A 228,258-nucleotide genomic window follows, 5' to 3' on the forward strand; every position below is an offset into this window, starting at 1 on the left:
CAGAACCCATGTCAGATAAAACGTCAGCCCTAATGCCATATACCAGACGAAAGTCACCGGCTTTCCCGCTTCCGCCCGCTGTTCGACTTCCGCATACTGGATATCCACCAAAACGAAAAAGGCCAGCGCCTTCTGCCACAGCTTGAAGTGTCGGATACGCCGCCCCGTGGACGCCGAATAGAGCACGTGCCGGAAATTGACCGCGAAGATCGACATGACGATCATCCATGGCGCGATGCTCTGGCCGAAAAGATCGAGCCCGACCATCTGGCTGGCGCCTGCATAGATGACTGCACTCATGAAAACCGCTTCGGCAAGCGACAATCCGTTATCGACGGCAAGTGCGCCAAACAGCAGGCCAAAAGGCGCCCCGGCAACCACAAGCGGAAGTCCGCGCCGGACACCGTCAATGATATCGGCGCGCGCTGAAGCCCTTCCGGGCCGAAAATTCTGGTTCACGAATATTTACTCCTCCGAATGAAGAGTAGTTATGAAATTCTGTTGCCTGTTGGAATATGGCTTCCCAAAAAATCATACTATTAAATAGGGATGCCGCATTTGCGCATCACTCATGAATTCGGCTGATGCATTCATGAAGGATCATGATTGTTGCGGGACGGTCTTTTCGATTTTATGCATCCAGTCGATGAGCGGACGAGCGCGTTGCGTGAAATCGACCAGTCGATCAGCCAGATCGGCACGGGTAATCGTTTCAGGATCGATTTCCATCCGCACGGAGAAATGCCGATTGCGAATCGCTTCCAGCAGATCATCGTCGGTCACGGCCTCGAAACCACGCGGCGTCCGTTTCAGCCGGTCGTAATCGCTGATCTTCAAACCGTTTTTCTTGAGCTTCGCGACCATGGCGCGAAACTCTTCCGGCTTCTCGACGATGGATGTGCGAATGGCCTGAAGCAGTTCTTTCTTCGGCCCCCACCACGCCACACAGGCGTAGCTGTCGCGAACACCCGGCAAGCCGATGCAGACATAGAAGCACCCGCTCTCGTCCCATTTCGTGCCTGATTGCGACAGCAATGCGGACAGATGACGATTATAGGGAGCCTTGTCCTTGGAAAACCGCGTATCACGCTTGATACGGAACTGCGATTTCACCCGGTCGCCCTTGAAGGGCAGACCGGCCTTTTCAAACCGGCTCGTCAGGTCTTCGACGAGATCGCCAAGCGGCTCCTTCAATTGCTGCTCGAAAATATCCTTGTTCTCGACAAACCATTCGCGATTCTGGTGAAAATCCAGAGCTTTCAGAAACGGGATCGCTTTCTCGCCAAAACCGTTGAACGGGGCCATTATTCTTCTCCAACCAGTTTGAACCAGGCGTCTTCATCGATGACTTCGATGCCCAGCTCCGATGCCTTGGCGAGCTTGGAGCCTGCTCCCGGCCCCGCCACCACAAGATCGGTCTTCTTCGACACCGATCCGGCTGTCTTTGCCCCATAACGTTCGGCCATGGCCTTGGCCTCATCGCGCGACATGCGCTCCAGACTGCCGGTAAACACCACCGTCTTGCCTTCGACCGGCGAACCGGTAGCGACCCGCGCTTCTTCATCAAGCGGCGTCACCTCCGCGAGAAGAGCCGCAAGCACTTCCCGGTTATGCGGCTCGGCATAAAAATCCACGACCGCTTCGGCAACAATGGAACCGATACCCTCAACCGCAATCAGGTCCTGCCAGGCTTCATTGCCTTTGTCAGTACGGTCACCTTCTTTCGGCGGAACGGCTTCCAGAGCAGCTTTTTCAAACGCGGCATACGACAGATAGGCCCGCGCGAAACGCTTGGCATTCACCTCCCCCACATGACGGATGCCAAGGCCAAACAGAAAGCGATGCAGGGCAATCTCACGCCGGTCATTGATCGCATCGTAAAGTTTCTTCACGGAAGTCGCGCCAAAACCTTCTATGTTCTCAAGCTTCTTGAGAGAACCCGCCTGTCGCTTCTGCAGCGTGAAAATATCGGCTGGAGACTTGATCTTCAGGCTGTCATCTTCGGCATGGAAGAAGAACTCGACCTGCTTTTCGCCAAGGCCTTCAATATCGAACGCATTGCGCGACACGAAATGGCGAATGCGCTCGACGGCCTGCGCCGCGCAGGTCAGGCCGCCGGTGCAACGATAGACCGCCTCGCCCTCCTCCCGCACCGCATGGCTGTGACAGACCGGGCATTCATGCGGAAACTCGAACGGCACGGCACTGGCCGGGCGCTTCTCCAGCACAACATCGACGATCTGCGGGATAACGTCACCTGCGCGCTGCACGATGACCGTATCGCCGATGCGGATATCATGCTCATCCGCGCGGATACGCTCGCCCTTGAGGCCAATGCCTTTGATGTAGTCTTCATTGTGTAGCGTTGCGTTGGTCACCACCACACCACCGACGGTAATCGGCTCCAGTCGCGCAACCGGGGTCATTGCGCCAGTGCGCCCGACCTGAATGTCAATGTCCCGCAAGATCGTCGTGGCCTGTTCTGCCGGAAACTTGTGCGCGATAGCCCAACGCGGGCTGCGCGAACGAAAGCCAAGCCGCGTCTGCAAGTCCAGCCGGTCAACCTTGTAGACGACGCCGTCGATATCATAATCGAGCTGGGCTCGCTCAAGGCCGATGGCGCGGTAATGCGCAATGAGTTCATCCGCGCCGTGAAGCCGCTTTGTCAAAGGATTGACCGGAAAACCCCATTCGCGGAACGTCTCGACCATGCCCATCTGCGTGTCGGCGGGCATTTCGGACATTTCTCCCCAGGCATAGGCGAAGAATTTCAGCTTGCGGCTTGCGGTCACCTTGGCGTCGAGCTGGCGCAGCGAACCTGCTGCCGTGTTGCGCGGGTTCACATAGGTCTGCTTGCCTTCAGCGGCCATCTGCTCGTTGAGTGCGAGGAAGTCGCTTTTGGCCATATAGACCTCGCCGCGTACTTCCACGACGGAAGGCGCTCCCGCCGGGAGCCTGTTGGGAATCTCGGCGATGGTGCGGATATTTGCCGTTACATTCTCGCCAGTCGTGCCGTCACCGCGCGTCGCGCCGCTGACCAGAACTCCGTTCTCATAACGGATCGACATGGAAAGCCCGTCGATCTTCGGCTCGGCGGTAAAAGCGATGGAATTATCCGGCAACTGCCCCAGAAAGCGATAAACGCTGCCGACAAAATCGCGCACGTCCTCTTCCGAAAACGCATTGCCAAGCGAAAGCATCGGACGCGCATGGACAACCGGGGCGAATTTGGAAACCGGCGCAGTGCCGACCCGCAAGGACGGGCTGTCAGCCCGCACCAGATGCGGAAAGCGCGCTTCGATCGCGTCGTTGCGCCGCTTCAGCGCATCATATTCGGCATCCGAAATCTCCGGTCGGTCATCGGCATGATAAAGCGCATCATGGTGAGCGATTTCACGCGCCAGCCGCTCCAGTTCGGAAACGGCTTCAAGCTCGGTCAGTTTTTCGACGGGAATATCGGTCATAGGCGAAGCAAAACCTGCTGATTCAATTTGGCACAACATAACCAAGAAATACGGCTACGCCTACGAAAACAGCGAACTGCACAGTAACTGCTGACAGGCTTTTAAATGGCCAGCGCGCTATTCTCGGCAAGCAGGCGTTCCGCCGCTGCGCGCGCTTCATCGGTGATGCTGGCACCCGCCAGCATACGGGCGATCTCTTCCTGCCGCTCATCCACTCCAATGGAACGGATCGAGGTAGACATACGATCTTCATTGGTCGCCGACTTGGCAATCAGGAAATGTGTGGAAGCACGCGCTGCCACCTGCGGCGCATGTGTGACCGAGAGAACCTGCACGCGACCGGAAAGCCGTGCCAGACGCTGCCCGATGGCATCCGCCACCGCGCCGCCCACGCCGGTATCGATTTCATCGAATACGAGCGTCGGGGCAGAGCCGCGATCCGCAAGCGCAACCTTCAGCGCCAGCAGGAAACGCGAAAGCTCACCACCCGAGGCGACCTTCATCATTGGCCCGGCCCGGGTGCCGGGATTGGTGCGAACCCAATATTCCACCGTGTCGATGCCTTCCGCCGCCCGCGCTTCCGGGTCGGTCGTCATTTCAACGATGAATTCGGCGCGCTCAAGCTTGAGTGCAGGCAGTTCGGCCATCACAGCGGCCTTGAGATGCTCCGCAGTTTCCTTGCGCGAACCGGAGAGCTTGGCCGCAGCCACGTCATAAGCCACCCGCAATTCAGCCGCCTGATTTTCAAGCTGGATGAGCTTTTCCGCTCCGGCATCGAGATCGGCCAGATCGGCATCCATCTTGTCGCGCAGCGCGGGCAAGCCTTCCACCGCAACGGAATATTTGCGTGCCGCAGCGCGCAGAGCAAAAAGCCGTTCCTCGACCTGTTCCAGCACGCGGGGATCGAAATCGATTTCACGCATGGCATGATCGATGCCGTCCTGCGCAAGGGCCAGACTGTTGAGTGCTTCGTCGATTGCCTTGCAGACCGGCTCCAGCAGATGCGGCGCTTCAGGAATCTTGCGCTCCAGACGACGCACAAGGCTTGCCAGCGACGGCACAGGCGAGCCCTGCCCGGAAAGAAGCTCACCAGCTTCGTTCACATCACCGGCGATCTTTTCCGATTTCATCATGATCGCGCGGCGTTCAGCGAGTTCTTCTTCCTCGCCGGGTTGCGGATCGAGCTTCGTCAGTTCCTCAACCGACGAGCGCAGATAGTCGCCTTCGCGCTCGGCCTGCTCGACGCGGGCGCGATGCTTGGCAAGCGCCGTTTCCGCATCACGCCAAGCCTTGTGACGCTCGCGGACCACTGCCGCCTCTTGCTCAAGACCGCCGAAAGCATCCAGCAATGTACGGTGAAGATCGGTATCGATCAGGGCGCGATCATCGTGCTGGCCGTGGATTTCCACCAGCCTGCGTCCGAGATCGCGAAGAAGGGCGACACTTGCCGCCTGATCGTTAATGAAAACGCGCGTCCGGCCATCGCCCATCTGCAGGCGACGCAGGATAATATCGCCATCATCGTCAAAACCGTTATCGCGCAGAAAATTCCGGGCAGGATGTCCGCCCGGCACATCGAATACCGCTGTCACCTGCCCCTGATCGGCACCATGACGCACCAGTGAGGCATCGCCACGCGCACCAAGCGCCAGCGACAGCGAATCAAGCAGGATGGACTTGCCTGCCCCGGTTTCACCGGTAAGCACGGACAAGCCCGTCTTGAACTCGATGTCGAGCCTTTCAATCAGAACAATATCGCGGATCGACAGATGCGACAGCATGTGAGAATCGGCTTATGAGCCGCCGCCGGTGATGAGCGCCGAAGCCTTGGCCAGCCACGAATTGCCATTCTCGCGCGGCTGAAGACCACCGCTCTGCAGAAGCTTGTAGCTGTCCTTGTACCACTGGCTGTCCGGGTAGTTCTTGCCGAGAACCGAAGCGGCCATCTGGGCTTCCGACGTCAGGCCGAGCGCGTAATAGGCTTCCACTAGGCGAGCCAGCGCTTCTTCCACCTGACGGGTGTTGGAATACTCTTCCACCACGCCGCGGAAGCGCTTGATGGCAGCCAGATATTCCTTGCGTTCCAGATAGTAACGGCCAACCTGCATTTCCTTGCCTGCGAGCTGGTCGCGGGCGACGCGGATCTTGGCCTTGGCGTCATCCGTATATTCGGAATCCGGGAAGCGGTCGACCACTTCCTGCATCGCGGCGATTGCCCGGCGGCTTGCGGCCTGATCGCGGGTCACGTCCGGGATCTGGCGGAAGTAGGAAAGACCGATGATGTAATAGGCATAGGCAGATTCAGGCGAAGTCGGGTAAAGCGTGTTGTAACGCTTCGCCATCGAGATCGCTTCTTCGTAATTGCCTTTGCGATAGTTAGTGAAAGCAGCCATCACGAGCGATTTGCGCGCCCATTCAGTGTAAGGATGTTGGCGGTCGACAGCAGCGAATTTCTTCGCGGCTTCATCCAGACGGCCCGCATCCAGATTGGCGAGACCTTCATTATAGAGCTTGTCGGCAGGATCGATCGTCTCGACATATTTGGTGAGATCGATGTCGTCGTCCTTGCTGGCACAACCGGCGAGCGGGATAAAAACGGCGATAGCGCCAGTCAGCAGCGCGGTTTTCGTCACACCCTTGAATTTGAAACTCGTCATGCGGTCTCCGGCCTTTTGGCAGCGTCATTCCTGTTTGGAGCTGCGTGCTTCTAGCACTGCATAGCAGCTCCATCCATACAAATCATTCAGCTTCAGCGAATGTACAAGCATCGCAGACGCTGTTTTGGCCGTCCATAAACCACATGCAAGCGAAATCGGCAATCGTCTAGTCGCCCAAATCCGCCGGACAGCACATCGAAACGCATAACCAGTGTGAATTGTCCCCGGTATTGACCACCCGCGTGGGTAGATATTCCCCGATCAATCCACCGCAGGACGGCGTACCGACTCAATTGCGAAGTGAACCGGCGAACACGGCTCAATTAAGGCCAAGTGCCGATACCCCTCATTTCATGTTATATATTAAAGCGCCCAAGGAGCAGCGATAGTTGGTTTCACGGCAACGAAATCGGATGCTCTGGAAGTATTGCGAATGCTGGAGGCCTCGACAATATCGAACGCCGTCTTATCCGACAGCAACGCCTTCACCGTTTCCGCGTTCAGCCTGTGACCGCTGCGATAGGAGCGGAAGCAACCGATGAATGGCAGACCGGCCAACGCCAGATCGCCGACGGCATCAAGCGTCTTGTGACGAACGAACTCATCCTTGAAACGCAAACCACCCGGATTGATGACCGAATTATCGTCCCCGATGACAAGCGAATTGTCGAGCGACGAACCAAGCGCATGGCCGGACGCCCAGAGGCGCTCCACATCCTTCATGAAACCGAAAGTGCGCGCAGTGGAAAGCTCCTTGCGGAAAGTCGCCTCGTCCATGTCACCTGCGAATTTCTGCCGACCGATCAGCGGGCACTCGAAATCGATTTCGACCTCGAACCGCGTTCCGGCAAAAGGCTGGAACTCGCCCCACGACCCGCCAGCTTCGACGCGCACCGTTTTCAGAATGCGGATAAAGCGGCGCTTTGCCTCCTGCGTGACGATACCCGCCCCATCGAAAGCCTCGATAAAGCGCGCAGAAGTGCCGTCCAGAATGGGAACTTCCGGGCCATCGACTTCCACGACAAGGTTATCAATGCCAAGAGCGGCAATCGCCGCCATCAGGTGTTCGACTGTATCGATCCTGGATTCCTTCGGCCCAAGCGAAGTGCAGAGGTCTGTTGCGCCGATCTGCGAAACATGGGCGCGAACTTCCTGTGCCTTGCCCTTCAGATCGGAACGCTGAAAGACGATTCCCGTATCGGCATCAGCCGGGAAAAACGTCGCCGAAGCCGGAGCCCCGCCATGAACGCCAACGCCCGAAAGCGTGACCGCACGGCCAATTGTCTTTTGATAAGCGCTCAAGACAGTTCCAATCTGCTGAATAAAATGAATGCAAGCCGCGCAAACGGAATTTCAACACGACCAAATTTCGCAATCTTTGCGTCTATATGGATACATATAGCTGAAATTGCGACAGGAAATACGAAAAGGTTCGCAAACTTGTGCTCCCCGAACCATACCCCGTTCATTTAAAATAATAATTTGCGTGACTTGAACAAAATCACGCTTTCTTACGAATGTTCTGATTTCGTTTACAGACACGAAAAAGCCGCGGGAGTTACCCGCGGCTTCCTCATTCAATCGGCAAAAAATCAGTTCGACTGGCGGCGCAGGAAGGCCGGGATTTCGAGCTGGTCTTCTTCGGAAGCGGCGCGCGGCTGCGGACGGCCCTGATCGTCAAGCTGGCCGCGACGCGGTGCATAGATCGACGAGTCCTGCTGCGGAGCGCGGCGTTCGGCAGGGCGCATGCCCGGCTCGCGATGCTGTGCCGGCTCCAGGCGGGCTGCTGGCTGGTCGTCCTCACGACGCGACAGGCCGCTCATGAGGCGGTTGAGCAGGCCCTTCGTGCCACGCGGCTCTTCCTGTACAGGCTGCTGCGGGGCGCGGCGCGCGTTGATTTCAGCCTGTGCGACAGGCGGGAAATCCGAAACGGCAGGCATGCGCGGGGCCGGACGCGGCTCACGAACCGGCTGTTCGTGCATCTGCGGCTGCTGATAGGCCTGCGGCTGCATGGCCTGTGCTGCCTGATGAGCGGCCGGAGCCTGTGGCATCGGTGCACGGGCAACCGGAGCGCGTTCGAAGGATTCCGGAGCCGGAGCCTGGAAGATGCGGCTCTGCGGACGGAATTCCGGCTCTGCCGAAGCGGCAGGTGCTGCCGGTGCGGCTGGAATTTCAGCTTCGGCGGACTGGATCGCCTGTGCAATCGGGTCGACCTGACGCGGCTGCTCAACGACCGGAGGACGAAGTGCGCCATGCGGAGCCATCGGCTTTGCCTGAGCGGCAGTCTGCTTCACCGGCTGGCGAAATTCCAGCGGCGCAGGCGCCGCGTCTCCTAACTGCTTATCGATACCGGTAGCGACGACAGAAACGCGGATGACGCCTTCAAGACCTTCATCGAAGGTTGCGCCGAGGATGATGTTCGCATCCGGATCGACTTCCTCGCGAATACGGGTCGCGGCTTCGTCGACTTCGAACAGGGTCATGTCGCGACCGCCCGTAATCGAGATCAGGAGGCCCTTCGCACCGCGCATCGAGGTTTCGTCGAGCAGCGGATTGGCGATTGCAGCTTCGGCGGCAGCCATTGCACGGCCTTCGCCGGAGGCTTCGCCCGTGCCCATCATGGCCTTGCCCATTTCGCGCATCACCGAGCGAACGTCGGCAAAGTCGAGATTGATGAGGCCTTCCTTGACCATCAGATCGGTGATGCAGGCAACGCCCGAATAGAGTACCTGGTCAGCCATTGCGAAAGCATCGGCGAAGGTGGTCTTGTCGTTGGCGATGCGGAAGAGGTTCTGGTTCGGAATGACGATGAGCGTATCGACATTCTTCTGCAGTTCTTCGATGCCGAGATCGGCGGTCTTCATGCGGCGGGCGCCTTCGAAATGGAAAGGCTTGGTCACGACGCCGACGGTGAGGATACCGCGCTCGCGAGCAGCACGCGCCACGACCGGAGCAGCGCCGGTGCCGGTGCCGCCGCCCATGCCTGCCGTTACGAAGCACATGTGGGTGCCGTTCAGGTGATCGACGATTTCGTCGATGCATTCCTCAGCAGCCGCACGGCCAACCTCTGGCTGGGAACCAGCACCAAGACCCTCTGTAACGGCAGCGCCGAGCTGGATCATGCGTTCGGACTTCGACATCGTCAAAGCCTGAGCGTCGGTGTTGGCCACGACAAAATCTACGCCGCGCAAGCCGGCATTGATCATGTTGTTGACCGCATTGCCGCCGCCGCCGCCGACACCGAATACGGTGATGCGGGGCTTCAGCTCGGTGATATCCGGCTTTTGCAGATTGATAGTCATAGGTCCTTGTTCCTCTTAAGCCTTACCACCGCTTCGCCGCCGCGGTGTGGATTGGTTGTTACCCAGATGGTCACGCCCCAATAAGTCGACACGCTAATTCAACAGCTTACTCAATACTTGTACTCAGAAACTCTCTTTCAGCCATTGGCTGACACGTTGAATTCGCCCACCCGTACCGGTCATGAGACCGGAGGAAGCCGCTTTCACCGACCGTTCTTCTATCCCGGCCACCTGCGGGTAAATCAGAAGTCCAACGGTCGCGGAGAAAGCCGCCCCCTTAGCCGCCTCAGGCAATCCCGCTATTCCTAGAGGACGCCCGATTCGTACATTTCTTGCAAGGATTCGTCTGGCAGCCTCCGGCATTCCCGGCAGCTGGCTTGCGCCGCCCGTCAGAACCACCCGCTTGCCGACGATATGCCCGAGACCGGACTGGTTGAGCCTGTCGCGCACCAGTTCCAGCGTCTCTTCCACTCTCGCACGGATAATCCGCGTCAGTACCGAGCGCGGATATTGATTGGGTACGTCCCGCTCATCGTCACCGATAGGCGGAACGGAAATGAGATCGCGGTCATCGGCAGCGCTCGGCAGAGCGGAGCCGTACATGACCTTGAGGCGCTCAGCGTCTTCCATCCGGGTGGAGAAGCCGCGCGCCACGTCCATCGTCACGTGATTGCCGCCGATGGCAACCGCATCGGCGTGGACAAACTTGCCTTCGGAGAAGACGGAAATCGTCGTCGTGCCGCCGCCCATATCGATGCAGGCAGCGCCCATTTCGGCTTCGTCGCCAACCAGAGCGGCAAGGCCGCTCGCATAAGGCGTCGCAACGATGGCTTCCACCGACAGATGGCAGCGATTGATGCAAAGCTCCAGATTGCGCAGCGGCGCGGCATCGGCAGTCAACACATGCATATCGACGCCAAGGCTGTCGCCCAGCATTCCGAGCGGATCGCGAATGCCGCGCTCACCATCGAGCGTGTAACCGACCGGCAGCGAATGAACGAGGTGACGTTCCGCAGCGAGCGCCTGCTTTGCGCCAGCAGCCAGCACCCGGCGAATATCCGTCTGCTCGACTTCATGGCCGCCCAGATTGACACTCGCCGTGAAGGTTTCGCTCTTGAGGCGACCAGCAGAAATATTGACGATAAGGCTGTCGACGGTCAGGCCCGCCATGCGCTCTGCCGCATCGACCGCAAGACGGATCGACTGTTCAGCCGCGTCGAGATCGATGATGACGCCCGACTTGACGCCGCGCGAACGCTGATGGCCAATGCCCAGCACCTCCATCCGATGCGTGCGGCCCGGCAAAAGCGCGCCACCCTCATGCGGGCGCAGCCTTGCGATGACGCAGGAAACCTTGCTCGACCCAACATCCAGAACCGTCAACAGGCGCACCTTGCGCCCCGCAGCCCCACCTTGTGATGTTCCCTTGCCGCCCAGAATACTCATACGCGCTTCCCCGTGCGGGATAGTTCTTTTTTACGCTCTGCCAAAAACTTCTGGCGCTGCTCCATGCCGGTTGCGGTCAGCTGAACCGTCACACGATCATCAAGGCGAAGATCGACAGCGGCAATGTCGCGGGACAGGAGATGCTGTTCCTGATCAAGCCGCTCGACCTCCGCCAGCGCCTTCAACGGATCGGTTTCCGGCAGCATGATGCGCACGCCATTATCGAGAAGCAGGTCCCACCGGCGGTCGCCGACGCGGATATAGGCACGTACCTTTCCGACCAATCCCGGATAGGCCGCAATCTCGTCCACGAAACCCTTGACCTTCTTTTCGGCACCCTCGCCCACGACGAGCGGCAGCGAATTGTAGCGGCCCGAACGGAACGGAACGATGGTGTCGCCAGCAGCATCGATCAGCGAAAGCTCCTTGTCGTTCTGCCAGATCGCAAAGGCCTTGCGCTCCTGAAGCGAGACGAGGATTGTGCCGGGATAGACCTTGCGCACTTCCGCGCTTTCCACCCACGGCAGTTGATCGATGGACTGGCGCGCCTCTTCGGCGCTCAAACCGACGAGCGACGTTTCGCCGTCGAGATCGAGCTGCCCCAGAATATCAATGTCAGAGGTTTCGTTGTTGCCGACAACCTTCACATCCTCGATTGCGAAACCAAGCGTGGAGGCGGTTGCCTTGACGACTTCAGGCGTATGGCCGCCGACGGCCATGCCATAAAGGCCGGTCGCACCAAGGAAGCCCAGCATGCCGATGGTGCCGGCATGGCGCGGAATGGTGACATTGCCCTGAAACAGGCGGACAGCAAAGCGGAACGGCTTGCGCAGGAAGCGCGGCAGGACAAAAGCGGCACCCATCGCACCCGATGCATCCCGCATCGAGCCCGAGCGCCCGTATCCGTCCGATTTTCCGTTCAACGCAAACAAGACGCGTCCTCCACCATCCAACTCAACAATTCACCGAAAGAGATACCGGCCGCCTTGGCGATATCAGGCACGAGCGAGGTAGGAGTCATCCCCGGCTGGGTATTGATTTCCAGCCAGATAACTTCGCCATCTTCGGAGAAACGATCATCGAAACGGAAGTCCGACCGGCTTACGCCCCGACACCCGATTGCCCGATGCGCCGTAAGGGCCATTGTTTGTATTTTTTGGTAAATATTTGGTAAAATTTTTGCCGGGCACACGTGAGTTGATGCGCCTGCAACATATTTTGAATCATAATCGTAGAACTGATGCCCGACGGGAATGATCTCGCACACATCCATGACGCGATCGCCCATAACGGCACAGGTCAGTTCGCGACCGGGAATGTATTTCTCGACCAGAACATCCGCGCCGTAATTCCACTCGGCAGAGCTGATGATCTGCGGTGGATGAGCCTGATCTTCCTTGACGATCACGACGCCAAAGCTCGACCCCTCGCGCACCGGCTTGACCACATATGGCGGCTTCATCGGATGCTCTGCGCCGATCTCGAAACGATTGAGCAGAAGCGACGGAGCAACAGCCACACCGGCAGCCGCCGCAACTTTCTTGGCGCGATCCTTGTCCATGGCAAGCGCCGAAGCGAGCACGCCCGAATGAGTGTAGGGAATCTGGAGATATTCGAGAACACCCTGGACAGCACCATCCTCACCGAAAGGACCATGCAGCGCATTGAACACAACGTCAGGCTTCAGCTCGGCAAGAACGGTGGCAACATTGCGATCCACGTCAATGCGCGTCACGCGATAGCCACACTCTTCAAGAGTTGCAGCGCAAGCCGCTCCAGAGGACAGGCTGACCGGGCGCTCCGAAGAGAATCCGCCCATCAAAACGGCAACGTGCTTTCCCGTCATGTTAGCATCCCCTCTGCGCAATCCCCTGCGCATCAATTAAACAGAATCCAGGCAACCCAGCAGCAAAGACCGCAGGCACCCGCGGCAGGAAAATCCTGCCGAATCAAATCACTGTGTGGTTAACCCTAAAGAATCAGAGGATTGATTCCGTGACAAGTCCCTATAGGACAGGACGAAGCTTACGCTTCGCTTGCGAAGGCAAAAAAGCCCGGAATATCAGGTAGAAAATCCGGGCAACTTTTTTATCAAAATTTTCCAAGGAACTCTTCAACCGGCTCGCCTTCGCGGAACAAACCGAGACGTTTGATTTCCCAATGAAGGCGAATGCCCGAATTTTCGAAAACTCTGGCGCGAACCGTTTCGCCCAAAGTCTCCAGATCGTGCCCCGTTGCGGTGCCGGTATTGATCATGAAATTGCAGTGCATTTCGGACATCTGCGCGCCGCCGACGCGCAAACCGCGACAGCCTGCCTTGTCGATTTCCTTCCAGGCCGATGTGCCTTCCGGATTCTTGAAGGTCGAACCGCCTGTCTTTTCGCGCACCGGCTGCACCGTCTCGCGATGATGCTGCACCTCATCCATGGCTTGCCGGATCGCGTCACGCTCGCCGGTGTTTCCCTCAAACAGGACGGAGGTAAAAATCAGGTCCGGCGAAGCTGACGAATGCCGATAGGCGTAGCCCATATCCGCATTGGAAAGCACATGCACCTCGCCCTTGCGGTCAAGCGCGCGCACTTCCACCACGCGCTCGCGCGTTTCGACGCCGTTGGCGCCTGCATTCATGCGCAAGGCGCCCCCGATGCCGCCGGGAATGCCATAATAGAAATGAAATCCAGCGAGCCCTGCGTCGAGCGCTGCCGCAGCCACACGCTTGTCAGGCGTTGCCGCCCCTGCCCGCAACTGCGTGTCGGAAACCTGTTCCACCTCACCAAAGCCTTTGGCAGAAAGCCGCACGACAAAGCCGGGAACGCCGCCATCGCGCACCAGAAGGTTGGACCCGATCCCGACAACGAGGAGCGGTATCTCTTCCGGTACAGCCTTCAGAAATGCGGAGAGGTCTTCCTCGTCGGCAGGCTGAAACAGAACCTGTGCCGGTCCGCCAGCGCGAAACCAGGTAATCTTGTCCATGCCGGCATCGGCTGTCAGCCGACCACGCAGGCCCGACAGCTTGCCATCGAGCTTCTTCAGAAGCGTCTCGCCGCTTTCCATCTTACTTCTTGCCCTGTTCAGCCAGTTCTTTCGGCAATGCGTAGGCCCACTGCGTAATGTTGCCTGCGCCGAGGCAGACGACAAAATCACCGGGCTCCGCGATGGAGGCAACCAATGGCGCCAGCGCTTCCGGCCCGCTTGCATAGCGCGCATCGCGATGACCCGCGGTCTTAATGCGCGACACCAGCGCCTCGGAATTGACGCCTTCGATCGGGTCTTCGCCCGCCGTATAGACCGGCGCCACGATGACCGTATCGGCATCGTTGAAACATGCCGCAAACTCGTCGAACAGGCTTGCCAGACGCGTATAGCGGTGCGGCTGCACGATAGCGACCACACGGCCTTTGGCGGCTTCACGCGCTGCTTTCAGGACAGCGCGGATTTCAACCGGGTGATGGCCGTAGTCATCGAATATCTCGACGCCGTTCCACGAGCCCGTATGAGTAAAGCGGCGCTTCACACCGCCGAACGAGCCAAGGCCGCGACGAATATCGTCAGCAGAGATACCCAACTCATGTGCAACGGCAATCGCCGCTGTTGCGTTGGATACGTTGTGCTGCCCCGGCATCGGCAGGCGCAGGTCCTTGATTTCAATCGTCTCGCCCTTGCGGGAGCGGATCACGACATCGAACAGGCTCGCAGCACCGTCCATACGGTGGTTGACGAAACGCACTTCTGCCTGCGGATTCTGGCCGTAAGTGATGATGCGGCGATCTTCAATGCGGCTCACCAGAGCCTGCACTTCCGGATGATCAAGGCACATCACACCGAAACCATAGAACGGCACATTCTCGACGAACTGGCGGAAAGCGGCGCGCACGGCATCGAAATTGCCGTAGTGATCGAGATGCTCCGGATCGATATTGGTAACGACCGCGATATCGGCGGGAAGCTTCAGGAAAGTGCCGTCGCTTTCGTCCGCTTCCACGACCATCCAGTCACCATCGCCCATGCGGGCATTGGTGCCATAGGCGTTGATGATGCCGCCATTGATGACGGTCGGATCAAGATGCCCGGCATCGAGCAAGGCCGCAACCATCGAGGTGGTGGTCGTCTTGCCATGCGTGCCGCCAATCGCGACCGCATGCCGGAAGCGCATCAGCTCGGCCAGCATTTCGGCGCGGCGCACGATGGGCAGCAGCTTTTCGCGTGCGGCGACAAGCTCGGGATTGTTCTTCTTGATCGCCGTCGAAACGACGACCACTTCGGCATCGCCAATGTTTTCGGCTTTGTGGCCGACAAAGACCTCAATGCCTTTTTCACGCAGGCGCTGCACATTGGCGCTGTCGGACTGGTCCGAGCCCTGCACCTTGTAACCCAGATTATGCAGCACTTCGGCAATACCACTCATGCCGATGCCGCCAATTCCGATGAAATGGACAAGCCCGATATTCAGCGGCATTTTCATGGCCGAGTTCCTTCTTTGAATTCCTGAACTGATTTACCCGCTGCAATAGCCTCTGCCAGATCAGCAAGCAACCGCGCAGCATCCGGCTTGCCAACGCTTTTTGCAGCTTTTGCCTGTGCTTCGAGGCGCTGTGGCTCATTCATCGCCGCCTGGAGTATCCCGGCCAGGCGTTCCGGCGACAATTCCGACTGGCGAACGACCTCGCCGCCGCCAACGGCCGCAAGTGCTGCCGCATTCGCCGCCTGATCGTGGTCCAGCGCATGCGGAAACGGCACCAGCATGGCCGGACGACCGATCACCGTAATCTCGGAAACCGTCGAAGCACCCGAGCGCGAAATCACGAACTGGGCATCGGCCATGCGTGCCGGCATGTCATTGAAGAACGGCGCGACATCGGCGGGAATACCAAGCTTCTTGTAAGCATCCCGCACGGCGGCTTCGTCTTCCTTGCGCGCCTGCTGGGTGATAAGCATCCGCGCCCGGACTTCCTCCGGCAGCAAAGCCACGGCAGCGGGAATGGCGGTCGAAAAGAACTGCGCGCCCTGGCTTCCGCCAAAGACCAGCAGACGAAAACGCTCATCCGCCTTGACCGGCTTGTAGGGTGTTCCGGCCGCGGCCAGAACAGGTGGGCGCACCGGATTGCCGGTCGCGACTATCTTGTCGGCATGGGCGCCGCCGGTTTCGGACAGGAAGCCACCGGCAATTGCTTTCACGCGACCAGCAAGCCCTTTATTGGCGCGGCCCATGACGGCGTTCTGCTCATGCACCAGGGTCGGAATATTCATGTTGCTCGCAGCATAGAGCGGCGGCAGTGTCGGATAGCCGCCAAAACCCGCAACGAGTTTCGGTTTCAGCCGACGAAACAGTTTGCGGGAATCGAGATTGCCTTGCCACAGCGACCAGAAAGTCTTCAGAAGCGCTATCGGGTTGCGACCGGCAATCGTCGCCGAACGGATGACATGAACATGGTCTTCCGCGAACGCGCCTGCGAAACGCTGCGCGCGCGCATCGGTTGCCAGATGAACATCCCAACCGCGCGCCTTCAGTTCATGTGCCAGCGCTTCCGCCGGAAACAAGTGGCCGCCCGTTCCCCCGGCGGCCAATACGATTACGCCTTTCCCCATATTCCCCTCACAAAGCCGGAATGCGTTCGCCGATATGGCCGACCGTATGGGTCATGCGCGCTTCCGGACGGCGGCGTGTCAGGGCCAGAAGGATGCCCATCGTGATGGCGATGGCGATGAGCGAGGACCCGCCATAGGAAATGAACGGCAGGGTCATGCCCTTGGCAGGCATGAGATGCAGGTTCACGGCCATGTTGATGATCGACTGGAAGCCGAACAGGATGACAATCCCCGAAACGGCCAGACGCGTAAACGCATCGCGCTCGCGCAGCGCAATCGAAAGACCGCGCACAACGATGAACGCAAACAGCAGCATGATGATCATGCACAGGATGATGCCGTATTCTTCCGCCGCAACCGAGAAAATGAAGTCGGTATGGCTGTCCGGAATGATGCGCTTGACGGTGCCTTCGCCCGGCCCCTGCCCGAACCAGCCGCCACGCAGGATTGCTTCGCGACCGGCATCGACCTGAAACGTATCGCCCTCGCCCGTCATGAAGCGATTGACGCGACCGGCAACGTGATCCAGCGTCAAATAGGCCCCGATCGCGCCCACGACACCGAGGCCGCCCAGAACAACGATCCAATACATCGGCAGCCCGGCAAGGAAAAACATCGCGCCCCATGTGCCTGCCGTCAGCATTGTCTGGCCGAAATCCGGCTGAAGCACCAGAAGACCAGCCGTAACGGCAAACAGCACTATGGCAAGAAAATAACCCGGCATGTCCCCGCCGCGTTCGCGCTCCGAAAACAGCCAGGCGCAAACCACCACGAAAGCCGGCTTCATGAACTCCGACGGCTGGATGGAGATACCCGCCAGATTGACCCAGCGCCGCGCACCCTTCACCTCAATGCCGAAAAACAGCGCGGCAACCATCAATAGAAGAGCAATGCCCAGCAGGATCAGGGCAAACCGCCTGATCTGGCGCGGCGAGAAAAACGATACGCCGATCATGACGGCGACCGCCGGAAGCATGAAGAAAATCTGGCGCTCGACGAAATGAAAACTGTCCAGCCCGATGCGCGACGCCACAGCGGGGCTTGCGGCGAATGACAGCAGAATGCCAAGCCCCATCAGGGCCAGACATGCGGCGAGGAAGAAGCGGTCTATTGTCCACCACCAATTGGCGACAGGACCGCGATCGACACGGCTTACCATCAGCTTTTTCCTCCTATCGGCTCAACACCCGGAAGCGCCAGAACGGCGCTGCGGAATGCATCGCCGCGTTTTTCAAAATTCTGGAACTGGTCGAAGCTCGCGCAGGCAGGCGACAGCAGCACGACCGGCTCCGGCGCGGCATCGTTGCCCGCATCGCGGGCGGCATGTTCGACAGCAACGGCGAGCGTGTCGGAAATTTCGAACGGCGCGGCATCGCCCAGCGTCGCCGCAAACTGCGCCGCGGCTTCACCGATCAGATAGGCCTTGGCAATCCGCGGGAAGAACCCTGCCAGCGAAGCGATCCCGCCAGCCTTCGGCACGCCGCCTGCAATCCAGTAGATGTTCTGCGGGAAAGACGACAATGCCGGGGCAGTCGCTTCCGCATTGGTCGCCTTGGAATCATTGACGAACAGGACTTTCCCGCGATGCCCGACCTGCTCCATGCGATGAGCAAGGCCCGGAAAGCTCTTCAATCCGGCATGGATTTCTTCAAGGCTCAGGCCCACGGACAGGCAGGCGGCAATTGCTGCAAGGGCATTCTGCGCATTATGCGCGCCGCGCAGCGAGCCGATACCCTCCAGAGAAGCGATTTCATCGACTTCGCCATCCTGCGCCCAGAGCAGTTTCGCACCGTCGGCAAAATAGCCTTTGCCAAGACGCTTTTCCTTGGAAATCCGCACGACATGCACGCCGTCACGATAAAGCCGGTCGGCAATGGCTTCGCAATATTGGTCGTCGACGCCGACAATTGCCGTGTCGCTTGCCGCCACCAGCCGTTCCTTGATTGCCGCATAGTTTTCCATGGAGCCATGACGGTCGAGATGGTCCGGCGTCAGATTGAGCAGGATGCCCGCCGTCGGGTTCAACGACGGTGCCAGATCGATCTGGTAGGACGAGCACTCAACCACATAGAAACGATTTGCCTGCGGCGGTTCCAGCGTCAGGATTGCCGTGCCGATATTGCCGCCAAGCTGCATATCCCGGCCTGAAGCCTTGATAATGTGGGCGATCAAGGCGGTCGTCGTCGATTTGCCGTTGGTGCCTGTAATGGCAATGAACGGGCAATCGGGAGCAATGTGGTTGCGCTCGCGAACGAACAGCTCCACGTCGCCGATGATTTCAACCCCGGCTGCATGAGCCAGATCGACGGTCCAGTGCGGCTTTGGATGCGTCAGCGGAACGCCGGGCGAAAGCACGAAAGCCGCAAATTGCGACCAGTCGGCCTGCCGCAGATCGCCAGTGGCAATGCCCGCGCTCTGGGCACGGGCAACGCTGTCGGGATTGTCGTCCCAGGCAATGATCTTTGCTCCGCCGCCAAGAATGGCCTTGGCGGTCGCAATGCCCGACCCGCCCAGTCCGAAAAGGGCGACTGTCTTGTCCTTGAGGGCGGTGATCGGGATCATGGCATTTTACCGGAGCTTGAGGGTGGAAAGGCCGATCATCGCGAGGATGATCGCAACGATCCAGAACCGGATCACGACCTGGCTCTCGGTCCAGCCCTTCTTTTCGAAATGGTGGTGGATCGGCGCCATCAGGAAGACGCGCTTGCCGGTCAGCTTGAAAGAACCAACCTGAATGATGACGGAAAGTGCTTCCATGACGAACAGACCGCCGATGATGGCGAGAACGATTTCGTGCTTCGTCGCAACCGCAACAGTGCCAAGCATGCCGCCCAGCGCCAGCGAACCCGTATCGCCCATGAAGATTGCGGCAGGCGGCGCATTGAACCACAGGAAGCCGAGGCCAGCGCCGATGACCGCGCCCAGGACGACGGCAAGCTCACCCGTGCCGGGCACGAAATGGATCTGCAGATAATCGGCGAAGATCGCGTTACCCGAAAGATAGGCGATGAAGCCGAACGAGGCTGCGGCCACCATGACCGGCACGATTGCAAGCCCGTCGAGACCATCGGTCAGGTTCACGGCATTGCCTGCGCCAACCATGACGAAGGCAGCAAACGGAATGAAGAACCAGCTCAGATTGATCACGAACTGCTTGGCAAACGGGAATGTCAGCGAGGACGAGAACGGCTCCTGCCCTGCCCGCATGATGATGAAAGCGGCGGCGGCGGCGATCAGGAATTCAATGCCAAGACGCGCCTTGCCCGAAAAGCCCTTGTCGGACTGCTTCGTCACCTTCAGATAATCGTCATAAAAGCCGATTGCGCCAAAACCCACAGTGACCAGCAGAACCACCCAGACATAAACGCTGGAGAGATTGGCCCAGAGCAGGCACGACACGAGGATGCCGGTCATGATCATGAGACCGCCCATGGTCGGCGTGCCGGCTTTCTTGAAATGGGTCTGCGGACCGTCAGCGCGGATCGGCTGGCCCTTTCCCTGACGCACCCGCAGCGAATTGATGATCGCCGGGCCGAACAGGAACACGATCAGCGCCGATGTGATCATCGCGCCGCCGGTGCGGAAGGTAATGTAGCGGAACACATTGAGCGGTGTCATATGTTCGGCGAAGAAGGTGAGAAACATCAACATGTAGAGAAAAATCCCTCAAATACCGCTTACTCCGCGGGTTCCACCGGCGGAAACTGGGCAATCAACGCTTTGACGATTTTGGAAAAGCCGATCCCCTTCGACGATTTCACCATGATGACATCGCCCGGACGGACCGCCTTGATCACCAGCGGCAACAATTCGTCGGTGCTTTGCCTGTACTCGGTATGAATTTCAACCGGCAAGGCATTTTTGAGCGCGGACATGTCCGGTCCACCGATAAAAAGCGCATTCACTTCTGCATCCACGATAGGCCGCGCCAGATCGGCGTGAAGCTTGCCCGATTGACGTCCAAGCTCCAGCATATCGCCCAGCACCGCGATGCGACGGCCACGGGAACCTTCCGGCGTCGCCGAATGCAGCAACGACAGGGCTGCGCGCATCGAGGTCGGATTGGCGTTGTAGCTTTCGTCGATCAGCGTGAAGGTTCCTTCGGGGTGCTGAAGCACATGACGCGCGCCGCGACCGCCTTCGGCAGAAAGTGTGGCCATTGCCATCATCACCTTGGCAATATCCGCACCGACCAGATCGGCGGCGCCGAGAACGGCGAGCATGTTCTGAACGATATGGCGACCCGGCATGCCGACCTTGACCGCAGCTTCATGCGTGCCAGCCTTCACCGTCATGCAGGAACAGGTAGGATGCAGCTTCACTTCACGCAGGCGGTAATCGGAGCGGGCATTCTCGCCGAAAGTGACGATATGCTCGACGCCTGCCTTTTCAGCCAGTTCTTCGAGCTGCTTGAAGCGCTTGTCGTCGCGGTTGAGAAGCGCATAGCCGCCCGGCACGATGCCTTCGAAAATTTCTGCCTTGGCGACGGCAATTTCTTCCAGATTGGCGAAATGACCAAGATGCGCGGGAGCGATCAGCGTAATCAGCGCCACATGCGGGCGCACCATCTTCACCAGCGGGCGGATTTCGTCATGATGGTTCATGCCGATTTCAAAGACGCCGTAATCCGTATCGGCAGGCATGCGCGCAAGGGTTAGTGGCACGCCCCAGTGATTGTTGAACGACGCCACGGAAGCATGAACCTTGCCCACTTCCGAAAGCACGTGGCGCAAGGCTTCCTTGGTTGTCGTCTTGCCGACCGAACCCGTCACCGCGATGATCTGCGCCTTCGAGCGTGCGCGTGAAGCAATGCCAAGCTTGGTCAGGGCGTCCAGCACGTCCTCGACCACGATCATCGGCACCTTGGAATTGCCGAAAGCGGGCAGACGGTGTTCCGCCACCACGATCAGACCGGCACCGGCAGCCATGGCAGCGGTGACGAAATCATGTCCGTCGAACTGTTCGCCCTTGATAGCAAAAAAAGCCTCGCCCGGTTTCAGCGAGCGGCTGTCGATTGAGATGCCGGTGATGCCAGCAGGAAGGTTGCCAAACGGCCTTCCTTCCATGGCTTCGACCATATCATCGGATTTCCAGAGCCAGTCACTCATTCCGAGCGCTCCTCAAGACGGGCAGCCAGCGCTGCCGCAACTTCCGCATGATCCGAGAACGGCAATGTAATGTTGCCGACAATCTGCCCTTCCTCGTGTCCCTTGCCTGCAACCACCAGCGTATCGCCCGGCTGCATCATCGACACGGCAGTAAAGATTGCCTCCCGGCGATCACCGATTTCCGTCGCACCCGGCGCTGCCGCCATGATTTCAGCACGAATCTGGGCCGGAACTTCCGAACGCGGATTGTCGTCGGTGACGATGGCCACATCGGCCAGTCGCGAGGCAATTTCGCCCATGATCGGGCGCTTGCCCTTGTCGCGGTCGCCGCCGCAGCCGAACACCACGATGACCCGGCCCGTCGTGAACGGTCGCACCGAAGTCAGCACATTTTCCAGTGCTTCCGGCTTATGGGCGTAATCGACATAGGCTGGCGCGCCATCTTCCGTCGCACCAACCAGATCAAGCCGTCCCGGTGCACCTTTCAGGAGCGCCAAGGCACGCATCGCAGCCGCAGCCGGAACGCCGGTAACCATGGCAAGTCCTGCTGCCACCAGCGCATTCGCCACCTGAAAATCTCCGGCGAGCGGCAGTTCGATCTCGAAAATATCGTCGCCGATGCGCACTTCGACATGTTGGCGGAAACGCTCATGCTCCACGCGCTTGAGGGCAATGAAATTGCCTTTGCGTCCGACTGTCTTCACGTCGCATCCGGCAAGCGTCGCCGCTTCGATGGCCTGTGCCGAAAAATGATCGTCGGCATAGATGATGGCTGGCGCGCCCTTCGGCAACAGCGTGCTGAAGAGACGCATCTTCGCGCCCAGATATTCCTCGATGGTCGCGTGATAATCCATATGGTCGCGACCGAGATTGGTGAAGGCACCGGCAGCAAGCTTGACGCCGTCCAGACGACGCTGGTCGAGACCGTGAGACGAAGCTTCCATCGCCGCATGGGTGACGCCTTCATCGGCAAGTTCGGCCAGCACACGATGCAGTTCCACCGGATCGGGCGTGGTCAGCGAATTATAGTCGCTGCGGGTCGGCGAAAAGACGCCGGTCGTGCCAATATTCGCTGCCGGAAAACCGGCATAGGCCCAGATCTGGCGGGTAAAGGATGCAACGGAAGTCTTGCCGCTGGTGCCTGTCACGGCAACCATGACCTGCGGCTGCTTGCCATAGAACTGCGCCGCGGCAACTGCCAGTGCAAGGCGCGGGTCATCGACATGAAGGACCGGCACACCCGCATTGGCAATGACCGTGTCCTTGCCCGCGACGATGGCGCTGGCGCCACGCTTGATGGCATCGGCAGCGAAGGCCGCGCCATCCGCTTTCACGCCCTTCAAGGCTGCGAAAAGAAAACCGCGTTCCACCTTGCGGGAGTCCGACGTGACGCCGGTGATCTCCACCTCGCCGGCATTGCCGGAGGCCAGTTCCTTGAAAAGAGCGATTTCCTTCAGTTTCATGGTCATACCAAATCCAGATTCAGTTGTGCGCGTAACGCTGCAAAGGCTGTTTTATGCGAATCAGTCGTATTCGTTGGAAACCATTGCTGGCGGCACATCCTGTTGAAAATCAGGCTTGCCGCTTAAATTGCTAACCATTGCTGGCTGGGCTTCGAGTTGGAAATCGGGCTTCACACCGAGGAACGAAGCGGACCGGCGGATGATCTCCGAAACCATCGGCGCTGCGTTGAGACCTGCGGTTGCGCTGAACTTGCCCTCTTCCGGCTTCGGTTCGTCGATGATGGTCAGCACGACATAGGTCGGGTCATCCATCGGAAATGACGCCAGAAAAGCATTGAAGCGCACATCCTTGGAATAGCGGCCATGCACCACCTTTTCCGCCGTGCCGGTTTTGCCGCCGACGCGGTAGCCCGGAACCGTGGCGCGCTTGCCCGAGCCGCCCTGGGCGGTCGCATTCAGGCGATAGAGGTAGCGCATATCCGCAGAAACCTGTGGATGGATGATCTGCTTGGCCACTCGATCGGCCTCGGCCTGCGTGCGCGTCAGGAATGTCGGCGGCATCAGCTTGCCGCCGTTCATCAGCGCCGCAGCGCCAACCGCCGTCTGCAACGGCGTCGTCATCATGCCGTGACCGAACGAAATGGTCATCGAATGAACCTTCTTCCACACACGCGGCTCGACAGGGCGCGCCACTTCGGGCAGCTCCGTCTGCAAGCGGTCGAGGAGGCCGATCTTTTTCAGGAAGGCGCGGTGACCTTCAATGCCGACGGCATCGGCCTCGCGGCCCGAACCGATATTGGACGAAAAGATGAAGACTTCCGGCAGCGTCAGCACACGGCCCTTGCCGTGGAAGTCGCGGATCGTCTGACGGCCAAACACCAGCGGACGCGACGCATCAAGGCGCGAGTTCAGGTTGAACTTGCCGGAATCGAGCGCCATCGCCGTGGTAAAGCTCTTGATGGTCGAGCCCATTTCATAGGTGCCTGCCGACATGCGGTTGAGGCGATCCTTGTCCAGCGCATGGACCGGATTGTTCGGATCGAAATCCGGCACCGATGCCATGGCGATCACTTCGCCGGTCTTGACGTTCAGCACAACGGCACCGGCGGCAATCGCCCGGTAGCGTTCCATGGCCTTGACCAGCACGTCGCGCATGATGTGCTGCACGCGAATATCGATCGACAGGCGCACCGGCTCCAGCGACTGGCCGGTCGCAAGGCCGACGGAACGCAGGTCGGTCAGGCCCTGGCTGTCGATATATTTCTCCATTCCGGCAATGCCCTGATTGTCGACATTGACGAGACCGAGGATGTGCGATGCAGTCGGGCCGCCCGGATAGAAGCGGCGCTTTTCCGTGCGGAAGCCGATGCCCGGCACGCCGAGCGCCATGATCTGGCTCTGCTGTCTCGGGGTCAAGCCGCGCTTGACCCAGACGAAGCCTGCACCGCTTTTCAGGCGCTTGTATGTCGCTTCCCAATCGAGATCCGGCAGCACGGTGGACAGCATTTCGATGGTTTCGTCGGGATCGACGATCTTGCGCGGCTCGGCATAGAGTGAGGCCGTCTTGATGTCAGTCGCCAGAATTTCGCCGTTGCGGTCAAGGATATCCGGGCGCGATGCGAGCTGCTGGACAGCCGGTCCTGCATTATCCTCGTTTTCGCCGCCGATGACACCGAAATAGACGAGCTTTCCGCCAATGACGCCGTAGATGCCGACAAAACAGGCAATGGCCATCCAGAGGCGATTGCGCGCGCGGTTGCCGTGCTTCTTGCGCGAGCCGACAAACGCCATGTTGCCGGCCAGCTTTTCATCGCCAACCGGCTCAACACCGTCACCTGCCTGCATGTTCTTTTTTCTGAAAGGTCTCAGCCGCATGATCAGTGCTTCGCCCCGCTTTTCTTGACGCTGCCGGTCGTGATGGCATCCTTGTCGAGCACGCCGCTTGCGAGCAGTTCGTCGCTGCCGGAGATGATCTTCTGGATATCATCGACCGGACGTTCCGGAATTTCATTGACGCTCAGCACAAGCTGTTCCGCTTCGATCGGCTGGAGATTGAGTTCCTTTTCGTAGACACCGACGAGGCTCTGCAAGCGGCCAGGCTGGTTCATCAATGCCCAGTCGGCGCGCAGGAGCGTGATCGTGTCCTTCTCGGAATCGATCTGCCGCTTCAGCTTGGCGATGACTGCGATCTGCTTTTCCGCGTCATATTTGATCGTGTAGGTGACGGTCGCCGCCACCAGCATCGCCGCTATCATGATGATGTCGAAAGTACGCAGCACTCGTTCAACTCCGGGCCAGTTCGTTCGTCTCGGGCAGCTTGGGCAGTCCGAAAAGCGAAAGATCGTCTTCCAGTGGCGGATTTTCCGTCCTGATTCCTGCGCGCAGCTTCGCCGAGCGCGCACGCGGATTGCATTCTTCTTCCTCAGCCGTCGGGCCGACAGCGCCCTTGACCGCAGGCGTGAAGCTCGGCAGGCGGACATGCGTTTCCGGCAAATGGCGCGATCCGGCGCTGCCGCCCGCGCGGTCCGCGAAGTAGCGTTTCACCATGCGGTCTTCGAGCGAATGGAACGTCACGACAACCAGCCGTCCGCCCGGCTTCAGGATACGTTCGGCAGCAAGCAGTGCCCGCGCCAGTTCGCCCAGTTCATCGTTCACATAGACGCGCAACGCCTGAAACACGCGCGTCGCGGGGTGAATGCGATCCTTTGGATTGCGGCCCACCAGCGTTTCGATGGCATTGGCAAGATCGAGCGTGCGCGTGAAAGGCTGCGCCGTGCGGCGCTTGTCGATCATGCGCGCGATGCGGCCCGCATGACGTTCCTCGCCAAGAAAATTGAAGATGCGGGCAAGATCACCGGTCTTGAGACGGTTGACCACATCGGCAGCACTTGGGCCCTTTTTCGACATGCGCATGTCGAGCGGGCCGTCCTTCTGGAAGGAAAAGCCGCGCTCGGCCTCATCGATCTGCATCGATGACACGCCAATATCGAGCACAACGCCGTCCACCTTGCTGCCTGCTCCCTTAACCTTTGAAACCGCTTCATCCAGAGCAGAGAACCGGGACTCGACCAGATTGAGCCTGCCCGGAAACTGCTTTTCCATCGCCCGCCCCGCTTCGATTGCGGTCGGATCGCGGTCAATTGCGATCACGTCCGCTCCCGCTTCGAGTATGCGGCGCGTATAACCACCGGCGCCGAATGTCCCATCGACGATCACCGCGCCAGTTGCAGGCTTCAGGGCATCGATCACTTCGGCAATCAGCACCGGAACGTGACGGACTTCAGCCCCACCGGCTTGAGAATTGTCTCCGCCGAGGCTTGCCATCATTCCGATCCTTTCCCGGGTACGCGGCCCGTTATCTAAAGCGCGCTGCGCTTGAGAGCATTTTCCCGCTTTCGGGAGACATGCCTGAGTGTTGCCTTTGGATTCCGCCCATTTGCCGTCGACTTGAGGGCATGACGGATTCGTTCGTCAGTTATCGGATATTAAGCTTAATGAAGCGTTATCCTTTGGCGGGAGTAAGGGAGTAAGGGAGTAAGGGAGTAAGGGAAGAGGATCATTATTTTAAAGCATGGCAAATATTTTTCTTGCCACGCCCATCCGGGACACGCACCCTATTCCCCTATTCCCCTATTCCCCTATTCCCGGTTGACGTCTCTCCGTCCCTGTCGTATTTAATGCAAATGGTTTGCAACTGCATTAAATTATCAAGGCATTTATGATGGCTCCATATGGGGAAAATTCGTCCGGCGGCGGCGAAATTACATTCGAAGGCTGGCGCCGTGATCGCGGCGAGGCATCCATGTCCGATGTCCACCGGTCAATCAGGGTCAATCGTTCTGGCTCGAAGTTCCGTCGCGCATTGTCCTTCTTCGGCCCCGGCTATCTCGTAGCCGTCGGCTATATGGACCCGGGCAACTGGGCCACCTCGCTCGCTGGCGGCTCCCGTTTCGGTTACACGCTGCTATCCGTTGTTCTGCTGTCCAATTTGATGGCCGTGCTGCTGCAAGCCCTGTGCGCCCGTCTTGCAGTCGCGACGGGGCGCGATCTGGCGCAGGCCTGCCGCGATGCCTATCCGCGCTTTCTCGCCTGGCCGCTCTGGCTTCTGGCCGAACTTGCAATCTGTGCCACCGACCTTGCTGAAGTCATCGGCACGGCAATCGGCCTCAACCTGCTGTTCGGCATTCCACTTGAAATCGGTGTCATCATCACAGCCGCCGACGTGCTGCTGGTCCTTTATCTCCAGAACAAGGGTTTCCGCCGCGTCGAGGCGCTGATCATAACGCTTCTCGGCGTGATTGCGCTCTGCTTCCTCATTCAGATTTTGATGGCGCAGCCGCAATGGGGCGAGGTCATCAGAGGCTTTGCGCCTACCACCGAAATAATCCGCAACCCGGACATGCTCTATATTGCGCTTGGCATCATCGGCGCGACGGTCATGCCGCATAATCTCTATCTGCATTCGGGCATCATCCAGACACGCGATTACGGCCATACCACGCCTGAAAAGCGCGAAGCGATCCGCTTTGCAACGTGGGATTCCACGATTGCCCTGACTTTCGCGCTTCTGGTCAATGCGTCGATCCTGATCCTGGCGGCTGCGAGTTTCAACGCCACGGGAAATACAACTGTCGAAGATCTGGACAAGGCACACGCCCTGCTGAACCCCCTGCTTGGGTCGGCCCTCGCACCAACGCTTTTCGCCATTGCGCTTCTGTGCTGCGGCCTCAACTCGACCATCACCGCAACCATGGCCGGACAGATCGTCATGGAAGGCTTCATCGATATTCGCCTGAAGCCTTGGCTGCGCCGTGCAATCACCCGCTTCGTGGCCATCGTTCCGGCTGCTGTGGTGACGGTCATGTACGGCTCTCGGGGAACAACCGAGCTTCTTATCCTGTCTCAGGTCGTGTTGAGCCTGCAACTACCCTTTGCGGTCATTCCGCTCGTCATATTCACGGCGGAGAAAAAGAAGATGGGATCGCTGGTCGCACCACGCTGGGTGACGCTGCTTGCCGCCATCACCGCCGCAATCATCGTCGTTTTGAACATGAAGCTGATTTACGACTTCCTGACCGGCGTGCCTATCTAAGGCCCGAAGCACTTCAAAAAGGCGGCTTTGCGTTGCAGAGCCGCCCTTTCTTTACTTCACAGCGGCATTGCCGCCATCGGCATAAAGTGCTGAACCCGCGACGAAACTCGACATGGGGCCTGCCAGAAACAGCGCGGCCTGCGCGATTTCCTCCGGCTGCGCAATCCGCTTCAGCGCATGCAGCCCAGCCGCCCATTCCTTCTGCTTTTCGTCTCCACCCATCGGCGTATCGACGCCGCCCGGCAAAAGCGCATTTGCCCTTATTCCACGCGCGCCATAATCGGCGGTTATGCCTTTCACCAGCCCCATGAGAGCGGCTTTCGAGGTTCCGTAAACCGACATGCCGGGAATGCCGACGCTGGTGCCGACAAATGTGGAAGTGAAGACAATCGATCCGCCGCCTCTTTCGAGCATCAATGGGATTTGCGATCTGGCGCCCAGAAACGCCGAGGTCAGGTTTCCTGACAGGACCGTTTGCCAATCGGCGGGCGCAATTTCGGCCAACGGCGCGATGGGACCGACCGTTCCGGCATTGTTGATTGCGATATCCAGCCCGCCGAATTTATCCTTCGCTGCCGCCGCCAGCGCCGCGTGGGTCTGTGCGTCCGACACGTCGCCTGCAACACAATGCGCCTGTCCGCCAAAGGCCGCGATCTCTTCCGCAACGCGCTCAAGACCCGCAAGTCCCCGCGCGTTCAGCACGAGCGACGCGCCTTCCCTTGCGAAGAGCAATGCGGCCGCACGTCCTATCCCGGACGATGCGCCGGTAATGATTGCAACCTTGTCTTTCAAGCTGGTCATAGTGAACCTCCATGATTTCGTGGAGATCCCGATTAGAGGCGCGGTCGCAACGCAACTATCCGTTTCTTGCGCTGGAATATGGAAACCGCCTCTTGAGAAAAAATGTCAGCCGGTCTGTAAGCCGGGTTCTGTATGGCCGGGCTTGCGCCCGACGTGGCAGCCATTCATCTGGGACGGATGTCGCCACCCGCCTCGTGCAACCCACCCGGACGGCTGATCCGGAAACCGATTGCCGGCCCTTGCGAGCCGACGCGCCGTCCCTATTCGGTTTTGCTCCCGATGGGGTTTACCGTGCCGCCTGCATTGCTGCAGACGCGGTGGGCTCTTACCCCACCCTTTCACCCTTACCCCGTCACCCCTGCCGTTACGTCACGCAACGGTACGGAAGACGGGGCGGTCTGCTTTCTGTGGCACTATCCCTGGGGTCGCCCCCGCCGGGCGTTACCCGGCATCGTGTTTCCATGGAGCCCGGACTTTCCTCACCTGCCGCCTTTCGGCATATGACAGGCGCGGCTGCCCGACCGACTGACAGCGCGCATATAGCAACGATAGCGAAACAGTGAAACCGGATTCCGCAAAAATATGCATACGGTCCAAACAGAAAAGCCGACAGCGTCTCCGCCGTCGGCTTCCCGTTCACGTCAGGCGGCCTGTACGCTACGCGGCCGCTGGCGTAAATTTGTTAGAGCGCGCGCATATAGGCCTTGACCGAGCTGCAATACTTCGCAGAGGTCGGGTTCATGCGCGTGGCACCGTGGCCGGCATTGTATTTCAGGATCGTGCCGCAGGTGCTTCCGCCGCCGAGCTTCTGCGCCATGGCAAGATACTTCATGCCGAACTGGATGTTCGTGGACGGCTCGTAGAGGCCCTTGGCGGAACCTGTGTAGCCGAGGCTGCGTGCGGTCGAGAGCTTGATCTGCATCAGGCCGATTTCACCGGCCTTGCCGCGCACATTCGGCTGGAAATTGCTTTCGTGACGCACAACCGCATGGGCAAGCGCGGAAGGCACGCCATAGGTCGATGCATAACGGTTGATGATGGTGGAGTAGGCGCCGCCCTTGGCGCTGCGGGCGGTCGTGTCTTTCGACTGCGAACGCTTGCTGGTGGAACCCTTCATGGTCGGGGCCGCACGGCGGCTGACGACCGATGCCTTCTTGGGCGCTGTGGTTGGCTTTTCCGCCTGGGCAGTCTTGTTCTGCTGGCGTGCCTTGAGGAGAGCTGCGAGGTTGGTCGGTTCGGTTGATGGGGCACTCAGCGCCGGATTCAGGCCAAACGAACTCATCGCGCCGACAAGGGCGCTAACAACAACAAATTTAATTTTCATAACCTACCGTCTTGGAACGTTTCTTTTGTCAGACCGCCTGTCTTGGGGGAGACGATCCTGTTTTTTTATCCCGCCCGATATAGCCGTGTCAGGCCTGTGACCGCTGGGATTGCCGAATGAATTGGCGGGCAAATGCAGCTGAAGATTGGTTGCAAAAGTAAAATAGTCTTACAGGTTGCAACATTAGCGATTCATGCGCGACCACAGCGAACCGCCATCGCAATCCCTCTGCGACGGGACTGGATCGGTCTATTTTTATGAAAACATTACAGAAATATGAAATACCGCCCCATGGAGGAACAGGTCGACCGCGTGGTGTCAGGCGGTAACATTTTGCAGGGAAAAAATCAGCCTGTAGAGGGTATCTATGGTAGAAACATCGGCCACGCCGTCCACATTCTGTGGCCGAAAATGGCGCTGGAAGGCCTTAATCACGATCTCCGTGTCCTCATCGAAGACACCTGTGATGGCAATTCCGTAGCCGTAAAGTGCGAGCATGGACTGCAAGGCCTCGACCGGCTGGCCCTGTTCTCCGCGTGCCAGAAAGCGCCCGCCCGGGATCGGCGTCGGCTCGATATAATGGCCGATGCCTGCCTCATGAAGCCGTTTCCACGGAAAATTATGGCCGGGATCGGTCTTGCGCGCCGGAGCAATGTCCGAATGGGCCAGCACGTTCTCCGGCTTGATGGCATGGCGCTCGCATAGATCGCGGCAAAGGCGGATGACCGCCTCGATCTGCGCATCCTTGAACGGCGGATAATCTTCCAGATTGCCCGGATTGACGATTTCGATGCCGATGGAAGCCGAATTGATGTCCGTTTCGCCCTTCCAGAAGCTCTTGCCTGCATGCCAGGCCCGCGCCTTTTCCAATACCATCTGCACGATCCGCCCGTCTTCATGGACGAGATAATGGGCGGAAACCTCCATCTCGGGCGACTTCAGAACCTGCACCGCCTCTTCGGCGGTTGCCAGACCTGTATAGTGGAGGATCAGAAAGGCGGGCACCTTGCCGTCGCGGCGAGGACCGAAATTGGGCGACGGGTCCAGCGTTGCCCCGGCGAAATCGGGCTGGACAAGCGCCAGCTCCTCCAACAATTCGCTCTCGATTTCGCGCGCGCCGCTCATGCAGCCTCCAGATTCTTCTCGATACTCGCCCAGGCGGCGTTTATCGCCGCAAGACGCCTGTTGGCAATAGTTATGAATTCGAGCGGCAAGCCTTCCGCCACCAGCCGGTCCGGGTGATGCTCCTTGACCAGCGCACGATAACGCTTGCGGGCCATTTCGAAGGAAACGCCGCGCTCCAGTCCCAGAATAGCGTAGGGATCGTCAGCGCCGCGCTGGACATGCCTGATCGCGATGCGGTCGAAAGCAACCTCATCGTAGCCGAAGATATCCGCCACGCCTGCAAGAAAGGCCATTTCCTTTTCGTGCACATAGCCATCGGCGGTGGCGATATGGAAAAGCCCGTCGAGGATGTCTTCCAGCAAATGGCAGTCGGTCTGCCCTTCGCTGCACAATCCTGCAAGCTGACGCGCATAGGTTTCGTAGCCCGCGACATCCTGCTTGGCGAGATCGTAGAGCCGTGCGACATGCGCCGTCTCTTCCTTCGGCACGGCAAATATGTCCTGAAAGGCGCGGATTTCATCCTGGGTGACGACCCCGTCGGCCTTGGCCATCTTGGCGGAAAGCGCGATCATCGCGATGGAGAATGCCACCCGGCGGCGCGTGTCAGCATCGCCTTCAAAAACGGTGCGCACGGCTTCGATAACGCCAGTAATGGCATTCGACGCCACGGACGTGACAAACTCACCAATGCGAACCCAAATCGACATGGGACTTTTCTATAGAATTCCAAATGAACTGAAAACCGCCCGCACGAGCGAAAGTCGAAAAAACAAATATTTAGAAAGAATACCGCGCCGCAGGCTTGGAGCCTGAATCAAAAAGCGGCGGGCCGCGGCGAAAATGGTGATTTCGGAACAGGCTCTCACATTATTGCTGGGGCTCGCGCTCATTGAAAGAGCGCTGTGCGACAGCAGCCGCAGCCTCCCCTGCCGCCTGTGCCTGCTCATCCGTCTGCCCTACGGACTGCGCAGCTGCAACCGCGTTAGCGCGTGCCCGTTCGATGGCAGCGGCTTTTTCTTCCGGCGTTACCACGCCTGAACTCTCGCGAAGCGACTTGACCAGATCGGGACCTTTTTCCGTGCCTGTGTTTTCTGCCGGTTTCGCAGGCTGCGATATGGCAGCGGCGTCCTGTTCGCCGCCCTTGGTCGTGGCAGCAGTATCGTCACTTCCCTTGCCGCAAGCAGCAAGCGCAACAAGCACAATCGCAGAGATGAAAAACAGAAAGTTACGGTTCATGACAAAAGCCATAACCGAACCGAGCCTGCGTTGAAACACGGAAAACGCAGAGTGCGCGTCTTTTCCCACTATGGTTGCCTTAACGCTCATGTCAAATCCGAAACCGGCCGAAGCCGTCAAGCACGAATGGCGATCCGACACCGGATCGCCACCCGCCTGCAAAGCAGTCACAACTTCGCACCCTTAGTTGGAAGGTGCGGTCCCTGTACCCGGCGTCGATGGTGCCGGCGTGGTCGGGGCTGGCGTCGTGTCATTATTCGAAGGCGCTGGCGCTGTCGGCGCGGATGGTGCAGGCGCGTTGGTCGTGTCGTCTTTCTTGTCGTTGCAAGCTGCAAGACCGAGAAGCGATACGGCGGCAACAGAAGCAATCAGAAACTTCTTCACTTAGGCTCTCCTTCCTAGGTTAGGCTCTTGGCCTGGTTTCAGGCATCACTGGCAAGCTTGCCAAACGCCTCTCTGTTCTCCGTGCGTGGCCGGTTTGCCGGCCAATCACCTTTACGGTCGCTTATCGACACAGAAGCCCTGTCGAGTCGGACCTTCACACGGAAAAACGGCAACAGCGCGAAAAAGTTCTCTCAAATAGTCTTACCGAACGTAATAAAGCGATAGTATTACAGAGCAGTAGCCCAATTTCCCCTGTTTATAAGCCCGCAATTATTTCGTCACGCGCCTGTCATTGGACGATGTTTAACTTCGCAAAACCGAAGCCGGGATTCGTGTTCAGGGGAACTCTTGATGACTGACAGTGCAGCAGGCGGCACAATTCTCAAACGTGCTGTGACACAAAACAACGCTCTCTCGCGCGCAGGCTTTTCCGAAAGATTGTTCGCCTGGCTGTTCAAGGGGCTGGTCTATCCGCAAATCTGGGAAGACCCGGAAGTCGATATGGCCGCGCTCGCCATCGAGCCGGGCCACCGCATCGTCACCATCGCTTCCGGCGGGTGCAATGCCATGTCCTATCTGACCGCCGATCCGGCATGCGTCGAGGCGGTGGATCTCAATCGTGCGCATGTCGCGTTCAACCGGCTTAAGCTCGCTGCCATCAAAAACCTGCCCGATTACAACGCTTTCTACCGCTTCTACGGCAAGGCCGACGACAAGACCAATCTTGCCGCCTACAAGCGCTTTATCCGCCCGCATCTCGACAGCGAAAGCCGCGCCTATTGGGAAAAGCGCAAATGGAACGGCCGCCAGCGCATTTCCATTTTCTGGCGCAACCTCTATCGCCACGGCTTGCTTGGCGTCTTTATCGGCATGGGGCACCGCGTGGCGCGGCTCTATGGGATCGATCCGCGCGACATCTTGAAGGCGCGCACGATGGAAGAGCAGCGCAGCTTCTTCGACACAGCGCTGGCGCCGCTTTTTGAAAAACGCATGGTGCGATGGGCCACAGCCCGCAAATCCTCCCTGTTCGGGCTCGGCATACCGCCACAGCAATATGACGCCCTTGCCACCGCCGGAAATGGCGACATGGCGCTTGTTCTGCGCAGCCGCCTTGAAAAACTCGCCTGCGGTTTTCCCCTCGCCGATAATTATTTCGCCTGGCAGGCCTTTGGGCGCGGCTATGGCGGCGATGAAGAGACCGGGCCGCTTCCGCCTTATCTATCGCGCGGCAATTTCGAAACGGTGCGCGCCCGCGCTGATCGCATGACGGTGCAAAACGCGAGCTATACCGACTTTCTCGCGGCCAAGCCCGCCGCTTCCGTCGACCGCTATATTCTGCTCGACGCGCAGGACTGGATGAATGACGAGCAGCTCAACGCGCTGTGGAGCGAAATCACCCGCACGGCCGCGCCCAATGCCCGCGTCATCTTCCGCACCGCCGCCGAACCGAGCCTGCTTCCCGGACGGGTGGCGCCAGAGATACTGGGTCGCTGGGCATATCAGGCGGATGAGTCCCGCGCCCTGCATGAGCGGGACCGCTCGTCGATTTATGGCGGCTTCCACCTCTATATCTTGAAGGACGCCTGACATGCTGCGTAGCCCATGGAGCGTTCAGGGTATCGACCACGCCAACCTCATGGATCGGGTCTACCGCCGTCAGCGGCACTTCTACGATGCCACCCGCAAATATTACCTTCTGGGCCGCGATCCGATGGTCGCGGGGCTGGCCGTTCCCGAAAACGGCACGGTTCTGGAGATTGGCTGCGGCACAGGCCGCAATCTGGTGAAAGCTGCCGAACATTATCCAGACGCCAAACTGTTCGGCATCGATATTTCCGCCGAAATGCTGGATACGGCCCGCCGGGCTGCGGAGCGCGCCGGTATCGAAAGCCGCGTCCGGCTTGAGCGTGCCGATGCCGCGCAATTCGATCCCGAGCGATTGTTCGGACAATCGGGCTTTGACCGGATTTTCATTTCCTATGCCGTGTCGATGATCCCGCAATGGCAGTCGGTCATCCGTGAAAGCATCCGGCACCTCAATGCAGGCGGCGAACTGCATATCGTCGATTTTGGCGATCAGGCCCGCCTGCCGCGCTGGTTTGGAAAAGCGCTGTTCAAATGGCTGGAATGGTTTCATGTCACGCCGCGCAGCGACCTGTTTGCGGTTTGCGAACAGCTCGCCCAGGAGCGCAGCGCCACCGTTGAAAAGCGCATTCTGTATCGCGGTTTTGCCTGGATAGCGGTCATTCGTTCGGCAATGCCGACCGCTCCAATAGATTAGCGGCAAACTTGCCCGCCAGACTGGTGACGTCCGGCTCCGGATCGCGTAACCGTTAGAGGACTGATTCGCGACACGGAACCACTCTATGAACCGTCTGGCCTGCTGCAGCATTCTCGCCCTCGGCGCTTTGTTCCTTTCCGCCTGCACGACGGTGGACTACGACTTTTCCGACGTAAAGAAATCAGGTGGTTCGGTCGCCCGGATTCCACCGCCATCGGGCTCTGTGAAGGCACCGCGTTTCGGTGATCGCGACCCGCATGACTGGACAGGCAAGACACCGTGGCACTATCCGATCCACGGCACGGACGTTTCCAAATATCAGACCAATATTGACTGGAGCGCCGTTCGCGCCAGCGGCATTTCCTTCGCCTTCATCAAGGCGACCGAAGGCGGCGACCGTGTCGATGACCGGTTTCAGGAACACTGGAACGGCGCCCGTCAGGCAGGCATCGCACGCAGTGCCTATCACTTCTATTATTTCTGCCGCCCGGCGATCGAGCAGGCGCGCTGGTATATCCAGAACGTGCCGCGTGACCCCGGCGCGCTTCCCCCCGTTCTCGACATGGAATGGAACCCGCAATCGCCGACCTGCAAGCTGCGCCCCAACGCGGCTGTCGTGCGCAAGGAAATGCGCATCTTCCTGCAAGCGCTGGAAAAGCATTACGGCAAGCGCCCGATCATCTACACGACGGTCGATTTCTTCGATGACAACGACCTGCGGCAGATGGCGGATTATCCGTTCTGGCTGCGCTCCGTTGCCGGTCATCCGGACGAGAAATATGGTCCGCATCCGTGGACGTTCTGGCAATATACCGGCACCGGCTCCATTCCCGGCATCAAGGGCGACGCAGACATCAATGTCTTCGCTGGCGATGCCAACACGTGGAAAAAGTGGCTGGAAAGCAACAAGGTCCGCTAACACGGCCCGGTTTGGCAGTTCACACGAAGTTTTGCTTCATTTCCGAGGCTTGTTGGGGCAATAGCAAAACAATCCTCGGAAGGGAGCCGCCTGCTCCCGATCATTAGTGTGAGTTACCAATGAAGTTTTTTGCTTCAGTTATCGCAGCCGCCCTGCTCGCGTCGACAACCATGTCCAGTGCACAGGCCGCTGCTTCTGCCGCGCCTGCGGCAACGCCAACCGAAAACGCCGTCAACCTTCCAAAGCCGGAATGCGAAATCGACTACGGCCAGTGGATGGACAATCTGACCAAGGAAGCCCGCGACGCCGGTGTCGGCGAAAAGGGCATAGCCGAACTGCACAAGGCCATGCTTGAGCAGAAAGTGCTCGACCGCGACCGCAAGCAGACTGTTTTCAATCTGACCTTCACCGAGTTCTCCAAGCGCCTCATCTCGGAAGCGCGCCTGAAGAAGGGCCGTGACAATCTGGTCAAATATGCCGATGTCTTCAAGAAGGTTGAGGACACCTATGGTGTTCCCGGGCCAGTGCTTGCCGCCTTCTGGGGTCTTGAAACCGATTACGGCGCGATCCAGGGCGATTTCGATACGCTCAACGCACTTGTCACCCTTTCCTATGACTGCCGCCGCCCGGACCTGTTCCGCCCGCAGCTGATCGCTCTTCTCAAGCTCTTCGATCAGGGCGTTGTCGATGCGGCGACCACCGGCGCATGGGCTGGCGAAATCGGCATGATGCAGCTTCTGCCGAAGGATTATCTTGAGCGCGGCGTCGATGGCGACGGCGATGGCAAGGTCGATCTGAAGAACAGCGTTCCCGATGCCATGATGACTGCCGGTCGCATGATCTCGGAACTCGGCTGGAAACGCGGCCAGCCTTGGCTTGAGGAAGTTCGTCTCACCAAGGACCTGCCTTGGGAAGAAGCGATCCGCACCAATCGCAAGCCGCATTCCTGGTGGGCCGAACAGGGCGTGACCGGGCTCAACGGTCCGCTTGGAGCGGATGATGGCGATGCGTCGCTTTTGCTGCCGCTTGGCCGCAAGGGACCCGCTTTCCTGTCCTATCCGAACTTCGACGTGTTCGTGGAATGGAACAAATCCATCGTCTACGCCACGACGGCTGCCTATTTCGCGACCCGTCTGGCAGGCGCACCTGCCTTCGATCCGGGCAATCCGGCTCCCGGTCTGACGCAGGATCAGTTGAAGGAACTCCAGACCAAGCTTCAGGCGCGCGGTTATGAAATGGGCAAGATTGATGGCGTCTTCGGCGTCGCCACACGCGATGCCGTGCGCGCCGAACAGATGCGCCTTGGAATGCCTGCCGATTCATGGCCGACGCCGGAATTGCTCGACAAGCTTTAAGCTCGCAAAGGCGCAGTTTTCAAAAAAATCTGCGCCTTTTCCTTTCCTGAAATGAAATGCACCCCATGCTGACAACGCTGATCGTCGTTCTTCCCGTTTTTGCGCTGATTTTCTCCGGCTGGGGTGCCTTCAAGCTGAAAATCCTCGGGGCTCATGCGATAGCGGAGCTGAACCGCTTCGTGGTCTATCTGGCGCTGCCTGCCCTTCTCTTCGACATCATGGCCAACACAAATGGCAGCGAGCTTTGGCAGCCCGGCTTCATTGCGGTGTTCCTGCTTTCGAGCGCCATTGCTTTCGTCCTGCCGTTCCTGGTGCGGCTGCGTGGAAAGCTGCCCCTGTCGGACACCGCGCTCGACGGCCTCAACGCCGCCTATCCCAATACCGGCTATATGGGCATCCCGCTTTCGATGATCGCCTTCGGGTCGGGGGTTCTGGCCGCGACAACCATTTCGATCATCATCACCGTCTGCGCTACCTTCGCCTTCGCAATCGTGCTGATCGAAATCGGCCTGCAAACCGAAAAGAAACCGCTCCGTCTCATATGGAAGGTCATGCGGTCCCTGATCCGCAATCCGCTGCTTGTCGCTCCGGCATTGGGCGCGGTCGTGTCCTTTCTGGGACTTACCATCCCCGCCCCGGCAGAAACCTTCCTCAAGATGCTCGGCGGTGCCGCCTCCCCTTGCGCGCTTGTCGCCCTTGGCCTGTTCCTCGCCCAGCCGCGCAAGATCGAACGCGAGAGCGTCAATGCCATCGCCTTCCTCGTTTCGGTGAAGCTCATCGTGCAGCCGCTCGCGACCTGGCTGCTTGCGGTCTATGTATTCGGACTGCCGCCCCTGCTCGCGCAAAGCGCAACCCTCCTCGCAGCGCTTCCGACCGGCACCGGCCCCTTCATGCTGGCCGAACATTATCGTCGGGAGGCAGCGATAACCTCCAACGTGATCCTCTACTCGACCGTGCTATCTATCCTCACTTTATCGGCATATCTGGCGCTAATTCGCTAAAAACCACAAAAAACATGCCAAAAAACCTGTGGCAACTGCGGCGAAAACAGTACCAAACGTGGCAGTTCGGTGTCTTTTTCATGAAATGTGAATAAATTTTTCTGGTTATATATTTCAATAGTTTAGGTGGTAAACGATAGGTTTATTTCTCCATCACGGCAGATTGCAGAACGAAATCTTCTTTTGTTCGAGGCGTTTTGCGCTTAGATTCCGGTTTCCTACCAGCGCGCGTCCGCTCCGTCGGGCGCATATGAAGGAGACAGACCAATGGGACTTACGCGATCTTTGAATGTCCTCATGATCTGTGCGGCATTTGCATTTGTTGCAGCGTTGATAGCAGGCGTCATTCCTTAGAGCATGTCTCCCGAAAGTGGGAACCGGTTTCGGGATAAAGACATGCGTGGAAGCAAACCGATAGAGCATTTCTAATGTTTTAATCAAAACAGAAAATGCTCTGGGATTGAGCCTAAACCATTACGGCGGCTTCGGTTTTTGAGGATAGGCCGACCCGCACGAAAGCGAGAAAGCCCGGCGAAATCGCCGGGCTTTCTTTATTTCAGGCAACCTCCAGAGCCGCCTCGGCCTTCGGCCTTATCCCGATCATATGGCAGATCGCAAAGGGCAGATCGGCGCGATTCATCGTGTAGAAATGGAAATCCTGCACGCCGCGTTCGATCAGATCCATCACCTGTTCCGCGGCAATCGCCGCCGCCACCAGCTGATGCGTCTGCGGATCGTTGTCCAGTCCCTCAAAGCGCTCCGCCAGCCAGCTTGGAATATGCGTCGCCGACCGCGCGCAAAAATTCTTGACCTGCTTGAAGTTGTGCACCGGCAGCACGCCCGGAACGATCGGGATATAGATGCCTGCACGGCGAACCCGCTCGACATAACGTTCGTAAAGGTCGTTCTCGAAGAAAAACTGGGTGATGGCGCGCGTCGCCCCATTATCGACCTTGCGCTTCAGCATATCGATATCGGTCGCGAAATCCGGGCTTTCCGGGTGTTTTTCCGGATAGGCGGAGACCGAAATGTCGAAATCCGCAATATTGCGCAGGCCGGAAACCAGCTCGGCGCCGTTCTGGTAGCCACCCGGCGTCGGCACGTATTTTTCGCCGATACCCGCCGCCGGATCGCCGCGCAGCGCCACGAAGCGATTGACGCCAAGCGATGCGAACTCACGCACCACACGGTCGACTTCCTCGCGCGTCGCATCCACACAGGTCAGATGCGCGGCGGGCTTGACGTCGGTTTCCTTGAGAATGCGCGCTACGGTGCGCGCCGTGCGTTCCCGCGTGGAGCCGCCGGCGCCATAGGTCACCGAAACGAATTCCGGCTGCAACGGGGCAAGCCGCGTAACCGTATCCCAGAGACGCTGTTCCATTTCCTCCGTCTTGGGCGGGAAGAATTCGAACGATACCCGGGTGGTCTGGCCGACATCCGGTCGGCGGGAAAGACCATAAAAACCCATCAAACTGTCTCCGTCATGCTCGGAGCATTTTGCAGCCAAATGGAAAGTTTGGCGTCGCATAAATGCGGTGAATACAAATATTGAGAGCGCGTTTTGTCTAATGTTATCAGGCCGAAACGCGCTCTATCGTTTTCGACACTGGATCGGCGATCAGAAGGCGCGGATCGCGAGCAAGCCACAGCTTCACTGTCAGCCCCTCATCGCCATTGGCTGCCTTCGGTTCCAGTTCCAATGTCTTCTCCGGCTCAAGACCGGAATCCTTCATCCAGCCCAGCATCTGCTCATCGCTGAAACCAAGCCGCAAATGGGCGTGTTCCTCGCGCAGAAACTCAAGCCTGTGCGGCGCAAAATCGACGATCAGCAGCCGTCCATTGGGGCGCAGGGCCCGCGCGCCCTCCCGGATCGCAGCCAGCGGGTCATCGAGAAAGTGCAGAACCTGATGAATGGTCACCAGATCGAAACTCTCGCGCTCGACTGGCAGCGCATAGACGTCGCCCTGACGAACCTGGGCATTGCCGATGGCCGCCAGATCGAGATTGGCGCGCGCCACGGCCAGCATGTCGCGATTGATGTCGATGCCGACACCGCGCAGGTAAAGCGGCGCAAAAAGCTCCAGCAAGCGACCTGTTCCAGTGCCAACATCCAGCATGGCCTGAAACGGCTTATCGCCGACAATCTTCTTGAGCGCGACCTCGACCGCATCCTCGGAAACATGCAGCCTGCGAATCTGATCCCAGCTTCCGGCATTGGCGCTGAAATAGGCGGCGGCCTTTTCCTGACGGCTGGACTTCACCTGTGACAGCCGCTCCATGTCGCGCTCAACCAGCGCATCGGCACTGTCCAGACGCGCCAAAAGACCACGTGCGAGATCGCCGCTGATCGCATTGTCGGCGAGACGGAAATAGGCCCATGCGCCTTCCTGATAACGATCGATGAGATCAGCTTCGGCCAGCAGCTTCAGATGACGCGAAACCCGCGGCTGCGACTGACCCAATATCGTCGTGAGGTCGGAGACGGTCAGGTCGCCCCGCGCCAAAAGCGCCAGAATGCGCAAGCGGCTTGGCTCTGCCACCGCTTTCAACACATCCACCATCTGATCGAGTTGCAGCTGCAAACCGCTCATCGCTTGCCCTCGAGCTGAATAAAAGACATAAAGATATGTTTATATGAAAAACAATTTCGGCGCAAGAACTTTTCATGCACAATGGCTGCGACAGGGGATTCGCGATCACGCAATAGAGCGCGTTTCGATCTGACTGGATCAGACCGGCGCTCTAACTATTTATTTTACCGCGCATTTTTTCCGAAAACCGTTTCCCGCTTTTCGGAATGCGCTCTAACGGAACGAAAGCAATGCGCGCAGGCACCAACCGCCAGAAGGCAATCGCCAAATCGCTGACACTTCTGCTTCCGGCTGTCCCCTATTCGGACTCCGAGCCTATTCGGGCCGCAGCACTTGCCCCGCACATGAAAACGCTGCCGCCGTCCACTGCCGTATGGCTGGCGACCGTTGCGCATGTGCGCCACACCCATACGGATTACGACGCGCTGCGGGACGAAGGATATGACAAGGATTCCGCGCGCTTCTTCGTGCTGGACGCGATCAATGCCAAGCTGACGGAATGGCGCGCAACCCGGCTCGTCTCGCCGGAGGACGACGAGGCGATGCAGATATAAATCAGCTAAGGCGAAACGGGTTTATCGTATGGCTGATCCGCACTTTGCGCGTGAAAGTTTTACCGTGAAACGCCTGGGGCCGACCAGCCCCTCAGGCATTGGCATTGTAACGGTTGCGGCTTTCAGCCTGCACCGCCCGACCACAACATCGTAGGTGCCAAAATCTTCGCGCGGAGTAACGCTCTTGATGGCCTGGCCGGGAAACCTCTTTTGCACGGCTTCCGTCACTGCGGCCACTTCACGAGCCCGCTCGATGTCAGGCGCCAATACCGCATGCGCCGGTTGCGCCAATGAAAACAGCGTGAATAAAGTCAGCAGACGTTTCATGATCATGAGGCCCTCAATTGACACAGTATAACCAATTCAGAAAAAGCGGCCGCCATCTGCATCCAAGCTCAGGATCATCATGATCCTGAGCTTGGACAGTTTCAGCAAAAATTTGGCAGGACTTCAGTTCACTGAGCTTGCCCCCTGCAAATAGCCATGCTTGCGTGGATCCGGCATGAAGACACTGACGATGAAGACAATCGCCATGATGACCGTCACATACCAGAAGAAGCCGCTTTCCATGCCCTGCTGCTTGAACCACAGAGCGACATATTCCGCCGAACCGCCAAAAATGGCGTTAGCGATGGCGAAGGAAAAGCCGACGCCCAGCGCCCGTACTTCCGCCGGAAACAATTCCGCCTTCACGATACCGCCGACTGAAGTGTACATGCTGACGACTGCCAGCGCGATCACGATATAGACGAAGGCCCAGATCGGGCTCTGCACCGAACCGATGAGTGTCAGGAGGGGGATTGTCGTGAAAATCGATATACCGCCAAAGCCTATCATCATGGCTTTGCGACCAATTTTGTCGGAAAGCGCGCCGAATAAAGGCTGCATCAGCACATGAACCAGTAGCACTAAGGTCATGACCTCACTAGCAACTTCGTTGCTCATACCAGCCGTATTAACCAAATATTTCTGCATATAGGTGGTGAAAGTATAGAAGGCGAGCGAACCACCCGCTGTAAAGCCGACAACAACCAGACATGCCTTGCAATGGTTCGCCCAGAGATTGGCTAAAGAACCTGCCGCCTTATTGCCGCGTGTCGCTTCCGTGGTGGTTTCATGCAGCGCACGCCGTAGATAAAGCGCAACAATCGCCGCCATACCGCCGAGGAAAAAAGGAATGCGCCAGCCCCAGGCATGGAGTTGCTCTGATGTTAGAAAGAGCTGGAGCAAAACAATGACCAGAACCGCCAGAAGCTGACCACAGGCCAGCGTCGAAGACTGGAAAGATGAGAAAAAACCACGACGACCGGCAGGCGCCACCTCACTCATATAGGTTGCGATCGTGCCATATTCACCGCCAACCGATAGGCCCTGCAACAGGCGCACGAGCAAAAGCAGGACGGGCGCCAGAACACCGATCGATGCGTAAGTCGGCAGAATGGCGATAGCAAAAGAGCCAAAGCACATCATAGTGACGGAAATCAGCATGGATGTGCGGCGACCAAGCCTGTCGGCAATGCGACCGAACAGCCAACCACCGACCGGGCGCATCAAGAACCCGGCAGCAAAGATCGCCGCCGCATTCAGGAGCTGGCTTGTCTGATCTTCAGCCGGGAAGAACTGTGGTGCGAAATAAAGCGCACTGAAAGAATAAACATAGAAATCATACCATTCAACCAGATTGCCAGAGGCGCTGGCCACAATTGCAGAGATGCGGCGCCGTGTATCATGCACATCCTGCCGCGCTTCAAACAAACCATCCGCATCGATATGCGATATTGCATTATTCATATATAAAAACTCCAAAAAATACCGGCATCCCCTGTCAAATCACAGCAACATAGCAGGAAAAAACATCCTGCCAGAATGCTGCGCAAGAAGAGCAACGCCAGGGCGCGGGACGATAAAAGTAAAATCTAATGTATGTAATCATTGACACCCGGACGCATCGCCCTTCCGAACCGAGCCTCTCTGCATTTTATCATAGTGCATTGAATTACATAATAAAAATACAACTGACTAAAATATACATCGTGGCGGCCATCGATCACATGGAAGGCAGATATCCGCAGCTATACGATCAATGCATGTGCAAAACTATAAAATTTCGCGGGAAATGCAACAATAGATTGCCATCGCATGTAGACAGATAATGCGACGCAACCCACTGCCTGTAGGCGTCAAGATAAGGCGCACCGAACAACTGCATTCATCCTTAAACTTCAGGCATTGCTTGCCAACCATTCCTTCATGAACATTCTTCCAGCAAAAAGGCCGGTGCAATGCACCGGCCCTGATAAGTCACCGCGTCAGCGGCTTGTAGGTAACCCGCTTGGGGTTGACGCTATCCGGCCCGAGACGACGGATCTTGTCGGCTTCATAGTCCTCGAAGTTGCCTTCGAACCATTCGACGTGGCTATCGCCTTCGAATGCGAGGATATGCGTTGCCAGACGGTCGAGGAACATACGATCGTGGCTGATGATAACGGCGCAGCCAGCGAAGTTTTCCAGCGCATCTTCAAGCGCGCCGAGCGTTTCCGTATCAAGATCGTTGGTCGGTTCGTCGAGAAGCAAGACATTGCCGCCAGACTTCAGCATCTTGGCGAGGTGAACGCGATTGCGTTGACCCCCGGAAAGATTGCCGACTTTCTGCTGCTGGTCGCCGCCCTTGAAGTTGAACGCGCCGCAATAAGCGCGGGAGTTCATTTCAAACTTGCCGAGCTTGATGACGTCATTGCCGCCGGAAATCTCTTCCCAGACAGTCTTGTTGGCGTCAAGCGCGTCGCGGCTCTGGTCCACATAGGACAGATGAACCGTATCGCCGATGCGAACCGATCCGTTATCCGGCTGTTCCTGACCCGTCAGCATCTTGAAGAGCGTCGATTTACCGGCGCCGTTGGGGCCAATCACGCCGACAATGCCGCCCGCAGGCAGTTTGAAGCTCAGATCGTCGATCAGCAGGCGGTCGCCAAAGCCTTTCGATATGTTCTCGACCTCGATAACCACCTGACCAAGGCGCTCGCCCACCGGAATGATGATCTGCGCATCGCCCGGACGGCGTTCTTCGGCGCTTCTGACCAGTTCGTCATAGGCCTTGATACGCGCCTTGGACTTGGCCTGACGCGCCTTGGGGCTTGCTGAAATCCACTCGCGTTCACGCGACAGCGCCTTTTCGCGAGCCGCTTCTTCGCGGCCTTCCTGCGCCATGCGCTTGGCCTTGGCTTCCAGATAGGCGGAATAGTTGCCCTCGTATGGAATACCGCGACCGCGGTCGAGTTCGAGAATCCAGCCCGTCACATTGTCGAGGAAGTAGCGGTCGTGGGTGATGATCAGAACGGAACCGGGATATTCGCGCAGGTACTTTTCAAGCCATGCGGTGGTTTCGGCATCAAGATGGTTGGTCGGTTCGTCGAGAAGCAGCAGGTCGGGCTTCGAAAGCAGCAGCTTGCACAGCGCCACGCGGCGCTTTTCACCGCCCGAAAGCTTGGTCACGTCCGCATCGCCCGGAGGGCAGCGCAACGCTTCCATGGCCATCTCGACCTGGCTTTCCAGATCCCACAGGTTCTGGCTGTCGATGATATCCTGAAGCTTGGCGCCTTCGTCGGCGGTTTCGTCGGAATAGTTCATCATCAGTTCGTTGTAACGGTCGATGATCGCCTTCTTGTCGGCGACGCCTTCCATCACATTGCCGAGCACATCCTTGGACGGATCGAGCTCCGGCTCCTGCGGAAGATAACCGCAGGTAGCACCTTCGGCGAGCCACGCCTCGCCGGTATATTCCTTGTCGAGACCGGCCATGATCTTGAGCACGGTCGACTTACCGGCGCCGTTCGGGCCGAGAATGCCGATCTTGGCGTCAGGGTAGAAGGAGAGATGAATATTCTCCAGAATCTTCTTGTTGCCATAGGCCTTGTTGAGGCCGGACATGTGATAAATGAACTGGCGTGCCATAAAGCGCGTCGTCTCCGCAGGTTGAGAAGCGCGGGTCGCCGATCGTGCGAACCGCGCGGAAATTGCTGACGCGTATGTAGGCCAAATATGCCCCGGAAGCAAACGCCAACCCGCGAACTGGAAGTGGTCGGAACCACCAGTCCGTATCTGATTGTGAAACACATATAATGAAACCGGGCGCGGATATTTCCGTCACCCGGTTTCCCCTCTGGCCACCGTCCGCGAAAGTTTCCTCCCTTTCATCGGACGGCCTGCAAGTTATGACGTGAATTCTGTCTCTCGACGCCCCTGAATGCCCTTCAAAAACCCGTCTGCAAAGCTAGATTTGCCCAAGTTTTTGCGCTTTTCAAGCAGAATCTGCACAAAAAACGCGGTTGCCTAAAATTCATACACCCGCCGTTCAAATGCCTGTTTAAGCGACGCCGCATCAGGGGAGATTGACTATTTGCACGGCATAAAATCAGATGGCGAAATGACATTCAAAACCATTCACCGTCTGCCGATCTCAGACAAATCAGAACTTCCGTTCCGCACAGTTCGCGCCGGTGCGCCGCGAGCGGTCGTCCAGATATGTCATGGCCTTGCCGAACATTCGGCGCGATACGAACGCTTCGCATCCGCACTCGCTGCGGCTGGCTGCCACGTCTACATTCATGACCACCGGGGGCATGGCAGCAATATCGGCGCGCATGCGCCTAGGGGAATGTTCGCGCCAAAGCAGGGGCATATCGTGGCCATCGGGGATGTCCGGGCGCTCAACCGCCACATTCACGAGAACCATCCGGGCTTGCCGGTCGTTCTTTTCGGCCACTCCATGGGCGGACTGATCGCGCTGAACTATGTGCTGGATCACGCCGACACGGTCGATGCGGCGGCGATCTGGAATGCAAATTTCGATGGCGGAGTGGAAAGCGCTGCCGCCCTTGCGCTTCTTTATATGGAGCGCATGCTGAAAGGCTCGGACGTTCCGAGCAGCATCCTGCCGAAAATGACCTTCCGCGCCTGGGGCCGATCCATAAAGGGCCACCGCACGCTGTTCGACTGGCTTTCGCACGATACAGCCGAGGTCGATGCCTATATCGCCGATCCGCTGTGCGGCTTTGATGCCAGTGTGGCGCTGTGGATCGACATTTTCCGGATGATCCGGCGCGGCGCCGACGACCGCAACTTCTCAAAGGTTCCGCGAGACCTGCCGTTCAATCTGGTTGGCGGCGCGGAAGACCCGGCAACGGCAAACGGTGCGGCAGTGCGCAGGCTGGCGGAGAGAATGCGGAAGATGGGCTTCAAGCGTGTCGATTGCACGATCCTGCCCGGCACCCGCCACGAAAGCCTCAACGAGATCAACCGGGATCAGGTGACGCAGAATTTTCTGGATTGGCTGGGGCAAGCTCTTCCGTATCCGCCAATGTCCGGCTAAAACGGCGGTCAACCGATTAATCGAGCTATTGGGCCAAAGCTCACGATTACTTGAACCGTCTTGGCTTTGCCATGCAATCAATGCTATGCAGCGCGCCTTGCGCACTATCGGGTTTCCCGCCCAAAAGCCGGGCTTAAGCAGATAGCGCGAGGAACAAAGGAACACCCCGCTTGGACACACCGACGATTTCTGTGGTTATCCCCTGCCGCAATGAAGCCGACAATCTTGCCTTTCTGCTGGATGAAGTCGATGCCGCCATGCAGGGCCGCGCATATGAAGTCATCGTCGTCGACGACGGTTCGACAGACTCCACCAGCGATGTGCTCGCAGGCCGCATCCATGCGGGCAAGCCGCTGCGCCATCTGCGCCATGACCGCTCGTCGGGCCAGAGTGCGGCTGTGCGCTCCGGTGTTTTTGCAGCGCGCGGCAAGATCGTCGTGACCATGGATGGCGACGGGCAGAACAACCCCGCCTATCTCCCGGTGCTGGCTGACGCCTTGATGAAGGCGGGGCCTGATTACGGCATTGCTGCCGGACAGCGCCTCAAGCGCACCGATACGAAACTCAAGCAGTTGTCTTCCCGCTTTGCCAATAATCTGCGCGGCGCGATCCTCAAGGACAAGACGCGTGACTCCGGCTGCGGCCTGAAAGCGCTGCACACCGACCTGTTCCGGCAACTGCCTTTCTTCGACGGCTGGCATCGCTATTTGCCCGCACTGGCGCTGCGTGAAGGCTACGACGTGGTGCATGTGGATGTGGTCGACCGCGAACGCCGCCACGGCAAATCCAATTACGGCATTCTGGACCGTGGAATGCGCGGCATTCTGGACCTCTATGGCGTCTGGTGGCTGCGCAAGCGCCGCAAGGTCGTTCCTCGCGTAAGAGAGATCACCCATGACTGATATTTTCAACAGCCTGTCACAATGGCTGCACGATGTTTTCGTGGCGCAGTGGGACGGCTGGATCGTGCTGGGCTTCGTCGCGCAGGCTTGCTTCACCATGCGCTTCGTCGTGCAGTGGCTTGCGTCCGAAAAGGCGAAGCGCAGCGTCATGCCGGTCGCCTTCTGGTTCTTCTCGCTGTTTGGCGGCGCTTTGCTGCTGATCTATGCAATCCAGCGCAAGGACCCTGTCTTCATTGCAGGGCAAGCGCTTGGCCTGATCGTCTATATCCGCAATCTATGGCTCATCGCCAACGAGAAAAAGCGGCTGACAGCCGGGGAGTAAACTCCCCGGTATTTCATTCAGATTGGAAGCGTGCGCCCCACCGAACGGTAATCAAGTCCGGTGCCTGCAATATCTTCGGCCTTATAGACATTGCGCAGGTCAATCAGCACATTTCCGGCCATGGCGCTGGCTATCCGTTTCAGATCGAGCGCACGATAGGCGTTCCATTCGGTCAGCAGAGCCACGACACCCGCACCCTCTGCCGCTTCATAGGCTGAATTGCACCAGACAACATCGGGCAGCGCCACCTTGGCTGCATCCATGGCTTCCGGATCGTGCGCCTGCACCTTGATCCCGGCTGTCTGAATAGCCGCGATAATGTCGAGCGCAGGAGACTCGCGAATATCATCGGTGTTCGGCTTGAAGGCGACGCCCAGAACCGCGACCGTATCCGCGCCGCTTTCCTTGGCGGCGGTCACGATCCGCTCGGCCATGGACTGCTTGCGCGTTTCATTGACCGCAATCACCTGCTCAATCAGCGACTGCCGCGCGTCATATTTCTTGCCAGTTGCAGCAAATGCGCGCGTGTCTTTCGGGAAGCACGATCCGCCAAAGCCCGGTCCTGCATGCAGGAACTTGGAACCAATGCGGTTATCCATGCCGATGGCGCGGGCCACTTCCTGCACATTGCCGCCGGTCTTTTCGCAAAGGTCGGCAACCTCGTTGATGAAAGTCACTTTCATGGCCAGAAAGGCATTGGCCGCATATTTGATGATTTCCGCATTTTCGAGCGACGTGACGACCATCGGCGTTTCACGCAGGTAAAGCGGACGATAGAGGCGCTGCATTGCGCCCTTGCCGCGCTCGTCCTCCACGCCGACAACCACGCGGTCAGGCCGCATGAAGTCCTCGATTGCCGAACCTTCCCGCAAAAACTCCGGATTGGACACCATCGAGAACGGCACGCCCGGATTGGCAGCCTTGATACGGTCGCGTATGCGCGCATTGGTGCCAACCACGACCGTCGACTTGATGACGACCACGGCACCGGGCTTCATGGCGGCAGCGATTTCATCCGCAGCCGCCTCGATATATTGCAGGTCTGCCTCGCCATCACCGCGACGCGACGGCGTGCCGACCGCTATGAAGATGACATCGGCATCCGCTACGCTTGCTGGAAGATCGGTGCTGAATTCCAACCGGCCATCGCGAATGTTGCGGGTCATCAACTCATCGAGCCCCGGCTCGAAGATGGTGACCTTGCCGGCCTTCAGCCGTTCGATGATCGACGGATTCTTGTCGACGCAGGTGACGTGAAAGCCGAATTCGGCAAAACACACACCCGAAACCAGCCCTACATAGCCCGTTCCGATCATCGCCAGCTTCATATGTTCAGTCCTTCAGTTTGCCTTCACGAGAGCCTGATTGAGATTCCGGCTCCGGTTTGCCGGAAATGGAGGCGTTAGAGAACCGGAGCATCGTTCACTTAAAGTTACATGCGGACCGGAAGCGTCATACCACGCAATTTTCAGGCTGCCAGAACCGAAATCTCGGTAGGCTCACAACCATTTGTCGTAGTCCGACACCAGCAAATGCAGCGGCTTCTCATTTTCTTCGATGTTCGAAAAGCGGCCGATCGGCTCGCGGAAAATATTGTCTGTCAGGTCATCGTTGACGGTCGAAACTTCACCGATCAGCACATCGCCGCCCTCGCCCCAGAAGGCGTGCCAGTTGCCGGGCAACAGGGTCACGCTTTCACCCGGTTGCAGCTTCAGATGCGCGCCGGCCTTCTGCGTCACAAGGCGACCATCGGTCGCGACCGTCACATCGGTTTCCTCGTCCACGCTGCCGTCCGGCAGCGAGTTGAACAGTTCCAGCACCAGCGTGCCGCCGCCGCGATTGATAATGTCTTCCGCCTTCACCACATGGCGATGCATCGGCGAAAGCTGGTTTTCACGCGAAATCATGATCTTTTCGGCATAGAGCATGCCGCCGCCGCGCTTGAGGTCCTCGGCATTGCCGTTGCGCGTGGTGAAGAGAAACAGTCCGAGATCGGCAAACTTCCCCTGTCCATAGTCCGTAATATCCCAGCCAAGGCGCGCGTCGCGGATTGCACGCGCATCGGACGAGGTGCGCGCCTTCAATTCCTCAGGCGACCAATAGGCGAATGGCGGCATGACGTAGCCGAAAGAGCGAATGAATGCGTCGCTTTCGCGAATGATCTCGTTGATTTCAGAACGTTTCATGGCCACCGACCTCCCATGGAATGAAACAGATTGGGATATGGTTGACGTGGTAACTGGCTTTTAAACCAATTTGCAATCCCGGAAACGTCGTGAACTCGATTTTTGACGTGTCGTCTTTACGCGAAAACCATGTCGCATCCCAATGCGCGTTTAGAATAGTTCAGTGATTGAATCAGGATAACGGAAGCCAGTCCGCAAACCTCGGGAGATGTGGGCAAGCCATTGAGATAACGGGACAAGCCGTGCTTCCGGAAGACAAAGGGAACACCGGATCGCGCCATAGTCGCTGGGAGAACAGCAGAAGGCCGGTCCAAGATGGAAAGCAAGGGTTCGAGGCTATGGACGTTCGCAACGAAATGCTGGGGCTGTTGACCGGGCGCGACCCCAATTTCAGCCTGGAGCAGAAATTCTACACCGATCCTGAATACTACAAGCAGGATCTGGAGAACATTTTCTACAAGGACTGGCTGTTTGTCGGCCACGACTGCGAGCTGCCGAAGACCGGTTCCTACATGACCGTGCAGATCGGCGCTTATCCCGTCGTCATCGTTCGCGACGCACAGGGCGGCATTCGTGCTTTCCACAATTCCTGCCGTCATCGCGGCTCGCGCATTTGCGCCGCCGAAAAGGGCACTGCCGCAAAGCTCGTCTGCCCTTATCACCAGTGGACTTACGAACTGGACGGACGCCTGCTCTTCGCGCGTCAGGTCGGCCCCGACTTCAAGCCTGCCGAATACGGCCTCAAGCCGGTGCATTGCGAAACCGTGGCGGGCTATATCTATATCTGCGTCGCCGATGAAGCGCCCGATTTCGCTGCCTTCCGCAATCTGGTCGAACCTTATCTCGCGCCGCACAACATCAAGGATGCCAAGGTCGCCTTCGAAATGTCGATCGTCGAAAAGGGCAACTGGAAGCTGGTCTGGGAAAACAACCGCGAGTGCTATCACTGCGCCGCCAACCATCCCGAACTCTGCCGCACCTATCCGGAAGCGCCATCGGCAACCGGCGTGCAGGGCGTCATGGAAGACCCCGAGATCAACCAGCTCTGGAAGAATTGCGCCAGCGTCGGCCTGCCTGCACAATTCAACATGTCGGAAGACGGTCGTTACCGCATCACCCGCATTCCGCTTCTGCGCGACGCGGTGAGCTACACCATGTCCGGCAAGGCAGCGGTGAAGAAGCCGCTGAGCGATCAGGTGGCTGGCGGCACGAATATCGGCGCCATGCTGCTGTTCAACTATCCGTCGACCTGGAACCATCTGATGGCCGACCACGCGATTTCCTTCCGCGTTCTGCCGATCAGCGCCGAGGAAACGCTCGTCACCACCAAATGGCTCGTTCACAAGGATGCGGTCGAAGGCGTGGATTACGATCTCGACGAACTGACCCATGTCTGGATACAGACCAATGATCAGGACCGGCAGATCGTGGAGGAAAATGCCGTCGGCATCCGCTCGCCCGCCTATCAGCCCGGCCCTTACTCGGTCGAACATGAAGGCGGCGTGATGCAGTTCCTTGAATGGTACACCAACACCATGACGCCGCGTCTGCGTGGCGAAGCGGCAAAGCTCAGCCGGGTCGCCTGATACTGTAATATGAATCGAGAAGTGAGAAGGCCATGCAGCCTCTGAAATATCTGGATGAGATGCTGCCGTGGAACGACAGGTTGCAGATGCTCGAATGCATCTCGGCCATCGAAGAAGCGCCAGACGTCATGACCTTCTCCTTCAAGACTGCCGAGGACAACTGGTTCCGCTATACGCCCGGCCAGTTCGTCACCCTCGAACTGCCGATTGAACGGGCCGATGGCCTGGGGCCGGTGCTGCGGACTTATACGCTGTCCTCGACGCCTTCCCGTCCCTATCACATCTCCGTCACGGTCAAGGCGCAGAAGGGCAGCATCGGCACGCGCTGGATGCTCGACAATCTGCGCCCGCCGATGAAAATCAAGGCTTACGGGCCGAATGGCGATTTCTCGCTCGCCAACCATCCGGGCGAAAAATATCTCTTCGTCTCTGCCGGTTCCGGCATCACGCCGATGGTCTCCATGACCCGCTGGCTTTTCGACTGCGTCCCGGCAACCGACGTCGCATTTATCAACTGCGCGCGCACGCCAGACGACATCATTTTCCGCCGGGAGCTGGAACTGCTTTCCGGACGCATGGAAGCCATGCGGCTGGCCTTTATCGTTGAGCAATCATCGGCGCGCCATGTCTGGCCCGGCCTGCACGGGCGCATCGACCGCGCCCGGCTGGAACTTCTGGCGCCTGATTTCCTGCATCGCACGGTGTTCTGCTGCGGGCCGGAGCCGTTCATGAACGGCGTGCGCGGCCTGCTGGAAGATGCCGGCTTCAACATGGCCAACTATCATCAGGAAAGCTTTAATCCGGCGAGCGAGATTTCGTCGGTTCCAGTGCCTTCCACGCTTTCCGAGGCGGCTTCACCAGCACCTGCCACCCCGGCGGTAGCTTCCGCCAGCGTCGTCTTCAGCCTTTCAGGTGTCGAAGTCGAATGCACCGAAAACGATACGATCCTGCTTGCCGCCCGCAATGGCGGGCTCAAGATTCCAAGCGCCTGCGAGTTCGGCATCTGCGGCACCTGCAAGGTGAAGTGTCTCGGCGGTGAAACCGAAATGAACCACAATGGCGGCATCCGCGATGACGAGATCGCGGAAGGCTATATCCTCGCCTGCTGCAGCCGCCCGCGCGGCCGCGTGGAGATCGATGCCTGACCTTGCAGTCACAGCACGAGTTCTGGAAGAGGCTTAGGCTTTTTTCAGAAACTCGGTCCGCAGCACTAGTCCCTTGACCTGCTTGGTGCTGCAATCGACTTCCGCCGGGTTTCCGGTAAGGCGAATGCCCTTGACCAGCGTTCCGCGCTTCAATGTCGTGGAGGTTCCCTTGACCTTCAGGTCCTTGATGAGCGTGACGGAATCGCCGTCATTCAATTGAGTGCCATTGCTGTCGCGGACGATTACATCTGTCATGATGGGCTCCTGTCTGGTTGTCGTTTGAGCCGTCCGTAGCACTCTTGCCGATGTTATACCAGAACACGCATATTTGCTGGTTTCGCGGAAATCGCGTGGGTATAGTCCGCCAAACACCAGCGAAGCGGAGCGCATTATGATCGGTCATGCACTTGTGGTTATCGACGTCCAGAACGATTTCTGCCCGGGCGGTTCGCTGGCGGTTGATCGCGGCGATGAAATCATTCCCACCGTCAACCGGCTGATCGAGGAAAGCGAGAACGTCATTCTCACGCAGGACTGGCACCCGGCCAACCATTCAAGCTTCGCCTCCACCCACCCCCGCGCCAGGCCTTTCGATACGATCGAAATGGCCTATGGCCTGCAAACGCTCTGGCCCGACCATTGCGTGCAAGGCAGCCACGGCGCGGATTTCCACCCCGACCTGCAATGGACGCGGGCACAGCTTGTCATCCGCAAGGGCTTCCGCATCGGCATAGACAGCTATTCCGCATTCTTCGAAAACGACCATAAAACACCAACCGGCCTTGGCGGATATTTGCGCGAACGCAATATCGGCTCGCTCACGCTCGTGGGGCTGGCCACCGATTTCTGCGTCGCCTATTCAGCGCTCGATGCCATGGCACAGGGCTTTCAGGTACGCGTCCGTCTCGATGCCTGTCGCGGCATCGATCTCAACGGCTCCATGGACATCATGCTGCAAAAGATGAAACAGGCCGGCGTCGAACTGATCGACGAGCCTGTTTCAGCATCGCACTTACTCTAGCTCGCCGTCCGGCATCGCCACGAAGATAAGCACGGCGATGATGGTGATGAAGAACCGGAACGCGGATTCGATCCCGTTCCAGGTTTGCGACATCCACATGCCGAACCATTCTCCGCCAACGGACATGAAGCCCACCTGCCAGACCAGAAAGCCGAGCGACAGACCGGCAATGGCCCATTTCTTGGAACGATTGAAGCTCACCGCGCGGTCGCTCAACCGGCCGAGCATGGCAAAAGCCCCGATCCAGCACAGGATTGCCGTCAGTGTTTCCGCCGCGATGATGAGAATATAGGCGGCATTATGCAGCATCGGATTATCGATGGCACGATACTTGATCGTAGCATCTGGAAAGATCGTGTCCATCATAAGGACGTGCTGCACAAATCCGAAATTGGTGTCGTAGTCTGTGATGTTGCCGAACGAAACCAGCGTTGCGAAAAAGGCAATCGCCGCCACAAGGGCTGTTTTGCTCAACCGTGTTACTACCATGGAAATCCCCTTCCCCCGAATTGATCGCAGCGCACCGAAAACGATGTCGCTCGCATTCGGTGATGGTCCTCAACTGCGGCGATTCGGTCAAGGGCAACAAAAAGGGGCAGCCGAAGCTGCCCTTTTCAATCTTACAGCAGAAGGCAGATTTAGTGCCCCGTGGCTTCTTCTGCGTCTTCCTGCCAGTTCGGATTGAGCCGGTTATAGCGTAGCGACGACATGAAGGAGAGACCGATCAAAGCCGCACCGATAAGGCCGGTGATGACTTCCGGGATATGCACCAGCGTCTGGACATACATGATGACCGCCAGAACGAGGATCGCGTAGAAAGCGCCATGTTCGAGATAGCGATACTGTCCGAGCGTCTTGCGCTCGACAAGCATGATGGTCAGCGAGCGCACATAGAAAGCGCCGATGCCAAGACCGATGGCGATGATGAACAGGTTCGTGGTCAGCGCGAACGCACCGATAACCCCGTCGAACGAGAAGCTGGCATCCAGCACTTCCAGATAAATGAAAGCGCCAAGACCGCCGCGATGCACCATGTCCATCTGCTCCTGCGTCGCGTCCAGCACCTCGCCCAGCCCTTCGACAGCCAGGAAGGTCAGCAGACCGAACAGGGCAGCGATCAGGAACGTATGCGAATGCTCGGCATCGAGCTGGTAGGAGAAGAAGATGATGAGAGCGATTGCGACGCCGATCTCCACCCCTTGCACCGAAGCGAACTTCGACATGCGGCTTTCGATGGCCTTGATCCAGTGCACGTCCTTCTCGACATCGAAGAAATACTTCATGCCGACCATCAGCAGGAATGTACCGCCAAAGGCCGCGATACCCGTATGCGAATCCGCAATCACGCGGGCATATTCATCAGGCTGCCAGATGGCGAGTTTCAGCGCGGAGATCGGATCGGTCCACATGGCAACCGCGACGATGGCCAGCGGGAAGATGATGCGCATGCCGAAAACGGCGATGATGATGCCCCAGGTCAGGAAGCGGTGCTGCCATTCCGGCGTCATGTCGCGCAGGATGCGGGCATTGACGATGGCGTTATCGAAGGAAAGTGAGATTTCCAGAACGCTCAAAACCGCACAGATGATGAAGACGGAGACCATTCCCCCAAAGGTGCCGGTCAATTCATAGCCGAGCCAGACGGCACCTGCGAGACCCAATACGGTGAAAACCATGGGCCAGATGAAATAACGAAGAGTGGCCATTGCAAACCATCGGATTATTATTGTTATCAAACGGAAACAGGCAGCGGGCACCGCACAACGGACCCGCGAAGCGAAATCCGCTTCCCGCATACGTTCTGCCTGACCACTGCTCTTCCCGCCAAGGCGTATCGGCTATGTAAGTAGGCGGCCAGATGCAAACAAGAGAAAGCGTGGCAATAAATTGGCAATTTTGCGGATTTGATGTGTTGAAACATTTCGTTACCGGGGGCCGTTACTAAACCCCAATCCCAAGCACTTCTCCACACAGTAAAATTCCCAAAACATCCGATTTGTACGAATTGTCACGTAGCAAAAACGTCGTCTCAACATAGATTCATAATATGGGCCGCATGCCTCTCTCGGCTACGCCCGTTTCAGGAATGAGGAAATTCAGCAGATGATTGCTCCGGAAGAGCTACAGCGTCGAATAGAGAAAAGACTTGCCGAAAGCAGTTTCTCACAGCCGGAACTTCTTATCCGGAGAGCCCACCGCATGACGCAGGACGGCAAAAATGGTTCTGCCGCTCTCGCCGGCCAGCTGTTAAGGGAAGCCGGGTCGGATATTGGCCTGCGTGAGCTTTCCGATATCATCGACCGCAAGCCCTGGCTGCTCGAAGCCATCATCAGCGGGGCAGGTAAAAAGGGCGGCAATTCCAGCCATCAATAGAACGGTTCCGATTGAGAGTATCCGCCCTGCCGGGGGAGAGCTGCCAATGGGCAGCGTCGGTCTCTTGATCAAACGGATACTTGGCTTTGAGCACACTCCAGCCAGAGAAAAAACCACTGAAAACAGCAGGGCACCCCCCAATACAAGTATCTGTTTTCTGTTTATTTCCCAAAACGATTAACATATATAGGGTAAAAGATTTGATTCCGATGTATTACCAAAAATGCTAATACATAAAATGAGGGGGTTTTCACAGTGAAAGACGGAAGATCACGTAACCAGAACGGGAATTTACTGTTAAAACTTTTTAGAGACAGTATATTAGCATCAACTGTTTTAATAGGTTCATCAATGGCATCGCTTGCCGCCGATGCCGTGGCGCCACAACCAGAAATTCAGGACCAGCAGCGCTGGCGCGTTATCTTCAGCCCCTATGTCTGGGGCGCATCCTTGAACGGCAGCGCCGGCCTGTTCGGCCGCAGCACCGATGTGAACATGCCGTTTCGCGAGATATTCGAAAATCTCGACATGAGCTTCATGGGCAATGTCGAAGTCAACAACGGCACATTCGGCTTCTACATCGACGGGCAGTACGTCAAGACCAGCCAGGATGAAAGCCTCCGCGATAACGAACTCTCGCTGGACATCAAAACGACAAGCCTGTCGGGCGGCGCATTTTACCGCATTTATGAACAGCAGCTCGAAGGAACGACGCTTTTCGGAGGCCAGCGTGTTTTCGCGATTGAACCGACAATCGGCGTGCGCTGGACAAAGCTCGAAGCGGGACTGGAAGTCGAGCGCTTCAGCGGTTCGCGCAAGGTGGAATGGACCGACCCGTTCATTGGTACCCGCGTCTTCTACGATATCAATGACCGCTGGAACATTTTCGCGGAAGCCGACATTGGCGGTTTCGGGGCCGGAACCAAGCTCAGCGCCAACGGCCAGATCTATCTCGGCTATCGCACGCTGGTTTTCGATGTGCCGACGACATTCCGCGTCGGTTACCGTGCGCTCTATCAGGATTACAAGGACAACGATACGGTTTCGAAGTTCAAGTATGACGTGACCCAGCATGGGCCCGTCATCGGCCTTTCCGTCTCGTTCTGATCGCGATAGATTTGGTCTCACCCGTTCGACCCGCCGGCTCAACCGGCGGGTTTTGCTATTTGCCCCGCTTCAATTGGCGCAACATTGCTGCCGAGAATGGAAAATGATCAGGCTCCGGATCGACAGCTCGTCAGACTGAAATGCGGAAAAAAACAAGCAGATAGAGCAGGCCCAACGATCTGGTTAAAACAGGAGCGGCTCTAAGTAAAATTCAACCACTTCTCCCTAATATTAGCTGGTACTATGCCGGATATCAGAGCGCAGCGGAAAGCAGCTTTCGGGAACGATATCCGCCAGAAATGAGTTGGAGCGGGTCCGATTGACTGGAAGCGCTCCAAGTGGGGGAAGAATGGCCTTTATCTTCGAGCTGCCGATTTACCTGTCATTTGCGGCCTTCGTCATACTCGGAATCGTCTTCTACGCGGTCGGGCGCTTCGCACTGGACATGCTGTCAAAACACGCAGCCAGCGACGCTTTGTCTATTCCGATCGGTGCCTTCATCGGCACCATAGCAACGGCCTGGGCTTTATCACTCGGCTTTGTCGCAGCCGATATCTGGAGCGTCAATTCCCGGGCCGATCAGGCTGTCAGTGAAGAACGTTCGGCGATTTCCCGTCTGATTGGAACCTCCAAAGCGGAGATATTGGCCGCGCCTGCCCTTACTACCGCCCTCACCGGCTATCGCCGCGCGGTGATCGACGATGAATGGCGCGACAAGATCAATGTCGAGCCGGCAAGCTCCGTCGAAACCGCGTTGCAGGACATAAGGCGCGAAATCATCAATCTGGCGCGCACCGATGTCCCCGCGCCCGTAATCTCCCAGCTTATCAACGACTTCGATGAATTGCAGGACGCCCGCAATACCCGTCTGGCTGTCGGATCGACCTCAATCGACTACTACAAATGGTATCTGGTGCTTTCGCTGACATTTCTGACGGCGATAACCATCGCCGCAACCCACGCCGATCGCGTGCGGGCTGGCGTGAAAGCGCTCGTCATCTATTCGCTGACCGCCTCGTTCTGTCTGTGGATTCTGGCAATACATGCCAATCCCTATCAGGGGCTGGAGCGCCTGGAACCGTCCCTGCTTTTCACCAGCCATAAGCAGCGCTAGAATAGCGGGAGATTCTGTCTATTATATCTTACTGAAATTGCACGGAAATTCGGTCAATCGAATACGGAGCAGCGATTTGATAAAACTGCTGGGTGCAGGCGTCCTCATTGGTTTGACCTTCCCGGTTCTACCGGCTTCGGCACAGACCTTCAGCGTCTGCCACGGTTACGAATGCCATTACCGAACCAAGGTTACGCTGACTCCGAAGGAAGAGCAGCGCATCCGCAGCCTTCTGCAAACCGGCAATCGAAGCGCCGATAACGAACGAAAGGCATTGCGGGCGGCGGTGGCGATTTTCGAACAGCGCAGCACCGCGACTATCGGCGTTCGTGACAAGCCTAGAATGCAGTTCGGCAAAGCCCGGATAAGGGGCCAGATGGATTGCATCGATGAATCGACCAATACCGACAACTTCCTGCATTATCTGCAATCACGCGGGTGGTTGAAGCATCACACTGTCGCCCGGCGCACATCGCGTGGCGCTTTCATTGACGGCCGTTATCCGCACTGGACTGCTGTTATCGAAGACCGGCAGGGCCAGCGCTGGGCGGTCGATTCCTGGTACGAGGAAGGTGGCGGGCCACCGGACATCATGCCGCTCCGACAATGGAAGCAGCGCGGATATATGGGCGAACGCTAGAGCCGGTCAGCCTGTCTTTCCTGTAACCACTGCCTTATATTGCGTTACGGGACATTCGCTCGATAGCCAACGGGCATCCTGCCTTGATTGCCGGGCATCACCGAGGGGGACTATCCATGCCGATTTCGAAGTGGTCATTTTCCAGCATCTGCATCACAGCGCTTCTGGCAGGCAGCATGCTCGCCGCACCAATTGCCGAAGCCTGTACGCGTTTCGTTTATCATGGGGCGAGCGATCAGGTGATGACCGCCCGATCCATGGATTGGAAAGTGGATGTTGCGACCAATCTCTGGATCTTTCCACGCGGCATGAAACGCTCCGGCGAGGCAGGCAAGAATTCGCTGCGGTGGACGTCCAAATATGGCAGCGTCATCGCCTCCGGTTATGACATCTCCACAACCGACGGCCTGAACGAAGCAGGCCTTTCCGTTGGCGCGCTGTGGCTGGTCGAATCCGAATATCCCAAATATGACGGCACCACGCCCGGCCTCAGCATCGCGGCATGGGCGCAATATGTGCTCGATAATTTCGCTACCGTCGATGAGGCGGTCAAGAACCTGCGCACCGATCCATTTACGATCGTGACGGACAAGGTGCCCGGCGAAGACAGACTGGCAACGCTGCATCTGGCCATATCCGATTCCAGCGGCGACAGCGCGGTCATCGAATATATCGATGGCAAGCAGGTGATCCATCACGGCAGGCAATATCAGGTAATGACCAACTCGCCGACTTATGACGAGCAGCTGGCGCTCAACGCCTACTGGACCCAGATCGGCGGCACTGTCATGCTGCCGGGCACAAATCGCGCTGCCGACCGTTTTGCGCGCGCATCATTCTACGTAAACGCCGTTCCGAAAACCGAAGATCCGGTCAAGTCGATTGCCAGCGTGTTCAGCGTCATTCGAAACACATCGGTTCCTTTTGGCCTCACGACACCAGACCAGCCGAACATTTCCTCGACGCGCTGGCGAACGGTGGCCGACCAGAAGCGCAAGCTTTACTTCTTTGAGTCAGCTTTGACACCCAATGTCTTCTGGGTCGACCTGAAGAAAATCGACTTTTCAGCCGAGACCGGCAAGGTGAGGAAACTAGACCTCGGCGTCAATCAAACCAACACTTTCAACGGTGTCGTCAACGACAGTTTCAAGGAAAGCGAACCCTTCCAGTTTCTCGGTCTCTGAGCGGTTTCCGCAATTTTTTGCTGAACCATTTTTGGTCCGTTGCGTTAGTTAACCATAACCAACCCAGAACGGAGGAACGACCAATGGACTGGAATCGCGTTGAAGGAAACTGGAAACAGGCCAAGGGCAAGATCAAGGAACAGTGGGGCAAACTCACCGATGACGATCTTGATCAAATCAACGGCCGGCGCGAGCAGTTGGAAGGTAAAATCCAGGAACGCTACGGCATTGAGAAAGACCGCGTGCGTTCCGAACTGGACGATTGGTACAATCGTCAGACCTGGCTTTCATAAAGCTGCATTCTTCACGAAGAGCCCTGCCGCACGGCAGGGCTTTTGATTTTTGCATTCTTATCGGCAGCTATCCACGCGCTGCAGGGACGCCGACAACCCCATCAGGGAAAACGTATAGCGTGTCTGCGTACCACGTGCTGATGTCGCATGCACATTGAGCGTCTTGCCAGCACGCATGGCACGCATCAGCTTTGCCTCGTCGGCAACATTTTCCGCCCAGGCACGGTTGCCCTCGCTGAAAAATGGAAAGCGTGCGCCATCCACCATCACGTTGACCGCACTATCGGCTTTCAGCTCATACCCCATCACAAGTTGAGGGCTGTATTGACCGTCCGCCTTGGAAATAATCACAAAATTATCGCCGTGCCGCACTCCCGCCGGGTGAAAATTGACCGGGACTGTCAAAGCATAGCACTTGTTGCCCGCAAGTTCGGTGTTCTGGTAAACGCCCCAATCGCGGAATTCACCCAAATAACTCGTCTTCGCTGAAGCCGCGAGAGAACTCGCCACCAACCCTGCCAATGCCAGCGCAACGGTGGTTGCATTTTTTCTCATCGCTCAAAACCTCCATTTTGTTGCCAGTTCACGTCACTTAAAAAATTGTTTCATTGCGTTACTATTTCCTTAACGAACTGCTAAAATTTGTTGAAAGTTTGCGGGGAGAACCGGAACGTCAATCAGCAAAAGGAAAACGGCGCGCGTGGGTGCGATTATTGGCAAGGCCCGCACGACAAAACTGCTGAAAGGAAAATGGTGGGCCCGGAGGGACTCGAACCCCCAACCAAGCGGTTATGAGCCGCCGGCTCTAACCAATTGAGCTACAGGCCCCACGCATCCTTGCCCTACCCTAAAGAAAGCCGGGACACAAGCTGTCAAATGCATCAGTTGCCCTAATGCGCACATATTCAGTTGCGAAGCATGCAACCGGGAGCATGTCTCCCGAAAGTGGGAACCGGGTTCGGGATAAAGACATGCGACGAAACAAATACTTAGAGCGGCTCCTAGCACTTCCGCTATTTTAACCGGAGGTTGCATTTGGCGCGCAATTCGAATCTGATATCGTCGGCTCCACGCATGAGAGGGAACTTAAGAAATAAATGATTTCAAAGATAAAGCGGCCAGCCCTTCCGGCACGGCCTGCTCTGCCAAAGCTGCCTCAACTTTCTCTACAGGAGATTTTATGAACAACCGCGCTACCACTCTTCTTGCAACCTCCTTTTCTGCAATCATGCTCGCAGGCGCGCTAACGCTGCCGGCTCTGGCACAGGAGAATCAGATGACGAAGCAGCCTGCGCGTATCGCCGTCACCGGCGAAGGCACCATGACCGCCTCGCCCGACATGGCCATTCTCAATCTCTCCGTGCTGCGCGAGGCGAAGACCGCTCGCGAAGCCATGACCGCCAACAACGAAGCCATGGCGAAAGTACTCGCAGCCATGAAGAAAGCCGGTATTGAAGACCGCGATCTTCAGACCGGCGGCATCAACATCCAGCCGCGCTATGTCTACCCGGACGACAAGAACGGCCTGAAGGAACCGAGCATCACCGGCTATACGGTTTCGAACAGCCTGACGGTGCGCGTCCGCGATCTGGCCAAGGTCGGCAACGTGCTCGATGAATCCGTCACGCTCGGCGTCAATCAGGGCGGCGATCTGAGCTTCGTCAACGACAACCCGTCCGCCACGATCAATGAAGCGCGCAAGCGGGCCGTTGCGGACGCTATCGCCAAGGCGAAGGCGCTTGCCGATGCTGCCGGTGTAGGTATCGGCCGCGTTGTCGAAATCAACGAGCAGACCCGTCCGCCAATGCCGATGCCGATTGCTCGTGCCCAGTTCAAAACCATGGCCAGCGCAGCGCCGGAAGATGCCGTGCCTGTTGCAGCAGGCGAGAACAGCTATAATGTTTCGGTCAACGTCGTTTTCGAAATCAAGGAATAACGACAACTCATCTGGCAAGAGCAAAGGGGCGCACCAGCGCCCCTTTTCTTTACCTGTCGGCAAAGAAAAGCCCCGGCCTGATTGCTCAGGCCGGGGCTTTTCAAACTCAAACCAGATTTAGCGAATGATCGGGCAGCCGCGCACATTTGCGAATACGACACCGGCGGGGCGACCATGGCGGAAGCCGCGAACCTGGACCGACTTGCCGCGATAAACCACGCGCGCATTGCGGATGCCCATGCGGTTGGCCTTCATCTTGGCGCCTTCAACCGAGCAGGCAGGACCGCGATAAACCGGGCGGCCGTGGCGATGACCACGGTAGTCGACGTTCACGATGGCGGAGCCTGCCGACGTGCTGACAGCGGGAACGGCAACCGGCGACGCAGCGCTGGCCGTAGCTGCCGTCGTGAAGATGGCAGCAACACCAAGAGCGGCGGTTACGACGAACGACTTGAGCGAAATAGCAGACATCTTTGAACCTCTTTCGATTTGTTTCCAGGTCTTGCCTGAGGCACCCGAGAAGTAGCCCGCAATAGATGAACAGAATGAAAAACCATCATTCATGTGCCGTTCAGCTTACGTGAAGCGGAAGGTGCATCGGAACAGCACCTCTATAAAACAAATAAATTCAATAGGTTATGGCAATACAAAAACCGCACCGCTCTGTCCCGGTCGCGGATTAAATTTACGCAATGTTTGAAAAACGCAAGCCAGCCGTCACCGCTCGCCCGGCATCACCATATGGTCGAGATAATCGTCGTCGTCTTCCATATCGTGATCAAAGGCCGTCACCTTGCCGCGAACCGAGACACCTGCTTCATGCACAGTATCGGGCGATCCCGACACAAGCGGATGCCACCAGTATAGGTCCGAGCCTTCCGCAACCAGGCGATAGGCGCAGGTCACGGGCAGCCAGTCCACCTCATCAACGATTTCGGGCGTCAGGAACACGCAGTCCGGCACTGTCTTCTTGCGGTTGGGATAGTCGCGGCACTGGCACGTTTCGGCATTGAGCAGCGTACAGGCGACGCTCGTCCAATAAATCTCGTCGGTGTCCTCGTCCTGCAATTTATGCAGGCAGCATTGGCCGCAACCGTCACACAGGCTCTCCCACTCGCTGCGGGTAAGCTGGTTCAGGGTCTTGGTGCGCCAGAATGGTTTGTTGTTCATGATGCAGCGTATAATGGAATTGTGTCGGGAATGGCATGGACAAATCGCCGCCATTCAGAACAGTTGAAATCGGTTCCTGATTAGGTTACTCATCCGGCGTCATCATCATGACCGTAAGCGTCTTACGTCAGGCAACGCATCAATCCCGCCGGGAACGGCAATTCGCATTGATGTTTCGTTGCGCCTTCCCGGCATAATAATCAGGATTATACATGTCTCAGTTTGAATGCGCACGCCGCAGAAAGCTGCCCGCGCGCTATGCATCCATTGTGATGCCCTTCATCCTCTCGATCATGATGACATTCATCGTGTCGCTGATCGCGACTGCCAAGAGCCTTGGTCTTACCCATCCCGACCTCGCATCGAGCTGGATGGGCGCCTGGGGCCTTTCCTGGGTGGTGGCTTTTCCGGTGCTCCTCGCCATTCTGCCCATCGTGCGCAGACTGGTCGCCATCGTGTGCCACTCGCACTGAACTTGAAACAAAAAAGCCGCGCATTTTACGTGCGCGGCTTTTTTGATCTTCTTGCAGGCGGTCAGCGAAAAATAGCTTCGCCTTGCTCATCCACGATCTGCCGTCCCTTGTTCAGCGCGATGCTGGCGGCATCTTCGATACCGGGGCAACGATCGGCACGGACAAAGCGATATTCCTTCACTTCGCCATCGATTGCCTTGGAAATGACGCCACAGACCTGATACTGCCCGCCCTCGCTATAGGGCGTGGCAATGATCAGAAAGTCCTTGTGCTCAAGGCGACCAGCCTCTTTCGGCTCCGCTGGCGTTTCGGAGGCGGAGCCTCCACCAAAAAGACGCTTCAAAAAGGACATATCGCCTCCCCTTCCCGTATCGTTTAGCTGTCCAGGCCCAGTATCCAGGCCTAGCTATCCAGGAACGAACGCAGCTTACGCGAACGGCTCGGATGCTTCAGCTTGCGCAGTGCCTTGGCTTCGATCTGGCGGATACGTTCGCGGGTGACCGAGAACTGCTGGCCGACTTCTTCCAGCGTGTGGTCGGTGTTCATCCCGATGCCGAAACGCATGCGCAGAACACGTTCTTCACGCGGGGTCAGCGAAGCCAGAACACGGGTCGTCGTATCGCGCAAATTGGCCTGAATGGCGGCATCGATCGGCAGAAGCGCGTTCTTGTCCTCGATGAAATCGCCCAGATGTGAATCTTCCTCGTCGCCGACCGGCGTTTCGAGCGAGATCGGTTCCTTGGCGATTTTCAGCACCTTGCGCACTTTTTCAAGCGGCATGGCGAGCTTTTCGGCCAGTTCTTCCGGCGTCGGCTCACGACCGATTTCATGCAGCATCTGGCGCGATGTACGAACGATCTTGTTGATCGTTTCGATCATGTGCACCGGAATGCGGATGGTACGCGCCTGATCGGCAATCGAGCGGGTGATCGCCTGACGAATCCACCAGGTCGCATAGGTCGAGAACTTGTAGCCGCGGCGATACTCGAACTTGTCGACAGCCTTCATCAGGCCGATATTGCCTTCCTGAATGAGATCGAGGAACTGCAAGCCACGGTTCGTGTACTTCTTGGCAATCGAGATGACGAGGCGAAGGTTGGCTTCCACCATTTCCTTCTTGGCGATGGTTGCTTCGCGTTCGCCCTTCTGCACCTGATTGACGATGCGGCGGAATTCACCGATGGAGATCGCGGTTTCGGTCGCCAGCATCTGAATTTCCGAACGCAAGCGGTCGATGGTGCGCTCTTCCTTGGCTGCGAATTCCTTCCAGCCGCGCGCCGAAAGCGTGCTGACGCGCTCGACCCATTTCGGATCCAGTTCGTGACCCTGATATTCCTTCAGGAACTCCTCGCGGCGCACGCCGAAGGATTCGGCCAGACGCAGCAGCTTGCCTTCGTTCTGCACCAGACGCTTGTTGATGTCGTAAAGCTGTTCGACGAGCTGTTCGATACGGTTCTGGTTCAGCGACAGCGATTTCACCGCCTTGATGAGCTGATCCTTGAGTTCCTTGTAGCGGCGCTCCTGGCTTGAAGACAGTTCGCCGGTCGCGGCCAGACGGCCCTCGACCTGCTGATCCTGCAGCTTGCGCAGCTTCTTGTAGGTGTCGGCGATGAGATCGAGCGTTTCCATGACCTGCGGACGCAGTTCGGCTTCCATGGCCGCCAGCGACAGGTTGGCTTCGTCCTCGTCTTCTTCTTCCTCTTCAACCGGCATGTCGCCGCCGACATTGGTAATGTCGTCGTCGTCACGCGAGCGGCGCTGAGGCTTGTCATCGCGGGACTTGTCCTCTTCCACGCGCTCGATCACCGGAGCCTGCTTGGCTTCCGGACCGGCATAGGTGGTTTCGAGGTCAATGATTTCGCGCAGCAGGATGTTGGAATCATTCAGCTGGTCGCGCCAGATGATGATCGCCTGGAAGGTCAGCGGGCTTTCGCAAAGCCCGGCGATCATGGTTTCACGACCGGCCTCGATGCGCTTTGCAATCGCGATTTCACCTTCACGCGACAGAAGCTCGACCGATCCCATTTCGCGCAGATACATGCGCACCGGATCGTCGGTACGGTCGGTCGGCTCTTTCTTGGTCGTGGTGGTGGCAACAGCCGTGCCGCCGGATTCGACCAGATCGCCGCCCTCTTCCGAGTCGTCGTCGCTGTTGTCTTCGCGGTCGTTGTCCTGCTCGTCGTCTTCAACGACGTTGATGCCCATGTCTGACAGCATCGACATCGTGTCTTCGATCTGTTCGGATGTCACTTCCTCGGAAGGCAGCACGGCGTTCAGCTCGTCCATCGTGACGTAGCCGCGCTTCTTCGCGAGTTTGATCATCTTCTTGACAGCATCGTCAGAAAGGTCGAGAAGCGGACCGTCGGCAGCACCTTCGCGCTCGACTTCGGCTTCTTCGTTTTCCTTAACCTTCGTTGCCATATGTTCTTCTCCAGGCGACCCCGGTCGCTTCTAAGATATATAGAGTTCTCGGACAGTTTTGCGAGGCCGCAATCCGTCAGTTGATTCTGCGAGTAGCCGATTTCCTGTTAATGGCGGATTAACCTTGCCTTCGGTATCGGGCTTCTTCATCTCCGATTTCTTGTGGGCAGATCGGGCGGTCAACCGGACAATACCGATTTTCCGGGCCGCTTTTCCGGGCCACTTCCCGGCCCGTACCCAGCTTGCTGCCTTGCAGCCTCGGATATCACCGGTTTCTGTTCTTTTCCTTGTTCGAACTGTCGTGATTCCGTCATTTACGCCATACGTCAAGAGCGACTCACCTGATTCGCGCTTAAAAAGCGAATCATTTTGTTGTCACGGCCTCTCCGTCGGCCAGATAGAGCACGATTTTGGGATCGCAACCCCGCATTTCCGGCTGTTCTGGCAAGTCTGATTCGTGAAACCGAATCAGAAGCCGCCGGGCGGACGTCCCGAAGACAGGCCGAAACCGTCGATCAGGGCTTCTGTCGCGTCAGCTTTCAAAATCTGATTTTGTATATCCCTGAGACGCGCGAACAACTCGCCCGTTTCATCGGTTTCAAGCGCGGCTTCAACGGCTCGCAGCTCCTTATGTAGTGTGCGCGCCCGCTGATGCAAGTGAAGCGCCTGCCGAAGCGCTTCCCGCGCATCGTCTTCCGCGGCCAGTGCCGTCGCGGTCCAGAGCTTCGCGCCCTTCACCACAAGTTCGAGCATTTCGATCTGCTCGCCATGCCCGGCATTGACCAGCGCTCGCCGCATCGCATGACCATCTTCCATATGACCGGCGGCCAGCACATCCAGCATGGCCAGATGCAGCGACTTCAACGCTTCATGCCCCAGATCGAGCGCTGCCACCGTCTCGAAATCTTCTTCGATCAGGCGCGGATGGTTGAGAAGCGTCAGCACGATTGCGGTTTCGCGCAAAGGCGCATGCGATCCCGCCCCCGGCCTGCCGCCCTTTACCAGCGTGGAACGCACCAGACTGTCGGAAATCGCAAGACGGCCGCTGCCACCGGCCGGTCCGCCGCGCCCGCGTCCGCCATCGTTCCTGCGGTTGAAAGACGAATTGCGCTGCCCTCCGCCCTGATACCCCAGTCGTCCCTGTCCGAAGAAAGCCTGCGCCCGGTCGCGCATATCCTGGCTGTAATGGCGACGAATATCCTCATTGGCGATGCGGCTGGTAATCTCGCGCAGCCGCGCTTCAAGCTCGGCACGGCGTTCCGGCGTATCGAAGACACCGCCCGTCGTTTCCCGCGTCCACACCATGTCGACCAGCGGCCTGGCATCGCGCAGGACCGCATGGAACGCAGCCGGGCCTTCCGCCTTGACGAGATCGTCCGGGTCCTGCCCCTCCGGCAGAAGCGCGAAACGCAGCGACTTGCCGGGCTGCAAGGCGGGCAATCCCAGATCGACGGCGCGATAGGCGGCACGAAGCCCCGCCCCGTCGCCATCGAAGCACAGAACGGGCTCCGGGCTGATGCGCCAGAGAAGTTCAAGCTGTTCTTCCGTCAGTGCTGTGCCCAGAGGAGCCACGGCCTGATGGATACCGGCCTGCGCCAGCGCAATCACATCCATATAGCCCTCGACGGCGATGATGGATTTGGCCGGTTCGCCGCCTTGCGGCTGGCAGGCCTTGCGCGCCCGCAAGCCGTTGTAGAGCACACGGCCCTTGTGAAACAGTTCGGTTTCCGGCGAGTTCAGATATTTGGCAGGCGCATCGGCAGAAAGCGCCCGCCCCCCAAAAGCGATGATGCGCCCGCGCAGATCCTCGATCGGGAACATGACGCGATCGCGAAAACGGTCATAGGAAACGGCAATGCCCTCGCCGTGCACGACAAGGCCGCACGCCTCGATCTGCTCGCGCGACACGCCCTTGCCTGCCAGAAATTCCTTCAATGCGTTGCGCGATTCCGGCGCATAACCGATGCGGAACGTCTGCTGTGTCGCGGTCGAAAGGCCGCGGTCGCGCAGATAGGCGCGTGCCTTGGCGCCGACTGCGCTTTGCAACTGGCTCTCAAAAAATTGCGCCGCCAGTTCCATGACATCGTAGAGCGTGGCGCGTTGCGCCTCGCGCTTTTCCATTTCCGGGTCACGCGCAGGCATCGGAACGCCTGCCATGTCGGCAACACGTTCCACCGCTTCCGGGAAACTCAGACCTTCAAGATCGGTCAGAAACTTGAAGTGGTCGCCGGTCACGCCGCAACCGAAACAATGATAGCGGCCTTTGCGATCCTCACAATGAAAGCTCGGCGTCTTCTCGCCGTGAAACGGACAGCAGGCCCAGAAATCGCCCTTTGGCGGATTGCTCTTCTTGCGGTCGAACGATGCGCGCGTTCCTATCAGCGTCGAGATCGGGACGCGGTCTCTGATCTCATCGAGAAAGGATGGCGGAAAACGCATTACAGATTTCACTTTCGGATCAAGCAGCAGGCAGATGATAGTCCATAGCCTATATAGGCTCGCCCGCCTTGACAGTCCATCGCGCCCGCATGTCCCTCCCCGCTAATCACATGTCGCTGCCAAACAAGCGGATTGTCACAAAACTGTCATATATTCGTCACGACACTATAGGAGGAGATTGCAATTTATTGCGAATAAGCCCATATCTCCTGGATATTTGATTAGCCGGAACATATTTTTTCTTCATTTGTTGCGTTAGCTCAACCAATGTTGGTTTCACCCCACCTCCAACCCGAAGGGATTTTGCCGTGAATGGTTCTTTGGTCCTTTTGCATCTGGCCGGTGCAGTTGCTCTTTTGCTTTGGGCGACACGCATGGTTCGGACCGGGGTGGAGCGTGCCTATGGCGACCGGTTGCGCCGACGCCTGCGCAGCCAGATGCAGAATCCGCTGCTTTCCGTCGCCTTCGGCCTCGCCCTCGCCGTCGCCCTGCAAAGCTCGACAGCGGTCACGCTTCTCGTCGGCTCCTTTGTCGGTTCAGGCATTGTAGGCGGCATCGCGGGCCTCATGGCCGTGCGCGGCGGCGAACTTGGCTCCGCCCTCGTCGTCAAGATTTTGAGCTACGATCTCACGCTTCTGGTGCCGCTCTGCCTTGTCATCGGCACGGGCATCTTCATGACGACCGAGCGGCGCGACTGGCGCCAGATCGGGCGCATCGTGGTCGGTGTCGGCCTTCTCATCATGTCGCTGGAAATGACCGGACAGGCCACAGAACCGTTGCGGCAAAGCGAATTGCTGCCGGTCATCGTTGACTATCTGTCGGGCGACCCGGTCACCGCCTATCTGCTCGCGGCCCTGATGACATGGCTGTTTCATTCCAGCGTCGCCGCCGTCATCCTGCTCACCACTTTCGCCTCACGCGGCCTGATTCAGCCGGAACTGGCGGTGGTGATGGTGCTTGGCGTCAATCTGGGTTCGTCGATCATCGCCCCGATCCTGACCCGCCATGCGCCGCCTGAAACCCGTGTCGTGCCGCTCGGCAATCTGTTGATGCGCGGCGCGGGATCGCTCATCATGCTGGTGCTTTACCAGACCTTCAAACCGTCGGTCGCCTTCCTCGGCGCCGATCCGGTCTCGCAGGTGGTCAACGCGCATATCCTGTTCAATGTCGTCGTGATGATTGCCGGCATTCCGCTTTCCAGCCTCGTGTTGCGCACCACTGAAACGCTGGTGCATCTCAACGCCGACAAGAATGCATCCGCGCAGCCCCTGGCGGTCGAGGAATATAGCGCGCTCGATACCGCCGTGCTCGACCGGCCTTCGCAGGCACTCGCCAATGCGACCCGCGAAGTGGTCGGTGTCTGCGACACGATCGAAGTCATGCTGCGCCGCATCATCGAGCTTTATGAAAAGCCCGATCAGGCACGCATTGACGAACTGGCAGCGCTGGACGACCGGGTGGACAAGAAACACGCCGCGATCAAACTCTATCTCACCAGGCTCGCCACGCAGAACCTGACCGATTTTGAGTCACTGCGCATGCAGGAATTGCTCGGTGCCTGCGTCAAGCTCGAGCAGGTGGGCGATATCATCGTGCGCAACATGCTGGTGCATGTTCAAAAGAAGATGGATCACAACCTCGAATTTACCGAGGAAGGCTGGAAGGAACTCAGCCATTTCCACGCCATGGTTCTGGCCAATGCGCATATGGCGTTCAACGTGATTGTTTCGCGCGATGGCCGCACGGCGCGCCAGCTTGTGCAGGAAAAGGACCAGCTGCGCGAACTGGAAAAGCAGACGAGCATGCGCCATTTCACGCGCCTGCGCGAAGGCGCCACCCGCAGTATCGAGACAAGCTCAATCCATCTCGACACGATCCGCGACCTCAAGCAGATCAATTCGCTTCTGGCCTCAATGGCCTACCCCGTGCTTGAGGAACAGGGCCTGCTCAGCGACACGCGCCTCAAGGCCGCCAAGCAGAGCTGACAATCGGGCCCCGCGACGGCAGGCCGATACCTGCTGCCGCATGGCGCCAAATCTTAAAACGAAATATCCGCGGCGGGACGCACCCGCACGCGGGCATTTCCAGCCTTGAAACCATTCAATGTTTCATTGTGATGCGCAACGATATCCGCAAATTGCAGGCTGGCGGTGTCGCCGGTCGTGTGCGCGTCCCCGATCAACGTAACATCGTAACCAAGAGAAACAGCGCGCCGCACTGTGGTGTCGACGCAATATTGCGTCTGGCAGCCACCAATAATGAGGTGCGAGATATTCTGCTGGTCCAGAACGGCTTGCAGGTCCGTTTCATGGAAAGAATCGCAGCTTCGCTTTTCAACGAGAACGTCACCCGGTTTCAAGGCAAGCTCCTCGCGGACTTCCCATCCTGCTGTGCCTTTTTCCAACTCGTCACCGGGGCCGCCGTCATGCTGCACCATGATGACCGGAATTCCAGCCTCACGCGCCTTCTCCTGCAAGTCGCGCAGCCGCACAACGATCTCATCAAGGGCCCGGTCGATAGCAGGCTGCCGTTCCGGCGCACCCATTCCGGCCACGATGTCATTTTGAACGTCTATGACAAGCAAAGCTGTTTTCATCAGTCAGCATCCGGTGATTGTTGGGCTTTCGCCATGCATAGCACAAACAAAAGCCCTCGCCAGGGCGAGGGCTGAACAAAGTCGAAGCCTTCAGGCCTCACGCTTTCACTGCAAAAGCGATTTCACGATGGCGCTGGCCTTGGTGAAATCCATCTTGCCTGCATGGCGCTCTTTAAGAACGGCCATGCATTTTCCCATGTCGCGCAGACCCTGAGCGCCAATTTCGGCAATCACATCAGCACAGGCCTGCTTGATCTCATCATCGGTCATCTGCTGCGGCAAAAACTCGGAAATGATCGTGATTTCCTCGCGCTCGGCCTCGGCCAGCTCAAGGCGGCTGCCCTCTTCATAGATACGTGCGGATTCTTCTCGCTGCTTGACCATCTTGCCGAGGATGCCCAACAATTCTTCGTCCCCGACCGGGTCCTTGCCAGCGGTGCGGTTGGCGATATCACGGTCCTTGACCGCAGCCAGAACGAGGCGCAGCGTCGACATGCGGCGCTTGTCCTGTGCTTTCAGCGCGGTTGTGAGGGCCTGGGAAATCTCCTGGCGAAGCATAACGTCTCTCCTGACGGTGTTTGTTCTGTGTTGTTCGTTTCCTGCATCTATACAGCAAGCGAATAGATCCGCCGAGCTGTCCGAACCGCCATCCCGCAAAATAATATTACGGCGATTATCGCCATTTTTCAGGAAAGCATGATCCCGGACGATTGACCCGGCCTTCAAGTTTCTCTATTGCTCAAGGCTTAGCAGGACATCGGCACGTGCTGGCAGTGGGAGGTTTGAAATCCCCGCTGCCTTTTGGCGCATATATGCCCCTTGACGCTTCATCTTTCAAGCTACCTTACCGGTGGCGGGTTGAAACACGAACGCGTGCCGCATGATGCATGCCGCCCAAAAGCGGAAACCGGTTTTGGGACAGCGGCATGCATGAAGACTGGTAACGAAATAACAGCACACGCTGGCGTGCGCTAACAAGCAGGAGTGCAGACCATGACCGACACCACACCGAAAACAGCACCCTGGACTGTGGAGAAGCGAACCGCCATCCTCGTACTTGCCGATGGAACAGTGATCGAAGGCAAGGGCCTCGGCGCAATCGGTGCCATCGAAGCCGAAGTCGTGTTCAACACGGCGCTGACCGGCTACGAAGAAATCCTGACCGATCCGTCCTATGCCGGGCAGATCGTCACCTTCACCTTCCCGCATATCGGCAATGTCGGCGCCAATGCCGAAGACATTGAAGACCTGACGCCGGCCAATCGCCACGGCGCGGTCGGCGCGATCTTCAAGGCCGACATCACGTCGCCGTCGAATTTCCGCGCTACGGAAGATCTGGACACCTGGCTGAAGCATCGCGGCATCATTGCGCTCGCCGGTATCGATACCCGCGCGCTGACCGCGCTCATCCGCGAACGCGGCGCGCAGAACGCGGTCATCGCCCATGATCCGAGCGGCAAGTTCGACCTCGATGCGCTCAAGGCACGCGCCGCCGCATGGAGCGGCCTTGAAAACCTCGATCTCGCCAAGGACGTCACCATCGGCCAGAGCCTTACGTGGAAGGAAACGCCGTGGACGCTCGCCAACAGCTATGGCGAACAGGAAGCCCCGGAATATCACGTGGTGGCGCTCGATTTCGGCGCGAAGCGCAACATCCTGCGCCTGCTCACCGGCCTTGGCGCAAAAGTCACCGTGTTGCCTGCAACAGCAACGGCTGAGGATGTACTGGCCTACAACCCGGACGGCATCTTCCTGTCCAACGGCCCCGGCGACCCGGCGGCGACCGGCGAATATGCCGTTCCGACCATCAAGAAGCTTGTCGAAACCGGCCTTCCGGTATTCGGCATTTGCCTCGGCCACCAGATGCTGGCGCTGGCGCTCGGCGGACGCACCGAGAAGATGCATCAGGGCCACCACGGCGCCAACCATCCGGTCAAGGACTACACGACCGGCAAGGTGGAGATCGTGTCGATGAACCACGGCTTCGCGGTGGATTCAGATTCGCTGCCGGAAAATGTCGAGGAAACGCATGTGTCGCTCTTCGACGGCACCAATTGCGGCCTGCGCGTGGTCGGCAAGCCGGTCTTCTCGGTGCAGCATCACCCGGAAGCATCGCCCGGCCCGCAGGATTCGCACTATCTGTTCCGCCGCTTCATCAATCTGATCCGCGAAAAGAAGGGCGAAGCGCTGCTTCCCGAACGCGAACAGGCAGCGTAAACCCGCCGCGATTTATCAAAGGAAAAGGCCGGAGCGAAAAACTCCGGCCTTTCCGTTTTCACATCCGTCAAACCTCTGACAGCTTGGCCGCAGGCGCGGGCCGCACCCGCGCCACCACGATGACCAGCGCCAGAAACACCAGGCCTCCCCCGACGGCATAGGGCATGCCCGCAAAGACGAATGGTGCATTTGCGCCGGTGAAAACCGCAAAGAGCTGCGTGAAGATAAGCGGGCCGATAATGGTGGTAATGCTCGACACGCTGGTCAGCGCGCCCTGCAATTCGCCTTGCGCCGAAGGCGGAACCTTACCCGCCGCAATGCTTCGCAGCGGCGGATCGGCCAGACCTTCCAGCGCCGTCAGGAAGATGACGGCATAGACCATCCATCCCTCCCATGCGATGGCGTAGCCGATGAGCCCGAGACAGGAGAACAACACGCCGGTGATCGCCGTGCGTCTTTCACCAAGTATCGGCAGAACCCGTGGCAGAACCACCGCCATCACGAAGGCCGCACCGACGCCGAACAGGCCCAGCGACAGACCGATCTCCGCCTCGCTCCAGTTGTAGCGATAGGCGCCCACGAAAGACCAGACCGATGGGTAGACCGCGTGCGCCAGCCAGAACAGGAAGAAGACCAGCACGACCCAGCCGATGCCCGGATAGCTCCGCATCTGCTTGAGCGCACCCAGCGGATTGGCCCGGCCGATCTGGAACGCACGCCGGTTTTCGCGCTTCAACGTTTCCGGCAACAGGAAATAGGCCAGAATGAAGTTGATGAAGGACAGGAACGCCGCACCGTAAAACGGAACGCGCGGGCCGAACTCACCCAGCAAGCCGCCCAGCACCGGACCAAGCGCAAAGCCGACACCGAAGGCAATGCCGATCAGGCCGAAATTACGCGCACGGTTGCTGTCATCGCTGACATCGGCAATGTAGGCCGAAGCCGTCGCGAAGCTCGCGCCACTGATACCCGCCAGCACACGACCGACAAAGAGCATCCAGTAGGAAGCTGCAAGCGCGCAGATCAGATTGTCGAGCGCGAAAGTGAAGATCGAGGCGAGCAGCACCGGGCGCCGCCCGAAACGGTCGCTCAGATTGCCGATCATCGGTGCGAACAGGAACTGCATCCCGGCATAAACCAGCAAAAGCCAGCCGCCATCGACGGCAGCTGTGCTGATATCCGCGCCGGTCAGTTCTTCAAGAAAAGTCGGCAGAACCGGCATGATGATCGCAATGCCGATAATGTCGAGAAAAAGCGTCATAAAGACGAGTAACAAGCCCCGCCGTACAAACTGGGGATCATGCATGGGACACCTGAAATATGCTCCACGATGGACACGGTGGAACAGTCATAAATTGTGTTGATTGTAGAACTCGCGCGCCATCGTCGCTCAAAACTGAACGTCACGCTTGTAAATCGGAAAAAAGGCCGCGCCGGTGCCAAAGCATTTATCTGGAAAATTATTTCACGACAAGACCGTATTGCAGAATGTCAGCAGCAGTCCTGCCAGAACTGAAAAAGGCGGCCGAAGCCGCCTAATAAGCAGTGAAAAAAAGATCAGACGTCGCCGCTGAACGTATCGCAGGATTCCAGCTTTCCACTATCGAAGCCGCGCTGGAACCATTTGGCGCGTTGAGCCGAGGTGCCGTGATTGAAGCTTTCTGGCACGACATAACCCTGGCTGCGGCGCTGCAACGTGTCATCGCCGATCTGATGCGCGGCATTCAGCGCTTCCTCAAGGTCGCCCGTTTCCAAAATGCCCTTCTGTTCCGTGTAGTATCCCCACACACCGGCAAAGCAATCGGCCTGCAATTCCACACGCACCGACATCTGATTGGCCTGCGCTTCACTCAGCTGCTGACGCATCTGATTGAATTTGGGCAGGATGCCCAGAAGATTCTGGACATGATGGCCCACCTCATGCGCCAGAACATAGGCCTGCGCGAAATCGCCGGAAGCGCCGAAGCGGTTTGCCAGTTCCTTGTAGAAACTCAGGTCGATGTAGAGCTTGCGGTCGCCGGGGCAGTAAAATGGCCCGGATGCCGCCGAAGCAAAGCCGCAAGCTGAACGGACCTGCCCGGAAAAAAGCACCATCGTCGGGGGCGTATAGGTCTGGCCGCGCGACTGGAAAATGCCTTTCCACACGTCTTCCGTCTCGGCCAGCACCGTGCGGGCAAATTGCGTCGTCTCGTCATTGGAAACAGTGCCGCCCTCGGCAACCGTGCGTCCGGATTGCCCGGCTTGCTGGGTTACGCTCGGTCCCATGCTGCCATCGCCGAACAGGATCGGCAGTGGATCGATGCCAACGGCGCGCAGCACGAAGAACATCACCACCAGAATGAGAATGCCGGAAATGCCGCCGCCGCGAACGATTCGGAAGCCCGGCCCGCCAAAACCGCCGCCAAGCCCCCCGCCGCGACCGAAGCCGCCGCCCATACCACCGCCCTGCTCTCCGCGCAGATCTTCAACATTGTCGCTTTGCCTACGGCCTTGCCAGCGCATTGACCAACTCCCCTGCACCGTGCCGCTCCCAAAGAAGCGCCACCAAAAATATACCCGTAATTGTCGCATAAAGAGTTGGCACGGCAACATAAAAAGTAAATGGCAGCGTCAATCACAAACGAAGACTCTTTCGCAACAGTTTGGGCACAAGAAAGTTTATCCTGCGTCGACAGACAAAACCGGCCGCCACAAACGCCAGCAGAAGGCAGACCGCGAGAAATGGCGACCGCCATCCATGGGGAAATGCGATCTCATGCATGATACGTCCCGGCATGAAGGCGAAGGCCCCCGCCCCGAGAATGCCGCCGAGATAGACACGCTTGATGATTCTGCGATGAACTCCGATCTCACCGTTTCTGGCTGCCGCGATAGCGCGTGCACATCCCAGCAGCACCAGTATCGAAAGACCATGTATCGGGCTGAAACCGCCAACAAGATTGATCTGGTGAATGAAGAAACTCGATATCGCGGTGGCGATCATCAGCATCGCCCAAAGCCGCCCAAGCGCCTTGTGCAGTCTCGTGCCCTTGCGCTGCAAGAAAATGACCAGACCGATAATCGCGGCAGGTATGACGGTCGCAACATGGATTTGAATGGCAAGCGGTGCGTTGAGAAGCGGTTCGAAGTTCATGGCAGGGTTCCTGTTGAATTTCACATCGCTTTCAACAAGACTGCTTTCAGCTCAACCGAAACGGCGTCAAATGCGGGAAAACTACGTGACCGGAGACTTGCAGCAATTCGCGCTTCGTGAATTGTCGACCATTGTTCGCGCGCCGCGCCTGTGGGCCACATTCCTTATCGTCGTCCTGATCTTCACCATCACCGGCCCTTTCGGGACCGATCTGTCGATGCCGGTGGCGGTCCGCTTCTTTTACTGGCTCTCGGTGCAGTTTGCCGGATGGTGCACGGCAATCGTTTTCTCCGTTCTGGCTGATATTGTGCTCGAACGTTTTACCAAGCATGCCTTCGCCCGCATGATGACCGGTGCGATTGTGGCTGCGCTGCCGATCGGGCTCTGGATCGCCTTCATCAACTGGAGCTTTACGGGCAGAACGCCAACGACGAGTGCGGTTCTCGCCAACGCCGCTGTCGCCCTGCCTCTCAGCGCCCTTTTTTGCGTTCTCGCTTACATGACGTTGCGCCGTGAGCTGGAAGCCGTACCGAGAAATGTTCCTGATACGCCACCGCCATTGCTCGCCCGGTTAAAACCCGGCAATCGCGGCGCAATTCTGCGCCTTTCCGCGGAGGATCACTACACGCGGATCGTCACTAGTCACGGACAGGAACTCCTTCTTCTCCGCTTTTCCGACGCAGTGAAGGAAGTCGGCAATACGAGCGGTCTTCGGATTCATCGCTCGCACTGGATCGCCGACGGGCATGTCGCCGAATTGCGCAGAACCAATGGCGGTTTGAGCCTGCTGACGAAGGACGGCACAAGGCTGCCCGTCAGCCGCGCGAGCCAGAAATCAGCCCGTGAACGCTTCGGTTCGTTAAATCTCTAGGGAACTTATATTAGTTCTTACTCAATTTTCACGTTAATAATTGCGGAAATACACGGCACTCGCTACAGCATGTTCGTCAATGGGGGCGTGAGAAATGCAGAACCGAAAGCAACTTTACTCGATCCAGATCTTGCGCGGTCTCGCCGCAACTGCCGTCCTGATCGCTCATACGATCGAGCATCCACGCGCTGAAACCAACAATGCCATCACGATGCTGGGCGTTTTCGGTGTTCAACTGTTTTTCGTCATCAGCGGCTTTATCATCGCCTATGTCAACGCCGATGGTCCGTTCCGGCCCGGCGACTTCCTGACAAGGCGCATTTTCCGCATCGTACCGCTTTACTGGCTATGCACGATCACGGTTTTCTTCTGCGCGCTCTATCTGCCGTCCCTGTTCAAAACCACGGTCGCGGATGTCGGCTATTTCATCAAGTCGCTCTTCTTCATTCCTGCCGCCACGCCGGGCGACCCGAGTGACTGGCGCCCGATCTTCAAGCTCGGCTGGTCGCTCAACTACGAACTGTTTTTCTATGCGGTCTTCGCCCTGTTCTGGTGGTGCCAAAGCGCCTTGCAGCGCACGGTCCTCCTGACCATGGTCTTCGGTGCCTGCGTTATCGGAAGCTTCTTTGTCGAGCCGTCGGCAAGTGTCGCCGCGTTCTATCTGCACAAGAACCTGCTGACTTTCATGTGCGGCATGTGGCTGGCGGAAGCGGAAAAACATCGCCTGTGGGAAAGGATGTCCCCGGCAACACTGGCGGGAATCGGCATCCTCGCCGCAGCCGCGCTTTACGGCACCTTCTCCACCCCGCTGGCCGCATTCAACAATTTCCCGACATATCTCATCATGTGCGGTGCGGCTGCCCTGCTGGTCGCTGGCGCATTGGGCGTGGAGCGCTGGCTTGGCGACCTGCGAGACAATTTCTTCGTCGATCTCGGCGCGATTTCCTATTCGCTTTACCTGACGCACATGTTCGTGGTCGGTTTCGGCTGGGCGGTGCTGCGCAAATTGAACCTCGGCCCTGCTACTGAAATCGCCGGCATGGCAGCCATCGTGGTCGCTGCGATAATCGCGGCAAAGATTTCGTATCGCCTGATTGAACAGCCGTCTAACAGGCTCGGCCAGATGCTCGCCAGGCGCAACCAACCATCGCTGAAGGTCGCTCAGGCGGAAGCCTGAACGGCCCGTAAACGCTTTGGTTCGGTTATAACATCTTTCGAGAAAGCAGAATTTTCGTGAATGCCCCCACTTTCTTTGAAATAAAACGATTTGTGGGGTTCCGCTTATCGAAATGATTGCCTATAAGGCCCGCTTAGCCCACAGAATTCATACGCTGCCAACCCGCCGGAAAACCGTGCGGGCTTTTCTGGCAGGCTAAGAAGCATGTCTCTCGAAAGTGGGAACCGGTTTCGGGACAAGATCATGCGCGCGAAGAAGATAGGATGAGCTCATGCCGAAACGTACAGATATCAAATCGATCCTGATTATCGGCGCGGGCCCCATTGTCATCGGCCAGGCTTGCGAGTTCGACTATTCCGGCACGCAGGCCTGCAAGGCGTTGAAAGAGGAAGGCTACCGCATCATCCTCGTCAACTCCAACCCTGCCACGATCATGACCGATCCCGACCTGGCCGATGCGACCTATATCGAGCCGATCACGCCGGAAGTCGTGGCCAAGATCATCGCCAAGGAACGCCCGGACGCGATCCTGCCCACCATGGGCGGCCAGACCGCGCTCAACACCGCATTGTCGCTCCGCCGCATGGGTGTGCTTGAACGTTATAACGTCGAGATGATTGGCGCCAATGCGGAAGCCATCGACAAGGCGGAAGATCGCGCGCTCTTCCGCGAGGCGATGCAGAAGATCGGCCTCGACACGCCGGGCTCGATGCTCGCCAACGCGACCGAAATCAAGGACGAGGACCGCAAGCGCCACGAAGCCAAGCGCGCCGAAGTGAAGGCGCAGTTCTCCGGCGACGACCTCGACAAGGCGCTCGACAAGCTTGAAACCGAATGGCAGCTCGGCGAAGTGGAGCGCAAGCAGCGCTATATGAGCCACGCGCTCGCCAAGGCAGCGCAGGCGCTCGACGTGGTCGGCCTTCCGGCAATCATTCGCCCAAGCTTCACGCTCGGCGGCACCGGCGGCGGCATTGCCTATAACCGTCAGGAATTCTTCGAGATCATCGAACGCGGCCTCGACGCCTCGCCGACGACGGAAGTTCTGATCGAAGAGTCGGTTCTGGGCTGGAAAGAATATGAAATGGAAGTCGTCCGCGACAAGGCGGACAACTGCATCATCATCTGCTCGATTGAAAACCTCGACCCGATGGGCGTCCACACGGGCGACTCGATCACGGTTGCGCCTGCCCTGACCTTGACCGACAAGGAATACCAGATCATGCGCAACGCCTCGATTGCGGTGCTGCGCGAGATCGGTGTCGAAACCGGCGGTTCCAACGTGCAGTTCGCGATCAACCCGGCCAATGGCCGCATGATCGTCATCGAAATGAACCCGCGCGTGTCGCGTTCGTCGGCGCTCGCTTCCAAGGCAACCGGCTTCCCGATTGCCAAGGTCGCAGCCAAGCTTGCGGTCGGCTACACGCTGGATGAACTCGACAACGACATTACCGGCGGCGCGACGCCTGCCTCGTTCGAACCGTCGATCGACTATGTCGTCACCAAGATCCCGCGCTTTGCATTCGAGAAATTCCCCGGCTCCTCGCCGATCCTCACCACCGCGATGAAGTCGGTCGGCGAAGTGATGGCCATTGGCCGCACGTTCCAGGAAAGCTTGCAGAAGGCGCTGCGCGGTCTCGAAACCGGCCTGACGGGCCTTGATGAAATCGCCATCCCCAACATCGAGGAAGGCGACGAGAAGAACGCCATCCGCGCTGCTATCGGCACGCCGACGCCGGATCGTCTGCGCATGGTTGCGCAGGCAATGCGCCTTGGCCTGACCACCGAGCAGGTCCACGACGCATCGAAGATCGATCCGTGGTTCCTCGAGCAGATCGAAGCCATCGTGAAGACCGAAGAGCGCATTCGCGAACATGGTCTGCCGCAGGACGCCGAAAATCTGCGCATGCTGAAAGCCATGGGCTTCTCCGATGCGCGTCTCGCCAGCCTGACCGGCAAGGACGCCGAAGACGTGGCGAAGCTGCGCGCCGATCTCGATGTGCATCCGGTCTATAAGCGCATCGACACCTGCGCCGCCGAATTCGCCTCGCCGACCGCCTATATGTACTCGACCTACGAAACGCCTTTCGTCGGTGAGCCACGCTCGGAAGCGGAAGTGTCGGATCGCAAGAAGGTCGTCATTCTCGGCGGCGGTCCGAACCGTATCGGCCAGGGCATCGAGTTCGACTATTGCTGCTGCCATGCGGCCTTCGCGCTCGGCGATGCCGACTATGAAGCCATCATGGTCAACTGCAACCCGGAAACGGTTTCGACCGACTACGACACGTCGGATCGTCTTTATTTCGAACCGCTGACCGCAGAAGACGTGCTGGAAATCCTGCGCGTGGAACAGGAAAAGGGCACGCTGCACGGCGTCATCGTGCAGTTCGGCGGCCAGACCCCGCTGAAGCTCGCCAATGCGCTTGAAAAGGCAGGCATTCCGATCCTCGGCACCTCGCCGGACGCCATCGACCTTGCCGAAGATCGCGACCGTTTCCAGAAGCTTCTCATCAAGCTCGACCTCAACCAGCCGAAAAACGGCATCGCCTATTCGGTCGAACAGGCGCGCCTCGTCGCCGCCGATCTCGGCTTCCCGCTGGTCGTGCGTCCGTCCTATGTTCTGGGTGGCCGCGCCATGCAGATCATTCACGATGAACGGTCGTTGCAGAACTATCTGCTCGACACCGTGCCGGAACTGGTGCCGGAAGACATCAAGGCAAAGTATCCGAACGACAAGACCGGCCAGATCAACACGCTCTTGGGCAAGAACCCGCTTCTGTTCGATACCTATCTGACCGAAGCCATCGAAGTGGATGTCGATTGCCTGTGCGACGGCAAGGACAGCTTCGTCGCCGGCATCATGGAACATATCGAGGAAGCCGGTATCCACTCGGGCGACTCGGCCTGCTCGCTGCCGGTGCACACGCTTTCGCCGGAAATCGTCGCAGAACTGGAACGCCAGACGGCAGCGCTCGCCAAGGCGCTTCATGTCGGCGGGTTGATGAATGTTCAGTTCGCCATCAAGGACGGCGAAATCTTCATTCTCGAAGTCAATCCGCGTGCATCGCGCACCGTGCCATTCGTGGCAAAGACGGTCGGCACGCCGATTGCCAAGGTCGCAGCCCGCATCATGGCCGGTGAAAGCCTCGAAGCCGCACTCGGCGCTTATGGCGGCACGCCGAAGACGCCTTCCCGCCCGCATATCGCGGTCAAGGAAGCGGTGTTCCCGTTTGCCCGTTTCCCCGGCGTCGATACGCTGCTCGGACCGGAAATGCGCTCGACCGGCGAAGTCATGGGCCTCGACTACGACTATGCTCTGGCCTTCGCAAAGGCGCAGCTTGGCGCGGGCGTGGAATTGCCACGTGAAGGCACGGTGTTCGTATCCGTCCGCGATGAGGACAAGGAACGCGTTCTCGGCCCGGTTCGCCTGCTGGCCAGCATTGGCTTCAAGGTCATGGCGACCGGCGGCACGCAGAAGTTCCTCGAAGCCAATGGCGTCGAATCGACCAAGATCAACAAGGTCATCGAAGGCCGTCCGCATGTGGAAGATGCGATCCGCAATCGCCAGATTCATCTGGTCTTCAACACGACCGATAGCGCAAGCGCTGTTTCCGACAGCAAGTCGATCCGCCGCGCAACGCTGATGCAGAAGCTGCCTTACTACACGACCATGGCCGGAGCGGAAGCCGCCGCCGAAGCCATCGCCGCGCTCAAGGCCGGTTCGCTGGAAGTGCGTCCGCTTCAGGATTACTTCCGCTGATCATCTGTCACGATGACCCTATTGAGCCGCCGGTCATTCCGGCGGTTTTTTCATGCCGTCTTCAGCGCCGGTAATTCCAGGGGCTTGTTGTCGGGATCATCTTCCAGATGAACCTGCTTGGTGAAGAGCCCCTCGTGCAGATGCGGCTTGCCCAGATGAATGACGGCTGCGTCTTTCAGCTCACTGTCCAGCATGTCGCGTATCCGCTGATAGGCCTCCGTATCGAGGCCATCGAGCGCGCCATCGATGACGATCCATTTCGGCTGCTGGAGGATAAGACGGGCAAAGGCAAGACATTGCCTTTCATCATCGGTCAGCACCCGATCCCATCGTGCGACGTTGTCAAGGCTGGCCGAAAGCCGCCCCAACCCGGCCCGTTGAAGAAGCTTTTCCAGCGCTTCGTCGGAAAACTGCTTGATGTCGAGCGGGTAAGCGATGACGCCACGGAGATTTCCCGGCGGGAAATAAGGTGCACGCGGCATGAAGGCGACGCCATCACCGACCGGCATGCCGATCCGCCCCTGCCCCCAGGACCACAAGCCGCCCAGCGCACGAAACAGCAATGTGCGCTGCGTTTCCGTCCCGCCAGTGACGAGCACGCGTTCTCCGGCCTTCACGGCGAGGGTCTCGCGAGAAAGCTTCAGGCACTGCTCCGGCGCCGCGATGGAAACGCCGTCGAGCGTCAGCACATCGCCGTCATTGACGGCAAGATCGATCTGCCGGTCCAGACGGCCAAGCGCATCCATGTGCAGCACCGCCTGACGAAAGCTCGCGACGCGAAGCAGCGTCGCCCGCCAGTCGGCAATCGCCCCGAAATTATCCACGAACCAGCGCAGCGCGTTATGCACCTGCGTGAATGCGCCGACGGCCATCATCAGCCCCCCGAATGTCAGCCCGCCGCCGAAATAGACCGGAGCCGCCACGAGGATCGGCGCCACGATCGTCAGCCAGCCATAACCGGCCGTCACCCATGTCAGCCGGGTGGTCGCATAGACGATCTTGCGGATTGCGCCCAGAACCGCATCGATATCCAGATCAAGGCGGCGTCTTTCATCTCCTTCCCCACGGGACAGGGTAATGGCGTCGAGGTGCTCGTTGACACGCATCAGCGACGCGCGAAAATCCGCCTCGCGCGCATAGCGATTGGCATTGATATTGACCAGGCTGCGCCCGACGATCCATGTGAGCCATGACGCGGAGGCCGCATAGATGATAACGGCCCAGACCATGTAGCCGGGGATCGAGAAACTGTAACCCGCGACGTGAAACACGAAGCCGCTCGACAGCGACCACAAGACCCCGACGAAACTCACCAGAATAACGGTCGACTGGAGCAGGTTGATCCCCAGATCGCAGGAGGTTTCGGCCAGATGGCGGGCGTCTTCATGCAGGCGCTGGTCCGGGTTGATGCCAATCTCGCCCGCATTGGCCAGCCGAAAGGCGCGTCCCGGCACCAGCCATTGCCCCACCAGATCGCGGGCCAGCCCCTCGCGCATCTTCAGCTTGAACATCTGGTTGAGCCAGGTCTGCGATACGTTGAGCAGCAGAAGAGCGCCTGCGATCCCGAAGAAGACCATCAACTGATGGAAGAAAGCCTGTAAATCCCGGCGGGCAAGCGCATCGTAAAACGGCTCATTCCAGCGATTGATTGCGACCTGCCCGATGGCGATCAGCACGACAAGCACGAAAATGCCGGTCCCCAGCGCGATCAGCGTGTTGCGCACTGGCGAAACCAGAAATGCGCCCACCATCATCGAGACCTGTGAAAAAAGATCGGTTCCATCGCGTGACGGAGTGCCGCCTATCAGCTTCGCTGAACTTTTGCGCAGGCGTTCCGTGACGCTGCGCCTCACCCTCTTGCGGGGACGGCCTTTTTTGGGTGCGCCCTGCTTCGTCTTGTCCTTGTCCGGTTCAGACGTCATGTTCTGCCTCGCTGCCCACCCGCCGTTCAATTTTGCAGATCTATTCGCAACATGCGCATTATGTACGTCACGCGGAAGTCAAAGATAGGAGATCAGCACGCTTTTCGTGCAAACCAGCTGTAGTGACCCACAACAATATGCGGGTTTAGTCGAAAACCGTTCGATGCAATCATGGCCGGAACCCGAAGCTTGCCGGAAAATTCCATGGCCATCACAATCAAGCCTATCGACAAGGTCCTCATTTATGCGACGTGGAACCACCGCCTGCTCGTCTTTGAAGAACCGGATTTTCCCGAAACGCCGCTTCAGGTTCCGGGCGGCACGGTCGATGCAGGAGAAGACATTCTCGCCGCCGCCTATCGCGAATTCGCCGAAGAAACGGGGCTTCTTCACGGCGATGGCATGACCCATCTCGAAACCGTCGATTACGACTATCCGGAAAAAGGCAGTACGGAGCTGCACCGCCGCCATTGTTTCCATTTGAAATTGAACACGGCGATGCCTGAAACCTGGGATCACCATGAAATGTCGCCATGTGATGGAAGCGCTCCGATTCTGTTCAGGCTGTTCTGGCTCGACCAATGGAGCGCTCAAAACCGTCTGGGACTCGGGATGGCGAAAAGCCTGAGTAAAATCAGTTTCTAGCTCGTATGCGAGCTGTCTTGTGTTGGTCAACTTTGTCGCATATAATTAGCGCATCGATTTTTCGGTCGAGTGACTTTGCGACCCGTGCGGCCAGCCGTGCTTCCTGACGATCTCCTGTCCATAAATTCGATCCACAGGGACGTGTGCGAAGCATACGGACTACTCTACTACTAATGTTACAAAGGAATTTCCCATGGCTACGGGAACAGTTAAGTGGTTCAACACGACCAAGGGCTTCGGCTTCATCCAGCCTGACCAGGGTGGCACGGACGTTTTCGTTCACATCTCCGCCGTTCAGCGCGCTGGCCTTGCCACGCTCGACGAAGGTCAGAAGGTTTCTTACGAAATCGTTCAGGACCGCCGTTCGGGCCGTTCGTCTGCCGACAACCTCGTCGCAGCGTAATTTTTGCCGCAAGGCATAGAAAAGGCGGGTCTTCGGGCCCGCCTTTTTGTTTGTCCGCTTTTCTCACCGTTTCAGCGCCATCGCGCTTGTGCAAGCATCGGCGCAGGACAGAAGGTTACGGCAGCCAGTCGATCGGCACATGCCCCTCGTCGCTGGCGACACGCTGCAACCATTCGCCCACGGCGGGATATTGCTGCATGTCGAAACCGCCAAGATGGGCCTCATGCGTGTAGGCATAGAGCGCGATATCGGCCACCGTATAATTATCTCCGGCGATGAACAGCGTCTTCTTCAGCTGGGTTTCCATCACCGCCAGCGCCTTTTCGCCGCCAGCCAGCGTGGAAGCCAGACGCTCCGGCGTCGCGTCGCGCGACCGCTCCGGATAGACCTTCAACGCACGGCGTACTGCGATGTAAGGCTCGTGGCTATATTGTTCGAAGAACAGCCACTGATAGACCAGAGCGCGCTCGTAAGCGTCTTTCGGCAACAGGGGCGTCCCTTCGGCCAGATGCAGGAGAATGGCGTTCGATTCCGCGAGGAAACGCCCGTCTTCCAGTTCCAGCAGCGGAACCTTGCCGTTCGGGTTCTTGGCCAGATATTCCGGCGTGCGCGTCGATCCATCAAGCGAGGAAACCGCGACGTGGCGAAAGGGCCTGCCGATCTTCGCCAGAAGCAGGCGAGGTTTGTAGCAATTGCCGGAATCGACTTGTTCATAAAGCGTCAGCATGATCGTCTCCTCTTTTGCCGCAATATTCCTGCCCGTCGGCATCCTGTCCAATCAGTTTCTTTGCGTTAATATGTCAGCATTGCTGATGGATCTGTTCGTTTTGGCAACACATTGGCGCGAAATCCCGCAATTGCCGACGAATTCCCAATCCTTCTGTTGCGCTTCCCGCGCCGATGGGACATAGAAAATTCGCAAAACCGGACCGCGCCCGGTGCCGGTTAACAGAGCCTGCCATCTATGGAGATCTATCATGGCATTTCTCGCCGACGCCCTTTCCCGTGTAAAGCCCTCTGCGACCATCGCGGTCAGCCAGAAAGCACGTGAACTGAAAGCCAAGGGCAAGGACGTGATTGGTCTCGGTGCGGGCGAGCCCGACTTTGACACGCCGGACAATATCAAGCAGGCGGCTATCGACGCGATCAATCGCGGCGAAACGAAGTACACGCCCATCTCCGGCATTCCCGAGCTGCGTCAGGCCATCGTTGCCAAGTTCAAGCGCGAAAACGGTCTCGACTACAAGCCGGAACAGACCATCGTCGGCACCGGCGGCAAGCAGATCCTGTTCAACGCCTTCATGGCGACGCTGAACCCCGGCGATGAAGTCATCATCCCTGCCCCTTACTGGGTGAGCTATCCTGAAATGGTGGCGATCAATGGCGGCAACCCGGTCTTCATCAACACCAAGATCGAGGACAATTTCAAGCTGACCGCCGCCGATCTGGAAAAGGCCATCACGCCGAAGACCAAGTGGCTGATCTTCAACTCGCCGTCGAACCCGACCGGCGCGGCTTACACGGAAGCAGAACTCAAGTCCCTGACCGAAGTTCTGGTTCGTCATCCGCATGTCTGGATTCTGACCGACGACATGTATGAGCATCTGGTCTATGGCGATTTCGTCTTCACGACGCCTGCTCAGGTCGAGCCTTCGCTCTATGACCGCACGCTCACCATGAACGGCGTGTCGAAGGCCTATGCCATGACCGGCTGGCGTATCGGCTATGCCGCAGGACCGCTGCAGCTCATCAAGGCCATGGATATGGTTCAGGGCCAGCAGACCTCGGGCGCCTGCTCCATCGCACAATGGGCTGCGGTCGAGGCGCTGAACGGCACCCAGGATTTCATCCCGGAAAACAAGAAGATCTTCCAGGCCCGTCGCGATCTGGTGGTCTCGATGCTCAACCAGGCCAAGGGCATCCAGTGCCCGACGCCGGAAGGTGCGTTCTATGTCTACCCGTCCTGCGCTGACCTGATCGGCAAGAAGACGGAAGCTGGCAAGGTCATCGAAACCGACGAAGATTTCGTCACCGAACTGCTGGAAGCCGAAGGCGTTGCCGTCGTTCATGGTTCGGCATTCGGCCTCGGACCGAACTTCCGCATTTCCTATGCGACGTCGGATGCGCTGCTTGAAGAAGCCTGCACCCGCATCCAGCGCTTCTGCGCCAGCCTGCGCTAGGGCATTTCCAGCAACAGCGTGAAATAGTCAGAGCAAAGAATACCAAGGGGCCGAAAGGCCCCTTTTTCATATCTGCAATTTGAGACATGCCGGGGCTGGTGTGTCCGGCTTCCCGGACCTGTCAAAAGAGACAGTTGAGCGCGAAAAACATCTGGCTATCGTTGCAATGCGTCGCCCTGCCCGGCGAAAAGCCAAAAAAAAAGCCAGACAAATGTCTGGCTTTGAGTTTTGAAGGTGCCTTCGAGGCAAACCTCCAGAGGGGAACACTCAGCCTGCGCAAATGGGAGGAGGAAACGCAGCGCTGAGATGATCTTTATATGCCTGTTGCCCATTGTTTTTGCAATGCGACTTTAGCGCAATGCAGCTATGCGTTTTACGCATGACTATGCCAGACATGAAAATCATTTAAAATCATCTGGTTAGGCCGAAAAAAATTACTTCGTAATATTATAATGAGCAGATCGACCGCCTAAAGCATGGGCATCGACAACAAAACCATGCCCGCAAATTTGGCAAATCACCCTTTTTGAGTCGCCCAGGGCAGATGTCACGCAACTGTCACTGCAATGCAGCGGGCCTGTCACACAACGCGCCTAAAAGCCCCGGCAAGACGCCGCGCATGATGCGCCCGGCGCATGTGCGGTGCGTGAAAAGTGCTGCCCACAGACAGACCCGAGAAGGAGCGTACCCGTGCGGATCGTTCAGATTACAGACACCCACCTCAGCCCAATCAAGCCGCACTTCAACCGCAACTGGGAGCCGCTCGTTGCCTGGATCGACCAGCAGAAGCCCGATCTCATCATCCACACCGGCGACCTGACGGTCGATGGCGCCGACGTGGAGGCCGACCTTCTGTTCTGCCGCGCCTGCCTGAACGAACTTCCCGCCCGCGTTCTTACCCTTCCGGGCAATCACGATATTGGTCATCTTCCCGAAAGCCACCAGCCCGTCAATCCGCAGCGCCTGATGCGCTGGCGCCGTCATATCGGCCCGGACCGCTGGGCGGAAAACTTCGGCGACTGGCGCATTATCGGCCTCAACAGCCTCGTCATCGGCTCCGGTGAAGCCGAAGAAGCCGAACAGTTCCAGTGGCTCGAAGATGAATTGAAGCACAGCGACGGCAAGCCGGTCGCCGTCTTCGCACACAAGCCGCTTTTCGTAGACGATCCGGACGAGGGCGACAGCGGTTACTGGGGCATTCGCCCTGCCCCGCGCCAGCGTCTTTATGATCTTTTCGCCCGGTATAATGTGCGGCTTCACGCCAGCGGCCATCTGCACCGCGCATGGTCGGGCGATGCCTTCGGCACGAACTATGTCTGGGCGCCTGCCGCAGCCTTCATCGTCGGGCCGATGGAACGCGATCTCCCCGGCGAGCGCATTCTGGGCGCGGTCGTTCACGATCTCGATGAAGTTGCCACAAGCAGCATCGTGCGCATCGATGCGCTGACGCCCTATGTCATCGACGATGTGGTGCATGAAGTTTATCCGCACCACACCGGCGATGGCGAGAAGGTTATCGAGGAGGCAAGCCAGTGAGCACGCTCGTCCTCCGCGACATCGGCAAATCCTACGGGGGAAACCGCATTCTCGATGGCATTTCCATCGAAGCCGCGGAAGGCGAATTCATCGCCCTTGTCGGCCCGTCAGGATGCGGCAAGAGCACGCTTTTACGCATTCTCGCCGGTCTCGACCATGCGGATGAAGGAAGCGTCGAGCTTGCAGGGCGCAATATAACCGGCGCGCACCCTGCCGATCGCAACATCGCCATGGTGTTCCAGTCCTATGCGCTCTATCCCCACCTGACGGCGGCGCAGAACATTGCCGTGCCGCTTGCGATGCGCGATCTGACCGCCGTGGAACGCCTGCCAATGATCGGCGCTTTCGTTCCGGGCCAGCGCGGCAAACGCGCCACCATCCAGAAACAGGTCAAGGCCACCGCAACCAGCCTCAAGATCGACCATTTGCTTGACCGCAAGCCGGGCCAGATGTCGGGCGGCCAGCGCCAGCGCGTGGCGCTTGCCCGTGCGCTCGTACGTCAGCCGGGCGCATTCCTGATGGATGAGCCGCTGTCGAACCTCGATGCCAATCTGCGCGTTCACACCCGTGCGGAAATCGTCGAACTGCATCGCCGCGCCGGTGTTCCCACCATCTACGTGACCCACGATCAGGCCGAAGCGCTCAGCATGGCCGACCGCGTTGCGGTGATGATGGGCGGCAAGCTGCTGCAGATCGACACGCCGACCGCGATCTATAACGATCCGCGCCATATCGAGGTCGCACAGTTCATCGGCACACCGCGCATCAATATTCTGGAAGCATTGGTCAGCGATAACGGCATGGTGCATTTTGCCGGTCGCGCCATCTTGCAGGGTGTCGCTGCCCATTCCGGCACCAATATCCGCATCGGCATTCGTCCCGAACATTTTAAGCTCAAGCCGCACGACAAGACGGGCATTGCGGGCACGGTCTCGCGGATTGAGTTTCTGGGCTCGGAAGTGCTCGTCTATCTCAAGGCTCCCGGTGCAGCGCAGGATCTCACCGTGAAGCTTGCCCCGGAAGAAGCCCGAGATATCGTTGTCGGCCTCCCCGTCGGCCTGCATTTCGATGCCGGCCACGCCTATCTCTTCGGGGAAGACGGCCTGCGCCTGCGCCAGCCCGCCGGGAATATCGTCAAAACCGCATCGCCGGCAAAGGCCGCCGCTCATGTCTGATATAACGTTAACCGGCTCTGCGGCCACCGGCGCGCGCACAGCGGCTGAGGAAGCCCGCCGCCGCGAGGAACGGCTTGCCTGGAAGCTGGCGGCTCCGGCCATCATCCTGACGGTGCTGCTGATTCTTCTTCCGACAGCCGCCGTCATTTTCTGGAGCCTGACCAATTTCGAGCTCGGTTATGACGGTTTCGAATTCATCGGGCTGGAAAACTATGCCGAATTGTTCAGCGACCGCACTTTCCTCGTCTCGCTGAAGAACACCGCCATCTATACCGCCATCGTCGCGCCCGCTTCCGTCTTTCTCGGTCTCGGCGTGGCCCTCCTTATCGAAGGCGAAGTTTGCGGCAAATCCTTCTTCCGCACGGTTTACTTCCTGCCGGTGGCTTCGCTCCTCGTCGCCATGGCCACCGTCTGGCAATATCTGCTGCACCCGACCCTTGGCCCCGTCAACGCCATGCTGGGCATGATCGGCATTGCCGGTCCCAACTGGCTTGGCTCCAGCGACACCGTGCTGTTCAGCCTCGCACTGATCGGCGTCTGGCAGAGTGTCGGCTTCAACATGGTGCTGTTTCTGGCCGGTCTCACCGCCATTCCGCGAGAACTCTATTCCGCTGCCGAAGTGGACGGCGTGAAAAACGGCTGGGAGCGCTTCCGGCTGGTCACTTGGCCCCTGCTCGGCCCGACCACGCTTTTCGTCACGACGATCAGCATCATCAACGCCGTGAAAGTCTTCGAAACGGTCAAGACGCTGACCGAAGGCGGTCCGAACAAGGCTTCGGAAGTCCTGCTCTGGACCATCTATCAGGAAGGCTTCGTCTATCTGCGCGTCGGCTATGCCTCGGCAATGACGGTAATCTTTCTCGCGGTTCTTGTGATCCTGATGATGCTGCAATTCCGCGTGCTGGATCGCCGCACCCATTATTGAGGATATCCGGATGACATTGGCTCGTTCTTTCCGTCTTGGACTTCTGTCGCTGGGTGCCCTGCTTTTCCTCGCGCCCTATATCTTCATGCTGTCGACGGCAGCAAAATCGCAGCAGGACATATTCTCCTCCTCCCTGTCGCTGATCCCACACAACTGGGCGCTTTGGGAAAACATCACCAAGGCGATGAGCCGCGTACCGATGGGGCTTTTGCTGTTCAACGGCGTGGTCGTCTGCGCGCTCGTCCTGGTCATCCAGGTCGTGGTCGCCATTCCCTGCGCCTACGCCATGGCAAAGCTCAACTTCCGCGGCCAGCGCATCATGATGATGATGGTCATGCTCGGCCTGCTGGTGCCGATCCACGCCACGGCACTGCCCTTCTATGTCGGCTTCAATCAGCTCGGCGTACTCAACAGCTACTTTGCCCTCAGCGCCCCGTTCTTCATCTCGGTCTTCGGCATATTCCTGTTCCTGCAATTCTTCCGCGCCATGCCGGATGATCTCATCAGCGCCGCGCGTCTCGATGGCATGTCGGAAGCGGGCATCGTCATGCGGGTGATCGTGCCGAATGCCTGGCCTGCGATTACCGCCTTCTCGATTTTCTCGGTTGTCGCGCACTGGAACGACCTGTTCTGGCCGCTGATCGTCGTCAACGGCATGGAACGCGCCACGCCGCCGCTCGGCCTCCTTTATTTCCGCGCCGCCGAAGCAGGCGATGATTACGGCGCGCTGATGGCGGCAACCCTCATCATCACCCTGCCGCTGTTGCTGGCATTTCTGGCCGCCCAGCGCCGCTTCATCGAAGGCATCACCCTCACCGGCCTCAAGGGCTGAATTCGTCCCTCCCATCCTCCACAGGAGTTCAAACATGAAACGCTTTTCCGGCGCCCTTGCTGCTCTGGCCATGGCAACGGCCTTCGGCTCGCCCGCCCTTGCCGACACGACGCTGAACGTGCACTACCCGATGCCGGGTTTCTTCAAGGATGTCATGGCCGACATCTCCAAGAAGTTCATGGAAGAAAATCCGGACATCAAGATCAACTTCGTCAGCCCGTCCGCAACCTACGAAGAAGGCATCCAGACGATCATGCGTCAGGCCGGAACGTCGGAAATGCCGGATATCACCTTCACCGGTCTGAACCGCCTGCGCGTGCTGGCGGAGCGCAATATCGGCGTCGACATGAAGCCGCTCGTCGAAAAAGAAACCGACATGGAAGCGCAGGGCTTCACCGATCACCTGCTCAGCCTCGCCCGCGTCGGCGACCGTCAGGTCGGTCTTGCTTTCGCAACCTCCAACCCGATCATGTATTACAATGCCGATCTCCTGAAGGCGGCAGGCGGCAATCCGGACAATCCGCCGACCAGCTGGGACGAAGTGATTGAACTGGGCGGCAAGATCAAGGCGCTCGGCAACGGCAATGAGGGCATCGATTTCCGCTGGCAGGGCGACGACTGGATGTTTTCAGCACTTCTGTTCGGCGCGGGCGGCACCATGCTGACCGAAGACGAGAAGAAGGTCGCCTTCAACGGACCGGAGGGGCTTGAAGCTTTCAAGCTCATCGACCGCATGGTGAAGGAAGGCGGCATGCCGGTTCTGACCAAGGCGGCTGGCGAGCAGGCTTTTGCTGCCGGGAAGGTCGGCTTCTCGTTCCAGACGACCGGTGCGCTGCGCAACACGATCAAGAATGTCGGCGACAAGTTCGATCTTCGCACGGCGAAAATCCCGCTCATCAATGCTGAAAAGGGTCGTCTTCCAACCGGCGGCAACGCGGTCGTCATCCTGACCGAAGATCAGGCCAAGCTTGATGCGGCATGGAAATTCGCCAAATTCGCCGCCGGGCCATACGGCGCTTCCGTTGTCGTTCCGGGCACCGGCTATGTGCCGAACAACGAACTGGCCGCGAAGTCCGACGAATATCTCGGCAAGTTCTATGAGGAAAATCCGCTCTTCAAGGCTGGTCTCAGCCAGATGTCGCTGATGATCCCGTGGTATGCCTTCCCCGGTTCCAACGGCGTGAAGGTGACGCAGACTATCGTGGACAATCTTTCGCGCGTCGTCGAGCAGTCCGCCACCCCGGAAGACGCCCTTGCCGATGCCTCCAGGGAAGTCCAGCGCCTGCTGCCACGCAAGTAGTCAGCCATCACCAAAAACAAAAAGGCCGCGCTGATTGCCAGCGCGGCCTTTTTTCAATCACGGCATGCGATCAATAGGTCCAGTTGCGGGCCTTCGAGAACAGGAAGTCGCGGAAGGCGTGCAGTTTCGCGGAATTCTTCAAGGCTTCCGGATAGCAGAAGAACGTATCGAAGGACGGTATTTCCTCCAGTTCCGGCAGAAGCTGCACCAGGCCGGATTCCTTGTCCGCCATATAGTCGGGCAGGACGGCGATACCGACGCCGCGCTGCACGGCGCGGCGGATCGACAGGAGATTGTTGACCTGCAATGCCGGGATGCGCGAGCTGCCATCGGTGCGTCCGGCGATCTCCAGCCAGTTCAGGCCGGTCAGATAACTCGGCGCCGGTTCACCGAAGGTCACGACGCGGTGCTGGTCGATCTCGTCTATCGAGTTGAGCTTGCCATATTTCGAGACATAACCCGCCGACGCATAGACATGCATATGCACCGTGAACAGACGGCGCTGGATCAGGTCGGGCTGCTGCGGCTGCCGCAACCGGATGGCGCAATCCGCATGGCGCATCGTCAGGTCCAGCTCCTCATTGTCGAGGATCAGCTGAAGCTGGATATCGGGATAAAGCTCGACAAATTCCTGAATGCGCTCGATCAGCCAGCCGGAACCGAGACCGACGGTCGTCGTGACGCGCAGGCGGCCCGTTGGCTTTTCCTTGCTCTCGGCCAGTCTCGACCGAACATTTTCAAGCTTCATCAGCACGTCATGTGCGGTGCGATAGAGCGTTTCGCCCTGCTCGGTCAGGATGAGACCGCGCGCATGACGATGAAACAGCGGGACGCCGACATCCTGCTCCAACGCGCTTACCTGACGCGAAATAGCCGATTGCGACAGATGCAATGTCTGGGCGGCGTGGGTGAACGACCCAGCCTCAGCCGCCGCATGAAAAATGCGCAGTTTATCCCAGTCGAGCGGTGCGACCACGGTATTCCCCTCTCATTACTCCGCAGCTTCGTGCAGCGGTTCCTGTGCGGCAAGCCAGCGCTCGGCCTCAAGGGCGGCCATGCAGCCCATACCGGCAGCAGTCACGGCCTGACGATAGATGTCGTCCGTGACGTCGCCCGCGGCGAAAATGCCCGGAACATCGGTAGCCGTCGAATCGGGCGCGGTCCATAGATAACCGTTCGGCTTCTGCTTGAGTTTGCCCTCGAACAAAGAAACCGCAGGCGCGTGGCCGATAGCGACAAAAACGCCATGCGTATCGAGTTCCTGCGTCTCGCCCGTCACGACATTCTTGAGGCGCACGCCAGTCACGGTCGCGCCCATCGGCGGCTTTGCCTCAGTGCCGAGGATTTCGTCGATCACGCTGTTCCAGACGACCGAGACGTTCTGGCGCGAAAGCAGGCGATCCTGCATGATCTTCTCTGCGCGGAAACCGTCGCGGCGATGCACGACCGTCACGCTCTTGGCAAGATGCGACAGGTAAAGCGCTTCCTCGACAGCGGTATTGCCGCCGCCGACCACGACCACATCCTTGCCGCGATAGAAGAAACCGTCGCAGGTGGCGCAGGCCGAAACGCCGCCGCCCATGAAGGTCTGCTCGCTGTCGAGGCCAAGCCACTTGGCCTGTGCGCCCGTGGCGATAATCAGGGCATCGCAGGTATAGATCGTGCCGGAATCACCTTTCAGGCGGAAGGGGCGCACCGTCGTTTCAACCTCGGTGATGATGTCGTGGACGATTTCAGCGCCGACATTTTGCGCCTGCGTCGCCATCTGGTCCATCATCCATGGTCCCTGCACCGGCTCGGCATAGCCCGGATAGTTTTCCACGTCAGTCGTGATCATCAGCTGACCGCCCTGCTGCAGCCCGGCAATCACGATGGGCTTCAGCAGGGCGCGCGCAGCATAAATCGCCGCAGTATAACCAGCAGGACCCGAGCCGATGACAATGACTGGCGCATGACGCTGTGACATGAAGTTTTCTCCGGTCCCGGAGCGCTTCGGCCTGCTCAAGCCCTGTCAGCGCCCCACATGTTGGCTTTCACGTGCGCCTCGAACCATTCACAATCCGGCACACATTAAAATCGATTTAAAGCGGCGGGTTCCAGTCCGCCAGAATCGCTTTCGCATCCTGTTCGGCCAATGCCCCGATATTATGGCCAAGGTAGGTCCGCCCCTGATGGTTTGCAAGGTTCCACAGGGATTTGCTGCGCTTTAGCCACAGCTTGTGGCCATTTGAGCAAAGCCTTGCGCGCCAGTACGTTGCGGGTGGATCGATCTCACGCTAAACAAGGCTTGATACGTGGAATAATCCGCCAACCCCGGAGCCGACCGCCATTTACAAGACAGTCGCCAATATCTGCGCGCGCTTCGGCCTCATCATGGCGGCAGCCATGCTTCTGCCCGCGGCAATCGACCTGCGCGACGGCAGCGACGATTGGCTTATCTTCGTGCGCTCGGCTGCGGCGACAGGCGCGCTTTCTGCGCTGTTTCTGCTGGCCACGCAAAACCAGACAATGCGCTTCACGCCGCGCCTCGGTTTTCTGCTGACAGCCTGCCTGTGGCTCACCGCAGGCTTTCTCGGCTCGATCCCGCTTTATTTTTCGCATCTACCAATCAGCTACGCCACGGCGTTCTTCGAGGCCATGTCCGGCGTCACATCCACCGGCGCGACCGCCCTCACCGGGCTCGACAACATGCAGCGCGGCATTCTCTTGTGGCGTTCGCTTCTTTGCTGGATCGGCGGCGTCGGCTTTATCGGCCTGGCGCTCCTGATGCTGCCATCGCTGCGGGCGGGCGGGCTTGCGCTCTTTCATATGGAGAACTCCGACAAATCGGAGAAAATCCTGCCGCGCATGAACCAGATCGCGCTCGGCATCGTGCTTGCTTATCTCAGCCTGACCGCCGCCTGCATCGTCGCCTATTTTGCCGTCGGCATGAGTGTTTTCGACGCCATCAATCATGGCCTGACCACTGTGGCAACGGCGGGCTTCTCCACCCATGACAGCTCAATCGGCTTCTATGCGGGAAACCGCCTGCTGCTGGTCGTGTCCACGATCTTCATGGCGCTTTCCGCGCTCCCCTTCGTGCTTTACATCAAGGCCTTCATGCCGCGCCGCATGGAATCGCTCGCCGATCCGCAGGTAAAACTGTTCTTCGCCATCGCGATCGGGTTCAGCTTTGCGCTCGCCGTGGTGCTGCGGCTCGGCTCCGATGTGCCTTTTGGCGACGCGCTGATTTCCGCCTCGTTTCATTTCGTGTCGGTCATGACCACGACAGGCTATGCGACCGAAGACTATTCGCTGTGGGGACCGCCCGCGATTGGAATTTTCTTTCTCGCTTCGTTTCTTGGCGGCTGCGCCGGTTCCACCTCCGGCGGCGTCAAGATGAACCGCCTCATTATCCTGTGGAACCTCACGCAGGCCAATCTCGCCCGTCTCATCATGCCGCATGCCGTCATCAAGATCCGCTACGGCAGCTCGGAAATCTCCGGAGAAATTGCGCAGAACGTGCTTTTGTACCTGTTTCTCTATTGCGCATCGCTTGTCATCGGCGCGGTCCTGCTGGCCTCGCTGGGTCTCGATTTCGTGTCAGCCTTCACCGGCGCGCTGACGGCGCTTTCCAATGTCGGCCCCGGTTTTGGCGACACGATTGGTCCCGTCGGCAACTTTTCCACCATTCACGACCCCGCCTTGTGGGTGCTTTCGTTCCTGATGCTGGTCGGGCGTCTGGAGCTTGTTACGGTGTATATCCTGTTCACTCGCGCGTTTTGGGTGCGCTGACAGAGTGTTGATGCATGTCTCCCAAAAGTGGGAACCGGTTTTGGGACAAAGACATGCATGAAAACAAAACCCGAAGCGTGTCATGTGACTACGATAAAACGCGACACGCTTTATGCAGTTTACATCCGCCTGTTTCATTTGATAAGAGCAGGATTAGATTGCGCCACGATGGCGACGAATGTTCTATAATTACCCCGGAATGAAATTTCCTTGCGCGCGGAGTTACGCATGCCGATCAAGGCCGATCTGGATGAAATCGATTGGAAAATCCTTCGGGAGCTCCAGAATAACGGGCGCATCACCAATGTCGAGCTGGCCGAACGCGTCGGCATTTCGGCCCCGCCCTGCCTTCGCCGCGTGCGCAAACTGGAAGAAAGCGGCGTCATCCGCGGTTATCGCGCCATTTTGAACGGCAATTCGCTCGGACAGGACCTCGTTGCGTTCTGCTCGGTCGGCCTGCATCGTCAGGCGGATGCGGACCTCAAGGCTTTCGCGGAGAAAACCAAGCAATGGCCGCTGGTACGCCGCGCCTGGATGGTCTCGGGCGAATCCGACTTCCTGCTCCATTGCGTCGCGCGTGATCTCAATACGTTCCAGACCTTCGTGATCGAGGAACTGACCGCGGCTCCCAACGTGGATTCCGTGCGCACTGCGCTGACCATTCGTCCGGTCAAGGACGAACCGCTGATGATTCTCTAAAGCATTTTCGAGCCAAAAGCGTGAAACGTCTACGCGGGGAAATCAGTTCACTGGACTGATTTCTTATCCCGCTTCGATGCGTTGGATAATGCGATAAAACAAATAGTTAGAGCGATTCCGGCGATTCTGTTAGAACAGGAACCGCTCTAAATGCCTGAAACAAAAAGCGGCATGTGTGTGCGAAAATGGTCATTTTCGAGCACCGGAACGCAGAAAAGCGCCATTTACAGCCACACAGGACCACTTTTGGAACAGGCTCGAGATTATTTCCCGGCGAACACGCGCTCGTAAACACCGCTGATCGCAGCCGCTTCCTTTTCGAGCGGAAACGTGGCGCGAACATGCCTGAGCGCATTTTCGCCGTCGCGCTCGGCCAGCGCCGGATCGGCCAGATATGGCTCGATAGCCTTGCGCAGCGCTTCCCCGTCACCAGCCGCAACGGATGTTCCGGTGCCTTCCACGATCATTTCCGCATAGGCGCCCGCATCGCTGGCAACAACCGCCGTTTGCGATGCCATGGCTTCAAGCGGCGTCAGCCCGAAACCTTCATTGCGCGAAGGCGCAACATAGAGCGTCAGGCGTCGATACCAGACGCGGATATCGGACACTTCGCCCAGAATAAGAATGCGATCCTGCAAGCCCGCAGCCGCGATCTTCGCCTTCAATCCATCTTCAAAAGACTGGTGTTCGGCAGTCGTGCGGCCGGTAATGATCGCCGTCCAGTCCGGATACTTCGGCAGGAGCGCAACCATCGCATCGACAAAAAGGTCCGTTCCCTTGGAGGAGCGCACACGACCGAAACAGCCGACGGCATATTTTCCCGCCAGGCCGGACGCCGCGAAACTGTCCTCTTCGCCAACCGGCGGATGAAACCGCTGCAAATCCACGCCATGCATGATGACATCGTGCGGCACTTCAAGAAAGCTTCCCGAGCGGCCGCTCGTTGCAATCACCGCATTCATGCGGCGGATCAGCCATTTGGTGAAGGGCTTGTGGTGGCGCTGCGCAGCGGAAGTAAAGATCAGCCTCAGTTTCATGCGCAACACATCGCGCATGAAAATACCGGCGAGCATTTCGATATTGCGCCGCGCGTGCCAGATGCGGAACGGCTTCGTTCGCGGCTTCGACCAGAAGGACAGCGATGCGCCCCATCCCAGATGCGGGAGCGTATCGGGCAGGCCCGGCCCCATCGTCGCGATGTTCAGGCCCTTTGCGCGCTGCAATGGGATAAGCTGAACGATCGTCGATGTAACCCCGGAGAGGCGGCGCTTGAAATTCGGCGCCACCACCGCGACATCCTGAACCGGGACTTTCATGGAAATCAGACGAACTTCAAGCCGACGATTTCGTAGGAACGCGAACCGCCGGGTGCGTTGACTTCAATCGTGTCGCCTTCGCCCTTGCCGATCAGCGCGCGCGCTATCGGCGATGAAATGGAGATGCGGCCCTGCTTCACATCGGCTTCCTGATCGCCGACGATCTGGTAGATTTTCTCTTCTTCCGTATCTTCATCGATCATGGTGACGGTCGCGCCGAACTTGATGCGGTCGCCCGACAGCTTGGAAACGTCGATGACTTCCGCGCGCGCAACCAGATCTTCCAGCTCGTTGATACGGCCTTCATTCAGGCTCTGGGCTTCTTTCGCAGCGTGATATTCGGCGTTTTCGGACAGGTCGCCATGCGCACGCGCTTCAGCAATTGCCTCAATAATCCGAGGGCGCTCCGATTGCTGGCGCCAGCGCAGCTCTTCCTTGAGCTTTTCGAAACCGCCAGGGGTCATAGGGAACTTTTCCATACCCAGTCCTTTCCTTCATCCGGCGCTTCGCCTCTCCCCGAGGCCCTGCACGCACCGGCAGTTTGATTTGCCCGCCTCACCTCGCGCAATGCTTGGATAGTGCGAGGCGCTTTTCGAAGGCTTTCCTGCCTCCGAGACACAAAAAGAAAACGGTCACCGAAACATCCGTTTCGGAACCGTTCGAATAGCCATTCACAGAACTATAGCATTTCCATCCATCATTTCACGTGGAAAAATATGTTCCTGTCAACTCTCTGCAAAAGCGACGTTTTCTCGCGCCGGTTATTTTGGCTTGACTGGCCAGTTCGCGGGCCATTTCTCCGGGCCCCCCGCATAATTGCCATCGCAATCGCCTTTTGAGCGCTCCTGAACCAGCACGAAACGCACCCGGCCCTCTCCGCTGTCTGTGGCTTTCCAGACATCGTAAATGCCGCAGTCACCAAGCCCCCTGCCCTTGAAGAAAGCCGTCAGCGTCAGGGATTTCTGGTTCCAGTCGATGTTCCATGCCGTGTCGGTCACTGTCGGGCCGTCGTCGGAAATGGTCGGCAGGGAGATCGGCACGATCTTGTTTTCATAGCGGCTATAGAAAGCATAAGGCTGATTATAGGCGCCCGGCGAGCCGCACGGCAGGCCGACGAGATCGAGACCATCGGCAATCCTTGTCTCGAAGCCGCCCGCATTGCGGAACGTTTCCGGGCTGGCGCCGCCGCAAATCGCGGCTTCATCGGAAAAATCCTTGCGGATTTCAGCCGGTATCTGTTCGACCGTCTCAATCAGCTTGAGTACGGGCGGAACGGGCGCCGGCTTGCTGCCCTTGACCTGCAACGCCTCGACGGTTCCATCGCGCGATTGTTGCTCATCCACATAGATCAGCCCGCCGACAAGCCCCGAAAGCGAATAGGTCGAAGTCTTTCCGGCCAGTTTCAGCTGCAACTTCTGGCCGTTCTTCATCCCTTCAAGCGCTTTGGCAACATCGCCCGCATAATCCAGCTGGTCGTCCTGCGCCTTCAAGGCTGAGACGTCGACGTCAAGCAGCGGCTGGCCGTCGACGGAAATCTCCAGCTTGCCGGTTTTCCGGGATTGATCGACATAGGAAAGCCGCAAGACCGGCTTCGCCCCCGGCTGGCTGCTGCGAAAGATACCTATTCCTATACCGGGTTCGGGCGCGCCATCGCCTGCGACCGGCGTCAGGGTCAATGTGCAGTTCTGCGCGAAATCGCACAGGACCTGCGTGTCGCGAACCTTCTTGAAAGCCGCCTGCGATTCCCCACCCGCCACAAACAGCATCGCCGCGGCAATCGATGTCACTGCAATGGGCTTGTTATTCAAAGAGAGCATAAAACACTCCGTCAGCAAGAAATCACCTTCGCAGCGGCCAACACGCAGAAATGTCGCAGAATCGGAAGTTCCCTTGCCGCCTGCCTGCAATATTGCCTATAGCATGACGGCTGGAAAGATCGAGCCGAGGTAAGAATGACGCGCGTACAGGCCAACATGCTGCTGCTTCTGGCGGGCGCCATCTGGGGCATGGGCTTCGTCGCGCAATCGACGGCGATGGCCAGTATCGGGCCATTTGTATTCATCGGCATCCGCTCGGCAATCGCCTCGCTCACCGTCCTGCCATGGGCCGTGGCGGAAGGACGCCGCGCGAAGATAGGCCTCCGCCGGTCGGACTATCTCTTCTTCATGGTCATCGGCCTGAGCCTGTTCATCGGGCTTGTTCTCCAGCAGATCGGGCTCATCACCACATCCGTCACCAATGCCGGTTTTCTGACCGGGCTTTATGTGGTGATGGTGCCGGTGCTTGGCGTCATCCTGTTTCGCACATGGCCGCACCCGGTGGTCTGGCCCAGTGCGGCGGCTTGCCTTGCAGGCATCTTCCTGCTCTCCGGCGGCACGCTGACCGCGCTCAAGCAGGGCGACCTGCTGGTCATCGGCGGCGCTGTGTTCTGGGCATTGCAGGTGGTCCTGATCAGCCGTGCAAACCGCGCCGCGCGACCGATAACGCTGAGCTGCGTCCAGTTTGCGACCAGCGCCGTCGCCGGTCTTGCCATCGCTTCCATGGTTGAAGATTTCAACTGGACCGCCATCACGCTGACCTGGAAGGAAATCCTCTTCACCGGCGTTTTCTCGTCCGGCGTCGCCTTCACCCTGCAGGCCATCGGGCAGCGCTATACCACCTCCGCGCAGGCCGCGATCTTCCTGGCATCGGAGGCGCTCTTCGCGGCCCTGTTCGGCGCAATCTTCCTCGGCGAACGCGTGACCTTCACCGGCCTCATCGGCTGCGGGCTGATCTTCTCCGCCATGATGGCCGTCGAACTCATTCCCATGTTCTGGAAACGCAAGCCGGAGCTTGCCGCCGCCGAGTGATTTCCATCAGGCCTTGAAGATCAAAGCCGCGCCGCCCGCAATGAGCGCAAAGCCCAGCAGGTGGTGCCAGGTAAAGGCTTCCTTGAGATAGAAGACCGAGAACAGGCTGAAGATCGCCAGTGTGATGACCTCCTGAATGGTCTTGAGCTGCGCCGCCGAATAGACCTCATGCCCGATGCGGTTGGCCGGAACTGCGAGACAATATTCGATCAGCGCGATACCCCAGCTGATGAAAATGACGGCGACCAGCGGTGTGCTGGTGAATTTCAGATGCCCGTACCAGGCGAATGTCATGAAAACGTTGGAGCCGATGAGAAGCAGGATCGGCAGGACGCTTGGCGAAATCAGTGCTGACATGGAAATGACTTCAGGGACCGGGAGGATGTTGTCTGCGGCATGGCCCGAAACCGCCGCACGGTGATAGAACAACGGCGGCAATTTGCCAATCCTGCACGCTGTTGCCCCCATTACGCCACAGCCCTTAACGCGGGCGCTGACTCTTCCTTTACGCTTGCAGGCTAATATTCAGGGAACGCCATCGGTCTGGTCTCCTGAAGAAAGGTATGGACATGAGTTCCGCGTTGTCCGCCACCGCTCCAGTCAGCCGCCAGCGCCCCCGGTTGCGAGGTCTGGCCCCTTCTCTGTCTATCGTGTTGCTGGCCATCCTCGCTGGCTGTTCCGGCGAAAGCGCCCCGCGCCCGCAGGCCAGTGTCGGCAATTCCGATGTGATGGTCCCCGAGGCCCCGGTGGCGAGAACGGCACCGGTCGCACCCCCGCCCGTCATGCAGGAACCGCAGGAAGAACGCGTCGTCGGGCTCGCCGAAGAGGAAGAAAACCACGTCGCCCAATCCACGCCGCAGAGCCGTCCGCAATATTCGGGCGACTACGGCTTCACGCCCCCCATTCAGAACCCGGTGACGGCTGCCGAAAACATCTACACGATGTCCAATGCGGAAGCCGCCTGCCGCACGCGCCTCAAACGGCTCGGCGTCGTCTTCAAGGAAAAGCCGACCATCTATCGCAGCAGTTCCTGCCATATCGAGAACCCGATCGAAGTGTCGGGCTTCAACAGCGGCTCCATCGCGTTCAAGCCGGCGGCGACGCTGAACTGTCAGGTGACGGAGGCCTTCGCCCGTTGGATCAAGGGCGACCTGCAACCCGCCTCGCGGCTGCGCTATCTGTCCGGCGTCAGCACGATCTATAATGCCGGAGGCTATTCCTGCCGCACGATGAACCACCGTCGCGGCGCGAAAATGTCGGAACATTCACGCGGCAACGCCATCGACGTCACCAAGATCGTGCTGAACAACGGCAAGAACATCATGGTGCGCAAGCCGGGCTTCTTCGCCTTTCGCGAAAAAGGCCTGCTCAACAGCGTGCGCTCCGATGCTTGCGGTTATTTCACGACGGTTCTCGGCCCCGGCTACAACCCGGAACATGCCGACCATTTCCATTTCGACCTGATGCAGCGCCGCAGCGGCTATCGCGCCTGCAAATAGAAGAAGCCCGGCCTTAGAGCCTGAATCAAAAAGCGGCAGGCCGAGGCGAAAATGGCGACTTTTGGAACAGGCTCTTACAGGCATGGCCTGCGCCGGGTTTCCTTTCATCATCGGTTCATTCTTCCGGCGGAACCGGCGTCGGCTTGCCGTTCTCGTCCAGCGAAACCATGACAAATTCGGCATGGGTAACGAGGTCGCGCCGGTCGCTGAGATAGCGCTTCGCCCACGCCTCGACCCGCAGCGTGATCGAGGTGCGGCCCACCCGCGTAATATCCGTATAGACGCAGAGCGTGTCGCCGATCTTCACCGGCCGGGCGAACGCCATTTCGCGCACCGCCGCCGTGACCGTGCGCCCCTTGGCGCGCTCGGCGGAGCGAATCCCGGCAGCCATGTCCATCTGCGCCATCACCCAGCCGCCGAAAATATCATAGGCCGAATTGGCATCCTTGGGCATGGCGGAAACGCGGATGGTCAGCGTGCCGTTCGGCTCATTGTCAATAGTCATGACTGTCAGTCCTTGAGTGCTTGAGAGAGTCGCCTGCCAATATGAGACATGGCCGCGCCGAAGAAAAGTGCCGCGCAATGCGCTTTAACCGTTAAAATCAGGCTGAACCCAAAAGGTTGGCAATAATTAATCATGAATTGAAATTGATGATCCGTGATGCATCCATATAATAATCTCCATGCTATAAGTAATGATGGAAAGTATATTAGAGGAACGATAAATGAACCTATCGATGAAGGCTTCCATATTTACATTAGCATTCCTTGTTTCAGCAAATGCTTATGCATCATCGGCAATCGTCACCTCGACAGTTAATCTGCGCACCGGCCCCGGCACCCAGTATGGAACCATCGGGGCGATCCCGAATGGCGTTGGAGTTACAGTCGCGGGCTGCACCAGCGGCTATGGCTGGTGTCAGGTGACTTACGGCGGCATGACCGGCTGGGCGGCATCGAGCTATATCGCCATCCAGACGGGCAACGGCTACACGACCAACGACAATTTCGGCTCCACTGCCGCCGCTGTCGGCATACCGCTGATCGCGGGCATGGCCATAGGCGCGGCGGTCGCCAATAGCGGACCCCGCTATTACGACCCTTACTATCGCGGCGGCTGGGGTCGCGGCCCGACCATCGTCAATGGCTGCGTTGGCCGCAATTGCCAGTCGAACTGGGGCCCGCCGCGCCCGCATTGGGTAGACCGTCCGGGCTGGAACGATCATCCGGGCTATCATCACGATTTCGGGCCGGGCCCGCGTCGTTTCGGCAGGCGGTAAAAAGGCCTGCTCCTGACAGCCTTCTGTCAGGAGCATCGCCGGATATGTTGAGGGCGCGAAGGATTTCACCTTCGCGCCCTTTTCATTTGGGCGTTGAAATTCCATATTGGAAGCATGACGCGGAAAGTGGAAACCGGTTCCGCTTAAGACATGCGGTAACATTATAGGGTCATGGCTTCCTCAAAAGACAAACACTCCCAGGATTCGCACGACAAGGCTGGCGGCTTCGGTGAAGCGCCACAGGCCGGGTTTTCAGGCGCGCCCCTATCCGGGTCTATTGCTGATTGGGCAAAGGAAATCGGTGACGAGGCGACCAAAACCAGCCAACCGCGCGAAGCGCGGCAAGGGCGACCGCCTGTCGCGCCAGATGGCGCGTCTCCCCGCGACGCCAAAGGCGCGCAAAAAAATGAGGGGCGGAGCGAGCCGCATAGCGGCGGCGGCGTGAGCGCAAAAAAAGCACCCAAGAAGATTCCCGAGCGCAGCAAGGAAGCGTCGCGCACAGGCCGCGGCACGTCGATGGGCGGCGCGGCTTCCGCCAAGGAACGCGCGGCGGCTGGCCTCAATCCCGTTGCCGGTCTCGACATCAGCCTTGAAGACGCCGCAGGTCTGAACCCCTCCGGCGCAACGGCCACGGTTCAGGCCCTGTCCGACCTGATCGCTTCCGGCAACCCTCTGTTCAAGAATGGCGAGTTGTGGACGCCGCACCGCCCCGTGCGCCCGGAGAAATCCGAAGGCGGCGTCCCGATCCGCATGGAAACCGAGTTCGAGCCGTCCGGCGACCAGCCGACGGCCATTCGCGATCTGGTGGAAGGGTTGGAGAACAATGACCGCACGCAGGTTCTGCTCGGCGTCACCGGCTCCGGCAAGACCTTCACCATGGCGCAGGTCATCCAGCAGACGCAGCGCCCTGCCCTGATCCTCGCGCCCAACAAGACCTTGGCCGCGCAGCTTTATGGCGAGTTCAAGAACTTCTTCCCGAACAACGCCGTCGAATATTTCGTTTCCTACTACGATTACTACCAGCCGGAAGCCTATGTGCCGCGCTCGGACACCTATATCGAGAAGGAATCGTCCATCAACGAGCAGATCGACCGGATGCGCCACTCGGCCACCCGTGCGCTGCTTGAGCGCGACGACGTCATCATCGTCGCCTCCGTGTCGTGCATCTACGGTATCGGTTCGGTCGAAACCTATACGGCCATGACCTTCGAAATGAAGATCGGCGACCGGCTCGACCAGCGCCAGCTTCTCGCCGATCTGGTGGCGCAGCAATACAAGCGTCAGGACATCAATTTCGTGCGCGGCTCGTTCCGTGTGCGCGGCGACACGATCGAACTGTTCCCGGCCCACTTGGAAGATCGCGCCTGGCGCATTTCGCTTTTCGGTGACGAGATCGAATCCATCACCGAGTTCGACCCGCTGACCGGCCAGAAGACCGGCGAGCTGAAATCGGTGAAGATCTACGCGAACTCGCACTATGTGACGCCGCGCCCGACGCTCAATCAGGCGATCAAGTCGATCAAGGAAGAGCTGAAGCACCGGCTTGACGAATTGACCCGCGCCGGTCGCCTGCTGGAAGCGCAGCGCCTCGACCAGCGCACGACATTCGACCTCGAAATGCTGGAAGCGACCGGCTCCTGCGCCGGCATCGAAAACTATTCGCGCTACCTGACCGGGCGCAACCCCGGCGAGCCGCCGCCGACCCTGTTCGAATATATTCCCGACAATGCGCTGGTTTTCATCGATGAAAGCCACGTCACCGTCCCACAGATCGGCGGCATGTATCGCGGCGACTTCCGCCGCAAGGCAACGCTTGCCGAATATGGCTTCCGCCTGCCCTCCTGCATGGACAACCGCCCGCTCCGCTTCGAGGAGTGGGATGCCATGCGCCCGCAGACCATCGCCGTTTCGGCAACGCCGGGCGGCTGGGAAATGGAAGAAGCGGGCGGCGTGTTCGCGGAACAGGTCATCCGCCCGACCGGGCTGATCGACCCGCCGGTCGAAATTCGCCCCGCCAAGACGCAGGTCGACGACGTGCTGGGCGAAATTCGCGATACGGCGGCAAAGGGCTATCGCACACTGGTCACGGTGCTGACCAAGCGCATGGCAGAAGACCTGACCGAATATCTGCATGAGCAGGGCGTGCGCGTGCGCTACATGCACTCGGATATCGACACGCTGGAGCGCATCGAGATTATCCGTGACCTGCGGCTTGGCGCCTTCGACGTGCTGGTCGGCATCAACCTGCTGCGCGAAGGGCTCGACATTCCCGAATGCGGCTTCGTCGCCATTCTCGACGCCGACAAGGAAGGCTTCCTGCGTTCGGAAACCTCGCTTATCCAGACCATTGGCCGTGCGGCGCGTAACGTTGACGGCAAGGTCATTCTCTACGCCGACAACATCACCGGCTCGATGCAGCGCGCGATGGATGAAACCAGCCGCCGCCGCGAAAAGCAGGTCGCCTATAATGAAGAGCACGGCATCACGCCAGCTTCGGTGAAGAAGAATATCTCGGATATTCTCGGCTCTGTTTACGAGCGCGATCATGTCCGCGCGGATATTTCGGGCTTTGCGGAAGAAGGCGCGATGATGGGCAACAATCTTGCCGCCCATCTGGAACATCTGGAAAAACAGATGCGCGACGCCGCTGCCGATCTCGACTTCGAGAAGGCCGCGCGGCTGCGCGACGAGATCAAGCGCCTGCGCGAGACGGAATTGGCCATTGCCGACGATCCGCTGGCGCGCGAGTTCGAGGCGGGCGATGCGGGAGCCAGCCGCAACAAGGGCAAGCCGACCGGCAATTCGCGCTTCCGCAAGCCGACGCTGGATGAAATGGGTGCGGATACGACGCGCCCGCTTGGCAAGCCGTCGCTGTTCCAGAAGCCGTCGCTTGACGATATGGGGCCGGGCACGGACATGGCGAAACCGTTGTTCCGCAAGAACACGCTGGACGAAATGACGGTCAAGCGGACGGAAGTGCCGAGCGGCGGCAACGATGCGGCGATCCGCCGTGAGCGCGCGGGCATCGGCTCTTACGAAGACCCGGCAGAAACAGCGCGCAAGAAGCGCCGCCCCGGCAAGACAGGCCGACCGGGGCGGTAAAGCGATATGGCAAACTACGGGCTATTCGGAGTAAGCATACTTAAAGAAACAACGAAGACACTTTCGATGTACCGCTTGAAAAAAACTATGAATGATCGAACGTCGCTTAGAGATATATCATTCGCATCATCGTTATGATGAACAATGTTATTTCTTTTATCAACAACAGAACCGACCACGTTTTTTACGGAATCAAAGTCCTTATTTTCCTGCACTTTGCACCCAAGTAGTTCGAATAGTTTCATCGCTTTCCACGGATTTGCAGAAAGCTTATCACTAATAACCTTCTCATCTATTCCGAGTTCAAAGTTAGAAAATTTTGAATGTTTTTTTTCGTCAAAATTTTCTTTGAATAAACTCCACGCAACGATATTGTGCGAAACTTGAGCTGAAAGAAGTCGCTTAGACATCGTCCGAACGACATTCATTGCAACATCCTTTAAGCATGCTTCCGATATAGCACAGAGATTGATAAGATAAGACCTCGTGTAGAAGTTGACATTATCCGTGAACAGAACGTCGGGAGAGTCGCTGAGTATTCTTTTCTCCGTCTCTAGAATTATGAAATCTAGCTTTTCCAGCTGTTTAACGTAGAGATCAAGGATTTCAGAAGCCATCGGAAAGCGCTTTACTTAATAGGTCGTTCCACAGCTCTGTCCGTTTCGCGATAGACGTCTTCATCTGGAGACCACCTGCCGTGGTTTTCTTAAATTCCGGTGAAGAACACAGCATTTTATACGCATCTAGAATGGATTTTTTGTGAGGGATAAGCTCTCTTTTGTTTCGCAGGCCAATTGTTTGCATTAACAAATCATAGTAAACCATACCCTGCCGGGGCCTGGATTTATTCATGTCAACAAATAAATCTGAACCAAAAATAGCTTTGCAATTTTCGAGAGCGCTATTAAATTGCTTCTTTTTTAGCTCATATTCAGCCTTATTGATATTCGCATTATCTTCCATATACGAATCTAGAAACTCTTTTAGATTGTTTCTATATTCACCGATATTCTCCTTAAAAGCAAAGAATCTTAGAACCTGTTCTTCGGATTCTCTGCTATCTTTCTTAGAATTGCCATTGGTTACGCTACCAAAATTCCTTATTTCGGGCAGTTCAGAAAGTTCACCTAATAACTCGTCGAGGCGACCTGGATAGAGCGCATGGCGGATTTCTTGGTCAGAAAGCTTTACTGCTCCTTGATTAAGCCGGGAGAATATTTCTCGGACTAGACGTGTAGGATTTTCTTTTCTTAGAACAATACATCTTATTGTTGTCGATTCTAAATCAGACTGATAGCCGCCAATTTCCGAAAATTTTTTTCCTTCAAGTTCTTTGAAGGTAGTCATGTTCTCCAATGCAAATTCATCGGCGAAAAACTTTTTAATAGTTGTTATTCTCTGAACGCCATCAATTACTATATGGCGAGCCTTTTCATCCTCCGCGAAGTAGCAAGATGGGAGCGGTATTCGCATCAGACAAGATTCGATAAATTTGGACGACCTCTCCCAACCCTCCTTGTCCCACTTATATGCCCGCTGAAAATCTGGATTAAGTACCAATTTGCCAGAATTAACGCGTGAAACTAGTGTTTCAAAGGGATAGTCGATCGGATAAAGATTTAGTGTTTTCTCATTTTCCATTGCTTGCCCTCGCCTTTAAGAAAATACCAATATTTTTATGATGGCTACAGTTTATTTGTTAATAACACATTATACTTCAATCGTTAGTTACAGTCTTGGTCAGCAAATATGTTTATAGGCTAATTCACAAAGGCAGCGATCAGCCTCGTCAAGTTAAATGGAAAAGCGTCGTACTCTTCGATCTTCTGAGCGGCACGCTTCGGTTCAATGAAATCAGACGGCCGATACCCAACGTGATGCAGCGCATGTTGATCCACCAGCTGCGCGAACTTGAAGAAGACGGGCTTATTGAGCGTAAGGTTCATACGCAGGTACCGCCGAAGGTGGAATACCGTCTTTCTCCGCTCAGTCGCAGCATCAAGCCGACCTGCTCGCATCGAAGGATGGGGCGATGCTAATATCGACTGTTTCGGAAAACCGGTGAAGAATGCATCTCCGTCTGTTCATGAGGCGGGCATGAAAAGGGCGACATTTGCCGCCCTTCATTGCGCCATCCTCACCGGCACTGCCCGCCGTTCATGATTCGATAGCCTGCACGGTCGGCTTCGCAACGGTTGGGGAAAGTGCGCCTGTCATTGCCGCGTCGCGCGCAAACCGGCATATATTCGCGGGTGCAAGCGCCTGCGCCCGGTCTGCCGGGCCTGTTGCCCTGATGCGGCGGTCGTACCGGACCGACACCCGGTCCGCCCCAGCCGGAGCCAGGCCGCGACGAGCATTCACCGCTTGAAACGACCCGATAGCCTTCTGCCCTCGCCTGGCACGAATTGCCGAAGGTCTTGCGCGAAGAGCCCCGCGTGGCGCAGACAGGCGCGTAGATCATCGGGCACATTTGCGGCTGCGACGGTCCGGGCCTCAGCGGTGGACGATGATCCACCCCGCCTTCCGCAACGCAACCGGCAAGAAGCAGCGCGCCCGCAAGCACGGCCAATTGTTTAAAACGATGAAATTGCATTTTCCTCTCCATTTGTCCCGAAACTTAGGGCCTGAATCAAAAAGCGGCAGGCCGAGGCGAAAATGGCGATTTCCGAGTACCGGAGCGCAGTGTACTTCCAAGCATAGTCCCGAAAAGTTGCAGACTTTTCGGATAAGACTATGCGTCTGAGAAAGCTACATGAGCACCGGAACGCAGAAAATTGCCATTTACAGACCGGCATGGCGACTTTTGGAACAGGCTCTTTAAATGGCGCAGCCTTCAATAAGGGCAAGTCCTTTCGCAAAAGTGCAAAACCTCGCGCACCATATCGACAACCCGCCCATATAGGTTACCTTGGCCAAAGTTGAGGGGCGGAACAGGCAGCATGAATCGTTACAGGCACAGCATAGCGGTTATCCTTGTTTCGCAGCTTTTCAGCCTGCCTTTCGGTGTCGGAGCATCCTATGCGGCGAGCGAACCCACCCCGCCGGTCTATGCCCCACCCTTGCCGCCGGAGAAGAAGACGCCGACCGTCGGCCGCATCTGCCAGCTTATTGGCGCCAATGCCGACGCCCACGGCATTCCGCGTGATTTCTTCGCCCGATTGATCTGGAAGGAAAGCCGGTTCGACCACAGGGCGGTGAGCCCGGTCGGCGCCGAAGGCATTGCGCAATTCATGCCCTACACCGCGAAGGAGCGCGGGCTGGCCGATCCCTTCGATATCGAGCAGGCCATTCCCGCCTCGGCGAGCTTCCTGCGCGACCTGAAAGGCGCTTTCGGCAATTGGGGCCTTGCAGCCGCCGCCTATAATGCAGGCGCGGGGCGCGTTTCCAGCTGGATGCGGTCGGGCGGTTTTCTGCCGCTTGAGACCGAAAATTATGTACTGGATATTACTGGCGCGCCTGCCGACGACTTCGCGGCTGGCAAGGAGATCGTGAACCGTCCGCTCGATCCCAAGCTTGCCTTTGATGATGCCTGCAAGCGCCTGCCGATCATCCGCAGCGCCACCATTCCGATGTCGCGCGTCAAGCCGAAGCCTTGGGGCATACAGGTTGCGGGCAATTTCCGCCGCAGCGCTGCCGTCAATCAATGGGCGCGCCTGCGCAGGCAATTCGGCGCCGTGCTTGCAGGCCATGATCCCGTCGTCAGCCGGATACGCACGCCAATGGGACGCCGCGGCATCTATGCGGTGCGTATCGGCGCCGACAGCCGCGGGGAAGCCGACGGCATCTGTGCGAAGCTGCGCGCAGCAGGCGGCGCATGCATAGTTTTACGCAACCGGTGAGAAAAACACGGTCAGTACCTGCTAAAACAGCGATATATTAGGGATAGCCTGTTCTGTTTTGGGATTGAGGTGATGATTTTCTTGAAACAATCGTACAAAAATTGAACGATACCGGTTCGAAGATAACCAATCATGTCGATCCCAAAGAATTTGCTTGCCAAATACCGCTTCATAGATCAGTCTCCATCTGTTCGGGCATTTAGCGAACAAATGGAAGACTGGAAGAACGGCGTGCCGGGGCCGCTATAAGTTCCGGGTCGAAGGCTCCCCTTCGGCAATGATCGGTTCCTTCCCAATGTCGAGAACTGCCTGCATAACCCTCTGCCGGGTGTGTGGTGCGCTTGGCAGAATTTGTAATACCACCGTCTCCACAAGAGCGGTGGCGCCAAGGAAAAGGAACGGATCCCATGGCACAGACCGGACAGGTCAAATTCTTCAATACCGAAAAAGGCTTCGGTTTCATCAAGCCGGACGATGGTGGCGCAGATATCTTCGTACACATCTCCGCAGTACAGGCTTCTGGCCTCACTGGCCTCGCAGACAATCAGAAGGTTTCCTACGAGACGGAACCGGATCGTCGCGGCAAGGGCCCGAAGGCCGTGAACATCACCGTTACCGGCTGATCGTTCATAAAAGAACCTACCACTTGCCCCGGCTTCTGCCGGGGTTTTTTATTGCCTTTCGGCACTCGATCCCCTTGGTTGCCAGCACGTCTCCAAGCGCGAAATATTACAGATACTGCGCGTAATTTACCGGGAACTGGCCGCTTTCCGCCGCCTTTCACCATTGTTCAGCCTCCATTCATGTCGAAAGAGTTAATCACTTATTCACAAACGATACGTGCCCCTTTTCGGCCAACGTATCGCAGACATTGCAGTCGAGCTTCTGAAGGAGCGAACAATGAACCGATTTGCGAAAATAGCCATTATGGCAGCGGCATCCCTCGCGGCAGTTGCCGCGCCGCTTGCAACGGCATCCGCAGATTCCTGGGGTCGCCATGGTTGGGATCGCGGCGGCTGGGACCGTCCTTACTACCGCGAGCGGCATCGCGACCATAGCGACGCTGTCGCCGCCGGTGTGATCGGCCTCGCCGCAGGCGCCCTCCTTGGCAGCGCACTCAGCCAGCCATCGCAGCCAACCTATGTGCAGCCTGCTCCGGTCTATGCGCCGCCTCCGCCGCCGCCAGCCTATTATCCGGCTGCCCCGGCGCGTCAGGTAACCTATTACCGCGCAAGCTATGAGCCATGGAGCCGTGGCTGGTATCAGTATTGTTCCGACCGCTACCGGTCATTCAATCCGAATACCGGCACGTATCGCGGTTATGACGGACGCGACCACTTCTGCTCCGCCAACTGAGATAGCGGAAAAACAGATAGATAGAGCGGCTCCGTTTTAACCGGAACCGCTCTAGGCACTCAGCAAAAAGCCGCCCTTCCGGCGGCTTTTTCTATTCATGCATATCCGATGTCGTTCAAAAACGGATTGGAGCGCCGCTCTTCGCCGAACCGCCCGCCGGGACCATGCCCGCAGATAAAGCCGATATCGTCGCCGAGCGGCAGCAGCTTTTCCTTGATGGAGCGAATCAGCGCCGCGTGGTCACCGCCCGGCAGGTCGGTGCGCCCGACCGAGCCGTTGAACAGCACGTCACCCACAATCGCGAATCGCGCTTCCGGATTGAAGAACACGACATGCCCCGGCGCGTGGCCCGGCGTGTGGAAGACCTCGAATTCGTGACCGGCAACGGAAACCTTGTCGCCCTCGTTCAGCCAGCGGTCCGGCGTCACGTTGCGCACGCCTTCGGTGAGGCCGTATTTCAGGCCGGTCGTTGCCAGATTGTCGAGCAGGAATTTGTCATCCTTGTGCGGGCCGATGATATCCACGTCCAGCGCTTCCTTGAGGTCGAGCGCAGCCGCAGCGTGATCGATATGGCCATGCGTGATCCAGATTGCCTCGACCTCGACCCCTTGGGATCCAATCGCATCCAGAATGCGGTCGAGGTCGCCGCCCGGATCGATCACCACGCCCTTCTTGCTCTCGCTGTCGAACAGAATGGTGCAATTCTGCTGGAAAGGCGTGACGGGAACGATAATGGCCTGCAATTGCCCCATAGTGTTACTCCACTCAAAATAAACAGCAGCGCTTCTGCCACACAGATAGTGTGCCCGGCCCCTCACGTGAAGCTCAAAAGCATTTTCGAGTCAAAAGTGCGAAGCGCCTTCCAACGATCCAACTTAATCTGGAAATGCTCTAAATAGAAACGGGCGGCTGGACGCCGCCCGTTTTCCCTCTCCGGAATGTCCAGACCGCCCCTCCGAAAACCGCTTCACGGTTTTCGGGTTGCGCCCCGACAGTTCGTCTAGAGCGCCGTGCGTCCTTACGGACGCACAAAGGTCGCTCTACCTATTGAATCTAGGCCTCGTGCTTTCCGAAAATCGATTCCGATTTTCGGGCCGATGCTCTAGCCGGTTGTCCCCACAACCTTACGTTCTGCGATGCATCAGGCCTTGGCGGCCATCGCGTTCTTGATCAGGCCGACAATGGCCGTGAGTACGATACCGCCAACGCCGCCGCCAGCCAGCTGCCCGACAACGCCGTTGAGCACGGAATCGAGGCCGCCGCCGGATAGCATCGGGAGCAGCTGCCCCAGGATGACACCACCGATGCCGCCCGCCACCGTGTTACCCGTGGTTCCCAGACTGATATTCTTGACCGCTCCTGCGATGTTGCCGCCAACGGCACCAGCGACCAGCTGAAGAATGAGAGGTAGTAGAGCTTCCATAATCGTCACCCCATCTGAGTTTTAAACCGGAATAGCGCGACTCCGGCAAAAAAATCATGTGCCGAAACTTGGCAATGTCAAACAATAAGCGACGGAAAAACAAAAAAGCGGCCCGAAGACCGCTCTTTTTCTGTTTAAAACCCAGTTACTCCGCCGCAGCGCGCTTGGGCTGAACTTCTGCAAAATAGTCATTCATCAGAAGGTTGGTAATTTCGGAAGGCTTGAACCGGTATTGGCCGATCTCGGAAACCGGCGTCACTTCCGCTGCCGTGCCGCACAGGAAGCATTCGGAGAAGCCGGCAAGTTCTTCCGGCATGATTGCCCGCTCAATGACTTCAATGCCCCGGCGCTTGGCAAGATCAATGACCGTGCGGCGCGTAATGCCGTCGAGGAAGCAGTCGGGCTTCGGCGTGTGCAGCGCCCCATCCTTCACGAAGAACACATTGGCGCCGGTTGCTTCCGCAACCTGCCCGCGCCAGTCGAGCATCAGCGCATCCGCGTAGCCCTTGGCTTCGGCGGCATGTTTGGAAATCGTGCAGATCATGTAGAGACCGGACGCTTTCGAGCGCGACGGCGCGGTGCGCGGGTCCGGGCGGCAATATTCGGCAATATCGAGCCGGATGCCCTTCATTTTTTCTTCCGGCGAGAAATAGCTCGGCCACTGCCAGATGGCGATGGCCAGATGAATGCGGTTGTTCTGCGCCGACACGCCCAGCGAATCCGAGCCGCGCCAGGCGATCGGGCGCACATAGGCGTCCTCAAATCCCTGCTTCTTGAGGAGCTCGCGGCAGGCATCGTTGATCTCTTCAACGCTGAAAGGAATCTCGAAACCGAGAATGCGCGCAGATTCGTGCAGGCGTTCGGTATGCTCATTGAGCTTGAATATCTCGCCGCCATAGGCGCGCTCGCCTTCAAACACGGCGCTCGCATAATGCAGGCCATGGGTCAGCACATGAATTTTCGCATCCTTCCAGTCGACGAATTTCCCGTCCAGCCAGATAGATCCGTCCCGTTGATCGAATGGAATCGCAGCCATTTTCTTGCTCCTTGACTTTCCTCGCGGCGCTGTCTCGACACGGTTTCAGGCCGATTTCAGACCGGACAAACTTCTCCGCGACCCGTCTTCCCCATTTAAATCGATATAAATGGTGAGACGGCCACCTTTTTCTGCGTAATTGCTGGCCTTTTTGTTCAAAATGCTTTGAGGTCGCGCAAACATATTGCGCGAAATCCAGCCGGAGCATGCATGACAAGAAAATAAATCCTCCACAGGGATCGAATATTGCGGCAACCATTTCCACCATCCGCATTCAACAGACGCGGCGAAAACGGGTCAGCGCAATTATTCCTCCTCCATGCATGCGTCAGCGCAAACATTATTCCAAAAAAGCCAGCTCACGCTTATCGAAAATTATCTGGGCGATTGAATTATGTCAATAATGCTGACATATTTAACGCAACAGAACGGAGCACCGATGTGAATTCGACGAACGATCTGAATTATATAAGCAATCCGTTGACGGCTGAGGAGGCGGCCGACCTCAACGTGATCGAACTTCTGTTTTTTTCCTATCGCGATTTCACCGCCGACCCTGATCTCATTCTGGAAAAGATCGGATTCGGGCGGGCGCATCACCGCGTCCTCTACTTCATCAACCGCAAGCCCGGCATGACGGTTGCGGAGCTGCTGGAGGTTCTGCGCATAACGAAGCAAAGCCTGTCGCGTGTGCTCAAGCAGCTCATCGATACCGGCCATGTCGTTCAGGCCACCGGCCTGCATGACCGCCGCCACCGCAAGCTTTATCCAACCCGGAGCGGCCGTGAGCTGACGCTTGCGCTTGCCCTTCCGCAGTCGCGGCGCATCGCGCGCGCGTTGGAGGATTGTGGCCCACAGGACCGCGCGGTGATCGAGCGCTTCCTCTATAATATGGTCAACCCCGAACGGCGGGCCCAGATCGACGAATTTTCCGCCGACGACCCCTCCGGCTGACGGGTCAAGATGAAGTGTTACGCAAGGTTGCACTAAGTGCTTGTATAAAAATGCGCCCCTTCAGGCAGTGAATGGACGTGCCGCATTCCAATGAGTATTATGTCGGGCGACGCATGTTGCGTCATAGAGCGCCGTGCGTCCATTCGGACGCACAAAGGTTGCTCTAACTTATTGAATCTACGCATCGTGCTTTCCAAAAGATCGATTCCGATTTTTGGGCCGATGTAGTCGAATTGGAACGGAACGGGATCGAAAGACGCCATGGCAGCAGAAGAAGAAAAGACGCTCTCGGATGACGCCCCGCATCTCCTCGTCGTTGATGACGATACGCGCATCCGCAGCCTTCTTTCACAATATCTGACCAATAGCGGATTCCGTGTCACCATGGCCGGCAGCGCCGCTGAAGCGCGCCGCAAGCTGGAAGGCATCGACTTCGACCTGCTGATCCTGGACGTCATGATGCCGGGCGAAACTGGCGTTTCGCTGACGCGCTCGCTGCGCGAGCAGAAGAATGTCCCCATTCTCATGCTGACGGCATTGTCGGAAACCGACAACCGCATCGACGGGCTCGCCGCTGGCGCCGACGATTATCTGCCGAAGCCCTTCGATCCCCGCGAGCTGACGCTTCGCATCAACAATATCCTGCGGCGCGGCGCGCCTCCGGCGCAGCCCAAGATCGAACAGATCGTGTTCGGCCCCTATACATTCTTCATCCCGCGTCGCGAGCTGAAAAAGGGTTCCGAAACGATCAAGCTGACCGATCGCGAGCAGGACATCATGGCGATCTTCGCCGAGCGCGCCGGTGAAACGATCCCGCGTCACGAGCTGACCGGTCAGGACGGCGATGTCGGCGAGCGCACGATTGACGTCCAGATCAATCGCCTTCGCCGCAAGATCGAGCAGGACCCGGCCAATCCGGTCTGGCTCCAGACCGTGCGCGGCATCGGCTACAAGCTGAGCATCGAATAGCAACAACCGGCAACCAGAAAATGGTGTTTTCTCATAACGCGAAGCGCGGTGCACAAAAGCTGCACCAGCGATGGCGGGCGTGGGAAACACCATTCGCAAACCGCGAATATCGTTCTTGCAGCGAAGCTGGTGTGGGCCTGACACGATGAAATCGCCCTTGAGAAAATTCTCCCGCTGGTTGGCCCGCATCATGCCGAAAGGGCTTTATGCGCGGTCGCTCATCATCATCATCGCGCCGATGGTGCTGCTGCAATCCGTGATCGCCTATGTGTTCATGGAGCGTCACTGGCAGATGGTGACCGAACGGCTGTCGACTGCGGTCGTGCGCGATATTGCAGGCATCATCGATATTCTGGAAACCTACCCGCAAGAACCGGGCTACGACAATCTGATCCGCATCTCGCAGCAGCGGCTGGCGCTGAATATCTCGATTCTGCCGCCCGATCCGCTGCCGCCGCCCGGACCGAAGCCGTTCTTCGCCATTCTCGATTACTTCCTCAGCGAAGAAATCACCCGCCAGATCAACCGGCCTTTCTGGGTGGATACGGTGGGCGATTCCGATCTCATCGAAATCCGCATCAAGCTTGAGGACAAGGTGTTGCGCGTCTTCGCGCGGCGCAGTCAGGCCTATGCGTCCAATACGGGCATCTTCCTGACCTGGATGGTGGGCACCGCGCTTGTTCTCCTCATCATCGCCATCGCTTTCCTGCGCAACCAGATCAAGCCGATCCAGCAGCTTGCCGAGGCGGCGGAAAGTTTCGGCAAGGGGCGCCCCATGCCGGAAGGTTTTCACCCGCGCGGCGCGGAGGAAGTGCGGCGCGCCGGCATTGCCTTCATCCAGATGCGCTCGCGCATCGAACGCCAGATCGAGCAGCGCACGGCCATGCTGTCGGGCGTCAGCCACGACCTGCGCACCATCCTCACCCGCTTCAAGCTGCAACTGGCGCTGGCTGGCCATTCCATCGACACCGAGCCGCTCAATCAGGACATCGCCGACATGCAGACCATGCTGGAAGGCTATCTCGCCTTCGCGCGCGGCGAAGGTTCGGAAGAAACGGCAAGCTATGATGTCACCAAGCTGTGCGAGAAGCTGGAGAGCGAGGCGCGCCTGCGCGAACGCGGCTTCAAATACCGCATCGAAGGCGACAGCGAGGTCCATGTGCGCCCCAATGCCTTCTCGCGTCTGGTCAGCAATCTGGTTTCAAACGCCTTTCGTCATGCGCAAAATGTCGAGCTTTCCATTTCGCATGTCGAAGGCTGGCTGAAAGTCGTCGTGGACGATGACGGGCCGGGCATCCCGGAAGACCGGCGGGAAGATGTGTTCAAGCCATTCGTCCGGCTGGATGAGGCGCGAACGCAGGATTCCGGCGGCACAGGGGGGCTGGGGCTTGCCATTGCGCGCGACATCGCGCGCAGCCACGGCGGCGACATTTCGCTGGAGGATTCGCCGCTGGGCGGCCTCCGCGCCATCATCCATATTCCGGCTTAGAGCGGTTCCTGTTCTAACAGAAAAACCGTTTCACACTTTTGATGGAAATTCTCCAGGCGTTCTGGCTTGGGGCTGGGGAAATAAACTTCAGAGCAGAGCGATAAGCAGGAGTTTTCACGCTTCTTTTCCCTCATCCTGAGGAGCCGTTGAAAACGGCGCATCATCCTGAGCTTGTCGAAGGATCGAAGGGCTGAGGGAAAACGCCCAATGCCTGCCACAGTGCCTGCCCTCGTCCTTCGAGACGGCTCCTTCGCAAGCTCAGAAGCCTCCTCAGGATGAGGGGTCGACGCGGTTGCTCAACGCGAAATCATCACGCTCTTAATAAAGCTTGCCGCCGTTCGGCACTGGCTTGTCGATGGCCGCGAGAACCACTTCACCGTTTTCATCCGGCATGCCGAGCGTCAGCACCTCCGACATGAAAGGGCCGATCTGGCGAGGCGGAAAATTCACCACAGCCATGACCTGCTTGCCGACCAGTTCTTCCGCCGTATAGCGCTTGGTGATCTGGGCGGACGACTTCTTGATGCCGATCTTTTCGCCGAAATCGATCTTCAGCTTGTAGGCGGGCTTGCGCGCTTCCGGAAATGGCACGGCTTCCACGATGGTTCCGCTACGGATATCGACCTTTTCGAAATCCGCCCAGCTTATGGTGGTTGCTTCACTCATTTTCTTACTCCCCGCCTCGCAGAAAACCCGGCGCGAACGCCGGGTCAAAACTCAGTTATTGGATAGTCAGGCGCGACCGACTGTCTCGAACACCACACATTCCAGCGCCTCGCGCGCCGTGACACCCGACCAGACCACGAACTGGAAAGCCTGGAAATAGGCTTCGCAAGCTTCCAGCGCCGCCGAAAGCAGCACTTCCACCTGACGGCTCGTCGGTTCCGCGCCGCCTGCCAGCAGCAGCGACTGGCGATACATGATCGCGCCTTCCTGCTGCCAGAGATCGAAATGGCCCATCAGCAGTTTTTCGTTGATGAGTGAAAGCAGGCGCATCACTTCGTTGACGCGCGGCTCGGCCACCTTGATGTCGAACGCGCAGGCCAGATGCAGTGCCTCGAAATCCTCCATCCAGGAAAACGAGATGTGATAGTCAGTCCAGTTGCCCGCAACCGAGATTGCGATTTCGTCGTCGCCAGTCCGCTCGAACGTCCAGTCGTTTGAATGCGCGACCTGTTCGATCACATCCACCGGATGCGCCTCACGTGCGAATTCAAGCTCAAGAAGGCTCATGTCCGTTTCCTGTTCTGGGAACCATCTGCCCCCAGATGTTTCCTAATTCCCGGCGTGCAGGTAACTGCCCGCCCGCACCCGCCGCCGCGCAAGAACAAGCGCAGGAAAACAGGCACGAATTGATCGGTCGAGGAACCGGCATGCACGACGGCATGCAAGCGCCCCAATGGCACACGCACATACGCAACTGATACTGGAAAGCAGCCTGAAAGACGCGAAACCTGACACTCAGCCCCTCGCCGCCGCCTACATGACCGCGTTACGAATCATGTAGTGTTTTCAGTCTATTGATGCTGAATCTGAACGCCAGCCCCTTTTCAAAAAAGAGACATGAAAGCATGTGGAAATATACGGGGGGCGGGCCGCGACCCTTGCCTTAACCGACTCTAAGACAAGGGTTTTTGCCACTTGCGGCCTGTTAATAAATATTCAGGGATTATTTTTGGATTTAGCCGAAGTTGAAGCCGATTTTGCCGTTTTGGCATCAGAATCGACTTCGAATTTCGCAAGACGTGCTTCGAGTGCTTCGATTCTTGCCAGCAAGGCGCTGTTTTCCGCACGCGCCTTGATCGCCATTTCGCGAACGGCTTCGAAGTCTTCGCGCTGCACGACATCGAGCGTGTTCAGCACGCGTTCGCCTTGCGAACGCAGCGCCGTTTCCACTTCGCGGCGCACGCCCTGCGCAGCGCCTGCCGCATCCGTCACAAGCTTGGCGAGTTCATCGAGAACCCGGTTCTGTCCGCTGGTCATGGCAATCATTCCTTTTTTCCAAGAGAGACCTGTTGAAAACATAAATTTGAAATAGGGCCGTCTCGGGTCCGATGCAAGCTTGGCTATAGAAAGTGATCGCGCCCGGCGTCAGCAAAAACCATAAGCTCCTGAGGAACAAGGCGAATGTACTTAAGGATACCTTAAGCGTACACAAGCACCGGAAGCGCATAAAACGCCATTCGCGGCAGACGGGAACCGCTTGACCATCAAGGGTTGGTCCAGCATGTTCCCTCACAAAACGGAGTGATTTCATGATTGAGACGTTGCTGCCCGTATCGGCGCTCGCCTTCCCCAATATCGATCCGGTGATTTTCAGGATCGGGCCGCTGGCAGTGCACTGGTACGGCCTCGGCTATGTCGTCGGCATCATGTTCGCCTGGTGGTATGGCAAGAAGCTCCTGCGAAGCCACCGCCTGTGGGCGAACAACCAGCCGCCGATGGCGCCGGAAGCGCTTGACGATTTCGTCATCTGGGCCGCGCTCGGCGTCGTGCTGGGCGGGCGCATCGGCTACGTGCTCTTCTATAATTTCTCCTATTATATCTCCAACCCGCTCGCCATTCCGGCAGTGTGGGATGGCGGTATGTCGTTCCACGGCGGCATTCTGGGCACGACGCTCGCCATGTTCCTGTTTGCCCGCTCACGCGGCATCAGGGTGTGGAGCATGTTCGACACGATCGCCGCCGGTGTTCCGGTCGGGCTTGGCGTGGTGCGCGTCGCCAATTTCATCAATTCGGAACTCTGGGGCCGCGTCAGCGATATGCCCTGGGCGGTCTATTTCCCCAATGGCGGTCCGCTGCCGCGCCATCCGAGCCAGATTTACGAAGCCTTTCTTGAAGGGCTTGTGCTGTTCTTCGTGCTGTTCCTGCTCGTCTGGATCGGGCGCAAGCTGAAGAAACCCGGCTTCATCGCAGGCGCATTCGTCACCGGCTACGGCCTCAGCCGCATCGTGGTCGAATTCTTCCGCGAGCCGGATGCACAGCTCGGCTATCTCCTCGGCGGCTGGCTCACCATGGGCATGGTGCTTTCGGTGCCTATGGTGCTGATCGGGCTTTGGGCCATGTGGCGCGCAAACCGGGCCGCGGCAAAGGATGCCTGATCTCTCGCTGAAAGACCGGCTGAAACGCCTGATCGCCGCCTCCGGGCCCATCAGCGTTGCCGATTACATGGCCGCCTGCCTCGGCGACCGCGAGGCTGGCTATTACACCACGCGCGAGCCTTTCGGACGCGACGGCGATTTCATCACCGCGCCGGAAGTCAGCCAGATGTTCGGCGAACTGATCGGCATCTGGTGCGTCAGCGAATGGGATGCGCTGGGACGCCCGGATAATGTGGTGCTGTGCGAGATCGGCCCCGGTCGCGGCACGCTGATGAGCGACATGCTGCGCACCATCGGCAAGCTTGCCCCGCAAATGCTGGCCCATGCGCATGTTGCCATGGTCGAAACCAGCCCGCGCCTTGTCGAAAGACAGAAGGAAAAGCTGGCCGATGCAGGCGCGAAGATCGACTGGTTCGAACGTTTCGCCGATATTCCCGACGGCCCCTTGATCCTCGTTACCAATGAGCTGTTCGATGCGCTCCCGTTCCGGCAGTTCGTCAAGGCCAATGGCCGCTTTGTCGAACGGATGATCGCGCTCGACGACAGGGGAGAGTTTCACTTCGTCAGCGGTCTGGGCGGCATCGATCCGGCTCTCCTGCCGCAAGGTCACGCAGACGCAGAAGACGGAGCTATCTTTGAAGCAGCCCCGGCGCGCACGGCCTTGATGCAGGAAATCGCGAGCCGTATCGCGACAACGCGCGGCGCGGCGCTCAACATCGATTACGGCCATCTGGAATCCGGCTTTGGCGACACGCTGCAAGCCATGCTGAAACACAGCTTTGACGATGTGTTCGCCCATCCGGGTGAAGCCGATCTCACCAGCCATGTCGATTTCGATAGTCTGGAGAAGACCGCAAAAGCCTGCGGCTGCAAGACCGGAACCATGACGCAGGGCGAGTTTTTGCTTGCAATGGGCTTAGCTGATCGCGCCGGGCGGCTCGGCGCGGGCAAGGATGCGGCGTTTCAGGAGAAAATCCGGCAGGACGTTGAAAGACTGGCCGCGCCCGATCAAATGGGAACCTTGTTCAAGGTTCTCGCATTGAGCGACAGGCAGACACGTCTTTATCCTTTTGAACCGGCCTGAAGCCTTTCAAAAAGCGCGGGAGCCTGAATGAAAAAGCATGGGAGCCTGAATCAAAAAGCGGTATGTGTGTGCGAAAATGGTAATTTTTGAGTACCGGAGCGGAGCGTACAAAAGGTACGTGAGCACCGGAACGCAAAAAAGTGCCATTTGCAGCCACACAGAGCGACTTTTGGAGCAGGCTCTTAATTGACAAGCCGACCCTGCTCCCCCACCATCCCGCCGTTTGAAACGAGATTGCCATGACAGACACCCCGCAACCGCTCCGTTCGCCTCTCCTTGAAAAGCCCGTGGCACAGAACGGGAAGCGGATCGCGCATGGCTTCTTCACCCGCAAGGGCGGCGTTTCCGATGGCATCTATACGGGCCTCAATGTCGGCAGCGGATCGAACGATGTGCCGGAAAAGGTCGCGGAGAATCGCCGTCGTGTGGCGGAAAGCCTCGGCGTTGCGCCCGATCATCTCATGACCGTGCATCAGGTCCATTCGCCCGATGTTGTCCACGTCACCGAACCTTTCGGCAGCCCGCGCCCCAAGGCCGACGCCATGGTGACCAATGTTCCCGGCATCGCCATCGGCGCGCTTTCCGCCGATTGCGGCCCGGTGCTTTTTGCCGATCATGAAGCGGGAATCATCGGTTCCGCCCATGCCGGATGGCGCGGCGCTTTTGGCGGCGTTCTTGAGAACACCATCGAGGCCATGATCGGGCTTGGCGCGAAGCGCGAAAATATCGTCGCTGTTCTGGGACCGACCATCGGGCCGGAAAACTATGAGGTAGGACCGGAATTCTATGCCGAGTTCATCGGCAGGGACCCGGCTTACACCGCCTATTTCCGTCCATCGGACAAGGCAGACCACAAGCTGTTCGACCTGTGGACATTCATCACCGACCGTCTGACGAAAGCTGGCGTAAAGGCCGAATCCCTGCGCCAGTGCACCTATGCCGATGAGGAACAGTTCTATTCCTACCGGCGCACCACCCATCGCAACGAACCCGATTACGGGCGTCAGATTGCAGCGATCGCCATCATAGAAGATTAGGAGAACCGCATGGCCCTTCACTTCGAGCCGGAAGAATTCGCCGCACGTCGCGACCGACTGATCTTGAAGATGGAGGAGGAGAAGCTGGATGCACTTCTGCTGTTCGCGCAGGAGAGCATGTACTGGCTGACCGGCTATGACACATTCGGCTTCTGCTTTTTCCAGTGCCTCGTGGTGAAGGCCGACGGATCGATGGTGCTGATGACGCGCTCCGCCGATCTTCGGCAGGCGCGCCATACGTCGAATATCGAGAACATCGTCGTCTGGACCGACCGCGACAATGCCAATCCGGCCGCGGACCTGCGCAATATCCTGACGGACCTTGACCTGCTCGGCACGCGGATCGGCATCGAATACCAGACGCATGGCCTCACCGGCGCCAATGCGCGCAAGCTGGACGAGCAATTGCAGAGTTTCGCCAAGCTTTACGATGCGTCCGGCATGGTGGACCGCCTGCGCCTTCTCAAAAGCCCTGCCGAAATCGCCTATGCCAAGCGCGCTGCGGAACTGAGCGACGACGCGCTGGATGCGGCGATCAAGCTGACCAAGGGCGGCGCGAGCGAAGCCGATATTCTGGCTGCGATGATGAGCGCCAATTTCGCGGGCGACGGCGATTATCCGGCGAATGAATATATCATCGGCTCGGGCGACGACGCCCTGCTCTGCCGCTATAAATCCGGCCGGCGCAAGCTGAACAAGAACGACCAGCTCACGCTCGAATGGTCGGGCGTGTTCCGGCATTATCATGCGCCGATGATGCGCACGTTGATCGTCGGCAAGCCGACCGCGCATCATCTGGAGCTTTATGCTGCCGCGCGCGAGGCGCTGGAAGCCGTGGAAGCGGCGATGACCCCCGCCTCGACATTCGGCGACGTGTTCGACGCCCATGCGCGGACCATGGAAGCGCACGGCCTCACCCGCCACCGGCTCAATGCCTGCGGTTATTCGGTGGGCGCGCGCTTCACGCCATCATGGATGGACCCGCAGATGTTCTATGCCGGAAACCCGGAAAGCATCCAGCCGGACATGACGCTTTTCGCCCATATGATCATCATGGATTCCGACACGCAGACCGCCATGACCCTTGGCCAGACATATCTCACAACAAATGGCGCGGCAGAGCCATTATCCCGCCATTCTCTTGATATGATTGTCAAATGAGGCGTAATCGGCGATAAAACGGCACGTCGGCAAAAGTCGACAGAGTGAATTGTAAATGCCCTATCGCAGAGAACCTGCGCCTTCAGGAGCATGAAGCCGAACATGAACAAGGCACATCTTTCGTCGCTGCTGTTGCTTACCGGGTTACTTGCCGCCTGCAACAGCACTGAATCCGCTTTGAACGTACAGGGCAGCAATCAGACTGCCGGTCAGCCAACCACGGCAGCACCCGCCACTCCGGCTGCGGCCCCGACTGCGACCACGCCAGCAGCCGCACCGGCGGCCCCGCAGCGCAGCGCGGCGCTGAAGCCCGGCAAGCTGCATATTGCGCCCATCGTCGGCGCGCCGGTCAATGTAGTGACCCCGCTCACGCATCGCATCAACGATGACGCCAAGGCGAAGGGCATCGAGCTTGCAGGCAATAACGACCCAAGTGCCGCCTATGTCATGAAGGGGTATTTCTCCGTTCTTGCCGAAGATAACCAGACGACGGTTCTCTATGTCTGGGACGTGCTGGATGCGTCCGGCAACCGTCTTCACCGGATACAGGGCCAGGAGAAAGTTCAGGGCGCAGCCGCAGACTCATGGAGCGTCGTTCCGGCTTCCGCCATGCAGGCAATCGCCGACCGCACCATGCAGGAATACTCCACCTGGCTTGCGGCAAATCGCGCATGAAGCGGGCCTTTTGCGGCAAAAGGCTGAAATCTTTTGCTGAATCGGTTTTGCACATTGTGGGAAAGCCGCAATACTGGCCTTTTTGCAGCAATTGTGTCCCTTCGGGCCTTGCAATAACTGTGACTCTTTGCAATAGCCCCGGCATCCGAAAGAACCTTGCAAGCTGCTGTACTTGATCCCGTCAGATAAGTACGCAGCTTTAAAATTTTTGAGATTGTCCGTTCCGGCGGACTTTTGCGACAACCAGACTGCAAACCGCGACCGCATCGGCGTCAGAGGCAAAAGAATGAAACTTTTCGCAGGCAACTCCAACCGGGTTCTTGCCGAATCCGTTGCTCAATATCTCAACATTCCACTTGGCAAGGCCAGCGTGCGCCGCTTCGCCGATCAGGAAATCTTCGTAGAGATTCAGGAAAACGTGCGCGGCGAAGACGTATTCGTTCTGCAATCGACCTCCTATCCGGCAAACGATCACCTGATGGAACTGCTCATCATGATCGACGCCTTCCGCCGGTCCTCGGCCCGTCGCATCACCGCCGTCCTGCCCTATTTCGGCTATGCCCGTCAGGACCGCAAGCCCGGCCCGCGCACGCCGATCTCGGCCAAGCTCGTCGCCAACCTCATCACCGAAGCCGGTGCCAACCGCGTTCTGACGCTTGACCTTCACGCCGGTCAGATCCAGGGCTTCTTCGATATCCCGACCGACAATCTCTATGCCGTTCCGGTCATCGCCCGCGACGTGAAGGCCAACTATGCCACCGGCAATTGCATGGTCGTCTCGCCGGACGTCGGCGGCGTGGTGCGCGCCCGCTCGCTGGCAAAGCGCATCGATGCGCAGCTCGCCATCGTCGACAAGCGCCGCGAACGTCCAGGTGAATCGGAAGTCATGAACGTCATCGGCGATGTTTCCGGCAAGGACTGCCTGCTGTTCGACGATATCGTCGATTCCGGCGGCACGCTCTGCAACGCGGCCGAAGCCCTGCTCAACAAGGGCGCGAATAGCGTCACCGCCTATATCACGCATGGCGTTCTGTCCGGCGGCGCGGTTGCCCGTATCGCCTCATCGAAGCTGAAGGAACTGGTCATCACCGATTCCATCCAGCCGACCACCGCCATCAACGACGCGCCGAATATCCGCGTGCTGTCGATCTCGGACCTCATCGGCGAAGCCATCGCCCGCACGGCAGCGGAAGAATCCGTTTCGAGCCTGTTCGACTAAAACAACAGTCGAAAGAAAATCCCGAGACATGCCGCCAGCAACAGCACGAGCGGCATGTTCATCCTGAAGACGACAAGCAACAATGCCGCCGCGCCTGCGATCAGGACGGCGGCATTGTCTATTGTGCTCCAGACCGGCAGCGGCAATGTGAAAGGCCCGACGGCCTTCTCCACCACCTGCGCAAACAGGACATGCAGCGAGAACCACAGCGCCAGATTGGCAATCACGCCGACGACCGCAGCCGTAATCCCGCCCAGCATCGCCGACAGCCAGCGCACCTGACGCAGCCGCTCCACGAAAGGCGCGCCCGCCAGTATCCAGAGGAAACACGGCACGAAGGTAAACCACAGCGCGATCAACCCGCCGAAAAAGCCGCCCGGAAGCGGCGGCAGGCCGGACAGGTTCGCAGCCCCCACAAAACCGACAAAGACCAGCACGAGGATCAGCGGTCCCGGCGTGGTTTCGGCCAGCCCAAGCCCGGTCAGCATTTCTCCCGGCTTCATCCAGCCGAAATGCTCGACCGCCTGCTGCGCCGTATAGGAAAGCGCTGCATAGGCGCCGCCAAATGTCACTGCGGCAAGCTTTGAGAAGAAAGCCGCTTCCTGCACGAAGACATGCGTGCCACCAAAAGCCAAGAACAGCCCGAGCAAAGGCAAAAGCCACAGCCCGCCCCAGATCAGCGCCTGCTGCGTAAATTCGCGCAAGGCACCGGGCGTCGCCTCGCCCAGAACTGTTGCTGCACCATTCCCCTGAACCACGTGCCGCAGGCCACCGGCAACAGCCGCGAGCAGAACGACAAGCGGAAACGGCAATTTCAAAAGCGCTATCGCAATGAATGCCACAACGGCTACGCAATAGGAAAAGCCGGAAGCGAGCGTGCGCTTCCCCATCCGGTACAGCGCTTCGAAAACCACGGCCAGAACCGCAGCCTTCAGGCCGAACAACAGCCCGGCCACCACGTCCACATGTCCGAAGGCAATATAGATTGCCGACAATGCAAGCATGACCGCCGCACCGGGCAGCACGAACAGCAGGCCCGCCAGCAGGCCGCCGCGCCAGCCTTTCACCGCCCAGCCGGAATAGGTCGCGAGCTGCATGGCTTCCGGCCCCGGCAGCAACATGCAGAAATTGAGCGCATGGATCAGCCGCTCCTGATCCATCCATTTCTTTTCATCCACGAGAACGCGCTGCAGCATGGCGATCTGCGCCGCCGGACCGCCAAAGGACAGAAGTCCGATCTTGCCGAAGGTCGTGAAGAGTTCTTTGAAATCCGGCTGCTTTATTGGCTGTGTCACGCTGTCATCCTGAATGATCCGACCAAGCTCTTGCTGACAATCATTGCAGGTTCATGACGGTTTTCACAGGCTTACTCGGCGGCGGCACCTTCTTCGGCAAAATCGTCCGGCGCATTCGGGTCGCCCGGCGCGGTCTCGCAGCCGAGATCAGGGAAATTGACGATGCGCATTCCCTTGAAATCATTGCGGACCACCAGAAGCCCGCGCTCTTCGAAATAGGTCAGCAAACGCCGGGCCCGGCTGAACGAATGCGTGCCATAGGCGCGCGCCAATGCCGCATCGGAGGGGCAAGGCGCACCTGTCACCGCTGCCTGCGCCACAATCAGGAACACGCCCTGCACATCGTCGGTAAGGCTTTCCGACAAGGACAACGCCTGCTGCCATGTCTCGCCATTGGCCACATCGCTTTCAATGCTGGCCTGCGCCACCGCCAGCCTGCGGCGGAAAGCTGGCAGAGCCAGCGGTTCGCCCGGAACGCGATGAATGCGGCAACGCACCAGAAAATCCTGATAAAGAACGGCAACCGAGCGGAACGAGGCTTCGGGGTCGTCCACGATCTCGCGCATCACCTTTTCCAGAAGCTCTTCGCGTTCGGCTTCCACGATACCGGGGAAAAGCGGCGCTTCTACCGGCTCCGCTTCAGGCTTTGGCTTTGCCACCTGCGCCAGAATTTCCGCTGTCGATGGCGGCGGCGGAGGTGGCGGCGTGCGGCGCACTGCCGTACGAATTTCCTGCGGCGCTGGCGTGAAGATAAGATCGAGCGCATCTTCGGGTGCATCGGGAAGCGGCATCAGCTTCGGCGACGACGAACGTGCCGATGTTTCGACCTTGCCGATCTTGATCGGCAATGGGCGACGCGACAAGGCTGGTCCGAGCGCCACGAAATGCCCGCGCTGCAAATCGCGGAACATTTCAGCCTGTTTGCGCTCCATGCCGAGAAGATCGGCGGCGCGCGCCATGTCAATATCGAGGAAGGTGCGCCCCATCAGAAAGTTCGAAGCTTCAGCAGCAACGTTCTTGGCAAGCTTCGCCAGCCGCTGCGTGGCGATAACCCCGGCAAGACCGCGCTTGCGTCCGCGGCACATGAGGTTGGTCATGGCGCCTAGCGAAAGCTTGCGCGCTTCGTCCGACACCTCACCGGCGGCAGCAGGCGCAAAAAGCTGCGCTTCATCCACGACGACGAGCATCGGATACCAATAATCGCGTTCGGCATCGAAAAGACCGCCAAGAAAAGCCGCAGCCGAGCGCATCTGCTGCTCGACGTCCAGCCCTTCCAGATTGAGCACCACCGAAACACGATGCTGGCGAATGCGTCCGGCAATGCGGGTCAGTTCGGCTTCGGTGCGAGCAGCATCAACGACCACATGGCCGTAAAGATCGGCCAGCGTGACGAAATCCCCTTCGGGATCGACGATGCACTGCTGCACCCATTGCGCGCTCTGTTCCAGCAGGCGGCGCAGAAGATGCGACTTGCCGGAGCCGGAATTGCCCTGCACGAGCAGGCGCGTGGCGAGAAGCTCCTCAAGATCAAGCATGGCCTGCTTGCCACCGCCAAGCGCCGCTGCCGAGGCAGAACCGCTACCAGTGACGGAACCCATGTCGATACCGACCTGCATCTCGCCTCCTTGTTTCAACATTTCAGGAACAGACGACTCGCGCGGCCTCACCGCCAGTCGATCAGGCATTCGCTTAACACTTTTGCGGCTGTCATTGCCACCCGTTAATGCATGTCTCCCAAAAGTGGGAACCGGTTTTGGGATAAAGACATGCATGAAAACAAAAACTTAAAGCGTGTCATATGACGGCGAAAAAAGGTGACACGCTTTAAGACAAATGCCCACAGGTGCCGGGCAGTAGATTTCAACCTGAAGTTTTGATAGCAATTCTGTCAGGGGGCAAAAGCAGCAAGCGTCCAGCCAGCGGGCGCGTCGGGGAGGATGCGAGCCTGATTCAAAAAGCGGCATGTGTGCGCGAAAATGGTGATTTTCGAGTACCGGAGCGGAGCGTACTTAAAGGTACGTGAGCACCGGAACGCAGACAAATTGCCATTTGCAGCCACACAAGGCGACTTTTGGAACAGGCTCTGAGCCGCTCCGACCGAGGCAAAGGCCTGCCCTCTATTCGGAGGTGAATTCTATGTGGTGAATACCCATCAGATTCACGCTTAACACTACAATTGCATTCTTCGTGATGCCGGGCTGCAAAGAGCAATTTATCTGCGTTCCGGTGCTCATGTACCCAAAAGTACATTGCGCTCCGGTACTCGAAAATCACTCTTTTCGCCACGGCCTGACGAATTTGCAATGTAGTGTTAGAATAAAGAAAACCCGCACCAGCTGGCGAGCTACAGTGCGGGTACAATTCTTTATCTGAGTACACGGTAGCTGGAGTTCACGCTTCAGCTACCGATCCGAATATAGGCCATCGGGTACACTTTATCAACTGTGGCCTGCCATCTGAACGGGCAAACCCAAAAAACTTGCGCCGCCGCACGCTATGGTCTATAGCCACCGCCATCCGCGTAGACACCCTTGGAGGCAACGCGGAATGGAGCGGTCCGGTCTTTCACTCTGTGACAGACAATACGGGCTGTTTCATGTCGTTTGTTGAAGCATGATCCCGAACCGATTTTCGGACAAGATCATGCGCGAAAAGCAGGCGACACTCCAGTAACATCGAAAGGAAATGCCATGAGCGAGACTTACGTGCTCAAGGCCGATCTGCGTACCCGGGTTGGTAAGGGGTCCTCCCGCGAACTGCGTCGCAACGGCCAGATTCCTGCAGTCATCTATGGCGACAAGCAGGAGCCCCTCGCAATCGCCGTCTCCTACAAGGAGATTTTCTACAAGATCCATGGCGGTGGCTTCAAGACCACTGTTGCCACGATCGAAGTGGACGGCAAGAAGATTCAGGTCCTCCCGAAGGACTACCAGCTGGACCCGGTCCGCGACTTCCCGCAGCATGTCGACTTCCTGCGCGTTTCCGCGAAGTCGGTCGTCCACGTGAATGTTCCGGTTCACTTCAAGAACGAAGAAGCAGCTCCCGGCATCAAGCGCGGCGGCGTTCTCAACATCGTTCGTCACGACGTTGAACTGATCGTTCCGGCCAATGCAATCCCGGAAGCCCTTGAATTCGACCTGACCGGCCTCGAAATCGGTGACTCGGTTCACATTTCGGCAATCAAGCTGCCGAAGGGCGTGACGCCTGCCATTCAGGATCGCGACTTCACCATCGCCACCATCGCTGCTCCTGCCGGCCTGAAGTCGGAAGAAGCTGCCTCGGAAGGCGCGGCTGAAGAAGCCAAGGACGCCGAGTAATTATTTAGGGGCTCAAACCATGCTGCTCATCGCAGGTCTTGGCAATCCGGGCCCCAAATATGCGCATAACCGGCATAATATCGGTTTCATGGCGGCGGATGAAATATTCCGCCGCCATCGCTTTTCCAACTGGCAGAAGAAGTTTCAGGCCGAGATCGCCGATGGCGTGATCGATGGCGAAAAGGTGCTGCTGATCAAGCCGCAGACCTTCATGAACCTTTCCGGCCAGTCTGTCGGCGAGGCCATGCGCTTCTACAAGCTGACGCCTGCCAACCTCGTCGTGATCTATGACGAACTCGATCTCGTTCCCGGCAAGCTGCGCATCAAGACCGGCGGCGGCTCCGGCGGCCATAACGGCATCAAGTCCATCGACGCGCATATGCAATCCTTCCCCGGCGGGCAGAATTATCGCCGCATGCGGCTTGGCATCGGCCACCCCGGCGCGAAGGAACTCGTGCATAATTATGTTCTCGGCGATTTCGCCAAGGTCGACAATGAATGGCTGGATACGCTTCTGGGCGCTGTCGCCGATAATGTCGCCATGCTCGCCAAGGGCGAGGACAACAGCTTCATGAACCGCGTCGCGCTCGCCATGGGCGACGGCAATCAGCGACCCAACGGTTTCAAGGCCGATCCCGCACAACTGGAAAAGGCCCCGCCTGAAGCAAAGGCCAAGGCGCAGAGCCATATCCGTCAGGCGCGGCCAAACCAGAAAAAGCCGAATATTCCCGAAAGCGGCCCGATGGCCGACATGCTCAAGCGGCTTTTCGGGAAAAAGGATTGACGCTGTGCCGTCCTATGACGCATAGCCACACCAAGAAAATTCTAGTCTGATAGGTACGATCATGGGTTTCAAATGCGGCATCGTTGGCCTGCCAAACGTTGGCAAGTCGACGCTTTTCAACGCGCTGACCAAAACGGCCGCCGCACAGGCTGCAAACTATCCGTTCTGCACCATCGAGCCGAACACCGGCGAAGTGGCGGTTCCCGATCCGCGCCAGAACGATATTGCCCGGATTGCCGGTTCGAAGGAAATCATCCCGACCCGCATCAACTTCGTGGACATTGCCGGCCTCGTGCGCGGCGCTTCGAAGGGCGAAGGCCTCGGCAACCAGTTCCTTGCCAATATCCGCGAAGTCGATGCCATCGTGCATGTTCTGCGCTGCTTCGAGGACGATGACATCACCCATGTCGAGGGCCGCATCGATCCCGTATCGGACGCCCAGACCGTTGAAACGGAACTGATGCTGTCAGACCTCGAAAGCATCGAGCGCCGCATCGTGCAGATCCGCAAGCGCGCGACGGGCAAGGACAAGGAAGCGCTGACCATTCTGCCGGTCATGGAAGCAGCACTCGAACTGCTCCAGAACGGCCAGCCTGTCCGCCTGATGCTGAAGGACATTTCGCCGGAAGACCTGCTGACGCTCAAGGGCCTGAACCTTCTGACCTCGAAGCCTGTGCTCTATGTCTGCAACGTCGCCGAAGGCGATGCGGCCAAGGGCAACGAATTTAGTGCTGCCGTCGACAAGATGGCTGAGGAACAGGGCGCGCAGACGGTCATCATTTCGGCTGCCATCGAAGCCGAAGTCGCGCAACTTCCCGACGAAGAAGCCAAGGAATATCTGGAAAGCATGGACCTTGAGGAACCGGGCCTCGACCGCCTGATCCGCGCCGGTTACAAGCTTCTCGATCTCATCACCTATTTCACCGCTGGACCGAAGGAAACCCGCGCCTGGACCATCAAGCGCGGCACCAAGGCTCCGGCCGCCGCCGGTGTCATCCACACCGATTTCGAGCGCGGCTTCATCCGCGCCCAGACCATCGCCTATGAGGACTACGTCAAATACAACGGCGAAGTCGGCGCCAAGGAAGCTGGCAAGGCACGAGACGAAGGCAAGGAATATATCGTCCATGACGGCGATGTGATGCTGTTCCGCTTCAATACCTGAAGCAGATATTCCAACATTTTGAACTGATTTCGAGTCTGGATAAAGCGTATAAGCAAACAGATAAGGTGTTTCTGCGATTCCCCGTTAACCGGAATTGCTCTGGAGAGTTTTGATTCCGGGAGGAGTCGCCTATTCTCTCGACGCTTTTCTTTTCCCTCACCCTGAGGAGCCGTTGGAAACGGCGCATTATCCTGAGCTTGTCGAAGGATCGAAGGGTCGGGGAAAACGCACAGTGCCTGCCCTCGCCCTTCGAGACGGCTCCCTCGCAAGCTCGGGAGCCTCCTCAGGATGAGGGGCTATCGTAGTGGACAGCGAGGAGACCCAGGGTGAGCAAGCCTCTGCCGAAATATGCCTATGAGGATATGGAACCGGGAATGACCCTTCCCTTCGGTCCTCGTACGATCAGCAAGGAAGAAATCATCGAATTTGCCAGCGCGTTCGATCCGCAGTCCTTCCATCTGGATGAGGAAGCGGGCAAGGCCAGCGTGCTGGGCGGCTTGGCCGCATCGGGATGGCACACCGTTTCCCTCATCATGCGGCTGGTTTGCGATGCCTATCTGACCGACTCCACCTCGCAAGGCGGTCCCGGCGTGGAATTCACGCGGTGGAAGCGTCCCGTTCTGGCGGGCGATACGCTGAACGGCGTGACGACCATCAAGGACAAGCGCATTTCCAGATCGCGCCCGGCAATCGGGCTGGTGACATTCCATCACGAACTGTTCAATCAGCGCGGCGAAAGCGTCTGCGAAATGCAGCACCCATGCATGATGCTGCGCCGTGACTACGATGCGGCTGCGGGAGATGCATCATGAGTTTTCTGGAAGACAATCTCGGGCAGACCGTCGTTATCGGCAGCTATACGTTCACGCCTGAGGAAATCATCGATTTCGCGCGGAAATACGATCCGCAGCCGTTCCATCTGGATGCCGAAGCAGCAAAGAAGAGCGTCTTCGGCGGGCTTTGCGCTTCCGGTTGGCACACCACGGCGGTGTTCATGAAGCTCAATGTCGCCTCCATTGTGAAGGCAACGAAGGACGCTCTGAAACGTGGCGAGACGCCGCCGACATTCGGCCCCTCACCCGGCTTTGAAAACCTCAAATGGCCGAAGCCGGTCTATGCCGGGGATACGATCACCTACAAGCGCGTGGTCCATGCGATCAGGCCGCTGGCCTCCCGGCCCGGCTGGTCAATGCTGACCATGACGACGAACGCCCACAACCAGAATGGCGAAGAGGTGCTGTCCTTCGACAATGCGGCGATGGTGAAGCTGCCGCCAAAGGCCGATCCCTGAAATAATAAAGCCCGGAGCGATCCGGGCTTTTTGTTTCCTCAATCGCCTTCGAAGGCGACGAGTGTGCGGACCGGAACGCCCAGCGCTTCGAGCTTCTTGCGTCCGCCAAGGTCCGGCAGGTCAATGATGAAGCAGGCCGCGACGATTTCCGCGCCCATTTGAAGCAGAAGCTTCGCCGCCGCTTCCGCCGTTCCGCCCGTGGCGATCAGGTCGTCCACCAGAATGATCCGCTCGCCCTTTTCAATCGCGTCGCGGTGCATTTCCATTTCATCAATGCCGTATTCTAGGCTGTAGGCGATACGCACCGTATCGCGCGGCAGCTTGCCCTTCTTGCGGATCGGCACAAAACCGGCGGAAAGCTGATGCGCGATTGCGCCGCCCAGAATGAACCCGCGCGCCTCGATACCGGCGACCTTGTCGACCTTGTTGCCTGCATAAGGATAGACCAGTTCATCGACGGAGCGGCGGAACGCCTGCGCATCGCCCATGAGCGTGGTCACGTCGCGGAACTGGACGCCCGGCTTCGGATAATCCGGAATGGTGCGGATCGCATCCTTTAAGCTGGCTTTAAATCCGGATTCCATTTTCCATCCTTTCAGGCGGCTCGCGGGCCGGTCAAACTAATCAAGGCAAAGTTGGGGCAAAGCCCCTTTACACCTTCGAACGGGTCAATTGCAAAAGAAACCGCCCGTTTCCGCCACAAACATTACGGCGAAGGACCGTTCTTTTTATGGCTTATTTGTGGCAGTGGCTGCGGTTCGTCTTCACCAACAAAAATGGGCGCTCACGGCGCCCATCTTTTAACTCAGGTTTGGTCCGGTGTCAGTGCTTCACATCCGACCAGATCGAACGCTTGGCGACATAGACCAGACCGGCGAAGAGGATCAGGAATATGATGACCCGGAAACCGGTCCGCTTGCGATCTTCCAGATGCGGCTCAGCGGCCCACATCAGGAAAGCCGAAACGTCGCGCGCATACTGATCGACCGTCTGCGGCGAACCATCGTCATAGGTGACCTGGTCGTCGCTGAGCGGCTTCGCCATGGCGAGCGCCTTAGCCGAAATGAAGTATGGGTTGTAATGCGTTCCTTCGGCAATCTGCATGCCTGCCGGCGGCTGTTCGTCGAAACCGGTCAGCAGAGAATGGATATAATCCGGGCCACCTTCGGCATATTGCGTGAATATATCGAAGATGAACTGCGGGAACCCACGTTCCACTGCGCGCGCCTTGGCGATCAGCGAGAAGTCCGGCGGAGCCGCGCCATTGTTTGCCGCCGCGGCCGCAGCCGCGTTCGGATATGGCGACGGGAAGTGGTCGGTCGGAAGCGCCTTGCGGGTGAACATTTCGCCATCCGCATTCGGGCCGTCCTGCACTTCGTATTCGGCGGCGAAAGCCTTGACCTGTTCCGGCGAGTAACCAAGATCTTCCAGCGTGCGGAAGGCCACCAGGTTCATCGAATGGCAAGCCGAGCAGACTTCCTTGTAGACCTTCAGGCCGCGTTGAAGCTGGCCCTTGTCATAGGTTCCGAACGGGCCGGCAAAGCTCCACTTTTCCTGTTTCGGATGGTGGATCGGAAAATGTTCCGGCTCTGCGGCATTGCCGCTTTCCTCAGCCGAAGCGCCACCCATGGCTATCCCAAGCGCAACCAGCGGAGCGATACCGAAGGCAGCGAAATTCTTGAGGATGTTTTTCATTGTTACGTCCTTCATCTCTCTCGCTGCTTAGCCCCGAGTTTCAACAGGGATTTCCACCGGGGTAATCTCGCCCTTGCCGCTCTTCTCCAGAACCGCCTCGGTGATCGAGTTCGGCAAACGCTTCGGCGTTTCGATCAGGCCGATGACCGGCATGATGACGATGAAGAAGGCAAAGTAGTAAAGCGTGCCCAGCTGCGCCATGAAGACGTAGGAACCTTCCGCTGGACGCGAACCGAGCCAGCCGAGGAAGATGGCGTTGACCACGAACAGCCAGAAGAACAGCTTGAACCACGGACGATAAACCGCCGAGCGAACCTTCGACGTATCGAGCCACGGCACGACGAAGAGGATTGCGATCGAACCGAACATGGTCAGAACGCCGCCGAGCTTCGAATCGATCGGGCCGATGTTGAAGGTGATGGCGCGCAGCATCGCGTAGAATGGCAGGAAGTACCATTCCGGAACGATGTGAGCAGGCGTCTTCAGCGAATCGGCCGGGATATAGTTATCCGGATGGCCGAGGAAGTTCGGCATGTAGAAGATGAAATAGGCGAAGAACACGAAGAAGACGAGCGCGCCGAAAGCGTCCTTGATGGTCGCATAGGGCGTGAACGGCAGCGTATCGGTCTTGGACTTGACTTCAATGCCGGTCGGGTTGGTTTGGCCCGTCACATGCAGCGCCCAGACGTGCAGGATAACGACGCCTGCAATCATGAACGGCAGCAGATAATGCAGCGAGAAGAAGCGGTTGAGGGTCGGATTGTCGACCGCAAACCCGCCCAGCAGAAGCTGCTGGATCGGCTCGCCGATGATCGGGAAAGCCGTGAAGAAGCCGGTGATGACCGTCGCGCCCCAGAAGGACATCTGGCCCCATGGCAGCACGTAGCCCATGAAGGCGGTTGCCATCATGAGAAGGAAGATCACCACGCCCAGAATCCACAAGAGCTCGCGCGGTGCCTTATAGGAACCGTAATAGAGGCCGCGGGCAATATGGAGATAGACGGCGATGAAGAAGAAGGATGCGCCGTTGGCGTGCATGTAGCGCAGCAGCCAGCCGGAATTGACGTCGCGCATGATCTTTTCGACGGAATTGAACGCAAGGCCCGTATCCGCTGCATAATGCATTGCCAGCACGATGCCGGTCAGGATCTGCGCAATGAGCATGAAGCTCAAAATGCCGCCAAAAGTGTACATGTAGTTCAGGTTACGCGGCGTCGGATAGGCCACGAAGGAATCATAGACGAGACGCGGCAAGGGAAGCCGTTCGTCCACCCATTTTTCGATGCCGGTCTTCGGCGTGTATGTGGAGTGTCCACCACTCATGTCTTCTCTCCCCAAGACCTGTTAGCCGATCCTGATGACCGTATCGGAAGCGAACGCATATTGCGGAATGTGCATGTTTTCCGGCGCCGGACCGCTGCGGATACGGCCGGCGGTGTCATAAGTCGAACCATGACATGGGCAGAACCAGCCGCCGAAAGAGCCGGCTTCGCCGAGCGGTACGCAACCCAGATGGGTGCATACGCCGATCATCACCAGCCAGTTTTCCTTGCCTTCGCCTGCCGAGCGGGCGAGATCGGTCGCCTGCGCGTCCGAAGCGAGGTTGGCATTGCGCGCGTTCGGGTCCTTGAGATCGCCCAGAGCGGTCGCCTTGGCATCCTCGACTTCCTTGGCGGAGCGGTTACGGATGAAAACCGGTTTGCCGCGCCATTTAACAGTTAGCGATGCTCCTTCCGCCAGGGACGAAACATCAACCTCGATGGACGCAGCCGCGAGTGTCGAAGCGTCTGGACGCATCTGGTCGATAAACGGCCAGGCCAGTCCGCCAGCTCCGACGACACCGGCCATCCCCGTCGCAATATACAAAAAATCACGCCGTGTCGGCTCAGCCGTGTCGTGTGCGCTCACGTGCCAATTCCTTTTCAACCTGCATGTTCAATTGAACTCTCCCCTCGTCCTCTTTTGCACTTGCGCAAAAGTAGTCCCGCAAATGCTCACAGGACGAAATTCCCTCCATTTCACTATTCGGTTTATGCGTGTAAAAATCGCTTGTCCAGACACCAAGCCCTTATGACGGCACGATGTCGCAGGCGAATTTACCTGCCCAATTCAAGGAATGCGCGGCAGATCGATAATGAACTACGGACAGCGGAAAGCCGTCAACTTTCGGTATTCCCGCCGATGAAACCGCCTGACTGCCGGGCCCAAAGTCCCGCATAGAGGCCGCCGCGGGCAACAAGTTCGTCATGCGTGCCCTCCTCCACGATACGTCCCTGATCCATCACGACAAGACGGTCGAGCGCCGCGATGGTGGAAAGGCGATGAGCGATCGCAATGACCGTCTTTCCTTCCATCAGGCGTTTCAGGTTCTCCTGAATGGCGGCTTCCACCTCCGAATCGAGTGCGGATGTGGCCTCATCGAGGATCAGGATGGGGGCGTCCTTCAAGATGGCGCGCGCGATGGCGATGCGCTGCCGCTGCCCGCCGGAAAGCTTGACGCCGCGCTCGCCCACAAAGGCGTCGAAGGAGCGCCGCTCCTGAAAATCCTCGAGATTGGCAATGAACCCGTCCGCCTCCGCCTTTTGGGCCGCCCGCAGCAAATCCTCGTCGGTGGCATCGTCCCGCGCCAGCATGATGTTGTCGCGCAGCGACCTGTGCAGCAAGGCCGTTTCCTGACTGACGACCGCAACGGCCCGGCGCAACGACGTCTGGGTGACATCGCGAACATCCTGTCCGTCGATAAGGATAGAGCCTTTCTCGACGTCGTAGAGACGCAGGATCAGATTCACCAGCGTGGACTTGCCCGCGCCGGAATGGCCGACAAGCCCGATGCGCTCGCCGCCGCGAACCGTCAGGTTGATATTGTCGAGAACACCCTCAGCCTTGCCGTAATGGAAGGTGACATTGCGGATATCGATACGCGCTTCCGTCACCTGCAAGGGTTTCGCGCCGGGACGATCCTCCAAACCGAGCGGCGCGGAAACGAGCCGCATGGAATTTTCGATCAGTCCGAGCTGGCGCAGCATGGCGTTCATCTGCATCATGAGCCGCCCGAGCAGCATGTTGAGGCGCAGCACGAGCCCGAGCGTGAACGACACCTGCCCGACCGTGATGGCATTGCGTGTCCACAGATCGATGGCAATCGCGGCAACCGTCACGATCATCAGGCCGGACAGTGTCGTGAGCGACACGCGAACGCCGGTGAGCGAGCGCATGAACGGAAGAAGCGCTGCTATGTATCCTTTGAACCCGTCGCGCAAATACTGAACGTCGTCATTGACGGTGTTGAGCTTGATCGTCTGGATGTTGGAATAGCTGTCGACCAGACGCCCGTTTATCAGCGACCCCGCTTCGGCGGAAGCCTCGGCCTGACGGCGGATCTGTGGAAGGTAATGGCGGGCAATCAACACGAAGACAGCAATCCATGCCAGCACGACCGCCGCCAGCGTCCAATCCAGCCGTCCGATCAGGAACAATGTGCTGATGCTGTATATGAGCATGAACCAGACGACCTGGATGAGGCTCTGGATGAAATCGCCCGCTGCCTGGCCGGCCTGCCAGACCTTCGTTGCTATGCGCCCCGCAAAATCATTCTGGAAAAACCCGTAGGATTGCTGCAGCACATATGAATTGGCCTGCCACCGGATCAGGTTATAAAAACTGGGGCCCATCACCTGCTCTTCAAGCAGCGTGTTGGCCGCCGTCACGACGAGGCGGACCGCAAGGACAGTGAATCCCATGAAAAGCAGTTCCGGGCCTGCCGCCTGCAAAAGCGCCGACCAGCTTCGCTCGACGCCGCCCCTGCCCGCCTGATCGAGAATATCGACCAGCCTGCCGGTAAAATAGAACAGGCCCGCCTCGACCAGCGGCAGCAAGCCGCCGACGACAAGGGACACCGCCAGCGGCCATTTGGCCTGTCGCGCATAATGCCACAGAAAGCCGAACGTCGTTGAAGGCGGTCTCAGCCTGTCCGGTTCACGAAAGGGATCGACCCAACGTTCGAACAGGCTGTAAACCGCTTTCATCAATGGCTTTTGTCCTTATTTTATAAGCATATCCTCGGTATTTTCATCGAAGCCGAGGAAACCGCCGGACTGGCGCGCCCATAGACTTGCATAAATGCCGCCGAGCGCCACAAGTTCCTCATGCGTGCCGTCCTCGACGATACGCCCCTTGTCCATCACCACGAGGCGATCAAGCGCCGCGATGGTGGAAAGGCGGTGCGCGATGGCGATCACGGTCTTGCCTTCCATCAGCGTGTTGAGGCTGTCCTGAATGGCCGCCTCCACTTCCGAATCGAGCGCCGAGGTGGCCTCGTCCAGAACGAGGATCGGCGCATCCTTCAGCATCACGCGCGCGATGGCGATGCGCTGGCGCTGCCCGCCCGAAAGCTTGACGCCGCGTTCGCCGACATGCGCATCCAGCCCCTGCCGTCCCTTCGGGTCGGTCAGCAGCGGAATGAACTGGTCCGCCTGCGCCAGCCGGATTGCCTGCTGCAACATTTCCTCGGTCGCATCCGGTCGCCCATACATGATGTTCTCGCGGACCGAACGATGCAGAAGCGAGGTATCCTGCGTGACCATGCCGATATTGGCGCGCAGCGAATCCTGCGTGACCCTGGAAATGTCCTGCCCGTCGATCAGGATGCGGCCCTTCTCCAGATCGTAGAAACGCAGCAGCAGATTGACCAGCGTAGATTTACCAGCACCGGAACGCCCGACCAATCCCACTTTCTGGCCCGGCTTGATGGCGAGCGTGAGGTTTTCGATAACCCCGTTGCCCTTGCCGTAGTGGAAGCCGATCCCGTCGAAGTCGAGCTCGCCTTTGGTCACCTGCAATGCCGGTGCATCGGGAACGTCCACGACCTCATGGGAGCGCGCAATCGTGGTGATGCCGTCTTCCACCGTGCCAATATTCTCGAACAGCGCCGACATTTCCCACATGATCCACTGCGACATGCCGTTGAGGCGCAGCACCAGGCCGATGCCGACCGCAACGGCGCCCACGGTAATCGCTTCGTTCATCCAGAGCTGGATGCCGATTGCACCCACCGCAAACAGCAGGATGCAGTTCGCCATGTAGAGGGTGAAATGGAACATCGTGATGAGACGCATCTGCCGGTGCACGGTGCCGAGGAAGCCGTCGAGGCTTTCGCGCACGTAGGATTCCTCGCGGCTTGAATGCGAGAAGAGCTTGACCGTCGCGATATTGGTATAGCTGTCTACGATGCGCCCCGTCATCAGGGAGCGGGCATCGGCCTGCTGTTCCGAAATCACCCGCAGGCGCGGGATGAAGAAACGCAGCAACAGGATATAGACGACAAGCCAGACGGCAAACGGAATCATCAGCACCAGATCCGCAGACGCCGCAATGAACAGCGTGCCCGCGAAATAGACGATGACATAATTGAGCACGTCCAGGAGCTTCATCACCGTTTCACGAACGGCGAGAGCGGTCTGCATCAGCTTGGTGGAGATGCGTCCGGCGAACTCGTCCTGGAAGAACGACATCGACTGGCGGATCAGGTAACGGTGCATCAGCCAGCGCACGCGCATCGGATAATTGCCGAGCAATGTCTGGTGGATGAGCAGCGAATGGATCAGCACCACGCCCGGCAGGCCGATCAGGACGACGCCCGCGATCAAGGTGAGTCGCCAGCCTTCATTGCTGAGGAAAGTCTCGCGCGACTGATGCGACAGCCAGTCGACGATATTGCCCATGAAGGCAAAGAGCGACACTTCGATCACCGCGATCAGCGTCGTGAAGATCGCCATGCCGATGATCCACGGCCATGCGCCACGGGTATAATAAAGGCAAAAGGCTACCAGTCCGCGCGGGGGTTCGCGCGGCGGTTCTTCGGGATAAGCTTCGAGTCGTTTTTCAAACCATCTGAACATGGCGATCCTTTTACGGGCACCTTGCAAAATTTCCAAGATGGAACAGGAACAAAACAGGAATATTTTCGTGATGCGAGAACAATTTTTTCTTGCCGATACTATTTCCGCTTACTGATGTGTTGACGCCGGAGACCCAAGCACGCTCAACGCTTGCAGCCATCCGATTTGTAAGCTACCCGCATCATATGGAACTGCGCGTCGCACTTTACCAGCCCGACATTCCCGGCAATACGGGAACCATCCTGCGAATGGCCGCCTGCCTCGGCTTCGCGGTGGACCTGATCGAGCCCGCCGGATTCGACGTCTCCGACCGCTCCCTGAAGCGCGCCGGAATGGACTATCTGGAACAGGCAGCCCTCACCCGCCATGCGGACTGGCAGCATTTCGAGAACTGGCGCCGGCAGGCAGGCCGCCGCATCGTGCTGCTGTCCACCAAGGCGGCGGTTCCCTATACGGAATACCAGTTTCAGGAAAATGACATTCTGCTCTTCGGGCGCGAGTCGTCGGGCGTCCCCGACACTGTGCACGATGCCGCCGATGCGCGGCTTCTGATCCCGATGATGCCCGGCGCGCGCTCGCTAAATCTTGCGATTTCGGTTGCGATGACGACGGGCGAAGCTCTCAGGCAAAGGAAAAGCCTCGCGAAATGACCGGATTCGCGAAGCGCAGCATCTCCCTTCCGGTCTGAAAGGCCCGCTTCTCCCATGAACCTGTCCATGCGCACCGTCGCTCTCGCCGCTTCTGCCGCTTCCCTGCTGGCAACCGCCCCGGCTTTCGCCAAGGAACCCGAAACCATCAAGCCGAAGGTGATGGTCATCACCATGTTCGGGGAAGAAGCCAAGCCATGGCTTGAAGGCGAGAAGTTCACGCAGAAGATCAAGCTGCCGGGCCTCAATCTCGAATATCCGGAAATCGATTGCACCGCCGATGGGCTTTGCCACATGACGACGGCCATGGGCTTCGCCAATGCGGCAAGCTCGGTTTCCGCGATGGCGCTGAGCGGCAGGCTCGATCTCAGCCATACCTATTTCCTGATCGCAGGCATTGCCGGCGTCGACCCGGAGCACGGAACGCTCGGTTCCGCACATTGGGCAAAATATGCCATCGACGCCAATCTGAACCATCGCATCGACATTCGTGAAGCGCCGGAAGGCTGGCCCACGGACTTCTTCGGCCTTGGCGCGGCAAAGCCCGGCGAAAAGCCGAAATGGGCCGCTGGCACGGAAGTCTTCGAGCTGAACGGCAAGCTTGCCGATTACGCGCTGGCAACGACCAAGGGCGTCGAACTTCTCGATAGCGACGCGGCGAAGGAATATCGCAAGCACTATACTGACGAAGCGGCAACCGGCGCGCCGAAGGTGACGATCTGCGACACGGCTTCCGGCGACACTTACTGGCACGGCGCGAAGCTCGGCGAAGCCATGGCCGAATGGTCGAAGCTCCTGACCGACGGCAAGGCCGACTATTGCACCTCGCAGATGGAAGACAATGCCACGCTGACGTCGCTGAAGCGCGCCGCCGAAGCTGGCAAGCTCGATTTCGATCGCATCGCGCTGCTGCGCACCGCCTCGAACTTCGACCGTCAGGGCAAGGACCAGACGGCGGCTCAATCGCTTGCCGCGAATTCCGGCGGCTTCCCGCTCGCCACGACCAACGCCTATCGCGTCGGCAAGGCCTATGCCGAAAGCATCATCCAGAACTGGAAGGCATGGGAGAAGGCCCCGCAGACCGCAGCGCAATAAGCCTGTAATGGAATAACGATTCAAAAAGCGAAGGCACCCCGCGGGGTGCCTTTTCTGCCTGCTAATGTGAATCGCATTTCAAAGCCTTGGCCATCGCGATTAAAGCACTGCTCAATCCGCAGTCGCCAGACGGCGCATGGTAAACTCGATCACATCGTCCGGCCGCTCGCACCAGCTTTCAATCTCGGTCCAGTAGGCTGCTTTCGGGAATGTCTCGAACCATTCACGCGCCTTTTCGCGCGCCGCCAGCCTCGGCAGCGTGAATGTCTCGCGCACGAAGCCATCGCGCGGCATCCGGCTTTTCGCGCTTTTCTTCACGCTTTTCTGGGCGCGGCTTTTCTCAAGTTGCCTGCGCAGTCCTTCAAGCGGTGGACGGGGCGGTGTTGCTGCCATGCCTTTGCCTCAAAACCCTGAGCAGAGAAAGATAGGTGAGCAGGTTCGCAAAGACGAGTCTTTTCTTGGGGAGAGGATCTATAAGGGCTTGCGACAGCGCGCTTCGCGCTTTGCGCCGATGCCCGACTTTTGATAAGCCTGACAAGAATAGTTCATCCATTTAGAGCGTCGATCTGCTTGGATCAGACCGACGCTCTAAATATATATTTTGAACCGCGCATCTATCCGAAAACCGTTTCACACTTTTCGGGATGCGCTCCAACCTTGGTTGCGCGAGACCGGCGACACCGCCAGACCGCGCCGGAAGGACACGAGAATGCAACGCGAAGAGATTCCGGCCATCATCCCGGCAGACATCGAAGAGAAGAAGCAGGCGGCGCAGCGCTGGTTCGAGGAACTGCGCGATCGCATCTGCGCAAGCTACGAACAACTTGAAGATGAATTGCAGGGGCCGCTTTCGGATCGCGAACCCGGACGCTTCGTCCGCACGCCCTGGCAGAAGGATGACGGCAAGGGCGGCGGCGGCGTGATGTCGATCATGCATGGCCGCGTCTTCGAAAAGGTCGGCGTGCATGTCTCGACGGTCCACGGCGAGTTCTCGCCGGAATTCCGCAAGCAGATTCCCGGAGCCGAGGAAGACCCGCGCTATTGGGCGAGCGGCATTTCGCTGATCGCGCATCCGCAGAACCCGAACGTGCCAGCGGTTCATATGAATACGCGCATGGTCGTGACGACGCGCCAGTGGTTCGGCGGCGGCGCCGACCTCACGCCGGTGCTTGATCGGCGCCGCACGCAGGACGATCCCGACACGCTGGCCTTCCACAAGGCTTTCCGTTTCATCTGCGAGAAGCACAAGGATATTGTCGACTACCAGCGCGTGAAGGACTGGTGCGACGAATATTTCTTCCTGCCGCATCGCAACGAGCCGCGCGGCATCGGCGGCATTTTCTATGACTGGCTGCACTCGCCGGAAGAAAAAGGCGGCTGGGATGCGGATTTTGCCTATACGCGCGATGTGGGACGCGGCTTCTCCGTCGTCTATCCGCACCTGGTGCGCCAGAACTTCAACAAGGACTGGACCGACGCGGACCGCAACGAGCAGCTCATCCGCCGTGGCCGCTATGTCGAGTTCAACCTGCTTTACGATCGCGGCACGATCTTCGGTCTCAAGACAGGCGGCAATGTGAATTCCATCCTGTCGTCCATGCCACCCGTGGTGAAATGGCCGTAAAACATTGAGAAAGGGCCGGTTTCCCGGCCCTTCCCTCATATGGCGAAAGCGGAATGATAGGCGACGTCGCCTTCCGGAACATCCGCCCCGAAGGCCAGACACTGGAAATATTGCGGGGGCACGCCCGGCAGTTTCAGACGCGGATCGGCCTTGAAGCCGAAGCGCCCGTAATAGCCGGGATCACCGAGAAGAACGCAGCCTTTGGCTCCAGCCTTGCGCAATTGCGCGAGACCTTCGCGGATAAGCTTGCCGCCTATCCCCTCGCCCTGCCAGTCCGGGCGGACCGAAACGGGACCAAGCCCGTACCAGCCTTTATCCTCATCGCCGATCTGAACCGGCGAGAAAGCGACATGGCCCAGAACCTGCCCATCCTCTTCGGCAACCAGCGACAGGGAGAGCGCCTTTGCGGCGCGAAGCGCATCGACGATCTCCCCCTCCTTCTGGTTGCTGTAGGCCACGGTGCAAAATGCCTCATCCGTCAGGCGACGGATTTCGGCGGCATCTTGCGGCGTCTCCTTGCGAATATGCATGATGCCCTCCTTCACCGGTTGTTCGCCTGGGCGCGGACATTTTCACGCCCCTTCAACGAAATGCGATAGGGACTGCCCATGCGGGATTCGATGAGCCGCTTGCGGCGCAATTGCTGGAAAATCGCCATCGTGCAATCGGAAAGCAGATAGCCTTCGCGGGTATAGCATTCGATTTCGCAGATACGCCCGCCTTCGCGCAGATGACGGATGTAACCGCCCTGCGCCAGCACGTGCAACACGCGCTGTTCCATGCGTGAGATATTCATTGTCGTTCATGCCTGGATGGAAACCATGACAAGCATCAGCCTTCGCGGACAGTCTGCACCGTCCACGGCCAATGCCGTTTCCGTCCCTGGACCTGCCTGTCAGGCGCTCTCAGCACCCGTCATTCGCAGTTTCGTCCGGAACGCTCAAAGGCTTCCTACAATCTCCAGCATCAACAATTCCTCGGTCAGAGGTCAAAAACAGGAGGGCGATAACCCTCCTGCTCCTTTACAAGCACGGAATCCCGGTGTCAAACCGTTCAGGATTTCGGCTGGTTACGCAGCTTTTCGGCTTCCGCGTAGAACTTCTTTTCCCACTCATTGTGATTGTCCAGCCCTTCCTTGATGAAGGGCGTGAAGATGGCGAGGTTCATCAGGCACCAGTTGACCAGACGGGCCGGAAACTTCAGCGGCTTCACGAAATCGACGAAAAGGACCACCCGCGTCTTGTCGGTGTGGTTCCACGCCTCGTGCTCATAGGCATCGTCGAAAATCAACACCTTGCCTTCCTGCCAATGGCAGACCTGTTTGTCCACGCGGATGGCAAGCTTGTCGTTCGGCTCCGGCACGATGAGGCCAAGATGCAGGCGCAGCACGCCATTATAGGGTCCGCGATGCGGCGGCAGATGCTTGCCCGGCTCGAAGATGGAGAACATGGCCGTGGTCAGACCGGGGATCTTGTTGACGATCCGCCAGGTTTCCGGGCAGGACTTGATGTTCTGTTCCGACTTCACACCAAAACCGAGCAGGAAGAATGTCTTCCAGCGATTGTCGGTCGAGATCGTCTTCACATCGGTCGAAATATCCTGAAAGGAAGGCAGTTCGCTCTGGCGCAGGAGAACCCTGTCCAGTTCCTTGCGGATGGCCGGCCATTCCTTCTCGATTTCCGCCGCCCATGGGAAGGTTGCGTTGTCATAGACCGGCGGATTGCCGAGCTTGGCATATTTCAGGTTGAGACCTTCGGCCCAGGATACGATCCCCATGAAAAAACGGGTGATCCGGCTTGGCCGGTCCATCGCGGCGATGCCTTCGGTGCCAAACTTCTGCTTCGGATCGGTCGCTGTCTTGTCTTGTATCGATGTATCGGGATTGGACATCTCATGCTCTTTCAAAACGCGCGCTAAAAAGTTTTCAGCTTTAACAGGATGAAACTACGGCTGAAATTTGCAAGCAAGCCACTAGTTATTCAATTTATCACGATCAAGTTTGTCCAGAAGCGCGGCACGGTCAAGGCTAAAACCGGAGTCTATCCAGAAAGTTTCAAGGGACCGCAAGGCCTCGCCCAGACCCGGCCCCTTCTCGATGCCCAGCGCCAGAAGATCACTCCCGGTGACGGGAAAGACCGGCGCGTCGTAGTGTTCGGCAGCATCCAGAAGACGCGCGAAACCACCGGCGCGGATCATGGCATCGTCGCTGCCTGCGGCATCGGCCCGCGCCCCGGCATAGGCGAGACGAATGCGATCCAGCACGGCCTGCTTGCTGCCGCGATAGATGGCCTTCTTCAATGCCTGTTCGGAAAGCTCCGGCTTGACGGCATCGGCGCGCGCCCAGGCTTCCAGACGCGCCCGTTCCGCATTGGACATTTTGAGCCGCTTGCCCATTTCTTCCATCCGCACGCTATCGGGCGGAACAATGCTTGCAAGCCGCAAAAGCGGATCAGCCTGCCAGCCAAGGTCGGCTTCGGTTCGCACCAGCCCATGAATGGCGTCGATACCCCATTTCTCGCTTTCCGGCAGGATCAGATTCAGCACTCCGCCCTGACGCATCCACAAAAGCGCGCGCGACGGATCGGGCGCGGACAGCAGCTTCTTCAGTTCCGCCCAGACCCGTTCGGCGGAAAGCTGCGCAAGGCCGTCTTTCAGCCGCGCGCTGGCCCGCAAGCCGTCAGCCTCGGGCCGTCCCGAACCGTACCAGGCGAAGAAGCGGAAGAAGCGCAGAATGCGAAGATAGTCCTCGCGAATGCGCTGTTCCGCATCGCCGATGAAGCGCAAAGTTCGGCTTTCAATATCGGCAAGACCGCCAACGTCGTCGATAATCGTGCCATCAGCGGTCGCATAAAGCGCGTTGATGGTGAAGTCGCGCCGCTCCGCGTCCGCTTTCCAGTCGGTCCCGAAAGCCACTTTCGCATGACGGCCATCCGTCTCCACATCCTGCCGCAACGTCGTTACCTCGAACGGATGCCCCTGCACGACGACCGTGATCGTGCCATGCTCGATGCCGGTCGGCACCGGCTTGAAACCCGCCTCCTTCGCAAGTCTGACTGTCTCCTGCGGCAGATGCGTCGTCGCCAGATCGACATCGCTGACCTTGCTGCCAAGCAGCGTGTTGCGCACTGCACCGCCAACCACGCGTGCCTCGCCGCCATCGCGGTTCAGCGCATTGAACAGGGCCTGCAACGGCTTTGCCTTCAGCCAGTCCGCCTTGCCGGAAATATTGATACTCAAACGTAGAGCCTTTCATAAAGTCCGCGAATGATGCCAGCGGTTGCCCCCCAGATGAATCGCTCATGATAGGGCATGGCGTAATAAAAGCGTTCCTTGCCGTTGAACATCCTGCTTTCACGCCGATGATTCACCGGGTTCATCAGGAAGGAAAGCGGCACTTCGAAAATATCGGCTACTTCGTCGGGGTTGGGATGCAGGTCGAACGGCGTCTTCACCACTGCCAGAATGGGCGTGATCGAAAAGCCGCTGCCGGTCAGATAGCGCGGCAGATTGCCGATAATCTCGGCGCGATCCGCCGCAAGCCCGATTTCTTCATTGGCCTCGCGCAGTGCCGCCCGTTCCGCCGTGCCGTCCTCCGGGTCGATTGCACCGCCCGGAAAGGCGATCTGGCCGGAATGCTTGCGCAATGTGTCGGTGCGCTGCGTCAGAAGCAGCGTGGCTTCCGCCCCCCGATCCACCACCGGCACCAGCACGGCTGCATCACGCATCTTCGCGGTCACCATGGCCTGCGTGAAATCGGGATTGAGCGAATGATCGCCGGTTACCGCATCGTGATCGGGACGCCATTGCCGGACCCGCTCGGCAAAGTCACCGGCTGAAAAGTCAGGGAATGCATTCATTGCAGTGCCGCCTCCAGCGCGTCGGACGCCATGATCGGAAACACCGCGCCGCCGGAGCGGACGGCAAATGTCGGCACGCCGTCGATTTCGATTTCCTCGCCCAGCGCCACAAGATCATACATGACAGAACGCCCGATCAACGCCTCCAGCCGTCCGCGCACCAGCACATAAGGCTTGAGGCCACCGCTTTCCCGCTCGACCACGAAGCGGAGCGGATGCTCGGCATCGGCTGTCACCACGTCACCCACATTGGTGCGGAAGGTCAGCGCCTGCGTCTCGCCTTCGCCGGAAACATCCATCTCGACGGCAATGAAATGCGCGTCTTCCACCCGGATGCCGACTTTTTCCACCGGCGTCACCAGATAGGTCTTGCCGTCCTCATCCTTGCGCAGCACGGTCGAAAACAGCCGCACGAGCTGTTTGCGGCCAATCGGCGTGCCCATGTAGAACCATGTGCCATCCGCCTTGATTTCCATGTCGAGATCGCCGCAAAAGTCCGGATTCCACCGCTCAACCGGCGGAATCCCCCGCTCTTTCGTCGCCGGTCCGCTTTGCGCATCGGCATGGGCGCGCGCGATCAGCGCTTCCAGCCCGCCGGTCGTCTCAGCGTTCCGTATCGAATCTTGCGGCGTGTCTTTGCCTTCAGGGGTGCTTTTTATCATCCGACTCGGTTATTCCTGCTCGAATGTGTTTAATATGCTGGAAGTCATGAAATAGTCACCGTTTCGCGGCTTGTCAGCACTATATGCGAATTATAGGGCGCTTCCGCCAGAGCGGTCACATATTGCGAGGTCCATATGAGCGTTGCCGTCACGCCTGAAACCGCCAATCCCGAACAGATAATCGCGGAGGCCGAACGGGCGCTCGCAGATATTGCCCGCATCAAGGCAAGCGTCGGCACCGTTATCTTCGGTCAGGAAAACGTGATCGAGCGCACCCTCGTCGCCGTGCTTGCCGGTGGCCACGCGCTTCTCGTCGGCGTGCCGGGCCTTGCCAAGACCAAGCTGGTCGAAACGCTTGGAACCGTGCTTGGCCTTTCCGGCCAGCGCATCCAGTTCACCCCCGACCTGATGCCCTCCGACATCATCGGCTCGGAAGTCATGGAACAGGATGCCGACGGACGCCGCTCCTTCCGCTATCTGAAAGGCCCGATCTTCGCGCAGCTCCTGATGGCCGACGAGATCAACCGCGCCAGCCCCCGCACCCAGTCTGCGCTTTTGCAGGCGATGCAGGAATATCATGTGACGGTCGCGGGCCAGCGCTACGACCTGCCCGCACCGTTCCATGTCCTTGCAACGCAGAACCCGCTGGAACAGGAAGGCACCTATCCGCTGCCGGAAGCCCAGCTCGACCGCTTCCTGATGCAGATCGACATTCTTTACCCGGAACTCGATGCGGAACGCCGCATTCTCCTGGAAACAACCGGCGTTTCCGAGGCCAAGGCCTATGAAATCATCAACGCCGAGCGACTGATCGAAATGCAGACACTGGTGCGACGCATGCCCGTGTCGGAAAGCGTCGTTGAAGCAATCCTGAAACTCGTGCGTTCTGCGCGCCCCGACGCCGATAACGACCATGCGAAGAAACATATCGCCTGGGGTCCCGGCCCGCGCGCCAGCCAGGCGCTGATGCTCTGCGCAAGGGCGCGCGCGCTTTATGAAGGCCGTCTCGCGCCTTCGGTGGATGACGTGAAGGCGCTGGCCGAGCCCGTCCTGCAGCACCGCATGGCGCTCAACTTCGCCGCGCGCGCCGATGGCATGCATATTCGCGACGTCATCGCCAATCTGGTCAAGGCTGCTGTCTGATGGTCATCGGCGCAGAAGTTTCCACCGCAGATCGCAAGGAGACACTTGCCCGCGCCCGCGCGCGGGCAGCCGCCATCCCCGATCTGCTGGTCGAAGCGCAGCGCGTGGTCAATACAATCATGAACGGCTGGCACGGACGGCGCAAACGCGGCCCCGGCGAAAACTTCTGGCAGTTCCGCCCCTATGTGGAAGGTGAATCGCTTGCCCGCATCGACTGGCGGCGCTCTGCCCGCGACGACCACACCTATGTTCGCGACCGCGAATGGGAATCCGCGCATACCGTCTGGCTCTGGTGCGATTTTTCGCCCTCGATGCTCTATCGCTCGCAATTGGCGCCGGTTTCCAAGGAAGCGCGTTCGCTGGTGCTGACGCTTGCTCTTGCCGAACTTCTGTCGCGCTCGGGCGAACGCATTGCCTTTCCGTCGTTGATCCAGCCCTTTTCGGCGCGCAACGGAGCGGAACGCCTGGCGGCAGCGCTGATGCACGAAGCGCCAGCCGCCGCATTGCCGGATATCGGGCAGATCCGCCGCTTTTCCGAAGTCGTCCTCGTATCGGATTTCCTGCATCCGTTCGATGAATTGACCGATCTTCTCGACCGTCTGGCAAAGCGCGGCGTTCGTGCGCATCTGGTGGAAGTTGCCGATCCGGCGGAGGAAACATTCCCCTATTCCGGCCGCACCGAGTTCCGCGATCCCGAAACCGGCGCAACGCTTGTCGCCGGTCGGGCCGAAACCTATGCGGACGACTATCGCCGCCTCTACACCGCCCGGCGTGAAACCCTCATTGATTTCTGCAAGCGGCTTGGCTGGAGCTACACGGTTCACCGCACCGACAGGCCGACGGCGGAAGCGCTGGCGCGCCTGCATGGTGCGCTGAGCGCGACGGGAGCAGGCGCATGAACTTTCTGCCGCTCGCCTTCGGTTCGCCGCTGATCCTTACAGGATTGATCGCCCTGCCGATCATCTGGTGGCTATTGCGCATGACGCCGCCGCGCCCGCAGGAGGAAACCTTTCCGCCGCTCCGCATTCTGGCGCAGGTCTTCAAGCGCGAGGAAGTGCCGTCGAAAAGCCCATGGTGGATGACGCTGCTGCGGCTGCTCATCGCCGCGCTCGTCATTCTGGCACTTGCCTCGCCGGTCTGGAATCCGCGCCCGGTGGCGCTTGCCGGAAACGAGCCGCTCGCCATCGTCATCGATAATGGCTGGGCTTCCGCCGAGGATTGGCAGCAGCGGGTCAACGCCGCCGAAAAGCTCATTGCCGATGCGGAAGGCACCGGCGCACCGATCTATCTCGCAGGCACGGCGGAACCGGGCAATGCCGAAATCGGCCCCTATGACGGCAAGCGCGCCGCCGAGCGCCTGCAAGCGTTGGAGCCGCGCCCGATCCCGGTCGACCGCAAGGCCGCTATGGAGCGGCTTTCCTCCGCTTTGCCAGCCGGTGCCAAGGTCCGCCTTGCCTTCATGAGCGACGGGCTGGCTGCGATAAATGATGCGCAAACCTTTGCGGAATTGGACAAATCGGGCCATCTCGCCTCCGTTCTCTGGTATGGCGCGAGCCTCAGCCGCACCTTCGCGCTGACCGGCATCGACAACAAGGCTGACAGTCTGGAAGCCGTCGCCATCCGCCCGGAAGGCGTATCGGCGCCGCGCACGCTCACCGCCGCCGCTTACGACGACAAGGGACGCCGCATCGCCGAAGCGCCGCTTTCCTTCGCGCTTGGAAGCGCCGAAGGCATGGCGCGGTTCAACCTGCCGGTGGAGCTTCGCAACGATTTCCGCCAGATCCGTGTCGATGGCATCGAACAGGCAGGCGCGACGAGGCTGATCGATGCAGGGTCGGAACGGCGCACCGTCGGCCTTATCGCCAGCGGTGACGGCGATCTGGCGCAGCCGCTGCTTTCGCCGCTGCACTATATTTCCCGGGCGCTTTCGCCCTATGTCAATCTGATCGAACCGCGCTCCGCCGATCTCATGCAATCCGTGCCGGAAGTGCTGGATGCAAAGCCGTCGATCCTCATCATGGCCGATATCGGCACGCTGCCGCAGCCTGTCGCCGAACAGCTTTCCCGGTGGATAGAAGATGGCGGAACGCTGGTGCGCTTCGCAGGCCCGCGCCTTGCCGGCGCCAGCGACAATGATCCGCTTTTGCCGGTGAAACTGCGCAAGGGCGAACGCGCGCTTGGCGGCACGCTGTCCTGGTCGGAGCCGCAGAAATTGCGCGCTTTCCCGGACAAGGGGCCTTTTGCAGGACTGTCCGTCCCCGATGATGTGACCGTTACAAGGCAGGTTCTTGCCGAGCCTTCATTCGATCTCAACGACAAGGCTTATGCCGTTCTTCAGGACGGAACGCCACTTGTAACCGGCCAACAGCGCGGGCGCGGCAATATCGTCCTGTTCCACATTTCACCCGATGCAAGCTGGTCGAGCCTGCCGATTTCGGGTTCATTCGTGGAAATGCTGCGCCGCATCGTGTCGCTTTCACAGAGAACCGGCGCGCAGGACAATCAGGCTTCGGTCTCGCTGCCGCCCTACCAGCTTCTTTCGGCTTCCGGCGCGCTGACCCCGCCGACATCGGAGGCCAAACCGCTGATCGTCGAAAAGAACAGGCAGGCCAACGTCAGCATCAACACGCCGCCCGGCTTCTACGGCAATGAGGATGGCCTGAAAGCGCTCAACATTTTTGAAGGTACCAATATCAAGCTGCAACCGATTGCCCAGCCTGCATTTTCCGTCGGAATAACGCCCGCCTCCTACACATCAGACCAGTCGGTTTCACTGGCGGGACCGTTCTTCGCTGCCGCCGCGATGCTTCTGGCGCTCGATACGCTTTTGATGCTGTGGCTGCGCGGGGCCTTCCGCCGCCGCATGAAAGTGCGCGCCAAGGCGGCAGGCATCGCTGTTCTGCTGGCAGGTTCGCTTGCGTTCAATCTTGTTCCGTCCGGAACAGGCGAAGCTCAGGCCCAGACCCAGCCGCAACCGCAACCGCAAGTGCACGATGACAGCAAGCCGGGAGACGAAGCGATCGTCAATTCGGTCTCGCAGACGCATCTTGCCTATGTCATCACCGGCAGCGCTGAGACCGACGACGTCAGCAAGGCCGGGCTGCGCGGTTTAAGCTTCGCGCTGATGGACAAGACCGCCCTTGAACCGGGCGACCCTATCGGCGTCGATCCTGCCAAGGATGAACTGGCCTTTTATCCGCTGATCTACTGGCCTATCGACCCCAACGCGCCGATGCCAAGCCCGGAAGCAATTGCCAAGGTCGATGCCTATATGCAGCAGGGCGGCACGGTTCTTTTCGACACGCGCGACCAGTTGCAGGCAGGCGCCAGCCTCGACCCGTCCGCCTCACCGGCCAACCAGCGCCTGCGCGCCATTCTCGACGGCATGAATGTGCCGCCGCTAGAACCGGTGCCGGACGATCATGTGCTGACCAAATCCTTCTTCATCATGCCGGATTTTCCGGGCCGCTATGAAGGAAGTCCGCTCTGGGTCGAGGCCACCACGCCCAACGCTTCGCCGCAGGACCGCCCTGTTCGCACCGGTGACGGCGTGACGCCGATCATGATCACGGCCAATGATCTGGCCGGTGCATGGGCCGTGGATGAGCAGGGCAACCCGCTGCTGCCGACCGTGCCGAACGACCCGATGCAGCGCATCTATGCCATTCGCGGCGGCGTGAACATTGTCATGTATATGCTGACCGGCAACTACAAGTCCGATCAGGTGCACGTTCCCGCCCTCCTTGAACGGCTGGGGAACTAGCATGATGTTTTTTAACGAAGCCGTCAGCAGATCCGGGTTCCCTTTTCCCCTCATCCCGAGCTTGCCGAAGGATCGAAGGACGAGGGAAAAACGCACGGCGCGCCTGCCCTCGTCCTTCGAGGCTTCGCTTCGCTCCGCAGCTCAGGATGAGCGGGAGGCGTTGCGGTCCGTAAAGATGGCAACCTACGGCGTTAGGAGGCGGGCATGAATATCGAATTCGAACCTTTCCTCTCCACGCCATGGCTGATTGCGGTGCTCGTGCCGCTGGCGCTGTTGGTGCTTGCCACCATTTTCCTGCGTATGCGCGGCGGGCTGATCCGCTTTCTGGCCGCTGCCGCGCTTGCGCTCGCTCTTTTCAATCCGGTCGTCATCAATGAAGAACGCGAGCCGCTGAAAAGCGTGGTCTCGGTAGTCGTGGATCGCAGCCAGAGCCAGGAACTGGGCAGCCGCCGGGCTGACACGGATGCTGCCCTGAAAGCGGTGCAGGACCAGCTTGCCACCATGCCGCAGTTTGAGACCCGCGTGGTGGAAGCGGGCAAGCCCGGCGAAACCGAAGACGGTTATGCGACGAGGCTTTTCGGCCCACTGGCGCGTTCGCTTCTCGATGTTCCGCCTTCCCGTGTCGCGGGCGCGATCCTGATTACCGACGGTCAGGTGCACGATATTCCGGCCAACAAGAATGCGCTCGGCTTCGATGCGCCGCTGCATGGGCTTGTGACCGGCAAGCCGGACGAATTCGACCGCCGCATCCGCTTCAACAAGGCGCCGCGCTACGGCATCAGCGGCAAGCCGCTGGAAATGTCGTTCACGGTGATCGATGAAGGCAAGAGCCTCGGCAGTCCCGCGCCGGTTCAGGTCCGCGTCAATGGCGAGACCGTCAGCGAGGAAGAAGCGCGGATCGGGCAGGAAACGCCTGTCACAATCACCTTGCCGCGCGCCGGCGTAAACATTGTCGAAATCGCCACGCCAGCGCTTCCCGGTGAAGTGACAGACGCCAACAATCGCGCTGTCGCGACCGTGGACGGCGTTCGCGAAAACCTGCGCGTGCTGCTCGTCTCCGGCGAGCCGCATAATGGCGAGCGCACATGGCGCAATCTGCTGAAATCCGACGCCGCCGTCGATCTCGTCCACTTCACCATTCTGCGTCCGCCGGAAAAGCAGGACGGCACGCCGATCAACGAATTGTCGCTGATCGCTTTCCCGACGCGTGAACTCTTCGTGGACAAGGTCAACGAATTCGACCTCATCATTCTCGACCGCTACCAGCACCGCGATGTGCTGCCGCTCCTCTATTACGATTACATCGCGCAATATGTGGAAAATGGCGGTGCGCTGCTGGTCGCAGCCGGGCCGGAATATGCGGGCGAAATGTCGATTGCCCGCACGCCGCTCTATAGCGCCCTGCCCGCCATGCCGACCGGCGCGGTGACCGAAAAGGCCTTCTATCCGCGCTTGACCGATCTCGGCAAGCGCCACCCGGTCACGCGCGGCCTCGATGGCAGCGAACAGGAGCCGCCGCACTGGAGCCGCTGGTTCCGCACCATCGACATCACTGCGCCGCAGGGCGAAACGGTGATGAGCGGCGCCGACAACAAGCCGCTGCTGGTGTTGAGCCGCGTCGGAAAAGGCCGCGTCGGCATGTTCCTCTCCGATCAGGGCTGGCTCTGGGCGCGTGGCTTTGAGGGCGGTGGCCCCTATGCTTCGCTCTACCGCCGCATCGCCCACTGGCTGATGCAGGAGCCGGAGCTGGAAGAAGAGGCGCTGACCGCTTCCGGCAATGGCCGCACGCTTTCCATCCGTCGCCAGACCATGGGCGACAATCCGGGTGCAGCAAGCGTTACCACACCTTCCGGCAAGGAATTGCAGGTCAATCTGGCGCAAAGCAAGCCGGGCCTGTTCGAAGGCGCGTTGCAGACGGACGAGATCGGGATTTTCCGGGTGAAGAATGGCGATCTGGAAGCGCTGGCCCATGTGGGGCCCATCGATGCGCCGGAATTTGCCGACAGCATTTCGACGGCAGATCGCCTGAAACCGCTTGCCGAGGCGACCGGCGGCTCGGTCCATCGCGTGCATGCAAGCGGGAACAGTGCAGTCCGAGTGCCCGCGATCACCGCCATCAGCGGCAACCGCGCCGCCAGCGGCAACGACTGGATGGGCTTGCGTGAAACTTCGGATACGCAACTGAAAAGCGTCAACCGCCTGCCGCTTTTCTCCGGCTTCCTGGCGCTGTCTGCCCTGCTCATGGTCTTCGGCAGCATGTGGTATCGCGAAGGGCGGTAAACCGCCCCTCGCTTTCCCCTCTTTTTAACTGCAGCGGTTCCGGTTGAAGCCGAGCCATTTATCCCGAAACCGGTTCCCGCTTTCGGGAGACATGCTCTATTTCGCCCGGTTCGCGTGGCGCACGATGCCGCCGACGCCATTGACCGCGCCCGGCGCGAGTTCGCAGGCGAGCATCCGGCGCGGATCGACGGGTGCTGGCATGACCATCGAACCCGGCGCCACCATCTTGAAGCCGAACGGCCCGTAATAAGGCTCGTCTCCGACGAGGATGACGAGCTTGTGGCCTGCCTTTCCGGCTGCTTCCAGCGACATGCGCATAAGCCTGCCGCCGATGCCGCGCTTCTTCCATTCCGGCCTGACGGCAAGCGGTCCGAGCAAAAGCGCGGGCGTCTCGCCGATGATAACCGGCGTCTGCCGCACCGAGCCGACGACGATGCCGCCCATCAGCGCCACGAAGGAAAGGTTGAGATCGTGCGGACCGCCCTCGCGGATGAAATGCGCGGCGCGCGTAAACCGTCCCGGTCCGAAGGCTTCCGCATTAATGGCTTCAATTTCAATGTCGTGCGCCGGGCATTCCTGCGCATAGGTCAGTTCAAGCTGCTGCATGGGCTTAAGATCGCAATAGGAGAAGTCGGGGACCATCAGGTCAATGGAATGCGTTCCGTGCGTTGTGGCACGGTCCAAGTTTCATCGTCGGATGAAAAGCATTTCCATTACAGCGTTCTCCCAGGCGGCATGACGACCGCAATCTGGAAGGTGAATTACACCAAAATGGACAGAGATCAAGCCTGTTTTTTCAAAATGGCGGAAATGACTGTTCTTTTTGGCAGCGTTACGCACTGTTCACGGCTTGCGATCCTGCAAAATGGCGCTCCTCGGCCTATTCTCTTTCCAAAAGGAGAAATCTCATGGGACTTTTGGTCGATGGCAAGTGGCACGATGTCTGGTACGACACCGAAAGCACGAAAGGCCGTTTTGAACGGTCAAAATCGCAATTCCGCAACTGGGTAACCGCTGACGGCAGCCCCGGCCCAACCGGCGAAGGCGGCTTCAAGGCCGAGCCGGGCCGCTATCATCTCTATGTTTCCTACGCCTGTCCGTGGGCACATCGCACGCTGATCTTCCGCGCGCTGAAAGGCTTGGAAGATGTAATTTCCGTCTCGGTCGTGGATTATCTGATGGCGGAAGAAGGCTGGACCTTCTACGGCACGACCGGCAGCACCGGCGATGCGCTCTACGGTTCAAAGCGCCTGCATGAAATCTACACCCGCGCCGATCCGAATTATTCCGGCCGCGTCACCGTTCCGGTTCTGTGGGACAAAGAGCGCCAGACGATCGTCTCCAACGAATCGTCGGAAATCATCCGCATGCTGAACACCGCCTTCAATGCGTTCGGCGATGCCTCGCTCGACTTCTATCCAGAAGATTTGCGCGGCGAAATCGATGCGCTCAACGATTTCATCTATCCCAATATCAACAACGGGGTTTATCGCGCCGGTTTCGCCACCACGCAGGAAGCCTATGAGGAAGCGTTCGGACAGTTGTTTGCAGCGCTCGATTCGCTCGAAGACCGCCTTTCCCGCCAGCGCTATCTGACCGGTGACCGCCTGACCGAAGCCGACTGGCGGCTGTTTACGACGCTGTTGCGCTTCGATCCGGTCTATGTCGGCCATTTCAAGTGCAATCTGCGCCGAATTGCTGACTACCCGAACCTGTGGAACTACACGCGCGAGCTCTATCAGGTGCCGGGCGTCGCCTCGACGGTGAACATGGAACATATCAAGGGCCATTATTATCGCAGCCACAAGACGATCAACCCGACCGGCGTAGTGCCGCTTGGACCGGAAATCGACTTCTCTGCGCCGCATGACCGGAAACGCTCCAAAGCCTGACCGGACTGCGTTCTTCCTGCAACACTGTTTTTAGAACATCAGCACTTTCTCAAATCTCTTGCGCCCCATTGATTTCGATCAATGGGGCGTTTCGTTGCGCGGTCCAGATTGCACGCATCACTACTACCTCCCCCAAGACTTCAAGACTGACCACGACTTAAGGAGAGAGAGATGAACTGCTTCACCAGGAGACTGCTGGCCGCAACCGCGCTGGCCTTCGCCACACCGGCAGCATTTGCCGCAGACGCCATCGTCGCCCAGCCTGCATCTGAAATTCAGGCCGTGCCGGAAGCCCTGTCACCATGGCAGATCCGCGTGCGTGCACTCGGGGTCATCGCGGAAAATTCCGGCTATGTGAACGGCGTTTCGGGTTCGGATCTCGATTATTCCAAATCGATCACGCCTGAACTCGATATCACCTATTACTTCACCGACAATTTCGCCGCCGAACTCATTCTCGGCACGACCTATGCCAATATCAATGGCGCCGGTTCCATCGACGGGCTGGGCAAGATCGGCAAGGCCTGGATTCTGCCCCCCACGCTGACGCTGCAATATCACTTCACCAATTTCGGCGCCTTCAAGCCTTATGTCGGTGCGGGCGTGAACTACACCATGTTCTACAATCAGGATGCGACCGGCGTCGAATATCTGAAGGTCAAGAACACATTCGGCGGCGCGCTGCAGATCGGCTTCGACTACATGCTCAACGAACATTGGGGCGTGAACTTCGACCTCAAGAAGCTGTTCCTGGAGCCGAAATTCGATGCCACCCTGGTTGGCGGCACCGAGGTCAGCGGCAAGGCCAAGCTTAATCCGTGGCTGATCGGTACAGGCGTCACCTATCGCTTCTGATATAGCCCATGAACCGGTGAAGGCGCGACCGCGTGCCTTCACCAGAGCGGCAGCGGCTCCAGATCGCTAAGCGCTTCCTGCAACCGCCGCTTCGTCGAGGGCGTGGTTCCCTCCGGCAGATTGTCGAGCGGAAAAAAACCGCTTTCGGCGATTTCTCGATCCGGCAAGCGCGGCTCCGTCTGCTCGAATTGCCTGCACACATAGAGCGCCACATGATCGCGCGGCGACGCATGGGCGTTCTTGTAAAGCGCGAAAAGCTGGGGGGAGCCTTTCAGCACAATATTGCATTCCTCGCGCAGTTCCTTTTCCAACGTCTCCATAAATGTCTCACCGCGCTCGACGCCGCCGCCCGGCAATTGCCATCCGGGTACATAGGTATGCCTTACCAGAAAAACTGAATTCGCCTTTTCATCGAATACTATGGCCCTTACTCCTAATGTCATGGGGCGCCGCATTAAAAAATATGTATGAAATATAAAATGTCGAAAGCGCATGCCGTCTCTCCGCGAAGCAATCTACTTCGTATTAATGCATCAATGTCATCAACAAAAAGTCGCTAAACAGGTTTTGATTTTAAACATTATCCAGTAAATGGGGCATAGGCTCAGGACCTGTTAATTTGCTGGAAATGGCACCCGAAATGACAAGAGCTGCTAGGAGAGACGCGAAGAACGGGGTGGTTTCCCCGGTCAAGCGGTTCGACGCAGCAGATCGCCAGTCCTTTCGGTGTCCGAAGGATGTGGTCCATCCGCCCGGCTACTTCGTCGAAGAGGCTCGAAAATGAACCACATTTCCTTCGCATCTTCTCCTCGTATCCAAACGGATGGCCTCACACCATTTCTATCAAATTAGCAGGTCCTGAGCCTTATGTTCCGTCTTGCCCATATATCCGACATTCACCTCTCGCCATTGCCTCGGGTTCGATACCGTGAACTGGCGTCGAAGCGTATTACCGGTTACATAAACTGGCTGCGCAATCGTAAAAATGCGATGCACGGAACCGTTCTCGACAGTCTCATTTCCGACATGCAGGCGCAATTTCCCAATCACATCGCGGTGACGGGCGATCTCGTCAATCTGGCGCTCAATCTGGAAATCGACATCGCCCAAGACTGGCTCTCCAGACTGGGCAATTCGCACGATGTTTCGGTCGTTCCCGGCAATCATGACGCCTATGTGCCCGGCGCGCTCGACAAGTCCTGCCGGAAATGGGAACCGTGGATGCGCGGCGATGGCATCGACAACCACGGCAACCGCCCGCAATTCCCCTATATGCGCGTGCGCGGCCCGGTTGCGCTGATCGGTGTTTCCTCAGCGCGCGCGACGGCTCCCTTCATGGCCAGCGGTGATTTCCGTTCAGCGCAGGGCAAGCGTCTGGCGGCAATGCTGGACGAGGCCGGCGCACGCGGGCTCTTTCGCATCGTCATGATCCATCACCCGCCGATCCATGGCGCGACGCCTGCGCACAAGCGTCTTTATGGCATTCGCCGCTTCCAGAAGATCATACGAAAACATGGCGCGGAACTTGTTCTCCACGGCCATACACATCTGATCACGCATTACGAAATCGACGGTCCGAACGGCAAGGTTCCCGTCATCAGCGTGCCATCTGCGAGCCAGAATTTTGGCGGCCACAAACCCGCTGCTCGTTATAACATATTCAATATCGACAAGCGGCCTGAAGGCGGCTGGTCCTGCCTCATGGAAGAACACGGCGTTTCCGATGCCAGCGAGAAAATAACCAAGCTCAACGAGCGCGTTCTTTATTGATTTCAAAACAAAAACGGCGCCGAAGCGCCGTTCTCTGTTTTCACTTACTTGCCAATCACCCGGTTGGCCGCTGAAACAATGGCTTCCAGCGAAGCGCTGACGATATTGTCGTTGATACCCGCGCCGAACAGCTTGCCGCCCGGATGAGCCATCTCGACATAGGATATGGCCGAAGCGTCCGAACCCTGCTGTAGCGAATGTTCGGAATAATCGACGACCGACATCTTCACACCGAGATATTTGGACAGTGCATCGACGAAACCGTCGATTGGCCCCGTTCCCTTGCCCTCGATATTCTTTGTCACGCCGTTATCGGTGATTTCAGCGGTCAGAATACGGCGGCCCTTCTGCTCGGGGTCCGGGATGGTGTGATGATCGACAAACTTGATGCGGGCGCCGGGCTGCGTCACGTAAAGCTGCTGGAACTCGTCGTGAATGCGCTTCGATGGCAGTTCCTTGCCTTCTTCATCCGTAATGTTCTGGATGATCTCGCGGAACTCGACTTGCAGGTTGCGCGGCAGGTTGAGGCCGTAATCGGCTTGCAGGATATAGGCGATGCCGCCCTTCCCCGACTGCGAATTGATGCGGATGATCGCTTCGTAGGAGCGGCCCACATCCTGCGGGTCGATCGGCAGATAAGGGACTTCCCAGACCGGCGAATTGGTCGAACGGCGCGCCTTCATGCCCTTGTTGATCGCATCCTGATGCGATCCGGAGAAAGCCGTATAGACCAGTTCACCGACGTAAGGGTGACGTTCGGCAATCTTCAACTGGTTCGAATATTCATAGACTTCCTTCATCCGGTTGATGTCGGTGCAGTCCAGCTCAGGGTCCACGCCCTGCGTGTACATGTTAAGCGCCAGCGTTACGATATCGACGTTGCCGGTGCGCTCGCCATTGCCGAACAGCGTGCCTTCAACACGGTCGGCGCCCGCCATCAGGCCCAGCTCGGTTGCGGCAATTCCCGTGCCGCGATCATTATGCGGATGCAGCGAGATGATCAGGTTTTCGCGATTGTCGAGATTGCGGCACATCCATTCGATCTGGTCGGCATAGACGTTCGGCGTGTTCATCTCGACCGTCGAGGGCAGGTTGACAATGAGCTTGTTGTCCGCGGTCGGCTTCACGATCTCGGTGACCGCGTTGCAGATTTCCAGCGCCACTTCCAGTTCGGTGCCGGTGAAGCTTTCCGGCGAATACTGGAAGCGATAGCCGCCGCCCGCTTTCGCGGCCATATCCATGATCATCTTGGCGGCGTCGGTTGCGATCTGCTTGATGCCGGCCACATCCTTGGCGAAAACCACGCGGCGCTGCAATTCGCTGGTGGAATTGTAGAAATGGATGATCGGCGTTTTCGCGCCTTCCAGCGCTTCGAAAGTCCGCGTGATCAGTTCCGGGCGGCACTGCACCAGAACCTGCAAATCCACTTCGTCAGGCACATTGCCCTGTTCGATGGCCCAGCGGCAGAAGTCGAAGTCCGTCTGCGAGGCGGACGGAAAGCCGATTTCGATTTCCGGGAAACCCATATCGACCAGCAGGCGGAACATGCGCTCCTTGCGGTCGTGTCCCATCGGGTCGATCAGGGCCTGGTTGCCGTCACGCAGGTCGACCGAGCACCAGATCGGCGCCTTTTCAATGCGCCTGGACGGCCAGGTGCGGTCATCGAGCCGGGGAGCGGGAAATGGCGAATATTTGGTGCCGGCAGTGGGCATGCCCTTGCGTCCGGCGGTGCGGGTTTCGGTTTGCGACGCGGCGACAGTCTGGTTCATTTCGGTTTCCTCCCGGCTTCACACCGGCCCTCAAGCCGTCAAGCACGGTTTCCTGATGATAAATCTGATGGAAATAGTGTGTAAGGAGCTAAAGTCGGCGGGACCGTAATCGACCGCCGGACGCTCCTTCAACGAGCCCGGCGATCGCCGCTAAGGCCGAGGGTAAGAAGCGAGTTTAGAACGCAGACATTCACGCGCGCGCCGAAGGCGGCTGCCGAATGTTCCAGAAATGTTGCGCTCATCGTCGTCATGTTCAAAGCTTTTACACAGGCGGACAGATGAGCGCAAGACGATTTTGCTCACGCGAAGGGAATGGAACTGGTGCCCAGCGGCAGTTTCGCTTCCTCTTCCGGCTCGACGTGGATAACCACCCGCACGCTCTTGATCTGCTCCTGAAGCGCATCCTCGATGCGGTCACAGATCACATGGGCTTCACCCACACTCATTTCCGCCGCCACCACAAGATGAAACTCAACGAATGTCACCCGTCCGGCGATGCGCGTTTTCAGGTCGTGCACCTCGATGGCGCCGCCCGCATTGGCTGAAATGACATCGCGAATGCGCATTTCCTCGGCGGGCTCGACACCAATGTCCATCAGGCCTTGGATGGAAGAATTGATAACGCCCCACCCCTGCCAGAGAATGTTGATGGCCACCAGAATGGCGAGCAGCGGATCAAGCACGGCCCAGCCGGTCAGGACGGCACCCACAAGCCCGACCAGAACACCGGCCGAGGTGAAAACATCGGTCATGATGTGCTGGCCATCGGCTTCCAGCGCCGGAGAGCGCAGGCTGCGCCCCGTGCGGATCAGCAGCGTAGCCCACAGGCCGTTGATCACCGCCGCGCCCGTATTGATGGCAAGACCAAGCCACGGTTCGTCAAGCTGGCGCGGAGCCTGCATGGCAAACCAGGCCTCACGGAAGATCAAGAGCGCGGCAACCGTGATCAGCACGCCTTCCACGACAGCCGAAATATATTCCGCCTTGTAATGACCGAAAGGATGATTGCCGTCTGCGGGCTTGTAGCTCACGCGGATTGCCCACCATGCACCGATGGCTGCAATCACATTGACGATGGACTCCAGCGCATCCGAATAAAGTGCGACGGAACCGGTCAGCCCATAGGCCAGATATTTCAGTCCCATCACACCGAAAGCAATGGGAATAGACCAAGCGGCAAGCCGCCGAACCTTTGCACTCGCGTCCATGATGAACCTTTGATTATCTTGATCTGTCCCGAAACCGGGACGGGCCTACGCACAGCCCTTCATTCGTTCGCTAGAGCATCGGCCCGAAAACCGGAACCGCTCTAACTATTTGTTTTGCCGCCTTTTCCAACGCAAAACCGTTTCCAGCTTCTCGGGATGCGCTCCAGCACGCGGGGCGTATCCTTAACGCATCTGGCATACGCAGCAGCAATTCGCCGCTGTTCTATACCCTAGAATATCGGAATTTCGTACCCTGTTTTTGTAGTTCCCAAATTTAATTTTCTCCTGCAAATGCAAGGCATTAAACTTGCAAATGAGTTGCCGGAGCAAGCAGAGGGAAAGCATAAAAAAACCAGCCGCAGGGTGTGGCTGCGGCTGGTTCGAAATCGTAACGAAAAGCGTTCGATCAGCTATTGGTCCGGCGCGTCTTGTTCTTGCCAGCCAGATGCGTCACCACATTTTCGATCATGCGCATGCCTGCATTGTGGCCGAGCGTCATGATCGATTCCGGGTGGAACTGAACGGCGGCGACCGGCTCGTGCTTGTGCTCGAAAGCCATGATGACGCCATCTTCCGTTTCCGCCGTCACCAGAAAATCATCCGGCAGGCGTTCCGGATCGGCGAAGATCGAATGATAACGCCCGACCGTCACTTCCTTCGGCAGGCCGGAGAAAATGCGCTCCGGCTTCGAGACCCGAATACGCGACGGCTTGCCGTGCATCGGAATGCGCAACTGGCGCAGCGTGCCGCCATAGGCTTCGGCGAGCGCCTGAAGGCCAAGACAGACGCCGAAAATCGGCAGTGCGCGCTTGCGCGCCTTGTCGATGGTTGCCTTGCAATCGAAATCCTGCGGCGTGCCCGGTCCGGGCGACAGGACCACGAGATCAGGCTTGATTCTGTCGAACACCTCTTCGGCGACCGGCGAGCGCACGGTGGAAACCGTCGCGCCCGTCTGGCGGAAATAATTGGCGAGCGTGTGCACGAAGGAATCTTCGTGATCCACGAGCAGGATCGAGACCCCCTCGCCCACTTTCGCCGCGACGCGCTCCTCGGCCACCTGATTGCTCTTCTGCGCCTCACGCACAGCCGCGATCATGGCCGATGCCTTCAATTCGGTTTCGGCCTCTTCCTCTTCCGGGTTGGAATCGAACAGAAGCGTTGCACCGGCGCGGATTTCCGCCACCCCGTCCTTCACGCGGATGGTGCGCAGCGTCAGGCCGGTATTCATATCGCCATTGAAGTGCATCATGCCGATGGCGCCACCATACCATGCACGCGGGCTGCGTTCGTTTTCTTCCAGAAAGCGCATCGCCCACAGTTTTGGCGCGCCGGTAACCGTCACAGCCCATGCATGGCTGAGGAAGCCGTCAAAGGCGTCCATGCCGTCACGAAGGCGGCCCTCGATATGGTCCACCGTATGGATCAGGCGCGAATACATTTCGATCTGGCGACGGCCGATGACCCGCACCGAACCCGGCTCGCAGACGCGGCTCTTGTCGTTGCGGTCCACATCCGAGCACATGGTCAGCTCGGATTCGTCCTTCTTGGAATTGAGCAGCTTCAGAATCTGTTCTGAATCCGAAATCGCATCCTCGCCGCGCTTTATCGTGCCGGAAATCGGGCAGGTTTCGATACGCCGACCGTTGACCCGCACGAACATTTCCGGCGATGCGCCGACCAGATATTCGTTTTCACCCAGATTGATGAAGAACGAATAGGGCGACGGATTGATCGTCTTCAACCGGCGGAAAATCTCCGACGGCGGCGTGTGACAGCGCTCATAGAAGGTCTGGCCCGGAACCACTTCGAAAAGGTCGCCACGCTTGAAGCTCTCCTTGGCGCGCTCGACGAGACTGGCATATTCGCCGGGATTGTGATCGCCGCGCGCAAGCTCACGCTCTGATGGCTTGAAGGGCTGTACTGGCGTCGCGCGGGCGAGACCATGCGTGGAAGAACCGCCGCAGGCAAATTCATAACGATCCACCCAGGCCCGCGCCGCATAGTGGTCGGCCACGAAGATTTCGTCCGGAATGAACAGCACCAGATCGCGCTGGTCGTCGGGGCGCTTCAGCTTGTACTGGATCGGATCGAACTGGAACGCCAGATCGTAGCCGAAGGCACCGTAAAGACCGAGATTGGCGTCTTCCTCGGAGAAGAACAGGCCGACAATGGCACGCAGGACCGTGAAGACCGAAGGCATGCGCGAGCGCTCTTCCTCGGTGAAGGTTCCGCTCGGCTCGGCAATGGTCAGTTCGATGCGGCTTTCCCCGGCCTTGTCGACCGTTACCTCGGCAAGCGCCTTCACCGTGTCCAGGATTGGACGAAGCAGGATGACGCCGCGCGCATTCAGCGCTTCGATGCGCATGGTGCGGGCGCGCGAGGTGATGACCACCGGCGGATCGACGATAGCCGTATCCCATCGCGTATAGCGGCCCGGATATTCATAGTTTGACGAAAACACCGCGCCACGCCGTTCGTTCAGCGCGTCGATATAGGTCTCGATCGCGCCCTTATAGGCGGTGAGGTGGCGCACGCGCTCGACGACGATGCCGCCTGCCGTTTCGTGCCGGAATATCTCGCTATCCGCAATCTTCGCATTCATGATCGGCTATCCCAAATCTAGCTGTTTCCGAATATTTCCAGAACCCGGTTTCCCCGCCGGTCTTATTCAAACAGCCAAACAAAAAGGCCGCCCGGATAATCCCAGCGGCCTGTTTTCCAAACGCAAATGCACAAACGCCTGCGTGGCCGCTATTAGCGGGCCCACCACCAACCGTTGATGACGATATTGCGCGAAATGTTCATGGACGTACTGTTAGCCTTCAATCTGTCCGCTTGCAACCGGAAAATTCAACGGCCGAAATCTGCCGGACAAGCCGTCATCAGGACGACACGCTCCAGGTTTCGCAAAGAAAATCCGGACAGTTTGCGGCTGTCCGGATTTCCTCACAAACCGGGATTAACAAGACGGAAGGAATAGGACGATTCCATCCGGTCCCGTGCACCCCCTTACCCCATGCGAAAATTCACAGGTGCAATATAGCTTTTAATATGCACAGTATCTCTATCACAGGTCGCACAGAATTTGCAACCTGCGATTGTTATTTGAGCCTATGCTTACGTTTAAGCGGAATTCAACGAAACAGTTCAAAAATTTGTAGGGCCGTCCGACAAGTTTCATCTTGCGTCGGGGACCGATTTCGGATTCATTTCCGTGGCAACTCAAACACATATGCAAAAATCAAGAATAGAGCCGTCACAAAAAACGGCCATTGGGGACAACCGATGAAGAATCTCGATGCGATGGACAGGAGTATTTTGCGCGCCCTTCAGGAGAACGGGCGCCTGACCAATACCGAACTGGCTGATCGCATAAATCTCTCGCAGACAGCAACCGCCGAACGCGTCAAGCGACTGACCCGCGAAGGGTATATCCTCGGCTATTCGGCGCGGCTTTCGCCCAAGATGCTCGACCGCGCCATGCTGGTCTTCATCGAGATCAAGCTTGATCGCACCACGCCGGAAGTTTTCGAAACCTTTTCGACTTTCACCCGCAGCAATCCCGACATTCTGGAATGCCATATGGTTGCGGGCGGCTTCGATTATCTCGTCAAAGCCCGCGTTTCCGACATGGACCACTATCGTCGCTTCCTTTCGGAAGCCCTTCTTTCCCTGCCCGGCGTGCGGGAATCGCACACCTATGCGGTGATGGAGGAAGTGAAGGAAACCGCCTATATCGCCGTCTGAGCTGGCAATAAGCCCTTCGTGAAGCATCGTTGCTGTCAGCAGGCTGACAGCAACGAACTCCCAATTTTGCACTTCGATCTTGCACGCGGTCATTTACGGGTATATACCCGCAATATGTCACATCCGTGTTTCTGCATTCTTCTGCGTCAGGCTGCCCGCAAGACTTCCAGCGTCTACGACAACGCTCTTGCTCCGCTTGGCATCAATGTCGCCCAGTTCAGCACCCTGCGGAAAATCCGCCGCGCGGGCTCCATCTCGGTGACCGAACTCGCACATCTGTCGGAGCTGGACCGTTCGACCATGGGCCGCAACGTGAAGGTTCTGCAGCGCATGGGACTGATCGAGCCTACCGCCAGCGACGACCATCGCGAGACCAGCGTGACACTGACCGCAGATGGCCGCGATCTCGTGGAACGCGGCGGCCCGCTCTGGGATCAGGCGCAGGACGAAATTGAAAGCCGGCTGGGAGAGGACGGCGTGGAGCAGCTTCAAATCCTGCTCAACAGCCTTGGCTGATCAGACGCCCTTTGACTGGAAACAATGACCTGAAACCGCGTGCCCGCTAGGGAGCGAGCGGTTTCTCCATCGAAAGCATGACTGGCCCAAACCAGCATGAACCCGAAAGCGCCAAAGATGATTTCTGCCCGCCTTGCAGGCTTTCTTGCACAGAGAAACATCCATTACGGATGGATCGTCGCCGCCATCACCTTCCTGACCATGCTGGCGACCGCTGCCGCGATGGGATCGGCGGGCATCCTGATCGAACCGCTCCAGCGGGAATTCGGCTGGACGAATGCGAATATCTCCTTCGCGATGGCGCTTCGCCTCGTGCTGTTCGGCCTTATGGGACCGTTCGCGGCTGCCTTCATGAACCAGTTCGGCCTGCGCCGCGTCGTGGCGACAGCTCTCGTCATGATTTCACTCGGGCTGATCGGTTCCATTTTCATGACCGAGGAATGGCAGATGGTGGGGCTCTGGGGCATCGTGATCGGCCTTGGAACCGGCATGACGGCGCTTGTGCTCGGCGCAACCGTCGCGGCACGCTGGTTCGAAAAGCGGCGCGGCCTCGTCGTCGGCCTGATGACGGCCAGCAACGCTACCGGCCAGCTGGTGTTCATGCCGATCCTTGCCAGCGTCAGCCAGACCATCGGCTGGCGCACATCGCTCACCATCGTCATCTGTTTCCTTGTTGCCGCGCTCCTGCTGGTCCTTGCCCTGATGCGCGACCACCCCGCAGATATCGGCCTCAAGCCTTATGGCCGCACCGCTCCGCTGCCAGCACCTGAACCTCGCAAGAGCTTTGGCGCCATGCTGGCCTCCCCACTCGTCACCTTGCGTGAAGCCTCCTCGACCGCAACCTTCTGGGTCCTGTTCCTGACCTTCTTCGTCTGCGGCTTTTCCACCAATGGCCTGATCCAGACGCACTGGATCACGCTTTGCGGCGATTTCGGCATCGCACCCGTCGGCGCTGCGGGCATCCTTGCCGTCATTGGCGCATTCGACCTGATCGGCACGATCATGTCCGGCTGGCTTTCCGACCGGTTCGACAACCGCTGGCTCCTGTTCTGGTTCTATGCGCTGCGCGGCCTGTCGCTGATCTACCTGACCTTCACCGACTTCACCGTCTATGAACTGGCGTTGTTCGCGGTCTTTTACGGGCTGGACTGGGTGGCGACCGTGCCGCCAACCGTCAAGCTTGCCGCCGAACGCTTCGGCCCGGAAAAAGCCGGTCTGGTCTTCGGCTGGGTGTTCACCGGCCATCAGATCGGGGCCGCCGCAGCAGCAGCCTTCGCCGGGTTCGTGCGCACCGATTATGACAGCTACACCCCTGCCCTGATCCTCGCCGGTGCCATGTGCTTTGCCGCTGCGGCCATGGTGTTCATCATCAACCGCCCTGCCGCAAGGCCTGCCTTGCAGCCATCATGAGGCGGCAGTTTTTTTGCCCTTCCTGTTCAGCGCCAGCACGCCGAGGCTGATCAGGAAGGCGGCGAGCGTGTCGGTCCAGCCCGGCACTTCGCCAAGCAGGACAAGCGCCAGAACCAGAGTAATGACGGGGATCAGCGCCGATAGCGCTGCCCCTGCCGCCGTTCCCAGCAGGACAACGGCTCGATTGAAGGCAAAGACACCAAAGGCCGAGGTGAGAACACCCTGATAAAAACCCTGCAAGGCAATATCGCCCCAGGGTGTCGCGCCCATCCCCTTGGGCAGGAAGATCATGTAGATCGGCAGATAGACGATTGCCGAAGTGACGGCTGCGATGGCGGTCGCGTGCAGCCCGTCCATTCCCTTCCTGCGAAACACCATGACATAGATCGCCCAGACCAGTGCCGCGACGAAAAAGAACAGGTGCCCGAGCATTTCAGGCCCGCCCAGTTGCGACAGACCGGCGATCAGCATGGCCCCGATCACGATCAGCACGACCCCGGACCACCGTGACGGCGCAAGATGTTCCTTTAGGAGCACCACCCCCAGAATGGCAACCATGGCCGTCATCAGCCCCGGAATGAGCGCCGCCGCATGGGACGCCGGGGCATATTGCAGGCCGCAGGTGGTCAGCAGCGCATAGGGAACACCAGCTCCTGAAGCCAGAAGCACGAAGCCGAGCGGACCAAGCTGGCGAAGGCCGAAACCTTTCATCAGAACGACCGGCAGCAGCACCAGTCCTGCCACGCCGAAGCGCAGGGCAATGATGTCGAAAGGCGTCAAGGCGGTCTTGAACCCGAACCGCGTCAGGACAAACGAACCGGACCATACCAGAACCCCGGAGAGCCCCCAGGCCAGACCGCGTATGGTATTGGAAGTCGAAGTCGTCGGATGGTTGTCGGTGATGGCCGTCATTTTCGCTCGCATCAGGAAAAAAGGAATAGCGCCGGACTATTGCATTCCTGGCCGCGACGAGCGCCACGGATAAGCGAGATATGAGATATTAGAATTTCTTATGCCGCTTTTCTTCTGGCCTCCAGAGCCACATCGCAAAACCGATCGATCAGATGCCTGACCGGGCTGTCGGCCCGAAAGACGATATAGACGGTGCGGAACGTCGGCGGATTGAGGCGGCGCGCGCGCAATCCATGCAGGTCGGCCCCAGGCAGGCTGATTTCAGATAGCAGCGTGGTGCCGATGCCATGCCGCACCATTTCCAGCACCGTGGCGACGTCTCGCGTACGCACTTGTTCGCTGCGCGTTTCACCGTCGCCCTCGCCATGAATGATCCGGTCGATGATCATTTCGCAGCCCGCAGCCGCGATAAGCTGGCGGTTGCGCAGTTCCTCTGCGGCAACCGTATCGCTGCGCATGAAGGGATCGTCGCGTCTGCCCACCACAACCAGTTCTTCGCGGCCAACTTCGCGAGCCTCAAGCTCGGGCGTCGGCAGGGACGTAATGCCGAGATCAGCAATGCCGTCCCGCACCCACAGGCTGACATCATCATGCCCGCCCTCGAAAGCGCTGAACTCGATGCCGGGATAAAGCCGCTGAAACGTCTTTCGCAGGCCGGGCAAGATATATTGGAGCTGGCTCGGGATTGCCGCAACGCGCAGCCGTTCAGGTGTACCGGAAGCGCGGCACCGTGCTTGCAGCTCTATCCGGTCAATGGCCTGAAGCGCCGCCTTGGCATCGGCAAGGATCGATTGTCCGAATGCCGTCAGTGCAGCCCCGTCCCGCTTTCGCGCCAGCACCTCGACCCCGAGTATCTTTTCCAGTGTCGCAATCGCCTGGCTTGCGCCCGATTGCGTCAGGCGCAGGCGGCGCGCCGCAGCACCCACGCTGCCGGTTTCCGCGACAGCTTCAAGCAGACGTAACTGGACCAGACTGATCTTCATCGTTTTGGTTACGGCTCAATCTCTCATCAATGCATCGCCCCAGTCGGCGCGACGCGCCCAACGGAACAGATCTCCATCGCGCTTGGTCAGCAGGCGTTCTTCCGCCCTGCCGTCATCCTTGCACAGTTTAACCGAAACTTTGCCGCCGCCAACCCGTGTCGGCGCGACGACCCGCGCTTCCACATCCTCAACCGTCTCGCGCACCGCAGCAAGATAGATGAACTTCTCATCCTCCCAAGGCACTTCCGCTTCCTTGGTCAGGCGATGAATGCGCGAGCGGGCAACCCGGCGCGAAAAATGGCACCAATCCGGGGCGATCAGTGGGCACTCGAGCTGGTGCGGACAGGGCGCTGCAATGACCGCACCTGCGGCGATAAGTGCCCGGCGCGCATCGAGAATGCGCTGCCAGCCTGCCGGTGTGCCCGGCTCCACGATCACCAGCATCTGCCTTGCCGATGCCCACAGGCGCTCGATAAGTTTCTGCCTGTTTTCGGGGGCAAGTTCGTCGAGTACATAAGCAATCGTAACGAGATCAGCTTCAGGAAAATCAAGTTTTTCCCGAACAACATCCCCTGCCAGCCAGTCGAGATCAGACAATCCGCTATCTTGCGAAAGCGCGCTTCCCACCGCCCGGATCGCAGGACTGGCCTCGATCATGGTTGCCGATTGAAGCATGGGCCAGCATTGCTTTGCCGCCCAAAGAGCCGTTCCCGGTCCTGCCCCCACATCAAGCATGGATTGCGGCGCGAAATCGGGACAGACCTCGGCAGCGCTGTCCAGACTGGCGCGAACCGCCGCATAAGTCGCAGGCAGGCGCGCCGCCAGATAGGCTTTTGCCGCCAGATCGTCGGAAATATGCATGCGGCCGTCCCGCGTCTCGGCGCGGTAACGGCGCGAAAGCATCTCGGATGCGCGCTTCAGGTCGGCCAAGGCCACGCCCTCAAGCGCGGCATCCACCGCCTGTCGCAAGGAAGCTGGCAGTTCCATTGCCGGTCAGCGCTCCAGAACCTGTTTCACATCGACCAGATTGGAACGAACACGCAGGATGTAGAAGCCCATCGTCGTCAGATGCGATGGCGTGAACCAGGCGTCGGGGCTGCCGTTGGAAACGATGAAGGGCTGCATGTCGAGCGCGGCGCGCATCTGCTTTTCCATTTCGTCCCATACACCGTCGAGGTGCTTTTCGGCCAGAACGCCCCTGAAATCCGAGTGTGCCGCACGCAACAGGCCGTAATAGGCATAGAGCTGGCCATAGGCGAACCAGAAACGGTCATCCGCACGCGTGTCGAACCAGCCCGCGTGATAATTCTCCGCACGATCCTTGAGAATGGCCGAGGTGGAACCGAGATCGCTCGCGATACGGTCCACGAACTGGATCAGATTGTCGGCGCGGGCATCGAACGTTGCCTGACAGTTTTCAAGCCGTCCGTTGAAGGCGCGCAGGTCCTTGATCGCAGAACGGTAATAGCTCGGCGTCGGCGTCTTCGGACCGAACGGGCTCAGGCCAAAATACCAGGAATCCTCGGCAAATTGCAGATTTCCACGCGCCTTCTGCAAATCCGCATCGATCTGCGACGTGCCGCGCAAGCGCCCGATATTATCCACGAGTTCAATCGCGGTACGGCGCACGGCTGCATTGATGCCGCGCTGGAACGAAGCCTTGTTGTCGAGGAAAGGCGTGCGATCCCAGTCCAGACCGAAAAGGCCAATCTTGTAAAGCAGCATGGAGGAAATCCACGCATTCTGATTGACGTTGAAGTCGGTAAGATCGGCAGCGACTTCGGCTATGGCCGAGCGCGAGCATTTGCGCGCGGAAGACGGCACCTGCACTGCCTGAACCGGCTGATTCGCAGGTGCGGCATCACCTGTCTGGCTGGTTTCAGGCGCAGCCTGCGTCGTCACCTCTTCCCCGGGCGTGGCCGCATTCTGATAGACATACTTGGCCGGATAATCCGGGTCGAAATTCGTCCAGGCCTGAGTCTGCCAGATGAAATAGAGGTAAAGCCCGCCAAGTCCGATTACGACGACCGCAACGGCAACTTTCCACAAAATTCCAAGCCGCAGGAAAAGCCGCCACAATGCGCCCAAAGGGACGGCAATCAGACGGGCGAGCGCCGCGATGAAACGGCCCAGGAAGGAAAAAACGCCCTTTACTGCATTCCACACTGTAATAAATCCTTCCTTGCCCCGAAATTCCGGGCTTCTCACCGATTTGCGCCGCCAACGGACCTATGTATCCCAAGTCCCGTTCGCAAGCCGCCCGGCCTGAAAAAGCTTCACGTCCACAAATAGAGTGTGCCGATCTTTTCGGCAATCTAGTGCATTTGGAGCCAAAGTGGAAACCGGTTTTGCGTGTGGAAATGCGTAAAAACAAATAGATAGAACGGTCATCCGACTGATTTTATCCGTCATTTTCCGCTGACAGGGTTGAATCCCGGGGACCGATCCGTAACATGGCGCCGACCCGCTTCGGCCGGACATGCGGCAATCCTGCCCGCTTCCCCTCGGCCGACGGTTCCGGAAATTGATGAGCGACAGCAGTTTCAAGTCAGGTGCGAAACGGTTTTCCGCCGGAAACTGCGGCAACGTCGCAATCAAGAACATTTTCGCCGCTGTGGTACTTGAATGGCGAAATCTTTGGTGTTTGCTAAAGTCGGAACCGGAAAAACAAATCAATCCGTCAAAACGGCCCGGTAAATGGAGAGAACAATGAAGTCCGTATCGACCTTTATGCTGACGCTTGCCTTGGGCGGGCTTGCCACGGGCACGGCAATGCTGGGCGCACCAGCAACCGGTTTCGCCGCCGAACCCGAAAGCTGCTCGACCATCCGCTTTTCGGATGTCGGCTGGACCGACATCACCTCCACGACGGCGGTGGCAACGGAAATTCTCAAAGGTCTCGGCTACAAGACCGACATCAAGGTTCTCTCCGTGCCGGTAACCTATGCGTCGCTCAGCAAGAAGGACATCGACGTTTTCCTCGGCTACTGGAACCCGTCCATGACCGCCGACCTCCAGCCCTATCTGGACAACAAGACGGTGGAGACGCTGCGCACCAACCTGACCGGCGCCAAATATACCCTCGCCGTGCCGAAATACGCCTATGATGAAGGCCTCAAGGACTTCAAGGATATCTCAAAGTTCAAGGACAAGCTTGGCGGCAAGATCTATGGCATCGAGCCGGGCAATGACGGCAACCGCCTGATCCTCGACATGATCAGCAAGGACGCCTTCGGCCTCAAGTCGTTCGAACTGGCGGAATCCTCCGAGCAGGGAATGCTGGCGCAGGTCGCCCGCAGCATCAAGAGCAAGGACCCCGTCGTGTTCCTGGCATGGGAGCCGCATCCCATGAACAAGCGCTTTGAAATCGCCTACCTCACTGGCGGCGACGACTTCTTCGGCCCCAATCTCGGCGGCGCCAAGGTCGAAACCAATGTCCGCACCGGCTACACGCAGGAATGCCCGAATGTCGGCAAGTTCCTCACCAATCTGGAATTCAAGCTCGATATCGAAAACGAGATCATGGGCAAGATTCTCGACGATGGCCAGGAACCGTCTAAAGCCGCAAACGACTGGCTCAAGGCCAATCCCGGCGTTCTCGACCAGTGGCTTGCCGGTGTGACGACCGTTGACGGCAAGGAAGGCCTGCCGGCCGTCAAGGCGGCGCTCGGCCTTTGATTTTCTACGCTGCCGGGCTGCAATAGACGCGGCCCGGCTCATTCCAGCACCATCATCCCAAGCACGCAGCAGGAGACTTGATCGTTGAACTGGCTGACGGACTACAAGATTCCTGTCGGACCAACCGCCAAATCTGTGGTGGACTGGCTGACGACCCATCTGGGGCTCTTCTTCGACACTTTGGCGGCGATCATGCAGGGCCTGATTGACGGCCTGTTGTATCTTTTGCAACTGCCCCATCCACTGCTTCTGATCGCCATCTTCGCAATCATTGCATGGCTGATCCAGCGTCGCATCTCCGTCGTCCTGCTCACTGTTCTGGGTTTCCTTTTCATCATCAATCAGGGCTATTGGGAACCGACTCTGAAGACACTGACACTCGTTCTGTCATCGTGTTTTGTCTGCATGGCTATCGGCGTGCCGCTTGGCATTGCGGCGGCCCATCGCCCTGCCCTATATGCCGCGATGCGTCCGGTTCTCGACCTGATGCAGACCTTGCCGACATTCGTCTACCTGATCCCGGCGATCGTTTTCTTCGGCATCGGCATGGTACCGGGCTTGCTTGCCACCGTCATCTTCGTAATCCCCGCCCCCGTCCGCCTGACCCAGCTCGGCATTTCCTCCACACCATCCTCTCTCATCGAAGCCGGCGAGGCTTTCGGTGCGTCGCGCTCGCAACTTCTCTGGAAGGTCGAGCTACCCTATGCGATGCCGCAAATCCTCGCGGGCCTGACCCAGACGATCATGCTTTCGCTGTCGATGGTGGTTATCGCCGCGCTTGTTGGCGCTGACGGGCTTGGCGTACCGGTGGTTCGCGGGCTGAACTCCGTCAACATTTCGCTCGGCTTCGAAGCAGGCTTCATCATCGTCGTGGTCGCCATCGTGCTCGACCGCATCTTCCGCGCCGGCAGGGAAAAATAGCATGATCCGAAAAGTGGAAACCGGTTTTCGGATAAGAACATGCTCAAACAGAGACCAGGAGGAAGCGGGATGACCATCATCGCACTCGAAGACGTCTGCATCATTTTCGGCAGCAATGTCGATGGGGCGCTTGCGCTTGCAGATCGCGGCGCAACCCGCTCGCAGATTCAGGCGGAAACCAATCTCGTGCTGGGTGTGCATAATTGCACGCTCAATATCGAGGAAGGCGAAATCCTCGTTCTCATGGGCCTGTCCGGCTCCGGAAAATCCACCCTTCTTCGCGCGATCAACCGGCTCAATCCGATTTCGCGGGGCCGCGTTCTCGTGCGTGAAGGCAGCCGGGCCATCGATGTTGGCAAGGCGGACCGGGGAACGCTCCGCCATCTGCGCACCGAACTCGTTTCCATGGTGTTCCAGCAGTTCGGCCTGCTGCCATGGCGCACGGTCGAGGAAAACGTCGCCTTCGGGCTGGAAATTTCCGGCATGGGCAAGGAAGAACGCCTCGCCAAGGCCCGCGGCCAGCTTGAACTCGTCGGCTTGCAGGACTGGGCCAAGCGCAAGGTCGGCGAACTCTCCGGCGGCATGCAGCAGCGCGTCGGGCTTGCCCGCGCCTTTGCAACCGGCGCGCCGATCCTGTTGATGGACGAGCCGTTCTCGGCCCTCGATCCGCTGATCCGCACCCGCTTGCAGGACGAATTGCTGGCTTTCCAGTCACGCCTGAAAAAGACCATCGTCTTCGTCAGCCACGATCTCGATGAAGCCATGAAAATCGGCAATCGCATCGCCATCATGGAAGGCGGACGTATCGTTCAGTGCGGCACGCCGCAGGAAATTCTCCTGCAGCCCGCCGATGCATATGTCGCCGACTTCGTTGCGCATATGAACCCGCTCGGCGTTCTCCGGGCGGGCGACATCATGGTGCCTTTCGACCGCAATGCAGCGCCACGCCCCTTTGCGGCCACCGCACGACGCGAAACGCTGGTGCGCGACTTGATGAATGCAGTGGCGGACAGCAGCGGCGATGTCGGCATCGTCGAGAACGGCGCCGTAGTCGGCAAGATCGCAGCAGACGACATTGTGCGTGCGCTGGCCTGGCATCAGCAGCGCGGAACCTCTTCCTAGAGCATTTCCAGCAAAAGTGTGAAACGGTTTTGCGTTGGAAAATGCGACACGCTTCAAACAAAAAAGCCGCACATTCTCATGTGCGGCTTTCCGAATTTCAGGCTGCCCAAGATGCGTGTCAGCTATGTGCCGCCTGTCTGGCAGCAGCGCGCGCTTCCACGCGTGCCTTGATGGCATCCACATCTGCGCGCGGCGTGGCAGCAAAGAGCTTCTTCGTATAATCGTGCTGCGGATTGTTGAACACGTCGTCGCGCGAACCGTATTCCACCACCTCACCGAAATACATCACCATCACCTCGTCGGCGATATAGCGCACGACCGAAAGATCATGGCTGATGAAGACATAGGTGAGGCCGAACTCTTCCTGCAAGTCGGCCAGCAGGTTCAGAACCTGTGCCTGCACCGACAGGTCGAGTGCCGAAACCGGCTCGTCCAGAATGAGCAGTTTCGGGTTGAGCATCAACGCACGCGCAATGGCGATACGCTGGCGCTGGCCGCCGGAAAACATGTGCGGATAGCGGTTGAAGTGCTCGCGGCCAAGGCCGACCTTCAACAGCATCTGCATCGCCTTGGCGCGCCGTTCTTCCGCCGTCATGTCGGTGTTCAGCAGCAAAGGCTCCGCCAGCACGTCGCCGATCTTCTGGCGCGGATTGAGCGAACCATACGGGTTCTGGAACACGATCTGCACCTTCTGGCGCATTTCGGCCGTCAGGCCATCGCGAGCGATGTCCACATCCTTGCCACCGATCTTCAGCTCGCCGGAAGTCTGTGGATCGATCATGGTGAGAATGCGGGCCAGCGTGGACTTGCCACAACCCGATTCACCGACAATCGCCAGCGTCTTGCCCTTTTCCACCTTGAAGCTCACGCCCTTGACGGCATGAACCACCTTTGCCTTGCCGAACAGACCACCGCCGACATGATAATCGCGCTTGATATCACGCGCCTCGAGAACGATCTCGCTCATCACGCTTCTCCCGCACCATTATTTTCAAAGACGAAATCGGATACCGTCGGAAGACGGTCGCCGGTCGCATTCTCCGGCAGGGCCGACAGCAGCGCACGGGTGTAAGGATGCTTGGGCGCGGAGAACAGCGACAGCACGTCGGCATCCTCCATCTTGTGGCCCTTGTACTGCACGATCACGCGGTCCGCCGTTTCGGCAACCACACCCATGTCATGGGTAATCATGATCAGACCCATGCCATGCTCCACCTGAAGCCGCATCAGCAGATCGAGAATCTGCTTCTGGATCGTCACGTCGAGAGCCGTCGTCGGTTCGTCGGCGATAAGGAGCTTGGGATTGCACGCAATCGCAATCGCGATCATGACGCGCTGGCACTGGCCGCCCGACATCTGGTGCGGGAAGCTTTTCAGGCGTTCCGCCGCATCGCGAATGCCGACCAGTTCCAGAAGCTCGATGGCGCGCGCACGGCTCGCCGAGCCGTTCATGCCCATGTGCTGCTTCAGAACTTCCTCAAGCTGATACCCGACCGTGAAGCAGGGATTGAGGCTAGCGACAGGTTCCTGGAAAATCATCGAAATATCACGTCCGATGATCTTCCGGCGCTCCTTGTCGGACATGGTCCGCAAGTCCTGGCCATCAAAGGTCATGGCATCTGCGGTAACGGTTGCGGTCTTGGGGAGAAGCCCCATGACGGCGAGCATCCCCACTGACTTGCCCGAACCGGATTCGCCGACAATCGCCAGCACTTCACCCTTGTCGACCTTGATATCGATCCCGTCGACCGCTTTGAAGGGGCCGGTCGAGGTGTCGAACGAAACCGTAAGATTCTTGATTTCTAACAGCGCCATCGATCAGCTCCTTTTGAGCTTCGGGTCAAGCGCATCGCGCAGACCGTCGCCGATCAGATTGATGGCGAGAACAGTAATCAGGATCGCAAGGCCGGGGAACGTCACGATCCACCAGGCGCTGAGGATGAACTCACGCGCTTCTGCAAGCATCGTGCCCCATTCCGGCGTTGGCGGCTGTGCGCCCATGCCAAGGAAGCCCAGAGCTGCCACGTCGAGGATCGCATTGGAGAACGACATCGTTGCCTGCACCACGAGCGGAGCAAGGCAATTCGGCAGAATGGTCTTGAACATCAGGCGCAACTTGCTTGCACCGGCAAGCTTGGCTGCGGTCACATATTCGCGTTCCTTTTCCGCCATGACGGCAGCGCGGGTCAGACGCGAAAAATGCGGCAGCAGAACCAGTGTGATCGCCAGAACCGCATTGATCAGGCCCGGTCCCAGAATGGCCACCAGAACCAGTGCCAGCAGCAGCGACGGGAATGCCAGGATAACGTCCATGATGCGCATGAACACCGTATCGACACCGCCACCAAAATAGCCGGTAATAAGACCGATCGTGATGCCAAGGCACATCGAAATGATGACAATGACGAAGCCCACGAGCAGCGAATATTGCGAGCCGTAGATCAGGCGGGACAGGATATCACGTCCGACCGCATCCGTTCCCAGAAGGAACTGCGTCGAGCCGCCGTTTTCCCAGAATGGCGGGACCTTCACGAATTCACGGAACTGTTCCGTGGGATCATGCGGCGCAATAAGCGGAGCAAAGATTGCGATCAGAATGATCGCGACAAATACGAAAAGACCGATCACAGCGCCGCGATTGACGCTGAAATAGAACCAGAAGTCCTTCAGCGCACGCATCTTGCCAATGTCGTTCGCGGCTTCCGGCTGAATAGCTGAGTGTGTCATGATACCCTCACTTGTGCCGGATACGCGGATTGATGAGACCGTACAGCAGATCGACGACCAGATTCACCAGCATGATGATGAATGCGATCAGCAGCAATCCGCTTTGCACGACCGGATAATCGCGACGGAAAATGGAATCGAGCATCCATTTGCCGATACCGGGCCATGAGAAGATCGTTTCGGTCAGGATCGCACCAGCCATCAGAACGCCGACCTGAAGCCCGATCGTCGTGATGACGGGGATCATCGCATTGCGCAGTGCATGCAGGCCGACAACGCGACGAACCGGCAAGCCCTTGGCGCGCGCGGTGCGTACATAGTCTTCACCCAGGACTTCCAGCATCGCAGAGCGCGTCTGGCGGGCGATAACGGCCAGCGGAATGGTCGCCAGAACGATGGTCGGCAGGATGAGATGCGAGGCTGCGGATACGAAAGCCCCCTTTTGGTCCGACATCAGGCTGTCGATCAGCATGAAACCAGTGACGGGCGGGAAGAAATAGAGCAGCGAGATGCGGCCGGAGACCGGCGTCCACTGCAGCACGCCAGAGAACAAGATGATGAGCAGGAGCGCCCACCAGAAGATCGGCATCGAATATCCGACCAGCGACACGCCCATCAGCCCCTGATCAAACCACGAGCCGCGCTTGACGGCGGCGATGACGCCAGCCGGAATGCCGAGGAGAATAGCCACTATAATCGCGCAGATGGACAACTCTACCGTTGCGGGAAACAGCGCGAAAAACTCGACGAGAACAGGCTTTTTGGTCACCAGAGACTGACCGAAATCGCCGTGCAGCAAGTTCCAGACATAGTCGAGATATTGCTGCCAGATCGGGCGATCAAACCCAAGCTGTGCCATAAGTTCGGCATGGCGCTCAGGGCTTACGCCGCGTTCGCCGGCCATCAGCAGCACAGGGTCGCCGGGAAGAACCCGGACGAAGGCAAATGCCACGATTGTAATGCCTATGAAGGTCGGAACCAGATAGACGAGTTTGTTGAATATGAAACGGAACATACAAAAACTCCGACCGGGTGCAGGGGATCACCCTACACCCGGCCGCTTGTGTTGTCAGATTTTACTCGGAAATATCAACTTCTTCGAAGCGATAGTCACCAAGCGGGCTCTGCTTGAAGCCGGTAACCTTGGCCGACATCGGCACGAAGACCGTCGAGTGAGCGAGGGTGTTCCACGGAGCCTGGTCCTTGAAGATCACCTGCGCTTCTTCGTAAAGCTTGGTACGCTCTTCCTGGCTGGTCGTGACCTTGGCCTTCTGGATCAAGTCTTCAAACGGCTTGTAGCACCACTGGGCGCGGTTGTTAGAACCGACGCCAGCGCAGCCGAGAAGCGTGCCCATGAAGTTGTCCGGATCGCCGTTGTCACCGGTCCAGCCGAGGATCACGGCACCGTCACGGTCCTTGTCGCCCGACTTCTTGAGGTATTCGCCCCATTCCATCGAAACGATCTCTGCACTGACACCAACCTTGGCCAGATCGGACTGCATGAGTTCAGCCGTGCGGCGGCCATTCGGCATATAAGGACGGCTGACAGGCATAGCCCACAGCTTCATCTTCAGATCCTTAACGCCAGCGGCTTCGAGAGCCTTCTTGGCAGCTTCCGGATCGTACTTGTCGTCCTCGATCTTGTCGTTGTAGCCCCACATCGTCGGCGGGATCGGGTTCTTGGCCACCTGGCCCTGGCCCTGATACACGGCATCGACAATCGCCTGCTTGTTGATTGCCTGGTTCAGCGCCTTGCGGACTTCCGGCTTGTCATAAGGCGCCTTCAGCGTGTTGTACGCGAAGTAAGCCACGTTGAGGCCTGCCTGCTCATCAACCTTGAGGTTGGAATCGGCCTGAAGGCCCTTGATGTCAGCCGGTGCCGGATAGGACATCAGGTGGCACTCGCCAGCCTTGAGCTTCTGCGCGCGAACAGCAGGATCGGTCGTGATCGCGAAGACGAGATCGTCGATCTTCGGCTTGCCACCCCAATAGTTTTCGTTGGCCTTGAAGCGAACGACGGCGTCCTTCTGATAGGCGACGAACTGGAACGGGCCGGTGCCGACCGGAATCTGGTTCAGATCGTCCTTCTTGCCATCGGCGGCAAGCTTGTCCGTGTATTCCTTCGAGATGATCGAAGCGAAAGGCATCGAGATATTGGCGAGGAACGGCGCTTCCGGCCGGTTCAGCACAAACTTGACCGTGTAATCGTCAACCTTGACGATATCCTTGATCAGAGCGCCCATCTCCATGCTGTCGAAATATTCATAGGTGATGCCAGCGGTGTACTGGTGCCAAGGATTGTCCTTGTTGCGCATGCGGTCATACGAGAAGATCACGTCGTCAGCGTTGAAATCGCGGGTCGGCGTGAAATAGTCGTTCGAATGGAACTTGACGCCCTTGCGCAGATGGAAGGTGTATTCCAGACCGTCTTCGGTAACATCCCAGCTTTCTGCCAGACCCGGCACAACTTTCGTCGTCCCGTTTTCGAATTCGGCAAGACGGTTATAGACCGGATGAGCCGAGGCATCGAACGTATCGCCGCCGGTATAGGCGGCCGGGTCGAAGCCTTCAGGCGAAGCCGGCGAGCAATACACAAAGGTCTTCGCCGATGCAGCACCGCTCATCAGAGCCACCAGCGCGGTTGCTGCCAGAAGTTTTTGGTAGAATTTCATTATTGTCCGCCTCCACGGAAAAATATGCCGCGCGCACCCCATTGCCCGCAGCTTGCGCTTATCGAAACGTGTGGATCGCCACTTTGCAAGCGCAATTTTTAGAACCAGTTCATATTCTCAACCGATTATGGCCCGGATCATTAGATTTTTATTCTATGGAGTGGCCATTATTCGGAAAATTGCGCTAAAGCACAACGAATTATAATATTATTCGCACGCGTTTTGCATGGAATAATGCAACTTACGCATCACTGACTCGGGCGCAACGCGGAGACAACCACCAGGAAATGCTCGCAATTTCGCGCCGATCACACTCGCAGTCGAATTGACTGGCGCTTTGGGCAAAGACGAATTAATAAGTGGATAATATGAGTCATATTTGAGTCTCACCGATAATGCCCGAAACCAATCCAATTCGCCCGACCACGCCCGAAGCCATTCAGCTTGCCAAGACCCTGCTGCGGACGTCTCGCTATGGTGCCGTCGCTGTTTTTGATCCGGCCACCGGCAGACCGCTGGCGAGCCGTGTTGCCGTTGCGACGGACATGGATGGCACACCGCTGATCCTGGTCTCCGGACTGGCGGCCCACACGCCGGGGCTGTTGGCCAACCCGTCCTGCTCGCTTCTGCTTGGCGAAGTCGGCAAGGGAGACCCCCTCGCCCATGCGCGCGTCACGCTGCACTGTCAGGCGCGAAAAGTTGAGAGGTCTGCTGCTGATTATCCGCGCATTCGCCGGCGCTATCTCAACCATAATCCGAAAGGTTCGCTCTATGTGGATCTTGGAGATTTCGCGTTTTTCAGGCTCGAGCTGGAAAGCGCCAGCCTGAACGGCGGCTTTGGCAAGGCGTTCAATCTGACGCGGGACGATATGCTGTGCGCGGCTTCCACCAGCGCGGAGTTTGCCGAAGGCGAGCAAAGCGCGCTGGATGAACTAAACGAAAACCATGGGCCGGAAATTGCGTATATAGCTCAAAAGATTCTTAAAGCAGGCTCTAATAAGGGCCCATTCAAAGTGACAGGGCTGGACCCGGACGGCGCCGATATTTCCAGCGGTGATATCGTCCTGCGTCACGCATTTTCACGGAGTGTTGATTCCCTAAGGGAAGCCGTTGCAGCCTTGGCCAAACGGTAAAATAAAGCCCGCTGAAACAAAAGCGCATTTTTTTTGGGACGAAATTGCAGGTCTTTATACTGGATTGAATATAAGCAAGGGCTTTTCAAAAGCGGCATCTAGCATTATTTTCAATATGCATGCTTATGAAAGTTTGCATGTATATTTTTAACTCTGTCCAGTCTTACGGGGGTATGACGGCAAATGAGTAGACAAGATACTTTTTTTGATTTGATTGAGAATGTAGATCAGGCTGCCGATTTCCTTTCGGCACTTGCCAACAATAAGCGATTACTAATTCTGTGTAAGTTGCTCCATAATGAAATGTCCGTAGGCGCACTTGCCAAGGCGATTGATCTTAGCCAATCCGCTTTGTCTCAGCACCTGGCAAAACTACGAGCTCTCGACCTCGTTTCAACCCGTCGCGACGCGCAGACCATCTACTACATGGTTTCGTCGCCGCATATCGAGTTGATGTTGTCGACACTCTCGAGTCTGTATATGAGTCCAACACCGCGCAGACACAATCTGGCGGCAGTCGCTCACGCATAAAATCATGAGGTCTCAGCCGTGCGATGAACGAAAATTCTCATTCGCACGGCTGCGTCTGGAAGATTGACGATCCAGACGATATTCGCCTTTCCCCCTATCGCAGCATTCGCGAGAAAGATCTCGTAGGGCGCCAGCAGCGGTTTATCGCTGAAGGCAAGGTGGTCCTGAACGTCCTGTTCTCGGCTTCTGCTCGTTTCGAGACAGAATCCCTGCTCGTTCTGGAGAACCGGCTTGGTGGCCTTGGCGAGCAGCTCAGCCAGTTGCCGCCAGACGTGCCTGTTTACTCTGTTTCACAGACGGTCATGGACGCGGTCGCGGGATTTCACGTCCATCGCGGCATTCTTGCCGTTGGCCGTCGCAAGCCGCAACCGGGCCTGCGAGCAATGCTGGAAGCGCTGCCCGGAAAATCGCTCGTTGTGGTCCTGTGCGGCATTTCCAATCACGACAATGTCGGCTCAATCTTTCGCAATGCCGCCGCTTTTGAAGCCGATTGCGTGCTTATGGACGAAACCTGCTGCGACCCGCTTTACCGCAAGGCCATTCGCGTATCGGTCGGCGCCACATTGAAGGTTCCCTATTTCCACGGCGGAAACATCGATGAAATCGTCGCCGCGCTGGGCGATGCCGGGTTCAATCTGCTGGCGCTCAGCCCGTCATCTCCGCTCAGCATCTATGATGCGGCCAAGCATGACCGCCACGCGCTTCTGCTTGGTACGGAAGGTGAAGGACTGCCGCCTCGCCTTCTTCATAAACTGCAAACGGCCAGGATTCCGATGTCCGATGCCTTCGACAGCCTGAATGTAGCAACCGCAACCGGCATCGCCTTGTCGCGCTTCAGCAAGTTTCAGTAGACGTCTCATTTTCCTGGCGATGATAACGCCGCCGCTATCAATCGGCCGTCGATGGCTGCCAATCCTGTTGCAATCATCGCCATACCGATCACGTGTTTGGTTTGCAAAGTCTCGCCAAGAAAAAGCGCTCCAAGCAGGATAGCGCTGACCGGAATGAGAAACGTCACCAACATGAGATTGACCGCGCCCGCCGTCGATAGGATGCGGAAAAAAGGACGTAAGCGAGTGCCGTCGAAAGCAGCGCGATACCGGCCAGCGCTCCCCAGACTGCAGCGCTCGGACCAGCCAGCGTCCAGGGATGATCCACCAACAGGGCTATCGGGATGAGCATGATCGTTGCTGCCGTTACCTGGCCCGTGGCTGTTATCAGCGGCGCAACTCCCAACGCTTTGAAGCGACGCCCAAAAATACCGGCCAGCGAATAGGAGAATGCAGCACAGAGAATCGCAAGCTGCGGCCACAGGCTGCCTCTGATTCCGGCGATAGCATCGGGCCCGATCATGATTGCTACCCCGAAAAACCCTATCAAAACACCGGCAATCTTGTTCGGGGTGATCTTTTCGTCCGCCGTCAGAAAATGCGCGACAATAACGCCGAAGAGCGGCGTCGTGGCATTGAGGATGGAAGCCAACCCACTGGCGATCTGAGTCTGCCCCCAGACGATGAGACAGAATGGCAGCAGATTGTTGAGAAAGCCCATACCGAAAAACGCCAACCATATGCGGCGATCTTTCGGCAATGATAGGCCCATCATTCGAATTAATATGACCAAAGCCAGCGCAGCCAGCCCGACCCGGAGCGTGACGATAGTAAAAGGTGGCAACTCCCGAACGGCAATACCGTTGAAGAAAAACGAACCACCCCAAAGAACGGAAAGAATAATGAGCATCACCCATTCCTTCCATCCCATCATCTTCTGCGCCGTCATCTTTAAAACCTCTGAAGCCAAAGCTTAAGTTCTGCTGACTATCAACTTAGGCTGGTGTAGGGCCATCCATAGATGCAGCGCGTACAATTGGCTTCCCGTTTATTGCTTTCAAATTCCAGAGTAATTCCTGCAAAGGCGGGAAACGGTTTTGCGCAGGATAATGCCGGAAAAAACAAATAGATAGAGCGGTTCCAGCGCATCAATGCAACCGGAAATGCTCTAACCGAGATAGCGCCGTGCCGGTGCATACAAAAAAGCGGATGCTCTTCGCACCCGCCTCTCAGTCATTGATCAGAAAAACGGTCAAGCCGCGGAAACACTGGCTGTGTTGGCAACAAGACGCCGCAGCATTTCTTCTGCCTGCGGTTCACGCTCGGAACGACCGATGAAGCCGCCGCCGAAGACGCGCGCAGTGTTGCTTTCATCGGAATAAAGCACGCAAGCCTGTCCCGGAGCGATGCCGCTTTCGCCATCAACCAGTTCAACCCACGTCTGGCCGTCGGCATGACGCAGCACGGCAGGACGCGGCGGCCGGGTCGAGCGGACCTTGGCGAATACTTCCATTCCGGCTTCCGGCAGATCATTGATCGGCGCATCGCCGAGCCAGTTGATGTCGCGCAGGAAGACTTTGTGCGTTTCCAAAGCTTCGCGGGGGCCGACGATAACCCGCGCATTGGCGGCATCAAGATGAACCACATAAAGCGGCTCGCCCGTAGCCACGCCAATGCCGCGGCGCTGGCCGACCGTATAATGCACAATGCCGTCATGGCGGCCGAGCGTGCGGCCATCAATATGAACAATATCGCCGGGATTGGCCGCTTCCGGCTTCAATTTGGAGATAATGTCCGAATATTTGCCCTGCGGCACGAAGCAGATGTCCTGGCTGTCCTGTTTCTTGGCGACGGTCAGGCCCATTTCCTCGGCAATTTCGCGCACCTGCGCCTTTGGCAGATGGCCAAGCGGGAAGCGCAGATAGTCGATCTGCTCCTGCGTGGTTGCAAAGAGGAAGTAACTCTGGTCGCGATCCGTATCGACCGGGCGATAGAGCGCACGATGCACGCCATTGGCGCGGCTGCGGATATAGTGACCCGTCGCCAGTGCATCGGCGCCAAGATCGCGCGCGGTCTGAAGAAGATCAGCGAACTTGACTGTCTGATTGCACGAAACACATGGAATCGGCGTTTCGCCGCTCACATAGGAGTTTGCAAAAGGATCGATCACGGCTTCGCGGAAGCGCGCTTCGTAATCGAGAACATAATGCGGAATACCGAGACTTTCCGAAACGCGGCGGGCATCCTCGATGTCCTGTCCCGCACAGCAGGAACCGGCGCGATGAACGGCAGCGCCATGATCGTAAAGCTGTAGCGTCACGCCAACGACATCGTAACCTTCACGTTTGAGAATCCCGGCCACAACAGATGAATCGACGCCGCCCGACATGGCGACGACAACGCGCGTGTCTTCCGGCTTTCCCGGCAGATCGAGGCTGTTCAGGCTCATGATTGATTCCAGCTTCCGGGCAAACGCCCTGCTTCTCAAAATTTAGGTTTCTGCGCCCTATATAGGCCAAACTGCGGCAATTTGCCAAGGGTAAGCTAACAATCATTGTCATGATTAGCGCCACCAGCGCACACTTCCGCGTGAATTTTCCGGCCTTATGCCTCGAAAAAGCCCGCAATAGGGCGAAAACGATTATTTTTCCAAGTCTTACCAGAGCGTTACCAGCTGCTTAGGTAATTTTTAAAGCTGTCGCGCTAGTCTCACACTCGATTAGGTCCTTGAGTGTTGTGTAGAGAGTACAATGACCGATCTGGTAAGACCGCGTATAAAATATGTTATCGGTCCTGATGGCAGCCCGCTGACCATCGCGGACCTCCCCCCCGCCAATACAAGGCGCTGGGTCATTCGCCGCAAGGCTGAAGTCGTCGCCGCAGTGCGTGGCGGGCTTCTGAGCCTTGAGGAGGCATGCCAGCGTTATACATTGACGGTGGAGGAATTCCTTTCCTGGCAATCCTCAATCGATGAGCATGGTCTCGCCGGCCTCAGGACCACCAGAATTCAACAGTATCGTCACTAAAGCCGTCTCCACAAAACCGGGACCGGTTTTGGAAGGACGGGATCGGGCTCCTGCGGAACTCCGCGAACGGGTCATTGATCGACAAATCGAAAACCGGCCCACGTGGCCGGTTTTTATTTGCACATTCCGTTCCTATGTTGTGAACTTGGCGTGTTGATCCAGACACACAATGTTCAGGAGGATGACATGAGCGGGACGATCGAGATTCGCAAGGAAGACAGCTCCGATGGCGGCCGTTATGCGGCTGTTCTCGACGGTAGCGAAGCCGAAATGACCTATACGAAGCTTGGTCCCTCGCTGATATCCATCGACCATACTTTCGTGCCCGACGCGATGCGCGGCAAAGGCGTCGCGCAGGCGCTCGCCAAGAACGCGGTTCTGGACGCACGCCGAAGCGGATGGAAAATCATCCCGCGCTGCAGCTTCATGCACGCGCAGGCCATGCGTCACCCTGACTGGGCGGATGTTTTCGGCAAGGAATAATCGCCGGACGGACGATCTATTGCAGGTCGCGGATGCGGCGCGCCAGACTCTTGGGGCCGGCCTTCTTGCCTTTTCCCGCGCCGGATTTTTCCGCCGCCTCAAGAATGGAATGGATCGGCGAATCCGGCCCTTCTTTCGCAGCGGTTGCAGCCACCATGCGGGCGGCAAGCTCAGCCATTTCCTCGCGCAGCGCCGCGTTTTCCCGTTCAATCTCGGCTAGCTGAACGCTTGCATTCGCGCCTGCATTGCTGCGGCTATGGCGCTCGATTTTTTCCTGCGCGTCCGAAAGTTCCGATATCAGTTTTTCAAGCTTCTGCTGCAATTCGCTATTGCGTCGCTTTTCGCTTTTCAGTTCGGTCTGCGCCGAGGTCAGCTGGGTCGAAACTTCGTTGTAACGCGCTGTGGCTTCCTTGCGATCTCGACGCATTTCAGTCATCTCGTTTGTCAGACGGCTGTATTCCGTCTCGCTTCCACTTATTTCGATACGCAAGGTATCGGCTAATCCCTCAAGCGCGCTGTAGTGGCTTTGCATCCGTTCCAGTTCCGCCTGGAGGATTTGCGCCTTTTCCAGTGCTGCATTACGGGCCGTTTCGGCCTCTTTCGTCACCCGCTCGTGCTCTGCCAGCCGTTTCTCAATATCCGCCTGGCTTTCCTCAAGCAGTGGAATGCGTTTCAGCTTCTCATATTGCCGGGCGAGCGTTACTTTCTGCTCCGCCGTCTTCTGGCGCTCGAGCTTCAGCAACTGTTCCAACCGGCTGACTGCAACGGCATATTCCGCCCGAAGTCCATCACGATCGGCTCGTATCTCTGCCAGATTGATCGGCAATTCCGCCTGCACCTGCCGCCGCGCCAGAAAGAAGGCGCGTCGCCAGACCGAAGGCCCAAGCAGAATCACGACGAAAACCGTCACAAGAACGCCGAATATGAAAAAGAGAGCGGACTGGATCACGGTTTCAAATGGGCCCGGGCGGTTTCAGACAAGCATCGACTATTCTTAGCGCGCAGCCAGCCATCTTTCCAGCCGGGACAATCACAGGCTGAAAAGATGGCCAACCGCCATCAGGCTAGAATGGATTCCACGTCGGCGATGGGGAAAGCTTCAGATAGCCGATATTCACGCCCAGCCGCGCACCCACGCCGGTACGGATCGGAACCAGCATGATGTTCTCGCGCTTGAGGACGTTGAAGCCCACGCCTGCAATGGCATAGGCAGAGCCTGCAACCCCGGCATAGCGGCCATAGAGGTTCTGGATGTCGTCGAGATTATAAACGAGCATCATCACACGAGAACCCTGCCCGCCGAAATCCCAGCCAAGCGAGGGGCCCTGCCAGAACGTCTTATGATCGCCCGCGTTCTTGGTATAGAGCGTCCCTTCGCCATAGGTCAGGCCGCCAATGAAGGCGCCGGAGCCCTCTTCACCAAGAATATAGCCGTTGGGCAGACCAAAACTCTGGAACGCCTTTTCGACGGCACTTGCGATGCCGCCTGAAGTCGACCCGAAGAACCTGTGACCAGATTGGACGATTTCCTCGGCAGTGTATGTGTTCTGTGCTCTCGCCTGATTTGGCAGAGCGATGAAAGAAACAAACAGCGCCGCAAAAAACGCAACGAAGCACGCCGCATTGCGGAACCTGATTTGCGACAGGGATTGTATGGCCATGTAAAATTCCTTTTGGCTCTCCGCTCCTCTGTCTGACGGCCCTGTTAAAAGCCAGACCACGTCTCTTCCGGACATTTTGGTCGAATCGGGCCTATTTTAGACCTGAATTTATTGTCCAAACCTTTAAGCAGCGAAATTGGCTTTACCAAGGCATGCTATTTCAGGCTTTTCTCACGCTGTTGTGAGGGAATGTTCGGGCGGAGCGGAACAAAAGAGAGCTTTGTTGCGGCGGTCCGATGGCGCGTGTATCCAATTAAACCGATATTCGAGGCGATTCGCCCACCTTCATGCAGCACGCAAACCCTGGCTTTGCGGGCTGTCTCGTCAACCGATAACGGTCCGGTCATCCGACATGCGCGGCTGACGGGATCGATCCGCGTTCCGGAGAAAACGCCATGCCAATGCCCGTTACCCTTTCCGCACTCGACCTCGGTGCGCTTCTGTGCAGCAGGATCTGTCATGACATCATTTCGCCGGTCGGCGCGATCAACAACGGTCTGGAACTGCTGGAAGAAGGCGGAGCCGACGAAGACGCTATGGCGCTCATCAAGTCGAGCGCCCGCAACGCCTCCGCCCGCCTTCAGTTCGCCCGCATCGCTTTCGGCGCCGCAGGCTCGGCAGGCGTGCAGATCGACACCGGCGACGCGCAGAACGTTGCCACGGAATATTTCAAGAATGAAAAGCCGGAATTCACCTGGGAAGGCACGCGCGTCCTGCTGCCGAAGAACAAGGTCAAGCTGCTTTTGAACATGCTTCTGATCGGCAATGCGGCCATACCGCGTGGCGGCTCGCTGGCAGTGCGACTTGAAGGCGGCGATACAGAACCGCGTTTCGTCATCACTGTGAAGGGCCGCATGCTGCGTGTTCCGCCGAAGTTCCTTGAACTTCACTCAGGGGCTGCCCCTGAAGAGCCGATCGACGCCCATTCCGTCCAGCCTTATTATACGCTTCTGCTCGCCGAAGAGGCCGGCATGAAGATTTCCATCCACGCGACTGCGGAAGACATCGTATTTTCTGCTGAATAAGCGCGCTTGAGCGCGGGGTCAGCCCGCGCTCACACTGGCAACTGTCATCACATATATGCAAGGGGGACTGGATGGTGGATGAACCAATGGCAGCTTATTGCCTGCTGGTGGATGACTCATCGGTCATTCGCAAGGTCGCCCGCCGCATCCTCTCCGAAACCATCGCAGAATTTGCTGAAGCCTCGACAGGCCGGGAAGCGCTCGAAGCCTGTTTTTCACGCGTGCCCGACATCGTTCTGCTCGACTACGACCTGCCGGACATGACGGCGCTGGAAGTCGTAACCGAATTGCGCTCCATGCCGGGCGGCGATCAGCCGCGCATCATCCTGTGTCTTTATGAACTCGACGTCACCCGCATCATGCGGGCAAAGCGCGCAGGCGCCAACGGCTATATTCTCAAGCCATTTGACCGTGCCTATCTCACCGAACAGTTTGCGGGCGTTTTGTCCGCCTGAAATTGGCAGCAATGTCCAAAAAGCAAAAGCTCCGCCGAAGCGGAGCTTTTTACATTCAAGATCACGAAACCGATCAGGCGCTTTCGCGCATTTCCGCATCCGGCTCACGCAGCACATAACCGCGACCCCAGACCGTCTCGATGTAGCTCTGACTACCGGAAACGGCATCGAGCTTCTTGCGCAGCTTGCAGATGAAGACGTCGATAATCTTCAATTCCGGCTCATCCATGCCACCATAAAGATGGTTGAGGAACATTTCCTTGGTGAGTGTCGTCCCCTTGCGGAGCGAAAGAAGCTCCAGCATCTGGTATTCCTTGCCGGTCAGGTGAACGCGCTGGCCAGCGACTTCCACCGTCTTCGCATCCAGGTTGACCACAAGGTCGCCCGTCGTGATGACCGACTGTGCATGTCCCTTCGAACGGCGCACGATCGCATGAATACGTGCGATCAGCTCGTCCTTGTGGAACGGCTTGGTCATGTAGTCGTCGGCGCCGAAGCCCAGACCGCGAACCTTGTCCTCGATGCCGGCCATGCCGGAAAGGATAAGGATCGGCGTCTTCACCTTGGACAGACGCAAGGTGCGAAGAACTTCGTAACCCGACATATCCGGCAGATTCAAATCCAGCAGGATGATGTCGTAATCATATAGCTTGCCGAGATCGATGCCTTCTTCGCCCAGATCGGTCGTGTAGACATTGAAACTCTCGGACTTGAGCATCAACTCGATGCTCTGTGCGATAGCACTGTCGTCTTCAATCAAAAGGACGCGCATCTCTTATCCCCTTTCCGCAGCCGACCCGATGTCCCTCACGGCAGCACACGGAACTATCGTTGCCTTTGCATGAAGGTGCCAGCAAATGGTTAACAAAATATGATTCTGCTTGGCAAGCATATTTCTGCCCTGTTTAGAAAATTCTCTTACGCGCCTGAATCATAAAGACATTCTCTTCCTCACGACTCTAAAGCATCGCATTAAGAATCTTCGCTAAACGATTCATCTGACTCTAGCTTTCGCCTGTTGCCGAAAAACCACACGAGGTTTACCGAGCCTTAAGTCCTAACGCGTATGATTAACTTCGCCGGTAAAGGAATGGTTACCAAACGAGCGAATTCTTAACTTTTTGTTTCGCTTGTTGAGCCATTTCGGAAGAACGGCTGCGATGATTTCCCCTTCAGGGGCTTGAATTCGCAAGGAGATTCGGGTGCAGGCCGGGCGCGTTTTGCTCGTTCACACCTGTTAATAAAGTCGGGGGGAACGCCCCAACACACGGAAGCTGGTTGGTGTTCAAGGAGTATTGCGTATGAAGCCACGTGAAAGCCTAGTCAGGCTGAAACTGTTCCAGGTGAAGGAAAAACGCCGTCAACTGGGCCAGCTCGACCTGATGATCGGCGAGTTCGAACGGATGGCCGGAGAACTCGACGCCCAGATTCTATCAGAAGAGAAAAAAGCTGGCATCACTGACATCAATCATTTCGCTTATCCGACCTTCGCCAAGGCGGCACGCCAGCGCCGCGACAACCTCTTCGTATCGATTCGCGACCTGATGTCCCAGAAGGAAGCCGCCGAAGCCGAATTGTCGGCTGCAGAAACCGAACTCACGAAAGCCGAAGCGCTTGAAGAACGGGATAACGGCAAGGCCCCGCGTGAGGTGATCGAACGGCCCGTCAATCAGCGCCGCGCCATGATAGGCTGACTGAAAAACTGCCCACCGAATTCAAGACGCTGCTTTTGTCAAAAAAGCGGCGTCTTGCCGCTTGCTGCAAGCCTCGCTCTTTATCAATATATTGATATTTAGAAATCAACGTTGCCTGAATAAAATCGGATTTGCATCGCTGCATCACCAGATGTAGTGAAAAAAGGCAATGCAGAAAACCTCCCCTTCCCGGCCCAAATCGACCCCAAGCAAGTTCAGCTTCCAGACGAGATCCAAGCCACTCCAATGGGTCTTGCTATTCCTGTTTTCTGCGATCCTGATCTTTGCGGGTGAAAAACTGCAATTGCCTGCCGCCATGCTTCTGGGCGCCATGCTTGGCGCAATCCTGATGGCTGCGGGCGAAAGCACGTTGCGGGTCCACCGCTGGCTGTCACTCGCCGCACAAGGCGTCGTCGGCTGCCTCATCGCCCGCTCGATCACGGCAGAGTTTTTCACCAGCATGGGGCAGCACCTGCCGGTCATCTTACTATCCATTGGCTATGTGCTTTTTGTCAGCACCTTCATCGGCTATCTGCTGGCGCGATTTCGCATTTTGCCCGGAACAACCGCCGTATGGGGTTCTTCTCCGGGGGCCGCTACGGCAATGACGCTGATGGCCGAATCCCATGGAGCAGATGCCCGTCTCGTCGCCTTCATGCAATATCTGCGCGTGGTGCTGGTTGCGACAGCAGCTTCGCTTGTCCTGCGCCTTACCACGGGCGTGGAAATCGTTGCGCCTGCTGAAATCATATGGTTTCCATCCATCGATTGGTTCACTCTCGGCCCGACACTGCTTCTGATCGCCGTCGGCTCGTTCCTCGGGGAAGTGCTTCGCATCCCGACCGGCGCAATGCTCGTGCCGCTGATACTGGGCGCCTTGCTCCAGGACACAGGCTTCATCACCATCAACCTGCCCCCGTGGCTGCTCGCGGCGAGCTTTCTGCTTATCGGCTGGCGCATCGGCCTCGGCTTCTCGCGTGCCATCATTGCCCATGCCGCAAGGGCATTTCCGGCGGTGCTGACATCCACGCTGTTCCTCATTGCCGTCTGCGGGCTGTTCGGCATGGCACTTGGTCACCTGCTGGGCCTCGACCCGCTGACGGCCTATCTCGCCACCAGTCCTGGCGGCGCCGACACGGTTGCGATCATCGCAGCATCAAGCAATGTCGATCTGCCTTTCATCATCGCAATGCAGACAAGCCGTTTCTTCATCGTTCTTCTGGCAGGCCCGGCCATCGCCCGCTTTGTCGCCGCGCGGATCAACAAGGGGGGCGCAAAAAAGAACCTGTAGCAGCCTGATTGCCGGAACCGGCGGAGGCATGTTAGGCTTTTGCCATGACACAGGTTTGCACCCATCTCATGTTTCAGGGCAGTGCAGGCGCGGCACTGGAAACGTACCGCTCAATCTTTCCCGACTTTCTGATCGAGTCGATAAAAATCTATGACGAAGCGAGCGGCAGTCCCGGCAAGGTGCAGATTGCGCGCGTGACCTTCGCCGAACACCGGCTGATCGTGATCGACAGCCCCATTCCGCACCAGTTCGATTTCAATCCATCCGTATCGCTGTTCGTCGATTTTCACGACGAAGAAAGCCTGACCAGCGTTTTTGAAAAGCTGTCAGAAGGCGGAGAGACACTGATGCCGCTCGACAACTACGGTTTCAGCAAGCTTTTCGCGTGGATCAAGGACAAATATGGCGTTTCCTGGCAATTGAACCTGCAAGCCTGACAAAAAACCCGGCTTTCGCCGGGCTTTTCGTAGACTCTATTTTGATCAGGCTTTCTTGCCGTGGAAACCACGGATCGCGCCGATGATCTTGTCCTGGTCGGCTTCCGACAAATAGGGGTGCATCGGCAGGCTCAGAATGCGGTTCGGCAGGCTTTCCGAAACCGGGAGGCCGCCCGGCGCAACCGGATAATGCTTATATGCCGTCTGCTGATGCAGCGGCTTCACATAATAGACGACCGAAGGAACGCCTTCCGCTTGAAGATGCGCCTTCAAGCCGTCACGGTTATCGCTCTCGATGGAATACTGTGCCCAAGCCGAACGATTGCCAGCCGGCAGTGCCGGAACCTTGACGACATCCTTCAACGCTTCATTGTAGCGCTTGGCGATACGGTCACGTGCTTCCATTTCGTCTTCGAGGATTGCAAGCTTTTCCAGAAGAACGGCTGCCTGGATCGTGTCAAGACGCGAATTGAGCCCGATACGAACGTTGTCGTACTGGGTTTCGCCCTTGCCGTGGAACAGGACCGAACGCAGCGTGTCGGCCAGTTCGGCATCGTTGGTGAACATTGCGCCGCCGTCGCCATAGCAGCCGAGCGGCTTGGCCGGATAGAAGCTCGTTGCACCGACATGGCCGAAAGCACCGCACATGACGTTGTCGCGCTTGCCGCCGATGGACTGCGCGGCGTCTTCGATCACGAACAGGCCTTCACGGTCAGCGATAGCGCTGATGCGATTATAATCCGCAGCTAGGCCGAACAGGTCGACCGGGATGATCGCCTTCGGCTGCAAGCGGCCTTCCTTGCGGATGGCGGCGATGGCAGCTTCGAGCTGTTCTACATTCAGATTGTAGCTTTCCGCATCCACATCAACGAACACAGGCTCGGCGCCGACCAGCGCAACAACTTCCGCCGTGGCAGCGAAAGTGAAAGACGGAACGAACACCGCATCACCCGGACCGATGCCGCGTGCCATCAGAGGCATCTGCAAGGCGTCGGTGCCGTTGGCGCAGGCGATGACGTGTTCCACGCCCAGATATTCGCCCAGCTTCTTTTCAAACTCGGCCACTTCCGGTCCAAGGATATAACGGCCTTCCGCAACAACCTTGGAAATGGCGGCATTGAGACGGTCTTCGATACGCGCGCGCTGCGCTCCAAGATCAATAAACTGCATGTTGGCTCCAATATATCTGGCCCGCACAAGTGGATATGCGAATCCTCGGCAACCTGTTTATTCGCTTGCGCCCTGCCCCGCTATGGCCAGAGCGTTCAAAGTTTTGCGATTCCTGTAACACCGCTTGACGTAAATTACCCGGACCGCAGGCCCGCCTTTACCGCGGGTGCCTGACAGTACCTTCCGTCAGGATGCGCAGCACGCTGACTGCTTCCTTGCCGTCGGTCCGCGGCTTTTCGCGCGTCTCGATGCAATGCAGGAAATGCTGCAATTCGCGTGTCAGCGGCATGCCTTCCTCAATCGGGATGTAGACAGGCTCGACGGATTTGAAAGACCACTGGTCATTTTCCCGCCAGACCTCGTGGCTGTAGAGCGCAAGCTTGCGATCCCATGGCTCGCCGTCGTCGAATACAGCCATGCCCTTTGTGCCGGTGACGGTCAGGCGGCGCTCGCGATAGGCATTGAGGCGTGAGGCAAACAGGTGCCCACGGATACCGTTCGGAAAATCGAGATGAAGATGCGCGATATCGGTAAGGTGATCGAGCGTTGCAACGCCCTCCCCGCGCACCGCGCTCGGTTCCTCTCCGGTGATGGCGAGAATCATCGACAGATCGTGCGGCGCGAGATCCCACAAGGCGTCGAACGTGTTGTGGAACTTGCCGAACCCGACGCGATGCGAATGAACGTAGCGGATGTCGCCGAGCTCGCCGCTTTTCACCATGTCGAGAAGTTTCTCAAAAGCCGGATGGAAACGCAGCACATGGCCGACCATGAACACGCGGCCATTTTCGCGAGCGGCTTCCACTTCAGTTTCAGCAGCCGGAATGTCGAGCGCGATCGGCTTTTCGACCAGCACGTCCTTGCCGTTCTTCACTGCCTGGATGGCATATTGTGAATGAAACTGCGCTGGGAGCGCCAGAACGATGCCGTCAATATCCGGACGTGTGAACAATTCATCGACGGGAACGCTGGGAACACCGAACTCGGCCGCGAAGCGCTCTGCCTGCTCTGCTCTTGAATCCGAGACTGCCTGAAGGGCACCGAGGCTCTTCAAGGTACGAATGTGATTGCCGCCCCAATAGCCGCAACCCAAAACCGCAATACGAGGTGCCATAAAATTATGCCTTTGCTGATGCCACGTTCCTTATCGGTGCAAATGATAGAAAACAAGACGAAACCTATGCGAAGAGTGCTTGACAGCTTTTCATTCCGCACATATACCGCCGCCATTCCTTGCAGGAACAATGATTTGTCCCACCGGAAACGGCGATAATGAAGTTGTCTCTGTAAAGCGACGCGTGGCGGAGTAGCTCAGTAGGTTAGAGCAGAGGAATCATAATCCTTGTGTCGGGGGTTCGAATCCCTCCTCCGCTACCATCATAACCCCTTATCCTCATTAATGACGGTGGCGTTGTGATTTTCGCTGTAGCGTGACGCACAGTTTGGCAGCAAATCAGAAATTCTAATTGGGTGTTTAGGGACCGCTCAAGAAGCGTTTCAGCCTTCTTCTCATTCCATGAGCGCCTGATCGCGATACCGTTTGCCTGGTAATGAATTTCATCATTGCCCTTCAGAGTACCAATGACCTCGGAAGCGAGTAGCCAAAGCGATTTCTGCGCGGCGGTCGGCTGGGTGACGATTGCCGTTTCCATGCTGGCCACAAAGGCGCCGTCAAAGCCGTTTCATGAGGACAAGCTACGCTTCAGCGCCCGACCATATATCGCGGTCGGCCACACATGAACGCCGGTCAACGGCTTGCACTCCATGTTTCCTGCAAATGGCGCTGAAGCTGGAATAGTTGCCCCACGTTGCTTTCGTCTTCGGACGACCTTTTCAGTAGCTCGGTCGGAGAGATGGAAAACTCCTGCTGGAAGCTTTTTACGAACTGGCCCGTATTTGAAAAGCCATATTTGAAGGCGATTTCCTTAACCCGCAACTGTTGGTTATCCTTGTAGCGAATAAGATCGTTTCGGGCCAGTTGCAGCCGCTGCTTTCTGATCAGGCTGGCTGCACCTCCATCCTGCTCCAGCAGTCGATAAAGATGCGAGCGCGATAAGGCAAATCGCTCAAGTATATGATTAACGTCCAATTTTGGATTGTTGATGTTCTGGATTATAAAATCCAGCACCTGATTGCGGAGCTGTTCCGACGGAGCGCTATGGATATTGTCGTGATCGTGCTTGACCGTCGCTGCAAGCAAATTCAGCAACGCATCACCGCAGGCAACCCCGTCATTGAAGGAAAAACCGCCTGCCTCGCGATAGGCGCTGCCGAACAAACTCCCGATCAACTTTCCCATTGCGGTGTGAGCCCGAATGATAAGGTCCTCCACTTGGGACTTCCCGCAAATATATTCGAACTCTTCCTTCGCGAGCATGAGCGAGATTGTTGCCGTAGAGTTGCTGCACACAGCATTGACCTCGGTCATCACCGAAGTGATGTGAATATCACCAGCGGAGACGACATCTTCTCGTCCACCGAACACACCCCGGGACCCACCGCTTACGAAAAGCTGAATATAGTAATAATCAATGGAGCGGCGCCTTAACCATTCCTGGTTTCGTACGTTGCGATGCCGCCCAAATTCCGATCCCACGATCAGCCGCTCGCCAAGGAGATGCGAACGGATATCGGCGTCAATATGAGCCGGACCCTCAGAAGGAACTTCCAGCGCGTCATAAAGGGGGGAAACCGCTTCCCGCCAGAAATCCGTACGATCATTTTCTGGCAATGCCTTGTTTGAAAGGTAAACGCCCTTGGAAGAGTGCTCCATTTATGTCTTCAGTTCCCGCCGCATTGTTCATTAGCTGATGGTTGTTTAGCACCCTCCTACGGACTATGTCAGCAGGGGGTTGGCTATCGTCAAGATAAAAATAGCACATGACATGCGCGGATGGCTCCCTGCCGTCCTCAAAGGCATGAAGCGTACCACGGTTCGCGAGCCCTCCTCTGCCGTTATCCTACCCATGCGGCAACGCTTCACTGGATTGTGGTCAAGCCTGCAATTATATCCAAACCAAAATCCGCCTACCGACAAAAGGCACTCGACAAGCGATCATGACCGTTCTCATCAATCAGCCTCACCCGTCCATCGATCCAGCCTCTATTGAAAAGCTGGTGACAACCTTCTACGGACGCGCGCGCGAAGATGCCGCCATCGGGCCGATTTTTGCCGAGGCGGTCGACGATTGGGATCATCACATCGCGCAGATCACCGCGTTCTGGTCGTCGGTTATTCTCAAGACCGGCAATTATGAAGGCCGCCCCATGGCCCCGCATCTGAAACTTGGACTGAAGAACGAACATTTCGACCGCTGGCTCGATCTTTTCGAAAAGACCACGCGCGAATTCTTTCCCCCGGAAGCTGCCGTCATTTTCATCGACAGGGCACGTCGCATTGCCGACAGTTTTGAAATGGCAATCGCCACCAATACGGGACAGATCTCCGCGCCCCGGCATTCCCGACGTGCTCTTTAACCAAAAGATCACGCAACTCTTGCGGGCAATATCGCATATCTTGTCATCGAATATTTAACTATATAAGCATGTCTGCAGAATAGCAGGACTGCAATGTCCCTACGTCAACAGAAAATAAAGGCTTGCGGGAGCAGAAAAAGCCGGACGCACCCTGATGTGTTTGCGATGTTGCTAACATTCACAACTTATCACTTGCGTAAAGAGACAGAATTTCGAACAGTCGCCGCAGCTTTTTGAGAAGCTTGAGAGATCGTACCGCCGCATCAACCCACACGCGAACCTTCGGCTCGGGCGAATAAGCAGGGAGTTAGATTATGAATGAATCCATTCGCGAACTTTTGGCCAAGGTCGGTGGTCTGCCTGGCCCCGTAACCGACGTTGCCGATGATGCAGATCTTTACAGCGCAGGCCTGTCCTCTTTTGCCTCGGTTCAGCTCATGCTCGGGCTGGAAGACAAGTTCGATATCGAATTTCCGGACCAGTATCTCAACCGCAAGTCTTTCGCGAGCATCAAGGCCATTGAACAGACGGTCACCCAGATACTCAAGGACAAAGAGGCCGCATAATGAATGCCGGAGCGGGGAACAGTCTTTTGGAGCGCGCAGGCCGCGTAGCGGCCATAGCGGGTAAATTTTCCGATAGCGTCGATAAGGAAGGCCGCTTCCCGCGCGAAGCAATCGATGCGATGAAAGCCGAAGGTTTGCTTGGCATTCAGGTGCCGAGCGAGCTCGGCGGCGAGAGCGCGGAGATCGACCAGATTGCCGAACTGTGCTGCATTCTGGGCCAGTCCTGCGCGTCGAGCGCCATGATTTTCGCCATGCACCATATCAAGCTTTCTAGCCTGGTGGAGCACGGCCAGACGGTTGGATGGCACCGGGATTTCATGCACAAGGTCGCGAAGGATCAGCTGCTGCTGGCCTCGGCAACCACCGAAGGCGGCATTGGCGGCGATCTGCGCAATTCGATCTGCGCTGTCGAAGTCGAAGGCGACAAGTGCCGTCTGGAAAAGAACGCCACGGTCATCTCTTATGGCTCCCACGCGGATGCCATTCTGATCACATCGCGCTCCCACAAGGATGCCGCATCGTCGGATCAGGTGATGACGGTGTTTACGAAAGACCAGTACACGCTCGAAAAGACCCATGATTGGGACACGCTCGGCATGCGCGGCACCTGCTCTGAAGGGTTTGTGTTCCGTGGCGAGGCCGACAAAGTACAAATCCTGCCGCATCCTTTCGCGGAAATCGCCGCGCAGTCCATGCTGGCACAATCGCATACGCTGTGGAGCTCGCTCTGGTATGGCATTGCCGTTGATGCGGTCAACCGGGCGCAAGCATTCGTACGTGCCGCCGCAAAGCGCAATCCGGGTGCGCCACAGCCAGGCGCTCTGCGCGTTGCCGAAGCATCCAACATGCTGCAGATGCTGAAGTCCGAAATCGTTGCCTGCCTCAAGACTTATCGCGAGGCGAAGCACGATCCCGACAAGCTGGCCTCGATGGGCTTTGCGATTGCGATGAACAATCTCAAGGTTGCCGCTTCGCAGACGATCCTTCAGATCATCAATCACGCCATGCTGGTCTGCGGCATCATGGGCTACAAGAACGGTACGCCTTTCAGCCTCGGACGCCATCTGCGCGACGCGCATTCCGCGCAGCTGATGATTTCAAACGAGCGCATCCTCGGCAATACGGCTACCATGCTGCTCATCCACAAACAGAACACCAGCCTTTTGGGATAATTGCCATGGATGCTCAGAGATCCTTTCTCGACCGGCTTTTCGATTCCGGTCTCCTGATCGACACCGGCGTGGAAGGTCTTTACGGACGCTCCGGCCAGTTCGAAGATGTCATCCAGGCATTTGAACGCCTGATCGACCGCACCGGAGGCAATGACGGCGCCGAAGCGATCCGCTTCCCGCCCGGCATGAACCGCGCTTTCTTTGAAAAAAGCGGCTACATGAAAAGCTTCCCGCAGCTGGCTGGCACCGTGCACAGCTTCTGCGGCTGCGAGCTTGACCATATCAACCTGATCAAATGCATGGATGAAGGCAAAGATTGGACGCTGGAGCAGAAGGCAACGGACATCGTTCTGACGCCGGCCGCCTGCTATCCGCTCTATCCGACCGTCGCCAAGCGCGGGCCGCTGCCGCAGGGCGGCGGGCTTTACGACCTGCAATCCTATTGCTTCCGCCACGAACCATCGGTCGACCCTGCCCGCCAGCAGCTGTTCCGCATGCGCGAATATGTGCGCATGGGCACGGAAGCCGATGTGATGGCGTTCCGCCAGCTCTGGATCGACCGTGGCACGGAAATGATGAAGAAGGTCGGGCTGCCGGTTGAAATCGACGTCGCCAACGATCCGTTCTTCGGGCGTGCTGGCAAGATGCTGGTCAACAACCAGCGCGACCAGAACCTGAAGTTCGAACTGCTGATCCCGATCACCAGCGTCGAAAAGCCGACCGCCTGCATGAGCTTCAACTATCATCAGGATCAGTTTGGCTTGAAATGGGGCCTCTCGCTCGATGACGGTTCTGTGGCGCACACCGCTTGCGTCGGGTTCGGACTGGAGCGCATCGCGCTGGCGCTCTTCCATCATCACGGTCTGGATGTTGAAATCTGGCCGGAAAATATACGCAAGGAATTGTGGGGCTGATCGCACTCATGCAGGCTGTCTTTCCGAACATCGCGCCCGACCGTTACACGCCGCACGCTTTGCATGCCCAGACGCGTATCTGGCCGGAAACCAACTGCTATGTGGATCTGTGGATCGAAGTGCTGGCGACCTTGGGCGTTGCCCCGGAAGCCATGCTCGGCTTCACGCTGACACAGGATTTCGAGGGCGACCAGTTCACCTTCTTCAAGGTGCCGCTGGAAGACCTCGAAGCCCTTTATGGCGTACGGGCGACAGAGCTTGCGATTTTCGACCACGTGGAAAGCCATGTCGCCGAGCAGATCGCACGCGGACGGCTGTGCATGGTTGAGATGGATAGCTACTTCATGCCGGATACGCATGGCGTCAGCTATCGTACCGAGCATGGCAAGACCACCATCGCCATCAACCGCATGGACGTCGAACATCGCCAGCTCGATTATTTCCATAATGGCGGTTTCTATCACCTTGAGGGCGAGGATTTCGACGGGGTCTTCCAGCGTCATCTGACTGACGCTGACCTCCCCTTCCTGCCCTATACGGAATTCGCCAAGTTTCCGAAGCATATGCCGGATGAAGCGCATCAGCGACGCGTTGCCGAAATCCTTCTGCCGCGCCATTTTGCCCGCAGGCCGAAGGAAAACCCGATCCGCGCCTTTGCGAGCGCGTTCCCCGCTCAGGTGGAAGCAATCGCGGAACGCCCGTTCGGCTTCTTCCATAAATATGCATTCAACACGCTGCGCCAGCTCGGCGCCAATTTTGAACTTGCGGCAAGTCATCTTGAGTGGCTCGGACAAGGCAAGCGCTTTGCAACAGCCTCCGCAGATGCCTTGCAAATCGCGGAAACGGCAAAGGCCGTTCAGTTCCAGCTTGCCCGTGCCGTCATGCGCAAGAAGTTCGACGCATTGGCCGGCACGCTTCACCCCGCAGCAGATGCCTGGGATCGGCTGATGGCAGCGCTTGCCACGGAACTCGGCCGCGATGCCGCTTGAATTCAATCCGACGCGCCGCCTGCTCTCGACCGGCTGGCGGCTTGTTCTCAGCGGCCTGGATGCGGCGCAAGCACCGCACCACGTCAAGTCCGATGACAGCATCAATGATGCTCCCGTACCCGGAACGGTCGCGGAGGCTTTGGAAAGTGTCGGACGTTTCGACCGAAAAAACCCCACGCCCCTCGACAATCAGGACGCCTGGTATTTCCTCGATATCGAGGAAACATCCGGTCCTGCCACACTCCATTTCGATGGGCTTGCCACCATCTGCGACGTCTTTTTCAACGGCGAATTGCTGTTGCAAACTGACAGCATGTTTCTCAAGCATGATCTGCCCGTAACGCTGACCGGCAAGGACGAACTTGCGCTCTGTTTTCGTGCACTCGCGCCCCGTCTTAATCAGAAAGGCCCGCGGGCCCGCTGGCGCACGCAGCTGATGAACACGCAGGGCTTGCGTCTCGTCCGCACGACCGCGCTTGGCTATATGCCGGGCTGGTGTCCGGAAGTTCATGCCGTGGGTCCATGGCGTCCGGTTTCAATCAGCCGTCCCGATGCTGAAACCATATCCGGTATCGCAATTCGGGCAAGATTGAGCGAAACAGGCGATGGCGAATTTGAAGCCAGTTTCAGCTACAACGGCAAGGCCGAAATACTCACCCTCCATTGCGCAGGGCAACAGGCCACTTGCGAACACCAGAACGGCGATCAGTGGACTGCGAGACTGACGCTTTCCAATATTGAACCATGGTGGCCACACACGCATGGCAATCCTGCGCTTCACAATGTCGAACTTTCGCTCGACGGCGAACTACGCCTGCTGGGGCGCACCGGCTTTCGCCGCATCGAGGTCGATCGGGGGGCGGACGGCAAGGGTTTTGCACTCAGGATCAATGGCGAGAAGATCTTCTGTCGCGGTGCCGTATGGAGTTCAGCCGATATCGTTCGCCTTCCCGGTACGCGCCGCGACTACGAACCATGGCTGAAGCTCGCGCAGGAAGCGGGCATGAACATGCTGCGATTGAGCGGCATCACCGCCTATGAAACACCGGATTTCTACGCACTTTGCGACGAAATGGGCATCATGGTCTGGCAGGACTTCATGTTCGCCAATTTCGATTATCCGGTGAAGGACGAGGCATTTGTCGGGAACGTACAGGCCGAAGCGCGTCAGCTTCTCACCGCCATCGGACATGCGCCATCGCTGACGGTTCTTTGCGGCGGCAGCGAAATTTACCAGCAGGGCGCGATGATGGGCTTGCCGGAAGCAACCTGGAAAGGTCCGCTTTCCGACGAAATCCTGCCCGGTATCGCAAACGCGCTTTGCCCGAATATCCCCTATGTGCCGAATTCGCCCTGCGATGGCGCGCTGCCCTTCATCAGCAATGAAGGTGTCAGCCATTATTATGGCGTCAGCGCCTATTGCCGTCCGCTGGAAGATGCACGGCGGGCCGAAGTGCGATTTGCGACCGAATGTCTGGCCTTCGCCAATGTGCCCGAAGCACGCACACTGAAAACCCATCTCGATGTGCCGCCGGTTCACGATCCGCGCTGGAAAGCACGTGTGCCACGTGATCGCGGCGTGTCCTGGGATTTCGAGGATGTGCGCGACGCCTATCTGGAGATGTTATACGGTTACGATCCGGCTCGGCTGCGACGCGAGGATGTGGAACAATATCTCCATCTTTCCCGCGCCGTTACGGCGGAAGTGATGGAAGCGACCTTTGCCGAATGGAGGCGTCCGGGAAGCACCTGCTTCGGCGGGCTTGTCTGGATGTTTCAGGACCTCCTGCCCGGTGCCGGGTGGGGCATGATCGATGCGACCGGCGAGCCCAAGCCCTCGTGGCACGGCCTCAAGCGCGCCTTCCGTCCGCAGCAGGTCGCCTTCACCGATGAAGGCGTCAACGGCCTTGCGATTCATATTCTGAACGAACGGGCAGAAACCGCTGACTTTTCGCTTGAATTAGCGTGTCTGCGTGCTGGTGTGCAGCCGGTGGTTTCGGGCCGTCGTGAAATTTCGATTGGCGGTCGTTCAGCGATCACCATCCCGGCAACTGATCTGTTCGGCGCGTTCTTCGATACCACCTACGCCTATCGCTTCGGCCCCCCGGCGCATGACGTGACAGTGGCGCGATTGAAACGTAATGATATTACTATCGCCGAAGCCTTTCACTTTCCGCTTGGGCGGACAAAGGCCTTTCATGACGCCGCTGTCGAAGCCGTCATTGTCGAAGAAAACGGCAACTGGTTCCTTGATCTCACAGCGCCGGTTCTGGCTCAATCCGTCTGCATCGATGCGGGCGATTGGCGCGCAGCGGAGAACTGGTTTCACCTTGCGCCCAACGCAACCAAACGCGTCGCCCTTATCCCGCGCATCGAAACACCGGAGAAGCCAACGGGAGAAATTCGCATCGCTGGTTCGTCGCGGATCGTCTGGTTCTGACTATTTCAAGGCCAAGGATATTTCAGGGACAGGGAACGGATCGCGTCGATATATATTTTGCGCGAATGCTCCGGCGTCAGATTATGATCGGCATCGGGAACAATGGCTACCGACACATTGTCGAAGCCTCGCACGCCGCTGCCAGCCTGATCGAAATAGAAATTGAAATGTTCGCGTCCGGTATCCTTTTCAGCATAGACCAGCGCCAGCGGCACCTCGCGCTGCTTCAATTCGCTGAAGGCTGAATAAACCGCCCTCCCTTCCGGCGAGCGGCTGCGCAGAAGCTTGCGTGCCAGCCCGCGAACACGCCCGACAACCCCGCGCGCAAGATTGCGCAGGATGGCGCGGATATCCAGTTCACCGCGGAACAGACGCAGGAATGTTTCGACGCGGAGTGCGCGGCTGCCATAATCCTCCAGCGTGCGATTGCCTTCACGAACGGCATCGTCGACCGAACGTCCCGGTGCCCAGTAAAACGTAACCGGATTGACCAGAACCGCGCCGGAAATGCGCTCATCCTTGACGGCACAATGGAATCCCATAAACGCACCGCTGCACCGCCCTGCCACGATGGGCCGCCCCCAGCCAAGAGCGTCGAGATAATCAAGGGCTTCGGCAACATCGGCCTCTGGAGCCTGGGTGTAGAGCACCTGTTCCGGCATGCCCGGATTGGGCGGGCTATCGCCAGCATTGGCAATATCGAAGCGCAGGGATGCTATCCCGTCCCGCGCAAGCTTGCGTGCCATATCGACGGTGGTGCGGCCCCACCCGATCCGCCGGTCATAGGAGGAGGACAGGAACATGACCGTCCTGCCCTGACGCTGGCCCTGAGGCGCGCAGAGAACGCCGGAAAGACGATTGCCCAAGCCGAAAGAAACGGGCGTCTCGACAAAGCCATCGCCGGTCAAGGTGCCGCCGAGGGCGTTTTCGTCCGGCCTGTTTTGTGCGAGCTTGGAGCCTGCAAGACCAGCCACCCAATCGACAAGCCGGTCCGCGACCTCCAGCGGCAGGCGCGAGATAACGGGGTTCGAAATCAGCTTGTCGTAATCGGCAAAAGCCTCAACCGTCACATCCGCGCCGAGCTTTTCCAGATGCGCCGCGAGTTCGGCATCGTTCGGGCGATCTGTCCGCGCCAGCAGAAGACATTGCGGTGCAGGCGCCACTTCCAATGACAGAAGATTGATCTTCTTCACATCGGCAGCCACCTCCGGCTGCATTGTCAAAGACGCGATGGAAACGCTGTTCTTGATTCTTTGCTCGTCCGTCAGCCCCAGATCGGCATCGACCATGCTCGACCAGACAGCCAGTTCGCGCGTGTAGAACCGTCCGGAAATAACCGGAGCCAGAAGCGCCACTGCCGCAATGCCGTCGATCCGGGCTGCGGTTTCGGCGGCAACCGCCGCACCAAGGCTTTGCCCGATGATAACGACGCGGCTTGCCCCTGACAGGACGCGCGCTTTCCGGGCGGCCTCGACCAGCGTAACGCGCCAGAGGTCCATACCTTTTGAAAAATCGATATCGTCGCGTCCGTCGCCGGTGCCGGGCCAGTCAAAACGGAAGGACCCTATGCCCCGCGCCGAAAGCCTGTCAGCGATGATGCGCCAGAACTTTCGCGTCGTGCAAAGTTCCTCAAGCCCCCAGGGACTTGCAAACAGGACAACCGTATCGAGGGCTTGCCCCGCGGGCCGCTCATAAAGCCCGAGCGTATCGCAGAAAACGACAGGGCTGGCGGCAGGCCGCATGATATTTGCCGATTGCCCGAAGGATGTCGTGTGTTCCACCCTGTCATCCATGCCCGATGCATCCCTAATCACAGAAGTACCATCCTGCCATAATGGAAATCGTGCACAGCACCAAGGATTTATCGCAACGTTTGCGAAAGCGTAGTCCTGCCGCACATCAGGCGCGGCAGGGCTGCAGTCTGAAGATCAGGCCGCTGGCTTGGTCTTTTCACCCTCAAGCAGCTTCTCGTGGCGGAGCAGCATGCCATAGAGATCGCGCGGTTCGTCCGGATCGGCCAGCAGATCCAGCTGTTCGTAAAGGCCGGTGTCCTTCAGCTTGTCACGCACATAGCGCAGAGCCGAAAAATCTTCCGTGGCGAAACCGACGGAATCGAACAGCGTTATCTGGCGGGCATCCTTGCGGCCCACAGTCTTGCCGGTGATGACTTCCCAAAGCTCATTGACCGGATAATCTTCCGGCAACTGCTGGATTTCGCCTTCGATGCGGGTCTGCGGCGGATATTCAACGAAAATATCGGAACGGCGCAGGATGTCGCCATGCAGTTCGGTCTTGCCGGGGCAATCGCCGCCGACCGCGTTGATGTGCACGCCGGCGCCGACCATATTGTCGGTGAGGATCGTCGCATTGGCTTTGTCGGCGGTAACGGTGGTGATGATGTCCGCTCCCTCGACGGCTTCCTCCACGCTCTTGCAGGCGACGATGTCGAAACCGGCGCCCTGCAGGTTGCGCATGCACTTGGCAGTCGCTTCTCCGTCAAGATCGTAAAGGCGCAGCTTGTCCACACCCAGGATCGCCTTGAACGCCAGCGCCTGAAATTCGCTCTGCGCGCCATTGCCGATAATCGCCATGGTGCGGGCATTCTTCGGTGCCAAATGTTTTGCGGCAACTGCCGAAGTTGCGGCGGTGCGCAGCGCGGTCAGGATGGTCATTTCGGTCAAAAGCATTGGATAGCCGCTGCCGACATCGGCAAGCACGCCGAAAGCCGTAACGGTCTGAAGCCCCTCACGCGTATTTTTCGGGTGGCCGTTGACATATTTGAAGCCGTAAAGCGTGCCGTCGCTCGTCGGCATCAGCTCAATCACGCCTTCCTTCGAGTGCGACGCCACACGCGGGGTCTTGTCGAAATTTTCCCAGCGGCGGAAATCTTCTTCGACATAATCGGCGAGCTCCTTGAGGAAGGTCTCGACGCCGACGGAAAGCACCAGCTTCATCATGTGATCGACGCTGACGAAGGGGACGATATTGAGGTTCGGTTGGGTCATCATTGCTCCTTGAGCATTTGGCAGCCAGACGCGCTGCATCAGTAACTGATGGTCGGGCGATCCATGACGCTGCGGCCCAGAAGGCTCGCCATCAAGTCCACCATGACGGTGGCAGTGCGCCCGCGCTCATCGAGAAAAGGATTGAGTTCCACCAGATCGAGGCTCGTCACCAGCCCGCTATCATGCAGCATCTCCATGATGAGATGCGCTTCGCGGAAGGTTGCGCCACCCGGTACCGTGGTGCCGACGGCGGGCGCGATGGAAGGATCGAGGAAATCGACGTCGAGACTGACATGCAGAAGTCCGTTTTCGGCCTTCACGCGCTCAAGGAAACGGCGCAGCAGGGCGGCAACGCCGTGCTCATCGATCAGACGCATGTCATAGACGGCAACTTCCGTTTTCTTGATTGCCTCGCGTTCGGCAGGATCGACGCTGCGAATGCCCAGCATGCAGACATTTTGCGGCTCGACTGGTGCGGCGAGCTTCGGGAAGTAGCCTTCAAAGCCCTTCTGGCCGGTATAGTAAGCGACAGGCGTGCCATGCAGGTTGCCGCTCGTCGTCGTATCCAGTGTGTGGAAATCCGTGTGCGCATCGAGCCACAGGACGAATTGCTTGCGGCCCATTTCAGCCGCTCGGCGCGCGATTCCCGGAACCGTGCCTGCCGCCAGAAGGTGGTCGCCACCAAGAAAGATCGGAAATCCGTCCGCGCTTTCGCGATAGGCTGCCTCGCTGATGGCCTCGATCCAGGCGACAGCCTGCGGAAGCGCCTTGATCGCAGGATTTGGGTGCTCCTGCGGATGCTGCGCGGCAGACGCCAGATTGCCCAGATCGGTAAACGAGTGGCCAAGTTCCTCGATAGCCGACGCAATACCAGCAGCCCGATAGGAATCGGGGCCCATATTGCAGCCCACGCGGCCAGTGCCTTCCTGAACGGGCAGTCCCAGAATCTTGCAATGCATAAATTGGATTCCTTCTAACATCTGTATCGAGATTCATCATTTATGCTTGGCGATGTGAACCAACCGGATTGGCAATTTTAACGGTTTGGTTTATCAGAATGTCGGATTGGCTTTTCAAAATGGAGAAAACATGGACGATCTGGACGAAAAGCTGATTACGCTTTTGCGCCATAACGGGCGACGCAGCATCTCTGATATCGCAATCGATCTTGGCGTTTCACGCGCGACTGTGCGCTCACGCATGGAGCGGCTCGAACAGTCTGGAGACATCATCGGTTATACGGTGATCCTGCGCTCTGACGCTGTCGATCTGCCGGTGCGCGGCATCATGATGATCGAAATTGAAGGCAATGTCGCCGACCGTGTCGTCAAGGCACTCGGCGGCTTCTCGGAGGTTTCAGCCGTCCACACCACCAATGGCCGTTTCGACCTGGTGGTGGAACTGGGCGCTGCCACACTCACCGATTTCGATGCGGTGCTGCGCCGCATTCGGCTGGTGCCGGGCATCAAGGCCAGCGAAACCAACCTCCTGCTGGCAACGCCGCGCTCGACGCGGGCAAGGCTCTGATTACAAAACCCGGCATTGGTGCCGGGTTTTGCATTTCATGATCAGGCAAGCACCGGATAATCCGTATAGCCCTTCGCGCCGCCGCCATACATATGCTGCTGGTCGAGTTCGTTCAGCGGCGCATTGTCCTTCAGGCGGCGTACCAGATCGGGATTGGCGATGAAGGGCTTGCCGAAAGCAACAACGTCAGCGCGGCCGCTTTCAACTTCCACTTCGGCCAGTGCACGGTCATATCCGTTATTGACCATCCATGCAGCCTTGCCGCCCGCATCGCGATAGACTTGCTTGAGACGCGCATAATCAAAAGGCTGCGGTCCCTGCTGGAAATCACGCGGGCCGCCTGTCGCACCTTCGATGATGTGGATATAGGCCAACCCGTAACCTGCCAGTCTCTCGATCACATAGTCGAAAAGCGGTTGCGGATCGGGATCGGAAGCGTCATTGGCGGGCGTGACCGGAGACAGACGAATGCCGACCTTTCCGGCACCGGCGGCCTTCGTGACGGCGTCCACGACTTCGAACAGGAACCGGGCGCGATTTTCAATCGAGCCGCCATATTCATCGGTGCGGTGATTGCTGCCCGAACGCAGGAACTGGTCGATCAGATAGCCGTTTGCAGCATGGATTTCCACGCCGTCGAACCCCGCCACTTCAACCGCATCCTTGGCAGCCTTGCCGTAGGTGGCGACGATTTCCGGCAGTTCGCTCTTGTCCAGCGCACGCGGTTCCGAGGTCGGCGCGAATTCGCCCGTCCCGTCCGGATGGACCAGATAAGTCTTCGACTTCGCCGTGATCGCGGAAGGCGCGACCGGCTGACCACCATTCGGCTGCAAGGTGGTGTGCGAAATGCGGCCCACATGCCACATCTGCACGACGATCTTGCCGCCTGCGCTGTGCACGGCATCGGTCACGCGCTTCCAGCCAGCGAGCTGTTCAGCGGAATAAAGACCCGGAACATCGGCATAGCCCTGTCCCTGATGGCTGATCGGCGTTGCCTCGGTAATAATGAGACCCGCACTGGCGCGCTGCTCGTAATAGGTGACGTTAAGATCATTTGGCACGGCGCGCGGCGAGCGATTACGCGTCAGCGGCGCCATGACAATGCGGTTCGCGAGCTTGAGATCGCCTATGGTAACGGGATCGAACAATGAGGCCATGGATACTTTTCCTTCAAGTGGGAAAGATCGGTTGCAGGATGGATTAAAGATCGGACACAGCTTTGATGAAGGCTGCTATTGCTTCCTCATCGCGCTTGTAGAAGGTCCATTGGCCGACACGGTGGGGCCTGATCAGCCCCGCCTTTGTCAGCACGGACAAGTGAGCTGAAACGGACGACTGGGAGAGGCCGCACCGTTCGAACTGGCCCGCGCACACGCCCATCTCCAGAGGCATGTGCTGGCCGGAGAAATGGTTCTCCGGTTCCTTGAGCCAGCTCAAAATGTCGAGGCGCACCGGATTTGCGAGCGCCTTGAGTATCTCGTCCAGAGGTATGGGCTGAACATCCGACATCGCAGTCACCTCGCTGATCTTCCGATGCATATCGTCATTTCCCGATATAAGTATTGCTTGAATCCGATTTATAAAGATGCATCCCAATCACATCGCCGTGAACCGCCTTTCCTGTGGAACATCGCCCCTGCCTTGATTGCGCCCGAGAAGCATCCGACTATGTTCGCCGTAATCGTGTAGAATTGGGAAGCATATGGCGGATATTACCAAGCGCATTGCCGGGATCATCGCGGCAGAAATCAACGCAAAACCTGATCAGGCAATTGCGGCTATAAGCCTGCTGGATGAAGGTGCGACCGTGCCCTTTGTCGCGCGCTACCGCAAGGAAGTCACCGGAGGCCTTGATGATACGCAGTTGCGCCAGCTTTCCGAACGCCTCGCCTATCTGCGCGAACTGGAGGCCCGCCGCGCATCGATCCTGGAATCGATCCGCGGTCAGGGCAAACTGACGCCCGAACTCGAATTCAAGATCGCAGGCGTCGAAACCAAGGCCGAGCTGGAAGACCTTTATCTGCCCTACAAGCCGAAGCGCCGTACCAAAGCGGAAATCGCCCGCGAGCGTGGATTGGGGCCGCTTGCTGAGGCAATCCTTGCCGACCGCAGCCTCGTGCCAGCCGAAATCGCCACGCAATACATCACCGCCGATGTTGCCGATGTGAAGGCTGCACTGGATGGCGCGCGCGACATTATCGCAGAAGGTTTTGCGGAAAATGCCGAACTGATCGGCAATCTGCGTAATTACCTGAAGGAGAAGGCCGTTCTGCGCTCGCGTGTCGTGGATGGTAAGCAGGAGGCGGGCGCGAAATTCTCCGATTATTTCGATCATGCCGAGCGCTGGGCGACCGTGGCCGGCCACCGTGCGCTGGCCATGCTGCGCGGGCGCAATGAGGATTTCCTGTCGCTCGACATTGAAATCGACGCCGACGACACCTCGCCTATAAAGCCGGTCGAACGCAAGATCGCTGCCGCCTATAATATCGGCGCAACACTTCCGGGCGACCGTTGGCTGATGGAAGTTGCAGGCTGGGCATGGCGCGTGAAATTGTCGCTTTCCCTGTCGCTCGATCTGATGCGCGACCTGCGTGAGCGCGCCGAAGAAGAAGCCATCAACGTCTTCGCCCGTAACCTCAAGGATCTGCTGCTCGCAGCCCCTGCGGGTTCGCGCGCCACCATGGGACTTGACCCCGGTATCCGCACCGGCGTCAAGGTCGCGGTGGTTGACGGCACGGGCAAGCTGCTCGACACAACGACGGTTTATCCTTTCCCGCCGAAGAACGATGTGCGCGGCACGCAGGCCGAACTCGCAAGCCTCGTCCGCAAACACAAGATCGAACTGATCGCGATTGGCAACGGCACCGGCAGCCGCGAGACGGAACGTCTCGTGGTGGACATGCTGTCGGACATGCCAGCTCCAAAACCGCTCAAAGTCATCGTGTCGGAAGCAGGCGCTTCGGTCTATTCGGCGTCCGAAACCGCCGCCGCCGAATTCCCGCAGCTCGACGTATCGCTGCGTGGCGCCGTTTCCATCGCGCGCCGCCTGCAGGACCCGCTCGCGGAACTGGTCAAGATCGAACCGAAATCGATCGGCGTCGGCCAGTATCAGCACGACGTCGATCAATCCCGCCTGGCGCGTTCGCTGGATGCGGTGGTCGAAGACGCGGTGAACGCTGTCGGCGTCGATCTCAACACGGCTTCCGCCTCGCTGCTGGCGCGTGTTTCGGGACTTGGAAAATCTCTCGCCGAAGCAATCGTTGCGCATCGCGATGAAGCCGGAGCCTTCAAGAACCGCAAGGAGCTTTTGAAAGTCGCGCGCCTCGGCAACCGCGCTTTCGAACAATGCGCAGGCTTCCTGCGTATTGCAAACGGCACCGAGCCGCTGGACGCTTCTGCCGTTCACCCGGAAGCCTATGGCGTAGCGAAGAAGATCGTTGCCGCTTGCGGACGCGATGTGCGTAGCCTCATGGGCGATAGCGCGGCGCTCAAAAGCCTTGATCCGCGCGTCTTCGTGGACGAACGTTTCGGCCTGCCGACCGTGCGCGACATCATTGCCGAATTGGACAAGCCAGGCCGCGATCCGCGTCCGGAGTTCAAGACCGCGACCTTTGCCGACGGCATCGACGACATCAAGGACCTGAAACCCGGCATGATGCTGGAAGGAACCGTGACCAATGTTGCGGCCTTCGGCGCTTTCGTGGATATCGGCGTGCATCAGGACGGACTTGTCCATGTTTCACAGCTTGCCGACCGTTTCGTGAAGGACCCGCATGAAGTGGTGAAAGCAGGCGATGTGGTGAAGGTGCGCGTGACGGAAGTGGATGTGCCACGCAAGCGCATCGGCCTTACGATGCGCAAGGATGGTGGCGAAGCTCCAGCGCCGCGTGGCCCTGCAAACCGCGACCAACGGCCCGCTAAAAACTTCGCGCCGCAACGCAAACAGGAGCAGCCATCAACCGGCGGTTTCGGGGCTGCTTTGCTGGAAGCGATGAAGAAGAAGTAAGCCGGACGCTTCCCCTCGCCCTCACCCTGAGCTTGTCGAAGGGTCGAAGGGCGAGGGAAAACGCAAAACCGCCCCTCTCCTTCGAGACGGCTCCTTTCGCAAAGCTCAAGGAGCCCCTCAGGATGAGGGACTGGGCTGAGCCAAGCTCACGATCAGCTTGTTGGAGTTAGATTAGATCTTGTTGCCGATCGGAAAGCCCGTCGACACCTTACGCACCGGCATATCATCGGTCGGAATGATCCAGCCATTGTGGATGGCAATGCGAACTTCGTCGCCTTCTTCCAGCCGCACGGGATCGCGCACTTCAAAATGCAGGTGAACATCCGGCTTCGCGAGGGGCGCTGCCTCTATCCGCGAATTACCGCCCCGATAGACGGAGCGTTTGACCCGAACGGGGATGCCGCCCGCTTCGACAAGTTTCAAATCTTCTGATCGCACACAGAGCTGCGCATTCGCGCGCGGCATTTCCGTGCCCGAACACCGGACTTGCGCGCGGCTTCCCAGCACCAGCGCTTCGCAGTGTCCCGCTTGAGCAAAAGACACCACTTCCGCAGGCAGCACCATGCCATGCGCGATGAAGGACGCGACCATTTCGCTGGCCGGTTCCTCATAGAGCTTGCGCGGCGTGTCGAACTGCTGAAGCTTTCCATGGTCCAGCACCGCAATACGGTCGGCCAGCGCCATGGCTTCCGCCTGATCGTGGGTGATATAAATGATCGTTGTGCCGGTGCGCTTGTGAAACGCGGCGAACTCGTCTTCCATCGAGGCGCGCAGATGCACGTCGAGATTGGCGAGCGGCTCATCGAACAGAACCAGCGACGGCGCTGCCACCAGACAGCGTGCAAGTGCCACGCGCTGACGCTGCCCGCCGGAAAGATTGGCCGGACGGCGGTCACCGAAACCTTCAAGATCGACCAGCGCCAGCGCTTCCTTCACGCGGCGTTCGCGCTCAGCCTTCGCAACTTTTGCCACCCGCAGGCTGTAGCCGACATTTTCCGCCACCGTCATATGCGGCCAGAGCGCATAATTCTGGAAGACGATGCCGACCTGCCGTTTCTCGGGCGGCACGCTGCCGTCAACATGGGAGACACGCGTTTCGCCAATATGGATTTCTCCGCCGTCGACGTCTTCAAATCCCGCGATCATACGAAGAAGCGTGGTCTTGCCGCAACCCGATGGTCCGAGAATGGCAACAAACTCGCCATCCTTCACATCGAGAGACACTTCGGACAAGGCCTGAAACTCATTGAAGGTTTTGGAAACCTGGTCGATTTTCAGTCGCGCCATGGCAGGACTCCATTTGGAAGACGCCGGGCAAACAGATTGGTTGCAAGCATCAGCAAGAACGTCACCGCGACGGCCAGAATGGATATGGCCGCAGCATAGGCGGAATCGCCCGCCTGTTCGAAAGAAAACATCACCACCCCCAGCGTTTCCGATCCTGACGCCCAGAGAAGCGCCGAAACCGTCAACTCGCAGAACGCGGTCATGAAAATCAGCACGCCGCCCGCAAGCGTTGCCGGTGCGACAAGAGGAAATATAATCGTACGCAGCCGATAGAAAAGCCCCGCGCCCGCAACACGCGCGGCCTCCTCCATCGCACGGTCGATCTGATGCAGCCCGGCGACCGTCGGCCGCAGCGCCAGTACAAAGAAGCGTGCGAGGTAAGCGAACAGGATGATCCAGAGCGTATTGTAGAGGCTGACGCCGACAACCGGCAGCGGCTTGAGGAACATCAGCAGGCAGGCAATGGCCAGCACGACGCCCGGCAGAGCATAAGGCATTTCGGCTGCGAAATTGAGCACCGGCGTCCAGCGACGCTTGCGCCATGCCAGCATATAGGCAAGCGGGACCGCGATCAGGACAGCAAACAACGCTGCCGACAAAGACAGGACCACACTATTGCCAAATGCGCGCGCAGCACCGGCATGTTCCAAAAGGACGAAGCGGAAATTCTCGACCGTCGCCGTCGCAAACGTCAGCGGCACGCCATAGGCTGGAACCAGAGCGGAAAGCGTGAGCCCGATCAGCGGCAAGAAGAGCACGACAACGATCAGCAGCCAGGCGGCCGCTTCCACCGTCACACGCCAGCGACCAAGCGCAAAGGGAGCCGCTGGCAAAGACGTCGAAACAATACGGAAATCACGTCTGCGGGACGCATATTCCTGTGCAGCAATCCCTGCCATGGCGATCAGACCGATCAGCACCGACAGCACGGCAACGCTGGACAGTACGGCTGGTCCTCCACCCGCAAGACGCTGATAGATCAGCGTCGGCAGGACGAGATAGTTCGACGGAATGCCCAGAAAGGCAGGAATGCCGAAATTGCCGACGCAGGAGACAAAGGCAAGCGCTGCCGCACCGATGATCGATGGGGTCATCAGCGGCAGAATGATGGTGCGCAGCACCGTCCATTTGCCGGCACCTGCGCTAAGGCCCGCTTCCACCAACTCGCGCGGCAGTTTGCGCAGGCCAGCACGCACGATCAAAAAGACCAGCGGTCCATATTGCACGCCGAGCAGAAAGATAATGCCCCAGACGGAGTAGAGCGGATTGCGGCTGCCAAGCGGTGGAGCCATGCCGATGATCTTGAGAAACTGGCTCGACGGTCCGAAAAGCTGGAGCCAAGCCAGCGCTGTTACCTGTGGAGCGATCAAAAGCGGGGTAACATAGAAAAGCACGAAGACATTGCGCCCGCGCATATTCGTCAGCCCAACAAGCAAAGCCGCGACAATGCCGAACACCAGCGCCAGAAACGTGCCGCCAATACCGATCTGCAGCGAATGCCATGTCGCCACCCAGGTCGACTGACTTCCAAGTGTTTCCACCAGCGCCGAAGTCGAAAGCTGTCCTTGTGGCGCGACCAGTTCAACCAGCAGCCTGCCCATCGGCAGAAGCGACAGAACCGCCACAATCAGTGTTACGCCAGCAATCAGGGCCGCATCGCGGCCCTGAAGGTCTTTTATGATGCGCATCGAAATGCCTTATCCGCCAAACAGCTCGGAGAACTGCTTCTTGTCGGCATCAGTCTGATCAAGAACCTTCTGGGTTTCGATAGACATGATGTTGATCTTGGTGCCTTCCGGCAGCCATGCCGGGCGACCGACACCTTCCTTGGCAGGCAGATACCCCTGCTCAAGCGCCAGCTTCTGGCCGTCATCCGACAGGATGAAGTCAACGAACTTCTTGGCGCCATCGACGTTCTTGGCAGTCGCCATGATCGCAACCGGTTCAGTCACCGCAGGCACGCCTTCAGAGGGGAAGACAAACTCGATCGGCGAGCCCTTGGCCTTTGCGTTGAGCGCCATGAAGTCAACGAGAATGCCGTATGGCTTTTCGCCGCTGGCGACAGACTTCAGCACAGCGCCATTGCCCTTAACGCTTGCCAGTTCATTGGCCTTGAGGTTCTTGAAGTAATCCCAACCCAGATCCTTGTTGAGCGCAAAGCCGCTCAAGAGATAGGCGGCAGCACCTGAATAAAGCGGGTTCGGCATAACCACCTGCCCCTTGTAGTCGGCCTTGGCGAGATCGGCCCAATGTTCAGGCTTCTGCGCGGCACCGGTATTGTAGGCGATGCCGGTGGTAATCAGCTTGGAGCCGAAATAGGTCTTGTCGGCGTCATAGGCATCAGCAGCAAAGCCATCGATCTTGGCTTCCGGATAGGCGAGCAGGCGCTTGTCCTTCTTGAGACCTTCCATCGTTACCGCGTCGGCGATGAGGAGAACGTCGGGCTGCGGTGCGCCAGCGGAGAATTCGGCGGCAAGCTTGGTGAGGAGTTCGCTCGTGCCGGAACGGAAAATCTGCACTTCCGTTTCCGGATTGGCCTTGCGGAAAGCTTCGACCGTCCGGGTCGCGTCCGCTTCCGGCTGCGAGGTATAGAGCGTCAGCGTATCGGCCTGCGCTACGGCGATGGAAAGAGCAAGAAGCGCAGGTACGGCGACGGCCCGCTTCAGCATCTTGTTCATGGGGTTTGCTCCTCGGATTTCGGTGTAATGCTCGCCAGCATGACCGGCTATGCCGGCACAGTCCTGCCGCGTGCGAACTGATAGCGCACAGATGGTGTCATGGCGAGAGGCACGATCATTTCCATTCATGGTGCACCTGTCAAACATCCTGCGCTCTGAAACACGGAAAGCAGAAAGCCTTCCGGCGGAATCACGTCCATCGGAAGGCTTTTAAGGCATTGAATGTTCATGGCCATCAGCAATCCGCATCCCTCCTGCATGGAGAAGATGCGCATCGCAATAGAGGAATTGCACTGCGGTTTTATGACAGCCGCACACGCATTCCCGGTAAAAAGATCAACACATCAGACAACCATCCCGGCCACATGGGCGATCTGCGCGCCCGCCTCGTAATAGGCTTCGCGCACGCTGCGGAAATTCTGTTCCTTCGGATCGCTCACCGGCAGCGGCAGATCGGCCTCAGTTATCTCGCCCGATACAAGTTTCGCAAGATGCTTGCCGAAAACCGTTCCGGGCGCAATGCCGCGACCATTGTAGCCGGAGAAGCCAACCACATTGCGGGCAAGGCGATGGAATTTCGGCAGGCTGTCATTGGTCATGCCGATCTTGCCGTACCATTCGGTTTCGAACTCGACTTCGCCAATCTGCGGGAATATCCGCCTGAGCGCTTTTTTCGCCCAAGCCTTGTGCACCGCGGCACCCGTATTGCGCAGCGCACCGACGCTTCCGAAAACAAGGCGGCCCTGCTGATCGAAACGGAAGGACGAGAGGACTTCCTTCGTGTCCCAGACACCCTGCCTTTCCGGCAGGATGCTCTTCTTCAGATTGTCGGAGAGCGGCTTTGTAGCCATGTTGAAATAAGGCAGGTGCACCAGTTCGGCGCGCACTTCCGGCCATGGCGCATTGGTATAGGCATTCGTTGCCACAACCACCCAATTGGCCGTTACAGACCCCTTTGCGGTCTTCACGACCCACTTGCCGTTCTTTTCCTCGGCACCTATCACCGGGGTACCCGTAAATACGGTTGCGCCAGCGGCAATGGCGGCATGGGCAAGCCCGCGCACATAGGCAAGCGGCTGGATGGTACCGGCGCGCAGATCGAGAAGCGAACCCGCATAGGCTGTCGTGCCAACCTTGGCCTCGGTTTCCTTCGCATCCAGCAGCTTCACGTTGGCGCCGCGACGCGCCCACTGTTCATAACGGTCTTCGAGTTCTTCCAGGCCCTTTTTGCCAACGGCACAATGGAGCGTGCCCTGCTTCTCAACTTCGCAGGCGATCTTGTGTTTTTCGATGATCTCGAAGACGAGCTTCGGCGCATTGCCCAGAACGTCGAGCAGGCGATCACCATATTTCTGGCCAAGCACGCCGGGCAGATCATCCGGCATGACCCACATGCCAGCGTTCACCAGACCGACATTGCGGCCCGAACCGCCATAGCCGATCTCGACCCCTTCGAGAACGATGGCTCGGGTGCCTTTTTCGGCCAGATGCAATGCCGTCGAGAGACCGGTGAAGCCGCCGCCCACAATCACCACATCCGCAGTCAGGTCCCCTTGCAGCGCAGTCGTCTTGGGAGCGGCAGGAGCGGTCTTTTCCCAAAGACCATGAGAGCGCGGATCGTTCAGCATCGAGAGCAACCATTTCAAACCGAGCATTTCCAGCAAAAGTGTGAAGCGGCTTTGCGTTCGGAAATGCGTAAAAACAAATAGTTAGAGCGGTTCCCGGTCTTTTAGCGATCGACCGCCCACGTGGAATACAGGCACACTGCCTGGCTGTTTCTATTTCACGCTGCGAAAGCCGGTTGGACAGCGTTATTTGCGCAACAATTCATTCCGGTTTGGAATGAACCAGCGGTGAATAATCGGTATTTCCAACCTGCCCGGCAATCCATTGACAGAACACTTGTGTCAGCGGATTTTCCAGTTTCCCTTCCGGCACCACGAGATAATATTCATTTTCCGTGCGCATCGGCTTTTCGAAAAGCAGCACCAATTCGCCACTCCGCAATTCCTGCTCAATCAGGTACAGCGGCAGAAGCGCAAACCCCATACCTGCCAACGCCGCGCCGATAACCATCGAAAACTGGTCGAACCTGTGCCCGCGATAAGCCGACTGGCCTTCGACCCCGCAGCTTTCAAACCATTGCGCCCACATTTTGGGCCGCGTCGCAAGATGCAGCAGGGGCTCGCTTTCAAGCTCTTCCGGCGCGGACGGGTGACGGGCCTTCAACAGGCTCGGGCTGGCGACTGGAACGATCACTTCGCTGCACAGGAACGAGCAGGTGGCATGTGCCCAGACCGGCTGTCCATAATGGATCGCCAGGTCAAAAGGCTGTTCCTCGAAGTCGAAGACGCCGGAACGGGACGCGACATTGAGCGCAATTCCGGGGTGTTTTTCAACGAAGTCGGGAATGCGGGGCATCAGCCATCGGGTGCCGAAAGTTGGCAGGGTGGCAATGCTGAATGACGAGGTTGACTGCGCCGAGGCCATGGCCCTCAGCATCGTGTCCTCGGTCTGGTTCAAAAGGCGCCGCACTTCCGGCAGGAATTTCCGGCCGGCATCGGACAAAAGGATTCGCTGACGAATACGCTCGAACAGCAGAACGCCAAGCTGGCTTTCAAGATCCTTGATCTGGCGGCTCACCGCGCTCTGGGTGAGATTGAGTTCATGTGCGGCCTGCGTGAAACTTCCGTGGCGGGCAGCGCATTCGAAGGCCTGCAACGTGGCGATGTCCGGGATCAATCTCCTGCTCAGCTTCATTCCATTCTCGCATTAACATAGTTGCTTTCGTCGCAAGCATAACCGCAAAACGGTCTATATGATACATTTTCATCATAATCCATGCATGTTCCTCCCAAGCACGACATGCATCGCCCCAAGATGCCCCATTCGACGGAAATTTTCGCAATGAAAGACCAGAAATTCGTTTCGCCGGATGCCATTCGCTCCGCTTTCTCGGCAGCAATGTCGGCCATGTACAAGGAAGAAGTGCCCGCCTATGGCACATTGATGGAACTCGTCGCCGATGTGAATGCCAAGGTGCTGGCGGATGACAGCCACTTGCATGAACGCCTGACCGAAACGGATTCGCTCGAGCGCATTTCGGAAGAACGCCATGGGGCGATCCGCCTCGGCACCGCCGCCGAGCTTTCCATGATGCGCCGCGTCTTCGCGGTCATGGGCATGTTCCCGGTCGGCTATTACGATCTGAGCGCCGCTGGCGTGCCGGTCCACTCCACCGCCTTCCGCCCGGTCGATGACGCCGCCTTGAAACACAATCCGTTCCGTGTCTTCACCTCGCTGCTGCGTCTCGACCTCATTGCCGATGAAAAGCTGCGCGCAGAATCGGAAGAAGTTCTGTCGAAGCGCAATATCTTCACCGCCGGAGCCGTCGCTTTGGTGGAGAAGGCCGAAGCCGAAGGCGGCCTCAACGATGACGACGCCAAAACCTTCGTCGCTGAAGTGCTGGAAACCTTCCGCTGGCACGACCGCGCCAATGTCAGCGCCGAACTTTATCATCGCCTGCATGACGCACACCGCCTGATCGCCGATGTCGTGTCGTTCAAGGGGCCGCACATCAACCACCTGACGCCGCGCACGCTCGACATCGACGCCGTGCAGGCCCAGATGCCGGAACGCGGTATTAACCCGAAGGCCGTCGTGGAAGGCCCGCCGACCCGCAACTGCCCGATCCTTCTGCGCCAGACCTCGTTCAAGGCGCTGGAAGAGGAAGTCTCCTTCATCGGCAGCAATGGCGAATGGACACCCGGCTCGCATACCGCCCGTTTCGGCGAGATCGAGCAGCGCGGCGTGGCGCTGACGCCGAAGGGTCGTGCGCTTTACGACAAGCTTCTCAACGACACTCGCGCAATTGCCCGCCCTGCTCCCGATGGCTCCAATGCGGCTGAGTATGTAAAGGCGCTGGGCGACACGTTCGCCGCTTTCCCCGACACGTGGGCAGGCATTCGCGAACAGGGCCTTGGCTACTTCGCCTATTCGGTCAAGGATTCTGCAAAGCTTGAAGCTTTCAAGCCGGGTACCGATATCGAGGTTCTGATTGAAGCTGGCGCCGTCCAGTTCGACCCGATCATCTATGAGGACTTCCTGCCGGTCAGCGCTGCCGGTATATTCCAGTCCAATCTGGGTGACGATGAAACACAGGAATTTGTCGAAAGCCCCAACCAGAAGCGTTTCGAGGATGATCTGGGCGCGAAAGTGCTCAATGAATTCGAGCACTATGCCCGCATCGAACGCGAATCCATCGAAGCCGTACAGGCAGGCTTGAAGGGCCTCGAAGCGGCAGAATAAACGCATAACCCCGAAGAGTTGCAGACTTTTCGGACTGGATTATGCGCAAACAACTCAGACAGAGAGGAAAGCCATGAACACCGCTGTTAGAAAAATCGACGTGAAGAAGGAAGCAGCAGAACTGCTTTCCAAGCTTGGTGTCGATGCTTCCGCCTATACGGGCGGCGACCTTGCCGGTTTCAGCCCCGTTTCAGGCGAACAGATTGCTGCGGTCAAGACCCACAGCAAGGACGACGCAGTCAAGATCATCGACAAGGCTGACGAAGCGTTCCGCGCATGGCGCACTGTTCCGGCACCGAAGCGCGGCGAACTGATCCGTCTTCTCGGCGAAGAACTGCGCGCTTCCAAGGAAGACCTTGGCCGCCTTGTTTCGCTCGAAGCCGGTAAGATTCCGTCTGAAGGTCTGGGCGAAGTGCAGGAAATGATCGACATCTGCGATTTCGCAGTCGGTCTGTCGCGCCAGCTCTACGGTCTCACCATCGCCACCGAACGCGCTGGCCATCGCATGATGGAAACCTGGCATCCGCTCGGTGTTGTCGGCGTTATCTCGGCCTTCAACTTCCCCGTAGCCGTGTGGTCGTGGAACGCCGCCCTTGCAATCGTCTGCGGCAACTCCGTTGTCTGGAAGCCGTCTGAAAAGACCCTTCTGACCGCTCTTGCCTGCGATGCGATCTTCAAGCGCGCGCTGAAGCGCTTCGGCGAAGCACCGGAAGGCATCTCGCTGCTTCTGCTCGGTGATCGTGAAATCGGTGAAGTCCTCGTCGACAGCCCGAAGGTTCCTGTCGTTTCGGCAACCGGTTCGACCCGCATGGGCCGCGAAGTCGGCCCGCGCCTTGCCAAGCGTTTTGCTCGCGCAATCCTTGAACTCGGCGGCAACAATGCTGGCATCGTCTGCCCGTCGGCCGATCTCGACATGGCGCTGCGCGCAATCGCTTTCGGCGCAATGGGCACCGCTGGCCAGCGTTGCACCACGCTGCGTCGTCTCTTCGTCCATGAAAGCGTTTACGACGCTCTCGTCCCGCGTCTCCAGAAGGCATATGCCAGCGTCACCGTTGGTTCGCCGCTCGAAACCAGCGCTCTGGTCGGTCCGCTGATCGACAAGGTTGCCTTCGACAACATGCAGAAGGCGCTCAAGGAAGCAGCTGCACACGGCGGCAAGGTACAGGGCGGCGAACGGGTCGATGCTGGCCATGAAAACGCTTACTACGTGCGTCCGGCTATCGTCGAAATGCCGAAGCAGGAAGGCCCGGTTCTCGAAGAAACCTTCGCCCCGATCCTCTACGTCATGAAGTATTCCGACTTTGATGATGTTCTGGCTCAGCACAATGCGGTTGGCGCAGGCCTGTCGTCCTCGATCTTCACGCTCAACCTGCAGGAAGCAGAACGCTTCCTTTCCGTTGAGGGTTCGGATTGCGGCATTGCAAACGTCAATATCGGCACGTCTGGTGCTGAAATCGGCGGCGCATTCGGTGGCGAAAAGGAAACCGGCGGCGGTCGTGAATCGGGTTCGGATGCGTGGAAGGCCTATATGCGCCGCGCAACCAACACCATCAACTACTCGAAGGCTCTGCCGCTCGCACAGGGCGTTTCCTTCGACATCGACTGATCGGTCTCATTATAGATCATAGAGAAAACCCCGCTTCGGCGGGGTTTTTTTAAGAGTCGCAACGTATTGACCGGTTGAGATTTTTGCAGTGACGCAGCGAAAATGACGCTTTCTCGAGAACCGGAGCGGAGTGTACTTTAAGGTACATGAGCACCGGAAGCGCAGAGAAGCGCCATTTGCAGACCGTCAGTGCGTAAATATCGACCGGTCAATCACCCCATGCGTTCGGAGGCGAACGACCCTGGGCTAGCAGGGAATACGACGGTGCGATTGCCGTTGAGGAATGAGCGGTGATGGATATGCGCGTGGACTGCACGCGCCAGAACCTGCGCTTCCACATCACGGCCAATCGACACGTAATCAGCCGCGCTCTGTGCGTGCGTGATGCGCGCCACGTCCTGCTCGATGATCGGACCTTCATCGAGGTCTGCGGTCACATAATGCGCTGTCGCGCCAATCAGCTTAACGCCACGCTCATAAGCCTGTTTATACGGGTTTGCCCCCTTGAAGGACGGCAGGAACGAGTGGTGGATATTGATGATCCTGCCCGACATCTTCTGGCAAAGCTGGTCGGACAGAACCTGCATGTAACGCGCAAGAACCACCAATTCCGTGCCAGTATCTTCCACTATATCCATGAGGCGCTGCTCGGCCTCCGGCTTGTTGGCCTTGGTGACGGCGATGTGGTGGAAAGGAATGTCGTGATTGACGACAACCTTCTGATAATCGAAATGGTTCGAGACCACACCGACAATATCGATCGGCAGCGCGCCGATCTTCCAGCGATACAGAAGATCGTTCAGGCAATGGCCGAAACGTGAGACCATCAGCAATGTCTTGGTGCGGTGGGCGTTATCATGGAATTCGAAATTCATTTCAAACGGAGCTGCCACCGGTGCAAAGCCGTCACGCAGCACGTCAAGCGCTACGCCTTCTTCGGAAATAAAGCTGACGCGCATGAAGAAGCGACCGGTGTCCAGATCGTCGAACTGGGCGCTATCGATGATGTTGCAACCCTTGCCGGCAAGATAACCCGAAATCGCGGCAACGATACCGCGCGTGGACTTGCAGGTGACGGTCAGGACAAAATTATGCATCGGACTTCCTCAAATTTTCGAAGGCGCAAGCCAGGGCGACCACACCGCGAACCTAATCCACGAAGCGGCCTCGGCCATGCCAGAATGCGTAATGCACTGACGGGATTGCGCTATCAAGCGACTTTGGAAGAAAGATTGTCCGATTTTGTTCCGGGCCGCATCCCGAGTTCCGGAATGCGGGCCAGCTTCAAAGATGCGGGTTGCGGTTACGATAACGGGCGACCAGCGAACGGTTCACATCGCCGGAACCCGGCATGTTGGCGCTGAGATAAATCGGCGCATCGCCCTCCCCTACCAGCCTTGCCGCCACATCTGCAAAAATGGCGTTGAGAATGGTCACACCAAGCGCGGTTGAAACCGGGCCGACCTTCAGCGCGCTGCCTTCCACTTCCAGCACCGCATCGCCCGCTGGCGCGTTATTGTCCAGAACGACATCGGCCAGAGAAAGCAATTGCGTGCGCCCCTTGGCGATGGCGTTGGAATAGGCGACGGAGGTGACCGCAATAACGGCAGCTCCCCTCTCACGCGCAAAGCGTGCTGCCTCAATGGGAGCGGCATTGACGCCGGAATTCGACACGACGATCAGCACGTCGCCCTCGCGAATGCCATAGCGCTCGAGAATTGGCAGCACAGCCCCTTCGATCCGCTCGAAATGCGAGCTTGCCACTGCACCATCCTGCAGCATGATAGCCCCGCAAAGAATAGGCACAGTGATCGCCAGTCCGCCTGCACGATAATGCAGCTCTTCCGCCATCATATGCGAATGGCCGGTGCCGAACACATAAACCCGGTGATCCGACTTGGCCGCAGTGGTGATGAGTTCCGCGGCCTTGGCCATCGGATCGGCAAGACG

At 58.2% G+C, this 228,258-nt stretch carries 208 protein-coding genes, 2 tRNA genes, 1 other RNA gene and 3 pseudogenes (2 of these 214 running past the window's edge); 97 read left to right on the forward strand and 117 right to left on the reverse strand.

All coding sequences use genetic code 11. The annotated features are described in order from the left end of the window. The 21 genes from AC0TOF_RS20350 to rsmH form a co-directional block, all read right to left on the reverse strand. A protein-coding gene (locus AC0TOF_RS20350; RefSeq protein WP_122000429.1) for an AzlC family ABC transporter permease crosses the window boundary here: on the reverse strand, positions 1–459 show its 5' portion. Its footprint begins 264 nt before the window's first position; 459 of the gene's 723 nt are visible here — the first part of the coding sequence; the start codon lies at positions 457–459; its stop codon lies off the left edge, out of view. A 141-nt stretch (positions 460–600) separates the two neighbouring features. Next, positions 601–1,305, reverse strand: coding sequence for a TIGR02453 family protein (locus AC0TOF_RS20355; protein WP_122000428.1), 705 nt, complete (start codon positions 1,303–1,305; stop codon positions 601–603). After that, entirely contained in the window at positions 1,305–3,464 is a 2,160-nt protein-coding gene (ligA, locus tag AC0TOF_RS20360; RefSeq protein ID WP_473769599.1) for an NAD-dependent DNA ligase LigA, read from the reverse strand. Before ligA ends, AC0TOF_RS20355 begins: the two co-directional genes overlap by 1 nt. A gap of 101 nt (positions 3,465–3,565) precedes the next feature. Continuing rightward, positions 3,566–5,245, reverse strand: coding sequence for a DNA repair protein RecN (recN, locus tag AC0TOF_RS20365; RefSeq protein WP_473769600.1), 1,680 nt, complete (start codon positions 5,243–5,245; stop codon positions 3,566–3,568). 12 nt (positions 5,246–5,257) lie between these two features. Next, positions 5,258–6,121, reverse strand: a complete 864-nt coding sequence (locus AC0TOF_RS20370; protein ID WP_473769601.1) for an outer membrane protein assembly factor BamD — start codon at positions 6,119–6,121, stop codon at positions 5,258–5,260. A 363-nt stretch (positions 6,122–6,484) separates the two neighbouring features. Continuing rightward, entirely contained in the window at positions 6,485–7,423 is a 939-nt protein-coding gene (gene lpxC / locus AC0TOF_RS20375) for a UDP-3-O-acyl-N-acetylglucosamine deacetylase (protein ID WP_473769602.1), read from the reverse strand. A 290-nt stretch (positions 7,424–7,713) separates the two neighbouring features. Then, positions 7,714–9,423, reverse strand: coding sequence for a cell division protein FtsZ (gene ftsZ, locus AC0TOF_RS20380; protein ID WP_122000424.1), 1,710 nt, complete (start codon positions 9,421–9,423; stop codon positions 7,714–7,716). Between the two features lie 123 nt (positions 9,424–9,546). Continuing rightward, the gene (gene ftsA / locus AC0TOF_RS20385) at positions 9,547–10,869 is read right to left on the reverse strand and encodes a cell division protein FtsA (protein WP_122000423.1); all 1,323 of its coding nucleotides are present in this window, start codon (positions 10,867–10,869) and stop codon (positions 9,547–9,549) included. Beyond that, entirely contained in the window at positions 10,866–11,801 is a 936-nt protein-coding gene (locus tag AC0TOF_RS20390) for a cell division protein FtsQ/DivIB (RefSeq protein WP_122000422.1), read from the reverse strand. Before AC0TOF_RS20390 ends, ftsA begins: the two co-directional genes overlap by 4 nt. Then, entirely contained in the window at positions 11,789–12,715 is a 927-nt protein-coding gene (locus AC0TOF_RS20395; protein WP_122000421.1) for a D-alanine--D-alanine ligase, read from the reverse strand. The genes AC0TOF_RS20390 and AC0TOF_RS20395 overlap by 13 nt, the downstream gene beginning before the upstream one ends. 245 nt (positions 12,716–12,960) lie before the next feature. After that, positions 12,961–13,923 (reverse strand): UDP-N-acetylmuramate dehydrogenase, encoded by a 963-nt coding sequence (murB, locus tag AC0TOF_RS20400; protein WP_473769603.1) that lies wholly within the window; start codon positions 13,921–13,923, stop codon positions 12,961–12,963. Position 13,924: 1 nt separating this feature from the next. Further along, entirely contained in the window at positions 13,925–15,331 is a 1,407-nt protein-coding gene (gene murC, locus AC0TOF_RS20405; protein WP_122000419.1) for a UDP-N-acetylmuramate--L-alanine ligase, read from the reverse strand. Next, positions 15,328–16,455, reverse strand: a complete 1,128-nt coding sequence (gene murG / locus AC0TOF_RS20410) for an undecaprenyldiphospho-muramoylpentapeptide beta-N-acetylglucosaminyltransferase (RefSeq protein ID WP_473769604.1) — start codon at positions 16,453–16,455, stop codon at positions 15,328–15,330. Before murG ends, murC begins: the two co-directional genes overlap by 4 nt. Before the next feature lie 7 nt (positions 16,456–16,462). Then, positions 16,463–17,614 (reverse strand): putative lipid II flippase FtsW, encoded by a 1,152-nt coding sequence (gene ftsW, locus AC0TOF_RS20415; protein ID WP_122000417.1) that lies wholly within the window; start codon positions 17,612–17,614, stop codon positions 16,463–16,465. Next, entirely contained in the window at positions 17,614–19,017 is a 1,404-nt protein-coding gene (gene murD / locus AC0TOF_RS20420) for a UDP-N-acetylmuramoyl-L-alanine--D-glutamate ligase (protein WP_473769605.1), read from the reverse strand. The genes ftsW and murD overlap by 1 nt, the downstream gene beginning before the upstream one ends. Positions 19,018–19,023: 6 nt before the next feature. Then, on the reverse strand, positions 19,024–20,106 hold the full coding sequence (mraY, locus tag AC0TOF_RS20425) for a phospho-N-acetylmuramoyl-pentapeptide-transferase (RefSeq protein WP_122000415.1): 1,083 nt from the start codon (positions 20,104–20,106) through the stop codon (positions 19,024–19,026). 26 nt (positions 20,107–20,132) lie between these two features. Next, positions 20,133–21,563: a UDP-N-acetylmuramoylalanyl-D-glutamyl-2,6-diaminopimelate--D-alanyl-D-alanine ligase gene (locus AC0TOF_RS20430; RefSeq protein WP_473769606.1), complete on the reverse strand. Its 1,431-nt coding sequence runs from the start codon at positions 21,561–21,563 to the stop codon at positions 20,133–20,135. Continuing rightward, the gene (locus AC0TOF_RS20435) at positions 21,560–23,032 is read right to left on the reverse strand and encodes a UDP-N-acetylmuramoyl-L-alanyl-D-glutamate--2,6-diaminopimelate ligase (protein WP_122000413.1); all 1,473 of its coding nucleotides are present in this window, start codon (positions 23,030–23,032) and stop codon (positions 21,560–21,562) included. Before AC0TOF_RS20435 ends, AC0TOF_RS20430 begins: the two co-directional genes overlap by 4 nt. Before the next feature lie 54 nt (positions 23,033–23,086). Then, complete coding sequence (locus AC0TOF_RS20440) at positions 23,087–24,901, reverse strand: peptidoglycan D,D-transpeptidase FtsI family protein (protein WP_122000412.1); 1,815 nt, start codon at positions 24,899–24,901, stop codon at positions 23,087–23,089. Between the two features lie 2 nt (positions 24,902–24,903). Then, positions 24,904–25,305: a cell division protein FtsL gene (gene ftsL / locus AC0TOF_RS20445; RefSeq protein WP_122000411.1), complete on the reverse strand. Its 402-nt coding sequence runs from the start codon at positions 25,303–25,305 to the stop codon at positions 24,904–24,906. Positions 25,306–25,309: 4 nt separating this feature from the next. Then, positions 25,310–26,353: a 16S rRNA (cytosine(1402)-N(4))-methyltransferase RsmH gene (gene rsmH / locus AC0TOF_RS20450; RefSeq protein ID WP_473769607.1), complete on the reverse strand. Its 1,044-nt coding sequence runs from the start codon at positions 26,351–26,353 to the stop codon at positions 25,310–25,312. 394 nt (positions 26,354–26,747) lie between these two features. Here rsmH and AC0TOF_RS20455 point away from each other — a divergent pair, with 394 nt between their 5' ends. Further along, positions 26,748–28,118, forward strand: a complete 1,371-nt coding sequence (locus AC0TOF_RS20455; protein WP_473769839.1) for an Nramp family divalent metal transporter — start codon at positions 26,748–26,750, stop codon at positions 28,116–28,118. A 51-nt stretch (positions 28,119–28,169) separates the two neighbouring features. Here the strand turns inward: AC0TOF_RS20455 and AC0TOF_RS20460 are convergent, their stop codons facing one another. The 7 genes and pseudogenes from AC0TOF_RS20460 to AC0TOF_RS20490 form a co-directional block, all read right to left on the reverse strand. Then, positions 28,170–28,919 (reverse strand): SDR family oxidoreductase, encoded by a 750-nt coding sequence (locus AC0TOF_RS20460; RefSeq protein ID WP_473769608.1) that lies wholly within the window; start codon positions 28,917–28,919, stop codon positions 28,170–28,172. 101 nt (positions 28,920–29,020) lie between these two features. After that, positions 29,021–29,448: RNase P RNA component class A (gene rnpB, locus AC0TOF_RS20465), an RNA gene on the reverse strand. Positions 29,449–29,601: 153 nt separating this feature from the next. Further along, positions 29,602–30,243, reverse strand: coding sequence for a transglycosylase SLT domain-containing protein (locus AC0TOF_RS20470; protein ID WP_122002718.1), 642 nt, complete (start codon positions 30,241–30,243; stop codon positions 29,602–29,604). A 318-nt stretch (positions 30,244–30,561) separates the two neighbouring features. After that, a complete protein-coding gene (locus AC0TOF_RS20475; protein WP_473769609.1) occupies positions 30,562–31,368 on the reverse strand; it encodes an N-acetylmuramoyl-L-alanine amidase in 807 nt (268 codons plus the stop codon). Next, the gene (locus AC0TOF_RS20480; RefSeq protein WP_122002716.1) at positions 31,365–32,075 is read right to left on the reverse strand and encodes a J domain-containing protein; all 711 of its coding nucleotides are present in this window, start codon (positions 32,073–32,075) and stop codon (positions 31,365–31,367) included. The genes AC0TOF_RS20475 and AC0TOF_RS20480 overlap by 4 nt, the downstream gene beginning before the upstream one ends. A gap of 160 nt (positions 32,076–32,235) precedes the next feature. Continuing rightward, a pseudogene (locus AC0TOF_RS20485) lies at positions 32,236–32,654 on the reverse strand (hypothetical protein). 133 nt (positions 32,655–32,787) lie between these two features. Further along, complete coding sequence (locus AC0TOF_RS20490; RefSeq protein WP_473769610.1) at positions 32,788–32,988, reverse strand: hypothetical protein; 201 nt, start codon at positions 32,986–32,988, stop codon at positions 32,788–32,790. Positions 32,989–33,339: 351 nt separating this feature from the next. On the opposite strand from AC0TOF_RS20490, the gene AC0TOF_RS20495 reads away from it, so the two are divergent. The 5 genes from AC0TOF_RS20495 (at position 33,340) to AC0TOF_RS20515 (ending at position 38,544) form a co-directional block, all read left to right on the forward strand. Further along, positions 33,340–34,575, forward strand: coding sequence for a BtaA family protein (locus AC0TOF_RS20495; RefSeq protein ID WP_473769611.1), 1,236 nt, complete (start codon positions 33,340–33,342; stop codon positions 34,573–34,575). A 1-nt stretch (position 34,576) separates the two neighbouring features. Further along, complete coding sequence (locus tag AC0TOF_RS20500) at positions 34,577–35,269, forward strand: class I SAM-dependent methyltransferase (protein WP_473769612.1); 693 nt, start codon at positions 34,577–34,579, stop codon at positions 35,267–35,269. 85 nt (positions 35,270–35,354) lie between these two features. Beyond that, positions 35,355–36,188, forward strand: coding sequence for a glycoside hydrolase family 25 protein (locus tag AC0TOF_RS20505; protein ID WP_122002711.1), 834 nt, complete (start codon positions 35,355–35,357; stop codon positions 36,186–36,188). A 119-nt stretch (positions 36,189–36,307) separates the two neighbouring features. Further along, the gene (locus AC0TOF_RS20510; protein ID WP_122002710.1) at positions 36,308–37,543 is read left to right on the forward strand and encodes a lytic murein transglycosylase; all 1,236 of its coding nucleotides are present in this window, start codon (positions 36,308–36,310) and stop codon (positions 37,541–37,543) included. Between the two features lie 65 nt (positions 37,544–37,608). Then, positions 37,609–38,544: an AEC family transporter gene (locus AC0TOF_RS20515; protein WP_473769613.1), complete on the forward strand. Its 936-nt coding sequence runs from the start codon at positions 37,609–37,611 to the stop codon at positions 38,542–38,544. Positions 38,545–39,100: 556 nt separating this feature from the next. Here the strand turns inward: AC0TOF_RS20515 and metF are convergent. Continuing rightward, positions 39,101–40,012: a methylenetetrahydrofolate reductase [NAD(P)H] gene (metF, locus tag AC0TOF_RS20520; RefSeq protein ID WP_473769614.1), complete on the reverse strand. Its 912-nt coding sequence runs from the start codon at positions 40,010–40,012 to the stop codon at positions 39,101–39,103. A gap of 106 nt (positions 40,013–40,118) precedes the next feature. Further along, positions 40,119–41,135 (reverse strand): ArsR/SmtB family transcription factor, encoded by a 1,017-nt coding sequence (locus AC0TOF_RS20525; protein ID WP_473769615.1) that lies wholly within the window; start codon positions 41,133–41,135, stop codon positions 40,119–40,121. Between the two features lie 230 nt (positions 41,136–41,365). Between AC0TOF_RS20525 and AC0TOF_RS20530 the strand changes: the two genes are divergently transcribed. After that, complete coding sequence (locus AC0TOF_RS20530) at positions 41,366–41,689, forward strand: DUF2293 domain-containing protein (RefSeq protein ID WP_473769616.1); 324 nt, start codon at positions 41,366–41,368, stop codon at positions 41,687–41,689. A gap of 21 nt (positions 41,690–41,710) precedes the next feature. Here the strand turns inward: AC0TOF_RS20530 and AC0TOF_RS20535 are convergent, their stop codons facing one another. From AC0TOF_RS20535 to ettA, 3 genes are all read right to left on the reverse strand, one after another. Beyond that, positions 41,711–42,016 carry a hypothetical protein gene (locus AC0TOF_RS20535; protein WP_473769617.1) on the reverse strand — a complete coding sequence of 102 codons (306 nt, stop codon included), beginning with the start codon at positions 42,014–42,016 and terminating at the stop codon, positions 41,711–41,713. 123 nt (positions 42,017–42,139) lie between these two features. Then, positions 42,140–43,480, reverse strand: coding sequence for an MFS family transporter (locus tag AC0TOF_RS20540; RefSeq protein ID WP_473769618.1), 1,341 nt, complete (start codon positions 43,478–43,480; stop codon positions 42,140–42,142). A gap of 510 nt (positions 43,481–43,990) precedes the next feature. Beyond that, entirely contained in the window at positions 43,991–45,640 is a 1,650-nt protein-coding gene (ettA, locus tag AC0TOF_RS20545) for an energy-dependent translational throttle protein EttA (protein WP_473769619.1), read from the reverse strand. Between the two features lie 472 nt (positions 45,641–46,112). Here ettA and AC0TOF_RS20550 point away from each other — a divergent pair, with 472 nt between their 5' ends. From AC0TOF_RS20550 to AC0TOF_RS20560, 3 genes are all read left to right on the forward strand, one after another. Continuing rightward, positions 46,113–47,057 carry an alpha/beta fold hydrolase gene (locus AC0TOF_RS20550; RefSeq protein WP_473769620.1) on the forward strand — a complete coding sequence of 315 codons (945 nt, stop codon included), beginning with the start codon at positions 46,113–46,115 and terminating at the stop codon, positions 47,055–47,057. A gap of 170 nt (positions 47,058–47,227) precedes the next feature. Further along, the gene (locus AC0TOF_RS20555; RefSeq protein WP_122002700.1) at positions 47,228–47,959 is read left to right on the forward strand and encodes a glycosyltransferase family 2 protein; all 732 of its coding nucleotides are present in this window, start codon (positions 47,228–47,230) and stop codon (positions 47,957–47,959) included. Continuing rightward, a complete protein-coding gene (locus AC0TOF_RS20560) occupies positions 47,952–48,281 on the forward strand; it encodes a lipid-A-disaccharide synthase N-terminal domain-containing protein (protein ID WP_122002699.1) in 330 nt (109 codons plus the stop codon). Before AC0TOF_RS20555 ends, AC0TOF_RS20560 begins: the two co-directional genes overlap by 8 nt. 17 nt (positions 48,282–48,298) lie before the next feature. Here AC0TOF_RS20560 and AC0TOF_RS20565 read toward each other — a convergent pair whose 3' ends face one another. Together AC0TOF_RS20565 and AC0TOF_RS20570 are read right to left on the reverse strand one after the other, a co-directional pair. Further along, entirely contained in the window at positions 48,299–49,609 is a 1,311-nt protein-coding gene (locus tag AC0TOF_RS20565; RefSeq protein WP_122002698.1) for a UDP-glucose dehydrogenase family protein, read from the reverse strand. Between the two features lie 171 nt (positions 49,610–49,780). After that, positions 49,781–50,467 (reverse strand): D-lyxose/D-mannose family sugar isomerase, encoded by a 687-nt coding sequence (locus tag AC0TOF_RS20570; RefSeq protein WP_121982812.1) that lies wholly within the window; start codon positions 50,465–50,467, stop codon positions 49,781–49,783. 338 nt (positions 50,468–50,805) lie between these two features. Here AC0TOF_RS20570 and AC0TOF_RS20575 point away from each other — a divergent pair, with 338 nt between their 5' ends. Both AC0TOF_RS20575 and AC0TOF_RS20580 read left to right on the forward strand, forming a co-directional pair. Then, the gene (locus AC0TOF_RS20575; RefSeq protein ID WP_122002697.1) at positions 50,806–52,053 is read left to right on the forward strand and encodes an aromatic ring-hydroxylating oxygenase subunit alpha; all 1,248 of its coding nucleotides are present in this window, start codon (positions 50,806–50,808) and stop codon (positions 52,051–52,053) included. A 32-nt stretch (positions 52,054–52,085) separates the two neighbouring features. Continuing rightward, entirely contained in the window at positions 52,086–53,198 is a 1,113-nt protein-coding gene (locus AC0TOF_RS20580) for an FAD-binding oxidoreductase (RefSeq protein WP_473769621.1), read from the forward strand. Positions 53,199–53,231: 33 nt separating this feature from the next. Here the strand turns inward: AC0TOF_RS20580 and AC0TOF_RS20585 are convergent, their stop codons facing one another. Further along, positions 53,232–53,453 (reverse strand): alkylphosphonate utilization protein, encoded by a 222-nt coding sequence (locus tag AC0TOF_RS20585; RefSeq protein WP_006467255.1) that lies wholly within the window; start codon positions 53,451–53,453, stop codon positions 53,232–53,234. Between the two features lie 136 nt (positions 53,454–53,589). Between AC0TOF_RS20585 and pncA the strand changes: the two genes are divergently transcribed. Beyond that, positions 53,590–54,219: a bifunctional nicotinamidase/pyrazinamidase gene (pncA, locus tag AC0TOF_RS20590; protein WP_122002694.1), complete on the forward strand. Its 630-nt coding sequence runs from the start codon at positions 53,590–53,592 to the stop codon at positions 54,217–54,219. Here the strand turns inward: pncA and AC0TOF_RS20595 are convergent. After that, complete coding sequence (locus AC0TOF_RS20595; RefSeq protein ID WP_473769622.1) at positions 54,211–54,708, reverse strand: DUF2165 family protein; 498 nt, start codon at positions 54,706–54,708, stop codon at positions 54,211–54,213. The two genes, pncA and AC0TOF_RS20595, sit on opposite strands and share 9 nt — an antisense overlap. 149 nt (positions 54,709–54,857) lie before the next feature. Continuing rightward, positions 54,858–55,925 carry a DUF475 domain-containing protein gene (locus AC0TOF_RS20600; protein WP_122002692.1) on the reverse strand — a complete coding sequence of 356 codons (1,068 nt, stop codon included), beginning with the start codon at positions 55,923–55,925 and terminating at the stop codon, positions 54,858–54,860. 397 nt (positions 55,926–56,322) lie between these two features. Between AC0TOF_RS20600 and AC0TOF_RS20605 the strand changes: the two genes are divergently transcribed. The 6 genes from AC0TOF_RS20605 to AC0TOF_RS20630 all read left to right on the forward strand — a co-directional run bounded on the left by AC0TOF_RS20605 (position 56,323) and on the right by AC0TOF_RS20630 (position 60,930). Next, positions 56,323–56,592: a hypothetical protein gene (locus tag AC0TOF_RS20605; RefSeq protein ID WP_122002691.1), complete on the forward strand. Its 270-nt coding sequence runs from the start codon at positions 56,323–56,325 to the stop codon at positions 56,590–56,592. 351 nt (positions 56,593–56,943) lie between these two features. Further along, positions 56,944–57,699, forward strand: a complete 756-nt coding sequence (locus AC0TOF_RS20610) for a porin family protein (RefSeq protein WP_473769623.1) — start codon at positions 56,944–56,946, stop codon at positions 57,697–57,699. Positions 57,700–58,048: 349 nt separating this feature from the next. Continuing rightward, entirely contained in the window at positions 58,049–58,813 is a 765-nt protein-coding gene (locus AC0TOF_RS20615; protein WP_473769624.1) for a bestrophin-like domain, read from the forward strand. Positions 58,814–58,892: 79 nt separating this feature from the next. Beyond that, positions 58,893–59,453, forward strand: coding sequence for a hypothetical protein (locus AC0TOF_RS20620; RefSeq protein ID WP_473769840.1), 561 nt, complete (start codon positions 58,893–58,895; stop codon positions 59,451–59,453). Positions 59,454–59,629: 176 nt separating this feature from the next. Further along, positions 59,630–60,637: a linear amide C-N hydrolase gene (locus AC0TOF_RS20625; RefSeq protein ID WP_473769841.1), complete on the forward strand. Its 1,008-nt coding sequence runs from the start codon at positions 59,630–59,632 to the stop codon at positions 60,635–60,637. 83 nt (positions 60,638–60,720) lie between these two features. Then, positions 60,721–60,930, forward strand: coding sequence for a CsbD family protein (locus AC0TOF_RS20630; RefSeq protein ID WP_006467262.1), 210 nt, complete (start codon positions 60,721–60,723; stop codon positions 60,928–60,930). Positions 60,931–60,987: 57 nt separating this feature from the next. Here AC0TOF_RS20630 and AC0TOF_RS20635 read toward each other — a convergent pair whose 3' ends face one another. After that, a complete protein-coding gene (locus AC0TOF_RS20635) occupies positions 60,988–61,485 on the reverse strand; it encodes an invasion associated locus B family protein (RefSeq protein WP_122002687.1) in 498 nt (165 codons plus the stop codon). Positions 61,486–61,681: 196 nt separating this feature from the next. Next, positions 61,682–61,758 (reverse strand) — tRNA-Ile (locus AC0TOF_RS20640). Positions 61,759–62,110: 352 nt separating this feature from the next. On the opposite strand from AC0TOF_RS20640, the gene AC0TOF_RS20645 reads away from it, so the two are divergent. Beyond that, positions 62,111–62,866 (forward strand): SIMPL domain-containing protein, encoded by a 756-nt coding sequence (locus AC0TOF_RS20645; RefSeq protein ID WP_473769625.1) that lies wholly within the window; start codon positions 62,111–62,113, stop codon positions 62,864–62,866. A gap of 117 nt (positions 62,867–62,983) precedes the next feature. On the opposite strand, the gene AC0TOF_RS20650 is transcribed toward AC0TOF_RS20645, so the two are convergent. Continuing rightward, complete coding sequence (locus tag AC0TOF_RS20650) at positions 62,984–63,337, reverse strand: hypothetical protein (protein WP_025090513.1); 354 nt, start codon at positions 63,335–63,337, stop codon at positions 62,984–62,986. 246 nt (positions 63,338–63,583) lie between these two features. After that, positions 63,584–64,036 (reverse strand): YcgN family cysteine cluster protein, encoded by a 453-nt coding sequence (locus AC0TOF_RS20655; protein WP_473769626.1) that lies wholly within the window; start codon positions 64,034–64,036, stop codon positions 63,584–63,586. A 212-nt stretch (positions 64,037–64,248) separates the two neighbouring features. On the opposite strand from AC0TOF_RS20655, the gene AC0TOF_RS20660 reads away from it, so the two are divergent. Next, complete coding sequence (locus AC0TOF_RS20660; protein ID WP_473769627.1) at positions 64,249–64,509, forward strand: DUF2798 domain-containing protein; 261 nt, start codon at positions 64,249–64,251, stop codon at positions 64,507–64,509. Positions 64,510–64,570: 61 nt separating this feature from the next. Here AC0TOF_RS20660 and AC0TOF_RS20665 read toward each other — a convergent pair whose 3' ends face one another. Both AC0TOF_RS20665 and rpoD read right to left on the reverse strand, forming a co-directional pair. After that, positions 64,571–64,861 (reverse strand): HlyU family transcriptional regulator, encoded by a 291-nt coding sequence (locus AC0TOF_RS20665; RefSeq protein ID WP_122001240.1) that lies wholly within the window; start codon positions 64,859–64,861, stop codon positions 64,571–64,573. A 50-nt stretch (positions 64,862–64,911) separates the two neighbouring features. Beyond that, on the reverse strand, positions 64,912–66,930 hold the full coding sequence (rpoD, locus tag AC0TOF_RS20670; RefSeq protein WP_122001241.1) for an RNA polymerase sigma factor RpoD: 2,019 nt from the start codon (positions 66,928–66,930) through the stop codon (positions 64,912–64,914). A 124-nt stretch (positions 66,931–67,054) separates the two neighbouring features. Here rpoD and AC0TOF_RS20675 point away from each other — a divergent pair, with 124 nt between their 5' ends. Beyond that, positions 67,055–67,384 (forward strand): hypothetical protein, encoded by a 330-nt coding sequence (locus AC0TOF_RS20675; protein ID WP_473769628.1) that lies wholly within the window; start codon positions 67,055–67,057, stop codon positions 67,382–67,384. Positions 67,385–67,398: 14 nt separating this feature from the next. On the opposite strand, the gene dnaG is transcribed toward AC0TOF_RS20675, so the two are convergent. Then, positions 67,399–69,369: a DNA primase gene (dnaG, locus tag AC0TOF_RS20680; RefSeq protein WP_473769629.1), complete on the reverse strand. Its 1,971-nt coding sequence runs from the start codon at positions 69,367–69,369 to the stop codon at positions 67,399–67,401. Positions 69,370–69,677: 308 nt separating this feature from the next. Between dnaG and AC0TOF_RS20685 the strand changes: the two genes are divergently transcribed. After that, the gene (locus AC0TOF_RS20685) at positions 69,678–71,354 is read left to right on the forward strand and encodes a Na/Pi cotransporter family protein (protein WP_473769630.1); all 1,677 of its coding nucleotides are present in this window, start codon (positions 69,678–69,680) and stop codon (positions 71,352–71,354) included. Between the two features lie 53 nt (positions 71,355–71,407). Here AC0TOF_RS20685 and AC0TOF_RS20690 read toward each other — a convergent pair whose 3' ends face one another. Continuing rightward, complete coding sequence (locus AC0TOF_RS20690; RefSeq protein WP_473769631.1) at positions 71,408–71,965, reverse strand: cysteine hydrolase family protein; 558 nt, start codon at positions 71,963–71,965, stop codon at positions 71,408–71,410. 105 nt (positions 71,966–72,070) lie between these two features. Then, positions 72,071–72,523 (reverse strand): GatB/YqeY domain-containing protein, encoded by a 453-nt coding sequence (locus AC0TOF_RS20695; protein ID WP_473769632.1) that lies wholly within the window; start codon positions 72,521–72,523, stop codon positions 72,071–72,073. 435 nt (positions 72,524–72,958) lie between these two features. On the opposite strand from AC0TOF_RS20695, the gene carA reads away from it, so the two are divergent. After that, positions 72,959–74,182, forward strand: coding sequence for a glutamine-hydrolyzing carbamoyl-phosphate synthase small subunit (gene carA, locus AC0TOF_RS20700; RefSeq protein ID WP_473769633.1), 1,224 nt, complete (start codon positions 72,959–72,961; stop codon positions 74,180–74,182). Positions 74,183–74,249: 67 nt separating this feature from the next. Here carA and AC0TOF_RS20705 read toward each other — a convergent pair whose 3' ends face one another. The 3 genes from AC0TOF_RS20705 to AC0TOF_RS20715 form a co-directional block, all read right to left on the reverse strand. After that, a complete protein-coding gene (locus tag AC0TOF_RS20705; protein WP_473769634.1) occupies positions 74,250–75,488 on the reverse strand; it encodes a TCR/Tet family MFS transporter in 1,239 nt (412 codons plus the stop codon). A gap of 251 nt (positions 75,489–75,739) precedes the next feature. Beyond that, complete coding sequence (ypfJ, locus tag AC0TOF_RS20710; RefSeq protein WP_473769635.1) at positions 75,740–76,684, reverse strand: KPN_02809 family neutral zinc metallopeptidase; 945 nt, start codon at positions 76,682–76,684, stop codon at positions 75,740–75,742. 112 nt (positions 76,685–76,796) lie between these two features. Further along, positions 76,797–77,315: a DUF2306 domain-containing protein gene (locus tag AC0TOF_RS20715; protein WP_473769636.1), complete on the reverse strand. Its 519-nt coding sequence runs from the start codon at positions 77,313–77,315 to the stop codon at positions 76,797–76,799. Positions 77,316–77,385: 70 nt separating this feature from the next. On the opposite strand from AC0TOF_RS20715, the gene AC0TOF_RS20720 reads away from it, so the two are divergent. The 3 genes from AC0TOF_RS20720 to carB all read left to right on the forward strand — a co-directional run bounded on the left by AC0TOF_RS20720 (position 77,386) and on the right by carB (position 83,120). Next, the gene (locus AC0TOF_RS20720; protein WP_473769637.1) at positions 77,386–78,186 is read left to right on the forward strand and encodes a LytTR family DNA-binding domain-containing protein; all 801 of its coding nucleotides are present in this window, start codon (positions 77,386–77,388) and stop codon (positions 78,184–78,186) included. Positions 78,187–78,280: 94 nt separating this feature from the next. Next, positions 78,281–79,363: an acyltransferase family protein gene (locus AC0TOF_RS20725; protein ID WP_473769638.1), complete on the forward strand. Its 1,083-nt coding sequence runs from the start codon at positions 78,281–78,283 to the stop codon at positions 79,361–79,363. 271 nt (positions 79,364–79,634) lie between these two features. Next, a complete protein-coding gene (gene carB / locus AC0TOF_RS20730; RefSeq protein ID WP_122001250.1) occupies positions 79,635–83,120 on the forward strand; it encodes a carbamoyl-phosphate synthase large subunit in 3,486 nt (1,161 codons plus the stop codon). 50 nt (positions 83,121–83,170) lie between these two features. Here carB and AC0TOF_RS20735 read toward each other — a convergent pair whose 3' ends face one another. Next, the gene (locus AC0TOF_RS20735; protein ID WP_473769639.1) at positions 83,171–85,042 is read right to left on the reverse strand and encodes an ABC transporter ATP-binding protein/permease; all 1,872 of its coding nucleotides are present in this window, start codon (positions 85,040–85,042) and stop codon (positions 83,171–83,173) included. A 204-nt stretch (positions 85,043–85,246) separates the two neighbouring features. Between AC0TOF_RS20735 and AC0TOF_RS20740 the strand changes: the two genes are divergently transcribed. Together AC0TOF_RS20740 and AC0TOF_RS20745 are read left to right on the forward strand one after the other, a co-directional pair. After that, the gene (locus AC0TOF_RS20740; protein WP_473769640.1) at positions 85,247–85,687 is read left to right on the forward strand and encodes an NUDIX hydrolase; all 441 of its coding nucleotides are present in this window, start codon (positions 85,247–85,249) and stop codon (positions 85,685–85,687) included. A gap of 193 nt (positions 85,688–85,880) precedes the next feature. Continuing rightward, entirely contained in the window at positions 85,881–86,090 is a 210-nt protein-coding gene (locus AC0TOF_RS20745) for a cold-shock protein (RefSeq protein ID WP_006471898.1), read from the forward strand. Positions 86,091–86,205: 115 nt separating this feature from the next. Here AC0TOF_RS20745 and AC0TOF_RS20750 read toward each other — a convergent pair whose 3' ends face one another. Further along, entirely contained in the window at positions 86,206–86,817 is a 612-nt protein-coding gene (locus tag AC0TOF_RS20750) for a glutathione S-transferase family protein (RefSeq protein WP_473769641.1), read from the reverse strand. Positions 86,818–87,067: 250 nt separating this feature from the next. Here AC0TOF_RS20750 and AC0TOF_RS20755 point away from each other — a divergent pair, with 250 nt between their 5' ends. The 6 genes from AC0TOF_RS20755 (at position 87,068) to AC0TOF_RS20780 (ending at position 94,038) form a co-directional block, all read left to right on the forward strand. Continuing rightward, positions 87,068–88,270: a pyridoxal phosphate-dependent aminotransferase gene (locus tag AC0TOF_RS20755; RefSeq protein ID WP_473769642.1), complete on the forward strand. Its 1,203-nt coding sequence runs from the start codon at positions 87,068–87,070 to the stop codon at positions 88,268–88,270. Between the two features lie 690 nt (positions 88,271–88,960). Beyond that, entirely contained in the window at positions 88,961–89,806 is an 846-nt protein-coding gene (locus AC0TOF_RS20760) for a metallophosphoesterase family protein (RefSeq protein ID WP_473769643.1), read from the forward strand. Further along, on the forward strand, positions 89,803–90,981 hold the full coding sequence (locus AC0TOF_RS20765) for an ABC transporter ATP-binding protein (RefSeq protein ID WP_473769644.1): 1,179 nt from the start codon (positions 89,803–89,805) through the stop codon (positions 90,979–90,981). The genes AC0TOF_RS20760 and AC0TOF_RS20765 overlap by 4 nt, the downstream gene beginning before the upstream one ends. Further along, positions 90,974–91,906, forward strand: a complete 933-nt coding sequence (locus AC0TOF_RS20770) for a carbohydrate ABC transporter permease (protein WP_473769645.1) — start codon at positions 90,974–90,976, stop codon at positions 91,904–91,906. The genes AC0TOF_RS20765 and AC0TOF_RS20770 overlap by 8 nt, the downstream gene beginning before the upstream one ends. 10 nt (positions 91,907–91,916) lie before the next feature. Continuing rightward, the gene (locus AC0TOF_RS20775) at positions 91,917–92,738 is read left to right on the forward strand and encodes a carbohydrate ABC transporter permease (RefSeq protein WP_121985994.1); all 822 of its coding nucleotides are present in this window, start codon (positions 91,917–91,919) and stop codon (positions 92,736–92,738) included. Between the two features lie 34 nt (positions 92,739–92,772). Beyond that, on the forward strand, positions 92,773–94,038 hold the full coding sequence (locus AC0TOF_RS20780; RefSeq protein WP_473769646.1) for an ABC transporter substrate-binding protein: 1,266 nt from the start codon (positions 92,773–92,775) through the stop codon (positions 94,036–94,038). Positions 94,039–94,108: 70 nt separating this feature from the next. Here the strand turns inward: AC0TOF_RS20780 and AC0TOF_RS20785 are convergent, their stop codons facing one another. After that, complete coding sequence (locus tag AC0TOF_RS20785) at positions 94,109–95,014, reverse strand: LysR family transcriptional regulator (RefSeq protein ID WP_122001258.1); 906 nt, start codon at positions 95,012–95,014, stop codon at positions 94,109–94,111. 15 nt (positions 95,015–95,029) lie between these two features. Beyond that, complete coding sequence (gene trxB, locus AC0TOF_RS20790) at positions 95,030–96,004, reverse strand: thioredoxin-disulfide reductase (RefSeq protein WP_473769647.1); 975 nt, start codon at positions 96,002–96,004, stop codon at positions 95,030–95,032. Between the two features lie 407 nt (positions 96,005–96,411). On the opposite strand from trxB, the gene AC0TOF_RS20795 reads away from it, so the two are divergent. Continuing rightward, the gene (locus AC0TOF_RS20795) at positions 96,412–97,812 is read left to right on the forward strand and encodes a TrkH family potassium uptake protein (RefSeq protein ID WP_473769648.1); all 1,401 of its coding nucleotides are present in this window, start codon (positions 96,412–96,414) and stop codon (positions 97,810–97,812) included. A 228-nt stretch (positions 97,813–98,040) separates the two neighbouring features. Continuing rightward, the gene (locus AC0TOF_RS20800; protein ID WP_006471903.1) at positions 98,041–98,511 is read left to right on the forward strand and encodes an Lrp/AsnC family transcriptional regulator; all 471 of its coding nucleotides are present in this window, start codon (positions 98,041–98,043) and stop codon (positions 98,509–98,511) included. Between the two features lie 263 nt (positions 98,512–98,774). Here the strand turns inward: AC0TOF_RS20800 and AC0TOF_RS20805 are convergent, their stop codons facing one another. The 3 genes from AC0TOF_RS20805 to AC0TOF_RS20815 all read right to left on the reverse strand — a co-directional run bounded on the left by AC0TOF_RS20805 (position 98,775) and on the right by AC0TOF_RS20815 (position 101,644). Next, the gene (locus tag AC0TOF_RS20805) at positions 98,775–99,827 is read right to left on the reverse strand and encodes a glycosyltransferase family 4 protein (protein WP_473769649.1); all 1,053 of its coding nucleotides are present in this window, start codon (positions 99,825–99,827) and stop codon (positions 98,775–98,777) included. Between the two features lie 5 nt (positions 99,828–99,832). Next, positions 99,833–100,306 (reverse strand): transcription elongation factor GreA, encoded by a 474-nt coding sequence (gene greA, locus AC0TOF_RS20810; RefSeq protein WP_121982779.1) that lies wholly within the window; start codon positions 100,304–100,306, stop codon positions 99,833–99,835. Positions 100,307–100,588: 282 nt separating this feature from the next. Then, positions 100,589–101,644, reverse strand: coding sequence for a DUF1176 domain-containing protein (locus tag AC0TOF_RS20815; protein ID WP_473769650.1), 1,056 nt, complete (start codon positions 101,642–101,644; stop codon positions 100,589–100,591). Between the two features lie 135 nt (positions 101,645–101,779). On the opposite strand from AC0TOF_RS20815, the gene AC0TOF_RS20820 reads away from it, so the two are divergent. Then, positions 101,780–102,676, forward strand: a complete 897-nt coding sequence (locus AC0TOF_RS20820; protein WP_473769651.1) for a DMT family transporter — start codon at positions 101,780–101,782, stop codon at positions 102,674–102,676. 6 nt (positions 102,677–102,682) lie between these two features. Here the strand turns inward: AC0TOF_RS20820 and AC0TOF_RS20825 are convergent, their stop codons facing one another. Next, positions 102,683–103,033: a DMT family protein gene (locus AC0TOF_RS20825; protein WP_473769842.1), complete on the reverse strand. Its 351-nt coding sequence runs from the start codon at positions 103,031–103,033 to the stop codon at positions 102,683–102,685. 212 nt (positions 103,034–103,245) lie between these two features. Between AC0TOF_RS20825 and AC0TOF_RS20830 the strand changes: the two genes are divergently transcribed. Beyond that, complete coding sequence (locus AC0TOF_RS20830) at positions 103,246–104,175, forward strand: extensin-like domain-containing protein (RefSeq protein ID WP_473769652.1); 930 nt, start codon at positions 103,246–103,248, stop codon at positions 104,173–104,175. A 115-nt stretch (positions 104,176–104,290) separates the two neighbouring features. Here the strand turns inward: AC0TOF_RS20830 and AC0TOF_RS20835 are convergent, their stop codons facing one another. Further along, positions 104,291–104,680: an acyl-CoA thioesterase gene (locus AC0TOF_RS20835; RefSeq protein ID WP_122001264.1), complete on the reverse strand. Its 390-nt coding sequence runs from the start codon at positions 104,678–104,680 to the stop codon at positions 104,291–104,293. Between the two features lie 220 nt (positions 104,681–104,900). On the opposite strand from AC0TOF_RS20835, the gene AC0TOF_RS20840 reads away from it, so the two are divergent. Together AC0TOF_RS20840 and uvrB are read left to right on the forward strand one after the other, a co-directional pair. Beyond that, the gene (locus tag AC0TOF_RS20840) at positions 104,901–105,455 is read left to right on the forward strand and encodes an SH3 domain-containing protein (protein WP_473769653.1); all 555 of its coding nucleotides are present in this window, start codon (positions 104,901–104,903) and stop codon (positions 105,453–105,455) included. 441 nt (positions 105,456–105,896) lie between these two features. Continuing rightward, on the forward strand, positions 105,897–108,557 hold the full coding sequence (uvrB, locus tag AC0TOF_RS20845; RefSeq protein ID WP_473769843.1) for an excinuclease ABC subunit UvrB: 2,661 nt from the start codon (positions 105,897–105,899) through the stop codon (positions 108,555–108,557). Between the two features lie 14 nt (positions 108,558–108,571). Here uvrB and AC0TOF_RS20850 read toward each other — a convergent pair whose 3' ends face one another. After that, positions 108,572–109,174, reverse strand: coding sequence for a HEPN domain-containing protein (locus AC0TOF_RS20850; RefSeq protein ID WP_473769654.1), 603 nt, complete (start codon positions 109,172–109,174; stop codon positions 108,572–108,574). Then, positions 109,164–110,198 (reverse strand): DUF262 domain-containing protein, encoded by a 1,035-nt coding sequence (locus AC0TOF_RS20855; RefSeq protein ID WP_473769655.1) that lies wholly within the window; start codon positions 110,196–110,198, stop codon positions 109,164–109,166. The genes AC0TOF_RS20850 and AC0TOF_RS20855 overlap by 11 nt, the downstream gene beginning before the upstream one ends. Before the next feature lie 155 nt (positions 110,199–110,353). Here AC0TOF_RS20855 and AC0TOF_RS20860 point away from each other — a divergent pair. Beyond that, positions 110,354–110,720, forward strand: a pseudogene (locus AC0TOF_RS20860) (winged helix-turn-helix transcriptional regulator); the annotation flags it as partial. On the opposite strand, the gene AC0TOF_RS20865 reads toward AC0TOF_RS20860, so the two are convergent. Then, complete coding sequence (locus AC0TOF_RS20865; RefSeq protein WP_473769656.1) at positions 110,695–111,150, reverse strand: Kazal-type serine protease inhibitor family protein; 456 nt, start codon at positions 111,148–111,150, stop codon at positions 110,695–110,697. The pseudogene AC0TOF_RS20860 and the gene AC0TOF_RS20865 overlap by 26 nt on opposite strands. Before the next feature lie 346 nt (positions 111,151–111,496). Between AC0TOF_RS20865 and AC0TOF_RS20870 the strand changes: the two genes are divergently transcribed. The 3 genes from AC0TOF_RS20870 to AC0TOF_RS20880 all read left to right on the forward strand — a co-directional run bounded on the left by AC0TOF_RS20870 (position 111,497) and on the right by AC0TOF_RS20880 (position 113,752). Further along, positions 111,497–112,396, forward strand: coding sequence for an SPOR domain-containing protein (locus AC0TOF_RS20870; protein ID WP_473769657.1), 900 nt, complete (start codon positions 111,497–111,499; stop codon positions 112,394–112,396). Positions 112,397–112,803: 407 nt separating this feature from the next. Further along, positions 112,804–113,019, forward strand: coding sequence for a cold-shock protein (locus AC0TOF_RS20875; RefSeq protein WP_006471910.1), 216 nt, complete (start codon positions 112,804–112,806; stop codon positions 113,017–113,019). Positions 113,020–113,296: 277 nt separating this feature from the next. Further along, positions 113,297–113,752, forward strand: coding sequence for a BA14K family protein (locus tag AC0TOF_RS20880; RefSeq protein WP_473769658.1), 456 nt, complete (start codon positions 113,297–113,299; stop codon positions 113,750–113,752). Between the two features lie 95 nt (positions 113,753–113,847). Here the strand turns inward: AC0TOF_RS20880 and AC0TOF_RS20885 are convergent, their stop codons facing one another. The 3 genes from AC0TOF_RS20885 to AC0TOF_RS20895 all read right to left on the reverse strand — a co-directional run bounded on the left by AC0TOF_RS20885 (position 113,848) and on the right by AC0TOF_RS20895 (position 116,211). Continuing rightward, positions 113,848–114,504 (reverse strand): MBL fold metallo-hydrolase, encoded by a 657-nt coding sequence (locus AC0TOF_RS20885; RefSeq protein WP_122001271.1) that lies wholly within the window; start codon positions 114,502–114,504, stop codon positions 113,848–113,850. Between the two features lie 389 nt (positions 114,505–114,893). Continuing rightward, positions 114,894–115,175, reverse strand: coding sequence for a hypothetical protein (locus AC0TOF_RS20890; RefSeq protein WP_006471911.1), 282 nt, complete (start codon positions 115,173–115,175; stop codon positions 114,894–114,896). Between the two features lie 145 nt (positions 115,176–115,320). Beyond that, positions 115,321–116,211, reverse strand: a complete 891-nt coding sequence (locus AC0TOF_RS20895) for a branched-chain amino acid aminotransferase (RefSeq protein ID WP_473769659.1) — start codon at positions 116,209–116,211, stop codon at positions 115,321–115,323. A gap of 441 nt (positions 116,212–116,652) precedes the next feature. Between AC0TOF_RS20895 and AC0TOF_RS20900 the strand changes: the two genes are divergently transcribed. From AC0TOF_RS20900 to AC0TOF_RS20910, 3 genes are all read left to right on the forward strand, one after another. Next, a complete protein-coding gene (locus tag AC0TOF_RS20900) occupies positions 116,653–117,165 on the forward strand; it encodes a MarR family winged helix-turn-helix transcriptional regulator (protein ID WP_122001273.1) in 513 nt (170 codons plus the stop codon). Positions 117,166–117,426: 261 nt separating this feature from the next. Beyond that, positions 117,427–118,134, forward strand: a complete 708-nt coding sequence (locus AC0TOF_RS20905) for a response regulator transcription factor (RefSeq protein ID WP_122001274.1) — start codon at positions 117,427–117,429, stop codon at positions 118,132–118,134. A gap of 145 nt (positions 118,135–118,279) precedes the next feature. After that, positions 118,280–119,623, forward strand: a complete 1,344-nt coding sequence (locus AC0TOF_RS20910) for an ATP-binding protein (RefSeq protein ID WP_473769660.1) — start codon at positions 118,280–118,282, stop codon at positions 119,621–119,623. A 318-nt stretch (positions 119,624–119,941) separates the two neighbouring features. Here the strand turns inward: AC0TOF_RS20910 and AC0TOF_RS20915 are convergent, their stop codons facing one another. The 3 genes from AC0TOF_RS20915 to AC0TOF_RS20925 all read right to left on the reverse strand — a co-directional run bounded on the left by AC0TOF_RS20915 (position 119,942) and on the right by AC0TOF_RS20925 (position 121,606). Beyond that, positions 119,942–120,289, reverse strand: a complete 348-nt coding sequence (locus AC0TOF_RS20915) for a tRNA-binding protein (protein WP_112585774.1) — start codon at positions 120,287–120,289, stop codon at positions 119,942–119,944. Positions 120,290–120,355: 66 nt separating this feature from the next. Next, positions 120,356–120,856, reverse strand: coding sequence for a type III secretion system chaperone family protein (locus AC0TOF_RS20920; RefSeq protein WP_010659627.1), 501 nt, complete (start codon positions 120,854–120,856; stop codon positions 120,356–120,358). Between the two features lie 429 nt (positions 120,857–121,285). Next, a complete protein-coding gene (locus AC0TOF_RS20925; RefSeq protein WP_122001501.1) occupies positions 121,286–121,606 on the reverse strand; it encodes an accessory factor UbiK family protein in 321 nt (106 codons plus the stop codon). Between the two features lie 272 nt (positions 121,607–121,878). Here AC0TOF_RS20925 and lgt point away from each other — a divergent pair, with 272 nt between their 5' ends. From lgt to AC0TOF_RS20955, 6 genes are all read left to right on the forward strand, one after another. Continuing rightward, complete coding sequence (lgt, locus tag AC0TOF_RS20930) at positions 121,879–122,724, forward strand: prolipoprotein diacylglyceryl transferase (protein ID WP_122001276.1); 846 nt, start codon at positions 121,879–121,881, stop codon at positions 122,722–122,724. Then, positions 122,717–123,808 (forward strand): class I SAM-dependent methyltransferase, encoded by a 1,092-nt coding sequence (locus AC0TOF_RS20935; RefSeq protein WP_473769661.1) that lies wholly within the window; start codon positions 122,717–122,719, stop codon positions 123,806–123,808. The genes lgt and AC0TOF_RS20935 overlap by 8 nt, the downstream gene beginning before the upstream one ends. Before the next feature lie 239 nt (positions 123,809–124,047). Then, the gene (gene pgeF / locus AC0TOF_RS20940; RefSeq protein WP_473769662.1) at positions 124,048–124,845 is read left to right on the forward strand and encodes a peptidoglycan editing factor PgeF; all 798 of its coding nucleotides are present in this window, start codon (positions 124,048–124,050) and stop codon (positions 124,843–124,845) included. 9 nt (positions 124,846–124,854) lie between these two features. Then, entirely contained in the window at positions 124,855–126,006 is a 1,152-nt protein-coding gene (locus AC0TOF_RS20945) for a M24 family metallopeptidase (RefSeq protein WP_122001279.1), read from the forward strand. A 90-nt stretch (positions 126,007–126,096) separates the two neighbouring features. Beyond that, complete coding sequence (locus tag AC0TOF_RS20950; protein ID WP_473769663.1) at positions 126,097–126,681, forward strand: hypothetical protein; 585 nt, start codon at positions 126,097–126,099, stop codon at positions 126,679–126,681. A 286-nt stretch (positions 126,682–126,967) separates the two neighbouring features. Next, positions 126,968–127,900: a ribose-phosphate pyrophosphokinase gene (locus AC0TOF_RS20955; RefSeq protein ID WP_061345920.1), complete on the forward strand. Its 933-nt coding sequence runs from the start codon at positions 126,968–126,970 to the stop codon at positions 127,898–127,900. Here the strand turns inward: AC0TOF_RS20955 and chrA are convergent. Together chrA and AC0TOF_RS20965 are read right to left on the reverse strand one after the other, a co-directional pair. After that, positions 127,897–129,195, reverse strand: coding sequence for a chromate efflux transporter (gene chrA / locus AC0TOF_RS20960; protein ID WP_473769664.1), 1,299 nt, complete (start codon positions 129,193–129,195; stop codon positions 127,897–127,899). The two genes, AC0TOF_RS20955 and chrA, sit on opposite strands and share 4 nt — an antisense overlap. 71 nt (positions 129,196–129,266) lie before the next feature. After that, on the reverse strand, positions 129,267–130,811 hold the full coding sequence (locus AC0TOF_RS20965; protein WP_473769665.1) for a helicase HerA domain-containing protein: 1,545 nt from the start codon (positions 130,809–130,811) through the stop codon (positions 129,267–129,269). A gap of 1,074 nt (positions 130,812–131,885) precedes the next feature. Here AC0TOF_RS20965 and AC0TOF_RS20970 point away from each other — a divergent pair. From AC0TOF_RS20970 to AC0TOF_RS20990, 5 genes are all read left to right on the forward strand, one after another. Next, the gene (locus AC0TOF_RS20970) at positions 131,886–132,512 is read left to right on the forward strand and encodes a 50S ribosomal protein L25/general stress protein Ctc (protein WP_122001283.1); all 627 of its coding nucleotides are present in this window, start codon (positions 131,886–131,888) and stop codon (positions 132,510–132,512) included. A 19-nt stretch (positions 132,513–132,531) separates the two neighbouring features. Then, a complete protein-coding gene (gene pth / locus AC0TOF_RS20975) occupies positions 132,532–133,296 on the forward strand; it encodes an aminoacyl-tRNA hydrolase (RefSeq protein ID WP_473769666.1) in 765 nt (254 codons plus the stop codon). 61 nt (positions 133,297–133,357) lie between these two features. Then, positions 133,358–134,461 carry a redox-regulated ATPase YchF gene (ychF, locus tag AC0TOF_RS20980; protein WP_122001285.1) on the forward strand — a complete coding sequence of 368 codons (1,104 nt, stop codon included), beginning with the start codon at positions 133,358–133,360 and terminating at the stop codon, positions 134,459–134,461. A gap of 326 nt (positions 134,462–134,787) precedes the next feature. Beyond that, positions 134,788–135,273: a MaoC family dehydratase gene (locus AC0TOF_RS20985; protein ID WP_473769667.1), complete on the forward strand. Its 486-nt coding sequence runs from the start codon at positions 134,788–134,790 to the stop codon at positions 135,271–135,273. Then, positions 135,270–135,752, forward strand: a complete 483-nt coding sequence (locus tag AC0TOF_RS20990; protein ID WP_473769668.1) for a MaoC family dehydratase — start codon at positions 135,270–135,272, stop codon at positions 135,750–135,752. The genes AC0TOF_RS20985 and AC0TOF_RS20990 overlap by 4 nt, the downstream gene beginning before the upstream one ends. Before the next feature lie 38 nt (positions 135,753–135,790). Here the strand turns inward: AC0TOF_RS20990 and AC0TOF_RS20995 are convergent, their stop codons facing one another. From AC0TOF_RS20995 to AC0TOF_RS21020, 6 genes are all read right to left on the reverse strand, one after another. Further along, positions 135,791–136,336, reverse strand: coding sequence for an adenine phosphoribosyltransferase (locus tag AC0TOF_RS20995; protein ID WP_010659612.1), 546 nt, complete (start codon positions 136,334–136,336; stop codon positions 135,791–135,793). A gap of 238 nt (positions 136,337–136,574) precedes the next feature. Further along, entirely contained in the window at positions 136,575–137,447 is an 873-nt protein-coding gene (locus AC0TOF_RS21000; RefSeq protein ID WP_473769669.1) for a cytochrome c1, read from the reverse strand. 27 nt (positions 137,448–137,474) lie between these two features. Continuing rightward, positions 137,475–138,770 (reverse strand): cytochrome b N-terminal domain-containing protein, encoded by a 1,296-nt coding sequence (locus tag AC0TOF_RS21005; protein WP_122001288.1) that lies wholly within the window; start codon positions 138,768–138,770, stop codon positions 137,475–137,477. Positions 138,771–138,791: 21 nt separating this feature from the next. Beyond that, positions 138,792–139,355 (reverse strand): ubiquinol-cytochrome c reductase iron-sulfur subunit, encoded by a 564-nt coding sequence (gene petA, locus AC0TOF_RS21010; RefSeq protein ID WP_122001289.1) that lies wholly within the window; start codon positions 139,353–139,355, stop codon positions 138,792–138,794. A gap of 251 nt (positions 139,356–139,606) precedes the next feature. After that, positions 139,607–141,472: an ABC transporter ATP-binding protein gene (locus tag AC0TOF_RS21015; RefSeq protein ID WP_473769670.1), complete on the reverse strand. Its 1,866-nt coding sequence runs from the start codon at positions 141,470–141,472 to the stop codon at positions 139,607–139,609. Positions 141,473–141,487: 15 nt separating this feature from the next. Then, positions 141,488–143,344 (reverse strand): ABC transporter ATP-binding protein, encoded by a 1,857-nt coding sequence (locus AC0TOF_RS21020; protein WP_473769671.1) that lies wholly within the window; start codon positions 143,342–143,344, stop codon positions 141,488–141,490. Positions 143,345–143,529: 185 nt separating this feature from the next. On the opposite strand from AC0TOF_RS21020, the gene AC0TOF_RS21025 reads away from it, so the two are divergent. Next, complete coding sequence (locus AC0TOF_RS21025; protein WP_473769672.1) at positions 143,530–143,994, forward strand: tRNA (cytidine(34)-2'-O)-methyltransferase; 465 nt, start codon at positions 143,530–143,532, stop codon at positions 143,992–143,994. A gap of 54 nt (positions 143,995–144,048) precedes the next feature. Next, the gene (locus tag AC0TOF_RS21030; RefSeq protein ID WP_473769673.1) at positions 144,049–145,086 is read left to right on the forward strand and encodes a purine-nucleoside phosphorylase; all 1,038 of its coding nucleotides are present in this window, start codon (positions 144,049–144,051) and stop codon (positions 145,084–145,086) included. 111 nt (positions 145,087–145,197) lie between these two features. Here the strand turns inward: AC0TOF_RS21030 and AC0TOF_RS21035 are convergent, their stop codons facing one another. Beyond that, positions 145,198–145,479, reverse strand: a complete 282-nt coding sequence (locus AC0TOF_RS21035) for a hypothetical protein (protein ID WP_122001294.1) — start codon at positions 145,477–145,479, stop codon at positions 145,198–145,200. 316 nt (positions 145,480–145,795) lie between these two features. On the opposite strand from AC0TOF_RS21035, the gene hemF reads away from it, so the two are divergent. Further along, the gene (gene hemF / locus AC0TOF_RS21040) at positions 145,796–146,710 is read left to right on the forward strand and encodes an oxygen-dependent coproporphyrinogen oxidase (protein WP_122001295.1); all 915 of its coding nucleotides are present in this window, start codon (positions 145,796–145,798) and stop codon (positions 146,708–146,710) included. Positions 146,711–146,745: 35 nt separating this feature from the next. Here hemF and AC0TOF_RS21045 read toward each other — a convergent pair whose 3' ends face one another. The 6 genes from AC0TOF_RS21045 to AC0TOF_RS21070 form a co-directional block, all read right to left on the reverse strand. Continuing rightward, complete coding sequence (locus tag AC0TOF_RS21045; RefSeq protein WP_473769674.1) at positions 146,746–147,240, reverse strand: GNAT family N-acetyltransferase; 495 nt, start codon at positions 147,238–147,240, stop codon at positions 146,746–146,748. Positions 147,241–147,251: 11 nt separating this feature from the next. Continuing rightward, the gene (locus AC0TOF_RS21050; protein WP_473769675.1) at positions 147,252–147,506 is read right to left on the reverse strand and encodes a YjhX family toxin; all 255 of its coding nucleotides are present in this window, start codon (positions 147,504–147,506) and stop codon (positions 147,252–147,254) included. Positions 147,507–147,763: 257 nt separating this feature from the next. Next, positions 147,764–148,600 (reverse strand): ornithine lipid ester-linked acyl 2-hydroxylase OlsC, encoded by an 837-nt coding sequence (olsC, locus tag AC0TOF_RS21055; protein WP_473769676.1) that lies wholly within the window; start codon positions 148,598–148,600, stop codon positions 147,764–147,766. An 81-nt stretch (positions 148,601–148,681) separates the two neighbouring features. Next, positions 148,682–149,947 carry a CCA tRNA nucleotidyltransferase gene (locus tag AC0TOF_RS21060; protein ID WP_473769677.1) on the reverse strand — a complete coding sequence of 422 codons (1,266 nt, stop codon included), beginning with the start codon at positions 149,945–149,947 and terminating at the stop codon, positions 148,682–148,684. Continuing rightward, on the reverse strand, positions 149,944–150,567 hold the full coding sequence (locus tag AC0TOF_RS21065; RefSeq protein ID WP_473769678.1) for a CoA pyrophosphatase: 624 nt from the start codon (positions 150,565–150,567) through the stop codon (positions 149,944–149,946). Before AC0TOF_RS21065 ends, AC0TOF_RS21060 begins: the two co-directional genes overlap by 4 nt. Continuing rightward, positions 150,564–151,229, reverse strand: coding sequence for a DUF1285 domain-containing protein (locus tag AC0TOF_RS21070; RefSeq protein WP_473769679.1), 666 nt, complete (start codon positions 151,227–151,229; stop codon positions 150,564–150,566). The genes AC0TOF_RS21065 and AC0TOF_RS21070 overlap by 4 nt, the downstream gene beginning before the upstream one ends. A gap of 135 nt (positions 151,230–151,364) precedes the next feature. Here AC0TOF_RS21070 and AC0TOF_RS21075 point away from each other — a divergent pair, with 135 nt between their 5' ends. The 4 genes from AC0TOF_RS21075 (at position 151,365) to AC0TOF_RS21090 (ending at position 158,415) form a co-directional block, all read left to right on the forward strand. After that, complete coding sequence (locus AC0TOF_RS21075) at positions 151,365–152,372, forward strand: AAA family ATPase (protein ID WP_473769680.1); 1,008 nt, start codon at positions 151,365–151,367, stop codon at positions 152,370–152,372. Then, a complete protein-coding gene (locus tag AC0TOF_RS21080; protein WP_473769681.1) occupies positions 152,372–153,271 on the forward strand; it encodes a DUF58 domain-containing protein in 900 nt (299 codons plus the stop codon). Before AC0TOF_RS21075 ends, AC0TOF_RS21080 begins: the two co-directional genes overlap by 1 nt. After that, a complete protein-coding gene (locus AC0TOF_RS21085; RefSeq protein WP_473769682.1) occupies positions 153,268–156,135 on the forward strand; it encodes a DUF4159 domain-containing protein in 2,868 nt (955 codons plus the stop codon). The genes AC0TOF_RS21080 and AC0TOF_RS21085 overlap by 4 nt, the downstream gene beginning before the upstream one ends. Before the next feature lie 204 nt (positions 156,136–156,339). Continuing rightward, the gene (locus AC0TOF_RS21090) at positions 156,340–158,415 is read left to right on the forward strand and encodes a hypothetical protein (protein ID WP_473769683.1); all 2,076 of its coding nucleotides are present in this window, start codon (positions 156,340–156,342) and stop codon (positions 158,413–158,415) included. Between the two features lie 96 nt (positions 158,416–158,511). Here the strand turns inward: AC0TOF_RS21090 and AC0TOF_RS21095 are convergent, their stop codons facing one another. After that, complete coding sequence (locus AC0TOF_RS21095; protein WP_473769844.1) at positions 158,512–159,021, reverse strand: GNAT family N-acetyltransferase; 510 nt, start codon at positions 159,019–159,021, stop codon at positions 158,512–158,514. 302 nt (positions 159,022–159,323) lie between these two features. Here AC0TOF_RS21095 and AC0TOF_RS21100 point away from each other — a divergent pair, with 302 nt between their 5' ends. Further along, the gene (locus AC0TOF_RS21100) at positions 159,324–160,307 is read left to right on the forward strand and encodes a glutathione S-transferase family protein (protein ID WP_473769684.1); all 984 of its coding nucleotides are present in this window, start codon (positions 159,324–159,326) and stop codon (positions 160,305–160,307) included. Positions 160,308–160,478: 171 nt separating this feature from the next. Then, entirely contained in the window at positions 160,479–161,162 is a 684-nt protein-coding gene (locus AC0TOF_RS21105; protein WP_473769685.1) for an OmpW/AlkL family protein, read from the forward strand. Positions 161,163–161,200: 38 nt separating this feature from the next. Here AC0TOF_RS21105 and AC0TOF_RS21110 read toward each other — a convergent pair whose 3' ends face one another. Then, entirely contained in the window at positions 161,201–161,656 is a 456-nt protein-coding gene (locus AC0TOF_RS21110) for an NUDIX domain-containing protein (RefSeq protein ID WP_473769686.1), read from the reverse strand. A gap of 373 nt (positions 161,657–162,029) precedes the next feature. Here AC0TOF_RS21110 and AC0TOF_RS21115 point away from each other — a divergent pair, with 373 nt between their 5' ends. After that, a complete protein-coding gene (locus tag AC0TOF_RS21115) occupies positions 162,030–162,932 on the forward strand; it encodes a metallophosphoesterase family protein (protein WP_473769687.1) in 903 nt (300 codons plus the stop codon). Between the two features lie 44 nt (positions 162,933–162,976). On the opposite strand, the gene leuA is transcribed toward AC0TOF_RS21115, so the two are convergent. The 3 genes from leuA to AC0TOF_RS21130 all read right to left on the reverse strand — a co-directional run bounded on the left by leuA (position 162,977) and on the right by AC0TOF_RS21130 (position 168,511). After that, entirely contained in the window at positions 162,977–164,701 is a 1,725-nt protein-coding gene (leuA, locus tag AC0TOF_RS21120) for a 2-isopropylmalate synthase (RefSeq protein ID WP_473769688.1), read from the reverse strand. A 299-nt stretch (positions 164,702–165,000) separates the two neighbouring features. Beyond that, positions 165,001–165,909: a cation diffusion facilitator family transporter gene (locus AC0TOF_RS21125; RefSeq protein WP_473769689.1), complete on the reverse strand. Its 909-nt coding sequence runs from the start codon at positions 165,907–165,909 to the stop codon at positions 165,001–165,003. 406 nt (positions 165,910–166,315) lie between these two features. Next, entirely contained in the window at positions 166,316–168,511 is a 2,196-nt protein-coding gene (locus AC0TOF_RS21130) for an anthranilate synthase component I (RefSeq protein WP_473769690.1), read from the reverse strand. A gap of 683 nt (positions 168,512–169,194) precedes the next feature. Between AC0TOF_RS21130 and AC0TOF_RS21135 the strand changes: the two genes are divergently transcribed. From AC0TOF_RS21135 to AC0TOF_RS21145, 3 genes are all read left to right on the forward strand, one after another. After that, on the forward strand, positions 169,195–169,656 hold the full coding sequence (locus tag AC0TOF_RS21135; protein WP_061345885.1) for an Lrp/AsnC ligand binding domain-containing protein: 462 nt from the start codon (positions 169,195–169,197) through the stop codon (positions 169,654–169,656). Between the two features lie 114 nt (positions 169,657–169,770). Further along, positions 169,771–170,172 (forward strand): MarR family winged helix-turn-helix transcriptional regulator, encoded by a 402-nt coding sequence (locus AC0TOF_RS21140; RefSeq protein ID WP_122001313.1) that lies wholly within the window; start codon positions 169,771–169,773, stop codon positions 170,170–170,172. A 117-nt stretch (positions 170,173–170,289) separates the two neighbouring features. After that, complete coding sequence (locus AC0TOF_RS21145; RefSeq protein WP_473769691.1) at positions 170,290–171,582, forward strand: MFS transporter; 1,293 nt, start codon at positions 170,290–170,292, stop codon at positions 171,580–171,582. On the opposite strand, the gene AC0TOF_RS21150 is transcribed toward AC0TOF_RS21145, so the two are convergent. The 4 genes from AC0TOF_RS21150 to AC0TOF_RS21165 form a co-directional block, all read right to left on the reverse strand. Continuing rightward, complete coding sequence (locus AC0TOF_RS21150) at positions 171,577–172,494, reverse strand: DMT family transporter (protein WP_473769692.1); 918 nt, start codon at positions 172,492–172,494, stop codon at positions 171,577–171,579. The two genes, AC0TOF_RS21145 and AC0TOF_RS21150, sit on opposite strands and share 6 nt — an antisense overlap. Before the next feature lie 98 nt (positions 172,495–172,592). After that, entirely contained in the window at positions 172,593–173,477 is an 885-nt protein-coding gene (locus AC0TOF_RS21155) for a LysR family transcriptional regulator (RefSeq protein WP_473769693.1), read from the reverse strand. 15 nt (positions 173,478–173,492) lie between these two features. Next, positions 173,493–174,464 (reverse strand): small ribosomal subunit Rsm22 family protein, encoded by a 972-nt coding sequence (locus AC0TOF_RS21160; protein WP_473769694.1) that lies wholly within the window; start codon positions 174,462–174,464, stop codon positions 173,493–173,495. A gap of 6 nt (positions 174,465–174,470) precedes the next feature. Further along, positions 174,471–175,643, reverse strand: coding sequence for a DUF2333 family protein (locus AC0TOF_RS21165; protein ID WP_473769695.1), 1,173 nt, complete (start codon positions 175,641–175,643; stop codon positions 174,471–174,473). A 543-nt stretch (positions 175,644–176,186) separates the two neighbouring features. Between AC0TOF_RS21165 and AC0TOF_RS21170 the strand changes: the two genes are divergently transcribed. The 3 genes from AC0TOF_RS21170 to choV all read left to right on the forward strand — a co-directional run bounded on the left by AC0TOF_RS21170 (position 176,187) and on the right by choV (position 179,198). After that, positions 176,187–177,155 carry a choline ABC transporter substrate-binding protein gene (locus AC0TOF_RS21170; RefSeq protein WP_473769696.1) on the forward strand — a complete coding sequence of 323 codons (969 nt, stop codon included), beginning with the start codon at positions 176,187–176,189 and terminating at the stop codon, positions 177,153–177,155. An 84-nt stretch (positions 177,156–177,239) separates the two neighbouring features. Continuing rightward, positions 177,240–178,076, forward strand: coding sequence for a choline ABC transporter permease subunit (gene choW / locus AC0TOF_RS21175; protein ID WP_122001318.1), 837 nt, complete (start codon positions 177,240–177,242; stop codon positions 178,074–178,076). Between the two features lie 69 nt (positions 178,077–178,145). Next, entirely contained in the window at positions 178,146–179,198 is a 1,053-nt protein-coding gene (gene choV / locus AC0TOF_RS21180) for a choline ABC transporter ATP-binding protein (protein WP_473769697.1), read from the forward strand. Positions 179,199–179,316: 118 nt separating this feature from the next. Here choV and AC0TOF_RS21185 read toward each other — a convergent pair whose 3' ends face one another. The 5 genes from AC0TOF_RS21185 to AC0TOF_RS21205 all read right to left on the reverse strand — a co-directional run bounded on the left by AC0TOF_RS21185 (position 179,317) and on the right by AC0TOF_RS21205 (position 184,597). Beyond that, the gene (locus AC0TOF_RS21185) at positions 179,317–180,165 is read right to left on the reverse strand and encodes a dipeptide ABC transporter ATP-binding protein (RefSeq protein WP_473769698.1); all 849 of its coding nucleotides are present in this window, start codon (positions 180,163–180,165) and stop codon (positions 179,317–179,319) included. Then, entirely contained in the window at positions 180,165–181,013 is an 849-nt protein-coding gene (locus tag AC0TOF_RS21190; RefSeq protein WP_122001321.1) for an ABC transporter ATP-binding protein, read from the reverse strand. The genes AC0TOF_RS21185 and AC0TOF_RS21190 overlap by 1 nt, the downstream gene beginning before the upstream one ends. Positions 181,014–181,016: 3 nt before the next feature. Continuing rightward, positions 181,017–181,925, reverse strand: coding sequence for an ABC transporter permease subunit (locus tag AC0TOF_RS21195; RefSeq protein WP_122001322.1), 909 nt, complete (start codon positions 181,923–181,925; stop codon positions 181,017–181,019). Positions 181,926–181,932: 7 nt separating this feature from the next. Beyond that, positions 181,933–182,940, reverse strand: coding sequence for an ABC transporter permease subunit (locus tag AC0TOF_RS21200; RefSeq protein WP_122001323.1), 1,008 nt, complete (start codon positions 182,938–182,940; stop codon positions 181,933–181,935). Between the two features lie 61 nt (positions 182,941–183,001). Then, positions 183,002–184,597, reverse strand: coding sequence for an ABC transporter substrate-binding protein (locus AC0TOF_RS21205; RefSeq protein WP_473769699.1), 1,596 nt, complete (start codon positions 184,595–184,597; stop codon positions 183,002–183,004). A gap of 395 nt (positions 184,598–184,992) precedes the next feature. On the opposite strand from AC0TOF_RS21205, the gene AC0TOF_RS21210 reads away from it, so the two are divergent. From AC0TOF_RS21210 to AC0TOF_RS21220, 3 genes are all read left to right on the forward strand, one after another. Beyond that, positions 184,993–185,730 carry a HugZ family pyridoxamine 5'-phosphate oxidase gene (locus tag AC0TOF_RS21210; protein ID WP_473769700.1) on the forward strand — a complete coding sequence of 246 codons (738 nt, stop codon included), beginning with the start codon at positions 184,993–184,995 and terminating at the stop codon, positions 185,728–185,730. A gap of 183 nt (positions 185,731–185,913) precedes the next feature. Then, positions 185,914–186,261: a metalloregulator ArsR/SmtB family transcription factor gene (locus AC0TOF_RS21215; RefSeq protein WP_122001326.1), complete on the forward strand. Its 348-nt coding sequence runs from the start codon at positions 185,914–185,916 to the stop codon at positions 186,259–186,261. 23 nt (positions 186,262–186,284) lie between these two features. Next, positions 186,285–187,112: a TrmH family RNA methyltransferase gene (locus tag AC0TOF_RS21220; protein WP_473769701.1), complete on the forward strand. Its 828-nt coding sequence runs from the start codon at positions 186,285–186,287 to the stop codon at positions 187,110–187,112. Between the two features lie 5 nt (positions 187,113–187,117). Here the strand turns inward: AC0TOF_RS21220 and AC0TOF_RS21225 are convergent. Then, positions 187,118–188,040: pseudogene (locus AC0TOF_RS21225) on the reverse strand (DMT family transporter). A 303-nt stretch (positions 188,041–188,343) separates the two neighbouring features. Next, the gene (mnmA, locus tag AC0TOF_RS21230) at positions 188,344–189,540 is read right to left on the reverse strand and encodes a tRNA 2-thiouridine(34) synthase MnmA (protein ID WP_473769702.1); all 1,197 of its coding nucleotides are present in this window, start codon (positions 189,538–189,540) and stop codon (positions 188,344–188,346) included. Between the two features lie 301 nt (positions 189,541–189,841). Here mnmA and sciP point away from each other — a divergent pair, with 301 nt between their 5' ends. Together sciP and AC0TOF_RS21240 are read left to right on the forward strand one after the other, a co-directional pair. Continuing rightward, the gene (gene sciP, locus AC0TOF_RS21235) at positions 189,842–190,117 is read left to right on the forward strand and encodes a CtrA inhibitor SciP (protein WP_002964694.1); all 276 of its coding nucleotides are present in this window, start codon (positions 189,842–189,844) and stop codon (positions 190,115–190,117) included. A gap of 186 nt (positions 190,118–190,303) precedes the next feature. After that, complete coding sequence (locus AC0TOF_RS21240; RefSeq protein WP_122001329.1) at positions 190,304–190,600, forward strand: GNAT family N-acetyltransferase; 297 nt, start codon at positions 190,304–190,306, stop codon at positions 190,598–190,600. A 16-nt stretch (positions 190,601–190,616) separates the two neighbouring features. On the opposite strand, the gene AC0TOF_RS21245 is transcribed toward AC0TOF_RS21240, so the two are convergent. Together AC0TOF_RS21245 and AC0TOF_RS21250 are read right to left on the reverse strand one after the other, a co-directional pair. Then, positions 190,617–191,525 carry a hypothetical protein gene (locus AC0TOF_RS21245; protein WP_473769845.1) on the reverse strand — a complete coding sequence of 303 codons (909 nt, stop codon included), beginning with the start codon at positions 191,523–191,525 and terminating at the stop codon, positions 190,617–190,619. Between the two features lie 139 nt (positions 191,526–191,664). Further along, complete coding sequence (locus tag AC0TOF_RS21250; protein WP_122001331.1) at positions 191,665–192,261, reverse strand: EipA family protein; 597 nt, start codon at positions 192,259–192,261, stop codon at positions 191,665–191,667. 395 nt (positions 192,262–192,656) lie between these two features. Here AC0TOF_RS21250 and chpT point away from each other — a divergent pair, with 395 nt between their 5' ends. Together chpT and AC0TOF_RS21260 are read left to right on the forward strand one after the other, a co-directional pair. Beyond that, complete coding sequence (gene chpT, locus AC0TOF_RS21255; RefSeq protein ID WP_006467394.1) at positions 192,657–193,286, forward strand: histidine phosphotransferase ChpT; 630 nt, start codon at positions 192,657–192,659, stop codon at positions 193,284–193,286. 71 nt (positions 193,287–193,357) lie between these two features. Continuing rightward, complete coding sequence (locus tag AC0TOF_RS21260) at positions 193,358–193,741, forward strand: response regulator (RefSeq protein WP_473769703.1); 384 nt, start codon at positions 193,358–193,360, stop codon at positions 193,739–193,741. 73 nt (positions 193,742–193,814) lie between these two features. Here the strand turns inward: AC0TOF_RS21260 and ctrA are convergent, their stop codons facing one another. Then, complete coding sequence (gene ctrA / locus AC0TOF_RS21265; RefSeq protein ID WP_006467396.1) at positions 193,815–194,513, reverse strand: response regulator transcription factor CtrA; 699 nt, start codon at positions 194,511–194,513, stop codon at positions 193,815–193,817. Between the two features lie 529 nt (positions 194,514–195,042). Here ctrA and AC0TOF_RS21270 point away from each other — a divergent pair. The 3 genes from AC0TOF_RS21270 (at position 195,043) to AC0TOF_RS21280 (ending at position 197,163) form a co-directional block, all read left to right on the forward strand. After that, positions 195,043–195,435: a flagellar export protein FliJ gene (locus AC0TOF_RS21270; RefSeq protein ID WP_122001334.1), complete on the forward strand. Its 393-nt coding sequence runs from the start codon at positions 195,043–195,045 to the stop codon at positions 195,433–195,435. A gap of 169 nt (positions 195,436–195,604) precedes the next feature. Continuing rightward, a complete protein-coding gene (locus tag AC0TOF_RS21275; RefSeq protein WP_473769704.1) occupies positions 195,605–196,726 on the forward strand; it encodes an AbrB family transcriptional regulator in 1,122 nt (373 codons plus the stop codon). Between the two features lie 44 nt (positions 196,727–196,770). Continuing rightward, positions 196,771–197,163 carry a VOC family protein gene (locus tag AC0TOF_RS21280; RefSeq protein ID WP_122001336.1) on the forward strand — a complete coding sequence of 131 codons (393 nt, stop codon included), beginning with the start codon at positions 196,771–196,773 and terminating at the stop codon, positions 197,161–197,163. 45 nt (positions 197,164–197,208) lie between these two features. Here the strand turns inward: AC0TOF_RS21280 and AC0TOF_RS21285 are convergent, their stop codons facing one another. Together AC0TOF_RS21285 and AC0TOF_RS21290 are read right to left on the reverse strand one after the other, a co-directional pair. Beyond that, positions 197,209–198,333 carry a DegT/DnrJ/EryC1/StrS family aminotransferase gene (locus AC0TOF_RS21285; RefSeq protein ID WP_122001337.1) on the reverse strand — a complete coding sequence of 375 codons (1,125 nt, stop codon included), beginning with the start codon at positions 198,331–198,333 and terminating at the stop codon, positions 197,209–197,211. A gap of 157 nt (positions 198,334–198,490) precedes the next feature. Further along, positions 198,491–199,447, reverse strand: a complete 957-nt coding sequence (locus AC0TOF_RS21290) for a Gfo/Idh/MocA family protein (RefSeq protein WP_473769705.1) — start codon at positions 199,445–199,447, stop codon at positions 198,491–198,493. A gap of 186 nt (positions 199,448–199,633) precedes the next feature. Here AC0TOF_RS21290 and AC0TOF_RS21295 point away from each other — a divergent pair. Both AC0TOF_RS21295 and AC0TOF_RS21300 read left to right on the forward strand, forming a co-directional pair. After that, positions 199,634–199,710: transfer RNA gene (locus AC0TOF_RS21295), tRNA-Met, on the forward strand. A 204-nt stretch (positions 199,711–199,914) separates the two neighbouring features. Beyond that, entirely contained in the window at positions 199,915–200,073 is a 159-nt protein-coding gene (locus tag AC0TOF_RS21300; RefSeq protein ID WP_473769706.1) for a hypothetical protein, read from the forward strand. A gap of 7 nt (positions 200,074–200,080) precedes the next feature. On the opposite strand, the gene AC0TOF_RS21305 is transcribed toward AC0TOF_RS21300, so the two are convergent. Beyond that, positions 200,081–201,106 carry a helix-turn-helix domain-containing protein gene (locus tag AC0TOF_RS21305; RefSeq protein WP_473769707.1) on the reverse strand — a complete coding sequence of 342 codons (1,026 nt, stop codon included), beginning with the start codon at positions 201,104–201,106 and terminating at the stop codon, positions 200,081–200,083. 284 nt (positions 201,107–201,390) lie between these two features. On the opposite strand from AC0TOF_RS21305, the gene AC0TOF_RS21310 reads away from it, so the two are divergent. From AC0TOF_RS21310 to AC0TOF_RS21335, 6 genes are all read left to right on the forward strand, one after another. Further along, the gene (locus AC0TOF_RS21310) at positions 201,391–201,810 is read left to right on the forward strand and encodes a group III truncated hemoglobin (protein ID WP_473769708.1); all 420 of its coding nucleotides are present in this window, start codon (positions 201,391–201,393) and stop codon (positions 201,808–201,810) included. A gap of 314 nt (positions 201,811–202,124) precedes the next feature. Beyond that, positions 202,125–202,376, forward strand: coding sequence for an acyl carrier protein (locus AC0TOF_RS21315; protein WP_122001342.1), 252 nt, complete (start codon positions 202,125–202,127; stop codon positions 202,374–202,376). Continuing rightward, the gene (locus tag AC0TOF_RS21320; RefSeq protein WP_473769709.1) at positions 202,376–203,548 is read left to right on the forward strand and encodes an acyl-CoA dehydrogenase family protein; all 1,173 of its coding nucleotides are present in this window, start codon (positions 202,376–202,378) and stop codon (positions 203,546–203,548) included. The genes AC0TOF_RS21315 and AC0TOF_RS21320 overlap by 1 nt, the downstream gene beginning before the upstream one ends. 5 nt (positions 203,549–203,553) lie before the next feature. Further along, a complete protein-coding gene (locus AC0TOF_RS21325; RefSeq protein WP_122001344.1) occupies positions 203,554–204,462 on the forward strand; it encodes an amino acid--[acyl-carrier-protein] ligase in 909 nt (302 codons plus the stop codon). An 8-nt stretch (positions 204,463–204,470) separates the two neighbouring features. Next, positions 204,471–205,451: a DUF1839 family protein gene (locus tag AC0TOF_RS21330; protein ID WP_473769846.1), complete on the forward strand. Its 981-nt coding sequence runs from the start codon at positions 204,471–204,473 to the stop codon at positions 205,449–205,451. Beyond that, complete coding sequence (locus AC0TOF_RS21335; protein WP_473769710.1) at positions 205,441–207,891, forward strand: glycoside hydrolase family 2 protein; 2,451 nt, start codon at positions 205,441–205,443, stop codon at positions 207,889–207,891. Before AC0TOF_RS21330 ends, AC0TOF_RS21335 begins: the two co-directional genes overlap by 11 nt. Before the next feature lie 5 nt (positions 207,892–207,896). Here AC0TOF_RS21335 and AC0TOF_RS21340 read toward each other — a convergent pair whose 3' ends face one another. The 3 genes from AC0TOF_RS21340 to rocF form a co-directional block, all read right to left on the reverse strand. After that, on the reverse strand, positions 207,897–209,684 hold the full coding sequence (locus AC0TOF_RS21340; protein WP_473769711.1) for an alpha/beta fold hydrolase: 1,788 nt from the start codon (positions 209,682–209,684) through the stop codon (positions 207,897–207,899). A gap of 135 nt (positions 209,685–209,819) precedes the next feature. Beyond that, positions 209,820–210,896: an ornithine cyclodeaminase gene (locus AC0TOF_RS21345; RefSeq protein WP_473769712.1), complete on the reverse strand. Its 1,077-nt coding sequence runs from the start codon at positions 210,894–210,896 to the stop codon at positions 209,820–209,822. A 38-nt stretch (positions 210,897–210,934) separates the two neighbouring features. Further along, a complete protein-coding gene (gene rocF / locus AC0TOF_RS21350) occupies positions 210,935–211,855 on the reverse strand; it encodes an arginase (RefSeq protein WP_473769713.1) in 921 nt (306 codons plus the stop codon). 130 nt (positions 211,856–211,985) lie between these two features. On the opposite strand from rocF, the gene AC0TOF_RS21355 reads away from it, so the two are divergent. Next, positions 211,986–212,423 carry an Lrp/AsnC family transcriptional regulator gene (locus tag AC0TOF_RS21355; protein ID WP_122001350.1) on the forward strand — a complete coding sequence of 146 codons (438 nt, stop codon included), beginning with the start codon at positions 211,986–211,988 and terminating at the stop codon, positions 212,421–212,423. 41 nt (positions 212,424–212,464) lie between these two features. On the opposite strand, the gene AC0TOF_RS21360 is transcribed toward AC0TOF_RS21355, so the two are convergent. Together AC0TOF_RS21360 and AC0TOF_RS21365 are read right to left on the reverse strand one after the other, a co-directional pair. Continuing rightward, positions 212,465–213,580, reverse strand: a complete 1,116-nt coding sequence (locus AC0TOF_RS21360; RefSeq protein WP_122001351.1) for an alkene reductase — start codon at positions 213,578–213,580, stop codon at positions 212,465–212,467. A 43-nt stretch (positions 213,581–213,623) separates the two neighbouring features. After that, on the reverse strand, positions 213,624–213,932 hold the full coding sequence (locus AC0TOF_RS21365; RefSeq protein WP_122001508.1) for an ArsR/SmtB family transcription factor: 309 nt from the start codon (positions 213,930–213,932) through the stop codon (positions 213,624–213,626). Positions 213,933–214,125: 193 nt separating this feature from the next. Here AC0TOF_RS21365 and AC0TOF_RS21370 point away from each other — a divergent pair, with 193 nt between their 5' ends. Further along, complete coding sequence (locus tag AC0TOF_RS21370) at positions 214,126–216,429, forward strand: Tex family protein (protein ID WP_473769714.1); 2,304 nt, start codon at positions 214,126–214,128, stop codon at positions 216,427–216,429. Between the two features lie 171 nt (positions 216,430–216,600). On the opposite strand, the gene AC0TOF_RS21375 is transcribed toward AC0TOF_RS21370, so the two are convergent. From AC0TOF_RS21375 to AC0TOF_RS21395, 5 genes are all read right to left on the reverse strand, one after another. Then, a complete protein-coding gene (locus AC0TOF_RS21375; RefSeq protein WP_473769715.1) occupies positions 216,601–217,716 on the reverse strand; it encodes an ABC transporter ATP-binding protein in 1,116 nt (371 codons plus the stop codon). Next, a complete protein-coding gene (locus AC0TOF_RS21380) occupies positions 217,704–219,404 on the reverse strand; it encodes an ABC transporter permease (RefSeq protein ID WP_473769716.1) in 1,701 nt (566 codons plus the stop codon). The genes AC0TOF_RS21375 and AC0TOF_RS21380 overlap by 13 nt, the downstream gene beginning before the upstream one ends. A 9-nt stretch (positions 219,405–219,413) precedes the next feature. Further along, positions 219,414–220,394, reverse strand: a complete 981-nt coding sequence (locus tag AC0TOF_RS21385; RefSeq protein WP_473769717.1) for an ABC transporter substrate-binding protein — start codon at positions 220,392–220,394, stop codon at positions 219,414–219,416. Positions 220,395–220,738: 344 nt separating this feature from the next. Further along, positions 220,739–222,022, reverse strand: a complete 1,284-nt coding sequence (locus AC0TOF_RS21390) for an NAD(P)/FAD-dependent oxidoreductase (RefSeq protein WP_473769847.1) — start codon at positions 222,020–222,022, stop codon at positions 220,739–220,741. Positions 222,023–222,221: 199 nt separating this feature from the next. Beyond that, positions 222,222–223,154, reverse strand: coding sequence for a LysR family transcriptional regulator (locus AC0TOF_RS21395; protein WP_122001356.1), 933 nt, complete (start codon positions 223,152–223,154; stop codon positions 222,222–222,224). A 147-nt stretch (positions 223,155–223,301) separates the two neighbouring features. Between AC0TOF_RS21395 and hglS the strand changes: the two genes are divergently transcribed. Then, complete coding sequence (gene hglS / locus AC0TOF_RS21400) at positions 223,302–224,702, forward strand: 2-oxoadipate dioxygenase/decarboxylase HglS (RefSeq protein ID WP_473769718.1); 1,401 nt, start codon at positions 223,302–223,304, stop codon at positions 224,700–224,702. Positions 224,703–224,775: 73 nt separating this feature from the next. After that, positions 224,776–226,308: an L-piperidine-6-carboxylate dehydrogenase gene (gene amaB, locus AC0TOF_RS21405; protein ID WP_122001357.1), complete on the forward strand. Its 1,533-nt coding sequence runs from the start codon at positions 224,776–224,778 to the stop codon at positions 226,306–226,308. 212 nt (positions 226,309–226,520) lie between these two features. Here the strand turns inward: amaB and purU are convergent, their stop codons facing one another. Beyond that, a complete protein-coding gene (gene purU / locus AC0TOF_RS21410) occupies positions 226,521–227,405 on the reverse strand; it encodes a formyltetrahydrofolate deformylase (protein ID WP_473769719.1) in 885 nt (294 codons plus the stop codon). A 187-nt stretch (positions 227,406–227,592) separates the two neighbouring features. Further along, positions 227,593–228,258: the 3' portion of an SIS domain-containing protein gene (locus tag AC0TOF_RS21415; protein WP_473769720.1), read on the reverse strand. It continues 63 nt past the right edge of the window; only the last 666 of its 729 coding nucleotides appear in the window; its start codon lies off the right edge, out of view — the gene reads right to left on this strand; the stop codon is at positions 227,593–227,595.

This window comes from Ochrobactrum sp. PL_is501, assembly GCF_055816895.1.

Coding starts and splice junctions, on each gene's coding strand:
- AC0TOF_RS21095 (WP_473769844.1), bottom strand. CDS start 159,021: ATGCAGCAGCTTGAACTGACCTATGCGCAGGAATGCCCGGCGCACGAC.
- AC0TOF_RS20650 (WP_025090513.1), bottom strand. CDS start 63,337: ATGTCTGCTATTTCGCTCAAGTCGTTCGTCGTAACCGCCGCTCTTGGT.
- AC0TOF_RS20780 (WP_473769646.1), top strand. CDS start 92,773: ATGAAACGCTTTTCCGGCGCCCTTGCTGCTCTGGCCATGGCAACGGCC.
- chpT (WP_006467394.1), top strand. CDS start 192,657: ATGCCAATGCCCGTTACCCTTTCCGCACTCGACCTCGGTGCGCTTCTG.
- AC0TOF_RS20770 (WP_473769645.1), top strand. CDS start 90,974: ATGTCTGATATAACGTTAACCGGCTCTGCGGCCACCGGCGCGCGCACA.
- AC0TOF_RS21070 (WP_473769679.1), bottom strand. CDS start 151,229: ATGATAAAAAGCACCCCTGAAGGCAAAGACACGCCGCAAGATTCGATA.
- AC0TOF_RS21005 (WP_122001288.1), bottom strand. CDS start 138,770: ATGAGTGGTGGACACTCCACATACACGCCGAAGACCGGCATCGAAAAA.
- AC0TOF_RS21290 (WP_473769705.1), bottom strand. CDS start 199,447: ATGGCACCTCGTATTGCGGTTTTGGGTTGCGGCTATTGGGGCGGCAAT.
- AC0TOF_RS20725 (WP_473769638.1), top strand. CDS start 78,281: ATGCAGAACCGAAAGCAACTTTACTCGATCCAGATCTTGCGCGGTCTC.
- AC0TOF_RS20395 (WP_122000421.1), bottom strand. CDS start 12,715: ATGACGGGAAAGCACGTTGCCGTTTTGATGGGCGGATTCTCTTCGGAG.
- AC0TOF_RS21155 (WP_473769693.1), bottom strand. CDS start 173,477: ATGAAGATCAGTCTGGTCCAGTTACGTCTGCTTGAAGCTGTCGCGGAA.
- pgeF (WP_473769662.1), top strand. CDS start 124,048: ATGACAGACACCCCGCAACCGCTCCGTTCGCCTCTCCTTGAAAAGCCC.
- AC0TOF_RS21340 (WP_473769711.1), bottom strand. CDS start 209,684: ATGGATGACAGGGTGGAACACACGACATCCTTCGGGCAATCGGCAAAT.
- ettA (WP_473769619.1), bottom strand. CDS start 45,640: ATGGCACGCCAGTTCATTTATCACATGTCCGGCCTCAACAAGGCCTAT.
- rsmH (WP_473769607.1), bottom strand. CDS start 26,353: ATGATGGCAAGCCTCGGCGGAGACAATTCTCAAGCCGGTGGGGCTGAA.
- AC0TOF_RS20480 (WP_122002716.1), bottom strand. CDS start 32,075: ATGTCGATTTGGGTTCGCATTGGTGAGTTTGTCACGTCCGTGGCGTCG.
- AC0TOF_RS21390 (WP_473769847.1), bottom strand. CDS start 222,022: ATGCTGAACGATCCGCGCTCTCATGGTCTTTGGGAAAAGACCGCTCCT.
- AC0TOF_RS21035 (WP_122001294.1), bottom strand. CDS start 145,479: ATGGCAGCAACACCGCCCCGTCCACCGCTTGAAGGACTGCGCAGGCAA.
- AC0TOF_RS20825 (WP_473769842.1), bottom strand. CDS start 103,033: ATGTCAGCACTGATTTCGCCAAGCGTCCTGCCGATCCTGCTTCTCATC.
- ypfJ (WP_473769635.1), bottom strand. CDS start 76,684: ATGCGCTGGCAAGGCCGTAGGCAAAGCGACAATGTTGAAGATCTGCGC.
- AC0TOF_RS20950 (WP_473769663.1), top strand. CDS start 126,097: ATGAAGCCGAACATGAACAAGGCACATCTTTCGTCGCTGCTGTTGCTT.
- murC (WP_122000419.1), bottom strand. CDS start 15,331: ATGAAAATGCCGCTGAATATCGGGCTTGTCCATTTCATCGGAATTGGC.
- AC0TOF_RS20895 (WP_473769659.1), bottom strand. CDS start 116,211: ATGGCTGCGATTCCATTCGATCAACGGGACGGATCTATCTGGCTGGAC.
- AC0TOF_RS20750 (WP_473769641.1), bottom strand. CDS start 86,817: ATGCTGACGCTTTATGAACAAGTCGATTCCGGCAATTGCTACAAACCT.
- ftsW (WP_122000417.1), bottom strand. CDS start 17,614: ATGGTAAGCCGTGTCGATCGCGGTCCTGTCGCCAATTGGTGGTGGACA.
- AC0TOF_RS20635 (WP_122002687.1), bottom strand. CDS start 61,485: ATGAGAAAAAATGCAACCACCGTTGCGCTGGCATTGGCAGGGTTGGTG.
- AC0TOF_RS21150 (WP_473769692.1), bottom strand. CDS start 172,494: ATGACGGCCATCACCGACAACCATCCGACGACTTCGACTTCCAATACC.
- AC0TOF_RS20755 (WP_473769642.1), top strand. CDS start 87,068: ATGGCATTTCTCGCCGACGCCCTTTCCCGTGTAAAGCCCTCTGCGACC.
- greA (WP_121982779.1), bottom strand. CDS start 100,306: ATGGAAAAGTTCCCTATGACCCCTGGCGGTTTCGAAAAGCTCAAGGAA.
- ctrA (WP_006467396.1), bottom strand. CDS start 194,513: ATGCGCGTCCTTTTGATTGAAGACGACAGTGCTATCGCACAGAGCATC.
- AC0TOF_RS20970 (WP_122001283.1), top strand. CDS start 131,886: ATGAGCGAGACTTACGTGCTCAAGGCCGATCTGCGTACCCGGGTTGGT.
- AC0TOF_RS21145 (WP_473769691.1), top strand. CDS start 170,290: ATGATTTCTGCCCGCCTTGCAGGCTTTCTTGCACAGAGAAACATCCAT.
- AC0TOF_RS21220 (WP_473769701.1), top strand. CDS start 186,285: ATGAACGAAAATTCTCATTCGCACGGCTGCGTCTGGAAGATTGACGAT.
- AC0TOF_RS21105 (WP_473769685.1), top strand. CDS start 160,479: ATGAACTGCTTCACCAGGAGACTGCTGGCCGCAACCGCGCTGGCCTTC.
- AC0TOF_RS21345 (WP_473769712.1), bottom strand. CDS start 210,896: ATGACCCAACCGAACCTCAATATCGTCCCCTTCGTCAGCGTCGATCAC.
- AC0TOF_RS20460 (WP_473769608.1), bottom strand. CDS start 28,919: ATGACCAGCTTGAAAGACAAGGTTGCAATCATTACCGGCGCATCGTCC.
- AC0TOF_RS21300 (WP_473769706.1), top strand. CDS start 199,915: ATGACCTCGGAAGCGAGTAGCCAAAGCGATTTCTGCGCGGCGGTCGGC.
- AC0TOF_RS21370 (WP_473769714.1), top strand. CDS start 214,126: ATGGCGGATATTACCAAGCGCATTGCCGGGATCATCGCGGCAGAAATC.
- murD (WP_473769605.1), bottom strand. CDS start 19,017: ATGATCCCGATCACCGCCCTCAAGGACAAGACAGTCGCCCTTTTCGGA.
- AC0TOF_RS20615 (WP_473769624.1), top strand. CDS start 58,049: ATGGCCTTTATCTTCGAGCTGCCGATTTACCTGTCATTTGCGGCCTTC.
- AC0TOF_RS20535 (WP_473769617.1), bottom strand. CDS start 42,016: ATGAAACGTCTGCTGACTTTATTCACGCTGTTTTCATTGGCGCAACCG.
- AC0TOF_RS21020 (WP_473769671.1), bottom strand. CDS start 143,344: ATGTTCAGATGGTTTGAAAAACGACTCGAAGCTTATCCCGAAGAACCG.
- AC0TOF_RS20715 (WP_473769636.1), bottom strand. CDS start 77,315: ATGAACTTCGAACCGCTTCTCAACGCACCGCTTGCCATTCAAATCCAT.
- AC0TOF_RS20720 (WP_473769637.1), top strand. CDS start 77,386: ATGCGGGAAAACTACGTGACCGGAGACTTGCAGCAATTCGCGCTTCGT.
- carA (WP_473769633.1), top strand. CDS start 72,959: ATGACCGACACCACACCGAAAACAGCACCCTGGACTGTGGAGAAGCGA.
- AC0TOF_RS21285 (WP_122001337.1), bottom strand. CDS start 198,333: ATGCAGTTTATTGATCTTGGAGCGCAGCGCGCGCGTATCGAAGACCGT.
- AC0TOF_RS20560 (WP_122002699.1), top strand. CDS start 47,952: ATGACTGATATTTTCAACAGCCTGTCACAATGGCTGCACGATGTTTTC.
- hglS (WP_473769718.1), top strand. CDS start 223,302: ATGAAAGACCAGAAATTCGTTTCGCCGGATGCCATTCGCTCCGCTTTC.
- AC0TOF_RS20880 (WP_473769658.1), top strand. CDS start 113,297: ATGAACCGATTTGCGAAAATAGCCATTATGGCAGCGGCATCCCTCGCG.
- AC0TOF_RS21030 (WP_473769673.1), top strand. CDS start 144,049: ATGAACCTGTCCATGCGCACCGTCGCTCTCGCCGCTTCTGCCGCTTCC.
- mraY (WP_122000415.1), bottom strand. CDS start 20,106: ATGTTGATGTTTCTCACCTTCTTCGCCGAACATATGACACCGCTCAAT.
- purU (WP_473769719.1), bottom strand. CDS start 227,405: ATGCATAATTTTGTCCTGACCGTCACCTGCAAGTCCACGCGCGGTATC.
- AC0TOF_RS21130 (WP_473769690.1), bottom strand. CDS start 168,511: ATGAATGCGAAGATTGCGGATAGCGAGATATTCCGGCACGAAACGGCA.
- AC0TOF_RS20580 (WP_473769621.1), top strand. CDS start 52,086: ATGCAGCCTCTGAAATATCTGGATGAGATGCTGCCGTGGAACGACAGG.
- AC0TOF_RS20610 (WP_473769623.1), top strand. CDS start 56,944: ATGGCATCGCTTGCCGCCGATGCCGTGGCGCCACAACCAGAAATTCAG.
- AC0TOF_RS21125 (WP_473769689.1), bottom strand. CDS start 165,909: ATGGACGCGAGTGCAAAGGTTCGGCGGCTTGCCGCTTGGTCTATTCCC.
- AC0TOF_RS20740 (WP_473769640.1), top strand. CDS start 85,247: ATGGCCATCACAATCAAGCCTATCGACAAGGTCCTCATTTATGCGACG.
- sciP (WP_002964694.1), top strand. CDS start 189,842: ATGACCGATCTGGTAAGACCGCGTATAAAATATGTTATCGGTCCTGAT.
- AC0TOF_RS20870 (WP_473769657.1), top strand. CDS start 111,497: ATGAATCGTTACAGGCACAGCATAGCGGTTATCCTTGTTTCGCAGCTT.
- AC0TOF_RS21050 (WP_473769675.1), bottom strand. CDS start 147,506: ATGAATATCTCACGCATGGAACAGCGCGTGTTGCACGTGCTGGCGCAG.
- AC0TOF_RS20605 (WP_122002691.1), top strand. CDS start 56,323: ATGATTGCTCCGGAAGAGCTACAGCGTCGAATAGAGAAAAGACTTGCC.
- AC0TOF_RS20515 (WP_473769613.1), top strand. CDS start 37,609: ATGCTGACAACGCTGATCGTCGTTCTTCCCGTTTTTGCGCTGATTTTC.
- AC0TOF_RS20965 (WP_473769665.1), bottom strand. CDS start 130,811: ATGCAGGTCGGTATCGACATGGGTTCCGTCACTGGTAGCGGTTCTGCC.
- AC0TOF_RS20570 (WP_121982812.1), bottom strand. CDS start 50,467: ATGAAACGTTCTGAAATCAACGAGATCATTCGCGAAAGCGACGCATTC.
- AC0TOF_RS20875 (WP_006471910.1), top strand. CDS start 112,804: ATGGCACAGACCGGACAGGTCAAATTCTTCAATACCGAAAAAGGCTTC.
- AC0TOF_RS20800 (WP_006471903.1), top strand. CDS start 98,041: ATGCCGATCAAGGCCGATCTGGATGAAATCGATTGGAAAATCCTTCGG.
- ftsA (WP_122000423.1), bottom strand. CDS start 10,869: ATGAGTATTCTGGGCGGCAAGGGAACATCACAAGGTGGGGCTGCGGGG.
- AC0TOF_RS20705 (WP_473769634.1), bottom strand. CDS start 75,488: ATGCATGATCCCCAGTTTGTACGGCGGGGCTTGTTACTCGTCTTTATG.
- AC0TOF_RS20575 (WP_122002697.1), top strand. CDS start 50,806: ATGGACGTTCGCAACGAAATGCTGGGGCTGTTGACCGGGCGCGACCCC.
- AC0TOF_RS20905 (WP_122001274.1), top strand. CDS start 117,427: ATGGCAGCAGAAGAAGAAAAGACGCTCTCGGATGACGCCCCGCATCTC.
- leuA (WP_473769688.1), bottom strand. CDS start 164,701: ATGAACCAGACTGTCGCCGCGTCGCAAACCGAAACCCGCACCGCCGGA.
- AC0TOF_RS20945 (WP_122001279.1), top strand. CDS start 124,855: ATGGCCCTTCACTTCGAGCCGGAAGAATTCGCCGCACGTCGCGACCGA.
- AC0TOF_RS20530 (WP_473769616.1), top strand. CDS start 41,366: ATGCGCGCAGGCACCAACCGCCAGAAGGCAATCGCCAAATCGCTGACA.
- AC0TOF_RS20355 (WP_122000428.1), bottom strand. CDS start 1,305: ATGGCCCCGTTCAACGGTTTTGGCGAGAAAGCGATCCCGTTTCTGAAA.
- carB (WP_122001250.1), top strand. CDS start 79,635: ATGCCGAAACGTACAGATATCAAATCGATCCTGATTATCGGCGCGGGC.
- pncA (WP_122002694.1), top strand. CDS start 53,590: ATGATCGGTCATGCACTTGTGGTTATCGACGTCCAGAACGATTTCTGC.
- AC0TOF_RS21205 (WP_473769699.1), bottom strand. CDS start 184,597: ATGAAATTCTACCAAAAACTTCTGGCAGCAACCGCGCTGGTGGCTCTG.
- AC0TOF_RS21000 (WP_473769669.1), bottom strand. CDS start 137,447: ATGAAAAACATCCTCAAGAATTTCGCTGCCTTCGGTATCGCTCCGCTG.
- pth (WP_473769666.1), top strand. CDS start 132,532: ATGCTGCTCATCGCAGGTCTTGGCAATCCGGGCCCCAAATATGCGCAT.
- AC0TOF_RS20850 (WP_473769654.1), bottom strand. CDS start 109,174: ATGGCTTCTGAAATCCTTGATCTCTACGTTAAACAGCTGGAAAAGCTA.
- AC0TOF_RS20735 (WP_473769639.1), bottom strand. CDS start 85,042: ATGACGTCTGAACCGGACAAGGACAAGACGAAGCAGGGCGCACCCAAA.
- AC0TOF_RS20525 (WP_473769615.1), bottom strand. CDS start 41,135: ATGAGCGGTTTGCAGCTGCAACTCGATCAGATGGTGGATGTGTTGAAA.
- recN (WP_473769600.1), bottom strand. CDS start 5,245: ATGCTGTCGCATCTGTCGATCCGCGATATTGTTCTGATTGAAAGGCTC.
- AC0TOF_RS21170 (WP_473769696.1), top strand. CDS start 176,187: ATGAAGTCCGTATCGACCTTTATGCTGACGCTTGCCTTGGGCGGGCTT.
- AC0TOF_RS20625 (WP_473769841.1), top strand. CDS start 59,630: ATGCTCGCCGCACCAATTGCCGAAGCCTGTACGCGTTTCGTTTATCAT.
- AC0TOF_RS20370 (WP_473769601.1), bottom strand. CDS start 6,121: ATGACGAGTTTCAAATTCAAGGGTGTGACGAAAACCGCGCTGCTGACT.
- AC0TOF_RS20455 (WP_473769839.1), top strand. CDS start 26,748: ATGGCTCCATATGGGGAAAATTCGTCCGGCGGCGGCGAAATTACATTC.
- AC0TOF_RS21375 (WP_473769715.1), bottom strand. CDS start 217,716: ATGGCGCGACTGAAAATCGACCAGGTTTCCAAAACCTTCAATGAGTTT.
- AC0TOF_RS20920 (WP_010659627.1), bottom strand. CDS start 120,856: ATGAGCCTTCTTGAGCTTGAATTCGCACGTGAGGCGCATCCGGTGGAT.
- AC0TOF_RS21215 (WP_122001326.1), top strand. CDS start 185,914: ATGAGTAGACAAGATACTTTTTTTGATTTGATTGAGAATGTAGATCAG.
- AC0TOF_RS20630 (WP_006467262.1), top strand. CDS start 60,721: ATGGACTGGAATCGCGTTGAAGGAAACTGGAAACAGGCCAAGGGCAAG.
- AC0TOF_RS20430 (WP_473769606.1), bottom strand. CDS start 21,563: ATGAGTGACTGGCTCTGGAAATCCGATGATATGGTCGAAGCCATGGAA.
- AC0TOF_RS20595 (WP_473769622.1), bottom strand. CDS start 54,708: ATGGTAGTAACACGGTTGAGCAAAACAGCCCTTGTGGCGGCGATTGCC.
- AC0TOF_RS20645 (WP_473769625.1), top strand. CDS start 62,111: ATGAACAACCGCGCTACCACTCTTCTTGCAACCTCCTTTTCTGCAATC.
- AC0TOF_RS20660 (WP_473769627.1), top strand. CDS start 64,249: ATGTCTCAGTTTGAATGCGCACGCCGCAGAAAGCTGCCCGCGCGCTAT.
- AC0TOF_RS20440 (WP_122000412.1), bottom strand. CDS start 24,901: ATGCGGCTGAGACCTTTCAGAAAAAAGAACATGCAGGCAGGTGACGGT.
- AC0TOF_RS21395 (WP_122001356.1), bottom strand. CDS start 223,154: ATGAAGCTGAGCAGGAGATTGATCCCGGACATCGCCACGTTGCAGGCC.
- AC0TOF_RS21025 (WP_473769672.1), top strand. CDS start 143,530: ATGGAACTGCGCGTCGCACTTTACCAGCCCGACATTCCCGGCAATACG.
- ychF (WP_122001285.1), top strand. CDS start 133,358: ATGGGTTTCAAATGCGGCATCGTTGGCCTGCCAAACGTTGGCAAGTCG.
- AC0TOF_RS21335 (WP_473769710.1), top strand. CDS start 205,441: ATGCCGCTTGAATTCAATCCGACGCGCCGCCTGCTCTCGACCGGCTGG.
- trxB (WP_473769647.1), bottom strand. CDS start 96,004: ATGTCACAGCGTCATGCGCCAGTCATTGTCATCGGCTCGGGTCCTGCT.
- AC0TOF_RS20695 (WP_473769632.1), bottom strand. CDS start 72,523: ATGCTTCGCCAGGAGATTTCCCAGGCCCTCACAACCGCGCTGAAAGCA.
- murB (WP_473769603.1), bottom strand. CDS start 13,923: ATGGAAAGCGGCGAGACGCTTCTGAAGAAGCTCGATGGCAAGCTGTCG.
- choV (WP_473769697.1), top strand. CDS start 178,146: ATGACCATCATCGCACTCGAAGACGTCTGCATCATTTTCGGCAGCAAT.
- AC0TOF_RS21100 (WP_473769684.1), top strand. CDS start 159,324: ATGGGACTTTTGGTCGATGGCAAGTGGCACGATGTCTGGTACGACACC.
- AC0TOF_RS21085 (WP_473769682.1), top strand. CDS start 153,268: ATGAACTTTCTGCCGCTCGCCTTCGGTTCGCCGCTGATCCTTACAGGA.
- AC0TOF_RS21325 (WP_122001344.1), top strand. CDS start 203,554: ATGGATGCTCAGAGATCCTTTCTCGACCGGCTTTTCGATTCCGGTCTC.
- AC0TOF_RS20955 (WP_061345920.1), top strand. CDS start 126,968: ATGAAACTTTTCGCAGGCAACTCCAACCGGGTTCTTGCCGAATCCGTT.
- AC0TOF_RS21270 (WP_122001334.1), top strand. CDS start 195,043: ATGAAGCCACGTGAAAGCCTAGTCAGGCTGAAACTGTTCCAGGTGAAG.
- rpoD (WP_122001241.1), bottom strand. CDS start 66,930: ATGGCAACGAAGGTTAAGGAAAACGAAGAAGCCGAAGTCGAGCGCGAA.
- AC0TOF_RS20990 (WP_473769668.1), top strand. CDS start 135,270: ATGAGTTTTCTGGAAGACAATCTCGGGCAGACCGTCGTTATCGGCAGC.
- AC0TOF_RS20690 (WP_473769631.1), bottom strand. CDS start 71,965: ATGAAAACAGCTTTGCTTGTCATAGACGTTCAAAATGACATCGTGGCC.
- AC0TOF_RS20855 (WP_473769655.1), bottom strand. CDS start 110,198: ATGGAAAATGAGAAAACACTAAATCTTTATCCGATCGACTATCCCTTT.
- AC0TOF_RS20745 (WP_006471898.1), top strand. CDS start 85,881: ATGGCTACGGGAACAGTTAAGTGGTTCAACACGACCAAGGGCTTCGGC.
- ftsZ (WP_122000424.1), bottom strand. CDS start 9,423: ATGACTATCAATCTGCAAAAGCCGGATATCACCGAGCTGAAGCCCCGC.
- AC0TOF_RS20935 (WP_473769661.1), top strand. CDS start 122,717: ATGCCTGATCTCTCGCTGAAAGACCGGCTGAAACGCCTGATCGCCGCC.
- AC0TOF_RS21380 (WP_473769716.1), bottom strand. CDS start 219,404: ATGCGCATCATAAAAGACCTTCAGGGCCGCGATGCGGCCCTGATTGCT.
- AC0TOF_RS21315 (WP_122001342.1), top strand. CDS start 202,125: ATGAATGAATCCATTCGCGAACTTTTGGCCAAGGTCGGTGGTCTGCCT.
- AC0TOF_RS20470 (WP_122002718.1), bottom strand. CDS start 30,243: ATGAAAATTAAATTTGTTGTTGTTAGCGCCCTTGTCGGCGCGATGAGT.
- AC0TOF_RS20550 (WP_473769620.1), top strand. CDS start 46,113: ATGACATTCAAAACCATTCACCGTCTGCCGATCTCAGACAAATCAGAA.
- AC0TOF_RS21135 (WP_061345885.1), top strand. CDS start 169,195: ATGAAGAATCTCGATGCGATGGACAGGAGTATTTTGCGCGCCCTTCAG.
- AC0TOF_RS21320 (WP_473769709.1), top strand. CDS start 202,376: ATGAATGCCGGAGCGGGGAACAGTCTTTTGGAGCGCGCAGGCCGCGTA.
- AC0TOF_RS20910 (WP_473769660.1), top strand. CDS start 118,280: ATGAAATCGCCCTTGAGAAAATTCTCCCGCTGGTTGGCCCGCATCATG.
- AC0TOF_RS20500 (WP_473769612.1), top strand. CDS start 34,577: ATGCTGCGTAGCCCATGGAGCGTTCAGGGTATCGACCACGCCAACCTC.
- AC0TOF_RS21355 (WP_122001350.1), top strand. CDS start 211,986: ATGGACGATCTGGACGAAAAGCTGATTACGCTTTTGCGCCATAACGGG.
- AC0TOF_RS21330 (WP_473769846.1), top strand. CDS start 204,471: ATGCAGGCTGTCTTTCCGAACATCGCGCCCGACCGTTACACGCCGCAC.
- AC0TOF_RS21160 (WP_473769694.1), bottom strand. CDS start 174,464: ATGGAACTGCCAGCTTCCTTGCGACAGGCGGTGGATGCCGCGCTTGAG.
- AC0TOF_RS21365 (WP_122001508.1), bottom strand. CDS start 213,932: ATGTCGGATGTTCAGCCCATACCTCTGGACGAGATACTCAAGGCGCTC.
- AC0TOF_RS20665 (WP_122001240.1), bottom strand. CDS start 64,861: ATGTCCTTTTTGAAGCGTCTTTTTGGTGGAGGCTCCGCCTCCGAAACG.
- AC0TOF_RS20835 (WP_122001264.1), bottom strand. CDS start 104,680: ATGACTATTGACAATGAGCCGAACGGCACGCTGACCATCCGCGTTTCC.
- AC0TOF_RS21275 (WP_473769704.1), top strand. CDS start 195,605: ATGCAGAAAACCTCCCCTTCCCGGCCCAAATCGACCCCAAGCAAGTTC.
- AC0TOF_RS20840 (WP_473769653.1), top strand. CDS start 104,901: ATGAACCTATCGATGAAGGCTTCCATATTTACATTAGCATTCCTTGTT.
- AC0TOF_RS21260 (WP_473769703.1), top strand. CDS start 193,358: ATGGTGGATGAACCAATGGCAGCTTATTGCCTGCTGGTGGATGACTCA.
- AC0TOF_RS20925 (WP_122001501.1), bottom strand. CDS start 121,606: ATGACCAGCGGACAGAACCGGGTTCTCGATGAACTCGCCAAGCTTGTG.
- rocF (WP_473769713.1), bottom strand. CDS start 211,855: ATGCATTGCAAGATTCTGGGACTGCCCGTTCAGGAAGGCACTGGCCGC.
- AC0TOF_RS20775 (WP_121985994.1), top strand. CDS start 91,917: ATGACATTGGCTCGTTCTTTCCGTCTTGGACTTCTGTCGCTGGGTGCC.
- AC0TOF_RS21310 (WP_473769708.1), top strand. CDS start 201,391: ATGACCGTTCTCATCAATCAGCCTCACCCGTCCATCGATCCAGCCTCT.
- AC0TOF_RS21140 (WP_122001313.1), top strand. CDS start 169,771: ATGTCACATCCGTGTTTCTGCATTCTTCTGCGTCAGGCTGCCCGCAAG.
- AC0TOF_RS21185 (WP_473769698.1), bottom strand. CDS start 180,165: ATGAGCGAGATCGTTCTCGAGGCGCGTGATATCAAGCGCGATTATCAT.
- AC0TOF_RS20435 (WP_122000413.1), bottom strand. CDS start 23,032: ATGACCATGAAACTGAAGGAAATCGCTCTTTTCAAGGAACTGGCCTCC.
- mnmA (WP_473769702.1), bottom strand. CDS start 189,540: ATGAGCCTGAACAGCCTCGATCTGCCGGGAAAGCCGGAAGACACGCGC.
- AC0TOF_RS20495 (WP_473769611.1), top strand. CDS start 33,340: ATGACTGACAGTGCAGCAGGCGGCACAATTCTCAAACGTGCTGTGACA.
- AC0TOF_RS21250 (WP_122001331.1), bottom strand. CDS start 192,261: ATGGCCATACAATCCCTGTCGCAAATCAGGTTCCGCAATGCGGCGTGC.
- AC0TOF_RS20795 (WP_473769648.1), top strand. CDS start 96,412: ATGGCGGCAGCCATGCTTCTGCCCGCGGCAATCGACCTGCGCGACGGC.
- ligA (WP_473769599.1), bottom strand. CDS start 3,464: ATGACCGATATTCCCGTCGAAAAACTGACCGAGCTTGAAGCCGTTTCC.
- AC0TOF_RS20585 (WP_006467255.1), bottom strand. CDS start 53,453: ATGACAGATGTAATCGTCCGCGACAGCAATGGCACTCAATTGAATGAC.
- AC0TOF_RS20995 (WP_010659612.1), bottom strand. CDS start 136,336: ATGGAATCCGGATTTAAAGCCAGCTTAAAGGATGCGATCCGCACCATT.
- metF (WP_473769614.1), bottom strand. CDS start 40,012: ATGGGTTTTTATGGTCTTTCCCGCCGACCGGATGTCGGCCAGACCACC.
- AC0TOF_RS20830 (WP_473769652.1), top strand. CDS start 103,246: ATGAGTTCCGCGTTGTCCGCCACCGCTCCAGTCAGCCGCCAGCGCCCC.
- AC0TOF_RS21360 (WP_122001351.1), bottom strand. CDS start 213,580: ATGGCCTCATTGTTCGATCCCGTTACCATAGGCGATCTCAAGCTCGCG.
- AC0TOF_RS21385 (WP_473769717.1), bottom strand. CDS start 220,394: ATGAACAAGATGCTGAAGCGGGCCGTCGCCGTACCTGCGCTTCTTGCT.
- AC0TOF_RS21200 (WP_122001323.1), bottom strand. CDS start 182,940: ATGTTCCGTTTCATATTCAACAAACTCGTCTATCTGGTTCCGACCTTC.
- AC0TOF_RS21195 (WP_122001322.1), bottom strand. CDS start 181,925: ATGACACACTCAGCTATTCAGCCGGAAGCCGCGAACGACATTGGCAAG.
- AC0TOF_RS20540 (WP_473769618.1), bottom strand. CDS start 43,480: ATGAATAATGCAATATCGCATATCGATGCGGATGGTTTGTTTGAAGCG.
- AC0TOF_RS20600 (WP_122002692.1), bottom strand. CDS start 55,925: ATGGCCACTCTTCGTTATTTCATCTGGCCCATGGTTTTCACCGTATTG.
- lgt (WP_122001276.1), top strand. CDS start 121,879: ATGATTGAGACGTTGCTGCCCGTATCGGCGCTCGCCTTCCCCAATATC.
- AC0TOF_RS20820 (WP_473769651.1), top strand. CDS start 101,780: ATGACGCGCGTACAGGCCAACATGCTGCTGCTTCTGGCGGGCGCCATC.
- AC0TOF_RS20890 (WP_006471911.1), bottom strand. CDS start 115,175: ATGGAAGCTCTACTACCTCTCATTCTTCAGCTGGTCGCTGGTGCCGTT.
- AC0TOF_RS21280 (WP_122001336.1), top strand. CDS start 196,771: ATGACACAGGTTTGCACCCATCTCATGTTTCAGGGCAGTGCAGGCGCG.
- AC0TOF_RS21305 (WP_473769707.1), bottom strand. CDS start 201,106: ATGGAGCACTCTTCCAAGGGCGTTTACCTTTCAAACAAGGCATTGCCA.
- AC0TOF_RS21110 (WP_473769686.1), bottom strand. CDS start 161,656: ATGCGCTTTCGACATTTTATATTTCATACATATTTTTTAATGCGGCGC.
- AC0TOF_RS20475 (WP_473769609.1), bottom strand. CDS start 31,368: ATGAGCGGCGCGCGCGAAATCGAGAGCGAATTGTTGGAGGAGCTGGCG.
- AC0TOF_RS21075 (WP_473769680.1), top strand. CDS start 151,365: ATGAGCGTTGCCGTCACGCCTGAAACCGCCAATCCCGAACAGATAATC.
- AC0TOF_RS21080 (WP_473769681.1), top strand. CDS start 152,372: ATGGTCATCGGCGCAGAAGTTTCCACCGCAGATCGCAAGGAGACACTT.
- AC0TOF_RS21190 (WP_122001321.1), bottom strand. CDS start 181,013: ATGGCGCTGTTAGAAATCAAGAATCTTACGGTTTCGTTCGACACCTCG.
- AC0TOF_RS20915 (WP_112585774.1), bottom strand. CDS start 120,289: ATGAGTGAAGCAACCACCATAAGCTGGGCGGATTTCGAAAAGGTCGAT.
- amaB (WP_122001357.1), top strand. CDS start 224,776: ATGAACACCGCTGTTAGAAAAATCGACGTGAAGAAGGAAGCAGCAGAA.
- AC0TOF_RS20865 (WP_473769656.1), bottom strand. CDS start 111,150: ATGCAATTTCATCGTTTTAAACAATTGGCCGTGCTTGCGGGCGCGCTG.
- AC0TOF_RS20505 (WP_122002711.1), top strand. CDS start 35,355: ATGAACCGTCTGGCCTGCTGCAGCATTCTCGCCCTCGGCGCTTTGTTC.
- AC0TOF_RS21240 (WP_122001329.1), top strand. CDS start 190,304: ATGAGCGGGACGATCGAGATTCGCAAGGAAGACAGCTCCGATGGCGGC.
- AC0TOF_RS21045 (WP_473769674.1), bottom strand. CDS start 147,240: ATGCATATTCGCAAGGAGACGCCGCAAGATGCCGCCGAAATCCGTCGC.
- AC0TOF_RS20510 (WP_122002710.1), top strand. CDS start 36,308: ATGAAGTTTTTTGCTTCAGTTATCGCAGCCGCCCTGCTCGCGTCGACA.
- hemF (WP_122001295.1), top strand. CDS start 145,796: ATGCAACGCGAAGAGATTCCGGCCATCATCCCGGCAGACATCGAAGAG.
- AC0TOF_RS21090 (WP_473769683.1), top strand. CDS start 156,340: ATGAATATCGAATTCGAACCTTTCCTCTCCACGCCATGGCTGATTGCG.
- AC0TOF_RS21210 (WP_473769700.1), top strand. CDS start 184,993: ATGCCCGAAACCAATCCAATTCGCCCGACCACGCCCGAAGCCATTCAG.
- AC0TOF_RS20565 (WP_122002698.1), bottom strand. CDS start 49,609: ATGAAGCTGGCGATGATCGGAACGGGCTATGTAGGGCTGGTTTCGGGT.
- AC0TOF_RS20655 (WP_473769626.1), bottom strand. CDS start 64,036: ATGAACAACAAACCATTCTGGCGCACCAAGACCCTGAACCAGCTTACC.
- dnaG (WP_473769629.1), bottom strand. CDS start 69,369: ATGCGTTTTCCGCCATCCTTTCTCGATGAGATCAGAGACCGCGTCCCG.
- murG (WP_473769604.1), bottom strand. CDS start 16,455: ATGGGGAAAGGCGTAATCGTATTGGCCGCCGGGGGAACGGGCGGCCAC.
- AC0TOF_RS20885 (WP_122001271.1), bottom strand. CDS start 114,504: ATGGGGCAATTGCAGGCCATTATCGTTCCCGTCACGCCTTTCCAGCAG.
- olsC (WP_473769676.1), bottom strand. CDS start 148,600: ATGTCCAATCCCGATACATCGATACAAGACAAGACAGCGACCGATCCG.
- AC0TOF_RS21015 (WP_473769670.1), bottom strand. CDS start 141,472: ATGAAAGCGGTTTACAGCCTGTTCGAACGTTGGGTCGATCCCTTTCGT.
- AC0TOF_RS20805 (WP_473769649.1), bottom strand. CDS start 99,827: ATGAAAGTCCCGGTTCAGGATGTCGCGGTGGTGGCGCCGAATTTCAAG.
- AC0TOF_RS21065 (WP_473769678.1), bottom strand. CDS start 150,567: ATGAATGCATTCCCTGACTTTTCAGCCGGTGACTTTGCCGAGCGGGTC.
- AC0TOF_RS21115 (WP_473769687.1), top strand. CDS start 162,030: ATGTTCCGTCTTGCCCATATATCCGACATTCACCTCTCGCCATTGCCT.
- AC0TOF_RS20815 (WP_473769650.1), bottom strand. CDS start 101,644: ATGCTCTCTTTGAATAACAAGCCCATTGCAGTGACATCGATTGCCGCG.